The 230,686-nt window shown below is 41.4% G+C and carries 204 protein-coding genes, 3 pseudogenes, 1 riboswitch and 2 other annotated features (2 of these 210 only partly in view); of the genes and pseudogenes, 168 read left to right on the plus strand and 39 right to left on the minus strand.

The window, feature by feature from the left end; genetic code table 11:
* The 9 genes from IGI78_RS01715 to IGI78_RS01755 form a co-directional block, all read left to right on the plus strand.
* A protein-coding gene (locus tag IGI78_RS01715; RefSeq protein ID WP_195265430.1) for a sugar ABC transporter substrate-binding protein crosses the window boundary here: on the plus strand, window positions 1-449 show its final stretch. It extends 1,153 nt beyond the left edge of the window; only the last 449 of its 1,602 coding nucleotides appear in the window; its start codon lies off the left edge, out of view; it ends in the stop codon at window positions 447-449.
* Window positions 450-722: 273 nt separating this feature from the next.
* A complete protein-coding gene (locus tag IGI78_RS01720) occupies window positions 723-866 on the plus strand; it encodes a hypothetical protein (protein ID WP_195265427.1) in 144 nt (47 codons plus the stop codon).
* A gap of 13 nt (window positions 867-879) precedes the next feature.
* Entirely contained in the window at window positions 880-1,482 is a 603-nt protein-coding gene (locus tag IGI78_RS01725; RefSeq protein WP_195265425.1) for a DUF624 domain-containing protein, read from the plus strand.
* Window positions 1,475-2,389 carry an acetylxylan esterase gene (locus tag IGI78_RS01730; RefSeq protein ID WP_195265423.1) on the plus strand — a complete coding sequence of 305 codons (915 nt, stop codon included), beginning with the start codon at window positions 1,475-1,477 and terminating at the stop codon, window positions 2,387-2,389. Before IGI78_RS01725 ends, IGI78_RS01730 begins: the two co-directional genes overlap by 8 nt.
* Window positions 2,386-3,165, plus strand: coding sequence for an endonuclease/exonuclease/phosphatase family protein (locus IGI78_RS01735; protein WP_430618235.1), 780 nt, complete (start codon window positions 2,386-2,388; stop codon window positions 3,163-3,165). The genes IGI78_RS01730 and IGI78_RS01735 overlap by 4 nt, the downstream gene beginning before the upstream one ends.
* A gap of 6 nt (window positions 3,166-3,171) precedes the next feature.
* Entirely contained in the window at window positions 3,172-5,322 is a 2,151-nt protein-coding gene (locus IGI78_RS01740; RefSeq protein ID WP_140965131.1) for a glycoside hydrolase family 3 N-terminal domain-containing protein, read from the plus strand.
* A gap of 15 nt (window positions 5,323-5,337) precedes the next feature.
* Window positions 5,338-8,628: a GH36-type glycosyl hydrolase domain-containing protein gene (locus IGI78_RS01745; RefSeq protein WP_195265421.1), complete on the plus strand. Its 3,291-nt coding sequence runs from the start codon at window positions 5,338-5,340 to the stop codon at window positions 8,626-8,628.
* Between the two features lie 13 nt (window positions 8,629-8,641).
* Window positions 8,642-9,601: a LacI family DNA-binding transcriptional regulator gene (locus IGI78_RS01750; protein WP_096742134.1), complete on the plus strand. Its 960-nt coding sequence runs from the start codon at window positions 8,642-8,644 to the stop codon at window positions 9,599-9,601.
* Window positions 9,602-10,058: 457 nt separating this feature from the next.
* Window positions 10,059-10,316 carry a hypothetical protein gene (locus IGI78_RS01755; protein WP_008376271.1) on the plus strand — a complete coding sequence of 86 codons (258 nt, stop codon included), beginning with the start codon at window positions 10,059-10,061 and terminating at the stop codon, window positions 10,314-10,316.
* Between the two features lie 24 nt (window positions 10,317-10,340).
* On the opposite strand, the gene IGI78_RS01760 is transcribed toward IGI78_RS01755, so the two are convergent.
* Window positions 10,341-11,234: a hypothetical protein gene (locus tag IGI78_RS01760; RefSeq protein ID WP_086372553.1), complete on the minus strand. Its 894-nt coding sequence runs from the start codon at window positions 11,232-11,234 to the stop codon at window positions 10,341-10,343.
* A gap of 465 nt (window positions 11,235-11,699) precedes the next feature.
* On the opposite strand from IGI78_RS01760, the gene IGI78_RS01765 reads away from it, so the two are divergent.
* The 13 genes from IGI78_RS01765 to IGI78_RS01825 all read left to right on the plus strand — a co-directional run bounded on the left by IGI78_RS01765 (window position 11,700) and on the right by IGI78_RS01825 (window position 26,217).
* Entirely contained in the window at window positions 11,700-12,089 is a 390-nt protein-coding gene (locus IGI78_RS01765; RefSeq protein WP_060792400.1) for a hypothetical protein, read from the plus strand.
* 1,023 nt (window positions 12,090-13,112) lie between these two features.
* On the plus strand, window positions 13,113-17,981 hold the full coding sequence (locus tag IGI78_RS01770) for a hypothetical protein (protein ID WP_288362191.1): 4,869 nt from the start codon (window positions 13,113-13,115) through the stop codon (window positions 17,979-17,981).
* Between the two features lie 14 nt (window positions 17,982-17,995).
* Window positions 17,996-18,364 (plus strand): LPXTG cell wall anchor domain-containing protein, encoded by a 369-nt coding sequence (locus IGI78_RS01775; protein WP_077453992.1) that lies wholly within the window; start codon window positions 17,996-17,998, stop codon window positions 18,362-18,364.
* Entirely contained in the window at window positions 18,297-19,019 is a 723-nt protein-coding gene (locus IGI78_RS01780) for a WxL domain-containing protein (protein WP_081118260.1), read from the plus strand. Before IGI78_RS01775 ends, IGI78_RS01780 begins: the two co-directional genes overlap by 68 nt.
* Window positions 19,020-19,056: 37 nt before the next feature.
* On the plus strand, window positions 19,057-19,857 hold the full coding sequence (locus IGI78_RS01785; RefSeq protein ID WP_096742140.1) for a WxL domain-containing protein: 801 nt from the start codon (window positions 19,057-19,059) through the stop codon (window positions 19,855-19,857).
* Between the two features lie 11 nt (window positions 19,858-19,868).
* Window positions 19,869-20,609, plus strand: a complete 741-nt coding sequence (locus IGI78_RS01790) for a WxL domain-containing protein (RefSeq protein WP_077453989.1) — start codon at window positions 19,869-19,871, stop codon at window positions 20,607-20,609.
* A 67-nt stretch (window positions 20,610-20,676) separates the two neighbouring features.
* Window positions 20,677-21,759: a DUF916 and DUF3324 domain-containing protein gene (locus IGI78_RS01795; protein ID WP_195265419.1), complete on the plus strand. Its 1,083-nt coding sequence runs from the start codon at window positions 20,677-20,679 to the stop codon at window positions 21,757-21,759.
* Window positions 21,749-22,543 (plus strand): class A sortase, encoded by a 795-nt coding sequence (locus tag IGI78_RS01800; protein WP_195265679.1) that lies wholly within the window; start codon window positions 21,749-21,751, stop codon window positions 22,541-22,543. The genes IGI78_RS01795 and IGI78_RS01800 overlap by 11 nt, the downstream gene beginning before the upstream one ends.
* 43 nt (window positions 22,544-22,586) lie before the next feature.
* A complete protein-coding gene (locus tag IGI78_RS01805) occupies window positions 22,587-23,078 on the plus strand; it encodes a hypothetical protein (protein WP_077453987.1) in 492 nt (163 codons plus the stop codon).
* Entirely contained in the window at window positions 23,056-24,516 is a 1,461-nt protein-coding gene (locus IGI78_RS01810; RefSeq protein ID WP_086293836.1) for a helix-turn-helix domain-containing protein, read from the plus strand. Before IGI78_RS01805 ends, IGI78_RS01810 begins: the two co-directional genes overlap by 23 nt.
* Window positions 24,517-24,725: 209 nt before the next feature.
* Complete coding sequence (locus tag IGI78_RS01815) at window positions 24,726-25,295, plus strand: TetR/AcrR family transcriptional regulator (protein WP_077453985.1); 570 nt, start codon at window positions 24,726-24,728, stop codon at window positions 25,293-25,295.
* 3 nt (window positions 25,296-25,298) lie between these two features.
* Window positions 25,299-25,757: a low molecular weight protein-tyrosine-phosphatase gene (locus IGI78_RS01820; RefSeq protein ID WP_195265417.1), complete on the plus strand. Its 459-nt coding sequence runs from the start codon at window positions 25,299-25,301 to the stop codon at window positions 25,755-25,757.
* Between the two features lie 106 nt (window positions 25,758-25,863).
* Window positions 25,864-26,217: a hypothetical protein gene (locus IGI78_RS01825; protein ID WP_077453983.1), complete on the plus strand. Its 354-nt coding sequence runs from the start codon at window positions 25,864-25,866 to the stop codon at window positions 26,215-26,217.
* 64 nt (window positions 26,218-26,281) lie between these two features.
* Here the strand turns inward: IGI78_RS01825 and IGI78_RS01830 are convergent, their stop codons facing one another.
* The 6 genes from IGI78_RS01830 to IGI78_RS01855 form a co-directional block, all read right to left on the minus strand.
* Entirely contained in the window at window positions 26,282-26,641 is a 360-nt protein-coding gene (locus tag IGI78_RS01830; protein ID WP_081118262.1) for an iron chaperone, read from the minus strand.
* A 360-nt stretch (window positions 26,642-27,001) separates the two neighbouring features.
* Complete coding sequence (locus IGI78_RS01835; RefSeq protein WP_140965123.1) at window positions 27,002-28,507, minus strand: helix-turn-helix domain-containing protein; 1,506 nt, start codon at window positions 28,505-28,507, stop codon at window positions 27,002-27,004.
* Between the two features lie 118 nt (window positions 28,508-28,625).
* The gene (gene brnQ / locus IGI78_RS01840) at window positions 28,626-29,978 is read right to left on the minus strand and encodes a branched-chain amino acid transport system II carrier protein (protein ID WP_195265415.1); all 1,353 of its coding nucleotides are present in this window, start codon (window positions 29,976-29,978) and stop codon (window positions 28,626-28,628) included.
* 204 nt (window positions 29,979-30,182) lie between these two features.
* Window positions 30,183-30,917, minus strand: a complete 735-nt coding sequence (locus tag IGI78_RS01845) for an amino acid ABC transporter ATP-binding protein (RefSeq protein ID WP_005227196.1) — start codon at window positions 30,915-30,917, stop codon at window positions 30,183-30,185.
* Window positions 30,918-30,928: 11 nt separating this feature from the next.
* The gene (locus tag IGI78_RS01850) at window positions 30,929-32,518 is read right to left on the minus strand and encodes an ABC transporter permease subunit (RefSeq protein WP_195265413.1); all 1,590 of its coding nucleotides are present in this window, start codon (window positions 32,516-32,518) and stop codon (window positions 30,929-30,931) included.
* Window positions 32,519-32,633: 115 nt separating this feature from the next.
* Window positions 32,634-32,807, minus strand: a riboswitch (Lysine riboswitch).
* A gap of 147 nt (window positions 32,808-32,954) precedes the next feature.
* On the minus strand, window positions 32,955-33,257 hold the full coding sequence (locus tag IGI78_RS01855; protein ID WP_005227198.1) for a hypothetical protein: 303 nt from the start codon (window positions 33,255-33,257) through the stop codon (window positions 32,955-32,957).
* 318 nt (window positions 33,258-33,575) lie between these two features.
* Here IGI78_RS01855 and IGI78_RS01860 point away from each other — a divergent pair, with 318 nt between their 5' ends.
* Window positions 33,576-34,493: an ABC transporter ATP-binding protein gene (locus tag IGI78_RS01860; protein ID WP_195265412.1), complete on the plus strand. Its 918-nt coding sequence runs from the start codon at window positions 33,576-33,578 to the stop codon at window positions 34,491-34,493.
* 1 nt (window position 34,494) lies between these two features.
* Window positions 34,495-35,256 carry an ABC transporter permease gene (locus IGI78_RS01865; protein ID WP_195265409.1) on the plus strand — a complete coding sequence of 254 codons (762 nt, stop codon included), beginning with the start codon at window positions 34,495-34,497 and terminating at the stop codon, window positions 35,254-35,256.
* A 73-nt stretch (window positions 35,257-35,329) separates the two neighbouring features.
* Here IGI78_RS01865 and IGI78_RS01870 read toward each other — a convergent pair whose 3' ends face one another.
* Both IGI78_RS01870 and IGI78_RS01875 read right to left on the minus strand, forming a co-directional pair.
* Window positions 35,330-36,235, minus strand: coding sequence for a sensor histidine kinase (locus IGI78_RS01870; protein WP_195265407.1), 906 nt, complete (start codon window positions 36,233-36,235; stop codon window positions 35,330-35,332).
* Window positions 36,236-36,249: 14 nt separating this feature from the next.
* Entirely contained in the window at window positions 36,250-36,918 is a 669-nt protein-coding gene (locus IGI78_RS01875; RefSeq protein WP_077453968.1) for a response regulator transcription factor, read from the minus strand.
* Between the two features lie 157 nt (window positions 36,919-37,075).
* Here IGI78_RS01875 and IGI78_RS01880 point away from each other — a divergent pair, with 157 nt between their 5' ends.
* The 8 genes from IGI78_RS01880 (at window position 37,076) to IGI78_RS01915 (ending at window position 44,249) form a co-directional block, all read left to right on the plus strand.
* Window positions 37,076-37,768 (plus strand): NAD-dependent protein deacylase, encoded by a 693-nt coding sequence (locus tag IGI78_RS01880; protein WP_077453967.1) that lies wholly within the window; start codon window positions 37,076-37,078, stop codon window positions 37,766-37,768.
* Window positions 37,769-37,781: 13 nt separating this feature from the next.
* Window positions 37,782-38,630 (plus strand): chorismate mutase, encoded by an 849-nt coding sequence (locus IGI78_RS01885; protein WP_005227205.1) that lies wholly within the window; start codon window positions 37,782-37,784, stop codon window positions 38,628-38,630.
* Window positions 38,627-39,151, plus strand: coding sequence for a transcription repressor NadR (locus IGI78_RS01890; protein ID WP_077453966.1), 525 nt, complete (start codon window positions 38,627-38,629; stop codon window positions 39,149-39,151). The genes IGI78_RS01885 and IGI78_RS01890 overlap by 4 nt, the downstream gene beginning before the upstream one ends.
* An 11-nt stretch (window positions 39,152-39,162) precedes the next feature.
* A complete protein-coding gene (locus tag IGI78_RS01895) occupies window positions 39,163-39,681 on the plus strand; it encodes a cysteine hydrolase family protein (RefSeq protein WP_077453965.1) in 519 nt (172 codons plus the stop codon).
* Window positions 39,682-39,734: 53 nt separating this feature from the next.
* Window positions 39,735-39,973, plus strand: a binding site (T-box leader).
* 359 nt (window positions 39,974-40,332) lie between these two features.
* Complete coding sequence (locus IGI78_RS01900; RefSeq protein ID WP_086293864.1) at window positions 40,333-41,409, plus strand: methionine ABC transporter ATP-binding protein; 1,077 nt, start codon at window positions 40,333-40,335, stop codon at window positions 41,407-41,409.
* Window positions 41,410-42,090: a methionine ABC transporter permease gene (locus IGI78_RS01905; protein ID WP_010748680.1), complete on the plus strand. Its 681-nt coding sequence runs from the start codon at window positions 41,410-41,412 to the stop codon at window positions 42,088-42,090.
* Between the two features lie 52 nt (window positions 42,091-42,142).
* The gene (locus tag IGI78_RS01910; RefSeq protein WP_081118269.1) at window positions 42,143-42,982 is read left to right on the plus strand and encodes a MetQ/NlpA family ABC transporter substrate-binding protein; all 840 of its coding nucleotides are present in this window, start codon (window positions 42,143-42,145) and stop codon (window positions 42,980-42,982) included.
* Window positions 42,983-43,040: 58 nt separating this feature from the next.
* Window positions 43,041-44,249 (plus strand): M20 family metallopeptidase, encoded by a 1,209-nt coding sequence (locus IGI78_RS01915; protein ID WP_081118270.1) that lies wholly within the window; start codon window positions 43,041-43,043, stop codon window positions 44,247-44,249.
* Window positions 44,250-44,342: 93 nt separating this feature from the next.
* Here the strand turns inward: IGI78_RS01915 and def are convergent, their stop codons facing one another.
* Complete coding sequence (gene def, locus IGI78_RS01920) at window positions 44,343-44,906, minus strand: peptide deformylase (RefSeq protein ID WP_005227211.1); 564 nt, start codon at window positions 44,904-44,906, stop codon at window positions 44,343-44,345.
* Window positions 44,907-45,152: 246 nt separating this feature from the next.
* On the opposite strand from def, the gene IGI78_RS01925 reads away from it, so the two are divergent.
* The 21 genes from IGI78_RS01925 to IGI78_RS02025 all read left to right on the plus strand — a co-directional run bounded on the left by IGI78_RS01925 (window position 45,153) and on the right by IGI78_RS02025 (window position 67,500).
* Window positions 45,153-46,217, plus strand: a complete 1,065-nt coding sequence (locus tag IGI78_RS01925) for a DUF871 domain-containing protein (RefSeq protein WP_195265405.1) — start codon at window positions 45,153-45,155, stop codon at window positions 46,215-46,217.
* The gene (gene murQ, locus IGI78_RS01930; RefSeq protein WP_269924134.1) at window positions 46,210-47,118 is read left to right on the plus strand and encodes an N-acetylmuramic acid 6-phosphate etherase; all 909 of its coding nucleotides are present in this window, start codon (window positions 46,210-46,212) and stop codon (window positions 47,116-47,118) included. The genes IGI78_RS01925 and murQ overlap by 8 nt, the downstream gene beginning before the upstream one ends.
* The gene (locus IGI78_RS01935; protein WP_195265401.1) at window positions 47,118-49,133 is read left to right on the plus strand and encodes a glucose PTS transporter subunit IIA; all 2,016 of its coding nucleotides are present in this window, start codon (window positions 47,118-47,120) and stop codon (window positions 49,131-49,133) included. The genes murQ and IGI78_RS01935 overlap by 1 nt, the downstream gene beginning before the upstream one ends.
* Window positions 49,134-49,261: 128 nt before the next feature.
* On the plus strand, window positions 49,262-50,293 hold the full coding sequence (locus IGI78_RS01940; protein WP_252708231.1) for an LPXTG cell wall anchor domain-containing protein: 1,032 nt from the start codon (window positions 49,262-49,264) through the stop codon (window positions 50,291-50,293).
* 265 nt (window positions 50,294-50,558) lie between these two features.
* A complete protein-coding gene (locus tag IGI78_RS01945; RefSeq protein WP_077453958.1) occupies window positions 50,559-51,227 on the plus strand; it encodes a TetR/AcrR family transcriptional regulator in 669 nt (222 codons plus the stop codon).
* The gene (locus IGI78_RS01950) at window positions 51,220-52,947 is read left to right on the plus strand and encodes an ABC transporter ATP-binding protein (protein WP_142962387.1); all 1,728 of its coding nucleotides are present in this window, start codon (window positions 51,220-51,222) and stop codon (window positions 52,945-52,947) included. Before IGI78_RS01945 ends, IGI78_RS01950 begins: the two co-directional genes overlap by 8 nt.
* Window positions 52,944-54,824 (plus strand): ABC transporter ATP-binding protein, encoded by a 1,881-nt coding sequence (locus tag IGI78_RS01955; protein WP_086293873.1) that lies wholly within the window; start codon window positions 52,944-52,946, stop codon window positions 54,822-54,824. The genes IGI78_RS01950 and IGI78_RS01955 overlap by 4 nt, the downstream gene beginning before the upstream one ends.
* A 204-nt stretch (window positions 54,825-55,028) precedes the next feature.
* A complete protein-coding gene (locus IGI78_RS01960) occupies window positions 55,029-56,174 on the plus strand; it encodes an acetylornithine transaminase (protein WP_194194941.1) in 1,146 nt (381 codons plus the stop codon).
* A gap of 146 nt (window positions 56,175-56,320) precedes the next feature.
* On the plus strand, window positions 56,321-57,343 hold the full coding sequence (argC, locus tag IGI78_RS01965) for an N-acetyl-gamma-glutamyl-phosphate reductase (RefSeq protein ID WP_430618245.1): 1,023 nt from the start codon (window positions 56,321-56,323) through the stop codon (window positions 57,341-57,343).
* A 78-nt stretch (window positions 57,344-57,421) separates the two neighbouring features.
* Complete coding sequence (gene argJ / locus IGI78_RS01970; protein ID WP_411415697.1) at window positions 57,422-58,612, plus strand: bifunctional glutamate N-acetyltransferase/amino-acid acetyltransferase ArgJ; 1,191 nt, start codon at window positions 57,422-57,424, stop codon at window positions 58,610-58,612.
* A 35-nt stretch (window positions 58,613-58,647) separates the two neighbouring features.
* Window positions 58,648-59,409, plus strand: coding sequence for an acetylglutamate kinase (argB, locus tag IGI78_RS01975; RefSeq protein WP_142424165.1), 762 nt, complete (start codon window positions 58,648-58,650; stop codon window positions 59,407-59,409).
* A 175-nt stretch (window positions 59,410-59,584) separates the two neighbouring features.
* Entirely contained in the window at window positions 59,585-60,406 is an 822-nt protein-coding gene (locus IGI78_RS01980) for a VOC family protein (protein ID WP_142424164.1), read from the plus strand.
* Window positions 60,407-60,604: 198 nt separating this feature from the next.
* Entirely contained in the window at window positions 60,605-61,531 is a 927-nt protein-coding gene (locus tag IGI78_RS01985; protein WP_430618249.1) for a serine hydrolase domain-containing protein, read from the plus strand.
* Window positions 61,532-61,576: 45 nt separating this feature from the next.
* Window positions 61,577-62,530 (plus strand): mannose-6-phosphate isomerase, class I, encoded by a 954-nt coding sequence (manA, locus tag IGI78_RS01990; protein ID WP_170920124.1) that lies wholly within the window; start codon window positions 61,577-61,579, stop codon window positions 62,528-62,530.
* Between the two features lie 199 nt (window positions 62,531-62,729).
* Window positions 62,730-63,869, plus strand: a complete 1,140-nt coding sequence (locus IGI78_RS01995) for a cysteine desulfurase family protein (protein ID WP_140965109.1) — start codon at window positions 62,730-62,732, stop codon at window positions 63,867-63,869.
* Between the two features lie 68 nt (window positions 63,870-63,937).
* Window positions 63,938-64,279 (plus strand): DUF1831 domain-containing protein, encoded by a 342-nt coding sequence (locus tag IGI78_RS02000; protein WP_005232263.1) that lies wholly within the window; start codon window positions 63,938-63,940, stop codon window positions 64,277-64,279.
* 177 nt (window positions 64,280-64,456) lie between these two features.
* On the plus strand, window positions 64,457-65,302 hold the full coding sequence (locus tag IGI78_RS02005; RefSeq protein WP_081118288.1) for an aldo/keto reductase: 846 nt from the start codon (window positions 64,457-64,459) through the stop codon (window positions 65,300-65,302).
* Window positions 65,303-65,344: 42 nt separating this feature from the next.
* Complete coding sequence (locus IGI78_RS02010) at window positions 65,345-65,950, plus strand: metallophosphoesterase (protein WP_081118289.1); 606 nt, start codon at window positions 65,345-65,347, stop codon at window positions 65,948-65,950.
* A 205-nt stretch (window positions 65,951-66,155) separates the two neighbouring features.
* Window positions 66,156-66,719, plus strand: coding sequence for an alkaline shock response membrane anchor protein AmaP (amaP, locus tag IGI78_RS02015; RefSeq protein ID WP_081118291.1), 564 nt, complete (start codon window positions 66,156-66,158; stop codon window positions 66,717-66,719).
* An 11-nt stretch (window positions 66,720-66,730) separates the two neighbouring features.
* Window positions 66,731-66,925 (plus strand): DUF2273 domain-containing protein, encoded by a 195-nt coding sequence (locus IGI78_RS02020; protein WP_005232259.1) that lies wholly within the window; start codon window positions 66,731-66,733, stop codon window positions 66,923-66,925.
* Window positions 66,926-66,981: 56 nt separating this feature from the next.
* The gene (locus IGI78_RS02025) at window positions 66,982-67,500 is read left to right on the plus strand and encodes an Asp23/Gls24 family envelope stress response protein (protein WP_005232258.1); all 519 of its coding nucleotides are present in this window, start codon (window positions 66,982-66,984) and stop codon (window positions 67,498-67,500) included.
* Between the two features lie 86 nt (window positions 67,501-67,586).
* Here IGI78_RS02025 and IGI78_RS02030 read toward each other — a convergent pair whose 3' ends face one another.
* On the minus strand, window positions 67,587-68,300 hold the full coding sequence (locus IGI78_RS02030; protein WP_081118292.1) for a C39 family peptidase: 714 nt from the start codon (window positions 68,298-68,300) through the stop codon (window positions 67,587-67,589).
* 368 nt (window positions 68,301-68,668) lie between these two features.
* Here IGI78_RS02030 and mnmA point away from each other — a divergent pair, with 368 nt between their 5' ends.
* Complete coding sequence (mnmA, locus tag IGI78_RS02035) at window positions 68,669-69,787, plus strand: tRNA 2-thiouridine(34) synthase MnmA (RefSeq protein ID WP_081118293.1); 1,119 nt, start codon at window positions 68,669-68,671, stop codon at window positions 69,785-69,787.
* A gap of 122 nt (window positions 69,788-69,909) precedes the next feature.
* On the opposite strand, the gene IGI78_RS02040 is transcribed toward mnmA, so the two are convergent.
* Together IGI78_RS02040 and IGI78_RS02045 are read right to left on the minus strand one after the other, a co-directional pair.
* Window positions 69,910-70,866: a 1-phosphofructokinase family hexose kinase gene (locus IGI78_RS02040; protein ID WP_195265374.1), complete on the minus strand. Its 957-nt coding sequence runs from the start codon at window positions 70,864-70,866 to the stop codon at window positions 69,910-69,912.
* On the minus strand, window positions 70,863-71,624 hold the full coding sequence (locus IGI78_RS02045; protein WP_008376158.1) for a DeoR/GlpR family DNA-binding transcription regulator: 762 nt from the start codon (window positions 71,622-71,624) through the stop codon (window positions 70,863-70,865). The genes IGI78_RS02040 and IGI78_RS02045 overlap by 4 nt, the downstream gene beginning before the upstream one ends.
* A gap of 281 nt (window positions 71,625-71,905) precedes the next feature.
* On the opposite strand from IGI78_RS02045, the gene IGI78_RS02050 reads away from it, so the two are divergent.
* The 6 genes from IGI78_RS02050 (at window position 71,906) to IGI78_RS02075 (ending at window position 75,610) form a co-directional block, all read left to right on the plus strand.
* Window positions 71,906-72,367 (plus strand): PTS sugar transporter subunit IIA, encoded by a 462-nt coding sequence (locus tag IGI78_RS02050; protein ID WP_195265372.1) that lies wholly within the window; start codon window positions 71,906-71,908, stop codon window positions 72,365-72,367.
* 20 nt (window positions 72,368-72,387) lie between these two features.
* Entirely contained in the window at window positions 72,388-72,687 is a 300-nt protein-coding gene (locus IGI78_RS02055) for a PTS sugar transporter subunit IIB (protein ID WP_005227245.1), read from the plus strand.
* 36 nt (window positions 72,688-72,723) lie between these two features.
* On the plus strand, window positions 72,724-74,115 hold the full coding sequence (locus IGI78_RS02060) for a PTS galactitol transporter subunit IIC (protein ID WP_140965105.1): 1,392 nt from the start codon (window positions 72,724-72,726) through the stop codon (window positions 74,113-74,115).
* Window positions 74,116-74,143: 28 nt separating this feature from the next.
* Entirely contained in the window at window positions 74,144-74,395 is a 252-nt protein-coding gene (locus IGI78_RS02065) for a hypothetical protein (RefSeq protein ID WP_008376154.1), read from the plus strand.
* Window positions 74,396-74,412: 17 nt separating this feature from the next.
* A complete protein-coding gene (locus IGI78_RS02070; RefSeq protein ID WP_010748701.1) occupies window positions 74,413-75,165 on the plus strand; it encodes a class II aldolase/adducin family protein in 753 nt (250 codons plus the stop codon).
* A gap of 154 nt (window positions 75,166-75,319) precedes the next feature.
* Window positions 75,320-75,610, plus strand: a complete 291-nt coding sequence (locus IGI78_RS02075; RefSeq protein WP_225582108.1) for a hypothetical protein — start codon at window positions 75,320-75,322, stop codon at window positions 75,608-75,610.
* A 56-nt stretch (window positions 75,611-75,666) separates the two neighbouring features.
* Here the strand turns inward: IGI78_RS02075 and IGI78_RS02080 are convergent, their stop codons facing one another.
* A complete protein-coding gene (locus IGI78_RS02080) occupies window positions 75,667-76,527 on the minus strand; it encodes an AAA family ATPase (protein WP_430618251.1) in 861 nt (286 codons plus the stop codon).
* A 312-nt stretch (window positions 76,528-76,839) separates the two neighbouring features.
* Between IGI78_RS02080 and IGI78_RS02085 the strand changes: the two genes are divergently transcribed.
* Window positions 76,840-77,217: a DUF1033 family protein gene (locus IGI78_RS02085; protein ID WP_005227251.1), complete on the plus strand. Its 378-nt coding sequence runs from the start codon at window positions 76,840-76,842 to the stop codon at window positions 77,215-77,217.
* Complete coding sequence (locus IGI78_RS02090; RefSeq protein ID WP_195265366.1) at window positions 77,150-79,222, plus strand: DNA topoisomerase III; 2,073 nt, start codon at window positions 77,150-77,152, stop codon at window positions 79,220-79,222. The genes IGI78_RS02085 and IGI78_RS02090 overlap by 68 nt, the downstream gene beginning before the upstream one ends.
* A gap of 81 nt (window positions 79,223-79,303) precedes the next feature.
* On the opposite strand, the gene IGI78_RS02095 is transcribed toward IGI78_RS02090, so the two are convergent.
* Genes IGI78_RS02095 through IGI78_RS02105 form a run of 3 tightly spaced genes read right to left on the minus strand, consistent with a single transcriptional unit; the run spans window position 79,304 to window position 83,298 of the window.
* A complete protein-coding gene (locus IGI78_RS02095; protein ID WP_430618254.1) occupies window positions 79,304-80,857 on the minus strand; it encodes a response regulator in 1,554 nt (517 codons plus the stop codon).
* Window positions 80,835-82,283: a sensor histidine kinase gene (locus IGI78_RS02100; protein WP_430618256.1), complete on the minus strand. Its 1,449-nt coding sequence runs from the start codon at window positions 82,281-82,283 to the stop codon at window positions 80,835-80,837. Before IGI78_RS02100 ends, IGI78_RS02095 begins: the two co-directional genes overlap by 23 nt.
* Window positions 82,284-82,293: 10 nt before the next feature.
* Window positions 82,294-83,298, minus strand: a complete 1,005-nt coding sequence (locus IGI78_RS02105; RefSeq protein WP_195265356.1) for an ABC transporter substrate-binding protein — start codon at window positions 83,296-83,298, stop codon at window positions 82,294-82,296.
* A 231-nt stretch (window positions 83,299-83,529) separates the two neighbouring features.
* On the opposite strand from IGI78_RS02105, the gene chvE reads away from it, so the two are divergent.
* From chvE to IGI78_RS02130, 5 genes are all read left to right on the plus strand, one after another.
* The gene (gene chvE / locus IGI78_RS02110; RefSeq protein ID WP_005231478.1) at window positions 83,530-84,630 is read left to right on the plus strand and encodes a multiple monosaccharide ABC transporter substrate-binding protein; all 1,101 of its coding nucleotides are present in this window, start codon (window positions 83,530-83,532) and stop codon (window positions 84,628-84,630) included.
* Window positions 84,631-84,776: 146 nt separating this feature from the next.
* Window positions 84,777-86,306 (plus strand): multiple monosaccharide ABC transporter ATP-binding protein, encoded by a 1,530-nt coding sequence (gene mmsA / locus IGI78_RS02115; RefSeq protein ID WP_430618259.1) that lies wholly within the window; start codon window positions 84,777-84,779, stop codon window positions 86,304-86,306.
* 1 nt (window position 86,307) lies between these two features.
* Window positions 86,308-87,504 carry a multiple monosaccharide ABC transporter permease gene (gene mmsB, locus IGI78_RS02120; protein WP_077453936.1) on the plus strand — a complete coding sequence of 399 codons (1,197 nt, stop codon included), beginning with the start codon at window positions 86,308-86,310 and terminating at the stop codon, window positions 87,502-87,504.
* Between the two features lie 12 nt (window positions 87,505-87,516).
* Window positions 87,517-87,852 carry a PTS sugar transporter subunit IIB gene (locus IGI78_RS02125; protein WP_008376144.1) on the plus strand — a complete coding sequence of 112 codons (336 nt, stop codon included), beginning with the start codon at window positions 87,517-87,519 and terminating at the stop codon, window positions 87,850-87,852.
* Between the two features lie 282 nt (window positions 87,853-88,134).
* Window positions 88,135-89,592, plus strand: a complete 1,458-nt coding sequence (locus tag IGI78_RS02130) for an alpha-L-fucosidase (RefSeq protein ID WP_229045562.1) — start codon at window positions 88,135-88,137, stop codon at window positions 89,590-89,592.
* 132 nt (window positions 89,593-89,724) lie between these two features.
* Here IGI78_RS02130 and IGI78_RS02135 read toward each other — a convergent pair whose 3' ends face one another.
* The 3 genes from IGI78_RS02135 to IGI78_RS02145 form a co-directional block, all read right to left on the minus strand.
* Window positions 89,725-90,834 (minus strand): ABC transporter ATP-binding protein, encoded by a 1,110-nt coding sequence (locus IGI78_RS02135; RefSeq protein WP_077453935.1) that lies wholly within the window; start codon window positions 90,832-90,834, stop codon window positions 89,725-89,727.
* A 107-nt stretch (window positions 90,835-90,941) separates the two neighbouring features.
* Complete coding sequence (locus tag IGI78_RS02140; RefSeq protein WP_229045560.1) at window positions 90,942-91,646, minus strand: helix-turn-helix domain-containing protein; 705 nt, start codon at window positions 91,644-91,646, stop codon at window positions 90,942-90,944.
* Window positions 91,647-91,976: 330 nt separating this feature from the next.
* Window positions 91,977-92,810 carry an SHOCT domain-containing protein gene (locus IGI78_RS02145; RefSeq protein WP_195265354.1) on the minus strand — a complete coding sequence of 278 codons (834 nt, stop codon included), beginning with the start codon at window positions 92,808-92,810 and terminating at the stop codon, window positions 91,977-91,979.
* Window positions 92,811-92,975: 165 nt separating this feature from the next.
* Here IGI78_RS02145 and IGI78_RS02150 point away from each other — a divergent pair, with 165 nt between their 5' ends.
* The 5 genes from IGI78_RS02150 to IGI78_RS02170 all read left to right on the plus strand — a co-directional run bounded on the left by IGI78_RS02150 (window position 92,976) and on the right by IGI78_RS02170 (window position 100,404).
* Complete coding sequence (locus IGI78_RS02150; RefSeq protein WP_369907762.1) at window positions 92,976-94,082, plus strand: GntR family transcriptional regulator; 1,107 nt, start codon at window positions 92,976-92,978, stop codon at window positions 94,080-94,082.
* A gap of 4 nt (window positions 94,083-94,086) precedes the next feature.
* Entirely contained in the window at window positions 94,087-95,682 is a 1,596-nt protein-coding gene (locus tag IGI78_RS02155; RefSeq protein ID WP_195265350.1) for a xylulokinase, read from the plus strand.
* Between the two features lie 19 nt (window positions 95,683-95,701).
* On the plus strand, window positions 95,702-96,397 hold the full coding sequence (locus tag IGI78_RS02160) for an L-ribulose-5-phosphate 4-epimerase (protein WP_008376133.1): 696 nt from the start codon (window positions 95,702-95,704) through the stop codon (window positions 96,395-96,397).
* 19 nt (window positions 96,398-96,416) lie between these two features.
* Window positions 96,417-97,841 (plus strand): L-arabinose isomerase, encoded by a 1,425-nt coding sequence (gene araA / locus IGI78_RS02165; RefSeq protein ID WP_430618262.1) that lies wholly within the window; start codon window positions 96,417-96,419, stop codon window positions 97,839-97,841.
* Between the two features lie 196 nt (window positions 97,842-98,037).
* Entirely contained in the window at window positions 98,038-100,404 is a 2,367-nt protein-coding gene (locus IGI78_RS02170; protein WP_430618264.1) for a phosphoketolase family protein, read from the plus strand.
* A gap of 129 nt (window positions 100,405-100,533) precedes the next feature.
* On the opposite strand, the gene IGI78_RS02175 is transcribed toward IGI78_RS02170, so the two are convergent.
* Entirely contained in the window at window positions 100,534-101,454 is a 921-nt protein-coding gene (locus IGI78_RS02175; protein WP_005227268.1) for a LysR family transcriptional regulator, read from the minus strand.
* Between the two features lie 126 nt (window positions 101,455-101,580).
* Here IGI78_RS02175 and IGI78_RS02180 point away from each other — a divergent pair, with 126 nt between their 5' ends.
* The 11 genes from IGI78_RS02180 (at window position 101,581) to IGI78_RS02230 (ending at window position 115,473) form a co-directional block, all read left to right on the plus strand.
* On the plus strand, window positions 101,581-102,735 hold the full coding sequence (locus IGI78_RS02180) for a cobalamin-independent methionine synthase II family protein (RefSeq protein WP_185938602.1): 1,155 nt from the start codon (window positions 101,581-101,583) through the stop codon (window positions 102,733-102,735).
* Window positions 102,736-102,861: 126 nt separating this feature from the next.
* Window positions 102,862-103,096 (plus strand) — a binding site (T-box leader).
* 307 nt (window positions 103,097-103,403) lie between these two features.
* Window positions 103,404-104,048: an amino acid ABC transporter permease gene (locus tag IGI78_RS02185; RefSeq protein WP_010748717.1), complete on the plus strand. Its 645-nt coding sequence runs from the start codon at window positions 103,404-103,406 to the stop codon at window positions 104,046-104,048.
* 12 nt (window positions 104,049-104,060) lie between these two features.
* A complete protein-coding gene (locus IGI78_RS02190) occupies window positions 104,061-104,693 on the plus strand; it encodes an amino acid ABC transporter ATP-binding protein (RefSeq protein WP_005227272.1) in 633 nt (210 codons plus the stop codon).
* A 13-nt stretch (window positions 104,694-104,706) separates the two neighbouring features.
* The gene (locus tag IGI78_RS02195; protein WP_005232224.1) at window positions 104,707-105,510 is read left to right on the plus strand and encodes an amino acid ABC transporter substrate-binding protein; all 804 of its coding nucleotides are present in this window, start codon (window positions 104,707-104,709) and stop codon (window positions 105,508-105,510) included.
* A gap of 164 nt (window positions 105,511-105,674) precedes the next feature.
* Window positions 105,675-108,113 (plus strand): FtsK/SpoIIIE family DNA translocase, encoded by a 2,439-nt coding sequence (locus IGI78_RS02200; protein ID WP_195265343.1) that lies wholly within the window; start codon window positions 105,675-105,677, stop codon window positions 108,111-108,113.
* Window positions 108,114-108,154: 41 nt separating this feature from the next.
* A complete protein-coding gene (locus IGI78_RS02205) occupies window positions 108,155-108,856 on the plus strand; it encodes a GntR family transcriptional regulator (RefSeq protein WP_005232219.1) in 702 nt (233 codons plus the stop codon).
* A gap of 61 nt (window positions 108,857-108,917) precedes the next feature.
* Entirely contained in the window at window positions 108,918-109,718 is an 801-nt protein-coding gene (gene proC, locus IGI78_RS02210) for a pyrroline-5-carboxylate reductase (protein ID WP_430618266.1), read from the plus strand.
* Window positions 109,719-109,764: 46 nt separating this feature from the next.
* Window positions 109,765-110,439, plus strand: a complete 675-nt coding sequence (locus IGI78_RS02215) for an HAD family hydrolase (RefSeq protein ID WP_086293902.1) — start codon at window positions 109,765-109,767, stop codon at window positions 110,437-110,439.
* Window positions 110,440-110,462: 23 nt separating this feature from the next.
* On the plus strand, window positions 110,463-110,711 hold the full coding sequence (locus IGI78_RS02220) for a hypothetical protein (RefSeq protein ID WP_016611397.1): 249 nt from the start codon (window positions 110,463-110,465) through the stop codon (window positions 110,709-110,711).
* Window positions 110,712-110,726: 15 nt separating this feature from the next.
* Window positions 110,727-113,432 (plus strand): YhgE/Pip domain-containing protein, encoded by a 2,706-nt coding sequence (locus tag IGI78_RS02225; protein WP_195265339.1) that lies wholly within the window; start codon window positions 110,727-110,729, stop codon window positions 113,430-113,432.
* A gap of 217 nt (window positions 113,433-113,649) precedes the next feature.
* Window positions 113,650-115,473, plus strand: coding sequence for an APC family permease (locus tag IGI78_RS02230; RefSeq protein WP_140966222.1), 1,824 nt, complete (start codon window positions 113,650-113,652; stop codon window positions 115,471-115,473).
* A 71-nt stretch (window positions 115,474-115,544) separates the two neighbouring features.
* On the opposite strand, the gene IGI78_RS02235 is transcribed toward IGI78_RS02230, so the two are convergent.
* Complete coding sequence (locus IGI78_RS02235) at window positions 115,545-116,435, minus strand: ArsR/SmtB family transcription factor (RefSeq protein WP_195265337.1); 891 nt, start codon at window positions 116,433-116,435, stop codon at window positions 115,545-115,547.
* Window positions 116,436-116,750: 315 nt separating this feature from the next.
* Between IGI78_RS02235 and IGI78_RS02240 the strand changes: the two genes are divergently transcribed.
* From IGI78_RS02240 to IGI78_RS02280, 9 genes are read left to right on the plus strand one after another with little or no spacing between them, the layout of a single operon-like run.
* A complete protein-coding gene (locus IGI78_RS02240; protein WP_195265335.1) occupies window positions 116,751-118,001 on the plus strand; it encodes an extracellular solute-binding protein in 1,251 nt (416 codons plus the stop codon).
* A 46-nt stretch (window positions 118,002-118,047) separates the two neighbouring features.
* Window positions 118,048-118,938, plus strand: a complete 891-nt coding sequence (locus tag IGI78_RS02245) for a carbohydrate ABC transporter permease (protein ID WP_005227284.1) — start codon at window positions 118,048-118,050, stop codon at window positions 118,936-118,938.
* A 12-nt stretch (window positions 118,939-118,950) separates the two neighbouring features.
* Entirely contained in the window at window positions 118,951-119,802 is an 852-nt protein-coding gene (locus IGI78_RS02250) for a carbohydrate ABC transporter permease (protein ID WP_005227285.1), read from the plus strand.
* 8 nt (window positions 119,803-119,810) lie between these two features.
* Window positions 119,811-120,227: a hypothetical protein gene (locus tag IGI78_RS02255; protein ID WP_008376104.1), complete on the plus strand. Its 417-nt coding sequence runs from the start codon at window positions 119,811-119,813 to the stop codon at window positions 120,225-120,227.
* 15 nt (window positions 120,228-120,242) lie between these two features.
* Window positions 120,243-121,199, plus strand: coding sequence for a glycoside hydrolase family 43 protein (locus IGI78_RS02260; RefSeq protein WP_195265333.1), 957 nt, complete (start codon window positions 120,243-120,245; stop codon window positions 121,197-121,199).
* Window positions 121,200-121,217: 18 nt separating this feature from the next.
* Window positions 121,218-122,840 carry a glycoside hydrolase family 43 protein gene (locus tag IGI78_RS02265; RefSeq protein WP_195265331.1) on the plus strand — a complete coding sequence of 541 codons (1,623 nt, stop codon included), beginning with the start codon at window positions 121,218-121,220 and terminating at the stop codon, window positions 122,838-122,840.
* A 10-nt stretch (window positions 122,841-122,850) separates the two neighbouring features.
* Entirely contained in the window at window positions 122,851-124,296 is a 1,446-nt protein-coding gene (locus tag IGI78_RS02270; RefSeq protein ID WP_195265329.1) for an alpha-N-arabinofuranosidase, read from the plus strand.
* A gap of 4 nt (window positions 124,297-124,300) precedes the next feature.
* A complete protein-coding gene (locus IGI78_RS02275) occupies window positions 124,301-124,567 on the plus strand; it encodes a DUF6171 family protein (protein WP_194194912.1) in 267 nt (88 codons plus the stop codon).
* Window positions 124,568-124,618: 51 nt separating this feature from the next.
* Window positions 124,619-125,809, plus strand: coding sequence for an arabinan endo-1,5-alpha-L-arabinosidase (locus IGI78_RS02280; protein ID WP_195265327.1), 1,191 nt, complete (start codon window positions 124,619-124,621; stop codon window positions 125,807-125,809).
* Between the two features lie 66 nt (window positions 125,810-125,875).
* Here IGI78_RS02280 and IGI78_RS02285 read toward each other — a convergent pair whose 3' ends face one another.
* Entirely contained in the window at window positions 125,876-127,138 is a 1,263-nt protein-coding gene (locus IGI78_RS02285) for a glycoside hydrolase family 27 protein (protein ID WP_195265325.1), read from the minus strand.
* Window positions 127,139-127,258: 120 nt separating this feature from the next.
* Between IGI78_RS02285 and IGI78_RS02290 the strand changes: the two genes are divergently transcribed.
* From IGI78_RS02290 to IGI78_RS02310, 5 genes and pseudogenes are all read left to right on the plus strand, one after another.
* Window positions 127,259-128,158: a helix-turn-helix domain-containing protein gene (locus tag IGI78_RS02290; protein WP_195265323.1), complete on the plus strand. Its 900-nt coding sequence runs from the start codon at window positions 127,259-127,261 to the stop codon at window positions 128,156-128,158.
* Between the two features lie 50 nt (window positions 128,159-128,208).
* Entirely contained in the window at window positions 128,209-130,149 is a 1,941-nt protein-coding gene (locus IGI78_RS02295) for a glycoside hydrolase family 127 protein (RefSeq protein WP_325811179.1), read from the plus strand.
* A gap of 148 nt (window positions 130,150-130,297) precedes the next feature.
* Window positions 130,298-130,561: a type II toxin-antitoxin system Phd/YefM family antitoxin gene (locus IGI78_RS02300; protein ID WP_061053703.1), complete on the plus strand. Its 264-nt coding sequence runs from the start codon at window positions 130,298-130,300 to the stop codon at window positions 130,559-130,561.
* Window positions 130,561-130,829, plus strand: a pseudogene (locus IGI78_RS02305) (Txe/YoeB family addiction module toxin). The gene IGI78_RS02300 and the pseudogene IGI78_RS02305 overlap by 1 nt, the downstream one beginning before the upstream one ends.
* 191 nt (window positions 130,830-131,020) lie before the next feature.
* On the plus strand, window positions 131,021-133,852 hold the full coding sequence (locus IGI78_RS02310; RefSeq protein WP_195265321.1) for an endo-beta-N-acetylglucosaminidase: 2,832 nt from the start codon (window positions 131,021-131,023) through the stop codon (window positions 133,850-133,852).
* Window positions 133,853-133,983: 131 nt separating this feature from the next.
* Here IGI78_RS02310 and IGI78_RS02315 read toward each other — a convergent pair whose 3' ends face one another.
* Genes IGI78_RS02315 through IGI78_RS02330 form a run of 4 tightly spaced genes read right to left on the minus strand, consistent with a single transcriptional unit; the run spans window position 133,984 to window position 137,385 of the window.
* Complete coding sequence (locus IGI78_RS02315; RefSeq protein ID WP_005227316.1) at window positions 133,984-134,646, minus strand: ABC transporter permease; 663 nt, start codon at window positions 134,644-134,646, stop codon at window positions 133,984-133,986.
* Between the two features lie 4 nt (window positions 134,647-134,650).
* Window positions 134,651-135,571, minus strand: coding sequence for an osmoprotectant ABC transporter substrate-binding protein (locus IGI78_RS02320; RefSeq protein WP_270273159.1), 921 nt, complete (start codon window positions 135,569-135,571; stop codon window positions 134,651-134,653).
* Window positions 135,571-136,206: an ABC transporter permease gene (locus IGI78_RS02325; RefSeq protein ID WP_016609633.1), complete on the minus strand. Its 636-nt coding sequence runs from the start codon at window positions 136,204-136,206 to the stop codon at window positions 135,571-135,573. Before IGI78_RS02325 ends, IGI78_RS02320 begins: the two co-directional genes overlap by 1 nt.
* Before the next feature lie 3 nt (window positions 136,207-136,209).
* Entirely contained in the window at window positions 136,210-137,385 is a 1,176-nt protein-coding gene (locus tag IGI78_RS02330; protein ID WP_005227327.1) for a betaine/proline/choline family ABC transporter ATP-binding protein, read from the minus strand.
* 352 nt (window positions 137,386-137,737) lie between these two features.
* Between IGI78_RS02330 and queA the strand changes: the two genes are divergently transcribed.
* The gene (gene queA / locus IGI78_RS02335; protein WP_005227329.1) at window positions 137,738-138,769 is read left to right on the plus strand and encodes a tRNA preQ1(34) S-adenosylmethionine ribosyltransferase-isomerase QueA; all 1,032 of its coding nucleotides are present in this window, start codon (window positions 137,738-137,740) and stop codon (window positions 138,767-138,769) included.
* 448 nt (window positions 138,770-139,217) lie between these two features.
* Here the strand turns inward: queA and IGI78_RS02340 are convergent, their stop codons facing one another.
* Window positions 139,218-139,925, minus strand: coding sequence for a DUF975 family protein (locus IGI78_RS02340; protein WP_430618271.1), 708 nt, complete (start codon window positions 139,923-139,925; stop codon window positions 139,218-139,220).
* 198 nt (window positions 139,926-140,123) lie between these two features.
* On the opposite strand from IGI78_RS02340, the gene tgt reads away from it, so the two are divergent.
* Together tgt and yajC are read left to right on the plus strand one after the other, a co-directional pair.
* Window positions 140,124-141,269, plus strand: a complete 1,146-nt coding sequence (gene tgt, locus IGI78_RS02345) for a tRNA guanosine(34) transglycosylase Tgt (RefSeq protein WP_005227333.1) — start codon at window positions 140,124-140,126, stop codon at window positions 141,267-141,269.
* An 83-nt stretch (window positions 141,270-141,352) separates the two neighbouring features.
* Window positions 141,353-141,694 carry a preprotein translocase subunit YajC gene (gene yajC, locus IGI78_RS02350; protein WP_005232170.1) on the plus strand — a complete coding sequence of 114 codons (342 nt, stop codon included), beginning with the start codon at window positions 141,353-141,355 and terminating at the stop codon, window positions 141,692-141,694.
* Window positions 141,695-141,825: 131 nt separating this feature from the next.
* On the opposite strand, the gene IGI78_RS02355 is transcribed toward yajC, so the two are convergent.
* Window positions 141,826-142,257, minus strand: coding sequence for an Hsp20/alpha crystallin family protein (locus IGI78_RS02355; RefSeq protein ID WP_008376072.1), 432 nt, complete (start codon window positions 142,255-142,257; stop codon window positions 141,826-141,828).
* 249 nt (window positions 142,258-142,506) lie between these two features.
* Between IGI78_RS02355 and IGI78_RS02360 the strand changes: the two genes are divergently transcribed.
* From IGI78_RS02360 to adhE, 9 genes are all read left to right on the plus strand, one after another.
* Window positions 142,507-143,349 (plus strand): YitT family protein, encoded by an 843-nt coding sequence (locus IGI78_RS02360; RefSeq protein WP_005227341.1) that lies wholly within the window; start codon window positions 142,507-142,509, stop codon window positions 143,347-143,349.
* 26 nt (window positions 143,350-143,375) lie between these two features.
* Window positions 143,376-144,104: a GntR family transcriptional regulator, LSA1692 subfamily gene (locus IGI78_RS02365; protein WP_016609636.1), complete on the plus strand. Its 729-nt coding sequence runs from the start codon at window positions 143,376-143,378 to the stop codon at window positions 144,102-144,104.
* 25 nt (window positions 144,105-144,129) lie between these two features.
* The gene (locus IGI78_RS02370; protein WP_195265314.1) at window positions 144,130-145,431 is read left to right on the plus strand and encodes a Sapep family Mn(2+)-dependent dipeptidase; all 1,302 of its coding nucleotides are present in this window, start codon (window positions 144,130-144,132) and stop codon (window positions 145,429-145,431) included.
* A gap of 124 nt (window positions 145,432-145,555) precedes the next feature.
* The gene (locus IGI78_RS02375) at window positions 145,556-146,503 is read left to right on the plus strand and encodes a N(4)-(beta-N-acetylglucosaminyl)-L-asparaginase (protein WP_015508904.1); all 948 of its coding nucleotides are present in this window, start codon (window positions 145,556-145,558) and stop codon (window positions 146,501-146,503) included.
* 39 nt (window positions 146,504-146,542) lie between these two features.
* A complete protein-coding gene (locus IGI78_RS02380) occupies window positions 146,543-146,875 on the plus strand; it encodes a PTS sugar transporter subunit IIB (protein WP_005227348.1) in 333 nt (110 codons plus the stop codon).
* Window positions 146,876-146,943: 68 nt separating this feature from the next.
* Window positions 146,944-148,299, plus strand: coding sequence for a PTS cellobiose transporter subunit IIC (gene celB / locus IGI78_RS02385; RefSeq protein ID WP_008376054.1), 1,356 nt, complete (start codon window positions 146,944-146,946; stop codon window positions 148,297-148,299).
* Between the two features lie 17 nt (window positions 148,300-148,316).
* Window positions 148,317-148,835: a GrdB-related putative oxidoreductase gene (locus tag IGI78_RS02390; protein ID WP_087664851.1), complete on the plus strand. Its 519-nt coding sequence runs from the start codon at window positions 148,317-148,319 to the stop codon at window positions 148,833-148,835.
* Window positions 148,836-148,974: 139 nt separating this feature from the next.
* The gene (locus tag IGI78_RS02395; RefSeq protein WP_142424129.1) at window positions 148,975-149,466 is read left to right on the plus strand and encodes an NUDIX hydrolase; all 492 of its coding nucleotides are present in this window, start codon (window positions 148,975-148,977) and stop codon (window positions 149,464-149,466) included.
* 308 nt (window positions 149,467-149,774) lie between these two features.
* Complete coding sequence (gene adhE / locus IGI78_RS02400) at window positions 149,775-152,366, plus strand: bifunctional acetaldehyde-CoA/alcohol dehydrogenase (protein WP_008376050.1); 2,592 nt, start codon at window positions 149,775-149,777, stop codon at window positions 152,364-152,366.
* A gap of 246 nt (window positions 152,367-152,612) precedes the next feature.
* Here the strand turns inward: adhE and IGI78_RS02405 are convergent, their stop codons facing one another.
* Window positions 152,613-154,145, minus strand: coding sequence for an alpha-N-arabinofuranosidase (locus IGI78_RS02405; protein ID WP_195265312.1), 1,533 nt, complete (start codon window positions 154,143-154,145; stop codon window positions 152,613-152,615).
* 101 nt (window positions 154,146-154,246) lie between these two features.
* Here IGI78_RS02405 and IGI78_RS02410 point away from each other — a divergent pair, with 101 nt between their 5' ends.
* Together IGI78_RS02410 and IGI78_RS02415 are read left to right on the plus strand one after the other, a co-directional pair.
* Window positions 154,247-155,014, plus strand: coding sequence for an AraC family transcriptional regulator (locus tag IGI78_RS02410; RefSeq protein ID WP_015508907.1), 768 nt, complete (start codon window positions 154,247-154,249; stop codon window positions 155,012-155,014).
* Between the two features lie 91 nt (window positions 155,015-155,105).
* Complete coding sequence (locus tag IGI78_RS02415) at window positions 155,106-155,591, plus strand: hypothetical protein (RefSeq protein ID WP_195265310.1); 486 nt, start codon at window positions 155,106-155,108, stop codon at window positions 155,589-155,591.
* Between the two features lie 248 nt (window positions 155,592-155,839).
* On the opposite strand, the gene IGI78_RS02420 is transcribed toward IGI78_RS02415, so the two are convergent.
* A complete protein-coding gene (locus tag IGI78_RS02420) occupies window positions 155,840-157,675 on the minus strand; it encodes a DUF2264 domain-containing protein (protein ID WP_195265309.1) in 1,836 nt (611 codons plus the stop codon).
* A 169-nt stretch (window positions 157,676-157,844) separates the two neighbouring features.
* Between IGI78_RS02420 and IGI78_RS02425 the strand changes: the two genes are divergently transcribed.
* Both IGI78_RS02425 and IGI78_RS02430 read left to right on the plus strand, forming a co-directional pair.
* A complete protein-coding gene (locus IGI78_RS02425) occupies window positions 157,845-158,693 on the plus strand; it encodes a hypothetical protein (protein WP_195265307.1) in 849 nt (282 codons plus the stop codon).
* Window positions 158,690-160,357, plus strand: coding sequence for a heparinase II/III family protein (locus IGI78_RS02430; protein ID WP_195265305.1), 1,668 nt, complete (start codon window positions 158,690-158,692; stop codon window positions 160,355-160,357). The genes IGI78_RS02425 and IGI78_RS02430 overlap by 4 nt, the downstream gene beginning before the upstream one ends.
* A gap of 59 nt (window positions 160,358-160,416) precedes the next feature.
* On the opposite strand, the gene IGI78_RS02435 is transcribed toward IGI78_RS02430, so the two are convergent.
* The gene (locus IGI78_RS02435) at window positions 160,417-161,460 is read right to left on the minus strand and encodes a LacI family DNA-binding transcriptional regulator (protein WP_195265303.1); all 1,044 of its coding nucleotides are present in this window, start codon (window positions 161,458-161,460) and stop codon (window positions 160,417-160,419) included.
* A gap of 178 nt (window positions 161,461-161,638) precedes the next feature.
* Between IGI78_RS02435 and IGI78_RS02440 the strand changes: the two genes are divergently transcribed.
* The 37 genes and pseudogenes from IGI78_RS02440 (at window position 161,639) to IGI78_RS02620 (ending at window position 200,424) form a co-directional block, all read left to right on the plus strand.
* Window positions 161,639-162,061: a hypothetical protein gene (locus IGI78_RS02440; protein ID WP_195265301.1), complete on the plus strand. Its 423-nt coding sequence runs from the start codon at window positions 161,639-161,641 to the stop codon at window positions 162,059-162,061.
* Window positions 162,024-163,865: a DUF2264 domain-containing protein gene (locus IGI78_RS02445; protein WP_195265299.1), complete on the plus strand. Its 1,842-nt coding sequence runs from the start codon at window positions 162,024-162,026 to the stop codon at window positions 163,863-163,865. Before IGI78_RS02440 ends, IGI78_RS02445 begins: the two co-directional genes overlap by 38 nt.
* Window positions 163,849-165,000 (plus strand): glycoside hydrolase family 88 protein, encoded by a 1,152-nt coding sequence (locus IGI78_RS02450; protein WP_195265297.1) that lies wholly within the window; start codon window positions 163,849-163,851, stop codon window positions 164,998-165,000. Before IGI78_RS02445 ends, IGI78_RS02450 begins: the two co-directional genes overlap by 17 nt.
* A 45-nt stretch (window positions 165,001-165,045) precedes the next feature.
* Complete coding sequence (locus IGI78_RS02455; protein WP_369907765.1) at window positions 165,046-166,317, plus strand: ABC transporter substrate-binding protein; 1,272 nt, start codon at window positions 165,046-165,048, stop codon at window positions 166,315-166,317.
* A gap of 86 nt (window positions 166,318-166,403) precedes the next feature.
* A complete protein-coding gene (locus tag IGI78_RS02460; RefSeq protein WP_005232126.1) occupies window positions 166,404-167,306 on the plus strand; it encodes a carbohydrate ABC transporter permease in 903 nt (300 codons plus the stop codon).
* Between the two features lie 13 nt (window positions 167,307-167,319).
* A complete protein-coding gene (locus IGI78_RS02465) occupies window positions 167,320-168,192 on the plus strand; it encodes a carbohydrate ABC transporter permease (RefSeq protein WP_005232123.1) in 873 nt (290 codons plus the stop codon).
* Between the two features lie 11 nt (window positions 168,193-168,203).
* On the plus strand, window positions 168,204-168,860 hold the full coding sequence (locus IGI78_RS02470; protein WP_195265293.1) for a DUF624 domain-containing protein: 657 nt from the start codon (window positions 168,204-168,206) through the stop codon (window positions 168,858-168,860).
* A 60-nt stretch (window positions 168,861-168,920) separates the two neighbouring features.
* The gene (locus IGI78_RS02475; protein WP_195265291.1) at window positions 168,921-169,463 is read left to right on the plus strand and encodes a GNAT family N-acetyltransferase; all 543 of its coding nucleotides are present in this window, start codon (window positions 168,921-168,923) and stop codon (window positions 169,461-169,463) included.
* A 226-nt stretch (window positions 169,464-169,689) separates the two neighbouring features.
* Window positions 169,690-170,463 (plus strand): Fe-S cluster assembly ATPase SufC, encoded by a 774-nt coding sequence (gene sufC / locus IGI78_RS02480; RefSeq protein ID WP_005227367.1) that lies wholly within the window; start codon window positions 169,690-169,692, stop codon window positions 170,461-170,463.
* Between the two features lie 13 nt (window positions 170,464-170,476).
* A complete protein-coding gene (gene sufD / locus IGI78_RS02485; protein WP_016619703.1) occupies window positions 170,477-171,781 on the plus strand; it encodes a Fe-S cluster assembly protein SufD in 1,305 nt (434 codons plus the stop codon).
* Window positions 171,778-173,022, plus strand: coding sequence for a cysteine desulfurase (locus IGI78_RS02490; RefSeq protein WP_061053721.1), 1,245 nt, complete (start codon window positions 171,778-171,780; stop codon window positions 173,020-173,022). Before sufD ends, IGI78_RS02490 begins: the two co-directional genes overlap by 4 nt.
* Complete coding sequence (gene sufU, locus IGI78_RS02495; RefSeq protein WP_142973962.1) at window positions 173,000-173,494, plus strand: Fe-S cluster assembly sulfur transfer protein SufU; 495 nt, start codon at window positions 173,000-173,002, stop codon at window positions 173,492-173,494. The genes IGI78_RS02490 and sufU overlap by 23 nt, the downstream gene beginning before the upstream one ends.
* A gap of 29 nt (window positions 173,495-173,523) precedes the next feature.
* A complete protein-coding gene (gene sufB, locus IGI78_RS02500) occupies window positions 173,524-174,915 on the plus strand; it encodes a Fe-S cluster assembly protein SufB (RefSeq protein ID WP_005232103.1) in 1,392 nt (463 codons plus the stop codon).
* 632 nt (window positions 174,916-175,547) lie between these two features.
* Window positions 175,548-176,010 (plus strand): annotated as a pseudogene (locus IGI78_RS02505) (ABC transporter permease); the annotation flags it as partial.
* A gap of 439 nt (window positions 176,011-176,449) precedes the next feature.
* Window positions 176,450-183,199, plus strand: a complete 6,750-nt coding sequence (locus IGI78_RS02510) for a DNRLRE domain-containing protein (protein ID WP_430618276.1) — start codon at window positions 176,450-176,452, stop codon at window positions 183,197-183,199.
* 28 nt (window positions 183,200-183,227) lie between these two features.
* Entirely contained in the window at window positions 183,228-183,608 is a 381-nt protein-coding gene (locus IGI78_RS02515; protein ID WP_430618277.1) for a hypothetical protein, read from the plus strand.
* Window positions 183,609-184,408: 800 nt separating this feature from the next.
* The gene (gene fic / locus IGI78_RS02520; protein WP_430618278.1) at window positions 184,409-185,014 is read left to right on the plus strand and encodes a protein adenylyltransferase Fic; all 606 of its coding nucleotides are present in this window, start codon (window positions 184,409-184,411) and stop codon (window positions 185,012-185,014) included.
* Between the two features lie 15 nt (window positions 185,015-185,029).
* Window positions 185,030-185,635, plus strand: coding sequence for a recombinase family protein (locus IGI78_RS02525; RefSeq protein WP_010723019.1), 606 nt, complete (start codon window positions 185,030-185,032; stop codon window positions 185,633-185,635).
* Window positions 185,636-185,812: 177 nt separating this feature from the next.
* Complete coding sequence (locus IGI78_RS02530) at window positions 185,813-186,667, plus strand: hypothetical protein (protein WP_430618279.1); 855 nt, start codon at window positions 185,813-185,815, stop codon at window positions 186,665-186,667.
* A 37-nt stretch (window positions 186,668-186,704) separates the two neighbouring features.
* Complete coding sequence (locus tag IGI78_RS02535) at window positions 186,705-187,301, plus strand: DUF3885 domain-containing protein (protein WP_010723017.1); 597 nt, start codon at window positions 186,705-186,707, stop codon at window positions 187,299-187,301.
* A gap of 565 nt (window positions 187,302-187,866) precedes the next feature.
* Complete coding sequence (locus tag IGI78_RS02540; RefSeq protein WP_430618281.1) at window positions 187,867-188,571, plus strand: hypothetical protein; 705 nt, start codon at window positions 187,867-187,869, stop codon at window positions 188,569-188,571.
* A gap of 281 nt (window positions 188,572-188,852) precedes the next feature.
* Window positions 188,853-189,029 carry an AbrB/MazE/SpoVT family DNA-binding domain-containing protein gene (locus IGI78_RS02545; RefSeq protein WP_430618283.1) on the plus strand — a complete coding sequence of 59 codons (177 nt, stop codon included), beginning with the start codon at window positions 188,853-188,855 and terminating at the stop codon, window positions 189,027-189,029.
* A gap of 382 nt (window positions 189,030-189,411) precedes the next feature.
* Window positions 189,412-190,287, plus strand: a complete 876-nt coding sequence (locus tag IGI78_RS02550) for an RHS repeat domain-containing protein (RefSeq protein WP_430618286.1) — start codon at window positions 189,412-189,414, stop codon at window positions 190,285-190,287.
* Window positions 190,288-190,293: 6 nt separating this feature from the next.
* Window positions 190,294-190,698, plus strand: coding sequence for a hypothetical protein (locus IGI78_RS02555; protein WP_430618287.1), 405 nt, complete (start codon window positions 190,294-190,296; stop codon window positions 190,696-190,698).
* 285 nt (window positions 190,699-190,983) lie between these two features.
* Entirely contained in the window at window positions 190,984-191,772 is a 789-nt protein-coding gene (locus tag IGI78_RS02560; protein WP_430618288.1) for a SufE protein, read from the plus strand.
* 316 nt (window positions 191,773-192,088) lie between these two features.
* Window positions 192,089-192,619 (plus strand): helix-turn-helix domain-containing protein, encoded by a 531-nt coding sequence (locus IGI78_RS02565; protein WP_430618290.1) that lies wholly within the window; start codon window positions 192,089-192,091, stop codon window positions 192,617-192,619.
* Between the two features lie 151 nt (window positions 192,620-192,770).
* Window positions 192,771-193,655 (plus strand): annotated as a pseudogene (locus IGI78_RS02570) (IS3 family transposase); the annotation flags it as partial.
* Between the two features lie 678 nt (window positions 193,656-194,333).
* On the plus strand, window positions 194,334-194,618 hold the full coding sequence (locus IGI78_RS02575; RefSeq protein WP_430618292.1) for a hypothetical protein: 285 nt from the start codon (window positions 194,334-194,336) through the stop codon (window positions 194,616-194,618).
* An 85-nt stretch (window positions 194,619-194,703) separates the two neighbouring features.
* Complete coding sequence (locus tag IGI78_RS02580) at window positions 194,704-194,847, plus strand: hypothetical protein (protein ID WP_430618293.1); 144 nt, start codon at window positions 194,704-194,706, stop codon at window positions 194,845-194,847.
* A 299-nt stretch (window positions 194,848-195,146) separates the two neighbouring features.
* Entirely contained in the window at window positions 195,147-195,434 is a 288-nt protein-coding gene (locus IGI78_RS02585) for a hypothetical protein (RefSeq protein ID WP_430618295.1), read from the plus strand.
* A 639-nt stretch (window positions 195,435-196,073) separates the two neighbouring features.
* Complete coding sequence (locus IGI78_RS02590) at window positions 196,074-196,544, plus strand: RHS repeat-associated core domain-containing protein (RefSeq protein WP_430618297.1); 471 nt, start codon at window positions 196,074-196,076, stop codon at window positions 196,542-196,544.
* A 5-nt stretch (window positions 196,545-196,549) separates the two neighbouring features.
* On the plus strand, window positions 196,550-196,972 hold the full coding sequence (locus IGI78_RS02595) for a hypothetical protein (RefSeq protein ID WP_430618299.1): 423 nt from the start codon (window positions 196,550-196,552) through the stop codon (window positions 196,970-196,972).
* Between the two features lie 378 nt (window positions 196,973-197,350).
* Window positions 197,351-197,545: a MerR family transcriptional regulator gene (locus IGI78_RS02600; protein WP_430618301.1), complete on the plus strand. Its 195-nt coding sequence runs from the start codon at window positions 197,351-197,353 to the stop codon at window positions 197,543-197,545.
* Window positions 197,518-197,796 carry a MerR family DNA-binding protein gene (locus tag IGI78_RS02605; protein ID WP_430618303.1) on the plus strand — a complete coding sequence of 93 codons (279 nt, stop codon included), beginning with the start codon at window positions 197,518-197,520 and terminating at the stop codon, window positions 197,794-197,796. Before IGI78_RS02600 ends, IGI78_RS02605 begins: the two co-directional genes overlap by 28 nt.
* Before the next feature lie 3 nt (window positions 197,797-197,799).
* Entirely contained in the window at window positions 197,800-198,753 is a 954-nt protein-coding gene (locus IGI78_RS02610; protein ID WP_430618305.1) for an NAD-dependent epimerase/dehydratase family protein, read from the plus strand.
* A 422-nt stretch (window positions 198,754-199,175) separates the two neighbouring features.
* Window positions 199,176-200,081, plus strand: coding sequence for a bifunctional helix-turn-helix transcriptional regulator/GNAT family N-acetyltransferase (locus IGI78_RS02615; protein WP_430618306.1), 906 nt, complete (start codon window positions 199,176-199,178; stop codon window positions 200,079-200,081).
* A gap of 16 nt (window positions 200,082-200,097) precedes the next feature.
* Window positions 200,098-200,424 (plus strand): GNAT family N-acetyltransferase, encoded by a 327-nt coding sequence (locus tag IGI78_RS02620; protein ID WP_430618308.1) that lies wholly within the window; start codon window positions 200,098-200,100, stop codon window positions 200,422-200,424.
* Window positions 200,425-201,607: 1,183 nt separating this feature from the next.
* Here the strand turns inward: IGI78_RS02620 and IGI78_RS02625 are convergent.
* Entirely contained in the window at window positions 201,608-201,805 is a 198-nt protein-coding gene (locus IGI78_RS02625; RefSeq protein WP_430618310.1) for a hypothetical protein, read from the minus strand.
* A gap of 1,093 nt (window positions 201,806-202,898) precedes the next feature.
* Here IGI78_RS02625 and IGI78_RS02630 point away from each other — a divergent pair.
* The 6 genes from IGI78_RS02630 to IGI78_RS02655 all read left to right on the plus strand — a co-directional run bounded on the left by IGI78_RS02630 (window position 202,899) and on the right by IGI78_RS02655 (window position 207,240).
* A complete protein-coding gene (locus tag IGI78_RS02630) occupies window positions 202,899-203,342 on the plus strand; it encodes a DUF3290 domain-containing protein (protein ID WP_200127017.1) in 444 nt (147 codons plus the stop codon).
* A 12-nt stretch (window positions 203,343-203,354) separates the two neighbouring features.
* Complete coding sequence (locus IGI78_RS02635) at window positions 203,355-203,993, plus strand: DUF421 domain-containing protein (protein WP_430618312.1); 639 nt, start codon at window positions 203,355-203,357, stop codon at window positions 203,991-203,993.
* A 525-nt stretch (window positions 203,994-204,518) separates the two neighbouring features.
* Window positions 204,519-205,544: a saccharopine dehydrogenase NADP-binding domain-containing protein gene (locus IGI78_RS02640; RefSeq protein ID WP_430618314.1), complete on the plus strand. Its 1,026-nt coding sequence runs from the start codon at window positions 204,519-204,521 to the stop codon at window positions 205,542-205,544.
* Window positions 205,545-205,896: 352 nt separating this feature from the next.
* Complete coding sequence (locus tag IGI78_RS02645; RefSeq protein WP_430618575.1) at window positions 205,897-205,980, plus strand: hypothetical protein; 84 nt, start codon at window positions 205,897-205,899, stop codon at window positions 205,978-205,980.
* Window positions 205,977-206,288 (plus strand): hypothetical protein, encoded by a 312-nt coding sequence (locus IGI78_RS02650; protein WP_430618316.1) that lies wholly within the window; start codon window positions 205,977-205,979, stop codon window positions 206,286-206,288. The genes IGI78_RS02645 and IGI78_RS02650 overlap by 4 nt, the downstream gene beginning before the upstream one ends.
* Before the next feature lie 604 nt (window positions 206,289-206,892).
* Window positions 206,893-207,240: a BlaI/MecI/CopY family transcriptional regulator gene (locus IGI78_RS02655; protein WP_196044732.1), complete on the plus strand. Its 348-nt coding sequence runs from the start codon at window positions 206,893-206,895 to the stop codon at window positions 207,238-207,240.
* 4 nt (window positions 207,241-207,244) lie between these two features.
* Here the strand turns inward: IGI78_RS02655 and IGI78_RS02660 are convergent, their stop codons facing one another.
* Window positions 207,245-207,751 carry a GNAT family N-acetyltransferase gene (locus tag IGI78_RS02660; protein WP_366950494.1) on the minus strand — a complete coding sequence of 169 codons (507 nt, stop codon included), beginning with the start codon at window positions 207,749-207,751 and terminating at the stop codon, window positions 207,245-207,247.
* A 500-nt stretch (window positions 207,752-208,251) separates the two neighbouring features.
* Here IGI78_RS02660 and IGI78_RS02665 point away from each other — a divergent pair, with 500 nt between their 5' ends.
* The 10 genes from IGI78_RS02665 (at window position 208,252) to IGI78_RS02710 (ending at window position 224,074) form a co-directional block, all read left to right on the plus strand.
* Window positions 208,252-208,707 carry a GNAT family N-acetyltransferase gene (locus IGI78_RS02665; protein ID WP_430618318.1) on the plus strand — a complete coding sequence of 152 codons (456 nt, stop codon included), beginning with the start codon at window positions 208,252-208,254 and terminating at the stop codon, window positions 208,705-208,707.
* 359 nt (window positions 208,708-209,066) lie between these two features.
* On the plus strand, window positions 209,067-209,261 hold the full coding sequence (locus IGI78_RS02670; protein ID WP_196044748.1) for a CsbD family protein: 195 nt from the start codon (window positions 209,067-209,069) through the stop codon (window positions 209,259-209,261).
* A 1,034-nt stretch (window positions 209,262-210,295) separates the two neighbouring features.
* Window positions 210,296-211,261, plus strand: coding sequence for an iron-siderophore ABC transporter substrate-binding protein (locus IGI78_RS02675; RefSeq protein ID WP_430618322.1), 966 nt, complete (start codon window positions 210,296-210,298; stop codon window positions 211,259-211,261).
* 28 nt (window positions 211,262-211,289) lie between these two features.
* A complete protein-coding gene (locus tag IGI78_RS02680) occupies window positions 211,290-212,267 on the plus strand; it encodes a FecCD family ABC transporter permease (RefSeq protein ID WP_430618324.1) in 978 nt (325 codons plus the stop codon).
* A complete protein-coding gene (locus IGI78_RS02685) occupies window positions 212,260-213,279 on the plus strand; it encodes a FecCD family ABC transporter permease (RefSeq protein ID WP_430618326.1) in 1,020 nt (339 codons plus the stop codon). Before IGI78_RS02680 ends, IGI78_RS02685 begins: the two co-directional genes overlap by 8 nt.
* The gene (locus tag IGI78_RS02690; RefSeq protein ID WP_430618328.1) at window positions 213,263-214,012 is read left to right on the plus strand and encodes an alpha/beta hydrolase; all 750 of its coding nucleotides are present in this window, start codon (window positions 213,263-213,265) and stop codon (window positions 214,010-214,012) included. The genes IGI78_RS02685 and IGI78_RS02690 overlap by 17 nt, the downstream gene beginning before the upstream one ends.
* Window positions 214,005-214,784, plus strand: coding sequence for an ABC transporter ATP-binding protein (locus IGI78_RS02695; protein WP_430618330.1), 780 nt, complete (start codon window positions 214,005-214,007; stop codon window positions 214,782-214,784). The genes IGI78_RS02690 and IGI78_RS02695 overlap by 8 nt, the downstream gene beginning before the upstream one ends.
* 894 nt (window positions 214,785-215,678) lie before the next feature.
* On the plus strand, window positions 215,679-216,782 hold the full coding sequence (locus IGI78_RS02700) for a tyrosine-type recombinase/integrase (protein WP_430618332.1): 1,104 nt from the start codon (window positions 215,679-215,681) through the stop codon (window positions 216,780-216,782).
* Between the two features lie 168 nt (window positions 216,783-216,950).
* Window positions 216,951-223,538: a SpaA isopeptide-forming pilin-related protein gene (locus IGI78_RS02705; protein ID WP_430618334.1), complete on the plus strand. Its 6,588-nt coding sequence runs from the start codon at window positions 216,951-216,953 to the stop codon at window positions 223,536-223,538.
* Between the two features lie 155 nt (window positions 223,539-223,693).
* On the plus strand, window positions 223,694-224,074 hold the full coding sequence (locus tag IGI78_RS02710; protein ID WP_430618336.1) for a DUF7006 family protein: 381 nt from the start codon (window positions 223,694-223,696) through the stop codon (window positions 224,072-224,074).
* An 801-nt stretch (window positions 224,075-224,875) separates the two neighbouring features.
* Here the strand turns inward: IGI78_RS02710 and IGI78_RS02715 are convergent.
* From IGI78_RS02715 to IGI78_RS02725, 3 genes are all read right to left on the minus strand, one after another.
* Window positions 224,876-225,316, minus strand: coding sequence for a hypothetical protein (locus tag IGI78_RS02715; RefSeq protein ID WP_430618338.1), 441 nt, complete (start codon window positions 225,314-225,316; stop codon window positions 224,876-224,878).
* Between the two features lie 201 nt (window positions 225,317-225,517).
* Complete coding sequence (locus IGI78_RS02720) at window positions 225,518-226,711, minus strand: tyrosine-type recombinase/integrase (protein ID WP_430618340.1); 1,194 nt, start codon at window positions 226,709-226,711, stop codon at window positions 225,518-225,520.
* Between the two features lie 48 nt (window positions 226,712-226,759).
* On the minus strand, window positions 226,760-226,957 hold the full coding sequence (locus IGI78_RS02725; protein WP_252708171.1) for a hypothetical protein: 198 nt from the start codon (window positions 226,955-226,957) through the stop codon (window positions 226,760-226,762).
* 153 nt (window positions 226,958-227,110) lie between these two features.
* Here IGI78_RS02725 and IGI78_RS02730 point away from each other — a divergent pair, with 153 nt between their 5' ends.
* Window positions 227,111-228,331: a hypothetical protein gene (locus IGI78_RS02730; RefSeq protein ID WP_430618342.1), complete on the plus strand. Its 1,221-nt coding sequence runs from the start codon at window positions 227,111-227,113 to the stop codon at window positions 228,329-228,331.
* Between the two features lie 529 nt (window positions 228,332-228,860).
* Here IGI78_RS02730 and IGI78_RS02735 read toward each other — a convergent pair.
* Both IGI78_RS02735 and IGI78_RS02740 read right to left on the minus strand, forming a co-directional pair.
* Entirely contained in the window at window positions 228,861-229,520 is a 660-nt protein-coding gene (locus IGI78_RS02735) for a JAB domain-containing protein (protein WP_430618344.1), read from the minus strand.
* Between the two features lie 293 nt (window positions 229,521-229,813).
* The gene (locus tag IGI78_RS02740; RefSeq protein ID WP_086270702.1) at window positions 229,814-230,134 is read right to left on the minus strand and encodes a helix-turn-helix domain-containing protein; all 321 of its coding nucleotides are present in this window, start codon (window positions 230,132-230,134) and stop codon (window positions 229,814-229,816) included.
* Between the two features lie 151 nt (window positions 230,135-230,285).
* Here IGI78_RS02740 and IGI78_RS02745 point away from each other — a divergent pair, with 151 nt between their 5' ends.
* On the plus strand, window positions 230,286-230,686 hold the 5' portion of the coding sequence (locus IGI78_RS02745) for a hypothetical protein (RefSeq protein WP_430618346.1). It continues 223 nt past the right edge of the window; the window shows 401 of its 624 coding nt (coding positions 1-401); its start codon is at window positions 230,286-230,288; its stop codon lies off the right edge, out of view.

The following is a 230,686-nucleotide window of genomic DNA, read 5'->3' on the forward strand; positions in this document are numbered from 1 at the left end:
TTGAAGGCGTGACGTATGAATACAACGATGAAGGCAAAATCGATTACTTGCCAGAAATCAAAGAAATGGAACAAACCGACAACGAAGGCTACAACAAAAAATATGGTATCAGCCGTTTCAACTACTTTAACAATGACCGTGTCAATGCACTGAAAGTCAAAACCGAAAATGCGTTGACTCAAATGCAAGAATGGGGTGAAGGCAAATTGTATCCACACTTTGTGATCGAAAATACGGATCCAGATGCCGGAACTGCTGAAGCACGTTCAAACACAGCCATCAAAACCAAAATCAACAGCACGATCATCTCATTGATCCGTTCAAAAGATGAAGGAACATTTGACAGCACACTAACCGACTTTGAAAGCTTCTTAGATTCAAACAACTGGGATGCAATCAAAGACATTAAAACTGAAAAAATGGCCGAAAACCGCGAACGACTAAAATAACCCCCATAGGAGAGGAAAGGAAGCCAAAAAAAAGACCTTTCCTCTCCTTTGCTTTGAAACACAGGTTTTGCGCGCACTTTGCGCAAAATCTGATGTTTCAAAGTACTAGGCGACCGCAGGGAGCGTAGTGACCGTACAAAGAATCACTGCGATTGGCTCACGTAGTGAGACATGCAAGCTGCACTTAGTGTATTTTGCTTAGTGCAACTGTAGGCGAAGCGAAAGCGGAGATGAGCAGATGATGAAAAGTACTAGGCGACCGCAGGGAGCGTAATGTCCATACAAAGAATCACTGCGATTGGCACACTGAGTGAGACCTACAACCCAGAAAACTGTACGTTGAGAAACGACCCAAAATCACAAGAAGGCAAGAAACAAGTTTACGCAGCACTCACAGCACAAATCAGCAAGTTTTGATTGGAGGATCATAATGAATCGACTATTTTCTTATGAAGGATGGTACTATCGGGTCTTTGCTTTTCTAGCAGATATGATCATTGTTAGTTTTCTCTTTATGATTCCAGCAATGACGCTGATTCTCGCAGGACCAGCATTGATCGCGCTGTATCAGACGATCGATCAATTGTACAAGGAACGGGATGTCCCGATTTGGCAACGATACAAGCAAGCATTCTTAAGCAACCTCAAACGTGGGCTCTTCTTAGAAGGTCTTGTTATTGCGTATGTCGCAGTCTTTGCCGGCTTGATCTATTCCTTGATGATGATTACACCTTACTTTGGCGTTTTAGCTGTGATCTTCGTCAGCTTGGCTGCGCTGTATCTTGTCGTGTTCGTCCTCTTGTACAGCTTGTTTACGCAATCATTGCAAGAAACAGCGAAAGAAACCGCGTATGCAGTTCTTAGCAGTACGGCGAATGCGATCATTTTACTGGTGATCCCAATCATTGTTTTTGTATTGTGCAGCAAAGTGAACCTATTCTTATTTGTTTGTTTAGGGATCTCAGGCTCAGCCTTTGTCCAAGTGTTGTTTTTCAATAAAGTATTAGCGAAGGGGGAAGAGACAAATGACTGAATCCACAGTGACCGATCGATCCTGTTTTTGGGCTTCGGTCCAACAAGAACTTGACGCCCTTCCGCTAGCCTTTGAAAGAACCAAACAAGCACCTTTGCTGAAAGGGATCGATTGTTTTACGATTTCTTTTCAAAGCCTTGGTAATGAAACGATCTATGGGCATCTGCTGCTGCCAGAACAAGCGGCAGATTGTCCAATCGTGATTGATTTTTTAGGCTATATGAATCATGTGCAAGAACCGTTCCAATTCGCTCATTGGTTATTGATCGGCTGTGGCTGTCTTGTCATCGACAATCGCGGACAAGGGGGACGCACGCAAGATCAAGTTCCTTATGAAACCACGCAGCATGAAGCACCTTTTGGACGCGGCATCTTGAAAAAAGAAGATTTTTATATGAAGCGATTGGTCGCAGATAGTCTGCGCACACTAGAAGTCCTTCAACAGATACCGGAAATCGATCCGCAGCGCATTATTTTAAGAGGCGGCTCACAAGGAGGCGGCATCGCCTTATTGGTCAACGCACTAACGAACGTCCCGATTTTTGCGACGTTTGCCGATGTGCCAAGCCACTCCAATCTTGTCCATCGGATCGAACAGAAAACAGGAAGTTACCAGGTGATCCAAGAGTATATCGAACAATTTCCAGAAACGCGGGAAACGATCTATCAAGTCATGAGTTATTTTGATTTGAAGTATTTTGCTCATCGAATAACTGGTCCTGTTTATACATCGGTCGGCAGTGCTGATCCGATCTGTCCCATGGAAGATTTCTTCGTTTCCTATAAAAAGATTCCTGGACCGAAAGAATTGCGTATTTACTTAAATAAAGGGCATGGCGGCGGCGAAGCGAAACAAATCCGTCGTGAAATGCAGCAAATCACAAAATTACTCAAAGGAAATGAATGAAGATGAAAGTAGCAACCTACAATCTACGAGTCGATACCGACTATGACCAAGAATGGCAATGGCACTATCGATCGGAGGCGGTCTGCTCCTTGATCGATTACTACGACTGGGATGTTCTGGCGATCCAAGAAGCCCGACCTAGTCAATTTGCAGATTTAGCAAAGCTAGCGCAGTATGCTTCCGTCACGGCTGAACGAGATGGTGATGGCTTAGGCGAAGGCATCGGACTGTATTATCAAAAAGAGACTTTCGAGTTATTAGCTTCAGGTTCGTTTTGGTTGTCATTGACACCGACTGAACCAAGTATTCATCCAGAAGCTGCGTATTCACGCTTATGTGTTTGGGCAGTCTTGCAGGAAAAAAAGAATCCGCCGTTTCTTGTCATCACGACCCATTTAGATAATATTTCAGAAATGGCTCGTTTTGAAGGGATGAAAGTGATCTTTGAGCAACTGGCAGATCAGATCGAACGTTATCCAGTATTACTAATGGGCGACTTGAATGCGGGGCCAACGGAGCGGGTGCATCGGTATTTAGAGCAGCATTTTCAAAATGCCAAAGAACATGGGCAAAAGCCGCATCACGGACCCAAAGGCTCCTATCAAAATTTTATTTATACGTTACCATGGCAAGAATTAGAAGAAATTGATTATATCTATACGAAAGGCTTCACGGTGGTCAAAACCGCCTGTCTAACGGATTCTTGTGATCGTCGTTTTCCCTCCGATCATTTCCCTTTAGAAGCAGAAGTCCAATTTGAAGAAAGCAAAGGATGAATAAAAATGGAACAGCAGAAATTAACCGAACTACTTTCAGAAATGACCTTAGATGAAAAAATCGATCAGTTGCTGCAACTGGCAGCGGCTTTTTATTCAGATAAAGCAGAAGAGAAAACCGGCCCAATGGGCGACTTAGGACTGACACAAGAGAACATCAACAATGCGGGAACAACGCTAGGTGTTTCTGGTGCGAAAGAAGCGATCCGCGTCCAAAAAGAGTATATCGCCAATAACCGCTTGAATATCCCGACGATATTGATGGCGGATATCATTCACGGCTTTCGGACGATTTTCCCGATTCCATTAGGATTAGGCAGTTCATGGGATTTGGCAGCAGCGGAGAAGATGGCGGAAGTATCTGCCAAAGAAGCAGCTGTTTCTGGCTTGCATGTGACCTTTTCACCGATGGTGGACTTAGTAAGAGACCCACGATGGGGCCGTGTCATGGAATCGACAGGGGAAGATCCTTACTTGAACAGTCGCTTCGCTGAAGCCTTTGTCAAAGGCTATCAAGGGGATGATCTGCGAACGGATTTCAACCGCGTGGCTGCGTGCGTCAAACATTTTGCGGCTTACGGTGCGGCTATCGGCGGTCGCGATTACAACACGGTCAATATGTCAGAGCGCCAACTGCGAGAAAGTTATTTGCCAGGCTATAAAGCAGCCCTTGATGCCGGTGCCAAACTGGTGATGACTTCCTTCAATACGGTAGACGGCATTCCAGCAACGGCCAATCGCTGGCTCTTCCGCGATGTTTTGCGAGAAGAATTCGGATTTGAAGGCGTTGTGATCTCTGACTGGGCTGCAATCAAAGAAGTGATCGCTCATGGCGCAGCGGAGGATGAAAAACATGCAGCTGAATTAGCCATCAAAGCTGGGGTCGATATCGAGATGATGACGACTTGCTACACCGATAACTTGAAAGAGCTGATCGCAGAAGGCACCGTTGAGGAAGCCTTAGTCGATGAAGCGGTGCTAAGAATCTTGACCTTAAAAAATGAGCTGGGGCTATTTGAAAATCCATACCGCGGCGCTGATGAAGCCGCTGAAGCAGCCACTGTTTTGTCTCAAGAACACCGAGAGATCGCCAGCGATATCGCAAAGAAATCAATGGTATTGTTGAAAAATGAAGGTGTCTTGCCGTTGCAGAAAACCGAAAAAGTGGCGATCGTGGGCCCAGGTGCTCACTCCCGTGATCTATTAGGGGCTTGGTCTTGGCAAGGGAAACAAGAAGAAGTAGTGACTTTAGTGGAGGGTGCTCAAGCCTTGGGTGCGGATCTGTTGATCGGTCAAGAGCCCTTTGATTATTTTGCACCGTCTGAAGCGGCGATCCAAGAAGCGATCGAATTAGTGAAGGCAGCGGATAAAGTGGTCTTAGCGCTAGGAGAGCAGGAATGGATGAGCGGCGAAGCTGCCAGTCGCAGCGACATTCGCTTGCCGCAAGCCCAATTGTCCTTGGTTGAAACCTTGAAAGAATACAACGAGCAATTGATCGTAACTCTTTATAACGGTCGTCCTCTTGATTTGCAAGGGGTTGATGCAGCCAAAGCGATCGTCGAGGCTTGGTTCCCTGGAACCGAAGGCGGAAACGCACTTGCTCAGATCCTGTGGGGAGAATACAATCCAAGCGGTCGCTTGAGTATGTCATTCCCAGAAACCGTTGGACAAGTTCCTGTGTATTACAACGTTGACAATACCGGTCGTCCTTATGAAAGTGCACCGGATGAAAAATATGTCTCAAAATATTTGGATGTCTCCAATTATGCCAAATATCCCTTTGGCTTCGGCTTGAGTTATAGCCCAGTTGCGTATTCTGCGGTGACGTTGGATCAGCCGACCATGACCAAAGATCAAACGGTCACAGCTTCCATCACGGTTACGAACCAAGGAACGGCAGCGGTCTGGGAAACGGTCCAATGCTACATTCGCGATTTAGTCGGTGAAGTGGTTCGCCCAGTGAAAGAACTGAAAGGCTTTAAGAAAATTTGGCTAGAGGCTGGCGAATCAGCAACCGTTCAATTTGAGATCACGGAAGAACTGCTGCGCTATGTTCACAGCAACCAACAAGCAAGCAGTGATCCAGGGAAATTCCACATCATGATTGGTGGGAACAGCCGAGACACCCAACAAACAACCCTGCAATTAGTTAGGTAAGATAGGAAGGTTTCTATGACGAAAAAAATAGTGATGAATAATGAAAATACGACCGTGACGTTTTTACCAAACGGTGATTTATATGAGATCCAAAGTCACGGTGTGATGATCAATCAGTTGAACGGAAATGCGCTAGATGGCAGTTTAAATCAAATCTATCTACGATTGCGTGAAGCGGGGGGATTGTCCTTTATTCCCTTGATCGGTTCAAATGCCGACAGCGCCTTTGTCTACTCAGACAAACAGCTGACCTGGACTGGGACGTACCAGTCAATCAATTACCAAGTTGATTTCCAATTAGCCCAAGATTGCTGGTTCTGGCGGGTTCAATTGAGTGGTTCTGGGGAAGCGGAACTGGTTTACGGACAAGATCTTGGTAATGCAGCCAAAGGGGCTGTTCAATCCAATGAAGCCTATGTTTCGCAATATATCGACCATCATGTTAGCCATGATAAGGATCACATCGTGCTTTCTTCGCGTCAAAATCAACCACAAAATGGTCAATTTCCACTGGTGGAACAAGGCAGCTTCCAAGCCTTAAAAGGCTTCTCGACGGATGGCTATCAATTTTTTGGTCGCAGCTATAAAGCAACGAATCAACCAGCTGCACTTAGCCAAGAAACATTAGCCAATGAAGTATATCAATACGAATTTGCTTATACGGCGCTGCAAACGCAATGGTTGTCGGTAAGTGAGACACCGACGGAAATCGTTTTTTACGCAGCGGTCAAAGCCAATCAAGCGACGGCAGTCAATGAACCGCAGTTTGCACTTGAACCGTTGAAAGAAACGTATCAAGCCTTGTCCTTCGACTCGTTGCAAGCAACGGCGCAGCCACGAAAAAACTTTGGTCAACCGCTCACAGGGCTGACATTTACCTCAGAAGAAATCAACGAGCGATTTCCTCAGCAAGAAGCAGTGGAAATCGTTGACGAACAGCTGTATTCCTTTTTTACCCCTGACTATCATCATGTCGTGTTGAAGGAAAAGGAAGCACAGATGGAACGCTCCCATGGACATATTTTGATGAGCGGACAAGATCTGATCGTCGATCAACCCATTTTGAGCACGACCGTTTACATGACGGGGATGTTTAACTCCCAAATCGTATTAGGCAATACGAACATGAACAAATTGTTGAGCAATAGCCGCAACTCATTGAATCTTTTCAAACGTTCCGGTCAGCGGATCTATTTGAAAGACGGCGATCAATGGCGGATTTTAACGATGCCATCTGCCTTTGAAATGGGCTTGAATTCGGCGACGTGGTACTACAAAACAGCCGATGATGTCATTCAAGTAACGACCTTCACGAAAGCAAATGGACGCACGATTGCAACGACCATCACTAGTGAACAAGGTCGTGCCTACACCTGGGCCATCACTAATCAATTTGTGATGGGGATCGATGAAGCTGCACCGACTGCTACCATTTCGCAAGATCAACAATTGCTCACCATCAAAGGAACAGCGGATTCACCGATTGCGGAAACTTATCCAGAATTGACGTATTATCTCCATGCGGCTCAACCTTTTGAACTGACCGATGAAACGATTTTCAATGTGGCAGCCGACGATAGCACGACCGTATTGACCTTTGCAGAACAGGCGACGGTTTCCTTCGTGATCCAAGGCACACTGACTGGTGAACCCTTTGTTTCCGAAACGTTAGATCGCCAGCAAGAAGACACTGCCTATACGGCCTTTGTCGATGATTTGTTGAATCACTTTGAATTGAAACATTCGCAGGCAGACGTTGCATCCTTCAATCACTTGGCACGTTGGTACACCCACAATATGCTTGTTCATTACTTGTCTCCTCATGGTCTTGAACAGTACGGTGGTGCTGCTTGGGGGACTCGAGACGTTTCCCAAGGACCGACTGAGTATTTCTTAGCACTTAATCGTCCTGAGATGGTGGCGTCCATCATCGAGCATTTGTTTGAAAATCAATTTGCAGATGACGGCAACTGGCCACAATGGTTTATGTTTGATCGCTATGAGAAACAAAAAGCCGATGAGAGCCACGGAGATGTGATCGTCTGGCCAATGAAAGTCGTTAGTGACTATCTCGAAAAAACTAAAGATTTCGCGATTTTGGAAAAAGAACTGCCTTATACGGATCGCGCAACCTTCTTGAAAACCAAGACCAAAGCTTCGTTGTTTGATCATTTGAAAAAAGAAGTGGCGTATATCGAAGCGAACTTCTTGGAAGGAACGTACCTGTCTTGTTATGGTGATGGCGATTGGGATGACACCTTGCAGCCAAATAACAGTAAGTTGAAGAAACAAATGGCCAGCAGCTGGACCGTTGCCTTGACCTATGAAGTATTGAAAAAATTAGCCAGCCAGTTGCAGTCAGTTGACCCCGAGTATGCCAAACATTTAACAGAACTGTCTGCGGGCATCAAACACGACTTTGAAAAATACATGTTAGCTGATGGTACTTTGCCAGGATTTGTCTATATGGAAGATAGCGAGCACGTGGAACTGATGGTCCATCCGACTGACAAGAAAACTGGTATCCAATACCGCTTGCTGCCGATGCAGCAAAGCATGATCGGTGAGCTGTTATCTCCCGAACAAGCCGATCATCATGTGGCGATCATCAAGGAGCATTTGCAATTTCCAGATGGGGTGCGCTTGATGAATCGTCCAGCGACTTATGCGGGTGGTGTCAGCACCAATTTCAAGCGAGCAGAACAAGCAGCCAACTTTGGACGAGAAATCGGTTTGCAGTACGTTCACGCCCACATTCGCTTTACCGAAGCGATGGCGAAATTAGGTCGCGAAGAAGAGACTTGGCAAGCGCTTGGGGTCATCAATCCGATCCAGATCGCTCAGCGGGTTGAAAACGCGGAGATCCGTCAAGCAAATGCGTATTTCAGCAGTTCTGATGGCGATTTCAAAACAAGGGTTGAAGCCCAAGAAAATTTTGGTAAACTTAAGGAGGCAGCAGTCGGCGTCAAAGGCGGCTGGCGCATCTATTCTAGTGGACCGGGGATCTATATGAATCAGTTGATCAGCAATGTGTTAGGCATTCGTACCTTTGTTGATCATGTTGAACTTGATCCTGTCTTGCCAGCGGAGTTAGCAGGATTGACTCTGACATATCGACTCTTTGATCGGCCAGTCGAAATCGTCTATCATTCGGCAAGTACGCCGAAAGTATTGATCAACGGGGAAGAAATATCCACTGAGTTTGCGGAAAATCGCTACCGTCAAGGTGCGTTTGTCCTGAAGAAAGCAGCGCTTTGCGCCAAACTAAACGAAAACCACACCAATACGATCGATATTTATCGTTAAGAAAGGAGAAGCCATGGTAGGAATCAAAGATATTGCCCAAAAAGCGGGTGTCTCCATATCCACCGTTTCGTATGCATTGAATGGCAGTCCAAAAGTGACCGAGGAAACCCGCGCGCGGATTCAAGCGATCGCAAACGAATTGAACTATGTTCCGAACATGGCTGCTCGCACACTGAAACGCAGACAAACCAACATCATCGGTGTTTATCTCGCCGATTATGCTGGAAGTTTTTATGGGGAATTGCTAGATGGCATCAAGAAAGGGCTGGAACTTTTCGGCTATGAAATGATCGTCTGCAGCGGCAAGAAGTCACACTTGTTTATTCCTGAGCGGATGGTGGACGGTGCCATCATTTTGGATTGGACGTTTCCAGCAAAGGAAATCGAGCAATACGCCCAACGAGGGCATCAAATCGTCGTGTTAGACCGTGTCTTGTCTCATGAAAACATCCATCAAGTCTTGTTGGACAATAAAGGAGGGGCTGCGCTGGCGATCGATCGCTTGATCGCTGGACAAAGCCAAAAAGTGTTTCTCTTAGCAGGGCCAGAAAAAGGCTACGACAGTCGGGAGCGGCTAGACGCTAGTACGAAAGAATTGACGCGCTTTGGTATTCCTTATGAAGTGATTCCTGGTGACTTCACGGAACCTTCTGGCTATCGCGCAGCAAAACAGCTCTTAGCAAATGATCCTCAGTTTCCCATTGATATCTTTGCCTTCAATGATGAAATGGCAATCGGAGTCTACAAATATGTTCGTGAGACCGACTTTCGCATCGGGAAAGAAATTCGCATTATCGGGTTTGATAACACGGAGCTAGGCGCTTTTGTGCAGCCGCGCTTAGCGACGATCTCCTATTCGAAACATCGATGGGGCATGGTGGCAGCTGAGAAAATCGTACAATCGATCCAAGGGGAACCAGTGGCGGATGAGCATATTTATACCACTTTTGTGGATGGTGGATCATTTATTTAATCGATCCAATAAAGGAAAAATAGTTGAAAAAGGAATGGTGAAATGGGGAGGATTTTATCTTACAGAACATACCAAAGCAATTGATAGAGAAAGAACTATTGAAAGAAGTAAACCAATTCAAAAGTTCTAGATGGATGTTAATGAGATCGCCGAAACTTTAAATCGGGTAACACTCAAGAACAAATCAGTAGCTATCTAAATTGAAGCGCATGATCGAGATGGGAATTACTTTCCTGATATAGTTGGCCATATTTAGGGGGCATGATGAACTAGAAATATATGTTGGTGGTAATAAGGTTGGCTATGATAAAATTAGGAATATTAAAATAGCTAACATAACCAAGTGGTCGGACAAAAGTAACCTCTTATAAAAAGTACTCACAAATTATTAAATTATATTAGCGATAATTATTTAAAGCTAGCTTTCTGATATAATAGTTTGTAAAGGAGTGCTAAGATGATTAACTTTTTAAAAGGTTTAAAAATAAGAATCCTATATATATATTCAATGATTTCGCTACTTATAGGTGTCTATTTAAGTGTAAATTGGATTCCTGTAAGCGTTGAAGGACTAAGCAAATCCCAAAAACAGGAGCTTTTAAGAGAAGGATCAATCAACTGGGAACTTGGTGTAGTTTTTAAGGTATTAGCCCTGATACTTTTCTTGGGTGCACTAGTAAAATCCATTATATATATCTTAAACAAAAAGAGATAAGCGTAAAGCTCATCTCTTTTTATACTATCTAGAAACTTCGTGGATCACTTCGATTTTATAAGGAATGATAAATCCTGCTCTTTGCATTGCGTAACAATAATTGTTTCCAAATCCCACCTCGAAGTTGCCATCATAACCATTTAGCTCCCATTTGAAATCAAATATATCCGTAACCTTTACTTGAGTCCAATAATTTCCATTGGCTTGTTTCTTATAAGTTACTGTGTAACTAACTCCACGTAATGCTGTGTGAAGTTGGCCGCTTAGAAATGTATAACTTCCTGAGAAAGAACCAGATTTTTTACCTGTAGAAAATGCTTCTTTTTTAAGTCTAGAATAATAAGCGGTCATTAACTCCTCGCCGTCTACAGTCTTTGCCCAGCTATCGTTTTTATTAACATATGTCGAAGGTTTCCATGTTGGATTCCAATAGTAATTCTCAGCAGAAATAATGGCGTGCTTCATATAAGCAGCAGTCTGATTGTGACCTTTTTTCTTAACCATTGATATACCTTTATTGTATGCAGCAATTGCAGCCGCATAAACTGGATTTGCAGGAGTTACCGATGATCTAGCACCTATCTTAGACTTTGGTTCAACATAAAAAGGATCAACTGATTCGGCAACGTCCGCTTTATACTCTTCCAACAATGCATCTTGTTCGGCATCATAGGAATTTAAAACTGTTAAACTCTCATTTAAAGATGCGTTGAACTCTTCAGCGCTATCAGAATCTTCAAACATTCTAATTACACCATCAATATAATCTCTATTGGACTCTTCATTGGATATTGCCTCATTAATTAATGATTGATTAGTTTCATCTATCTCAAAACCATTCTCATCTGCATAACCATTTATTTGACCAAAACTTAAAACTGATATACCAAACACTACACTAATTAAAAACTTCTTCATTGTTTTAATCTCCTTTTTAATTATTATTTTACTAACAAATTTAATATACCATACTATAATATATAAAAAACATTTTAAGTTATATTTATATCCTGACAATTTTGTAATATGTAGGAAAGGATGTAAAATTGAACAAAATTGAATACAATAATATGCAAGTAAATCTTCGTTCTTTGCGGCACAAACTTGATTTTCAATGCATAATATTCGTTATTCTGTATTATTAAAAAAGGAACATAATAGGGTATTTATGAAAAAAGTATAAAAATATTAGGGTTTATCTTGTTGGTTATAATTGGATTTGTAGGGGGCTATTTTCTATCTGTAGATCCAGCTAAAGACTTCTATGGTGATTGGTATGGTGCTGCTAACGAGGGGAATGAGAGTTTTCTTTTAGAATAGACAAAGAAAAAAATAATCGATTATGGAAATGATGATTATAATTCACCTGGTTTTCCTTACACAGTGAAAAAGTCTGGAAATGGATTTTATATTGAAGTGTCTGATGATGAGCTAAAAAATATTTTTCCCGAATTAATAAACTTTAAGTATAAAAACAATATGACATTTTTCCTGAATGATGATGAAGAATCAATTGAGTACTTTGTGGCTATAGATGGTTTTTTGAATAATGTAAAACTACATAAAACATCCTTTGAAGATTCGTATAACAAAACCGAAGAGTCAACCTCACAAAGTCTAATAGCAAGTGAAACAGAAACTTCTTACAGTTCTTTGCTTAATGAAACTCATTCATCAGAAACGACATCATCAATTGATTCTCCAAAAGTATCAGATCTAAGTGAAAAAATTGATTCATTTATTGCGAATTATACGTCAATTCCACCAGATTAGATTATGGAAAAGGAACTTGATGGAATTACAATAAGAGCAACAAACTTTACTGCAACAAATGAAGCCGAGGCATCATCTATTCAGTATCATTTGCTAATGGAGAGGCAACATCTTGCAACGATGTATACGCACAAGTCATTGGAGAATAATAGCTATTTTCAATAGAGGCTAATATGCAAAAAGATAAATCTGAGCAGGATGAAACTCATTCTAGCTCAGATTTTTTTGAATATTACTTTCCTTGTTTTGTATTCATATTTGTAGAATCATTCATACCACTTATCGTCCTCTTAGTTTGTTTATTTTGTCGTGATTTAATCATATTAGAGAACGATATGTTTTTTAATACCGAAAATAAAAATGAGGCTGAAGAATCAATTTTGACTCATCAGTCCCATAAATTATAGAGCCTTTCTTGCGGCTTTCTTTTATGGGCTTTTGTCACAGTCTCTTTTTTGCGTTATTTCAAAAATAACTTTACTTATTTTATCAAAATCAGTGATTTATAAAAAAAATAATAATTTTTATTTTGTTATTTTATATGTACTGATTTTTTTAAATAACGTTTTTTATTCATTTTTGATTATAACATTATCATTATCTACAGAGAGAAGATGGGAAGCGTTCTTTTAACTTATCATTTTTGGGAGATAGAAAAGCTTTTTTCTTCACGGGATTTTGTCAAATATTTTATCTTTTTATTTATTTTTCTCATCTTAATTTAATTGTTGGTGTTGATTTATCCCTCGTTTTTTGTATTATTTATGAAGGAGAAAAGCAGTTTTTTGAAAAGAATCGATGATTCATCCTGATAATTTGCGATTTTTTCAATCGATGAGTAACAGATAGCTGTAAGATGTGGAAGTTACTAAAATTGGAATTATGAAAAAACAATTATAATCATAATTTTGAACGGGAGAAAAAAAGAATTACAATTCTCTTCCTTCAAATCGCTAAACTAAGAGTTGTAACACATGGCGTGCACTGCGCGATACGTTAATTTTTTAAGATAGGAGGGATAAAGTGAAACGGTTTTTAACATCTTTACTTGTTTTTCTACTAACATCAGGTCCGTGTTTTTCATATGCAATGGTAGTGGCACAAGCCGAAAGTGTTACAAAAACAAGTGAAGAACAAAGTACGTCTTCTGCTGACTCTGTCGTTTCATCGATTGACAGTCTGGAAGAGACGAACGGAACGGAAATGCAAGCATCTAGCGAACCTGCTTCGACAGATTCTACAGAAGCAACTGCGAAGACATCTTCGTCAGAGACCGAAGAGTCATCTGAAGCCGTAGAAGAAGTACAATTGACTTTTTTGACAGATACTGAGCATGTATTTGCTACTGGGGAAACCAGCATTCAGGTCAGCAAAAACAAAGGGGAAGCAATAGAAAAAAGTGAACTACCAGTTTTTGAGGATGATACTGATTTTGAAGGATGGGCGTTAGACGGGACAGTTTACACGAGCCAAGCGTTGACAGAATTGATTTTCACGGAGAATCAAACTTTGACAGCTGTTTTTAAACCGACTGTTAAGGCAAGAGCGGCGAACATTTCGTTGGCGGAGCAATCAATCAAAGAGATCATTGCGGAAGCCGATAAAACGAGAGTGATCGCTGTACCAAGTCCAGCTGGAGATGGTTTAGCATATGCGGAATATACCAATAGTGCTGAAGGGATTCGTCAAGCGTTGTTCGATATGTATCAAAACGGCAATGGCCAAGAATTTGCTTTGTATGTTGGTTCGGGTGGATCGTTATCACTGCCGGCGAATCTGACTTCAAAGACGATTCCAGCCACAGTCGATAATACAAATATGACTTTTTATGCGCTGCAAGGAAAAATCAGCCGTTTGATCATCACAGGTCATGGCGATGATCCCATCACAGATGCAACAACGTTGACTTCAGGTAGTCGAACAGTCGCACTTGGCACGGACATCTACTTTGGTTCTGATGTAGTGATTCGAAACCTCAACTATACGGGTACGAGGATGTACATGAATGGGCATAGTCTTTCATTAAACGGTGGTTCCACCGGCAATGGCCTTGCGATTTATGGGGGAAGCAACAATGGCGACCTTACTGGAAACCCGACGATCACGCTAAATGCGACAGGTTCAGGAACTTGGAACATCTATGGTGGGAATCAAAGCGGTGGTACGTTGACCGGGAATACAGAGATTGTCGTAAATAATACGGTGGGTGGCATCAGTACGATTGCAGGAGGTGCCAACATCGGTACGATTGATGGGAACACGAAGGTTACGATCAATCGTTTAAATGGCACATTGGGAAGTTATTATGGCGGTGGTCTTGGAACAAATGCTTCCAATACAGCCAATGTGACAGGCAATGTTGAAACGACGATTCAAACGACTAATGCAAGCTTCCGTTTAAGTGCTTTTGCTGGTGGTGTTCAATACGGCAATATCGGTGGCACCATCCGTAGTACGATTTCTGGTGCTGGCGGTTGGTCAGGCACAGCCAATCGTTTCATAGGCGGTTCATTTTATGGCAACATCGGCTCTGACCGTTCTAAGGATGCCATCGTGACCAACCTTGATGCCAGCAGTTATTCCACTGGACGTAGTGAATTTGAAGGTGGCAATCGGAATACTGGTACCATCATAGGAAACATCGTTAACACCGTGAAAGCAGGGCCGAGTGCCAGCGTCGGGGGAATTGGTGATTTTAACGGCGGTGGAGGAAACAATGTCAGTACCTTGTCTCAAAGTTCAATGGGGGCTTCGAATACGACGACGTATGACAACTATACTCCGGAACAACGAGCAGCACTGGCAGAAGCAGCGGCAAGTTTTAAAGTTTATGGCGATATCACTTCTCATCTAGTCAGTGGTTCCTTTTCAAACGGTGCGATTTATTCGACGGCAGCTGGTCGAGGCGGCTATATTGAAGGAAACACAACGATTGAAGTTGGCACGATCACTTCGGATGGTAGTCCTGGTGGAGATGGGATTGCTTATACAGGCACCAGACCAACGAATCTAGATTACTCAACGACCAATAAAACAAGAGGAAACGCCTCTGGATGGGATATCGTTGGTGGCGGTGGTTATCCAGGAACAGCATGGGATATCTATATTAAAGGAAATACCAAAACGATCTTGAATAACACGGTTGCTCGCTGGACCTACGGTGGTTCCTTCTCAGGTGTCATTGAGGGAAATTCTTCCAATACTTTAAACTCTGGGATCGTCGATACGCTAGAAGGAACAGGGTATACTGGACGCCGCGTTTATGGAGATGGACGAACGACCGTAAATAATGGGCAAGTAGACTGGTTTTTATCTGGTGGCGGCTGGGATGACTTATTAGTGACCGGCAATGTCGCAGTAACGGTTTATGATGGGGTGATCAATGCCTCACTCGGTGCCTCTTATGGTGTCGCATCTTCCCACACCATTAACGGAAACTCAGATAATCGAGTGTTTGGCGGAAACTTCTCAGGTACTCCGCGTACAGGGTCTAATGGTTTTTCAGGCGGTGTTACGAATAATGGACGGTTATTAGGAAATGCCAGTTTGACATTGGATTTGAGAAATTACGATGGTGAGTTTGCCCTTCCTTCTGGAACGAACATCTCAGGCGGTAATCCGTTTAACAGTACGAATATCGTTGGGACCGACAGCTCCAATACGATTACATTGAACATATATACAAAACCGGGATCAGATGCGCTGAATGGGGCAACGATCTATGGTGATGGTGGACGGACTGCTAGCAATACGAGAAGCGGTAAAATTTATATGAATATCCAAGCGGAAGGATCAAGTATCGGGAATTTATACACCACGTACTATTCCAATATTTCTTCCAGTCAAATTTTAAGAGATGTCGAGATGCGGGTTCAAGGAGCCAAAAGTATCAATGGGATTTCAGGCGGAAATGCGTCAGACAACTTTACGAACACGATCGTAGCCAACAGCAGCAATCAAGTGAAGATGAGCTTTGGTGAAAATGTCGATGGGACAGCTTCTTATCAAACTGATCCGATCGCTGTGACGGGTCTGGGGATCGTCAACTTTACCGAATTGAACGTGACAAACGGCATCAAGCTAATGGCCAATGGGGGAGACATCAAAAATGGCCGTTCAGCTACTGCTGCCAATCACGCAACGACCTATCATCAGTTCGGTGATATCCATCTTTCTAAAAATGCCGGTATCGGTATTTCTTCCGCAACGAATTTGATTTCAGGCGCGAAGTTAACGGTGGAAGACGAAGGGACGATCGAATCGCCGCCGGGAACGGGGCGAATCAATCTCTCAGATTTCGCAACACCAGATACGGATAAAGATCACTTAACGTGGCTGAAAACGACGACCAATGATGCAGGTTCTCGAGTCAATAGTCAAGGAACGTGGTTTGGTGCGGTTAGTGCTTACCAAGTGTTGACCATAAATCCAACTGCTGCTAATGCGGCAGCGATCACCCCAATCAATTTCAGTGGGATCGAAAAAGCGACTGGGAAAACCTTCATTGGGGACAACGATGTGACCAATGCAGCCAACGGGTACGGTATTGCGATACCAGGGTCGATCATTAACTACGAAGTTGAAACACCGGGAGTCGCGAACGGGATCGGGGCTATTAGTCACAATGTAACAGCAGTCAAAGAGAACAATACACCGCTGACCTTGCAAGCCTGGGGGACGGAGCAAGCAGGGACACAAGTGCAAAAAGGGCGTTTATTGATTCCTTATACGGTCACAGAATTGCCAACATTGACGTTTACACCAGAAACCCAAACGTCCGGTTCATGGTTATATGCCGGTCAAATCAAATCCAGCAAGCTAGATAGCACGGATCAGCAGTTGACGGAACAACCAGATTCAGAACCAGTTGATTGGACGAGTCCTGATGGGGAATATAGTTACGATATCAGCGTACGCTACTCAAATAAGGCGGAAGTTCAAGCCCGCAATGTGATCCTTACAGAACAAGAGGCACAATCGCTGACCAAAGAACAAGCCGTGACATATCTCGAAGCCAGCGGGCGTCCTTTCTTTAAGGACACGCTGACAGAAGAGGTCTTAGCTGCAATTCAAGAACCGTTAGAAACAGCGGTCTATCGCAAACAAGCGATCACTTTCTCGGTAGGTGAAAACGATCAGAATCAGGCAGAAACCACCGTTAATTTGGTGGTGGTCAAAAATGAGAGTGTCATTTCTGACGACCGGCAATTTGCCGTCTATGCAAAAGATGTCCGTTTGACCTTACCGGAAGCAACGGCGCTGACCGATGAAGCAGCTCTGGCAGACTATACCCAAGCAACCACGATTTTTGCAGATAATCGCGAAAATGTACCACCGACTGTCGATCCGCAAGCTTTTACCGCGATCCAACAAGCAACGGAAGATGAGTTGTTGAAAAATGTGTCAACGGCTTACCATTATGAAGCAGGCAGTCAACGGGCAGAAAAAGTCGTCAACGTCGCAGTTGCCGGCGAGCTTGTTTTAAGCAGTGTGCCGACAGCCTTTGATTTTGGGCAGCAAAAAGTTGCCACAGAAACACAAGATTATTGGCCAACGATCACAGGAGAACTAGCGGTGAAAGATACCAGAGGATCCGAACGAAGTCCATGGCGCTTGACGGTCAAAGAGCAACAGCCATTAACGGATGGAACAGATCAATTAACCGATGTCTTCCGCTTTGTGAAAAACGGTCAAGAACAGATGATAACTAGTGGGGAAATGATCATCGAGGAAACGGAATTGACAGAAAATGGCACTTACGTCGTGAATCAGCACTGGGGCGAAAGTGAAAATGAAGGCATCAAACTTACTGTTCCAGTCGAACAGCAAAAAGTTGGGGACTATCAAGGAACCTTGAGCTGGCAGCTGGTTTCGGCACCTGGCAACCCATAAAGGCAGGAAAACAAATGAAAAAAATCATGATCGGTGTTATTACTGGCTATCTATTATTGTTCCCTCAACTCGTTTCAGCAGCTGAAGCAGGTGCCTATGACAGCAATGGTGTCACTTCCTTTTTCGGCGTCTATGAAGAACCCGTTGAGGAGCCAGAAGAGCCCATAAAAGAACAGCCAGGGAATAAACAAGTTAATCAAAAAGGCAACAATATTTTGCCAGCAACAGGGTCAGATCACTTTAATCGCTATCAAAGCAGTGGTCTTGTCGTTTTGTTGGCAGTAGGAATCATTTTAATCAAAAGGAGAACAAAAAATGAAAAAACTTTTCTTGACGGCAGGCATTCTATTGATGAGCACTGCTCTGTTACCAACAACCGTTAATGCCGCTGAATACACCTCAAATGGAGCAATCACTTTTGAAGCGGACCCGAATCCAACCAATCCAGTTGATCCGACCGATCCAGAAAAACCAGTGGATCCCGTCGATCCAACCGATCCCGATGGACCAAACCCTGGAACAGCTGGACCATTATCGATTGATTTTGCTTCAAGTTTTCAATTTGGCAACCAACTGATCACTTCTGAAACAAAAGATTATTACGCACAGCTACAAGAGTTCACAGCTGGCGCTGCTGGACCAAACTATGTGCAAGTAACTGATAAACGAGGAACACAAGAAGGTTGGTCATTGAGCGTTGTGCAAAATGGACAATTCAAAACGGCTGATGACGAAGAACTGGTAGGCGCTTCATTATCGATCGCCTCTGGCGCTACAACTTCGGTTACCGATATGCAATACGCACCAACGGTTACGACAAGTCATACCTTTGTACCAGATAGTGAAGTCACATTGGTCAACGCACCTGTTGGAAAAGGAATGGGTACTTGGATCTACAAGTTTGGGACCGATGCAACGGAAGGAGCAACGGCAGTAAAATTAAACGTGCCAGGTAGTTCTGTAAAATTAGCCAAAGAGTATCGGACGACATTGACTTGGAATTTAAAGAATGTCCCAGATAATATCGGTAGTAATTAAGAAACGATCTTTAAAATAAAAGGAGTGTTATATATTAATGAAAAAAACAGCGTGGGTCTTTGTAAGTCTTGCCGTATTGGCAGCAGCGAGTGCAGCAACCGAGGTTTCAGCAGCTGAAGCTGCTTCTTACACATCAAATGGGGCGGTTGATTTTATTCCGAATACTGATCCGACGAACCCAGTCAATCCAGAAAATCCAGATCCAGAAAATCCGGTCAATCCTGTGGATCCAACCGATCCCGATGGACCAAATCCTGGAACGAATGGCCCATTATCGATCGATTATGCCTCTAGCTTAGATTTTGGTGTCAATAAAATCTCAAATAAAAACGAAGTCTATTATGCACGAGCACAAGGATACTTGAATGACGATGACACAGCTTCTACATTAAAAACGGCCAATTATGTCCAAGTTACAGATAATCGCGGTAGTAATGCCGGTTGGCGGTTGTCTGTGAAACAAAATGGGCAGTTCAAAAATGAGTCAACGTTGAATCAAGAATTGACAGGTTCTGTCATCACCCTAACAAGTCCGACAGTTAGATCCAATGCGGTAGGTGTCACAGCTCCTGTGGCGGAAGCAACGATCACATTGGATGCAGCAGGTGCTGAATCAGTGGTGATGACTGCAGCAAATCAAACGGGGGCTGGAACATGGGTCAATGCTTGGGGAAGCGTTGAAACGGTCACTGAAATAGATAAAGATGGCCAAGAAGTACAAGCAGATGTTACCAAAGCGGTCGCACTTTCTGTACCCGGCAGCACACCAAAAGATGCCGTTAGCTACACGACTACACTAACTTGGGTATTATCAGATACACCAGGAACGGAAGGATAAGGAGTATAGATATGAAAAAGACACTAGCATTTCTCTCAGTATTAGGCTTAAGCCTAGCAGCACCAGTGCTGGCACAAGCAGCAGACAGTGCAGAATACAACTCAAATGGACAAATCACCTTTGAACCAAATACGGATCCAACCAATCCAATCAGCCCAACGGATCCAGATCCAGAAAATCCAATCAAACCAGTTGATCCAACAGACCCAGATGGACCAAATCCGGGAACCAACGGACCGCTATCGATTGATTTTGCTTCAAGCCTTTACTTTGGCACACAAAAAATCACCTCGAAAACAGAGGTCTATCATGCGGAAACCCAAAAATACGTGGATTCAGCAAATGAAAATCAAGAAGGCCCCAACTTCGTCCAAGTAACAGACAATCGGGGAACAGAGAGCGGTTGGACATTGAATGTTCGCCAAAATGGCCAGTTCAAAACAGCGGAAGACCAAGAATTGACTGCTGCGCAAATTCGTTTGACAAAGGGAACTGTGGTAACACCGTCATTGTCACCAAAACCATCAAATGTGAGCACAACGATCACATTGAATCCAAACGGTGCCCAATCCTTAGTGATGAGTGCCCAAGATGGTGAAGGAGCAGGAACCTATCTAATGAGTTGGGGCGATAGTTTAGCCGCAGCCATGGATAGTATTGAGTTGGAAGTTCCAGGCTCAACGACGAAATATGCCAGCCAATACAACACCACGTTTACTTGGTTACTAACAGACACACCAACCAACCCATAAGTACCAGCTTTCTCCTTGAACCCTTTCGAGGTTCAAGGAGAATACATAGAAAGAAGGGACATCCATCATGAAAAAAATCAACCAGCTTTTGGCGCTCCTATTCGCGAGTATTTTCTTTTTCGTACCAACTATAGGAACCGCTTCTGAATTTAACTTTGCCGTCAATCCAGTGATTCCAGAGAACCAAATCGATAAAGAAAAGACTTATTTTGACTTGAAAATGGCGCCGGGGACGGTCCAAACTGTGGAAGTCCAATTGCGTAATGATACCGATCAAGAGGTAGTCATCGCACCAGTGATCGCTTCAGCTACCACAAACCTAAATGGAGTCGTGGAATATGGCGAAAACGACATCAAAGCAGATGAAACATTGCCTTATGATATGGCTGACTTGATTGAAGTGGAGAAAGAAATCACGATCCCGAAACAATCCCAGATCACCTTGCCTTTAAAGATCACTATGCCTTCGGAATCCTTTGAAGGAGTCATCGCAGGTGGCTTGACCTTAAAAGAAACGACAGAGGAAAATGCTACGGCTGACAGTGAAGAAGACCAAGGCTTAGCCATCAAGAACGAGTATGCCTATGTCGTTGCGATTTTATTGCGTCAAAATACAGCAGAAGTTGCGCCGGATCTGAAACTACTAGATGTTGGACCGGGACAAGTCAATTCTCGTAACACCATCAATGTCACCCTTCAAAATCCTGAAGCAGCGTACTTGAATTCATTACGCCTGATCAATGAAGTGAAGAAAAAAGGCGATAGCGATGTTTTGTATTCTTCGGATACTTCCCGGATGCAAATGGCACCTAATTCCAACTTCTCGTACCCAATCTCATTAGAAGGACAACGTTTAGAAGCCGGGACCTACGTGTTGACTTCCGTTGCCTATGGTGGGAAAAGTGAAGAAGGACAATACAAAGTTGAAAATGAAGAAGGCGAAGAAGAAAGCTATCTTTATAAGTGGACCTTTGAGAAAGAATTCACAGTGACTGGCGATGTCGCACGTGATCTGAACCAGAAAGATGTGACGATCGAAACAGATTACACGTGGCTTTACTTCTTGATCGGCGGTCTGTTGTTATTGCTCGCCTTCTTGCTGCTTTTATGGTACCGACGAAAGAAAAAAAATGAAACGGATGAAGCGTGAGCACCTTGAGAAATATTTGATCGATGGCTTGATCATCGCAGGTATCCTCTTGTTGGCACTTCCTTTTCTAAAAGAAAGCATCGTCAGTTGGCAATTACGCACAAGCGAATTGACGATAGCGACCCAGCTGCCGACAACGATTCCAGAAGAAGAAACCATTCAGATACCGACTCTGGAGGACGTCTTAGCGCCACAGCCAGCAACGATCACCGGGTACGGCTTTGTTGCAATTGAAGCGATCGAGTTCCAGCAGCCGCTATTGGTGGGGATAACCAATCAGCAGCTACTGAAAGGCGGTGTCGTGATGTTTCCTCAGCGTTTGTTAAAAAATAGCAATTTTGTCGTTTTAGGGCATCATCTCGGTAGACAAAGTTTGTTATTTGGTCAATTGCTAGAAGCACAGGTGGGGATGGAAGTGTCAGTGAGCTATCTCGAGGAAAATCAACAGTATATCATCATCGATAAAAAAATCGTGGAGGAAACAGACTTGTCGGTTTTAGCGGATGACCAAGGGCCAAGGCTGACCTTGATCACTTGTCCAACACCAACGCGAACGGATGAACGTTTAGTGCTGACAGCGATTCCTGTTGAGCAGACAACTGCCCAGCAGTCGCAAAAATCGTCGAGCAGTACGCCACAATCATCGGATGGGCTGATTGAAAAACAAGAAAAGCAATGGAAACAACAATCTAAAAAAAATTGGTTTCTTTTATTTGTTATTTTATTTATAATTAGTGGATGCCTGCTAAGCGTTCACAAACTGTTGGAACGTTCAGCGTCATAGAAAGATCATCAGAAAGTGCGCGGATGATAAGGAAGGTGAAGAAATGAAACGCAGATTTGGCTTTGTCATTGGTGCCTGCATGTTTATTGGATTGATTGATCTTGTTACAGAACAAGTCGTTTTTGCCACCATCTATAATCCGCTGGACCCCTCAGAAGAAATCGTTCCGACAGATCCTCCGGAAGAAGTACCAGAAAAAGTGAATGAACCACCTGCTGAAAAAAAAGAACCAGAAGAGCAACCAGCTCCTGAACCGGAAACGGTTCCGAAGAAAGAACAGGAGCAATCCATATCTCCAGAAAGTAATTTTTTGGACAAACAGAAACACTTTGGACAACGAGTCATGCTAGAAGATGTTTTCGTATCGGATAGTTTAAAAGTGGATGTAGCACTCCCAGGAAATAATACGGATGGCGATGGGGATGATAAACCTTCGTATCTTGCCAGTCTCTGCTATTTATTTTCAGGAAACGTTCTTTATGGCCAAAAAAATAATGGAGGCTTGAAAACGCATGTTTGTGACATTTTTGAATAAAGCGGACAAACGAAAATTGGTCCTGTTACAATATTTGGAAAACGCCATCGCTCTTTCTGAAACGAAAGAAACCTTGATGGATCAATTGACCATGTCGGAATTTCTAATCAACAAAACCGTTCAAGAATTGAATCTTGATTTTTATGAACTAGGGTTGAATGAGGAATTTGAGATCGTGACCGATGGGACGGTCATTAAACTCAATGCGTCCGGGCTGGCAACTTCCGATACGCTATTGACTTATTATTTGGATCAAGCGTTAAAATTTTCCATGTTGAAAGAATGTTTTTTTGAACAATTGTCTTCGCTATATGAATTTGCCACCAATCATTATTTGAGTCACAATCCTGTCTATAAAGAATTTAAACAGTTTAAACTGATTTTGAAGGAATACGACATTGATGTGACGAAAGAGTTTCAGCTGGTGGGGGAGGAAAGTGAAATCAGAGAATTTATTTTTCTCTTTTTTATGAAGGAATATTATTTGGATCATTCTCCCTTTCCAAAAGAGATCCTCGAAAAAGAAAAGTCTTTTGCGCGATTCAATGAGAGTAATTGGCTTAATCACAAACAGTCTGCTCGCATGCGAATTCGCAAGAAACACTATTTAGGCATTATTTTGTCCCGCATGGATAAAGGGCATTACATGCAAAATACGCTAGAAAATGATTTGATCATGCCGAAGCACTTGGTGATTATTGATGAGTTGAAAAGCTGGTTACAAGAGATTTTAGCCATCACAGATCAAGAAGTGCTAGAATGTGAGGCACGGGATATTTTACGCTTTTTGATCGTTGAAGGGTGGTTGATCGACAATAACAGCTACATTGATCAAGAACAAACCTATATTCAGCAATTAAACACGGATTTTATTCAATCGGTCCAACAGCAGTTCTCATTAACGGCTGAAACATTGACACTCCTTCAGACCGAGACGACCACGATCCATTACCAGCTCTTATCGTTTTCCTTTAGTTCCCGCTATGAATACCAATATATGGATGTGACGTATTTTCTTGAGACGTACCCCGAATATGCAGCCTTTTGTCGCAACTATTTAGAAGAAAACCGCAATCGCCCAATCTTATGGAACAACAAGGAATTTTTGTTTTTCAGATACCTGATTTTATTAGTTTCTACGATTCCTTTAAAAGAGATTTTGGTTCCCTTGTATGTCTGCGTTGATTTTTCTTTTGGTGATTCTTATAATCAGATGATCCAAAAGAATATCGAAAAAATTCTCGATTTGAATGTGCAATTCCAGAGTTACCCAGATGATCATACGCATTTGATTCTTTCAAACCTCCCCTTTTATGGTGCCTTAGGAATCGACCATATCTTATGGTTGGCCCCTCCTAGACCTATTGATTGGGCCAATTTCACAGAAAAAGTCAGCGCGATCCGCAGGGAACAGTTTCAAAACAAAACGGCACAATGAGCATCTCGCTGTTTTAATAATAAAGCGTCGTCTGTCCTCTCAAGGAGGCAGGCGTTTTTTTTGCAGAGAATCACATTGCCAAAAGAACAATCATGAATCGGTCATCTTTGTAATGTATCACTTATTGGTTGTGAAAAAGGAACATTTGATAGGATTTTTTTTTGCTAGAAAATTTGGTATGATAGAAAGAGAAGAAAAAGAGGTGCCCTATGATGGATGGGAAACAAACGAAGGCTGTGATTGGCCAGACATTGATCACCCTTTGTGAGACCAAAGAAGTGAATAAGATCAGCGTGCAGGAGATCGCCGAAAAAGCGCAGGTCAATCGGCAGACGTTTTACTATCATTTTCCTGATAAGAAAGCCTTGATCCAATGGATCTATCGGCAAGATGCGCTGATTTTTTTGACGACTGAAGATGTCGCCCTTGATAATTGGGAAGAGGCCGCCTTACGCATGCTGAAAGCAATGAAACAAGCGCCGGCCTTTTACCGCAAATCACTGGCTTATGACCGCGAGATCTTAATGAACGGTTTTTTACAGATCACAGAACCGCTTTTTCAGCGCTTATTCTTGGAGGTCGATCAAGAGCAGCAATTGACGAAACAAGACATTCTATTTTATAGCCGGTTCTTTTCCTACGGCTGCGGAGGCATTTTGGAAAATTGGATTCATAACGACTTTCCAGAGACGCCATTAGAGATTGCAACGCAATTGTTTCGTTTGGCGAAGGATGTAGAATTTTTTGGCCACCAAATCTATGAAAAAGAGGAGCAGTGAGCGATGACGAAAGTTTTATTTGTTTGTTTAGGTAATATATGCCGTTCCCCCATGGCAGAAGCCATTTATAGAGCAGAAATAGCAAAACGCAAATTGGATTGGCAGATCGATTCGGCAGCGACTAGCTCTTGGGAAGTCGGACACTCAGCTCATCCAGGAACTCAGAAAAAGCTCCGTCAAGTGGGGTTATCAAGCGAAGGTCTTATCTCCCGCCAGATCACAGAGGCAGATTTTACAAAATTTGATTGGATCATTGGCATGGATGAGAGCAATGTTAAAAACCTGCATGGGCTGGCACCAGCCAATACGACAGCCAAGATCCGTTCGTATATGAGTGTCGTTCCCGGCAAAGAGACTGAGGAAGTGCCAGATCCTTATTATACAGGGGATTTTGAAGAGACCTACCAACTGCTACAAGAAGGAATTCCTTATTGGCTAGAGAGTATTTCTTCGGAGAAATAAGACGTGTTCGCTTGTATTTTATCAAAAATTTGCTAAAATAGGATTATGAAATGCGAACGTATGTGTGGTTTTATAAACTGCTGTAACGCGCAGAAAGGAATGTCCAATGGAAAAGAAACCATCGCCCATTAAACAGTTGGGTAAACTCATTGTGATGACATCCACAACCTTGCTAGATACCTTCTTCAGTGATGATGCTGACAAGAAGAATCAGTCTGAAAAAGTGAAAGAGATCCAGCGAACGCTGCAAGAAGCAGCTGCTGCGAAGCATCTGGTGGTGTTGCAAGTAAAGACAGAGAAATTGGGTGGTTTTGAAACCGTTACCGGGTGGATCGTCGGTAAAACGGTAGCAAAAGAACAAGTTGTCTTGAAATTACAAAGTGACCGTCAGCAGCTGCGAATTATTCCCCTGAATCATGTGCTGAAAGTCAGCACCTTGAATACAAAACCCGGCTTGTAATCAAGCCTATGCATAGCAAAAAAACCGCTGGGTCATTAGACATAGCGGTTTTTTTAATTGGTAATTAAGCGTGCTTGTTTTTGACTTCAGCGAGTCGCCAAGCAGTCATCATAGCGATCAGTTCATAAGGGATCGGTTGCGCAAAAGGGAACTGGACCGCCCCTTTACTAGTCTTGTAGGGTTGTAGAGCCTCTTGGAAGGCCGTGATCGCAGAAGGCGTAGGATAAAAGCCGAGATGCTGTTTGGCGCAGGCAAAATGCACGATAGTTTCTTCCTGATGATAGGTGGGCATTTGGTAACTGATTTTTTCAACCGCTTCTGGCAAGACAGCCTTAATCGTTTGGCGGACAGTTCTTAAAATCACTTGTCGTTCTGCTGGAGCTGCTGCAATGTATTGGTCAACTGTCGTAATGTCTTTTGTCATGGGACACCTCCTGCCTTTAGTATACGGTAAACTCCGTAAGAAAAAAAGGAGCCTGTCAGTGGGTGGCTGACAGGCAAGGAGTAAAAATGAAAAGTGTTAGTTAGGGTTGTTTGTTGGGTTATGTATACTATACTGCCCAAATATGAATTTTTTGTGGAGAAAAGATTGGAAAGTGTTTAAGTTTACTACCTAAGAAAATACCCCAAAAAAGACCCGTCGGTGGGTGGCCGACGGGAAGGAGTTAAAAATGAAAAAGTGTTAGTTAGGGTTGTTTGTTGGTATACATAAAGTATACGAGATAAATATGAATATTCTGTGACAAAACTTTTCGGAAGTTCTTAAGAAACCGTAACGGTTTGATTACAAGGAAAGATTCTTTTCATCAAAACGATTTTTTAAGGTACGGTACAAATCAATGTATTGCCGATCATCTGCCGCATAATCCCAAATATAACTCATTTTTTCTGGTTTAAGCTTTTTCATCAATTGGTTGGAACTAACGATAACATCATAATTTTCTTGCTGATTCAGATCATAAGGCTCTGCTGCCACGAAGGTCAAGTCATGCAAGAATTGATTTAAACCTTGAACAACTAAGAAATTATCTTCTAAGGCAACCCCAACCCGTAGACGATTCGAGTAACGGATTTGATCATAAAATGGCAAGAGGGCATGAGTATACATCGTTGCCATCTGCTCTTGATTTTCATCATTGATATAATCTACTGCTGATTCTTCACGGTAGCTAGTCAAGAAATCGTCGATTTTTTGTTGTAACTGTTCTTCAGCAGATCCGCGATTGATCGATGGTGTCAGCAAGCGATAGATGTTAGGAAATGGCTGACGAAAAACATAGTTGCCGAAGGTCACATTAATCAAATTCCCCACAACTAATGGCTCGTCTAACAGGCCAGGTTGTGAAGCAAAAAATGTTGCTTTCATTTCTGCTAAAAGGTCTGCCACAAGCGGATAGACCGGATTTTGTTTGTTTGAGAAGAAATGGATCGTTTGTTGTAAGGCTTCTTCTTCCGGACTTAAATAGAATGGGAAGATTTGCGCCATCAAATAAATAAAGCCAGATTCACCTTTCAGTTGTTTGTCCGTCATTGAAACTTCAGGATCAACGACTTGCGTCAAACGCTCAAAATCGAAGTATGGATTATTTTTCATCAAGAAATTGTACCGTTTGTCGTATTTGGCAAAATTTTCTTTTTTGATTCGTAAAAGGATCAGGGCAGCAAAATACTTCAACTCTAGTCGACCAAGATAAGAGTGAGTCATTGGGAAGTATTCCGTGAAACGATCCACTACTTTTTCTGCTTCGCTTTCCGCGATCGCAAAAGGCCATTCAATGCCACGGGTACCTAACCAAATAATGTTGAATAAGGAGAGCCGCACAAGACGCTCATCGCCTACTAAGTTTGATTCAGTGTAAGTAAAGCGAAGCTGGAATTGTTTCAAATGTTTTTTTAGATGTTCAAATTTGCGAGACACCGTTGAACGACTGACATCGTATTTTGCACAAAAATCCGTGATCGTTGGATTGTCTTCATTCAGCATGTAAAGAACATATAAGAACGGAACGCTTTTATTCAATAAATAGAAGCGGTATTCATCGATCGTTACCGCGATATTCTGAGGCTGTAATTTACCGCCACGACCGAGTATCGACATATGATCCGGAGTCAACTCAGCTAGATCTTGGTCGATCTCAGTCAACTCGATAAAAGCTTGTTGGTAGCTCAACTCCATTTCCTTTGCCAATTGTGCGATTGGGTGACTAGGGTTTTGCAGAGTTAGCATACGCCGGAATATTTTAAATTTAATTAATGTTTGCGGGTCCATCATAAGTTCTTCATAAAACATAGGTATCCTCCTTTGTGGCTCTATTGTATCTTTTTTTTACGAAACTGTCAGTCTTTTTAATCAAAAAAATAGCCTACCTTTTAAAAAAAGGTAGGTTATTTTCGTCTTTTTAACTAATTTAGGCCGAAATAGGATCTTTTTTGAAGCACGACCATAGCAAACCAATCAAAAATCCGATCGCCGCTGGTACGACCCAACCCATCCCGATTTGGAAGAAGGGCAGATAATCTGACGCAAAAGACAAGATTCCTTGCACGAAAGCGTTGTTGGTAATCAGTGCGGGACTTGCATTTAAGCCGTCGATGATTGCAGCGATCAACGTGAAATACGTCGTCATTCGATAGACACTGGCGCGATGGTTAAATAATGGACTGATGATCGCCAACAAAATCAAGGTGATCGCCAGTGGATAAATAAACATCAAGACTGGAATGGAGAATTCAATGATATTGGTCAAGCCAACGTTGGCGAAGATCGCTGGTAAGATACTTGTCAATGCGATAAAGAAACCGTAGCTTTGTTTTGGAAACAACCCAGCAAAGGTCTCAGAAAAGGCCGTGATCAAACCGATGGCGGTTTTTAAGCAGGCAGAGATGACGATCAATGCCAATAACAGACTGCCGATGGTGCCAAGGTAGTGGTTGGCGATTTGTGCCAAAGCGATCCCACCGTTTTCGCTGATGGGAAACTGGCCTAAACTTTTGGTTCCCATATAAGAAAGTAAGGTATAGATGATCCCCATCAACACGATACTGACAGAGCCGGAAAGGATCGTGTCTTTTGCGACTGTCGTAGGTTTCTCAACCCCCATATTGCGAATCGTTGAGACGATGATGATCCCAAATGCTAAGGATGCCAATGCATCAAGGGTATTGTAACCATTGGTGAAACCAGTGAAGAAGGCATCGTTTTGATAGCTAGGATAGATCGGCGCATCGCTGACCGTTCCTAGGGGTTGCCAAAAGGCGAAAAATAGCAGAACACCTAGTAAGACCAGAAACAAGGGATTTAAAAACTTCCCGACATAATCAAGAATTTTGCTTGGTTTACGTGAAAACCACCAAGCAGCACCAAAAAATAGGGCAGAAAACAAGCCCAATAACCAAGTTTGCATATCTGATGAAACGTGGGGAGCGATCCCGATCTCATAAGAAGTAGTGGCCAAACGGGGCAGAGCAAAGAAAGGCCCAATCACTAAGTAAAGCAAAATCGTAAATATCATTGCATAGCGTCGATTGATCCGAGAAGCTAATTCAAAAACTCCGCTACTTTGGGATACCCCAATGGCGATTACTCCTAAAAATGGCAAGCCGATTCCGGTCACTAAAAACCCAAGATTGGCTAAGCCGACATTCGCACCAGCTTCTTGTCCCATGTGAACGGGGAAGATTAGATTTCCGGCACCAAAGAACAGACCGAAAAGCATTGATCCAACATACATATAATCCTTAAACTGTAACTTTTTTTCCATAAGTGAAAGCTCCTATAATTCCTTAGTTTTAAAAAAAATAACAAATTTTCCGACAAATAGCAATGTTTTTTTGTTATTTTTTGGTAAATTCTGACGATTCTGTTTCCCGTAATAAAAAAACACTTAGCATTGAATTCTTCCAAGCTTACTGAAAAAAGGATAAAAAGCTCGGAAGAAGAACACTAAGTGCTTCAAGACAGAGAATTAATTCAACACACGGGAAAGGAATTCTTTGGTGCGCTGCTCTTTTGGATGAATAAAGATATCTTCTGGTGTTCCTTGCTCGGCAATGACGCCTTGATCCATAAAGATGACCCGATCAGACACTTCTTTGGCAAAGCCCATTTCGTGGGTAACAATCACCATCGTCAAGCCAGTATGAGCTAAGGTATTCATGGTCTTCAACACTTCACCGACCATTTCTGGATCTAGCGCAGAAGTCGGCTCATCAAACAACATGACATCTGGATTCATCGATAAGGCACGGGCAATGGCTACCCGTTGTTTTTGTCCACCTGAAAGCTGGGAAGGCTTGGCATTGGCATATTGAGCCATACCGACTTGCTCCAGATTTTCTTTGGCAGTCGCTTCCGCTTCTTTGCGATCGCGTTTTAAAACAGTGACTTGTCCAGTCACGCAGTTTTCTAATACATTCATATTGTTGAACAAGTTAAAGGATTGGAAAACCATCCCTAGATGTGTCCGGTATTTCGGCAAGTCATAGCCTTTTTCTAGCACATTTTCACCTAAGTAGATGATTTGTCCACTGGTTGGTTTTTCTAATAAGTTGATGCAGCGAAGAAGTGTGGATTTTCCTGAACCAGAAGAACCGATGATCGTGACAACTTCTCCTTTATTAACAGACAAACTGATGTCTTTTAAGACTTCGTTGTCGCCAAAACTCTTTTTTAAATGGTCAATTTCAATGATTGCTGACATGTTCTTCCTCCTTATTCGTTCGGGTTGATGTCTTCTAATTTGACATACGCACTGGGACCATCCATTTTGCGTTCAACAAAGCGCAAGATCTGGGTAGCACTGATGGTCAAGACTAAGTAGATCACACCGATGATCGCAAATGTTTGGAAGTATTGGAAGTTCGTTCCAGCGGCTGATGTACCTTGGAAAAAGAGGTCCGCAACACTGATAACACTTAAGACGGCAGTATCTTTGATATTGATAATGATCTCATTCCCGGTAGCAGGTAAAATGTTGCGCATCACTTGCGGCAACACGACTTTGATCATGGTTTGCCAATGGGTCATACCGATGGCTTGAGCTGCTTCAAATTGACCATCATCTACAGCAAAGATCCCACCACGAACGATCTCAGACATGTAGGCACCGGTATTGATAGAAACGATCAGCACGGCTGCCAGCGTTCGATTCATTGAGACGCCAAAAGCCAAAGCGGTTCCGTAGAAAATAACCATTGCTTGAACCATCATTGGGGTCCCGCGGAAAACTTCTATATAGATGGTTAGTAACCCATTAACGATCCGTTGGAGGAAACGTCCTACTGGATTTTCTGAAAGCGGCAATGTTCGGAAGATACCGACTAAGAGACCAATGATCAATCCGATGATCGTTGAAAGGATCGCGATGAATAAGGTCAAGCCAGCACCTCGCAAAAAGAGCATGCCGTAATCATCAATGATTTTTTTGAAATCAGCGATCAGACCTTGATCCGCTGTTTCTCCGCTGGCATCTGCAGGCTGATCCAAGACTGCTTGATCCATCAGGGAAACCCGTTCTTCTTCAGAGATTCCTGCAAGGATCTCATTGACTTTTTCCACATCCGGATCGCCTTTGCGCATCCCAACTGCTACTTGGACGTCTTCTGGATTGGTTTCAAAACCGGCCCCTTCATCGAACTCGACCATCTTCAAATCAGGATTTGCACCGACGGCAGTGACGCCTTCTGGTCGTTCACTGACGTAGCCATCAATGATTCCCGAAGCTAAAGCAACGCGCATGGAGGAGAAGTCTCGCATGGCTTGTTCTTTTTGGACCTCAGGGATTTGATCAATGACGGTATAATGGAAAGTATTCAGCTGAGCAGTGATTTTCGCTCCAGCAAGATCAGCGAGACTTTTGGCATCGGCGTACTCGCCATCTTTACGAACCACTACCACCAAATCTGATTCATAGTAAGGATCGGTAAAATCGATTTGCTCGCGACGTTCGGCAGTTGGTGACATTCCGGCGATCACGGCATCGATAGTCCCCGCTTGTAAAGCTGGCGGCAGGCCGTCCCATTGGGTTTTAACGATCACTAATTCCTTGCCTAAGCCTTCAGCGATTCGTTTGGCGATCTGGACATCGTAACCGCCGGCAAATGCTGAGCCTTCTTCCCCAGAAATTGGCACGGCACCATTGGCGTCCGTCGTTTGCGTCCAGTTAAATGGCGCATAACCCGCCTCCATGCCGACACGGAATTGTTCTGCTGGTGTTTGGTCATCCGCGTGCACAGTTAAGGGCAGCTGAATGAGGGTTAGACAGAGGGCGAAGACCGCCCAGATCCAATTATTTTTTTTCATTTTTTCTCTTTCCTTTCACGAGTTGGACAAGCAGGTAAGGATGAAAAAGCAAAAAAACAGCCGTACTCCATGATTGGAAAACGGCTGTTGACAAGTCATCGTCGACAAACCTTTCACAAAACATAGCGCAACTTAGACAAGCTAAGACAGTCCGCAAATTGTTCATTTGCGGCCCAACAAAATCGATGCAAGCAAAACCGATCTTGTTTCGGCGATGTTCCCTAGCTCTGCTGTAAACGTGTTGCTTCACTCAGCAGGATTAATGAACCTCGCGACCTCTACCTAAATGTTAAAGGGTACTCGTATTTAATTTGATTCTTCTCAGAGTTTAGAAGAAAAGCACCCAAATGTCAATTCTTTTTAACAAAAAAACGACCATTTCCCTATTTTTATCAAAGAGAAAGCGGATCGTTTTTACGAGTGTCTATTGGAACCCTTAAGCGACTTTCGCTTTTGGTTCACGGCCTAAAACAGCTTGGATGACTGTCAAACCAAGCAATAAGCCAAGTGCTAGATAGATGAGGCTTGAGTATTGTGTAACGCCCCAATCTTGTCCTAAGGTACGGTACACCACAAGGACGATGGCTTGAATGATTGCTGTGATGACATTTAAAAAGCCAAATGCCCATAGATTGCCATTTTCTTTACGTGCTAAATAGAAGATAGAGAAATATAAGCTGACTGCCAACCAACCGAAACTGATAATGATCATTGCCCAATAAATAATAGCTGCTACCAATGTATTTCACCTCACTTTGATTCGTGACTAGTTTACCACGTTTTTTGTTCCTTGTCATGAAGGAATCTCTTTCTTTGTGAGGCAAAAAACAAAGCGCAAAAGCAGTAATGAAAAGATCGTCTGCTACATTTGCTATTGGTGGGTTTGCTGAAAAAGGGACGATTTTTCTAGATTGGTTCATTTTTAGCTGTGTATAATAGAAATAAACTGTTTTTTTTGCAGAAAACTACGAGTTAAGAATCAATTAATAATTAGTTAATAGCTGATTTAGATCTGCTTGCTAGAATGATCACAGAAGCAAGCAAGGAGGAAGTAAAAATGGAAAATGTTCTAACAATCAAAGGATTAAACAAACGTTACGGCAAACAGCAGGCGCTGCATGATGTCGATCTAACGATCGCGAAAGGAGATATTTATGGATTGGTGGGGAGAAATGGTGCTGGGAAGACGACCTTATTAAAAGCAATCGTTCAGTTGATCCAACCCACTGGTGGCAGTCTGCAGTTGTTTGGTGTCGAAGGCGGCAAAGCATACACCCAGATGCTGAAACGCGTTGGCAACGTGATTGAGACTCCAGTCGCTTACGACCAATTGACCGCTAAACAAAATCTAAACTATTATTGCAAAATCAGCGGGGTGGTGGAACCTGATGCCGTTAGTAAGGCACTGTCGTTTGTTGGTTTGACCAATGTCGGCAACAAGAAATACCGTGATTTTTCTTTGGGTATGAAACAAAAGCTCGGCTTAGCCATCGCTTTATTGAACCAACCGGATTTTCTGATATTAGATGAGCCGATCAATGGCTTGGATCCTGTAGCGATCGTTGAGTTTCGGGAGCTGCTTTTACGATTGAATCAAGAACGCGGCATGACGATTTTGATTTCCAGCCATATTTTAGAAGAGTTGTACTTAGTGGCTACACGTTTTGGGGTCATTAGTGAGGGGCGTCTGATCAAAGAGATGACCAAACACGAATTCGATCTGATGGCGAAACGGTTTATTCAATTAGAAGTGGATGATGTAGCCACAGCTAGCCGCTTGCTAGAGAGTCAGCTGATTTCTGAATATAAAGTTGTCAGTGACCACAAAATTCATATTTATCAAGAGAATGTGTTGATTCGGGACCTGGTCCGTCAGCTGGTTTATGAAGGGATCGCTATTGATCGGATTTCTTTTGAAGGGGAAAATCTAGAGTCGTATTTCAAAGAGTTAGTAACAAGTGAAGGGGGAAAGTAAGATGTTGAATTTTATTCGAGCCGATTTGTATCGTTTATCAAGAAGTAAAAGTTTTTGGATCACAGAAGGAATTATTTTATTGTTGGTGATTTTATCCGTTGTTTCTAATGGTAGTGTGGGGGTCACTCTTGGGGATAGTACGCAAACAGCAGGCGGCCTTACAGAAATCACTGGCTTTCTGGCGATCCAGACCAGTCTGTCTTCCATGTTGCTGTATTACTCCTTGCCATTGGTGATGCAGGTCTTAGGCAGTGAGTACACGAAAGGGACCATGAAGAATATCATTACCGTTGGTGTCTCCAAACCCGCTTATCTTTTTGGGAAATTCTTGGTATATGCATTGGTACTGGTCTTACAGATCGTTGCGATTTGTTTGGTGAGCTTTGTAGCGGGAACGGTTATTGGGGGGATTGGTTATAATGACCTTTCACAGATAGAAAACTTGTTGTATTATTTCGTTAGTTTTGTACTGATTTTATTAGCGACGTCCTCTTTTGCAGTGCTAGTTCTGTATTTAACCAAAAATACAGCAGTCAGCGTATTGGCGACGATTTTTATTCCGATGGCCTTTGCGATTGCCCGAATCTCTTTACCCGACTGGAAGTTTTTAGAATACTTGGACTTTCAAGGTGGGTTAGAGATGGTGACCATGACTACTTTCCAAACATGGGAAACAGTCCAACCAATTTTTATTGGGAGTCTGATCAGTTTGCTACTTTGTCTTTTGGCTGCGCATCTGGTGTTTAAGAGACAAGAATTGTAAGAGCAGAAAAACGCCCAACCGTATCGACTAGTGAAGGTCGAGCGATTGGGTGTTTTTTGTGTATAGCCATGAGTTAGTAGGATTCAACGGACTGCTGCCAAATCAAAGTCAAACGAAACGTCTCTTCGGTTGTATCCAATTGGATCTTGCCGTCTAATGCATGAGTCAATGCCGCGATGATATACAGACCAAGTCCGGCTTGCTGTTTATGCCGCGAAAGGTCTTCCGTATAAAAGCGGTGGGTCAATTTTTCTGGGTACTGGATCGGTGCCTTCAGCTGATTTTCCTGTTGGAAAACAACGCGATCTCCTTGCTGATTCAAGCGGATCGCTCCGGTCTCACTGCCATGTTCCAGTAAATTGCCAAGGACATTTTGGAAAATTCGTTGCCAGCTTTTTTTATCCGAAATGATCATGATGTTGGGTTGGATCGTCACCGTTAACGGCAACTGTTGCGCTTCGAATGAAGGATAGAGCTGGAGCAGTTCTTCTTCCAATAAACGAGAAAGATCGAATTCTTCCAAAGTCAAAGCCAGTTGATTGTCTTTGAGACGCTGATAGGTCAATAACTGTTCCAGATGATTTTCGACTTTTTCTAGGTTGCTGCTGACTTTATCCAGCAGCTGTAGTTGTTGCGGGGTGAGGGTCGTATCGGCTTGCAGCAGTTGTGTGTAGCCGCTGGCGACCGTTAAAGGTGTGCGCAAGTCGTGAGAGATATTTTGAATGGCTTGTTCCAACTGCTGGTTTTCTTGCAGCATTTGATAGTGCTGCTGCTTATTTTTTCTAAGTATCTGATTGTTTAACAAGGCGATCGCTTTTAAAGCGGGGACGCGGGTCTGCAAATGGATCTCTTGATTTGTTTCGATTTCGCTGATTCTTGTTAATTGCTGGTGGTACTTTTTTAGATCATATAGTAAGAAAAACCAATAGCCCAACAATAACACAACGATCAGAGCGGCGAAAAACTGAAGTATATGCATGAGGTTCCTCCTTTTTAAGCTAGCTTGACGCCGATGCCCCAGACAGTATCAATATACGCTTCATCTGGATCGAGTGTTTTGATTTTGCTGCGTAAATGGCTGATATGGACATTGATCGTGTTTTCTTCACCGTAGTAAGGTTCTTGCCAAACCGCTTCATAGAGCATTTCTTTCGTATAAACTTTTTTGGGGTTGGCTAAGAGCAGGGAAAAAATCTCAAACTCCTTTTTCTTTAACTGAACCGTTGCCTCTCCTCGTTGCAGCTGAAACGAGTCAGGCAACAGTTGAATGTTTTTATACGAGTGGTTGCTGGCAACTGGAGGGGTTTGTTTATTTGTGCGCAATTGAACAATGATACGGGCCTTTAATTCTTCGACATTGAAGGGTTTGGTCAAGTAATCATTGGCACCCGCCAGCAAAAGGGTGGAAACATCGGCTGGTTCATCTAAGGCAGTCAAGATAATGACGGGGACCGTGGAGGTTTGGCGAATTTCTTGCAAGACTTGTGTCCCATCTTTACCGGGGAGCATTCGATCTAGCAAAATCAAGTCGAAAGCATCTTGCTGAAAAAGCAGCAGACCTTCCGTACCTGAATAGGCTTGCTGGACGGTATAGTCAGCTGCTAAAATAGTAGCCAACATTTCGCTGATCTCATTGTTGTCTTCGATAATCAAAATTTTCATTTGGTTTTCCCAGTCTCCTTGTATTTATTGCATCTATTATAAGCAATTCCGCACGAAAAAGCATTAGTTGCTTTTAAAAAAGAAAATGGCTGATTTTTCGCAAAAACGGTTCTTTTTCGGTTAGAATAAGAGAAAAGCCATAAAGGAAGTTAGAACGATGAAGGTATCTATTGAGCAAGCAATCGCAACGGTCACCGCCGCATCATCCGTGACCTTTTTGACGGGTGCCGGTGTTTCGACCCCATCGGGCATTCCTGATTACCGTTCCTTAAAAGGGGTCTATCAAGGAGTGGCCCAGCCAGAGTATTTGTTAAGCCATGACTGTTTAGAAAACGAACCGGAAACATTTTATCAGTTCGTCAAGCACCTCTACCATCCTCAGGCCCAGCCGAACATCATTCATCAAAAAATGGCTGCGCTACAAGCGAAGAAAACCGTCTGGGTCGTTTCACAAAACATCGATGGACTGCATGAAAAAGCAGGGAGTCACCAAAGAATCGATTTCCACGGCTCCTTGTACAACTGTTATTGCCGAAAATGCGGCAATCCGGTACCTTGGCAAGCATATTTGCAGGACTGGCACCATGCAGGATGTGGCGGTCAGGTCCGGCCAGCGATCGTGCTTTATGGGGAAGGATTTACGGATGAAACCATTGAAGGAGCCATTCAAGCCGTTGCTCAAGCCGACCTGACGATGGTCGTGGGGACTTCGCTGCAAGTCTATCCTTTTGCAGGGCTAGTCGATTACAGCCAGCAGGTGTTGGTCATCAATAAGGAACCATTGGCGATTCCGAATGAATATGGCATGTTGACAGCAGCAGCCGAAACGTTTTTCCAGAAAATTGAATGAAGGAGTTTATGATATGACACAACGTACCGAAAAAGAGAAAATGATTGCTGGCGAATTGTACTTTTCCCCAGATCCAGAATTGGTGGCAGATCGAAAATATGCCCGTGAACAAATGAACCTGATCAACCAAGAAACTGATACAAAAATCAAAGAGCAGTTACTAAAAGAAACTTTCGGCTCTGTGACTGGTCGAATCTATATCGAACCGAATGTCCGTTTTGATTATGGCTACAATATTTCTGTCGGCAAAAACTTCTATGCTAACTACGACTGTGTGCTATTAGATGTTTGTCCCATTACCTTTGGCGACAACTGTATGCTGGCACCCAATGTTCGGTTGTTTACGGCGACGCATCCATTACATCCAGTCAAGCGCAACAGCGGCTTAGAATTAGGGGCACCGATCGTGATTGGCGATAACGCATGGATCGGTGGTGCGGCTACGATTTTGCCGGGGGTGCGCTTAGGAAACAATGTCGTGGTGGGGGCTGGCAGTGTGGTCACAAAATCATTCCCAGACAATGTTGTGCTAGCGGGAAATCCGGCACGGGTCATCAAGACGATCGACTTAGAAGAAGAAAACAACCAGCAAGATCCCTTGGCTGTTCAGCGGGCAGCGATCGATGACATTGATTGGCAACTCACGCATCTTTTGGAAAAACGTATGAGCACGGTCAACGAAATCGTGCAATTGAAGAAAAGCAGTCAACTGCCGGTATTAGATGAAAATCGTGAAGAGAAAGTGCTGGAAAACATTCGGCAGGCAATTTCTAATCAAGCCTACGAAGAAACGATTTTGGCTATGTTTCAATCAATTATGAACCACTCAAAAACCTATCAAGAGAATCAATTGGAGGAATGAGTATGGATGGAGCAACACGTCGAGAAAACATTTTAGCGGCATTGAAGCAAGCGGACAAAGCGATCAGTGCCAGCAAACTGGCAGAATCCCTCGGAGTCAGCCGTCAAATCATCGTTGGGGACATTGCCTTATTGCGAGCAGCTGGTGAAGCAATTGTGGCTACGGCTCGTGGGTATCGGCTGCAAGCGCTGTTGGATGAGGCAGGACATGTCAGTAAGCTAGCGGTACAGCATCGACCTGAACAAACGGAAGAAGAATTGCGTATCTTTGTCGCTTGTGGTGTGGAAGTGGTCGATGTCATCGTTGAGCATGAGATCTATGGAGAGATCACTGGCAATTTGCAGATCCAAACAGACCAAGACGTGACTGATTTCATCAACAAAACCAAACATGCAGAGGCCCGCTTGCTCTCAGATTTAACCAACGGGGTACACTTGCATACGTTGCGTTACGCCGATCCTGCGGCTTTGGAAAAAGCCAAACAACAGTTAGCAGAAAAAGGCATGCTCTACCAAAATTGAGGAGTGAAGTGATGCAAGATGTCTTATTGATCATTGACTTGCAAAATGGGGTCTGTCAAACAAATGACCAAACAATTGACCATTTGTCGGAATTATTGCTGTTCGTCAACCAACGAATCCAACGATATCGTAAAGAAGAAAAACCAGTTATTTTTGTTCAGCATGAAGAGGAGACGTTGCCCTACGGCAGCAAAGCATGGCAACTGCACCCAGCATTGGCCTATGAACCAACGGATCGTTTGATTCGAAAAAAACACGCCAATAGTTTTTTTCAAACAGATCTACAAGCGGTCTTACAGATAAACCAAGTGCGTAGTATCGAATTTGCTGGTGCTCAGACGGAATATTGCCTTGATGGCACGATCAAATTCGCGCATGGTCTGGGTTATCAAAACGTCGTGTATGCCCAAGCCACAACGACGTATCCAAGCCGAGGACGATCAGCAGCTGAAATCATTGATTGGTACGAAATGATCTGGCAAGGACGCTATGCGGAAGTCTTGGCAAATCCTCAGATGAAAAAATTGTGATTTTTTGTTGACAAGGCGTTCATTTTCCAGTAAAGTACAACTCAACAAGAATAATGAATCTGTTGAGAAGGAAAGTAACCGCGGATACTTTAAAGAGAGACTCTGGTTGGTGGAAAGAGTCAAGTCAGAAGCGATGAAAAATGGCCTTGGAGGATTGATTGTCGATAAGTAGGCAATCACGGATACGCACTACCGTTACAAAGTGCACCAATCTCTAGCACGGCTAGACGTTGGGTTGAGGGAAGGGAAACCTTCTAAACAAAAGGTGGTAACACGAGTATTCGTCCTTTTACTAGCAAACGCTGGTAAAAGGACTTTTTTTATACCAAAAATCAAATAGCACCACACACGAAGAATTGGTAAGTACAAAAGCACGTTTTTTCAACAGAGAGCTTCGGTAGCTGAAAAGAAGCATCAAACGACTTTTAGAAAATGGCCAAGGAGTGATTCGTTCCGAGCAGTAGTTTGCAAGGCGACGACGGTAGCGACCGTTATCTGGCTAGAGTATGATCGTACTCGAAAAGGAGCTGTATGCGAGTACAGCTTAAACTGAGGTGGTAACACGCAAAAAGGCGTCCTCAAACAAGTCACAGGTGACTTGTTTGAGGATGCCTTTTTTTATTGAAAAAGACAAGAACTAGGGGGAAGACGATGATTTCATTAAAAGACATATCAGTAACATTCAATCAACCAAAGAAACCCGCGATCCAAGCGGTCAAAAACGTATCGATCGAGATCGACAAAGGGGACGTGTACGGCATCGTGGGTTACTCAGGCGCCGGGAAAAGTACACTCGTCCGTGTAATCAACTTATTGCAGCGACCAAGCAGCGGCAGCGTCGTCGTCAATGGCACGGAGCTGACCACGCTTTCGGCGAAAGCTCTGCGAGAAAAACGGAAAACGATCGGAATGATCTTTCAGCACTTCAACTTGATGGACAGTCGCAATGTTTTTGATAACGTGGATTTTTCCTTGAAATATGGGGGACGGTCCAAACAGGAACGTCATCAAAAAGTTACCGAGCTGCTGGCGCTTGTTGGATTGGAAGAAAAAGCCCAAGCGTTTCCTAGCCAACTATCTGGAGGACAAAAACAGCGGGTCGCCATCGCCAGAGCTTTGGCAAATGATCCAGAGATCTTGTTGTGTGATGAGGCAACTAGCGCCCTTGATCCGAAAACGACCTTACAGATATTGGCTTTGTTGAAAAAATTAAATCGGACTCTCGGTTTGACCATCGTGATCATTACCCATGAAATGCAGGTCGTCAAAGAAATCTGCAACAAAGTGGCAGTGATGGAAGACGGCGAAGTCATCGAGCAAGGCTCAAGCGTTCAGATTTTCAGCCAACCAGAAAAACCTTTGACCAAAGATTTCATCCGAACGGCGACACACATCGACCAAGCCTTAGAAACGATCCTTGGCAGTTCGAAATTTTCTTCCTTGGCACCGAACGAATGGCTGGTGGAGCTGTCCTATGTGGGGGATCAAACCAATGAACCACTGATCGCCCAATTGTACAGCCGCTACAAAGTGACCACCAATATTCTTTACGGCAACGTGGAGATCTTGCAAGAAGTGCCGATCGGCAGCTTAGTCGTTAGCTTATCCGGCGAATACCAACAGCGTAAACATGCCTTAGAATATTTGAAGTCTCAAGGGGTTTACACCAATATTTTAAAAGAAAATCATGCAGAACCATTAAACAATGTAATTAAAGGAGGATTTTAGATGGCTGCCTTATTAGAAAGATATTTTCCCAATGTTGTTGCGATCCAAGATGAATTTGTGACAGCAACGATCCAAACCTTGTATATGGTTTTTTGGACCTCTTTGATCGCGGGCATCTTAGGCATCTTGTTAGGGATCGTTTTGGTAGTGACTCGACCGAATGGGATTTTAGAAAATCGACCGCTCTTTGAATTTCTCGATAAAGTCATCAATGTGGTGCGCTCGATCCCTTTCATTATCTTATTGACGTTACTAGGAACCTTTACCAGATTCCTTGTCGGAACGACCATCGGCGAAACAGCAGCATTGGTTCCTCTGATTGCTGGGATCATTCCTTTCTTTGCTCGGCAGATCGAGATTGCCTTGCTAGAAGTTGACCCCGGTGTCGTGGAGGCAGCTGAAGCGATGGGCACCAGTCCTTTCGGTATCATTTTTCGGGTCTATTTGCCAGAAGGCGTGGCGGGAATTATTCGGGTCTCTGCATTGACCGTGATCAATGTGATCGGATTGACCGCCATGGCAGGAGCAGTCGGCGCTGGCGGTTTAGGAAACTTAGCCATCACCCGCGGGTACAACCGATTCCAGACCGATGTTACGATCATGGCGACCTTGATCATCTTAGTATTCGTTTTTATCAGTCAATTTGTCAGCAACCTACTCATTAAACGAGTATCACACTGACCACCACTTACGTACAAATAAAAAAACAAGCAAGTCTATGGAGGAAGAAAAAATGAAAAAATTCGTACAATCAATCGTCTTAGGGGCAGCATTATTATTTATTACAGGATGCGGAAACAATGGCAGTGCCGCAGCCAATGATCAAGAAGAAGTCACGGTGAAATTAGGGGTGATTGGTGCAGACACCGATGTCTGGGATGATGTCAAAGATCGTTTGAAAGACGAAGGCATCAATTTAGAATATGTCCAATTTTCTGATTACAACCAACCCAACGCAGCCTTGGCTGATGGTTCCATCGACCTCAATTCATTCCAACACCAATTTTTCTTGGACAACTATAATGAAGAATTTGGTACTGATCTCGTATCGATCGGCAATACAGTCAATGCGCCATTAGGTATTTATTCCGACAAAGTGACGGATGTCAACGACTTGGCTGAAGGAGCTAAAGTTGCGATCCCTAATGATGTGACCAATGGTGGTCGGGCATTGCTTTTGTTACAATCAGCTGGATTGATCAAAGTGGATGAAGCAGCCGGACAAACACCAACGGTCGCGGATATTACAGAAAACCGTTTGAACTTAGAAATTTCAGAACTTGATGCAGCGCAAACCGCTCGGGCACTTTCCGATGTCGATGTTTCGGTCATCAATAGCGGCATGGCGGTAGATGCAGGATTTGTACCAACCGAAGATGCGATCTTTTTAGAGCCTGTTGATGAAACGGCCCGTCCTTACGTCAACATCATTGCCGCCCGTAAAGAAGATGAAGACAATGAAGTATACCAAAAAGTGGTCGCTGCTTACCAAACAGAGGATACGAAAAAAGTCATCGAGGAAACGTCAAAAGGATCAAGTGTTCCTGCTTGGGAAACCTTTGGGGCGAAATAAGTACCACGTAATTTGATATAAAATTGAAAAAACATGTATAAAAAGGAGAGATTTGATTATGACAACAGCAACTATTACAAAAGCAACGATTAAACCATTTATCCAAGAGCGTTTAGCCGCTTATCAAGCCTTGGCATTAGATATCCATAATCACCCAGAAGTCAGCAACTATGAGTTTTATTCAGCCGATGCCCTGATCGCCCAATTAGAAAAAGAAGGCTTTGCTGTCAAAAAGGATGTGGCAGGCCATCGCACCGGCTTTGATGCCCGCTATGTCAGTGGGAAACCTGGTCCGACGATTGCCTTTTTAGCTGAGTACGATGCGTTACCTGGCATCGGTCATGCCTGCGGACACAATCTCTTCGGGACTTATTCCGTCTTAGCTGCCAGTGCTCTACAACCTTTCATCGATGAGCTAGGCGGGGAGATTCGAGTCTATGGGACGCCAGGAGAAGAAGGTGGAGAAAATGGTTCCGCTAAAGGTAGTTTTGTCCGTGAAGGGTTCTTCAATGATGTCGATGCCGCTCTTTGTGTCCATCCAGCCCATCGCTATGGCAAAACGACAGCGTCATTAGCCAATGATCCAGTGGATATTAAGTTCTATGGTCGAGCTTCCCATGCGGCAGCAGCACCAGAAAAAGGCATCAACGCGTTAGAAGCATTGTTGCAAGTCTTTAACGGGATCAATGGGTTGCGCCTGCACTTACCAAAAGACGTCAATATTCATGGTGTGATCACCGATGGCGGCGTAGCAGCCAATGTCGTGCCAGAATATGCAGCCGGTCGCTTTTATTTACGAGCAGCCAATCGAGCAACCTTGAATGATGTCTATGAGAAAGTCGAAAACATCGTCAAAGGAGCCGCTTTAGCTACGGGAGCGACCTATGAATTCGGCTTGTTCCAAAACTCCGTCGATGATGTGATCGTGACACCAAGTTTTGATGAGATTTTCTTCGCCCATGCCCAAGAAGCGGGCGTACCTGCCGATGAGATCGATACGGAAGCAAAAGCAAGTCTTGGTTCTTCTGATGTCGGCAATGTCAGTCAAGTGATCCCGACGATCCAACCCACCGTTTCGATTTCAGATGACTACATTGCGGGGCATTCGGAAGAATTCAAAGCCGCTGCTAAGAGTGAAAAAGGCTTGCAGTCGATCGCTATCGCGGCGGAACTTTTAGCCCTGACAGCGTTAGATCTTTTTGAGCAACCGGCGTTATTAGAAAAAATCAAAGCCGATCATCAAGAAAGTTTAGCGAAAGGCAATTAATGCCAAAATTGTGAAAGAAGATATCCAGAGGATACTCAATAATATAGAAGAAAAAAAGTCTCTGCCGCAAAATGTCGGTAGAGACTTTTTTTGTTAGTCGATGACTAAAATGCCTTCTTTTAATGAAAAAGGATTTTGCTGATTGATATGATCGTAGAACATGACCCCGTTCAAATGATCGATCTCATGCTGAACGACGATTGCAGGATAGTTCTTCAAACGAACTTTTTTCTTTTTGCCGTTAATGTCGTAATAGCTGATCGTGATCCGGGCATGGCGCACCACGTAGCCGGGCACTTCACGGTCCACGGAGAGACAGCCCTCGCCTTCACCCAGACAAGCTTCTTGCACGGAATGACTTAAAATTTTGGGATTGTATAGAACATCTTTAAAATCAGGTTCAGTTTTTTCTGGGTCGCTGCTAGGGACGAGGACCGCTGTGATTCGTTTTGAAATATCTAATTGAGGAGCTGCTAGACCAACGCCGCCTCTTAATTCAAGTTCTTCTGCCTTGACTGGGTCTTGGCTGTTTTCTAAAAAGGTCATCATTTCTTTTCCCAGTGCGATATCTTCTTCGCTTAAAGGAAAAGGTACTTCTTTTGCTACTTCACGCAAGGTTGGATTGCCTTCGCGAATAATATCATCCATTGTAATCATTGATGATGTGATTCCTCCTACTATGTAAAAATGACGAAAGCAAGTTTCGTTCCTAATAAAGTGTACCATAACTGTAGAAAGAAGGGCATAAGAAAGTTTAAAGGGTAAAGCTTTCTTATTAAATGAAACAATATTTCTATATACATGATTTAATTATGAAATATAGTTGCGAACGAGAAAAGAATCAGTTATAATGCTTTTATAGAAAACGGTATCACGAAAGTGACTCACCAAGGAGGCAAAGAGATGTTCGGCTTTTCTGTATTTATGAACGAAGACTTGACGGCAGCAGAACTTGAGCAGATGACTGCGATGGCATCAGGCTTTAAAGGGATTTTCACCTCCATGCACATACCAGAAGACGATCGCAGTACCTATCGGCAGCGTCTGACGGACTTGGGAGGTTTCGCAAAAGACCATCAGCTGTCTTTAATGGTAGATATTTCTGGAAACGCCTTAGCAGAAGCGGGCTTTTCCATCGACAAGCTGGCGGAACTAAGGGAGATCGGTGTCACTGGTTTACGAATGGACTATGCCATCGACAATCAGCAAATCGCTGCTTTTTCAAAGGAAATGACCATCAGTTTGAATGCCAGTACATTAACGGAAAAAGACATTCGAGAGCTGCAGGCGTATGGAGCCGATTTTACTCGATTGGAAGCTTGGCACAATTATTACCCTCGACCAGAAACGGGACTGGATGCTGACTGGTTTCAGGAGAAGAACCGCTGGTTGAAAGCACAAGGCTTTTTTGTCCAAGCCTTTGTTCCAGGAGATGCCAAGAAACGCGGACCGTTATTTCAAGGATTACCCACACTGGAAAGACACCGCAACTGGTCGCCGTTTGCCGCAGCGATCGACTTGTTGGCTACCGGCTCAGTTGATGCTGTTTACATCGGTGATGGGATGGTTTCTGCAAAAAGTGCGCAGCAGTTTGCGACGTATCTGCAAGAAGCGCGGATCGTTTTGCGGGTCAAAGATCTTGGTTCGACTTACTTTGAACACGTACTAGGGAATCACCAAAATCGTTACGATGAAGCTCGAGATGTCTTGCGTAGCGCCGATGCCCGTTTCAATGCCATTCCAGAAGTCAAACCTGAACTTAGTCGAGAGCGGCCAATGGGTGCTGTGACGATCGATAACCAAGAGTACTTGCGCTATATGGGAGAGATTCAAGTGTGCAAACGATCATTGCCTGCAGACCCCAAAGTCAACCTCGCCGCTCAGGTGATACCAGCCGATCTGCCTTTGATCCAACAAATCAAAGCAGGGATGCGATTTAAATTAGAAAGAGATGATTCCAATGAATAAAATCAATTTAGACAAATTAACGACTGAACGACGCAATAGCGAAACGAGCAATTTAGATGAAATGACGATTTTAGAAGCGTGCAAAAAAATGAACCAAGAAGATCAAAAAGTTGCCTATGCAGTGGAAAAAGAAATTCCTAGTATTGAAAAAGTCATTGAACAAACTATCGCTGCTTTTAAAAAAGGCGGACGCTTGATTTATCTTGGCGCTGGTACGAGTGGTCGATTAGGCGTCTTGGATGCGGCCGAATGTGTCCCAACCTTTGGGGTATCACCTGAGATGGTGGTTGGTCTGATCGCCGGTGGCGAAGAAGCGATGACGGTCGCTGTCGAAGGAGCAGAAGACTCCTTAACGCTAGGGAAACAAGACCTTGTCGATCTGAAGTTGAATCCAAATGACATGGTGATCGGGATCGCTGCCAGTGGTAGAACTCCTTACGTGATTGGGGCTCTTGATTACGCCAATGAGCTTGGTGCCACAACGGCTACGATCGCTTGTAACAAAGATGCGGAGATCTCTCAACATGCCAGCTTTCCAATCGAAGTCGATTGTGGCCCAGAGTTTTTGACGGGTTCGACTCGTTTGAAATCTGGGACGGCCCAAAAATTGATTTTGAATATGATCTCGACGTTATCAATGGTAGGGATCGGCAAAGTCTACAATAATTTGATGGTCGACGTAAAAGCGACCAACGAAAAATTGGTAGAACGCTCAAAACGGATCATCATGCAGGCAACTGAAGCTGATTATGAAACAGCCGCCGCGGCATTTGAAGAAGCAGATCAGAATGTCAAATTGGCGATCGTGATGCTGTTGACGGATAGCACGAAAGACGAAGCACAAGCAAAACTTGCCACGGCACAAGGGTTTGTCAAAACGGCGTTAGGAGGAGAAAAGTAATGGCAAAAGAAACACTGACGGTAGAAGAGTTAGCGGAGAAGATTTTTCAAGAAGCCGGCGGAATGGACAACGTAGAAACAGTCAATCACTGTATGACTCGCGTACGAATGACCGTCCGCGACCACGACAAGGTCGATCAACAAGGGTTAAAAGAGATTCCCGGTGTGATGGGGGTCGTCAATGACGAGCAGCTGCAAGTCATTATCGGACCAGGGAAAGTCAACAAAGTAGCCAACGCAATGGTGGCAAAAGCCGGTGTTGATTTAGGGCAAGAGATCCCGCAACAAAAATCAGGCAAAGAGGCGTTATCAGAAAAAACGGCAGAAATGAAAGCAGCCCAAAAAGCCAAACAAAAATCATCACCATTGAAGTCGCTGCTGAAAGACATTTCAAATATCTTTGTTCCAATGATTCCAGCCTTCGTTGGTGCAGGACTCGTTGCAGGGATCGCCTCCGTTCTGACCAACATGATCACGGCTGGGCGATTAGATGGAGACACTTGGAATTATTATGTCATGATTTTAAACGTCCTCAGAAATGGGATGTTCACCTATTTAGCGATCTTTACTGGGGTCAATGCTGCGCAGGTCTTTAAAGCCAATCCAACCCTTGGTGGAGTGATCGGTTCGATCATCTTGCTGACAGGTATGAACCCAGAAGCCCCGATCCAAAACTTGTTCACTGGCGAAGCGTTAGCTGCCAACCAAGGGGGGATCATCGGTGTGATCTTCGCTGTATGGCTTTTGGCGAAATTAGAGGCAGTGCTGCATCGAGTGATTCCTGAAGCGATCGATATTATCGTGACCCCGACGTTGTGTTTGTTGATCATCGGTTTGACGGAGATTTTTTTGATCATGCCATTGGCCGGCCTGATCTCTGACAGCTTAGTCGGTTCGATCACTTGGGTCTTGAATGTGGGCGGGGCTTTTTCTGGGTTTGTCTTAGGGGCGGCCTTCCTACCAATGGTCATGTTTGGTTTGCATCAAATTTTGACCCCGATCCACATCCAAATGATCGAGGCAACAGGCAGCACGCAATTATTACCGATTTTAGCCATGGCTGGTGCCGGTCAAGTCGGAGCAGCTTTAGCCTTATGGGTACGACTACGTAAAGACAAAGAGCTTTCTGAAATGATCAAAGGTGCATTGCCAGTTGGGATTTTAGGCATCGGCGAACCATTGATCTACGGAGTGACATTGCCATTAGGTCGACCATTTATCACTGCTTGTATTGGTGGTGGGATCGGTGGTGCGGTCATTGGCGCTTTGACAAATATCGGCGCAACGGCGATTGGACCATCAGGGTTAGCTTTGATTCCATTGATTGCCAACGGCCGTTGGATGGGCTATATTTTCGGCTTGTTAGCAGGCTATGCTGGCGGCTTCGTTGCCACCTACTTCTTTGGGATTCCGAAAGATCGCTTAGAAGCAGTCAAAGAAAGCGAGGCAGAGGAGGCAAAATCAGCTGCAACCGTCACTTCCGTGCAATCGCAACCAAAAGAAACGAGTAAAACGGCGGCAAAGGAAACGGCAGCAAATTCATCAGCAACAACGATCGATACCCCCTTATACGCAGTAGCAACAGGTACGACAAAATCGATCAGTGCATCAAGTGATCCGGTATTTTCGCAAAAAATGATGGGCGACGGGTATTTTGTCTTGCCAGACAATGGGGCGATCTTTGCACCAGCAGCAGGGACGATCACGACGATTTTTCCAACGAAACATGCATTGGGGATCAAGACTGCCAGCGGGCTAGAGATTCTGCTGCACATGGGGGTCGACACCGTCGAATTGCAAGGAGCACCTTTTGAGATCCTGGTGGAGGAAGGCCAAGCCGTGACACCAGCCACCCAAGTTGCCCAAGTCGATTTGGCGCAGTTGACAGCCAAAGGCAAAGCTACTGAGATGCTCGTGATTATCACCAATATGGACCAAGCAGCCAACGTTGAACTGTTACCGATCGCGGAAACAAAAGCAGGTCAAGCAGTCATGCATGTGGCAACGATAAAATAATGGTAAAACCTCTATCTGATAAAGATAGAGGTTTTTTTTAAGAAGTTACTAAATTGATTGCGGAAACGAGGTCTTTATGTTACAGTTTCGTTACAAAGGGAGAAATCCCATTCGAGGAGGCAATGACGATGAAAAAAATAATTTGGTTCGGACTAATGACGCTGGCATTTTCACCATTGATGGTTCATGCAGATGAAACGGCTACGAGTGGAAGTGACAATCCGGTTGCCGTTAGCGAGACGCTTTCATCAGAAGGGCAAACAGATAGTGAGCAGATCCAAAATTCTGCCCAAGAAAGTACAGCGGAAGACCAAGAAACGGATCAATCCGCTACTTCAGAAACTAGAGCTGACGAGAATCAAGAGCCAGTCGATTCCGAAGCCGTTATTGCCTCGATCCAAGCAGAGACAGGGACGCAAAACGTCAATGAGATCAACACGTTAGCTGATGAACCTAGTTCGCTACGTAGTGCCTTAACTCAAGGGATCACTGAAGGCAGTGTGACCGCATTTACCCAAGAACAGTTGGACCAGTTGACAGATGAAGAATTGATCAATGGCAATCGCCTAGCACTACGTTATTCTAGTGATGCGATGGGCTTTGATATTGCTTACTTGGCAAAAATCATCGGTGCCTTGTTTGTTGATCAGACGTTATCCTGGGAAGCCATTGAGCCACAACTGGCTTTTGATGCGAATAGCTACGCCAGTTTTGCTGACTTGATTCCTGTCGTGGATCAGTTGCAGGAATATTTACGGGTCGTCTATCCAGCAGACGGAGTCTTTTTACATTTGAATCAAGCCGTTTCCAACGAATGGATGATTTCGATTTTAACCAATTTGAATCAGATGGAACAAGAGATGCAAGTCGATCCAGGTGCCTTTGTTCCAGGACGGATCTCTTATATCATTCAAGCGGCAAATGATTCCATGTATCTGCCTACAGGCACGCAAACGAGTACGACTGAAGAAGCGACCGCAACATCGACGACCGCTCAAGAAACAGCGACAACGACTTCTTCGAAAGAGGCCAACGCTACTGCCGATGGCGAAAAAACATTACCTAAAACCAATGAAGCGCCAAGCTATACCTTATTGATCGCAGGTATCATCCTGCTGTTGATCGTTTTCTTGATTTTATGGCGCCGAAAGAAAAAATGAACGTTATTTATAATAGGCAGAATGAAAAAATAGCAACCTTCGTTTTCCATCAGGGAAACGAAGTTTTTTTGTTTTCAGAAATTTCATTTATGATTTCTTTTCAAATAACGCCTTTTATAAAAAGACCAGAATCGATTCCTTCATAAAAAAGTCAAATTTAAATTCTTGCATTCTCTGGTGAAGGGTGTATAATGACACAGTGTCATATGACATCGTGTCATATTGAGAGCTGTGATTTATTTTAATTAGAAAGGAGATGCTTGTGATGCCGACAGATACATTTTTTCACTTGCCGCCGGAAAAACAAAAGCGCATTTTAAATGCGGCGAAAAAAGAATTTTCCAGGCTGCCTTTGAAAGACGCCTCGATCGCCAACATCATCAAAGATGCCGAAATTCCTCGGGGGAGTTTTTACCAATACTTCGAAAACAAAGAAGATCTTTACTACTATTATTTCCATACGTTGAAAAAAAATAGTCAGCGTGACCTGCTGAAATCGATCCAACATGAAAATGGGGATTTATTTGCGGGGTTCGAATGGTACTTTTCACGGATGATCGCCGAAGTTTTTAAAGGCAAAAATGCAAACTTTTACCGCAATTTATTTATGAGTATGGATTATCGTTCCTTCCATAAAGTCGTGCCCGAGATGCAGCACAAGATGCATCAAGAACACAAAGCCGATCGGCAGAAGCAGCAAGCCATCTTTTTGTCAGAGATCGACAAAGATTTATTGAAAGTCAAAGACGACCATGAGTTGAAAATGCTGATCCAGCTGCTGATGCATACCGTCTTTTCGACGATTGCCGAAGCCTATCGCCAATCAGCGTTTGATCCAGACTATGATCCTGCCGAAGCGATTGCTGATTTCAACAGTAAAGTCCGCTGGTTAAGAGAGGGCGCAAAAAAAGAAAGAGGGGAAACCTATGATTAAGCTGATAAAACGCGTATCCGTCATTTCCATCATCATGGCAGTGGTGTTTATGGTGATCCAAGTCGTTTCTGATTTGTATCTACCGACATTGACTTCCAATATTATCAACAATGGGGTGGCGACAGGCGACATTGATTACATTTGGAAAACCGGCTTTTACATGATCGGCTTTTCATTAATCAGTATCATCGCCGCTTTAGGAAATACGTATTTCGCAACAAGAGAATCACAAAAATTAGGACAAAAACTACGTTCGGACATTTACCAAAAAGTTGAGAATTTTTCTTCTCGTTCTTTCGATAAATTCGGGACCGCATCATTGATCACACGGACCACCAACGACGTCAACCAAATTCAAATGGTGACGCAAATGTTTTTACGTATGATGATCAATGCACCGATCACACTGATTGGGGCGAGTTTCTTGGCCTATCAAAAAGATGCCCAATTAACACGAATCTTTTTAGTCGTTATTCCTATCATGCTGGTATTGGTCGGCGGTATTATGTATTTTGCCGTTCCTTTATTCAAAAGTATGCAAAAGAAAACCGACCGTTTGAACTTAGTCTTTCGTGAAGGCTTGACGGGGGTCCGGGTCATTCGGGCATTTGACAAAACGGATTATGAAGCAAACCGCTTTGATGAAGCCAACAAAGATTACACCCACACCGCGATTAAAGTAAATACCATCGTGGCCTTGATGATGCCATTGATGACGTTGATCATGAGTGGGACGAACATTGCCATCACGTGGTTTGGCGGTCATTATATTGCAGAAATGACCTTAGAAGTCGGAAACTTGATTGCGTTTATGACCTATGCAATGCAAATTTTGATCAGCTTTATGATGCTGTCCATGATCTTCGTGATGGTGCCAAGAGCCCAAGCTTCGGCTGACCGGATCAACGAAGTCTTAAATGAAGAAGATGAAATTCTCGATCCCAAAACACCAGCGACATTGAGCTTACAAGGGGATCAAGCAACCTTGGCCTTTGACCATGTGGCGTATCGCTACCAAGGCGCTGAGAAATTGGCGTTGGAAGATATCGATTTTCAAGCAAAATCTGGTGATTTTGTTGCCATCATCGGTGGGACGGGCTCAGGAAAAACGACCTTAGTCAATCTCTTGCCTCGTTTGTACGATGTGGAGTCTGGTGCAATCAAAATCAATGGGGTCAATATTGCAGAAGTTACCCAGCACAATCTACGAGAAGTCGTGGGCTTTGTTCCACAAAAAGCGGTACTGTTTTCCGGTACCATTCGTGAAAATATGAAATACGGAAAACCTGATGCGACAGACGAAGAAATCTGGCAAGCCTTAGAGATCGCCCAAGCCAAAGATTTTGTCTCCGAACTGGCAGATGGCTTAGATAGCCGTGTAGAACAAGGTGGCGGCAACTTCTCTGGTGGACAACGTCAACGTTTAGCAATCGCTCGTGCGTTAGTGAAACAAGCAGATGTCTATGTCTTTGATGATTCCTTCTCCGCATTGGACTTCAAAACCGATGCCAACTTACGTGCAGCGCTGAAACGCGACATGCAAGACAGCATTATGGTCGTGGTTGCCCAACGGGTCAGCACCGTCATGGATGCCGATACGATTTTAGTATTGGATGAAGGACAACTCGTAGGAAAAGGAACCCATGAATCATTAATGGTAGACAATGAAACCTACCAAGAAATCGTTTCTTCACAATTGAGAGAGGAGGATCTTGCATGAGTGAAAAGAAAACAACAACACAACACCGTGGCGGACCAATGGGTGGCGGTCCGGGCCGTAACATCGGTGCCAAAGGACCAAAAGCCAAAAACTTTTGGGGAACGGTCAAACGGCTTTTCGGTTACATGTCGAAACGCTCTATCGCTATCATTGCCGTCTTCGTTTTAGCGATCGCAGCCGTGATCTTCCAAATCCAAACACCGAAAATTTTAGGGGAAGCGACCACTGAAATTTTTAAAGGTGTCATGATCGGTGCACAACAGATGCAAGCCGGCCAACAGGTGACAGAATTTCCTATCGATTTTGAGAAAGTTGGTCAAATCATTTTGATTGCGATCGGCATGTATGTGATTTCAGCCGTCTTCAACTTTCTACAACAGTTTATTATGACTCGTGTCTCGCAACGAACGGTTTATGAGCTGCGTCGTGACTTAGATGAAAAAATGAACCGCTTGCCGATCTCATACTATGATACTCACTCGAATGGGGATATCATGTCACGGGCGATCAATGATATGGATAATATCGCAAGTACCTTGCAACAAAACTTAACCCAATTTATTACGAGTGTCGTGACCTTTATCGGGGTTTTGTGGATGATGCTGACGATCAGTTGGCAACTGACTTTGGTTGCTTTAGCAACGGTTCCTTTAAGCTTGATCGTCGTGATGATCGTCGCACCAAAATCGCAAAAATTCTTTGCGGCACAACAAAAAAGTTTAGGATTGCTCAATGACCAAGTCGAAGAAACTTACGGCGGTCACACAGTTGTCAAAACTTTCAACCATGAAGCCGCCGATCAAGTCGTTTTTGAAGAAGAAAATGACCGTCTGTATTCCGCTGGTTGGAAAGCCCAATTTATTTCAGCGATCATTATGCCCTTGATGAACTTCATTAAAAACTTAGGCTATGTCTTCGTGGCTGTCCTTGGTGGGATCAAAGTGGCGAATGGGAACATGACGTTAGGGGATGTGCAAGCATTCTTGCAATACACCAATCAATTCTCCCAACCGATCACTCAAATCGCTAGCTTGCTAAACACCATCCAATCAACCGTTGCATCTGCCGAACGGGTCTTTGAAGTCTTGGATGAAGAAGAAATGAATGATGAGCCTTCTGGTTTACCAGTGGAAGACAGTGAATACAAAGTTCGTTTCGATCATGTTCAATTTGGTTATGCCCCAGACAAATTATTGATGACCGATTTTAATCTGGATGTCAAAGCTGGTGAGATGGTGGCTATCGTAGGACCAACTGGCGCTGGGAAAACCACGCTGATCAATCTCTTGGAACGTTTCTATGATGTTTCTGGCGGCAGCATTCGTTACGATGGCAAAGATACTCGAGACTTGACTCGTGATGAGTTGCGTAGTAATATCTCGATGGTGCTGCAAGATACGTGGTTGTTTACCGGCTCCATCTATGACAACATTCATTATGGAAATGAAAAAGCGACCAAAGAACAAGTGATTGCTGCGGCGAAAGCTGCCCATGTGGATGATTTTGTTCGCAAATTGCCAGAAGGCTATGATACGGTCTTGAATGAAGAAGCCAGCAATATCTCCCAAGGTCAACGTCAGCTGATCACAATCGCTCGTGCCTTCTTAGCGGATCCAGATGTCTTGATTTTGGATGAGGCAACTTCTAGTGTCGATACGCGGACAGAGATTTTGATCCAAAAAGCAATGGGTCGTTTGTTAGAAAATCGGACCAGCTTTGTGGTTGCTCACCGTCTATCTACGATTCGTGATGCTGACAATATTATCGTGATGAATCACGGGTCTATTGTTGAGACTGGAAATCATGAAGAATTGATGGCACAAAACGGTTTCTATGCAGACCTGTATAACAGTCAATTTTCAGAAGAAGTGGCGTGATCCACTGTTTGTAATGAAAGAAATTCTTCCCCAAATGATAATAAACAGACCGCCAAAGGTTGACTGAAAGAAAGCAGTGATTGTCACTGCTTTCTTTTTTTTATGAATTTTTGCCGCTTTATTTTAAATAATTATTGCAATTAACTGGATTAAAATGTATATTAATACATAATTTCGAATAAACCAAGAGAAGGAGTGAAACCAATGAGTCATCTTTTTCCTAATTACAGCCGTTTGCCCATCGATATCCAGCAAGGCAGCGGCAGCTATGTCGTAGATTCGCAAGGTAACCAATATTTAGATTTAACAAGCGGTATCGGGGTCGTCAATCTTGGTTATGGACATCCCAAAGTGCAAGCTGCTTTGATGGCACAAGCAGAGCAGATTTGGCATGTGCCGAATTTGTATGATAGCCAGCTGCAAGAAGAAGTTGCCCAAAAGCTGACCCAAAATCAAAAGAACGCATCAGACGAGCCGTATCTGGCTTATTTTTGTAATAGCGGCGCTGAGGCGAACGAAGCTGCTTTAAAGCTGGCTCGCAAAGCGACGGGACGTAGTAAGGTTATTAGTTTTGAACAATCTTTCCATGGTCGGACTTTTGGCGCGATGTCTTTGACTGGGCAAAGCAGTATCCATGATGGGTTTGGACCGTTAGTACCAGAGATGGTTTATGTACCGTTTAATGATCTTGAGGCATTGCAAGCCGTTTTAGATGAACAGACGGCAGCCGTGTTTTTAGAATTGATCCAAGGCGAAGGCGGCGTGATCCCTGCTGAGGTGGCATGGGTCCAAGCGGTGGCAGCCCTTTGTCAGGAGCAGGGAGCACTGCTAGTGGTGGATGAGATCCAAACCGGGATGGGACGGACAGGAACACTGTTTGCTTTTGAAGGATATGGCATTGAACCTGATCTTTTTACCGTAGCAAAAGGGCTTGGTAACGGGATCCCTGTCGGAGCGATGCTAGGCAAAAGCCACTTGCAAACGGCTTTTGGACCCGGTAGTCACGGTTCGACCTTTGGTGGCAATAAATTAGCGATGGCCGCTGCTAGTGCCGTTTGTAGTGTGTTGCAAGAAGAGGACATTCAAGTCAATGTTCAATTGCGTCAGCAGCAGTTTTTCGACGGATTGCAAGGACTATCTAAGGTGCAGGCGATACGTGGGAAAGGACTGATGATCGGTATCGAATTAGCCGATTCGGAAAGCTTGCAATCCGTGTTGACCCAATTGCGGAACCAAGGCCTCCTCGCATTAAAGGCGGGTACCAAGGTTTTGCGCTTGCTCCCACCCTTAACGATCTCGCAAGAGGAAACGAAAGCAGCATTGGCGATTTTACAAGCGATCTTAGCATAATTGTATAAAAATAGATTTTTTGGACATTTTTTCTTATAAAAACCGAATAACAGCGAATTTATTTTGAATAGTTTTATAAATAATCATTGACAGAGCGATGGGAGTTTCTTATAATCTTAAGTAAATTCTTTTGAGGAGTGACGTGTTTGAAGGCAGCAATCGTTGGTGTAACAGGGTATACCGGAATTGAATTGATTCGTTTGATCCAGCAGCATCCCCAATTGGAGGTGGGCACCTTGCATAGTCATTCTATGCATGAAAATTCATCAGTTTTGTATCCTCATTTAATTGGACTGACAGAGCAGCTGATCGAACCTTTTGATGCAGAAAAAATCCAAAAGGAAAATCAACTCGTGTTTTTTGCGACTCCTGCTGGAATCAGCAAAGAACTCGCAGCGACTTTTGTCGCAAATGACTTTCCAGTGATTGACCTTTCTGGTGATCTGCGATTGAAGGATCGGGATAGCTATCAAAAATGGTATCACCAAGAAGCTGCACCTACCGAGTTGTTGGTACAAGCGACCTATTCGCTGCCTGAGTTTGCAACGACTCCTGGCAATTTGATCGCCAATCCAGGCTGTTATGCGACTGCTGCCATTTTAGCGGCTGCGCCGTTGGTTCAGCAAAAACTATTCAGCGGTACGTTGATTTTTGATGGCAAGTCGGGCTTGTCGGGTGCTGGTAAGAAATTGACCGACAGCAGTCACTTTGCAACCGCTGCGGATAACATGACGATGTATAAGCCAAATCAGCATCAGCATATTCCTGAGATCATGCAGCAGTTTCAGCAATGGGATCAGGCAATGCCGCCGATCCAATTTTCTACCAGCTTACTGCCTGTCAAAAGAGGGATCTTTATGACGCTTTATGCGCCTATCAAAGACGCGATTTCGCAAGAGGACATCTATGAGCAGTACGTAAAAACGTATCAAGACCATCCGTTTGTCCGAGTGCAACCGTTAGGAAAGCTGCCCGAGCTGCGGCAAGTGACGGGAACGAATTTTTGTGACATTGGCATAAGTTTCAATCCGCTGACCCAAGTGTTGACCGTTGTCACAGTGATCGATAATTTAGGCAAAGGGGCTGCTGGCCAAGCGATCCAAAACTTCAATCGATGGGCAGGGATACCAGAAACGACCGGTCTTATGCAAGCTCCGTTATACCCATAAAATAGCCAACAGACACGTGAGGATCCTCGTGTCAGCCAGTGGACAATCCGCAAAAAGGTGGCAGTAGGAGGAAAGAAAATGAAAGAAATCGAAGGAACGATCGCAACCCCCAAAGGTTTTTTTGCCGACGGTCTGCATTGCGGTCTGAAGAAAGAGAAAGTCGATCTTGGTTGGATCGTCTCTGAAGTGCCAGCCAGTGCTGCGGCAGTCTTTACCACCAATCAAGTACAAGCGGCACCCATTCTCGTTACAAAGGAAAAAATGCAAGCAGGCAACTTGCAGGGCGTGATCGTCAATGCGGGCAATGCCAATGCTTGTACCGGGGAGCAAGGTTTAAAAGATGCACAAGAGATGGCAGAATTGGCAGCAGCCCAGCTACATACGAGTCCCGAAGCCTTTGCGGTAGCCTCCACCGGGATCATTGGTAAGAGCTTACCGATGGAAAAAATCACTGCAGGGATTCAGCAACTAAACAGGCAAGGGGATGCCCACCGATTTCAAAGAGCGATTTTGACGACGGATCTGACTGAAAAAAGCAGTGTCATCCAATCAACGATCGCTGACAAAACGGTGACTGTTGCGGGCTGTGCCAAAGGGTCTGGTATGATCCATCCCAATATGGCTACGATGCTGGCCTTTGTTACGACGGATGCGGCGATCGCTCCAGCACTCTTGCAAGCACTGCTGAAAGAATTGACCGACGTTACCTTCAATCAAATCACGGTCGATGGCGATACATCCACCAATGATATGGTGATAGTTTTAGCCAACGGGTTAGCCAAAAATCCAACGATCGAAGCCGATACGCCAGCTTATCAGGAGTTTAAAGGGATGCTCAAAGCAGTTCTGACCGCACTAGCCAAAGCAATTGCGAAGGATGGAGAAGGCGCCAGCAAATTGATCGAAGCTCACACGAGTGGAGCGGTGACGGATGAAGCAGCCCGGATGATCAGCAAAACCATCGTCGGTTCGCCGCTGGTCAAAACAGCCCTCTTTGGCAAAGACCCAAACTGGGGGCGTATCTTATGTGCAGTGGGTTATAGTGGGCAACCCATCGATCCAGCAACGGTATCGATCGCATTAGCCGACATTCCCGTCTTTGTCCAAGGGACACCGGTAGCTTTTGACGAAACCATCATGCAAGAACAGTTGGCGGAAAATGAAGTCAAAGTCGCTGTTGAGCTGAAAGAAGGGGCAGGTGTTGGCACCGCTTGGGGCTGTGATCTGACGTATGACTATGTGAAAATCAACGCACTATATCATACCTGAAAGAAATCAGGTACTAGACAAAAAGGAGCGAGTAGATGGAAACGATCGTAGTAAAAATCGGCGGTGTCGCCTCAGACAATTTAACCCCGTCATTCTTTGAGACTATAGCAGATTGGCAAGCTGCGGGCAAAAAAGTGGTCATCGTCCATGGCGGCGGTCACTACATCTCAGAAATGATGGAGAAAATGGCGTTGACAGTCACGATCAAAGACGGCCTGCGTGTGACCGATCCCCAGACGCTTGAAGTAACTAGAATGGTCCTTCTGGGACAAGTTCAACCGCTGATTACGACTGCTTTCCAGCAAGCCGGCTTCCATGCCGTAGGACTGAATGCTGGCTGTGACCAACTGATTCAAGGAGAAGTTATCGATGAGGAGAAATTAGGGCAAGTAGGGAAAGTTCAACAAATCAACGCTGCTTTCCTACAGCTCTTGACAGAGAAAAAACATGTTCCGATTTTGGCACCGCTAGGAATTACCCCAGAGGGTCAATGGCTGAACATCAATGCCGATGAAGTAGCGTGTCAGGTTGCTGCCAGCTTGCAAGCCGAAAAGCTGTATTTGTTGACGGATGTTCCTGGCATCAAACAAGAAAGCAAGTGGTTATCAGTTGTTCCTTTTGAAGAGATCCCCCAACTGATCACCGAAGAAGTAGTCACAGGCGGCATGTTGCCCAAACTAAAAAGCGCCGAAAAAGCGTTGAAAGCTGGGGTCGCCTCTGTTTGTATCACGGATCGTGTCGACCGTTTGGGCACTCAGATCTTAGCTGCAACTCCAGCAGCAGCTGTTTGCGGTTAAAGCCTTTAGCGGCAATCCAACGCCTATCTTCCCCTCGTGAGATTGCAAAATTCTGACTTTTCTGCGCTTTTCTTCTTGTTTTCTCCAAAAAAAGAATAAAAGAGGTAGGGATTTCATTTGCTAGAATTTCGTTTTATCAGTACAATGAGTACATATGTAAGTAGGGGGAGAAACAATGACAGATTTCTTATTGGGGAGCAGTACGAAGTTGCTGACTGTTGCAATTCGGGTAAAAGACCGCGATCAAGCGATTGCCTTTTATCGAGATGTACTTGGCTTTGAGCTGAAAAGAGAAGAAAATGAGTTGGCCATTTTTGGTCTAAAAGGATTAGATAGAGAAGTTTTATGGTTGGAAGAAAGCCCACGTGCCAACGATCATTTCGGTGAGATCAAAAAGATGCAGCGCATCGTCTTAGCTGTATCCTCGCTAGAAGAAGCGGCAGCTATCGCGAGCAATGCCCAACAAAAAGCGATTGCTTTCGAAGAAGCTCGTTATGAAGCGAATCAATTAGGCTTCCTGATAGCTGATCCAGAAGGGAACAAAATTGAAGTCTTATTTACAGCACCCGCAGGAACTGCGTTACCAAAAGACGAAGCAGAATTGATCAAAGCGGCACCTGCAAAAGCGGCGGGCTTATCAAAAGAGGCTCATTTTGGCAAGCTGTATTTAAACGTCAGTGATCTAGCCAAAGAGCAGCTTTTCTTAGAAGAAAGCTTAGGCTTGAAAACAAAAGAAGCCGAAACAAAGGAATTTATCCTCAATGATGGTGACTTCCAAGTTGGCTTGACTGAAGCACAAGGTGGTACGATCGACTTACCGAGCCATGAGGTGCTTGGCTTAGACTTCTTGAAAATCTCTATCAGTCAAGAAGATATCGATACATTGGAAAAACACTTGTCTGAGAAGAATCAAGCGTTTTTCATCGACAAAAAACGGAAATTGTTGACGACCTACGATGCCATCGGTATCGAATGGTGGTTTATCGTTAAAAAATAAATCCAAATAGATAAGAAAAACATCGGAAACTCTTTTGAGTGGTCGATGTTTTTTGATGGCTAAGAAACCAAGCAAGCGAATCGATTAGCTGATCGAGGCGAATAGCTGGAGAAAATAAGGGGATAACGAGTTTTGTTTGCTGCTAAAAAGTGCTAAAGTTAGAAGCAAGACAAGCCTGAAAGGAGCGAGTATGGAACGATGACAATGTACCCAGAAACAGTACAGCTCATACAAGAAAAAATGCCGACCGTTTTCCCGGGAGCGGTGCTGCGTTTTATCGCCGGGGAAACCCAAGAGACCCATGTATTCGGGCAGGCAGCGCTTCTTCCGAAAACCGAACCTATGACGAAAGAGCATTTGTTTGATTTAGCCTCATTGACGAAAGTCATTTGTACAACCACCGTCCTGCTAAGACTTTGGGATCAAGGGGAAATCGAGATGGAGGTACCGCTTACTCGTTGGTTGCCAGCGTTTAAAGACGATCGGGTAACGATCAAGCACTTGCTGACGCATACGGCAGCCATCAACACGTGGATTCCTCATCGAGACCAGTTGGGTGCTGCTGCCTTGCGTAAGGCGTATTTGCAGCTTGAAAGCAGTGATACGATCGGTCAAACGGTCAACTACACGGATACTGGTACGATTTTGCTGGGCTTTTTATTGGAGGAGCTGTATCAAAAACCAGTGACCAAGATTTTTCAAGAAGAAGTCTTGACGCCTTTAGGCATGAAGAACAGCGGCTTTCCGCCTTTTCCTCCTTCACAGCTGCCATTGATCGTGCCTACCCAGCAGCAGCCAGACGGCAGTATCCTTAGAGGAATCACCCATGACCCAAAAGCACGAGTGCTGGGAAACCATGCCGGCAACGCCGGGTTGTTTTCTACCGTGGATGATTTGACGCTGTTCGTTCAACTGTTACTGGCAAATGGTCAGCAGCAAGGGGCGCCGTTTTTCTCAGAAAAAGTGATGCAGGCGCTGGCTCAGAGGCAGACGCCTGAAAGCACAAAGCCCCGCACCTATGGCTGGGACTTATCGAATCGGGTCCATCCAGTGGATCATCGAGAAAGCTACTTGGGTCATCGTGACGAAATCCTGCAATGTTACTTAAAAGAATCTGCCGAATAAGCGGATTCATGCTATAATATGCACGAACAACTAGAGAGGGGAACAATTATGGAACCATTGTTTATGAAACCTGTTTTTCAAGAAAAAATTTGGGGCGGCAGTCGCCTGCATTCTGTTTTTGGTTTTGATTTACCGAGTGACAAAATCGGTGAAGATTGGGCGATCAGTGCGCATCCTCATGGGGTGAGCGTCATTGAAAATGGTCCGTTTAAAGGCAAAACATTGGCGGATCTTTGGCAAGACCATCAAGAACTGTTTGGACATTCAGACGAACCAGTCTTTCCATTATTAATTAAAATTCTAGATGCGGAAGATGATCTATCCGTTCAGGTCCATCCTGATGACACGTATGGGCTAGCCCATGAAGGGGAATTAGGGAAAACGGAATGCTGGTACATTATTGATGCCGAACCAGGTGCGGAAATCATTTATGGCCACCACGCACAAACCAAAGAAGAACTTGCGGAAATGATCGAAGCGGGTCGTTGGGATGATTTGTTAACAAAAGTCCCTGTGAAAAAAGGCGATTTCTTCTACGTGCCAAGTGGAACGATCCATGCCATTGGGAAAGGGATCATGATCTTAGAAACCCAACAAAGCTCGGATACGACTTATCGGGTGTACGACTATGATCGTACTGATGATCAAGGACAAACACGGGAGCTGCATATCCAACAATCAATCGATGTGACGACGATTCCTGCACGGACGCCAGAATTATCGATCCGTGAAGTCAAACAAGGACAATCAGCAGTCGTTACCTATCTTGAAACGCCATTTTTCAATGTGTATGAATGGGAAGTACGTGGGAAATTATCGTTGGCACAAAAGGCCGATTATACCTTGATGACCGTGATTGATGGGTATGGGCATTTGATGATCGACGGTCATTCCTATGAACTCAAAATGGGCACTAGCTGCATTTTGCCAAATCCGATCAAGAAATGGGAATTGGTTGGTGAATTGACTGTCATTGCCTCTGAACCTGGAAAAAAATAAAACGATCAGTAAGTGACGTGAGCCGCACAAGCAAAACAGCACACGTTCCTGATTTTTCGTAAGGCTGAACGCGTTCAGCTACCTGTCATCATTGGCGATTTTTCCGCTTTTGACTGACAGGTTTTTTCGTATGGACACTCACGATAGACGTCTGAGGAAGATTTGTTATAATGGCAGTAATGAAGGATAGGTGAAAAGAATGGTTTACTTAGATCATGCAGCAACGACACCGCTGCACCCAGAAGTGATCAAAGTGATGAGTGAGACGATGCAGACATTTTTTGGCAATCCATCAAGCATTCATCATTATGGTCGAGATGCCCACACTCAATTAGAATTGGCTCGTCAAGCGATCGCTCAGCAGCTAGGGGTCAAGGAACATGAGATCATTTTTAACAGTGGAGGTACCGAAAGTGATAATACAGCGATCATCGGTACAGCCCTTAGCAAACAAGCACAAGGCAAACATATCATTACGACCCAGATCGAACATCCGGCGGTCATTGAGAGTATGCGCTATTTAGAAGGCTTAGGCTTTGAGGTGACCTATTTGCCCGTAGATCAAAAGGGGCAATTGGCCGTCAGTGAAGTTGAGGCTGCCTTACGTCCCGATACGATTTTAGTATCCATAATGACGGCAAACAATGAAACGGGCAATTTGTTGCCGATTGCAGAAATTGGCGCCCTTTTACGGGAGCATCCCGCCGTTTTTCATACCGATGCCGTGCAAGCTTATGGCAAGATCCCGCTTGAAATCAATGAAAATAGCATTGATCTCCTAAGCATTTCGGCTCACAAAATCAACGGACCAAAAGGGATCGGCTTTTTGTATAAACGAGATGGTTTGTCGCTACCTTCGCTACTCCATGGTGGCGAACAAGAAGAAAAACGGCGAGCAGGGACGGAAAACTTGGCAGCCATCATGGGAATGGCCAAAGCAGCTTCTTTGCATACCCCCGAAGCGCAGCAAGCAGCGGCAGAACAATATCAAACGTTTGCCGATGTACTGATGGATACCTTAGCAGCACAAGGCGTCGATGTTCAGTTGAATGGCGATCCAGCACACAAATTGCCGCATATTTTGAATCTACGTTTCCCAGGTGTCAGCAGTGACTTGCTGCTGATGAAATTGGATTTAAAAGGGGCCGCCATCTCCACGGGCAGCGCTTGTACGGCGGGCAATGTGGAACCCTCCCATGTGCTCGAAGCGATGGTGGGCAAAGAGCATCCAGCTATCCGGGAATCGGTCAGAGTCAGCTTTGGCTATGGCAACACATTGGCGGAAATCGAAGCATTTGCTCAGCTATTAGCAGAAACTGTCTTAGCAACGAAAAAGTAGGAGAACAGCTAGCAATCTCGCTGAAAACTATTTATAATGAAAGAAATGATGTTAAAGAGGTGAAGAACATGGCATTTGAAACAACAGCAACCGTTTTAGGCGCAGCAACCCAATACCGCATTGCTCCTGAAGCAAAAAAATATACGTTGCGGGATAATGGCTTTACAGAAACGAACGGCGGCAACTTCCAATTGATTCGCGGCCTTGAAGCAACACCCCAAAGCAAAGAAGGCTTTAAATTAAAAATCACTGTTGCAAAAGATCTGCAAACCTTCAAGATGTCGATCACGACAGCCAATGGGTTAAAAGCAGTCAATATTTTCAAAGATGAACAGCACAAAATGCTGCAAGAAAAATTTTACTTTTTAATGGATGGTTTTATCAGCCGCGGGTTGTTTGTCAAAGCGTAAGCTTTTGTCAAAAGCAGCTATACCGTTCAAAGGGCAAGAAGTGTGTCACTCCGCCAATCAGGCATGGGATTGATACACTTCTTTTGTATCTTTGGCGGTTTCTTTTTATACTATAGAAAACAAACCCTAGGTGTTCGCAGGAACAGGATGAGTTAAGACGAGAAAGAGGGAATCAAGATGAAACGAACCTTAAACAAGCAATCAGTGCTAGCCGTCGGCATGGGGACTTGGCATATGGGGGATGACCCTGCCAAGGAAAAAGCCGAGATCGATGCGTTGCAAGCGGGCATCAAAGCTGGAGCGGCTGTCATCGATACCGCAGAAATGTACGGCGAGGGAAACGCAGAAACGCTAGTTGGCAAGGCGATCCAACCCTTTACCCGAGGGAATCTTTATTTGATTTCAAAAGTTTATCCCTGGAATGCCTCCGCCGATGAATTGCCAAAAGCTTTAGACCGCAGCTTAGCGCGTTTAGGCACCGACTATCTTGATCTGTATCTGCTGCACTGGCGAGGAGATGTGCCGTTAGCAGAAACAGTTGACGCACTAGAAGCTGCCAAAGCCTCTGGAAAGATTCGTGCATGGGGCGTCTCTAATTTTGACGTGGCAGATATGGAGGAGCTGTTGCGGTTAGAAAACGGCGATCAATGTGCCGCCAACCAAGTACTCTATAATTTAGGTGCCCGGGGGATCGAATACGATCTTTTGCCTTGGCAGGCAGAGGCTGAGATTCCGGTGATTGCCTACTCACCCATTGCTCAAGGCGATCGGCTAGGGCACCACTTCAAAAATGATGAAGTCTTGAAAGAGCTGGCAGAAGCCAAAGGCTGCACGATCTTTCAGCTGCTTTTGGCATGGACCCTTCGACAACCCCACGTCTTAGCGATCCCCCAAACCAGTGACTCGCTGCATATGCTGCAGAACATTGAAGCTGCCAAAATCATTTTTTCCAAAAGCGAATTGGCAGCAATCGATGCGCGTTTTCCTGCACCGACGAAAAAGCAGCCGTTAGCGATGATTTGAAGACCCTAATCACAGAAAAAAGCAGTAAAGTAAGGAGCGACTATGAAATTTTTTACGTCTGATACCCACTATTTTCATGCAGCCTTGCTCGGGGACAATGACTTTGCCCCACGCCCCTTTGAGACAGTGACACAAATGCATGAAACGATGATCGCCAGCTGGAATGAGGTGGTTGCGGATAAAGATGTCGTTTATCATTTAGGGGATGTCGCGATGCACCCTGATTACGAAGCGGGCTTTCCAGAAATTGCGGCACTGTTAGCACAGCTGCAGGGCAAAATCGTTTTTATCAAAGGCAATCATGATACCCGGGCTTTCTTTGCGTACTTGCGCAAGCATGATCCTGGTTGTTTGGGAGCCCAAAAGTATGCGTTTGAAGATGTTGGTGTCTTGCTGAAGTTTGCTCATCAGCAATTTATACTGACCCATTATCCTATGCTGCTGGGGATCACCAAAAACAGCCGCAATCTGCATGGGCATATCCATCATCACAGTGTTCCAATTGCTGAGAATCTCAACGTAGGAGTCGATGCGCCGGAATTGGCGTTTCTGCCGCAGCCGCGTCCCTTCGGTCGACCAGTTTCCGAAAATGAACTGGCGGTGCTGTATCATGCAAAACAACAAGAACTTGCCAAGCTAGCTCGTTAACAGATAACAAGAAAAGCAAGCATCCAAACAGATTCGGGTGGCTTGCTTTTTTTGTGATGACTTTGACAGCAAGCTTTGATTAAGGAAATTTTTTTGATAAAAATAAACTTTATATGTAAAAAATAATCGATTCCAAGAGTTATTATTTGATGGATATTTAAGAAATGTGTATGCTTTAAGTAGAAAGCAGTAAAGGAGGTTGCCAATGCGTAAGATTTCTAAAGTGATTTTTATCATCGGATTACTTTTACTCTTACTTGTCTTTTATTTTGGGATCATCGCCAATCAGCAAGCGGCTTCATTGCCTGTTTACTTGATTCCTTTGGATGAATATCCTTGGGTCGGATCTTCCATGAGTATGCTGCTCTTTTGGTTATCTGTTGGCTTTGCCATTTTTACCGTGATCGCGCTCTTTGTCGTTTTGTTTTATCCAAAACGTTCGGACCGCTTGATCATTTCCCATAAGACAGGCGATTTAGTGATTCAGAAGAAGGCCTTAGAGCATTTTGTGCTCGAGCGGGTGAAACAAGCAGATTTCATCCATCAGCCATCGGTAAAAATCAAAATCGTCAAGAATAAAGTAGCGGTAAAAATCGATGGAGAAATGAAACAAACAGCAGCCATCCCGCAAAAACAAGAAGCTTTGGTTGGTGAGATCAGCAGCAGTCTGCAGCAGCTTTTCGGTATCGAAAGCAATATCCAAACGGAAGTTGTTTTAAAAGATACGCAAGAAACGCCAGCAGCCCATGACCAACCGCGTGTAGTTTAGGAGGAACAGGTATGAGTGAATGGTTCTACCACTATAAGATCCCGCTTATCTTTGCAGGTTTCGGTTTGATCCTAGCGATCCTGTTTCTAACGATCGGCTTTTTGAAAACCATACTGCTGGTGCTATTTACGGCACTAGGTACGTATCTGGGATTTTATCTCAAAGAAGTCGGATTCTTTGAACAATTTCAAAGACCGCGCCGTTAACTTTGGTAACATTATTAGTTTAATTTATATCAAGATTATAGTAGGAGGAATGTACGATGGAAAACCAAACAAAACCAACAACAGGTGTTAAAGGAGAATTAACTTACGAAGATAAAGTGATTCAAAAAATCGTAGGCATTGCATTAGAATCTGTAGACGGACTCTTAACAGTCGATGGCGGTTTCTTCTCAAATATTGCAGGTAAATTAGTCAACACCGATGATGTGACTTCAGGGATCAATGTTGAAGTTGGGAAAAAACAAGTGGCAGTCGATCTTGATATCGTTGCAGAATATGGCAGCGACATGACCACGATCTACGACCAAATCAAAGAGGTTGTTTCAACACAAGTCAACAAAATGACGAATTTAGAAGTCATCGAAGTAAACGTGAATGTAGCAGATGTCAAAACACGTGAACAATTCGAAAAAGACTCTGAAACAGTTCAAGACAAAGTAAGCAGTGCGGCAGAAACAACTGGCGACTTTGCGTCAAAACAAACACGTAAAGCCAAAGGTGCCTTCAACCGGACAACGACGCGTATTCAAGAAAACAACGAACCACGCGTTCAATAATAGCAAGATCAGCAAAAGACTAGCTTCGGCTAGTCTTTTTTTGTCCCACAAAAGGTGTATTTTTGCAGCTTCAGCCGATCAGAACATCAAAGCCAAAAGCTCCAATAATGGATTCCTTCTGCTTGAAAGACATCGTTAGGATAGCTTTTCTCATAATGGGCTTTTTCGGGGGAATCATTAGGATCGAATACTTGGATATTTCCTTCTTTGTTCAAAGCCAATACCATGATATGTCCGGATGTCGTAAAGGTTCCTGCTTGAACCGAGACCACAACGGGGATGCCTTGTGTCATTTTCTCATAGGCAGCCTCAAATGAATCCCCTAAATCGGCAAATTGGTAACCAAAAGCTTCGGCAAATTGAGGAAAGATTTGCCAACTGGTTCCTTGTTTGGGAAGATAAAATTGATCGCCAGCCCACTTTAATAGTTTGTCAGGATTCGGCGGATGATCCGTCCAAAAAGCATCGATCATGGCTAAAGAAGCAATAGCGCACCCGTTTGCCGCAAACGTATTTTGCTCTTCTCCATATCCATACGGGTTATTGCCCCAGCGTTGATCGGTTTGTACAATCAACGGCACTTGCTGCGTGTCTGCCATCGCTTGTTGAATCGCTTGATTGGCTTGGCGAGTGAACTGTTTTGAGACAAGCGCTGTCTGATCAAACGTAGCATCCCTGACCTGATCAATCACGTAATGAATGACAAAAACACCACCGATGAGAAAAAGCAGCAGTGCAAGGCTCTTCTTTTTCTTCCCATCGTTTCTCCTAGTTTTTGATGTCCTTGTGTGCGATCGCATGAAATGCCCCTCCTCGTAAAGTAGTATCTAAGAGAAGTATAGTCTTTTTCTAATAAGAGCATTTCTGCATTTCCTGAAGAATTTCATACGATTTTATGACAACCACCATTTGAAAAGTAAGTTGTTGCTGTTTGAACAGCTGTCGATGACAGACACAAAAGCAGCACTTCCTCTATTTGGCTGAGTAGGTGGAGTAACGAACAGTTACTTCTCTCCAGATGTCTTTTCTAAAAAAGGAATTTTTAAGAAAAGACAGTAAACAGTGAAGTTTTTTGTGTTTTGTTGTATAATGCAAATTACTGAAAAGTTGCGACCTTCAAATCGTAGATGATTTCAGAATCTATAATTGAAATGATGGTGAAACGATCATGTCTAACGAAAACACCCGTGTGGTGGTTGGAATGAGTGGCGGGGTAGACTCGTCAGTAACAGCACTTTTGCTGAAAGAACAAGGGTATGATGTTGTCGGGATCTTTATGAAAAATTGGGATGATACCGATGAAAACGGTGTTTGTACCGCAACAGAAGACTACAAAGACGTAGCCAAAGTGGCTGCGCAAATCGGGATTCCTTATTATTCAGTGAATTTCGAAAAAGAATATTGGGACCGTGTATTTGAATATTTCCTTGCAGAATACCGTGCCGGACGGACACCTAATCCAGATGTCATGTGTAACAAGGAAATCAAGTTCAAAGCCTTCTTGGATTATGCGATGGATCTTGGTGCCGATTATGTAGCCACTGGCCATTATGCACAAGTGACCGTTGATGAGAACGGCGTGACCCATATGTTGCGAGGCGTGGATAACAACAAAGATCAAACGTATTTCTTAAGCCAATTGTCACAAGAACAATTGAGCAAAACCATGTTCCCACTAGGCGGTATGGAAAAATCAGAAGTACGAGCGATCGCTGAACGGGCCGGTCTAGCAACAGCCAAGAAAAAAGATTCCACTGGTGTTTGCTTTATCGGAGAAAAGAATTTCAAACAATTTTTGAGTAATTACTTGCCAGCGAAAAAAGGCAACATGGTTACATTAGATGGCGAAGTCAAAGGACAACACGATGGCTTGATGTACTACACCATCGGACAACGTCAAGGCTTAGGCATTGGCGGCGGCGGTGCCACTCAAGAACCATGGTTTGTAGTTGGAAAAGACTTAGCAACCAACACTTTGTATGTGGGGCAAGGATTCCATCACCCCGCATTGTATGCAGATCGCTTGGAAGCAAGCCAAATCCACTTTACCACAGACCAAGATCGCGGAACGGAATTTTCATGCACAGCAAAATTCCGCTACCGTCAACAAGATGTACCGGTAACGGTGCGTCTATTAGAGGGAGATCGGGCAGAAGTGATTTTTGACGAACCAGTACGCGCCATCACTCCTGGACAAGCAGTCGTTTTTTATGACGGCATGGAATGCTTGGGCGGCGGTTTGATCGATGCAGCCTACAAAGAAGCCAAAGAATTACAATATGTTTAACCACTAACACAATCAGCCCTAGCTAAGAACACTGAACCAATCAGTTGCACTTAGCTAGGGCTTTTTTTATTTGTACCAACGAATGTTTTGCGTAATCAAGAGAACCAAAAATAGGTAGCCGATTATTCTTTGATCTTGAAAAGGTGGATCTGTTCGCTAAATGCAGCGACTTGTGCAGGATCGATCGTACCGTTTGTTTTCGAAAGCGCATTAGACATGCCACAAGCCATCGAATAGATCAATGCTTGTTCCATTGGATACTGTTTATTCAATGCAACAGCCATACCACCAACGGTTGAATCACCGCAGCCAGTCGTATTAACGATGGCGATTTTAGGGATCTCGATCTTAAAAAAAGTCGACTGGTGTTTAACGATTGCCCCATCGCCGCCTTGAGAAACCATGACGGTGTCGATCCCTTCGAAAAGAGTGCTCTCTAAGACAGAGAAAATGTCTTGCGATGAATGCAATTTTTGACCCATTAGTTCTTCTAATTCCTGTTGATTTGGTTTAATAAAATTCGGACGAGCATTCGTTTGAGTCAAACAATTTTTTAGTTGTTCCCCAGCTATATCCATGAGAATCGGGACTTGTTCACCTAATGATTGACGGATGAATTGAAGCAACTGATCGTGAAAGTGTCCATTATCAGAATTTACTGATCCAGAAATACAGACGACCGTGATGGGGTGTTGTTCAATTATTGCTGCAAGGTGTTGGTAAAAAAGTTGTTCGTTTTCCTCCGACAGATAAAGTCCTTTTTCTACTAGCTCTGTATGGGTGTTACCGTCATGCATGATCGTGATCGCATTGCGAGAATTGCCGTCGATGGTGAGGAAATCCAATACATAACGTTCTTCGGCTAGTAAAGAATCAAGGATCGTTTTGCCTACAGGTCCACCTAAAATACCTGTCAATAAAACGGCTTCCCCAGATTGTGCGATGACTCTGCCAGCATTGATGCCTTTTCCTCCAATTGATGTATGTGGGTTATCTACCCGATTTACTTGATCCAATTTTAGCGAAGGAACAAGATAGTTGTAGTCCATGGAAGGGTTCATTGTGATGGTTAAAATCATTTTTGTTCCTCCTTGAGGATCTCTGTAAAGGAACGATAATAGTCAAAAGTAGTCTCAGAAAGTTTATCATCAGTGATCAAATAGTCGATATCTGAAAGCGAGTAGAAGGTATAAACGTCAGAGCGATTAAACTTGGAACTATCTGCAACGATGCATTTTTTGCGGGAATGTTTGAATGCGACTCGTTGAATCGAACCTTCAACAAGATTTGCAGTGGTGATATTATTTTCAAAGATCCCATTTGTAGCAGCAAAAGCGATATCGATATTTAAATTTTCAAAACTCTTCTCTGCTGTTTCCCCATAAAATTCTTCCGTCGTGCGGGAAAATTCTCCACCGGTCAATAAGACACGATAGTCTGTGTTGTAAATCAAATAATTAAAAGCAAGTAAACTATTTGTGATCACGAATAAGTTTGCTTTTTTTAGTTCAGGTAAAGCGTGGAGCATCGTAGTTCCCGCACCGATATAGATAGTATCGTTGTCTGATATGATACTGTTCATTACTTTTCCGATGAATTTCTTTTCAGCAACGTTCGTATCGATTTTTTCTTGAGTAGAAAGCTCGTGTTCGATTTTTTCGAGTTTTTGGGCGCCACCATAGATTTTTACCAATAAAGATTGATTCGCTAACTCTGTAATATCTCTACGAATGGTCATATCGGAAACGTCTAATGTTTTGGCTATTTCTGCAATGGATAAGTAATCGTGCTGATTCACTAGCGCTAGAATTTTTTCTTGCCGTTCTTTCTTTAACATAGTTTCACCTCTGGTTGATTAACGATTTTTTTAAGTTTCTTTTTTATCGGTGTTCTTTATACATTAATTAATAGCATTTACTTTTGGAAAAAGCAAGGAAAAATGTTCATCTTTGTTAAAGTTTGATAGTTTCGTGAATTGATGAAAGGAATCAGTTTGAAAAAAATACCAAAAGAAAGCGTTGACAAGAAAAATTAACTATTGTATATTTACATTGTAAAACAGATTGTAACAAACTTTAACAATATTTATCATTTGAGTTGAACAAGGAGGAAGAATAGGTGGGCTATACGAGCATGTTTGATGAAAGGCTAATTTTTCTCGATGTGGAAGGAGAGGAGTTGAAAGAACTATTTGAAGAAATAGCCAAACGATTACAGCAACAAGGTTTTGTGAATGAACAGTATCTAGAAGGATTACTAGCAAGAGAACAAGCCTTTCCAACTGGACTGATTACACAGTATTTGAATATTGGCTTGCCTCATTCAGAACCAGCGTATGTCGAAAAGCCTTTTATTGCGATCGTGCGTCTGAAAAACGAGGTGAAGATGAAGCAAATGGGGGACAGTCAAGAAATGCAGGTCAAGGATCTCTTTTTTCTAGGGATCAAAGAACCAAAAGAGCAAGTCGGCTTACTGCAATCGTTAATGGCATTATTTATGGATGAAGGATTTGTAAAGGCATTCATTGAAACACAAGAAGTGCAGGAAATTTATCAGCTAGTTACTCAGTATACAAAATAAAATTTTTGGAGGAATTTAAGATGAAAAGAAGATTGATCGTAGCATGTGGAAGTGGCGTTGCAACAAGTCAAACGATCGCAAGTAAAATTGCTGGAATGCTTGAAGATGACGGAATCGATTTCCCCGTTGAAGCAGTTGATTACAAGTCGATCCAAAATGAATTGCCGTCGACAGGAATTTATGTGTATGTTGCTCAGCCAGATGATGAAGTATTGGAAAAAGCCGCTGAGCTAGGTGTACACGTTTTTGCTGGGATTCCGTTTCTTACCGGTATGGGTATGGATACGATTTATGAAGAAATCAAAGAATTGATTGGCTAGTACAAAACATCCTATCAAAAGAAAGAAGTGAAAAAAATGCAAGTATTTCAAGACATTATCAATTATATCTTAGGTTTAGGTTCCGCTATTTTTGTGCCGCTAATCATTTTAATCCTAGGCTTGGTTGCAGGGATGAAATTCAAAAAAGCCTTTATGTCTGCAATCACGTTAGGTATTGCTTTTACTGGGATGTCGATGGTCATTGGTTTTATGTCAAATGCAGTTAGTCCAGCTTCCGAAGCATTGGCAAAAAATACTGGCTTGAACTTGCCTGCGCTAGATTTAGGGTGGACAGGAGCGGCAAGTATCACCTGGTCATGGTCCTATGCATTTGTTTTCTTTGCTGTCGTTCTTGGTGTGAATTTTGTCATGTTGATTTTGAACTGGACCAAGACGTTGAATGTCGATATGTGGAATGTATGGGGCAAAGCGCTGACTGCCTATCTGGTCTACTTTATCAGTGGAAGTTTACTTGCTGGGTTTATCACCGCCATCGTACAGGTTATCTTGGAACTTAAAATGGGGGATATGTTCCAACGCCACATTGAGGATTTGACTGGTATTCCTTTAGTAACAGTGACCCACTTGATGAATATTTCAGCAGTGCTTTTATTACCGATCAATGTGATTATGGATAAAATTCCTTTCTTTAATCGACGGGCCGATACCAAAGCCTTAAAAAAGAAAATCGGTATCTTCTCTGAAAATTCGGTGATGGGCTTTCTCATTGGTTTGGGCTTGGGATTAGCTGCAGCTTATGGCGTGTCAGGCTCACTGAACTTAGCTATTCAAATCGCGACTGCAATGGCTTTGTTCCCAATGATCTCAAAAATGTTTATGCAGTCCCTTTCACCACTTGCTGATGCAATGTCGGAAATGATGAAAAAACGCTTTAAAGATCGGGAAGTTTACATTGGGTTAGATTGGCCTGTATTAGCTGGTCGCTCTGAGATTTGGGTCACTGCTATCTTGTTGGTACCTGTCTTTATTGGCTATGCCATCATCTTGCCAGGAAATGCTGTGTTACCTTTAGCAGGAATCATTAACTATTCGATCGCAGTAGGTGGATTATTGCTTACTGGCGGAAACTTGGTTCGTATGCTGATCATGGGGGTTATTTCGATGCCAATCTATCTATATGCAGCTACGTATTTGACGCCGATCTTAACGGGCTTAGCAGATCGAACCGGCGCAGTAGAAGGAATACAAAAAGGGCAGCAAATCACTTGGTCTTCGATCGAAGGACCAGAATTTCGAATTTTATTTGCAGAAGCGTTTAAAGGAAATATCTTGGGTATCGTCGGTTCCGTTGTGTTTATCGCAATGTTTGTCTGGTTGTATAAATATATGAGCAAGGTAAAAGTACCAAGTCAAAGATATGAAGAACAAGGGACCCAATCGACGCAAGTGCGTGCGACGAATGGCTAATATTTTCAAAAAGGAAAGGGCGACAGGAATGGGAAAGAGCGAAAAAATAAAATGGCAATTGCTTCTTTTTCTAGCAATTGGCTGCTATCTCTTAGCTTTGGTGACACAACAGTACCTATTTAATGTCGTAGCGATTGGTCTAGCAGTCTGTGTGTATAAATATGGCAGTCCAGTACTTTTTAAAGAATACGATGAACGGAAAAAGAAAAAAGAGGAAGAAGCAGCCAAAGTAAGAGAAGCTGTTCAAACAATCTTACGCAACAAAACGTTTGAAAAATAAAAAAGGTGGTCTTGAATATGTCAGATGGACGGATGATTTTTGAAAGAGAACGGGAAGATTTAGCACGAATCGTAAAATTGATTTTTACCAGGAAGAATACAAATGTTGCAGGCGGTAATTTTTCTTTTAAAACAACCGATGAAACTGGAAAAGAATACATTATTATGACACCAACTATGATGTCAGAAGCCTATTTAGGAGAAGTCTCACCAGCCCAGATTTTAGTCGTTGAGCCTCATACGAGAAAGGTGATTGATGGGGTAGGTCAGCTGACACGAGAAATCAACTTACACGAAGCGGTTTATGATACGAATCCAGCGATAAAAGCAGTCTTACATGCCCATTCTCCTCACTCGATGTTTTGGGCAACCGCCGGATTGGATATGCCTAACTTAACGGAAGCGACCCAAAAAATTGGCTATATTCCTGTACTAGACTTTGAACCTAATTGCTCACCAGAATTAGCAGAATTAGTTTCTGATTATATGAAAAAAGAACAACTCGCCTTACCGAATATGTTACTCCTCAACAGTCATGGGGTACTGATCAGTGCGCCAGGAGCATCTGGCATCGAAGCAATCCATAAAGCTTTGCAAATACTAGATACCACGGAATGGAATGCGGAAATTGCCTATAAGCAAACGATTTTCCAATCTTTAGGCTTGTTAGATGGTTTTTACTCCAAAGGGAGACAAGTAGGAACCCTTGAAGACTTGAAAAAACATACACCGATTTATAATAAAGAAGAAATTTTTGCTGGTGGTGATTAGCCAGCAAGTAATCATCTTTTTTGATTGATAAAAATCCAAGAACATTCGTTTACGAGTTCTTGGATTTTATTTTTTTATTCAAAATATTCTATAATTTAGTCGGAAAATGAATGTTTTTGATGTATTGTCATTTTTAAAAGAAAGGAGGAGGAGCATGAATCGTACAAAAGCCAATCTCATGAAATGGGGGTTTGTCGTTAGTGTCGTAGGGGTGGTGATGCTTCATCAGACTCAGGTCATTTCAAGCCAAATCAACCATCTTGCCTTAGCCGTATTATTGGGTTTAGCCGGGTATTTGCTTGTTTTTAAAAAGTTCTACTTTTTGTCCTCTCAGATTGCGGGGCATTCCGATCAGTATAACCAAGCAGAAGTCAAGTGGGGCAAAATTGCGGGAGTGGTCGCCTTCTGTATTGCGCTGATCAATTTGATTTTGGTCTTTGTGTGAGTGCGACGGAAAAAAGCCACCAAAAGAAATCTTTGGCGGAAAATGGTTTACTTTGGTCATGATCGATCATCAAATTCGGCTTGATGTGCTTGAAAAAAATGGTAATACTGCTGGACACTAGCTAACTGGGTCCACTTCCGAACATCGACGGGCGTTTGATCCAAATCATAGATTTTGGCTTCCTTTAAAGATAAAACGAAAGGACTATGGGTAGCAATAATGAACTGACACTGTTCATAGCGAACAAAATCTTCCAGTAACTGCACCAGTTCCAGCTGACGCTCAGCAGAAAGAGAATTTTCTGGTTCATCTAATAAGTAAAGACTGTTGGGACGAATTTTTTCTTGAAAGAAGCGAAAGGCACTTTCACCATTGGAATATTCTCGGACGTTGTCGATCAAGTGCTTGCGGGTGAATTTGGATTGTGTGTTGGATCGTGCGAGATTGATTTTCTTCAATTCATGGTAATCGTCAAAACCTGTGAAACGAAAGTCCGCATACTTTGCTTGGTAGTATTCTTGAAACACTTCTTCTCGGCGATGATCGATCCCTTGATTTAAGTTTCGAATATCCAGCATGAAGTCAAAGACGTCATCGCTGGTCAAAAGGACTTTTTCTTGCGGTTCGTCGTTGCTACGAACAGAACAGTAGGATAGATAGTCCTCGAAAAAATTCGACCGATTATACGCAGCAAAGCGCTGAGCGTGGATCTTTTCGGCAATCACGTTCAATGCAGTGGTTTTGCCAGAACCATTACCGCCATATAAAATCGTGATTGGTTCAAAATCGATCTGCTGAAAACGGCGGGCACTGAGAATCTGAAAAGGGTAGTAAGAATCATAGACAGTCCGTTGGATAGAAAGGAAAAAATCAAACTCGGTTTCTTGATCGGGAAAAGTGATTTGTTCGAGATACATGAGGCACCTCCTAGCAGTTTCGTGGTTGCCATTATTGTAGCATATCCATCACAGATAAAAATTTTTTTGCGAGGTTAAAATAAATCTTGTTTGCTATTTTTTTAATCTTTTACTGTTATATTCACAACAGGAAACTTCTGTGCTAGACTATAAGGGCATAGAAATGATGTAATCTTAAGCAACTGATAAAACGTACAAAAAAACGAAGGGTTAATGAATTCTTTAAGCGATGTTTAAATGCTGAAACTTATTCCTTGCAAGTTTAAGTAAAAGTGACTAATATGAGGAAGGAATCGTGAAAGGAGCAATGGAATGTATCAAGTAGTAGTCATGTATGGGGACAATGAACCGTGGTGGTTTTTTGAGGGATGGCAGTCAGATATTCAAGAGGCGTTCACATTTGCAACTTTCAGCGAGGCGCAGTCATTTTATGAACAAAAATGGCAAGAAATCAGAGAAGAGTATTCGTACATAAATGCAAAATCAAACTTTATGACGGCTTTTTGGAATGAAGAAGACGAACGCTGGTGCGAAGAATGCGACGATTACCTCCAACAATATATTGGACTGGCATTGCTTAAAGAATATCAGCAAGTCGTCGATGAAAGCAGGAAAGATTTTTATGAAACAACTAATTCTAGCGGAAAAGCCAAGCGTTGCCAAAGACCTCAGCAAAGTTTTGGGCTGTGAGCAAAAACATAAAAATTATTACGAAGGACCCAAGGCGATCGTTACTTGGGCCCTTGGTCATTTATTGGGCTTGAAAATGCCTGAAGATCTAAATAAAGACTGGGCATCATGGCAGATGGAAACATTACCGATGATCCCTAAGTCCATCGGGATCAAGCCGTTGCCAAAAACCGGTCATCAACTAAAAGCCATCAAACAATTGGCTCAAAGAAAAGATGTCGGGGAAGTCGTGATCGCTACCGATGCGGGAAGAGAAGGGGAGCTAGTCGCTCGCTGGATTTTGGAGTGGGTTCGTTTTGACAAACCAGTCAAACGTTTGTGGATTTCTTCGCAAACCCCTAAAGCCATCAAAGAAGGCTTTGCAAAATTGCAGTCAGCCAAGCACTACGACAATCTTTACTACTCCGCCCTTGCACGGGCAAAAGCCGACTGGCTGGTAGGATTGAATGTCACGCGGGCATTGACGGTCAAATATCAAGACAATCTTAGTGCGGGTCGGGTCCAAACCCCTACCTTAGCTTTGGTGCGCAGTCAGGAAATGCAGATCGAGAGTTTCCGTCCGCAAACCTATCATGTGATTACCCTAAACGTAGGCGATGCCAAGGCTCGCCTGCAGCAAAAAAATCCTTATCAATTAAAAGAACGCAGCGATGCCGAAGCATTGGTCAAACAGATGAGTCAACAAAATGGTCGCGTGACAGCGATCGAAGAAAAGGTCAAAACAGAAAGTGCACCACTGCCCTACGATTTGACCGAGATCCAACGAGAAGCCAATCAGCGTTATGGGTTTTCAGCCAAGAAGACCTTGTCGCTTGTTCAAAGCTTGTATGAAACCCACAAGATCGTCACTTATCCAAGGACGGATTCCAAGTATTTGACCAATGATATGAAGGCAACCATGAAGGAACGCCTGCAGGCAGTTGCGGATTTTGCCCCAGAAGTCAAAGGATACTTGAAAAACGGCGGACAAGTGGTGCAGCAAGCTGTCTTCAATGATAAAAAAGTTACCGATCACCATGCCTTATTGCCAACGGAACAGCGGGCACGGTATGAAAAATTAACTACCGATGAACAACGGATCTATCAAATGATCGTTAGTCGTTTCTTGATGCTCTTTGCGAAACCCCATAAAAAGCAGCAGCAGAAAGTGACCGTGACCTTTGGTTCAGAAACCTTTGTATTCAACCGCAATACCGTGTTAGAAGCGGGATGGAAAACGACTTCTGAAGAAGAAACCAGTGATGTGGCTTGGCAAAAAGGCAGTACCGTCAAGCCTGAGTTCACCATCCAAAAAGAGTTGACCACACCACCGAAACCGTCGAATGAAGGAACTCTTTTAGGCAAAATGGAAAAACACAGTCTTGGCACGCCAGCAACCCGTGCGGAGATCATTGAAAAGCTGATCAAATCTGAGCTGATGGAGCGGACCCCAAGCGGCTTGCAAGTATCGCCAAAAGGCAAGCAGCTGTTAGTCTTAGTCAATCCATCCTTAGTGACACCAGAATTGACGGAAAAATGGGAGAAGGAACTGGAAGCCATCGCGAAAGGCACCTATTCTGCCCAAACCTTCCTCGCACAAATCGAAGCGGACACCAAACAACTGGTCAAAGAAATCAAGCAAAGCGAAAGCAAGTACCAAGATTTCTCATTGACCCAAAAACGGTGTCCCGAATGCGGCGAACCATTGCGGGAGAAAAATACCCGTGATGGCAAGATCTATGTTTGCTCCAGTGGCACTTGCAAGTACCGTCGTCGGAAAGACCCGAAAGTTTCGAACCGACGTTGCCCGCAATGTCACCGAAAGATGGAGATCATTGAGGGCAAAAATGGCGCCTATTTCCGCTGTAAATTCGATGGGACCACCGAAAAAATGGCGGATAAAAAAGAGCGCAGCAAAAAGCTGTCGAAACACGAAGAACGCCGCTTGATGAACAAAATCAATCAAGAAGAACCGCAAGAAAGCCCATTAGCAGCTGCTTTAAAAGCTGCTATGGAGAAGAAATAACTGAATGAGGTAGAAAATAAAAAAGAGTGAGGACGATTTTGCTGTTCCTCGCTCTTTTTTTGCATCCATCCATTCACTCATCTAGGCATTTTTTTGACGGTATTCTTTCGGTGAGATTTTTTCTTTCTTTTTGAACAAAAAGGAAAAATAATTTGGGTCATTGTAGCCAACATCAAAGGCGATCTCAGATAGCCGCAGATTGGTCGTTAACAGCAGTTCCTTAGCTAAGGTCAACCGTTGCTCGGTCAAGTATTCGATAAACGTAGAATCAGTGGCTTGCGAGAAGATGGTGCTAAAATGTGCTGGACTCAAATGAACTTTTTCAGCAACTACATTTAAGGAAATATTAGGATCAGAAAAGTGCTCACTGATAAAGGCTTTGGCTTGATTGATGACGCTTTGATATTTCGCCATTGCAGGATTGATGGGTTGTTTAGTCAATAATGGCAACAGTTCTGCCAAAGTCGTTTGATAGTTCTCTGGCTCATGGGTCAGTGCCGCTAGATAATCTAAGTCATGGGCGTGCTGAACGATCTGGGGCAGCGAATGACTGTCTTTTTTCTTCAACAATGCTAGCAGTTCGACTAAGACGAACAAACGGTACATTTGCGTTCGCTCAACGGTTCCTTGAGGCGCCATCAATTCAGCGATCAGCTCAGGGATCGTCTGTTTCCCAGCATTTGCCAGCCGTGAAGCAAGGTCGGTTTTGAAGGGATTGGTGGGGGATAGTTCCCCTTCGCGAATGTCGTCTTCATAACTGATGATTTTTTCCTTGCGGATGCTGCCATAGGTTTTTAGCATGTCGCGAGCTTTCTGATAAGAAAGAGAGATACCCGAGAAGCGATCTGCTACCGGTCCGATCGCCACTGCTACTTCTTCCCCAGAACCATGAACGAGGCTTTGAGCGATCTGATAGGCTTTTTCTAAAACTTGTTCTCGGTCGTGGTCAAAAAGTAAAAACTTGATGAAGCGGCTGGACACACTGGAGAACAAGACGGCATCATCTTGCTCATAGGCTTTGGTCAGCTGCTGGCTAAAGCGAGTGTAGTCAGAAAAACTTTGATTGAAGGGGGTTTTTGCTAACAGCACACAAAACTGTTTGCCTGAAAAGCGCCGTCCCAGATCTTCTGCTTGCAAAAAGGCTTCTGAGATCGTGATCTTTTGTTTAAAGAGGTGATTCAGAAAGTGATTTTTTTTGATTTCCATTTCGAATAAATCGTCTTCTTTGGATAATTGCTGATGAGTGGTTTGTTGTTCATCTAAATGTTGAACGACGGTTTTGATGGCTTGTTCTAATTCTTCGTTTTTTATGGGCTTGAGTAAGTAATCGTCTGCTTGCAGCTGCAGTGCCGTTTTTGCATAGTCAAAATCATCAAAGCCGCTAACAAAAATAATACGAACTTGCGGCAATAATTTCTTGGCTTCTTTCGCAAAGACCAAGCCGTCCATAAACGGCATTTTGATATCGCTGATAATAATATCCGGACGCAGATCAAGGATCGAAGCCAGCGCCAATTCGCCATCGGCGGCTTCATCGCTATAAACGATCGGGTATTGTTTGGCAAGAGTCATGATTTGGTGACGCAAACTATCGCGAATCAGATGTTCATCTTCAACTATGAACACTTTGTACATGGTTGGGTTCCTCCCTTTTTGGTACTGTGACGGTAATCGTGGTGCCTTCTTGGTATTGACTGTGGATCGTCAGTTGCGCTTCGTTGCCGTAGTTCAGCTGGAGGCGGCGATAGACGTTGTAAAGGCCATAACCGCTCTCAGAGTCGGGGTCGGTGGTTTCTTTAAGGTTACGACGAATCTCCTGCAAACGGTCAGGGTCGATCCCAACGCCGTTGTCACTGATGGTCATTTGAATCTGGTGAGGCAATTCTGACACTGTGATTCGAATCATGCCGACACGACGGACAAACTTGGTGCCATGATATACGGCGTTTTCAACAAGGGGCTGCAGGACCATTTTCAGGACCTGTAGTTCTGGACTGACGGTTTGATCTTCAATGGTGTAAGACAGCATCCTGCCATAGCGGATCTGTAAAATCTTCAAGTAATCGTCCACATGCCGCAATTCTTTTTCTAGCGGAATCCAGTCTTGCCCTTTGCTTAGTGAGATGCGGAAAAAATCCGACAACGCATAGGTCATTTCCGTTGCTTGCTCGTAACGGGCAGCTTCGATCAAAGAAACGATCGCATCTAAACTATTATAGATGAAATGTGGGGTAATCTGGGCTTGTAAGACCCGCACCTCACTTTGGGCTAAGTGATACTGCTTCAAGGCATTTTCTTCCAAGAGCCGAGTCAAGTCATCTGCCATTCGATTCAAGCTACTCGTCAGAGTCCGCAGCTCTGGGGTCTCGGGCAGTTCTGCTCGGTAGCTCAAATGTCCTTGGGATAGTTCATTGGAAAGGTCTAACAACCGATCCAGCGGGTATTGCAAATTATCTCGAACAAAGCGCCGGTTTTTATTGATGATCGCAAAGATGATCAAAAGCAACACGACTTGAAAAAGGATCAGCAGCAACACGGATTGGACCAGTTCGTGATTGGTTTGGCTGGCTAAGCTGATCTCTACCCCGACGAATTGCTGCAAAATATCGGATAGCAAATCGATCACCGAATCCACTTGGATCATGACGTATTGGTTTTTTTCCACCGGCTCATCCTGGAGAATATTGTCGATCAACTGTTGCTGATAGGTTTCTAAAGAATCGAGCGTCCGAAAGGCGACTGCTAAAATATTGAGCTCTTTGGCAGTGCTGGTATTTTCTTGGATGTGTTGCAGATCGCTCCTTAGTTCATCGATCACATTGGTTTCTTGTACTTGTGCGACGGTTTTTTGACCAAAGACTAAATCCCACATTTCTTCCAAGACAATGGCATCGACTTTTTCCGATAGTTGATTGGCTTCTTCAATATTGTTGATGGTGTTTTGGTAAATGAAAATCTGCCGCGAGTAAAAGACACTGCTTACTACGAGGGGAATAAAGGCGACGAGGATCATCAGTTTATTCGTCTGTTGAAAGATGCCCTTGATACTTTTTGTTTTCATCTTCATCCCCTCAATAATTTCTCGGCGGAATCTGATTGAAATCCATGTCACTGGAAAAAACTGTTTCATGGACATAGATTTCACGAGGAATGGCATCGGCGCCACGAGCCAAGTAGCGCGAGATGGCATTTTTGACGAACACACCAGCATCTGGGTTGCATTCAACGACACAATTGACCACTCCTTGCTTCAATTTATCGATCATTTCTTTTTGGGCATCGATCGATACGATCACCAAATCCTTCCCTGGCTCAATATCGGTTTTTTCGAGGGCTTCTAGGGCACCCAACGTCATCTCATCATTGTGACTGAACAAGACATCGATCTGCTCCATTTTGCCTGCTGCGATGTATTGTTCAATGACTTCTTTGCCTTTGCGGCGAATGAAGTCACCATTTAGCTCATCTTTGACTTGGATCGTTACATTGTTGTGGGCATAATCACGCTTGATGGTTTCTCGGAACCCTTCTGAGCGCAAATACGTCGGAGACGTAGCATCTAGTCCCGTCAATTCTAAAACATTGATCGTTTCATTTTGATGTTCTTTATAATAATTGCTTACGTAGAGACCCGCACGATTGCCCTCGGCTTTGAAGCTTGGCCCGATATGAGTCAGAAACAAGGAGGGATCACTGACGTTGACATGACGGTCCACCACGAAAACGGGAATCCCCGCTTGCGCAGCTTCTTCCAAAATCGGTTCCCAATTGTTTTCCTGAATCGGGGTAAAGACGATGGCATCGACTTGATACACGATAAAACTGCGGATATCTTGAATCTGACGTTCTTGATTCATATAGCCGTTACGATAGAGCACTTCATAGCCTTCCTTCTCTAATTCAGTGCGAATCGATTCGGTGTGGCGCTTGCGCCAGCTGCTTTCTGTTCCCGATTGAGAAAAACCGATCACGATACTTTCTTCCGCTGTTTCAGTGGTTGTTTCTTTGTTTGCTTGGCAACCAGACAAGCAAGCTAGAAACAAACAGACGAACAACCCAATTTTTATATTCCTCATTTTTTTCACCTCTATGGTCTATTCTACTAAAAAATACGGAAGCGCTTTACACAAAATATCAAATCAAATAAAAACCAAGGGAATCTTAAAAAATCCAAGATTACGAAAAGAAATGGGGGCAACTGAGTCGTTTTTCTCAAGAAATCCAAGAAACCTCGAAAAAATCTAAATGTAAGCGATTCCTTAACTGGCTATACTGAGAATGTAAGAAAAAGACATGGAGGGATCACAATGAAAGGTACTTTTGGTAAATTGGTCGTCCTAGCATCCACCTTATTGGTTGGCGGATTGTTAGCAGCTTGTGGGAATGGATCAGACAGCGGGGCAAACGGTGACGGAGACAAAGGATTTGTTGGGATCGCGATGCCGACCAAATCGGCAGAACGGTGGATCGCAGATGGCGACAACATGGTAGAAGAATTAGAGAAGCTCGGCTATAAAACTGACCTGCAATATGGAGAAGACAAAGTAGAAAACCAAGTGGCACAAATTGAGAATATGATCACCAAAGGCGTTGATACTTTAGTGATCGCCTCGATCGATGGTTCGGCACTGACAGACGTGTTGGAAAAAGCCCATAACGAAGATATCACAGTCATCGCCTATGACCGTTTACTGATGAACTCGGAATACGTCGATTATTATGCCACCTTTGATAATTTTGGAGTCGGCGTGCTGCAAGCGTCTTATATTGAAGACAAATTGGGTCTCAAAGACGGTGAAGGACCATTTAACATTGAATTATTCGGCGGCTCTCCAGATGATAACAATGCACTGATCAATTATAATGGGGTCCTTTCGGTCTTCCAACAATACTTTGACAGCGGACAGCTAGTCGTTCCTTCTGGTCAAACCAACTTCAACCAAATCGCTACTTTGCGTTGGGATGGTTCAACTGCGCAAGCTCGGATGGACAACTTGTTGAGTGCCAACTATACGGATCAAACATTGGATGCCGTTCTTTCACCTTATGATCCAATCAGCCTAGGAATCATTTCATCGCTTAAAGGCGTTGGCTATGGTTCTTCCGATAAACCACTACCTGTGATTACCGGTCAAGATGCGACGGTGGCAGGGGTGAAATCGATCATCGCGGGCGAACAGACCCAAACGATTTTCAAAGATACACGGGTGTTAGCGAAAAACACGATCGAAATGATCGAAGCCATCACCAATGGCGAGGAAGTCCCGGTCAACGATACGGAAACCTATGATAATGGCGTCAAAGTCGTACCAACCTATTTGTCAAATCCCGTTTCTGTGGATAGCGACAACTACAAAGAAGAACTAATCGATACCGATTACTATACAGAAGAAGAGCTAGGCATTTAAGCAAGAAGTACAGATCCAGCGAGAAAAGATGCTAGTTTCCCCGAAAGCAGTAGGGAAGAACGAATCATCCCCAGTATTCGTTCTTTCCGCTTTTCTTACAAACGGATCGGTTCACTTTTACATAAAAAGGAAAAGGGTGAAAGAACATGGCAGATAATATTTTGATGATGAAAGGCATCGTCAAAGAGTTTTCAGGGGTTCGCGCCCTTGATAACGTCAACCTCTCGATCGAGCGAGGAGAGATCCACGCACTGTGTGGAGAAAATGGCGCCGGCAAGTCCACGCTGATGAATGTCTTAAGCGGACTCTATCCTTACGGCAGCTATGACGGAGAGATCTATTATGAAGGGGAGTTATGCAAGTTCAAAGATTTGCGGGACAGTGAGGACAAAGGAATCGTTATTATTCATCAAGAGTTAGCCTTAAGTCCTTACCTCTCGATCAAAGAAAATATCTTTCTAGGAAATGAACAAGCCAAACACGGCATCATTGATTGGGATCTAACCGAAAAGAAAACAGACAACCTCTTAAAGATCGTCGGCTTGAAATTAGACCCGAATACGCTGGTTTCACAAATCGGTGTCGGGCATCAACAGCTAGTGGAAATTGCCAAAGCATTTTCAAAATCCGTCCGATTGTTGATTTTAGATGAACCAACCGCGGCGTTGAATGAAGAAGAAAGTGCCAATCTGTTAGAGCTGATCAAAGAGTTTCGCAACCAAGGAATCACCTCGATCATTATCTCCCACAAGCTGAATGAAATCGTCAATGTGGCGGATCGCATCACGATTTTACGAGACGGGCAAACGATCGAGACGCTTAGGGGCACCGAAATCTCTGAAGAGCGCATCATTCGCGGCATGGTTGGGCGAGACTTGACCAATCGCTACCCAGAGCGGAACCCCACTATTGGTGAACCGTTTTTTGAAGTCAAAAATTGGACGGTCCATCATCCAATCGACCATACCCGTGTGGTGAATGAAAATTTGAACTTGATGATCCGCAAAGGAGAGATCATCGGTATCGCCGGTTTGATGGGTGCGGGACGGACTGAGTTTGCCATGAGCGTCTTCGGTCATTCCTACGGCAGTTCGATTTCGGGGGAAGTCTATAAAGACGGCCAACCGATTTCTGTCAAAGACGTGCCAACCGCCATCAAAAATGGGCTAGCCTATGTGTCGGAAGACAGAAAAGCGCTGGGCTTGAATCTGCTGATGGATATTCGCGAGAATACCACCATTGCTAGTCTTGCCAAAATCAGCCGCCAAGGGGTCATCGATAAAGAAAAAGAAGTCACGATGGCAGAAGAATTCCGCAAAAAAATGCGGACCAAAACCAATTCAATCTATCAAAACGTCGGCAGCTTGAGCGGCGGGAATCAGCAAAAAGTCGTTTTGGCAAAATGGCTGATGACCACACCAGACATCTTATTTTTAGATGAACCGACCCGTGGGATCGATGTCGGGGCGAAATACGAAATCTATACGATCATCGAAGAGATGGCAGCAGCTGGCAAAGCCATCTGTATCATTTCCTCGGAGTTGCCAGAACTATTAGGCATGTGCGACCGGATCTACACGATGAACGAAGGCCGCTTCACGGGCGAAGTGTTACGGGAAGAGGCGGATCAAGAACGATTGATGAATCTAATGACATTAGAAGAGAGTGGGGTTTGAGATGGAAACAACCAATAAATTAAAAAAAGAACGCAGCCATTCGCTGAAAGAAAAGGCACTGGAAATCTTTAGTAAATACAGTATGATCATTATCTTAGCAGTATTATTGGTGGCCTTTCAGCTCATGACCGATGGGATTTTCTGGCGGCCGCTGAATATCACCAACCTCGTGTTGCAAAACAGTCATATTCTCGTTTTGGCAGCTGGTATGCTTTTGGTCGTCTTGTTAGGACACGTCGATCTATCCGTAGGGTCCGTGATGGCGTTTGTCGGTGCGATTGCAGGCGTATTAATGGTCAATAACGGCATCAGTCCTTGGCTGGCAGTGCCTCTTTGCTTACTGATGGGGGCAGTGATCGGTGCCTGGCAAGGCTTCTGGGTCGCGTATGTCGGTATCCCAGCATTTATTGTGACCTTGTCTGGTTTACTGATGTTTCGAGGACTGACCCAAGTCGTCTTAGGCGGTCAATCCTTGGCGCCGTTTCCCAAGGCATTCCAACAAATTTCTACTGGGTATTTGCCAGATATTGCAGGCGGTCAGATCCATTTACTTTCCATGATTTTAGGTGTAGTGATCACGGGCGTCCTGATTTTAGGCCAATGGCGGACCCGTGAGCGTCGCAAAAAAAATCTTTTTGAAGTGGAATCAATGGCAGCCTTTGCCTTTAAAGCCGTCTTTACTGCGGTCGTATTTCTCGGTGCTACCTATATCTTTGCCTCTTATCAAGGGTATCCGATCATTTTGATCGTCTTAGGAGTGATCGTGGCTGCCTATGGCTTTTTGACTAACAAAACCGTCGCTGGTCGTCAAATCTATGCAACCGGCGGCAACAAAAAAGCAGCCGAACTTTCTGGGATCAAGACGAAGAAAATCACCTTCTGGGTCTTCGTGAACATGGGGATGATGGCAGCTTTGGCGGGCTTGGTTTTAGCCGCTCGGTTGAATGCAGCCACACCGCAAGCGGGAACGTCAATGGAATTAGATGCGATGGCCGCAGTGTATTTCGGCGGTGCTTCCACCTCAGGCGGTATTGGTACCGTGATGGGGGCGATCGTCGGTGGTCTCGTGATGGGTGTCTTAAACAATGGGATGTCGATCTTAGGAGTCGGTGTCGATTGGCAGCAAGCCATCAAAGGGTTGATTTTGCTGCTGGCCGTCGTGTTGGATATCTACAATAAGAAAAAGAAAATTTCGTAGGAGGGCCTGTTTATGGAGGACCAAGCACAAAAGACGATTTTATTGATTTGTACCGCCGGCATCACTACGGGACTCTTAGTAAAAAACATGCAGCGGGCCGCAGATGAAAAAGGGCTAGCTGTGCATATCTATTCGGCACCAGCCATCATTGCTGAACAGATCCTGCAGCAACAAACAGTCGATGCTTTGTTGATCGGTCCGCAGTCGAAGTACGAAGTCAATCGATTAAAAGACTTTCTCATGGTCAAAGCGGTGCCATATAAATTAATCAAAGAAACAGATTACGAGCTGTTAGATGGCGAAGCTGTCCTTACAGACAGCCTGACCCTCTTACAAAACGATCGCTAGGCTCAAAAAAGAGCTATGTGTTTCAGCGTTTGAATATGTTGTTTAGAGTAGTGCCTTGCGAATCCCCCAAGCAAGCACTACTCTTTTTATCGTAAAGTAGTTTGATCACCTGATAGGGAAGAACCGTCGATTGAATGCTGCTTCGGTCAGTTCTTGTACTTCGTTTGCCAGTGAGTGGACAGGTGGCAAAAGTACAGTAAAGGCGGCGGATCTTTTCCAATAAGGAAATAGTCAAGAATCGATCTTGTATCTGTTTCCTTAAAGCAGCAAACAACTCATAGAATGGAGGAACAGATTATCGAACCAGCAGACCTTACCCAGATTCGCCCCAGTAAACGACAACTACAGTGGCAGCAGTTGGAATTTTATGGCTTTATCCACTTTGGTCTCAATACGATGACCAATCGTGAATGGGGACTCGGCAATGAGTCGCCAACGGTATTTGACCCGCAAAAGCTAGACTGTCATCAATGGGTTTCCACAATGAAGCAAAGCGGTATGCAGGGAATCATTTTGACCTGCAAACACCATGACGGCTTTTGCTTATGGCCAAGCCAGCACACTGCTTTCACAGTCGCTTCAACGCCCTGGCGCAATGGTCAAGGTGATTTAGTGAAAGAACTTTCTGATGCTTGCCGTCAAGCAGACCTGAAATTCGGCATTTATTTATCGCCTTGGGATCAGCATGAAGCTTGTTATGGAAAGGGGCAAGCCTATGATGATTTTTATACGGCGCAGTTGACAGAACTTTTAACCAATTATGGTGATATATTCGAAATATGGTTAGATGGCGCCAATGGTGAAGGGCCCAATGGAAAACGCCAAAACTATGATTGGGAACGGTATTATCAAGTGATTCGAGAGCTGCAACCCAATGCGGTGATTGCGATTTGCGGACCGGATGTCCGCTGGGTAGGAAACGAAGCGGGGCAAACCAGACTTCAAGAATGGAGTGTGGTGCCAGCAGCATTAAAAGATGCTGAAAAAACAGCGAGTCATTCGCAAAAAGCCGATAGCACAGCGTTTCGGCAATCGATCTCCAGTATGGAAATGGATTTAGGAAGCCGACAAGCGCTGAAAAAGTACGGCATTAAAGAAGCTGCTGAATTGGCTTGGTACCCTGTTGAGGTCAACTTATCAATTCGCCCCGGCTGGTTTTATCATCCATCAGAAGACCAACAAGTAAAAAGCGGCGCTGAGCTCTGGTCCTTTTACAAGCAGAGCGTTGGGGGCAATAGTTCTTTTCTACTTAATGTGCCGCCGATGCCGGATGGTATGATCCATCCAACGGATCAAAAGGCATTGCAGCAATTAGGTCACTCGATTAAACAATTGAAAGAGGTGACGACTGAAAGGACCGGCACGTTTGCGAGCTCTTCAACCAGTGTGTCCAGCAGAATGGATAAGCTCCAACTATCTCAAGCGTTTGGCCAGTATTGGAAACCGGACCTGGAAGACAAACGGCCATGGCTGACCCTACATTTTTCAGAACCGGCCGTCATCAATACACTTGTACTGAAGGAAGCGATTCAATATGGGCAACGGGTAGAAAAAGCAAAAATTTTTCTGCAAACGGCAGAAGGACCACAGTTACTGACCGAAATAGTGACGATCGGCTATCAAAAAATCATCAGCTTTGAAGCGGTCGGCGTGTCTGCTGTCAAAATCGTTTTTACTCAAGTTCGGCAAACACCGATCATTCAAACCATGGCCGCTCGTTATGTGCCTCAGGAAGAATAAAAAAGCAACCCAAAAACAGACAGTCGGCTGACTGTCTGTTTTTGGGGGATACAAATAAGGAATAAAAGTGGATATTAGTTAAATGCGACTGCCTAGGGGGCAAATCCGAGAACAGTGCATGGTAACTACAAATTAAGGAAGTGTGATGACATTTTCTGAATCTTTATCGAAGAAGTGTGCTTTGTTGATGTTGAAAGCTAAATCAACTGTTTCACCTGGACGGTGGAAGTCGCGGGCATCAACTTTCGAGATAAATTCAGTCGCACCTACACGTGTATAAAGCATTGTTTCTGCACCTAATAGTTCAGATACGACCACTTCAGCACGTACAGTTGCTTCAGGAGAAGCTTCCAATGCGATTTGTTCACTGTGGATATCTTCTGGACGAATACCAAAGACTAATTGTTTTCCTTCGTAACCTTTTTCCACAAGAACCTTGTTCTTGCCTTCAGGAATACGTAAGTTCAAGCTTTGTCCATCAGAGATCATGCCGTTTTTCAACGTAACATTGAAGAAGTTCATTGCTGGTGAACCGATAAAGCCGGCAACGAAAATATTTTTCGGCGTGTTGTAGACTTCTTTTGGTGAACCGATTTGTTGAATGAAGCCATCTTTCATGATAACGATCCGGTCAGCCATGGTCATCGCTTCTGTTTGGTCATGGGTTACATAGATTGTCGTTGTTTCTAAACGTTGGTGTAATTTTGCGATTTCCGCACGCATGGCAACCCGCAATTTCGCATCTAAGTTTGACAACGGCTCATCCATCAAGAAGACTTTGGCATCACGAACGATGGCACGGCCTAAGGCAACCCGTTGACGCTGACCACCAGAAAGGGCAGCAGGTTTACGATCTAAGTATTCTGTTAATCCTAAGATCTCAGCGGCATTTTCTACCCGTTTTTTGATTTCTTCTTTGTCGTATTTACGCAATTTCAAACCAAATGCCATGTTGTTGAAAACAGTCATATGGGGATACAATGCGTAGTTCTGGAAAACCATCGCGATGTCGCGGTCTTTTGGTGCCACATCGTTCATTACTTTTCCACCGATGCTCAATTCGCCTTCAGAAATATCTTCTAAACCAGCGATCATTCGAAGGGTTGTGGATTTTCCGCAACCAGAAGGTCCGACGAAAACGATGAATTCGCGATCAGCGATATCTAAATTAAAATCAGTTACCGAATACGCATCATTATTGTCATATTTTTTGTGGATATTTTTTAAGGCCATTTCTACCATTGGGATTACCTCTTTCCATTTAGTTTACATGAATAGCATAAATGAAAACGCTTCGAATGTGCAACGGAAACCTGCACAAGAAAAAAACGTTTTCTTGTGCAGGTTGTTTAATTGCTCTGATGGGTGAATTGGTCGATCAGTAAATAGCAAAGCAAAAGATCATCCATATTTTTTAAATTCAAGCGCGTCAGTGTTTGAAACTTATCGATCTTATAAAGAAGGGAATTCCGATGCATAAATAGTTCTTTGGCAGTAGAACTCGCATTGCCTTGATTGCGCCACAGTGATTGAATGATCGTTTCGGTCTCTTCTTCAAACCAATCTAGATACAAGGTACGGAACAAGGAAATATACTCGGAAAAGCCATTGCGAAAAAGAGAGAAGACCACTTTGGGCAGATCCATACTTTTACTGGTAGTTTTCGTTTTTAACTCATTTTTGAACAGGGTAGATTCACTCGTCCATAAGGTAGTGAAGTCGTGGCGTGGGTGATGGAAGGGACCGACGAATAGCTGAGAATAGCAGTCGAAATCCATATCCAAAGCCACGAATAAGCCGTCAAGATCTTCGATGGGCAAATTGGCACCATCTTGTTTTTCTACGATCACCGCATGGTCTTCGGTGAGGAAAAAAAGATCCACCACGCTAGGGAGCATTTGCTGGATCTCTGCGAGCCATTCGGATTGCAAGGAGTCGATGGGTCGGGTGAAATGAACTTGCAGCAGGCGAATCCACTCTGGCTCTTGAACGGGCTGATGTTCAAATAAAATCGGATACCATGGATGGTTTCGGTTATCGATTTCTGGTTGCAAAGAGCCGTTTCCCAGTTGGATCAGCAGTTTTTCACTGTCACTTAATTGGTCAGTTGGCAGCCAAATATATTTTTTGCCGAAAGCGATGGATTCGATGTCCTTCGTTGTGGATACTTTGTCATGCAGCGTTGCCTGGGGGAAACGCGCTTTGATGTCATTAAAAGAAAAAATGAGAAAGACCTCCTTTGAGATGCTCTACGTATTCTTCATTTAGTATAGCATGTTCTAAAAAAACCGTTCAAAATTTTCTCAGGAAAAAAACACAGCCCTTCACCGAAATCTCTGCCTTCGCATGGCAGGAGGGCGGCTTTTTTCCCGAAGCGATTGCTTCTATAATCTTAACAGTTGTTTTTTCTTGAAGGCAAATTCTTCTTCAGTCAGAATTCCTTCGTCAACCAATACTTTTAGTTCACGTAGTTCAGCAATGAGCGCTTCCGTCGGCGATGGGTTCGTTAACGGGACCGACCGCTCCCGAGGGAAGTTGGTGAGGTAGCGCTGTATGATCCGAGCAATCACCAGGTCTTTTTCGGCAAAGCAAAGGGAGTGGTTTGGTTCCGTCCTTCTGCGAGAATGGGTTTCTCTGATCGCCCCGCCTCCAATATACAATTCTAAAAAGCCATTGCCTTTCCAAAGACCAGATTCGGCAACTTCTTTCAGATTGACACTGGTGATCTGGGGAATCTGCAAAACCTGCTTTTCTTTCTTTTTGTAGTCGAGGATCGTGAGGGTATCTTCTGCAATGATCCAAGCATCACGATAATGATAGGAAAGTAATTTGATTTTTCCAGCCTCTTCATCCACGTAACTTTTCGCTGATTGCCCGCCAAGTACTGCAAGGCGAGTGGTTAAAAAATCATAGGCTTTTTGGGCATCGATTCGATTGGTGAAATAAAGCAGATGAGGATCACCAGGTACCCACAGTCGGAGGTAGTCCACTAAGAGACCTTTGCCTATATGTAATTCCACATCGGCAATTTTTGCCATGGGAATCTTTTCATCTGGGATTTTTGGATGGGTATGGTTTATCAAAACACCTTTACTGGTAATAAACCAGCGACAACTAGCCTCGTGTTTGCGATTCTCTCGATATTTTTTTGAATAAAGAATGATTGGCGCCTCACGATTTTCATTCATATTTCTCGTCAAAGTGTTTGCCTCCCTCATAGAAATAACTAACTATTTATTCAATTATACAACAAATTTAATCTTATTTATTTTTATTATGAGTAAAATCGAGGTGAATGATCATTTGGAATTTTTTCTCTATTACTTTTTCAGAAAAATTAGTATAGCAACAATTGACACGGAAGCGGTTTCTTGGTATCTTAGATGTACGGACAACTTTTGAAAGATGGGATTAAAATGGCGAATAAGTACGAACAACTTGCGGATATCTTAAGAGAAAAGATCCGCTTAGGCACCTATCAAGAAGGCGATGCGATCCCTTCAGAAGCAACCTTACAGGAAGAATTTCATTATAGCCGCCACACGGTGCGCCAAGCGATCGCTGTTTTGGTCAATGAAGGCTATTTAAGAAAAGAACGGGGCTCAGGCACCTACGTTTCAAAACCTGAGACTGTCAATCATAAAAACCGCAAAACGATTGGGATCATCATGACCTATTTGTCTGATTATATTTTCCCTTCGATCATGCGCGGCGTGGAACAGACATTGCGGGAGCAAGGCTATTCACTGCTTTTAGGCTCAACCAACAACGATCATGAGCAAGAAAGAGCGTGCTTGCAGCAAATGATGGATCAAGGGGTAGACGGGTTGATCGTTGAGCCAACGAAGAGCAGCCAGTACAACCCGAATCTTGCTTATTATGTCGCCCTCCAAGAAGCCGGGATTCCTCTCGTCATGATCAATGCCTATTACGAAGAACTAGAGTTGCCGCATATTTGTGTCAACGATACACGTTCTGGGTTTTTAGCAACCAATTATTTATTAGAGCAACAGCATCAGCAGTTGATGATGATCACGAAAATCGATGACTTACAAGGGAAATATCGGATGAAAGGGTTTGTCAAAGCGTTGACCCAAGCCAAGCGGACGTTTGCAGCAGAAGACGTCTTGACGTATACGACGGAGACGAAAGAAGCCGTTATTGAACAAGCGATCCAGCGCTTGACGGCTGCCGATAATCAAGTCACAGGCATCGTTTGTTACAACGATGAGATCGCGCATCGCTTGATTCAAGCATTGACGGCTGCTGGGAAGAACGTTCCTACTGATTTTTCGATCGTGGGTAACGATGACTCGCCCCTTAGCACCTTGTCGACACCGACGATCACCACACTGACTCACCCGAAAGAAGCGATGGGGGAATTGGCGGCACAATGGATCACTACAGGTAAGGCAACAGAAGCACAACGCTTTTATTTTGAACCGGAGCTGATCGTTCGCGGTTCAGTCAATAACCAAAAAGGAGAATAAGAAGATGACGCAACAAGTAAGGCAAGCAATTATTGACGGGCGCACGTCTCTTGGGATCGAGCTAGGCTCGACACGGATCAAAGCTGTCTTGATCGATGAGCAGTTTCAGACGATCGCTTCAGGTAGCTTTGAATGGGAAAATCAATTGGAGCAAGGGATTTGGACCTACTCACTAGAGGCGATTTGGCAAGGACTGCAAGCCAGCTACCAAGAGTTGGCGCACAACATCCAACAGCAATTCGAGGTACCTTTGACGACGATCGGCAGTATCGGTTTTTCTGCAATGATGCACGGCTATATGGCTTTTGATCAGCAAGGCACGCTGTTGGTCCCTTTTCGGACGTGGCGCAATGCGATCACGGAAGAAGCAGAAGAAGCCTTGACGGCATTGTTCCAATACAACATCCCGCAGCGGTGGAGTATCGCGCACTTGTATCAAGCGATTTTGAATCAAGAAGCCCACGTCCCAGAGGTCGCTTTTTTCACTACCTTAGCCGGCTATGTCCATTGGCAGCTGACAGGGGAAAAAGTTATTGGAATCGGCGATGCATCTGGGATGTTCCCAATCGACAGTACGACAAAAAACTATGATGCGAATATGCTGCAGCAATTTGATGCACAAATCAGCAGTCAGGGGTATCCTTGGCAGATCAAAGACCTTTTGCCACAAGTGTTGACAGCAGGCGAACCAGCCGGCACATTGACGGCAGAAGGGGCAAAAAAACTCGACCCAACTGGTACTTTGCAAGCTGGCATCCCGTTATGTCCGCCAGAAGGCGATGCGGGCACTGGCATGGTTGCCACGAATAGTGTGGCACAGCGAAGCGGGAATGTTTCAGCTGGGACGTCGGCTTTTGCCATGATCGTCTTAGAAGAACCCTTAACTAAAGTGTATCCAGAGATCGATTTGGTCACGACGCCTTCTGGTGATTTGGTGGGGATGGTCCATACGAATAACTGTACCTCGGAGATCAATGCCTGGGTCAAACTTTTCCGCGAATTTGCCGACGCAGCTGGAATAAAACTTTCCACGGAAGAATTGTTTGCGACCTTGTTCAACGAAGCATTGAAAGGGGATTCAGACTGTGGTGGGATGCTTTCTTATGGCTATTATTCTGGTGAAAATATCACCAAGATCCCTGAAGGACGGCCGCTTTTCGTCCGATCGCCAGAGAGTTCTTTTACTTTAGCAAATTTCATGCGCTTACATCTGTTTAGTGCCTTTGGTGCGATGAAGATCGGGATGAAGATTCTGGAAGCCGAAGACGTCGCCATTGATCGAATCGTTGGTCACGGTGGGATCTTCAAGACGCCAGAAGTTGCCCAACGTGTCTTGGCAGCTGTCATGGAAGCCCCAGTCACGGTCATGGAAACGGCTGGTGAAGGCGGCGCCTGGGGGATCGCCCTTTTAGCAGCATACCTTCGCCGTTACACGCCAGAACAATCCTTGGCAGCATTCTTAGCAGATCAAGTGTTTAAAAATGACCACGGCGTGACGTTAGCCCCGACAGAAGCCGACATTCAGGGGTTCACCGTCTTTACCCAACGTTACCAAGCAGGGTTGCCGATCGAGCAAGCGGCAATCGATGCGTTGATTTAAAAAGAAAGAAGGGAATTTTGTGTTAGAAGGATTAAAAGAAGAAGTCTTTCAGGCCAATTTGGCATTGCCGAAGCAAGGATTGATCAAATACACCTGGGGCAATGTGTCAGCAGTGGATCGCCAACAGCAATTGTTTGTCATCAAACCTAGCGGTGTTGACTATGAAACCATGCAAGCCAGTGATATGGTGGTTTGTGATTTTGAGGGCAACGTAGTGGAAGGAGCGAAAAATCCTTCCTCCGATACGCCAACGCATGCCGTTTTATACAAAGCATTTCCAGAAATTGGTGGGATCGTCCATACCCATTCTACTTGGGCGACGAGCTGGGCTCAGGCAGGACTCGATCTGCCAGCGATGGGCACAACTCATGCCGATACGTTTTATGGAGCAGTCCCCTGTGCCCGCTTTTTGACCCAAGCCGAGATCGATGAAGGTTATGAAGCACAAACAGGACAGGTGATCGTCGAAACCTTTAAGGAACGCGGCATCACGCCAGAAGAAATTCCTGGTGTCTTGCTTCACGGTCATGGACCGTTTACCTGGGGCAAAACGGCGGATGCGGCGGTGATGAACGCAGTGGTCTTAGAAGAAGTTGCTAAGATGAATTTTATCACGCGTCAGCTGAACAGTTACGCACCCGAATTGCCGCAGCGGGTCTTAGACAAACATTATTTACGCAAACATGGAGAAAATGCCTATTACGGGCAAAAATAACGAAAAAGGAGCAAGTAGAATGTTAGAAATCGGGAAAAAAGAATTTTGGTTCGTCGTAGGATCACAGCACTTATACGGAGAAGAAGCATTACAAGAAGTACGGGACCATGCAGAAGAAATGGTCAAAAGCTTAAATGACAGCTCAAAGCTGCCTTATCCAGTCGTTTTACAAGAACTCGCTGTTACTGCCGATACGATTACGAAAATCATGAAAGAAGTCAACTATCGGGATGAAGTCGCTGGGGTGATCACCTGGATGCATACCTTCTCACCAGCAAAAATGTGGATTCGCGGCACGAAATTATTACAAAAACCATTGCTGCACCTTGCCACTCAATACAATGAACAAATTCCATGGGAAACCATCGATATGGACTTCATGAACTTGAACCAAGCGGCTCATGGTGACCGAGAATATGGATTTATCAATGCCCGTTTGAAAAAGCAAAACAAAATCGTTGTCGGCTATTGGAAAAATGAAGCCATCCAAAAAGAAATCGCTGCTTGGATGGACGTGGCAGTCGGCTACAATGAAAGCTTCCAAATCAAAGTCGCTCGTTTTGGCGACAACATGCGTAACGTTGGGGTGACCGAAGGCGATAAAGTCGAAGCACAGATCCAATTTGGCTGGACCGTTGATTATTTTGGGATCGGCGATTTGGTTCAAGTCGTCGATGCGGTGACTGACGAAGAAGTCGATGCACTCTTTGAAGAATACAGCCAGCTGTTTGATTTCGATTATGGCGATTACGACAAACAAGAATGGGCACGTCATGTCAAAGCCCAAGCCAAACAAGAAATCGGTCTGCGCCGCTTCCTTGAAGCAGGCGGCTATACGGCATTTACCACGAACTTTGAAGACCTATATGGTATGCAGCAGTTGCCTGGTTTAGCTGTACAACGTTTGATGGCAGAAGGCTATGGGTTTGCTGGTGAAGGGGACTGGAAAACCGCCGCTATTGACCGCTTGATGAAAATCATGGCCCACAATAAAGCGACTGGTTTTATGGAAGACTACACCTATGAACTGACACCTGGAAAAGAAGCCATCTTGCAATCCCACATGATGGAAGTCGATCCGGTATTAGCAGCCAATAAACCAAAAATCGTGGTTTCGCCATTGTCGATGGGGGATCGCGAAGATCCAGCCCGGCTCGTCTTTGACGGTCAAGGCGGCGAAGGTGTCGTGGTTTCGATGGCCGACTTTGGCACCCACTACAAATTATTGATCAATGAAGTCGATGCCTTTGAGCCAACTGAAGAAGCACCAAAACTACCGGTTGCACGAGTAATGTGGACGCCAAAACCAAACTTCCACGATGGCGTCAAACAATGGATCGAAACAGGCGGTGGCCATCACACCGTTGTCTCACTTGTCTTAAATTCTGACCAGATCGAAACATGGGCGAAGCTTGTAGGATTAGAATACGTAACGATCAAATAAGTACCCAATCACAAAAGAAATCGTTGGCGATGCCGGCGGTTTCTTTGCGTTTTTCTTAAGCTTTCTTGCCTTCTGGCTGTAAAGTGCGGACAAGCAAACCCTTGAAAGCACCAGCAATCAGCAAAATTGACTTTTAAATATAGGGGGCATAGACTTTTATGTAAGAGTGGAACAATGGACTAAAAGGAGGAGCACAATGAAGACAACCTACGATACACCAGAGTATTATCAGAAAATGAACGCTTGGTGGCGAGCAGCCAACTACCTTTCCGTTGGTCAGATCTATTTGAAAGACAACCCCTTATTGCGCCGCCCCATCGAAGAAAAGGATTTGAAAGTGAATCCAATTGGTCACTGGGGAACGATCGCCGGACAAAATTTTATTTACACCCATCTCAATCGCGTTATCAATAAGTACGACTTAAACATGTTTTATATCGAAGGACCAGGCCATGGCGGACAAGTCATGGTTGCGAATGCTTATTTAGACGGCAGCTACAGCGAGATCTATCCAAAAGCCACCCAAGACGAAGCAGGGATGAAACATCTATTCAAAACCTTCTCTTTCCCAGGTGGGATCGCTTCTCATGCGGCACCTGAAACGCCAGGTTCGATCCATGAAGGCGGCGAGCTAGGCTATTCCATCGCCCACGCTACCGGAGCTATTTTAGACAATCCCGATGTCATTGCAGCAGTAGTGGTCGGTGATGGCGAAGCCGAAACTGGACCATTAGCGGGCAGCTGGTTTTCAAATACCTTTATCAACCCAGTCAATGATGGCGCAATTTTGCCTATTTTGCATTTGAATGGCGCCAAGATTGCCAATCCAACAATTTTGGCTCGTAAAAGCGATCAAGATCTCACGAAATATTTTGAAGGCATGGGTTGGACCCCTTATTTCGTAGAAGGCGACGATCCAGAAGCCGTTCATCCGCAATTGGCACAGAAAATGGATCAAGCCATCGAACAGATCCACGCGATCCAAGCAGAAGCCCGCAAAGGTTCTGCGGAAGAAGCCGCTATGCCTCATTGGCCTGTTTTGATCGTTCGCACACCAAAAGGCTGGACTGGACCGAAAGTCTGGGATGGCGAGCCGATTGAAGGGGGCTTCCGTGCTCACCAAGTGCCGATCCCGGTCAATGCGAAACATATGGAACACGTGGATGCTTTGACGGATTGGCTGCAGTCTTATCGTCCAGAAGAGCTTTTTGACGAAAACGGCCGCATCAAAGCTGAGATTCAAGAATTGGCACCAAAAGGAGAGCAGCGGATGGCGGTCAACCCAATCACCAATGGGGGGATCGATCCGCAACCGCTACGCTTGCCAGATTGGCAAGCACATGCCATTGCGATTGAGACACCAGGGGAAACGACTGCCCAAGATATGATGGTCTTCGGAAAATTTGCCCGTGACATCATCAAAGAAAATCCTGACAACTTCCGCATTTTTGGCCCAGATGAAGCCAAATCCAATCGGTTGAACCATGTGTTCGAAGTCACGGACCGCCAATGGTTGGAGCCAAAACATCCTGATTATGATGAATGGCTGTCTTCAGTGGGCCGTGTGATTGATTCACAATTATCAGAACATCAAGCAGAAGGCTTCTTGGAAGGCTATGTGCTGACGGGGCGTCATGGCTTCTTTGCCAGCTACGAGTCGTTCCTAAGAGTCGTTGATTCTATGATCACGCAGCACTTCAAATGGTTACGAAAAGCCCATGATCTGGACTGGCGCAACCCGTACCCCTCATTGAATTTGATCGCTTCATCAACGGTCTTCCAACAAGACCATAATGGGTACACCCACCAAGATCCAGGGATCATGACCCATATTGCAGAGAAAAAAGCCGACTTTGTGCGGGTCTACTTGCCAGCCGATGCCAATAGCTTGATGGCTGTCATGGCTGAAACACTCGCTTCTGAAGAAAAGATCAATCTAGTGGTCTCTTCTAAACACCCACGTCCGCAGTTTTATTCGGCGGATGAAGCGAAAGTGCTTGTCAAAGATGGCTTGAAAATCATCGACTGGGCATCGACGGATGAAGGACAAGAACCGGACATTGTGATCGCAGCTGCCGGGACGGAACCGAATTTGGAAGCTTTAGCTGCTGTTTCGTTGCTGATTGAAGCCTTCCCAGAGTTGAAAGTCCGCTTCATCAATGTGGTCGATCTATTGAAATTGCGTCGTCCAGAAGTCGATCCTCGTGGGTTGAGCGATGGAGCATTCGAAGCCTACTTTACGAAAGACAAACCGATCGTATTTGCTTTCCACGGGTATGAAGGACTGATTCGCGACATCTTCTTTGGCCGTCGCAACCAACAGCTTCATATTCATGGGTACCGAGAAAATGGCGACATCACGACACCGTTTGATATGCGGATCCTTTCTGAATTGGATCGCTTCCACTTAGCCAAAGACGCCGCCGAATGGGTCTATGGAGAAAAAGCAACGGACTTTGCCCAAAAAATGGCAGACACCGTTGCGTATCACCATGACTTTATTCGAGAAAACGGCTATGATATCGCTGAAGTCGAAGAGTGGGAATGGAAACCATTGCGTTGATTTATTCTCCACAACGCCAACGTAAGACAGTTTAAGAACAAAAAAAGCACAAAAGAAACAAAACGATCCGCAACAGGGTCGGGACACCTTACTAAGGAAGCCCGCCCGACTGTCTGCGGATCGTTTTTTTTAAAAGACGTCGAAACCGTAATTTTTGATATGCTGCTTCAACAAGGCGAGATAGTCCAAAGCCATCTCGCTCAGTTCCATTTTCTTGTGTTTGAGGTAACCTAGGGTCATCGCATCATCGACTTCCAAAGGGATCGCAACGATTTTTTCATCATTCAGCTCACTGCTGATGATCCCAGAGCTGATGGTATAGCCGTTGAGACCCACCATCAAATTGAAGATCGTGGCACGATCGCTGATGCGAATGTGTTTTTTGCGCTGTAAAGTGCTTAAGATCTCTTCAGAAAAGTAGAAGGAATTGGTTTCCCCTTGTTCGTACGACAAATAGGTATAAGGTTCCAAATCAGCTAATGTGATGCTTTTTTTCTGAGTCAGGGGATTTTCTCGGCCGATGAAGACGTGAGGTTTGGCTTCAAATAAAGGAATGAATTGCAGGTCTTTTTCGTGGATCAAACGGGTGAGGACCGTCGTGTTAAAATCATTCAGATAAATGACCCCTAATTCGCTCTTAAACGTCTGGATATCATCCAATACATTTTGTGTTTGGGTCTCCCGCAAGGTGAATTGAAATTCATCTTCCCCTAACTGTTTGACCAGCTCCACGAAGGCGTGGACGACGAAGGCATAGTGCTGCGCAGAAACACTGAAAACATGCTTGCGATGGCTGTCTTTGCGAAAGCGTTCGTCCAAGAGATTGACTTGGTCTAAAACATTTCGAGCATAATTGAGAAAGGAACGGCCATCATCGGTCAAGGTCACCCCTAATTTACTGCGGTAAAACAGCTGCAGATCATATTCTTTTTCCAACTCTTTCATGGCTTGAGAGAGGGAGGGCTGACTGATGAAAAGCTGTTTGGCGGCTTCATTGAAAGAGCCGGTCTCTACGATTTTTTCCAAATATTCAAGCTGCTGGATACGCATGGGAAGCAACCTCCTTTTCGTGTTATAGGTATTGCCTATGGAATATATAAGTTTATAAGTATTATCTATAGTATAATATGTTTGCTAGAATAAATCTAACAATTTTGAAAACTTTGTATAGGAGGAATGGATATGGCAACAGACAAATTTCAGCTTGTGGGGTCATTGTTACGACCACAAGATTTATTGGACTACAAAAATCAAATCGAGCATCGGGAGGATATCCACTACCCGTTTTATGATGCGTTTCCTGGCTACCAAGAAACGGAAGCAAAAGCGATCGCTGACATCATTGCAGCGCAAAAAGAACACGGCATTACAGTCATCACAGATGGCGAACATGGCCGCTCGATGTGGCATCTGGATTTTCTCTGGGGATTAAAAGGCGTTGAGCGCTATATCTCCGATCATGGATATGCCTTTGAAGATTTGGACGGTGGACATTTTGAGACGCGTAAAGACATCGGCATCCGAATCACAGAACCATTATCTGGCAAAAACCATCATTACTTGACATTGTTTAAAGAAACCAAACGCCAAGCTGGCGACCTGCCAGTCAAAATCACCGTCTGGGGGGCTGCCCACGCCTTTACCGAGCTGACTGTCTTTAACGACCTCGTTGGTGAAGGTCAGGTGTATCCAACGAAAGAAGCCTTGCGGGAAGGGCTGCTTAACGCCTACAAGGAATTCTTGCAGGAATACCGAGAAGCCGGTGGTGAGATCGTTCAGTTCGATGATTGTTTATGGGAATTATTTGCCGAAGACAATGACAAGAGCTTCTTCACCCAAGGCAATGACGGCTTAGAAGCGTTAGCCGATGAATTCGTGGCGATCAACAACGAAGTCGCTGACTACGCCCACGAATTAGGATTAAAAGTCTGGACCCACAACTGCCGCGGCAATTACCAAAGCCGCGCGGCAGCCAGCGGTACCTACAAAGCGATCGCCGAAAAATTCTTGCGTGATCAGCATTATGACCGCTTTTTCCTAGAGTGGGACGATGACCGTGCCGGTGATATCTCGGCTTTAGAAGCGCTGAAAGATCGTCCAGAAGTGGAGGTTGTCTTAGGCTTATTATCCAGCAAAACCGCCACATTAGACGATGAAGAGCGAGTGATCGCCTTATTAGACAAAGCTAGCCAAATCATTCCTAAGGAGCGGCTTTATCTTTCTCATCAATGCGGCTTTGCCTCTTGTGACTGCGGCAATGAGCTTTCGACTGAACAGCAGTGGGCAAAAATCAAGCAAGGACAAGCCTTGGCTGAAGCATACTTCGGTTAAGCAGTTGCGTCTTCTTTTCCCTGAATCTTCCCCTCGAAACCGGTGCATGCGACAAAGTTTCGAAAATTTCAGAAAAAATGTTTGACATTTTCTTTAAGAGCGAGTAAAGTAAGACACAACTTAATGAAACAGACATCGAAAAGAAGAGTAGCAAGGCTTGCTGTTTGAAGAGAGTCTCTGGTTGGTGCAAAGAGATAACGCATGGTTGTGAAACACATCTTGGAGTCGTTTTTCCGAAAGAAAAGTAGGAGAGACCGGGTTTGCCCGTTACAGCAGCAGTCATTGATTGATGACTTTCTGAGTTCAGTTGCTGTGAAGCACTGATAAACAAAGGTGGAACCGCGTTGATAACGTCCTTTAGCTGTAATGGCTAGGGGACGTTTTTTTTCTCTTTTTTTGCGGCTCACCGAAAACCGAAAGTGGAAGGATCACAAAGACTGCACGAGGCCTTTTCCTGTGAAGGAAAGGCAAATTGAGGTGGAACCACGTATCTAGCGTCCTCTGGCAAATGCCAGTGTGCGCTTTTTTTGTTTTTCTTTTTTAGAAAAATGAAACTTGCCAGTTGCCCCTCACCAGCCAACGCCCAGCGTCACATAAGCGTCGGAGAAGCCGTCGCTAAGCTGTATCGCTGCTAATCGAAATTGAAACCTATCAAGGAGGAAGTCATCATGTTTGAGTATTTAGTCAATGTTATGCCCCAACTGATTTCAGGAACTGGAATCACCGTTAAATTGTTCGCACTGACCTTAATCGGGTCCATTCCCTTAGGCATTTTGTTGGCCTTTGTTTTAGCCAGTCGCCTGCGTATTTTGAAATTGATCGTGCAAGTCTACGTTTGGTTGATGCGAGGAACGCCTTTATTGCTACAGTTGATCTTCGTATTCTACGGTCTGCCGATCTTAGGGATCGTCTTTGACCGCTTTGAAGCAGCCTTGATCGCCTTTATTATCAATTACGCTGCTTATTTTGCTGAGATTTTCCGTGGGGGGATCCAATCGATTCCAGCCGGACAGTACGAAGCCGCGAAAGTCTTGCGTTTGTCGCCGATCCAAACGATCCAAAAAATCATCATCCCACAAGTCGTCAAGATCACCCTGCCATCTGTCGGCAATGAAGTCATCAATCTTGTCAAAGACACATCTCTCGTTTACATCTTAGGCTTGTCAGACGTGATGCGAATCGGAAAAATCGCCATGGAGCGAGACAGTACCTTGCTTCCGTTAGTTGGGGTCGGCTTGATCTACTTGGTGATGACAGGCGTCTTTACGTTATTGTTAAAACAAATCGAGACCAAACTGGACTATTACCGTTAGGAGGAACCACGTATGTTAGAACTAAAACAAGTATCAAAATCATTTGGCGCTAAAAAAGTCATCGATCAGCTAGACTTGACGATCGAAGACGGCAGTATCTTAGCGGTGGTCGGTCCTTCCGGTGGCGGGAAAACCACCTTGCTTCGGACACTAGCAGGGTTAGAAACGATCGATTCTGGAAGCTTTTTACTGGATGGCAAAGCCTTTGATCCCACCGACACAAAGGAACAAGAACAAGTCGTCGGTGTTGTCTTCCAAGACTTCCAATTATTTCCGCACTTATCGGTTTTTGAAAACATCACTTTGGCACCAAAAATGGTGCTAAAACAAGACAAGGCCGCGTATACAGCAAAAGCCGAACAGTTGGCAGAAAAACTAGGGTTAAGTGACCTACTAGCCCAATATCCCTTCCAATTGTCCGGGGGGCAGCGGCAACGGGTGGCTATTGCACGAGCGATGGCGATGAATCCCAAAGTGTTGGCCTATGACGAGCCTACCAGCGCCTTAGATCCAGGCTTGAGACAGCAAGTCGAACAGCTGATCTTGGATCTGAAAAAAGAAGGAGTGACCCAGATCGTGGTGACCCATGATTTGGTTTTTGCCGAAAATATCGGCGATCAATTATTAAAAGTAGCAGGAGAATAAGGGGGAGAACAAAATGAAAAAATTACTATTGACGGGAATCGCAGCAGCAAGTGTATTTTTATTAGGGGCGTGCGGCAGCAGCAATGACACCACAACCAGTGCCGCTGACAAAGAAGAAGTGATCGTCGGCCTAGACGATACCTTCGTACCGATGGGCTTTAAAGACGACCAAGGCAACATCGTTGGGTTTGATGTGGATTTAGCCACAGCGATTTTGGATCTAACAGGAACCAAAGTCAAATTTCAACCAATCGATTGGTCCATGAAAGAAACCGAACTAAGCAATGGCACCATCGATATGATCTGGAACGGGTATACCAAAACCGCAGCTCGTGAAGAAAAAGTATTGTTTACAGATACTTATATGGAAAACAAACAAGTCTTGGTCACAGCGAAATCAAGCGGCATTACAAGCTTTGATGATATGGAGGGCAAAGTCTTAGGTGCCCAAGAAGGCTCTTCTGGTTATGAGACCTTCAACAACCAACCGGAAGTTTTGAAGGATCTCGTAGACGGCAATGACGCAACCTTGTATGCCAGCTTTAATGAAGCCTTTATCGATCTAGAAAACGGTCGGATCGACGGTCTTTTGATCGACCGCGTCTACGCAGAATATTATTTGACTCAAACAGGCAAAACCGATGACTTCAACGAAATCGAAAGCCCCTTTGAAGCAGAAGATTTTGCTGTAGGTGTGCGGAAAGACGATCAAGCCATGGCAGATAAAATCAATGATGGTTTGAAAGAATTGCAAGACAATGGTACCTTTGCTGAAATCTCTGAAAAGTGGTTTGGCGAAGACGTCACACCAAACTAAAAACAAGTCAACAAGAGGCACTGGCTGCTTAGCGGCTGGTGTTTTTTTCATCATTTAAGAAATTTTCGCTTAAATTCCAGCACCTAACCAAAATTTCTCACAGGAAAACTTTTGTTCGCCTTCTTTTTTCGTTATAATAGGGAAAGATGAAAAGAGGGATAGAAATGGCGCAAAAAAAACGCGCAAAGAAACGCAAAACAAAAAAACAACAAAAACAGCAAGAGAAATTAATGCTGGTCGGCGTCGGCCTGCTCTTTGTCTTGTTTTCGATATTTGGCTTTTTCCATTTAGGTTTTTTAGGAACCTTGATTGCCAACGCGTTTCGGATCGTTGGCGGAAACACGTACCAATTTTTGAGTGTTGCCCTAGCCGCTTATGGTGTCTGGTTAGCGATCAAAACGACCGATGCTCGATTTAAGAGTATTCGGCGAGTGATTGGCTGTGTATTGGTGTATTTTGGTTTACTGATCATCCTCCATGCGCAAATCTTTAGTAATGTGGTGGGAGAACAAGCCAATATCTTCCAAACGACATGGATGACGCTGTTAGGCGATATTCGGCGCAGCCAAGTGACCCAAAATGTCGGGGGCGGAATGATTGGCGCCATGCTTTATGGGGCGACCTATTTTCTTGTTTCCCAGATCGGCAGCTACATCATCGCTGTTTTACTCATGCTGATCGGGGCGTTCTTGTTCAGCCAAATGAGCAGCCACGAGTTAGTGGAGCACCTGCAAATAGCTGGTGACAAGCTGCAGCGGTTGTTAGAAGGCTCTCCAGAAAAGCAAGCCGAACGAGAAGCCCGCAAAGCGGAACGAGCAGCAGAGAAACAAGCGGCGAAAGAAGCCAAAAAAGAAGCCGAGCGAGCAGCAGTCATGGCGGAGATCAAAGAAAAGAATCAAGTCCGACCAATGACAGAAGACGAAAAATCAGCAAAAGAACAGCAGATGCAAGCGCCAGCTGATTTTGAACCAGAGCAGCTGAGCTTTGTACCCATCGACCACTTCCAAGAATTGCCGAAAGCGGCGGGACCAGAGGCCGCTCAAGCACCACATCCAGCGGGAAACAAACCGGGACCAAGCAAAAAGGTCAATGAAGACGGGGAGATCCTCGATGACGATGGTGAAGTATTGGAATTTGAGATTTCGGAAGAAGCTGAAAATCGTGATTATGAATTGCCTTCAGCGCAATTACTCGATTCGATCCCTTCAACGGATCAAAGCAGCGAGTACAAAAAGATCGAACAAAATATCGGTGTGTTAGAAACTACCTTCCAAAGCTTCGGTGTTGACGCAAAAGTCGTCAAAGCCAGCTTAGGACCAGCAGTAACCAAATTCGAAGTTCAACCAGCAGTAGGGGTCAAAGTCAGCAAAATCGTCGGGTTGACCGATGATATCGCCTTAGCCTTGGCCGCCAAAGATGTCCGGATGGAAGCGCCGATCCCAGGGAAATCATTGATTGGGATCGAAGTTCCAAACAGCGCAGTCAGCATGGTTTCATTCCGAGAAGTGATCGAAGCCCAACCAGATCATCCAGATAAACTATTAGAAGTACCTTTAGGACGCGACATTTCTGGTCGTGTCCAAACGGCAGACTTAACGAAAATGCCCCATCTCTTGATTGCCGGATCGACCGGGAGCGGGAAGTCCGTAGCCATCAACGGCATCATCACCAGTATTTTGATGCGGGCAAAACCCCATGAAGTCAAACTGATGATGATCGACCCGAAAATGGTTGAATTAAATGTTTACAATGGGATTCCCCATCTCTTGACACCTGTCGTGACAAATCCCCGCAAAGCGGCGCAAGCGTTGCAAAAAGTGGTCAAGGAAATGGAAGAGCGCTACGAAAAATTTGCGGCAACTGGGGTCCGAAACATTACTGGCTACAACGATTTAGTGATCAATAAGAATTTAGAAGACGGCGAAAATCGTCCGATCTTGCCATTTATTGTAGTGATCGTCGATGAGTTAGCCGACTTGATGATGGTTGCCAGCAACGAAGTCGAAGATGCCATCATTCGTTTGGCGCAAATGGCACGGGCAGCAGGTATCCATATGATCTTAGCAACGCAACGACCAAGTGTGGATGTCATTACAGGGATCATCAAAGCCAATGTTCCATCGCGGATGGCCTTTGCGGTTTCCAGCGGTGTCGATTCGCGGACCATCATTGATGGGAACGGGGCCGAAAAACTGCTGGGCCGCGGCGACATGCTGTATCTGCCGATGGGTGAGAACAAACCGATTCGGGTCCAAGGGGCCTTTATTTCCGACCAAGAAGTCGAACGAGTGGTTGAATTCGTGACCGATCAGCAAGAAGCCAATTATGAAGAAAAAATGATGGTCACTGAGGAAGAAACGAGTGCTGGCAGCAGCGGACAACCGCAAGATGAGCTATTCGAAGATGCCAAAGCTCTTGTGGTGGAAATGCAGACCGCCAGCGTTTCTCTCTTGCAGCGACGTTTTCGCATCGGCTATAACCGAGCAGCTCGGTTAGTGGATGAATTAGAAGATCAAGGCGTCGTTGGCCCTTCTGAAGGCAGCAAGCCGCGGAAAGTTTTGATAGAGCCCCAACCAGAAGACATTCCTACCTTTGATGAATAAGGAGAACAAGACCAATCCAATGAGAGAAAGGCGAGATAGCAATGAAACGCAAACACATTCTTTACCGTGATGTTGCCGATAAGCTCAAAGAAGACATCATGTCGGGTCGCTACCCGATTGGTTCGTTTTTACCGACGGAAACAGAATTGGAAGCTACCTTCAATGTCAGCAAGATCACTGTCCGCAAAGCCATCGAATTGTTAGCGGCAGATGAGTATGTGGAAAAACGAAGCGGACGTGGGACGACGGTTTTAAGCAATCGCCCCTACAACAAGCTGTCAAAAGGCACGACGTTTAGCCAATTGCTTGAAAAGACCGGCAAGGAATACACAAAGAAAAACCTCAGCTATGAATTAGTCGAACTTGCGCCTGAACACCCTGCGTATTCTTTGATGGGCAAAGAAGTCATGCGTTTACGTCGCATGTACTATTTTGACCACCAACCCTTTATTTACTATGAGTACCATTTGCCAAAGCAACTAAAGGGAACCTCCATCGAGGTCTTTGAAGAAAAATCATTGTATCGCCTATTGGATGAACATCGAATGATCATCGATCGCTTTCAAGATGCGTTTGTGGCGACGACGTTGACTGAAGAGCAGCAGAAGTTTATGATCACACCGGAAGTCGCTGCCTTGAAACGAACCCGTTATTCGTATGATCTACAAGGAGAAGTGGTAGAATATACAGAAGGGATCTATAACACCGCCTTGCATCCGTATATGATCGAGTTTGAAGCCTAGTCATTGATTAGGCTTTTTTAGCAAAAAGTGGTACCAAAATCAGAAGTGGAGCGTGAAATACATGAGAAAAATCGCCTTTTTAGGAGCCGGTAACATGGCAAAAGCTATCATTAATGGCTTGATTGCAGCAAAGCTGTATGAACCAGCAGAGATCTTGGTTTATAACCATCGCTACGAGCCGACTTTGGCACAATTAGAAAAAGAAACCGGGATCACTGGGACAACTAATCTAGTAGATGTCACCGAAAAAGGGGAGATCCTCGTCTTAGCAGTCAAACCTTTTGTCTTTCCCCGCTTGCTTGCTGATTTAAAAGCAGGATTGACTGAGGATCATTTACTAGTATCCATTGCCGCGGGTGTGACGATCGCGCAAATGGAAGAAATCATCGGTGCGCACAAAATCGTGCGGGTCATGCCAAATACCCCCGCACTTGTTGGCGAAGGCATGTCTTCTATCAGCCCCAACGGCCAAGTAACGGAAGCCGAAGCCAACGAAGTCAAACAGCTTTTTGAAAGCCTTGGGAAAGCCGAGCAAGTACCAGAAAGCATGATCGATGCAGTCATTGGTGTCAGTGGTTCTTCACCAGCCTACACGTATTTGTTCATTGAAGCTTTGGCAGATGGAGCAGTGGCAGAAGGAATGCCGCGACCGATGGCGTATGAATTTGCTGCTCAAGCGGTATTAGGCGCAGCGAAGATGGTACTAGAGACGAAGGAACACCCAGGTGTTTTAAAGGATCGTGTCAGCTCGCCTGGGGGCACAACGATCCAAGCAGTCAAAACATTAGAGGAAAATGGCTTTCGTGCGGCTGTCATCAAAGCAGTGCAAGTAGCTGCTGATAAAAGTCGGGAGATGTCTTGATCCCCAGTGAGTGAGGAAAAAATCTTAGCAAAACGAAGGAGCGTTTATGAAAGAACTTTTGATTTTTGATTTTGATGGATTGTTAGTCGATACCGAAAGAGTCTATTTTGATGGGTGGTTGGCTCTATTTAAAAAGTATCAGCTTCCGATTACAGCCGCTGATATTTTTGGTTGGCGTGGTCAAAGTTGGCAACAGACGGCTAGTAAACTAGCCGACCTCGTAGGTGGTCAGCAGCGGGTGCAGGAATTACGAGCAGAACGGGAAGTCTATATTGCCCAGCAAATAACCGATGGCACCTTCAAAACCAAACCCTATGCGAAAGAAACCATCGCATTGGCTCGGGAGAAAGGCTTCCAAACGGCACTAGCCACCTCGACGATGAAAAAAAGAGCCTCTGAATTGTTGGCGCATTTCGATTTGTTGCAGGCCTTTGACTATCAGACCTTTGGCGATGATGTCTCCGCCCATAAACCTGATCCAGCACCTTACTTGCTGACTTTAGAAAAAGCGCAAGTCGCAGCAGAAAAAGCATTAGTCATGGAAGATTCTCTTGTGGGAGCAACAGCTGCGACACGTGCGGAGATCGATGTCGTGTTGATTCCCGATCAAAGTTTTGATCAAGTCTACTCCCCAGAAGAGAAGGCCGGACTTCAGTTATATGGCGAAGCCACCTCACTGAAATATGTGTATGATTTATTGGCAAAGGATCAACTGAAATAACACCTAAAAAAGCTTCCTTTTCGTTGCAGAAAAAGGAAGCTTTTTTTGTGAAGAAAAGACCGGTAAAAAAACAGTTCAAAGGATATGAGTGGTTTGTTTTTCGCCATCATGGTAAAGTTAAAGAAAGTTTAACAATAAGCGAAAAAAAACAAAAAGTAAAGGGGTTTCATTTTGACAAAAACGTCCATTTGTCAAAAGGACTTTTCTTGGTCGATCGTAGCCGTTGGCGGCGGGGGAAAAACATGGTAAATTATCCTTCGACGAAGAACTAGTGGGGGAAGAAAAAAATGAATAAACTAAAGAATGTTTTCTATTTATATAAACTGGACTGGAAACGAATTTTCAGCAATCCAATCTCTGCATTTTTGATCATTGCCTTAATGATCTTACCCTCGCTTTATGCGTGGTTCAATATCAAAGCACTTTGGGATCCATATGGCAACACCAGTGAATTGCCAATCGCCGTGTATAGTGCGGATAAAGGGGCAGAATTTCAAGGCAAGCATATCGATATCGGTGATGAAGTCATCGACACCCTCCATGATAACAAACAGTTAGGCTGGCGTTTCGTGGATTCAAAAGAGGACTTGGTAGAAGGGGTCAAATCAGGAAAATATTACGCCGGTATTTATCTGCCAGCTGATTTTTCAGATGATCTGATCAGCTTTACCAGCGGGACAATTGAAAAACCGACGATCGAGTATTACAGTAACCAAAAAATCAATGCCATCGCACCAAAAATCACCGAAAAAGGAGCCAGCAGTCTTCAAGAAGAAATCTCACAAAACTTTATTGAGACTGCCAGTTCCACGTTAATAAAAGTCTTCAATGAAATCGGCTATGACATTGATTCCAACTTAGTCAGCATCAACAAAGTCAAATCCATGATCTTAGATACCGATGACAATTTGGCTACGATCGACGGTTATACGAAAGAGATCGTCACCTTGCACGATAAGTTTCCAGAAATCAAAGAAAAGATCGCAAAAGCCGAAGAATTTACCGATTATATCCCGCAAGTGGATGCCATGGGGGAAAAGCTGATTGGCCTAAACGATAAGCTGCCGACATTGAAGAAAGAAGCCAGCATCATTTTGACCTTGCAAGAAAAGATCCCAGAGATCCAAAATGCCGGCAAACAATTGAAGATGATCGATGATGATTTTGATGACATTGCCAGCACCATGACGGACGGCATCGATACCGCCAAACAAGGACTGCAAGTTATCGAACAAGTTCAAGCCGCGTTACCACAGATCGAACAACTAGGCGACCAAGCCGCCAGCTTCGCCACAGCGACCAAAGATGGGGCGCAACAGTTGCAAGATGCCCTGCCAAGTATTTCTAGCAGTGTGAAGGTGACGATTCAGTCGATCAGTCAAGTGGCAACCACCACTGCTGGGCTGACAAGTACGATTCGCCAAGCACTCGCTGACAATGAACTAACGGATGAAGAGCGTCAAGCGATCAGTGCAACGATCACTGACTTTCAAAAGAACATCCAGCAACAACAATCAGCCTTGGATTCCTTGATTGCCTTTTTAACCAATATTCAGAATTCTGGTAGTAACGCCGATTTAGAAGGTATCATTACGCAACTAAGCAATGCTAAAACATCGCTAGGAGTTTTATCTGACCGCTTATCGCAATTGAATAACCTTGTTCAAAATGGGTCTGTTGATGAAATTACAGCGTATCTCGATCAAGTTACCGCAGCTGCTCAAAACATCGCTGATCTTATGAACAGCATCAATGTTGATTCAATCACCACCACCATCAACGACATCCTAACCAAACTAATCGAAACCATCACCACTGCCGAAGATGTCTTGAAAAAAGCCCAAGAAATCGATTTTGACTCGTTGCTGTCTTCCACCAAATCAGTGGTCAGCAATGCCGTGACGATTTTGGAAAAATACCAAAAAGAATTACCTGCTATCAAGCAAGAATTGCACGATGCCAATACGATGCTGAATGGTCACATGGATGAGATCGTCAATGCCATCAACAAAGGAGCCGACCTTTACAACAACGAATTGCCAGTTGTCGAAGAAAAATTAGGGCTGGCCGTAGACTTCTTGCAAAACGATTGGCCAACCATCAAATCAGAAATTAGTTCTACGATGGCGATGGTGGATGAAAAACTGCCAGAAGTTGAAAAAGCCTTGGATGCGGCTGTCGATTTGATCAATAACGATTGGCCAAGTATCAAAGCTGGCATCCACAAAGCCGCTGATGCGATCCGAGCAGGAGAAAATGAAGTCGATCTCGGGGAAGTCATCAAATTATTGAAACTTGATGCTACGGATGAAGCTGACTTCTTCAAACAACCAGTGGAATTAAAAAGCAATGAAATCTACCCAATCGCCAACAATGGTTCAGCTAGTACGCCATTTTATACCGCATTGTGTTTGTGGGTAGGGGCATTATTGTTGTCAAGTGTCGCTACAACGGAGTATCATTTAGAGAAGAAAGACAAAAAACGCTTTACCCAACGTGAAACCTTTGTGGCACGAATGCTGACGTTCTTGACGATGGCAGTCGCCCAAAGTTTGATCGTGACCCTAGGAAATATGTTTTTATTAGGCGTTGATGTCCACAATCCAGTGTACAGTGTCTTCTTCGCATTACTCGTCGGACTCGCTTTTATGATGATCGTTTACGTACTGGCAGGACTGTTCGGCAACCTCGGGAAAGGGATCGCCATCATCATTTTGGTTCTCTCCATCTCAGGTGGGGGAGGAAACTACCCAATCCAAGTCTCTGGGAAGTTCTTCCAATTCATTAATCCGCTGCTGCCATTTACCCATGCAGTCAATCTGTTAAGAGAATCAGCCGGTGGAATCTATTGGCCAAATGCTATCCCGCAGTTGATCATTTTAACGATTTTGTTCCTAGTCTTTGGGATCGTCGGTACCTACGCGTATCCTTATCTAGTCAACTCTACGAAGAAACTAAGTGACATTTCCAAAGAGAGTCATTTCTTCCACTAAAATCTTAAAGCAGAAAGAGCATTTGTTCTTTCTGCTTTTGTGCCATCACGTGAAATTTCTAATAATCAAAAGAGGGAAAAAGGGTCGTTTTTTCATCTGATTTTCATTGACTTTTCGCGGTTACAAGAGTAGCATACAGTCTTGATAATTCAATATTTGTGAGGATATCGTTACAAGTTTAACGAAGGATTTTTTCATGAAAAGGAGTGTAGAAAAAGTGGAGTATTTGAAACGTTTGTTGGTCGGACGTCCATTGAAATCCGCAGAGAATGATGAACAAAAACTGAGCCGGACGGCGGCCCTTGCGTTGCTATCTTCTGATGCTTTGTCTTCGATTGCTTATGGGACAGAGCAGATCGTTGTCGTATTAGTGGCACTTTCCGCTGCTGCTATCTGGTATTCATTACCGATCGCTGCTTTTGTTATTATTCTTTTGATTTCATTGACCTTGTCTTACCGTCAGATCATTCATGCTTACCCTCACGGTGGTGGGGCGTATGTAGTAAGTAGTGAAAATTTAGGGAAAAATGCGGGCCTGATTGCCGGCGGCTCACTATTGATCGATTATATGCTGACAGTGGCAGTATCCGTCTCAGCAGGGGCAGAAGCCATCACTTCAGCTGTGCCGGCGTTGTTCGGTCATCAAGTGGCCATTTCTGTCGTGATCGTGCTCTTGATCATGATGATGAATCTGCGAGGGTTGCGAGAATCAGCTAGCTTCTTGATGATTCCTGTCTACACCTTTATCGCAGTGATCACAGTCTTGATCGTGGTCGGTTTGTACAATATCGTAACGGGTGCGCAACCGTTAAATGCAACCGCACTGCCAGGAGCTGTGGTACCTGGGGTATCCGTAGCCTTGATCTTACGGGCTTTCTCATCAGGTTCCTCTTCTTTGACAGGGGTCGAAGCGATCAGTAACGCTGTGCCGTTTTTCAAAAAACCACGGGCGAAAAATGCAGCTGCGACCTTGACGATCATGGCTGCGATCTTAGGGTTCTTTTTCGTCGGCATCACTTTTATCAACTATTGGTACGGTATCGTACCAGAAACAGAAGTGACCGTCCTATCTCAAATCGGCTCTGCTGTTTTTGGTCATGGGTTTATGTACTACGTTTTGCAATTTGCCACAGCGCTGATTTTAGCAGTTGCCGCAAATACTGGATTTTCTGCCTTCCCTGTGTTGGCGTATAACTTAGCCAAAGACAAATATATGCCACACATGTATCAAGACCGTGGGGATCGTCTCGGCTACTCAAACGGGATCATCACCTTAGCTGCTGGTTCCATCGTCCTATTGTTTATCTTCCAAGGATCGACCGAGCGTTTGATTCCGTTGTATTCTATCGGGGTATTCATTCCTTTTGCACTATCCCAAAGCGGAATGGTCGTCAAATGGAAAAAAGAAGGCAAAGGCTGGTTCTTTAAATCGATCGCCAACATCATTGGGGCTTTGATTTCCTTTGCGATCATTGCCATCTTGTTCGTGTATCGCTTAGGCGATATTTGGCCATTTTTCATTATCATGCCGATCCTCTTGTATATCTTTTACAAGATCCATGATCATTATAAAAAAGTCGCAGAACAGCTGCGATTGGAAAAACAAGAAGCACTACATGTTTATGAAGGAAATACCGTGATCGTTCTCGTCGGAAATGTTACCCGAGTAAATATCGGCGCATTGAACTATGCCCAATCGATTGGTGATTATGTCGTGGCGATGCACGTCTCGTTGGATGAAGATGTGAAGAAAGAAAAAGAGATCGAACAAGAATTTAAGCAAAAATTCCCAGACGTGCGTTTCTCCGTCGTTCATTCTTCGTATCGTTCGATTGAAAATCCCATCTTGCGTTATGTGGATCTAGTCAGCCGCAATGCAGCCAAACACAATTACACAACGACCGTTATCATTCCACAGTTTGTCCCAAGACGTCGCTGGCAAAATATTTTGCACAACCAAACAAGCCTGCGCTTGCGTTTCAGACTCTCTTGGCGTGAAAACATCATTGTAAGTACGTACAGTTACCATTTGAAGAAATAACAAAAACGCTAGTTTAGCGACCTGATTCCCAAAAGAAATGTTTGGGTCAGCCGCTAAGACTAGCGTTTTTTTTAGCTATAAAACATTTTTAGTTTGATATCTTGATCGTAATTCCCAAACCCCTTGCCAAAGAGGGTACAACCGCCGACATGCTCGGCATCTTCTTTGACTTCCACTTTTAAATGCCACGTATCTTCGTAGGCAGGTATATCCTTGATCGTAATGTCGGAAAGAGGAACACCTTCCATGTAGGTTCCATGTTCCATGATGCGAATCGTCTTTAATAACCCGTACTGATTGAGATTGTCTGGATACCAATCCGGTGTATACTTGCCGCGAATATCTGCAAAATCCCCTGGGCTAGTCCATGTACCAAGCTCCACACCATTTAAGCTGAAGGTGATATCTGACGGCCAGTTGTTATTGGAAAAAGGAAATTCAGACGAAACTTCCATTGAAATCTCCATCATTTCAAGTTTTTCTTCTCTTGCTAAGAAGTTTGGCGATTGGTATTCAACAAATCCTTTCGTAAACCATAAGATGCGGGCATCCATTCGTCGAGGATCCATGAAAAACTTCGGTTCATCTACCATTCCCACAAAATCAGCTGAAGTAGCAAGCCCGCACGTTGGTTCTACCGAATAATTTGTATAATGACCGATCGGTATCGTCGTTTCTTTCGTATCAAAGGCATTAAAGATTTTCTCAGGAAAGTTGATATCGATATGATCCACTCTTAAACTGGAAATCTTTTTTTGCCCCACACGCTCTGTTTTGATGATTTTTGCTTCTTCTAATTTTTTGATGTGCATCGTAATGATAGCGCTGCTTAAGCCCAACTCTTGTGCCAACTCTTTGACATTCATCTTGTTTTTAGCCAGCAATTGAATGATTTTGATTCGCACGTTACTGGCAAGTGCCTCATAGACAGGCAATGCTTCTTGATTGATTTCTAATTGCATCGTGTCACCTCCGCATAAACTGTTTGATTTACTTGAATGTTAACATATTTGCTAATTTGTGTAAATAGCGTTGTTTATTTCGTTAGTTATTAATATATTTATTAATTAATATAGATATTATCTTTAATAAATTAATCAAAATATTGTTGACAGCGATTACAAATCAAGTTATGATTTATTTGTAAATTGAAAGTGTTTGCAAACGCTAGAAATGAATAATGCAATTATAAATGCTGGGATAGCAAATAAGAGAAGGAGGATAGGCGTGTTCGGCTTCAAAGACCAAAATTCAATTTCTATGAAAGAGGGAAAAACATGAAGAAGAAACTTATTATTATTGGTGCTTTAGTTGCAGTCGTTGCAGTTGCCCTTATTGGTTTTAATCGTTATCAGGCAGCGGAAAAAGAAAAATACACGATTAATTTTTGGTCACCCCTTACCGGTGATGATGGCGCTTATATGGATCAGATCGTAAATGAATTCAATGAACAATCAGGTTCCGATTATACAATCAATCATGTGATCACGTCTGATATGTATACTAAATTAAGTACGGTTGTTAGTTCTAAAAGTGGGATTCCAGATTTGACTTTGATGCATTCTTATAAAGTAGAGGAATTTGTCAATTCCGATATTATTGATCCGGTTGATCGTCTGGTTTCTTATCAACCTGAGTTAGAAGAAAGCAATTATTTAGATACAGCGTGGAATGCAGGAAAAATCGGCGATACTCAATATACGATCCCATTAGATATCCATGCCAGTGCCATGTATTACAATCAAGATCTTTTAGAAAAATACAATGTCACTTCTTGGCTAGACGATAACATCGTGACGTTTGATGAAATGATGTCATTAGCAGGGCAGATGGAAGAAGGCGATTATGTCGTAAATAATGCGTTACTTTCTTGGGTTATCTTAGCGCAAATCCGTAACTTAGGTGGCGCAATTTCTGACGATGCTGGGAACCCGACGGTGAATACGCCAGAAATGAAAGAAGCGTTAGAAAAAATTAAAGCGTTAACAGATGCAGGTTTGATGACACCTTATGGAGAAGATGGGTATTTGATGTTCCAAGGCGGAAACGTACTCTTATCAACAGATGGTACTTGGACTTCCACCGCTCATGATGCGGTTGAGGGCTTGAATTGGGGTGTAACAAATATTTATTCGACTTCAGATGACATCGCAACTAACCGAGCAGCTTCTCATATGTTTGGCATGTTGAAGAGTGAAAGCAGAACAGAAGAAAAAGAAGAAGTAATCGCACAATTTTTAGAATTTGTTCGTACAAACTCGATCGAATGGGCAAAAGCCGGACAAATCGTTGCAAGTAAAGATATTTTAGAAAGTGATGATTACCAACAATACCCACAATCATTCTTTACTTCTACACCAGAGGAAGAAGAAACACTTTACATCTTTGACTACGTTTATTTCTCTTATGTCTTAGAAGCATTAGATGTTTATAGTACAGATATCGCTTACGGTGAATTAGATATGGATGAAGGATTAGAAACGATGCAACAATATGTCGAAGATAAGATTGCAGAAGTAGCTAGATAAGTGAAGGGGGGATAATTCTATCCCCTTTTCCAATTTTTAGAAGGGAATGAAAGGAATGAAAAAAAAGAGCATTAACTGGGCATCGATCGCATTCATTGGACCACACATGGTACTCTTTATTATTTTTGTATGTATTCCAACGATCTATGGTATTTATGCTTCATTTACGCAATGGAATTTGATCTCTGATCCAGTCTGGGTCGGTTTTAACAACTATAAAACATTATTGTTTGATAGTTCCTCGACGTTCTATACCCAATTTTGGAATGGTTTGAAAAATACCTTTATTTTCGTTTTGATCATGGTGCCGTTACAAATCATCATTCCACTGATGATTGCAGCTGCATTGCAACATAAAAAAGTGAAGCTGAAAGGACTTTTTCAAGCAATTCTATATATTCCAGGTCTTATCTCTGTTTCAGCAGGTTCTTTGATTTGGTCATTGATTTTCCACTCTCGATTAGGTGCCGTCAATAATATTTTTGGGTTCGATTTCTCTTGGGCTTCGCGACAACCCTATGCTTGGATCTTAATTTTTGTTGTCAGCATTTGGGGAGCGATCGGTGGTAACATGATCATTTATCGCTCAGCTTTAGCGGGTGTCAATGAAGACCTTTATGAAGCGGCAGAGATCGACGGAGCGGGAGCATTCCAAAAATTCTTGAATGTGACTTTGCCATCTATTCGCTTTCCACTGTTATATACGATCGTGATGACAACTGCTGGAGCATTTAATGTCTTTGCACAGCCGTTGATGATGACAGGTGGAGGTCCAAACCAAAGCACGACTGTATTGATGATGTATATCCGCTCACTGGCTTTTAGTCAAGGAGAATCAATTGCAGGAATGGCTTCGGCAATGGCAGTCATCTTAGGATTGATCATTATGTGTGTGTCCGTATTTCAATATTTTCTTTTAGATAGAAGCAATACTTAAGGGGGCAAAAAAATGAATACACAAAAGAAACATATACCTAGTATGGTCATCGCATATTTGTTTCTGATCGTTTTATGTATCATCTGGGTTATTCCATTGATTTTTAGCTTCGCCACTTCTTTTCGTTCTCAAACCGAAATCGTCTCCACTGGGTTTCGTTTATTACCCGTAAACTGGATATTAGATAACTATGTAGCGATTTTGACTAATACGTCTACTGCACCAATTATGCAGTGGTTATGGAATTCAATGTTTATCGCAGTCACGCACACTGTTTTAGTTGTGATCGTTGTTTCAGTGACCGCTTATGGCTATGGCAGAATGCGGTTTAAATACCGTGATCGTATCTTTTATCTTTTGATGGGGATCTCGATGTTTCCCGGTGTAGTGAATTTGATTCCGTCTTACAAAATCATTGAAACCTTCGGCTGGGTCAACTCTTCTCTTGCCATGATCATTCCAGGCTTAGCAGGAATGGGAAATATCTTTCTTGTGCGACAGTTTATGAAAGGTATCCCGCTTGAATTTGACGAGTCAGCACGAATGGATGGTGCAGATGAATTTACAATTTTTGCAGAGATCATCGTTCCTTTGATCAAACCTGTGTTGATCGTTGCAGGCCTCTTTTCTTTCACAGGTTCATGGAATGATTTCTTGTGGCCAGTGATCGTGTATACGGATGTTAGTAAAATGCCGATCACAGCCGGTTTGCTATTACTACAAGACATTTATGGCAACTACCGAATGATTGGTCAATTGATGGGCTCGGCATTGATTGCGATCATTCCCACCGTCATGCTGTTTCTATTTGCTCAAAAATACTTCATTGAATCTATGAACTTAAATGCAGGAATAAAAGGATAGTGAAGATCATGAATCGAAAATTGGAAAGAAATTTACTACGTGCCAGTGCGGTCTGGGATGTCTGTATTGGTCTTGTAACGATGTTTGGGTATTATCCTTGGTTTGAAGAACAAGGGATCGCAGCATTTCAAAATCAAAATCAGTATGAATACTTGCAGTCAAGTCTGGTAGGAATGATATCGAAGGTAGTTATGATCGTTGCGTTAGCGACGATTTTGATGGGCGTTATCAGTTGGATCAACGCGAAGAATATGCGAGACAAACAAATAAACAAAGGAACGATACGTTGGATGATCGCCTGTGTCATCATCCATTTGATCATCTATGATGTGATCGGTGTCGTCCTCTATTTACTAGCTACGACGATGTATATGTCTAAAAACAAAGCAATAAAAATACTAAAAACGGAAAATGGAATTTTTTAAGAAGGTGTAGAATTTATGGCAGAAAATTATTTGGAACCGATTGTATTAGAACGTGCAGACCCATGGATATACAAGCATACCGATGGATATTATTACTTCACTGGATCTAAACCAGGGTATCAGGAAATCGAATTAAGGCGTGCGAAAACCTTGAAAGGACTGGCTGACGGTGAAGTGAACGTCATCTGGACGGCTCATGCCGAAGGCCCCATGAGTGAACTGATCTGGGCACCAGAGATTCATTTTATTCAAGGAAAATGGTACATCTATTTTGCTGCTGCAGATCATGGAGAAGTCAGAAATGATCAGCATCATCATCGGATGTTTGCGATCGAAAATGCGAATGAAGATCCCTTTGCAGGCGAGTGGGTAGAAAAAGGACAGATCAAGACGCAATTTGAGAGTTTCAGTTTAGATGCTACGGTATTTGAACACAGGAACCGATTGTATTATGTCTGGGCACAAGCAGATCCAAACATTCCAGGCAATTCCAATCTTTATTTATCAGAGATGGAAAATCCTTGGACATTGAAAGGAAAGCAGATTCTGCTGAGCATTCCTTATTATGAATGGGAAAAAATTGGCTTCAAAGTGAACGAGGCACCAGCTGCTTTGATTAGAAATGGAAAAGTGATCATTACTTATTCAGCCAGTGCGACGGATGAAAACTACGCGATGGGACTGTTGTGGGCAGATGAGGATAGTGATTTATTGAATGGGTATTCTTGGCATAAGTTGAAGGAACCAGTCTTTTCAAGTTCTGAACAAAATTCCCTATACGGACCAGGACATAACTCCTTTACAGTCGATGAGGAGGGGGAACAAGAGATCTTAGTGTATCATGCAAGACCAGAAAAAAATGATTACAGTAATCCTTTAGAAAATCCCAATCGACATGCGTATGTCCAACCGTTTACTTGGAAAAACAATGGATTACCTGATTTTGGCGAACCCGGTGTAGTCAAAGGATAGATAAAAGAGAGGGAAAAAATGAATACAAAAAGAAAAATGCTCTGTTTAACCATGTCCGTTTTTTTTACTAGTTTATTTCTTGCTGGCTGTCAAACAGGAGATGCTGCTGAGCAACTTTCACAAAAGGAGTGGGAAACAACGACAAAAAATCGAGTGTCGATTCATGACCCATCGATTACTTCTATTCATGTTGGTGACCAAGAGCTGTTTTACGTATTTGGTTCACATCTCGCCCAAGCGAAAACAGAAGATTTACAAACTTGGGAAGTGCCTTTCACTCACGAATATGAATCAATGGAAGACAATATGATCTATGGTAACACAAAAGAAAATCTAGCTGAGACTTTTGAATGGGCAGGCTATGATGATGCCGATTCACAAGGTGGTTACAGCCTTTGGGCACCAGATGTCATTTGGAATGCTGATTATGAATGGTCAAATGGAGACAAAGGAGCCTACATGCTCTACTACTCAGCTAGTTCTACTTGGCGGCGTTCAGCGATTGGATTGGCCGTAGCTAAAACGATCGAAGGACCCTATAGCTATGCGGATACCGTGATCTATTCTGGCTTTACAGAAAAAGATTCGACAGATGGTAGTGAACGCAATACCAACTATCAAAATACCCATTTGGCCAAATTGATCAAAGAGGGGAAAATCAGTGGGTTCAGTGAAAACTGGGCGATCGAAGATGGTCTGACGTATAACACCGATTATGCGCCAAACGCCATTGATCCAGCGTTGTTTTATGATGAAGAAGGGAAACTATGGATGACCTATGGTTCTTGGTCTGGCGGTATCTTTTTATTGGAAGTTGATCCAGCTACTGGAAAACCAATGTATCCTGGGGAAGATAGCACGACGGAAGATGGGCGTATCATTGATCGCTATTTCGGGATCAAGCTTTTTGGCGGCTATCATCAATCAGGAGAAGGCCCCTATATTGTATATGATGAGGAAACCGATTATTATTACCTATTCGTCACTTACGGTGGTTTAGCAGCAAAAGGTGGTTACAATATGCGACTATTTCGCGCTGAAAAACCAGAAGGACCTTACCTTGATGCCCAAGGAAATAGCCCAATCTTAGAACAAGGGGACCAAAATTCAAACTATGGCATCAAATTGATTGGCAACTACCAATTCTCGTTTCAACAAATGGGGTATCGAGCAGCGGGACACAATTCGGCGATCATCGATGAGAATGGTCAGTGGTCCTTGGTGTACCATACGCGCTTTAACAATGGAACCGAAGCCCATGAAGTGCGGGTCAACAGAATGTATATGAATGAGGAGGGCTGGCCAGTTCCAGCACCCTACGAGTATCGAGGCAATGAACAAGTAGCAGATGCTTTGTCAGAAGACGACATTATCGGGCGCTATGAAATCATTAACCATGGTACCGACAATGGAACGACCATGCTAAAAACGCAGACAATCGAGCTTCAAAAAGATGGAAGTGTTACTGGTGACTTGACCGGAACTTGGACGTACGATGCGGGATACTTGGCATTGACTTTTGAAGAAGCGACCTTCAAAGGTATCTTATTAAGTCAGGAAATAACAGAATTTGAGCAGCAAAAATTAACGTTCTCAACGATTGGCGATAATAATGAATCCATTTGGGGAATCAAAGAATAGGAGTATAACAATGACGATTAACATTCAAAACACAAAATCAGGAACAACGATCAGTAAATATATCTACGGTCATTTTGCAGAGCATCTAGGCCGTTGTATCTATGAAGGATTATATGTTGGAGAAGATTCGCCGATCCCCAATAAAAATGGGATGCGGATCGATGTGGTTGAAGCACTGAAAAACATTCAAATCCCTGTGCTTCGTTGGCCAGGTGGCTGCTTCGCCGATGAATACCATTGGAAAGACGGGATCGGTCCTAAAGAAAACCGCAAAACGATGGTCAACACTCACTGGGGCGGCGTGACTGAAAACAATCATTTCGGGACCCATGAATTTTTTGAGTTGATCAAGCAGCTGGAATGTGACGCGTATGTCAACGGCAATGTCGGCAGCGGAACGGTGCAAGAAATGTCGGAATGGGTGGAATACATCACGATGGATGGCATTTCTCCGATGGCTGATCTTCGCAGAGAAAATGGCCATGAAGAAGCGTGGGAAATGAAATTTTTTGGCGTAGGAAACGAAAATTGGGGCTGCGGCGGCAATATGCGGCCAGAGTACTATGCGGATCTGTATCGCCGCTATCAAACCTATGTCCGCCAATACGGTGACAAAAAAATCTACAAAGTTGCTGGCGGAGCGAATGTCGCAGACTATCATTGGACAGAAACGCTGATGAAAAACGCCCATTGGTTGATGGACGGCCTAAGCTTGCACTACTACGTTCATCCGCAGGGCTGGGAAGAAAAAGGTAGCGCCTTGGAATTTGATGAGGCAGAGTGGCAAGTGACCTGTGAAAAAGCAGCCTACATGGATGAATTATTGACCCGCCACAGCGCGATCATGGACCAGTATGACCCAGAACAGCGTGTGGGAATCATTGTTGATGAATGGGGCACTTGGTTCTCAGCAGAACCTGGTACGAATCCAGGCTTCTTATACCAACAAAATACGATCCGTGATGCCATGGTCGCAGCGATCACCTTGAATATTTTCCATAAACATGCCAAGCGAGTGCATATGGCAAATATCGCACAAACCGTCAATGTCCTGCAAGCGATGATTTTGACAGATGGCGAACAAATGGTGAAAACCCCAAGCTATCATGTATTTGATTTGTATAAAGTCCATCAAGATGCTGAAACCATTGATAGCCATGGAACCAGCAGCGATACCATTACGTATACGATTTCGAAAAAAGAAGATACGATCCATCTATCGGTTTGTAATTTTGCTACCCAAGGCACGGAAGAATTATCCTTCTCCCTTGAAACAGCGATCAATGAAGTGAAAGAAGCACGTTATATCGTGGGGGACAAAATGAACGCACACAATGATTTTGATCATCCTGAAGATGTGGTGATCCAAGACTTCACCGCTTACAATGTTGAAGAGAACAAAGTCAGCTTGCGTGTGCCAGCAATGAGTGTTCTAACGATCTCATTGACAGTCTGATCCCATGACTTGTAAAGGATGCGAAGTGAAAGATGCTGCAGCAGCAGCACAGGAAGACATTGAATCCTTGATTGCAGAACAACTTTCTTTAGAAAGCGACTTGGCTTCGCCGGAGATCGTCAGTAGGAGAATCGCTGTTTGTGAGGCTTGTCCATTGCGATTGAATCATACCTGTACCAAATGCGGCTGCTTTTATCGGTTTCGCGCAAACTTAGCTAAGAAAAACTGTCCTGCAGGAATGTGGGAACAAACAGGACAGCTCGCCAAGTAGCTGTCCTGTTTTTATAAAATAGAATAAATCAATTAGGAGATGAGGGAAGACATGACAGCGATCAATGGGGTTCATGATCCTACGATTATTGAACATGAAGACACCTTTTATTTATATTCAACGGACACACAACAGCCCAAAACGGCTGGTGTACCAATTCGTCGTTCAAAAGATTTGATCCATTGGCAATTTGAGAAACAGGCATTGTCAGAAATGCCTGAACCAGCAGTAAAATGGAGCAAGGCTCAAGGACTATGGGCACCGGAAGTTATTCGCTATAAGGACGAATTCCGTATGTATTATTCTGCTTCGACATTCGGCAGTACCACTTCTTTTATTGGCTTAGCTACAGCATCAGATCCTTTGGGCCCTTGGGAAGATCAAGGAGAGGTTATTAAAACCAATGCTACTCTTGCACAGCATAACGCGATCGATGCCAATATTGCTTTTGACCGCTCAGGTGAGCAGTGGTTTGTCTATGGTTCTTTTTTTGGCGGAATCTATATTGCTCCATTGAACAAAGAAACTGGAAAACTTCAAGAAAAGAGCTATGGTCAACGGATTGCTTTTCGTCCGAAAACAGTTGATACTGCTATTGAAGGCCCATTTATCTATTATCATCCTGAAACCGATTATTATTATTTGTTTGTTTCTTTCGACTCCCTTAACGATTCGTATAATATCCGTGTCGCACGAGCAAAAGAAATTACAGGGCCATATCTGGACTGGCATGGTACGGCCATGACGGATCAAGAAAAGACGCCAACCGAAGTAGGGACTAAACTGTTGGGCAGCTATCAGTTCTCAGAAGAACCAGTTGTATACGCTCCTGGTCATAATTCGATCTTTACGCAAACCAATAAAGAAAGCTTCGTTGTGCATCATGCACGGAGAAAACCATTCAGTGACCAATTCCATTTACAGATACGTAAACTCTATTGGCTGGAATCAGGCTGGCCAGTAATCTCTGCTTCAATCTATCAAGGAAGTGTTTCACGAATGCCAGAGCAGGAAACTCTGTTAGGAAAGTGGGAAATCATCCAATTTGATCATGAATCTCAAGTTATATCTTCTCAACTGCAAGAAATAACAGCATTAAAAAAAGAAGGACGAAGTTACTTGTGGGGAGAAAACGAATTTGTCCCATATTATGAGTACATCGACCAAAAAGAAAGGTTGTTTTTCTCTGGAATCAATGATCAAGGCGTTGCGTTTCTTGGTCGAAAAATGTACGAAGAATAAAAAACAAGCAGCACAATGAGTAGGTTACATTGTGCTGCTTATAAACGTATGCTGCTGCCGGCTTTACTAAATACTGCCTTTTAATAATCGGACACCATGAGTAGGAACCTCAGCATCGGCAATTGTCTGTTCTTTTTGTTGCCATAACTCAGTGCCACTTTTAATTGGTAGTAAAGCAGTGATCGATTTTGGGATGGTTTGCGTTTGATCAGAAACATTGAAAATGGCATAGTAGACTGCTGTGTCGCTCAACGCCTCCCAAATGATCCACTCTTGATCACGATAGAACTCTTTTTTCGTATGAATTCTTCGATACATTTCTAAGACTTCAGTATTCGTCAATAAACGTAAGGTAAAGGGATCGATGTCTGGTAAAGTACCACCAAACATCAATGGAGATTGGAAGATCGTCCATAAACTCATCAATAAGTATTGCTCGTCTTCCGTAAAACGTGTCCAGCTGTCACCACCGCCACCATCAACTGCTCGAATGCCGATATGACCCAACGGTAGCATATCACAGTCAGGCCAGTTACCTGGACGAACGAAAGGTGCCCACTCTGCTGCTCGGTCAAACATGGCGTAAAGGGCGTCCCAATGATCCCAAAAGTCATCCGTCAAGCGCCACATATTGGCATGATTTTGAAAGAAACTACCATTTTTGAGGGCAGCTGGTCCGGGAGACAAAGAAAGGACGATCTCTCGACCGGATCGATCGATCGCACGGCGAATCGCTTTGATTTCTGCTTTATGGGCATCACCGTAAATTTTCGAATCGCCGATGTCATCCACCTTTATAAAGTCAACACCCCAAGAAGCATATAATTCGAGCAAAGAATCATAATAAAGCTGTCCTTCAGGCAATGAAACATCGACCCCATACATATCGGTATTCCAAGGGCAGATTGAATTCATAGCAATGTCCCGTGCCCGTTTATCCGTTCCTTTGACCGGCGTATTTTGATGAACTGCTTGTCGTGGAATGCCGCGCATGATATGGATACCAAACTTCAGCCCTTTTTGATGCAGATAGTCACCAAGTTTTTTGAAACCAGCGCCATCTTTTGCTGAAGGGAAGCGGTTCTCAGCAGGAATCAAGCGAGAATAGTCGTCCATACACAACGGATAAAAATCATTATACCTTGTAGACTTTGCTTCTGGTTCGCTCCATTGAATATCCACGACGACATACTCCCAACCATAAGCTTTCAAATGCTCTGCCATAAAATCAGCATGGGCGATCACTTCTGCTTCGGTTACAGAAGCGCCATAGCAGTCCCAAGAATTCCATCCCATTGGGGGTGTTTGTGCAAAGTGTAAAAAAGACATCGATTTCCTCCTAGTACGTTTTTCTTATAGTATAGTAAGCAATAAAAAAGAGAGGGAAAGTTTTGTCTACTAGAAATAAAAAAGAAAGAAATCGTCAACGAATGAAAAAGGAGTTGATCAATGGTGTTTCCACAAGAAACAAACTATGCGAAGATTACAGCATACTATAGTGTTGCTCTTGAGCGTTTTTCCATGGATCCACATCAACACCCAGCGTGTGAGATCATGTTTGTGACCAAAGGGAAGTGTAAGATAAAGGTGCAAGATCAAGTAATTGTTCTGGAAAGAAATGATTTCGTTTTCATAAATGCGTTTGTGGAACACGCCTTACTCGTTGAAGGAGATTCCTGCACTTTACTGAATATTGAATTTCTTCTGAGTGAGACACCGTCCGCCCTTTGTGTTCGTGATGTTTTTGCATACATCAAAGGAAATGTACAATTGAATGAGCCTTACACGAAAAGTCGCGATGTCCGCCAATTTGGACAAGCGATCAAGTCATTGCTGCAGCTGCTAATGATCGATGATACTCAAGAGCAACCGTCTGCTGAACGGCAATTTACGATCGAGCTCTTGTTTAAGCGGATGCTGATGGAATTAGCCTTTTCATTACGTACGAAAGAAACCAAACGGGGCAATTGCTATGTGAACGCTGCGATTAACTATATTCAACAGCATTTTGATGAAGACATTCAAGTCTCCCAAATCGCAGCGGCGGTGGGGATTACGAAAGCCTACTTGCATAAACTCTTTCATGAGCAACTGGGAGTGACGGTCAACCATTTCCTCACCAGTGAGCGTCTGAAGCAGGCAGCATTTTTACTAAGTAATAGTCAGCTGCCAATCGTCGAAATTGCCGCTCAAGCAGGATTCAACAGCAGACAGCACTTTACCAATACCTTTAAACAAAAAAAAGGCATGAGTCCTAAAGCCTACCAGCTCTTATATAAGCAAACGATCAAAGAGGAGGCAGGGCAACATATCACAGGAGATGATCCGAACTTTTTATTAATGAAGTAAATATGAATTGAATGATCAAGCATAAAAAAGTAAAAGAACAGGAGAACGAAATGAAAGAATTCGCATTGAACAAGATCCAGCTCACGGACGAGTTTTGGCAAGGATACCAAGAGCTTGTTCGCAAAGAAACGATTCCTTACCAATACCAAGTCCTAAATGATGAAATCGATGTAGATGTTCAAGCAGAACGGGAAGATCCCAATTTGCCAGCTGGGAAAAGCCATGCCTTGGCGAATTTTCGCATCGCCGCAAGGCAAATGGAAGGAGAACATTTCGGATGGTTTTTCCAAGATAGCGATGTCTACAAATGGATCGAGTCAGCTGGGTATAGCTTGTTGAATACTAGCGATCCGCAATTGGAAAAGACAGTAGATGAAGTGATTGACTTAGTTGCTGCGGCGCAAGAAGCAGATGGCTACTTAAATACCTTCTTTCAATTGACCCGACCGAAGTTAAAATACCGTCAGCTGTATTTCAGCCATGAACTTTATTGTGCCGGGCATTTAGTCGAAGCGGCTATCGCTTATGATCAAGCGACAGGCAAGGATAAATTACTGACCGTGGCAGAGAAAAATATCGCCAATATTTGCACGCATTTTGGGCGGGAGCCTGAAAAAATTCAAGGTGCAGATGGCCATCAAGAGATCGAATTGGCGCTGGTGCGTTTGTATGAATACACCGGTAAACAAACCTATTTGACATTAGCTGATTTCTTTCTTGAAGTACGTGGGGAAGATCCTGCCTTTTACGAAAAAGAAATCTTGAAAAACCAAGCGGATGGCTTATCGGATGAAACGCCAAGGGTAGACCTCACCTATTTACAAGCCTACGATCAACCTAAAAAGCAGCATGAAGCCAAAGGTCATGCGGTACGAATGCTGTATATGGCAAGCGGTATGGCAAAAGTCGCCCAGCATACCCAAGATCAAGAATTAATCGATGCTTGCGAAGCGATTTGGGAAGACATCGCCTGTAAGAAAATGTATGTGACCGGTGGCGTCGGCTCAACCGTTCACGGGGAAGCCTTTGTCGGTCCCTATGATTTGCCAAATGATACGATGTATTGTGAAACCTGTGCAGCTATTGCATTGGTCCAATTTTCTTTTGAGCTGTTCAAACTAACCAAGGAACCAAAATATTTAGCGACGATGGAACGAGCGTTGTATAATAGCGTCCTTTCTGGTGCGGCAATTGACGGCAAACACTTTTTCTACGTGAATCCTTTGGAGGTCAATCCCCAACGAGATCAGGAAAATCCTGGCAAAGGCCACGTCAAAGCTCAACGACCTGATTGGCTCGGTTGTGCGTGTTGTCCGCCGAATTTTGCGCGGATGGTCGCTTCGCTGCAGCGCTTGGTTTACACTTGCGATCAAGAGAAGCTTTACGTGAATTTATTTGTGGCAAGCCGTTTAGAAGAACCTGACCAATTTACGTTTGAACAAACGGGAGGGTTTCCTTTTACAGAGGACCTCACGATTCGCTATCAAGGCATTCCAAAGACGCTCATCATCCACAAACCTAACGGACTAAGTAAGTTTCAAATCGAGAGTGAACACGAATGGCAGGAGACGAACGAGGCAATCATCTTTGAGGCAGTCGAAAACGTGACGGCCAATATCCGTTTTGAACAACCATTGCAAATCCTGCGTGCGAATCCTCAAGTTATTCAAGCTATCAATCAAGTCGCATTGCAACGTGGCCCCTTCGTGTATTGCATAGAAGAAGCCGACAATGGTCAAGCACTCTGGCGTTGCCGCATCGACCCACAGGCGCTGGAGGCGGCCTTTTCGAAAGAGGATACGTTGTTGCCAACTACTTTACGTTTGGCGATCAAAGGCTACCAAAGCGAAGAATGGTCGGGAACAACCCTTTACGAAGAACGAGCGGAAACGGTCATACCTCGTACGTGGCAACTGATCCCATACCATTTATGGGGCAATCGGGGCATAGGCGAAATGCGCGTTTGGCTGCCGCTCGTTGGAAAGGAGTAAGAAGTAAGCAGGGCCAAAGAGCTTCCCTAAAAGGAGGCTCTTTTTTTCTATGTAAAAATAACGGGAAAAGTTCGCTGTATATGAGTACGTTATTGTATTTTTGATGTACTCAATCAGGTACGCTATAATTATATCAAGAAGAGTGGCAATGGCTAATACAACGATGAATCCTAGCACTGCTCGCAAAAATTTTTATCAGTTATTGAAAGATGTAAATGAAAACCATACTGAAATTGAGATTATTAGTGATCGTAGTGGAAACAATGCGGTGTTGATTGGGCTAGAAGACTGGAGAGCGATTCAAGAAACCCTTTTTCTTGAGCAAACAGGTACTCTAGAAAAGGTACGAGACCGCGAAAAAGACGACAGTGGCTTTACGGATATCGATGATATTGATTGGCAAGCTCTTTGATGAGGAGCGATACAGTCACAATCAAAAACTCTGCGAAAGTGGATCTAAGGAAAATCAAACAATCGAATTTTAAAAAAAACAGTTTGAAGAAGTGATTCAGGCCTTGAAGGAAGATCCATATATGCCCACGCAGTCTTTTGAAAAGCTGAGACCTACACATGAAGGCAGATATTCACGTAGGCTGAATAGGCAACATCGAGTGGTTTACAAAGTTGATGAGGAAAATAAAGTTGTGGAAATTTATTCTGCATGGACACATTATGAATGAAGTGTGAAGAGCTGATTTTTTAGCTAGTTGACCAAGAGCTTCCCAAAAAGGAGGCTCTTTTTTTCTAAACTCAACCTTCTTGGATTTGTTGCATGATTTCTTTAATTTGTTCCTATATTCCTACCTTTGAAAGCGTTATCGTTTTAGTGTAGGAATGTTGGCGGGTTTATGTAAAACAAGGAGGAAGAAGTGTGACAAGGAAAATCAGTAAAGTTGGCGTATCTTTGTTGGTATTGGCAGCGGCAACGGCAATCGGCGGCTGCACCCAAAGTGAGGCGAAGACAACGGGAAAAGTCGTTTACCAGGAAACAGCCAAAAGTACGTTGGAAAAAGCGATGGACAATCAACCGGAGTCGTCTTATTGGTTCCCAGAGGATTTGTTGGCATGGTCTTTTGAAAAAGATCCAGATGCGAAATACAATACCAGCGTTGTTCCATTAGCGCAGCGGGCAGCTAAAGAGACGTTGCCGAAGATGAATGACACGCAAACGGCAGAAACCAAAGTCGTGGCGCTTTCGATCATGAATAGCAGTACGAGCGGCAATGCACCACGAGGGATCAATACCTTTGATGCCAATGTCTTTTCTTATTGGCAATACATCGATCAATTGGTTTATTGGGGCGGCTCTTCTGGCGAAGGGATCATCGTACCGCCAAGTCCTGATGTGACAGATGCTGCTCATAGGAATGGCGTGCCGGTTTTAGGAACGATCTTCTTTCCGCAAACTGCCCATGGTGGGAAGTTGGAATGGCTAGATACGTTTTTAGCTAAAGATGAGGATGGCAATTTTCCGATCGTAGAAAAGATGATCGAAGTTGCCAATACGTATGGCTTTGATGGCTGGTTCATCAATCAAGAAACCGATACGGCGGTCACTAGTTTTGATGATGCAGCGGAAGGTGTTGAACAATCGGCGACTGATGGTAAAGGACTAAATGAAAGCCACGCCAAAGCGATGCAAGAACTGATCGCCCAATTCAAAGAACAAGCCGACGAGCATTTAGAGATCATGTGGTATGATTCCATGACGAGTGATGGGAAAATGGATTGGCAAAACGCGTTGACGGATAAGAACAAAGCCTATTTAGTGGATGCAGAGATGAACCCATTGGCAGATAGTATGTTCTTGAATTTCTGGTGGACCACTGACAAACTGGCGGACAAAGAGCTGTTGAAGGCCTCCAATGAAAAAGCCCGTGAAATCGGTGTCGATCCTTACGATCTTTTTGCTGGGATCGATGTACAAGAAAATGGCTATGCAACGCCTGTGCGCTGGGATCTGTTTACGGATGAAAAAGGCGTTCCTTATACCTCATTGGGCCTGTATGTGCCTAGCTGGACCTATTCTTCTGCTAGTACGCCGGATGATTTCCAAAGCAAAGAGAATGCTTTTTGGGTCAATAACACGGGCGATCCTCGGGAAAGCCAGCTGCCAGAAGCGACAGAATGGCCTGGAATCTCCACGTATGCCCTGGAACAGACCGCTATCACAGAGCTGCCTTTTGTGACGAATTTTAGTCTGGGGAATGGCTACAACTATTTTATCGACGGAGAAAAAGTGTCCAGCCGCAATTGGAACAACCGAAGCTTGCAAGCTGTTTTGCCGACCTATCGTTGGGTCTTTGACCATGGAAAAGACAATGATTTGGCTGTATCAATCAATTATGCGGATGCCTATAATGGCGGAAATGCACTGAAACTACGTGGACAGATGACAAAAGGCAGTACCAGTCACATGGCATTGTATCAGACAGCATTTCCTGTGACGAAAAAGACGAAGCTGACGACGACTGTCAAAGCAACGGTACCGACAGCTCTTGATTTGGTCGTGACTTTAGCTGATGGTTCAACACAAACGATCAAAGGAGACAAAGAGGTCGCAACAGACTGGACGACGATCACCTACTCATTGAAAGACATCAAAGGGGAAGTGACAGCGATCGGTTATGACATAACCACGAAAGAAACCAGTGATGTCTATGAGTTGAATCTAGGGCAATTAACGATCGGAGATCAGAAAGCGGAGAAATTCGCTGCCGAAGCATTGACGGTTGAGGATGTGCTCTTTGATGAAGAAGAGGGCAACTATGCGGGGGTCCGATTAACGTGGGAAGCTGCCAAGGACAAGACAGCTGCGGTTTATGAGGTCTACCAATTGAACGATGACGGCTCACGCTCCTTCTTAGCAGCTACGCCAGCAACCAACCACTATTTGAATGCCGTTGAACGACCAAAAGGGACGAAAACCAAGTTCGCGGTGGTGGCAGTGGATCGCTATGGCAATCGCGGCAAGCTATCCGATACGGTGGAGATCACTTGGCCGAACAATCAGCTGCCAAAAGCAGCCTTTACAGCCTCTAAAACCTTAGCGGCACCGGGGGAAACGATCACCTTCACGAATACCTCATCTGCGAATGCCGAAGCATTTGAATGGACGTTTGAAGGCGGCGATATCACCAGCAGTACAGAAGAAAATCCCCAAGTGACCTATTCGGAACCAGGTACCTACAAAGTCACGCTTGTTGCCAAAAACGAAGCAGGAGAGACCCCTCTGGAAATGGCGGGATTGATCACGATTTCTGCTGATGCGCCGAAAGAGTTGCTGCTGCTTTCAAAAGATGCCGAAGCAACTGCTTCATCGTTCGTCAATGATGCCGAAGCACCGGCTTTTGCCCTCGATGGTGATTTGAGTACGAAGTGGTGTGCGACAGGCAATGCGCCTCATGAGTTGATGATCGATCTCGGTCGACCACAAACGGTCAGTGAAGTACGCCTCGCCCATGCGGAAGCTGGTGGAGAAGGCCCAGACATGAATACGCGGGCGTATACGGTGCTCGTCAGTGAAGACGGCAAAGACTATGAGCCAGTTTCACGAACGTTGAAAAATGAAGCGGGCAATAGCACCAATACGTTTGCCGTCAAGAAGGTGCAATATGTAAAAATCAGTATTGATAAACCAACACAAGGAGCAGACTCAGCAGCCCGAATCTATGAAGTCGAAGTATATGGAATGGATAAATAGCGAAAAAGAGCAGGGCGTTAACCCTAAAAAGGGAAGCGGCTGAAGCGATGCTTTTCTGAAAAATGACCGAACCAAAAAAGCCGTTGCGACCAATAAATGGTCACAACGGCTTTTGCTTTTTCCCAATAAGTTTAGCGTGACGTACGGCTGGCGGGATCTAAGCGGCGTTCAATAAAGCTTAGCCCAAGATCCGTAATGATTGCCATCAAGGCAGTTGGTAAAGCACCGGCTAAGATGATCGATGCTCCATCTGTCGCATTGGTTCCGCGGATGATGATGTCCCCCAGTCCACCAGCACCAACGAAGGCGCCAATAGCGGTGATACCGATCGCCACGACTAAGGCGTTTCGAATCCCTGCCATGATCACCGAAACAGACAATGGCAATTCGATCATATACAATCGCTGCCAGCTAGTCATCCCCATCCCTTTGCCGACATCTAACGTATTGCGGTCGACTTGGCGCATGCCGGTATAGGTATTTTTGATGATCGGTAACAAAGAATAAAGGAAAATCGTTAAAATCACGACATTCACACCTAAGCCCATGCCGATCATTAAAATCGAGATCATCGCTAAAGATGGAATCGTCTGGATGATATTGGCGAAACGAATCACCCAATCTGCCAAACGCATTTTTTTAGAAATCAAGATCCCGATTGGAATGCCGACGATCGAGGCAAAAAGTACCCCGTAGATTGAAATCAAGAAGTGACGAATGAACTGGGCAAAAACATAGCCGCCATTTTCTTGAAAATAGAAAAGAAATTGTTGGAATAAATTCATGTCTGCCATTTCGTCACTCTCCTTCGAAGTAATTATTTTCTTCTAAGAAACGTTCGGCAACTACCGTTGGTTCTAGAAGGTCATTATCCACTTGGTAATTCAATTCTTGCATTTTTTCGGTATCGATTTTGCCTGCTAATTTGTTCAGGGCATCGCCGATTTCAGGTGTTTCTTTCAATAATTTGTCATCGACGATCGGTGCGGCATCATAAGGCGGGAAGAAGTTTAGATCATCTTCTAGCATCACGAGATCGTAACTGCCGATCCGGCCGTCGGTTGAGTACCCTAAAACGATATCCATTTTTCCGTTATCAACAGCATCATAGACGAGACCGATCTGCATCGGTAGGATGTTTTGGAAAGAGAATCCATAGGCTTTCTGGAAGCCATCGTACCCATCACCGACCCGTGTGATCCACGCGGTATCGACCCCTGCAACCAATTGATCTGCGACATCTTTCAAGTCACTGACTTTTTCCAATCCGTATTTTTCGGCAGTGTCTTTTCTGACAAGAAAGACATATGTGTTATCAAAGCCGTATGAAGGGAACCAAGTCTGTTGGTACCGTTGCTCAAATTCTGATTTGACTTTGTCAAAGGCGGCTTGCGGATCAGATTCTGGCTCCAACCCTAACGTCGTGGTCAAGTCAGTTCCTGTGTAGCGGGCAGCTGAGATCGACGCATCGCCATTCATCATCGCTTGGTGATTGATGGTCGTTGTTGCTAAGTTGTTAATGACGGTTGTGTTTTTATCCGTATAGTGTTCGACCATACCAGCAACCACTGCGCCAAGAATTTGGGCTTCGGAAGTGATCCCACCTGTGATCGCCACGGTATTCTCATCAGAAGTCGAGGCTAAACCGGGAAAGGAACAGCCGGACAGTAAAGCGATACTTAAGGAAAACAACAGCGCTAATTTTGAAGTTTTTTTCATTACGCATCCCCCCTTAAGGCAGCTGGTGTCAGTTTGTTTTCTAACAAACCCAGTAACCAGTCAGCTAATAAAGCAAAGATCGTCACTGGAATCGTCCCAGCAAAAATCAAAGGCGGTTGGTAATTGTTTAGTCCGCTAAAGATCAAATCACCAAGTCCACCGGCACCAATGTAAGAAGCCAAGGTAGCCCAGGCTAAAACATACACGGCCGATAAGCGGATCCCTGCCATGATCGTTGGGATCGCTAGAGGTAATTCCACACTGATGATCGACTGCAAGTTGGTCATTCCCATCCCTTTGGCAACATCGCGGTAATTCCAATCGACTTTTTTCATTCCAATGTAGGTATTTCGCAAAATCGGCAACAAGGAATAAATGAAAAGAGCGACGATAGCAGGGACTTTTCCGACACCTAAAATCGGGATCATCAATGCCAATAGTGCCAAAGAAGGCACGGTTTGCAGCGCACTGGTGATGCCGATCACGACCGTTGCTGCTTTGGGGAAACGGGTCAAGATCACACCGATCGGTACGGCAACAAGAATCCCTAAGAGCAAAGCCGCAAAGGAAATATACAAATGTTCAAGACTTTTGGTGACCAATTGTCCGCCATATTCATTAAAGAAGCTTTGCATGCGCTAGACCTCCTCAGTTTCTTCAGGTTTCGCCGATTCAATGGCTTCCATGATCGATGGCTCATCGCCCCAAATCACGTCATAAACGATATCAACTAAGGAAGCACGGGTCAAAATCCCAACTAAATGTTTGTCGGCATCTACTACCGGCACATATTTTAAGCCGCGTTTTAAGATACGTTGCAAGGTATCCCGCAACAAGGCGGTTTCGCGAACGAAAAAGACATCTTTGTTCAAAATATCGCCGACACTAGTAACTTTACCACGGTTGCGGTCGATGGATTCGACATCGATGTAGCCTTTTAGCACGTTGCTATTGTCGGTAACCAGCAAGGTATCGACCCGTTTTTCCCGCATCAAGTGAATCGCTTCTTGTAAGGATTTTTCTGGTGTGATAGCGATCGGGGTATTTAACATTACGTCTTTGACTGGCGTCGTGTCAGGTTTTGCTTGTAACAAGCGGTCTTCACCGATCAACTCTTCCACAAACGGTGTTGCTGGGTGTTGCAGAATATTTTCTGGTGTATCAAATTGAATGACTTTTCCTTCACTCATGATCACGATACGGCTAGCAAGCTTCAATGCTTCATCCATATCATGGGTAACGAAGACGACGGTTTTTCCAAGCCGTTCTTGCAAGTCTTTGACCAAATCTTGTAGGGAGTCACGAGTGATTGGGTCTAGTGCGCCAAAAGGCTCATCCATTAAAATGACATCTTGGTCAGCTGCCAAGGCACGGACAACACCGATCCGTTGCTGTTGTCCCCCAGACAATTCGTTGGGGTAACGGTCGAGCATTTCTCGCGGCAATTCCACTAAGTCGATCATGCGCTCGGCAGTTTTGTTGCGTTCTTCTTGGCTGACTTTTAACAATTTTTGAACCAATGTGATGTTTTCCCGAATTGTCATGTGAGGCATCAAACCGATGCTTTGGATCACATAGCCGATTTGACGGCGTAATTCCACGGGGTTGATCTCTGTAACGCTTTTTCCATTGATCAAGATTTTTCCTTTAGAAGGATCCGTCATACGGTTGATCATCCGCATACAAGTCGTCTTTCCACTACCACTTGTCCCGATGAAGCAAATGAATTCGCCTTTTTCAAAGGAAAGATTCACATCTTCAACAGCGACTTTACCACCTTTGTAAATTTTGGATACCTGCTGAAACTCAATCATGATGTCACCTCTATTTTTATTTAAGCAATCTGAATAATGGCTTATAATCTGTACTAAGTATGCCGAAAAGTCACGTGTTATTCAAATAATCTGCCCATTTTTTTCATAATTGTATAGACAAAACTGAAAATAGCGCCATAAGCAAGTCCAAATTAAGGAGCGATGCATAGAGAAAAGAAGCAGCGGAAATATGTCGTTATTTTTCATTGGGAAAAAGGAGACTTTTTTGCTGAAGGCCTTGGCAGCAGTCTCTTTAATTTTTTCTAAGAAAGGGCAGAATTAAAAGCTGTTTTTTCAATTTTTATAAAAACATGCTAGAATAGAAAAGAATTTAGGGAAAGAGAGGAACAACATGCTTACAACTGAAGATTTTGATTTTGACTTACCGGAAGAACTGATCGCCCAAACGCCATTAAGCGATCGCTCAAGTTCCCGTTTATTAGTGGTTGACCGTGAGACTGGCAAATTTGAGGACAAGCACTTTTATAACATCATTGATGAATTGGCACCAGGGGATGCCTTGGTGATGAATGATACACGGGTATTACCAGCTCGTATCTATGGCGAAAAACAAGAAACAGGTGCCCATCTGGAAATCCTTTTACTGAATAATATTGAAGGGGATACGTGGGAAACCTTGATCAAGCCAGCCAAAAGAGCCAAAGTCGGCACGAAGATCACCTTCGGCGACGGACGATTAGAGGCAGTGGTGGAAGAAGAGCTCGATCACGGCGGCCGGATCATTCGTTTTCAATACAAAGGAATCTTTTTAGAGATTCTGGAATCACTTGGCGAAATGCCGTTACCGCCTTACATCAAAGAACGGCTAGAAGACCCAGACCGCTATCAAACGGTTTATGCCAAAGAAAACGGCTCAGCTGCCGCACCAACTGCCGGCTTGCATTTTACCCCAGAATTGCTGGAGCAGATCGCCGCAAAAGGCGTCAAGCTGGTTTATCTGACTTTGCACGTTGGTTTAGGAACGTTTCGTCCAGTCAGTGTCGATAATATCGCTGATCATGAGATGCACAGCGAATTTTACCGTTTGACAGAAGAAGCTGCTGCGCAATTGAACGAGGTTCGGGCAAATGGTGGCAAGATCGTTGCAGTCGGAACAACTTCGATCCGTACATTAGAAACCATTGGGACCAAGTTTGATGGGCAAATCAAAGCCGATAGTGGGTGGACGAGTATTTTTATCACGCCAGGCTATCAGTTTAAAATCGTGGAAGCTTTTTCTACTAACTTCCACCTACCAAAATCAACCTTAGTGATGTTAGTTAGTGCCTTTGCAGGACGCGACCTAACACTTTCTGCCTACCAGCATGCCATCGATGAGCGGTATCGCTTCTTTAGCTTTGGCGATGCGATGTTCTTAAAATAAACAAAAAACTGAGCGACGTAAGCGGCTCTTTAAGTTGAATCAATTTCTCAACTTTTAGAGCTGCTTTTTTGTCGCCCAGCTTACTACTAGAGGAAGGTATAAGTGGTGGTCGCTTTTTGTGGTCCATGCAAAGCAATGTTTCTCGAAAATTTGTTTTCATTTACAAACTTACACATGTTTCGTGTATTCCGATACAAAATGAGACGTATCATTTTTCGATATGGAAATGTTCGATCCTTGTTACGTTTTTCTTCTTGTTACTTTACACGTTTGGTACTAGGTGAAACTTGTACGTTCAACAACTTTTAGTAGATTGAGTTTGCGATATTTACGAAAACCACCAACAGAGTTGCTACCTTCCTTACACGTATACTATAACACGAAACGGAAGCGTTTGCAAAAGAAAAAGGTCGTTTTCCTCAAAAAAAAAGACCGGCGAACCGATCTTTTAAGCAAGTGCTCGTTTAGGCAGATTGTCATAAAACGCTGCTTTGGTTGCACTGATGTAAGGTGTCAGCCATAAGTAGCCGATTCCTGCAGTCATGATGGCCAAAATGTGCCAGCCGATGAAGCTCAGATCAAGGATGAACAGTTGACCTTTGTAGCCTCTCATTAAATGACGGCTACCTGTGATGCAACTGAGAAAATCTGGTCGCATGCCCGTTTCTTCATAAGTATCATAAAAGACAAAATATGCTTGAGAATAAGAATAAGCTTTGATGATCCCAGGAATGATAAACAGGAATGTCCACAACGTCGTGAAGATAGTCGACAAAATATAAATGACGATGATCCCTAACACGAAAGCACCACTGAAGCCACGAAAGACATCAGAAAAGGGTTGGATCGACTGTTTTTTACCGCGTAAAATGTCAAGGAAAGTCCAAGAGATCCCAGCACCGAATAAGGCAGAAAATAGACCGCTGATCAAACCGCCGCCACTGCCACTACTGCCGCCAGCGGAATTGACTGCATCGGTAGAACCAAGATCATTGAACATACCGCTTTGATACAATGGAATAACAGTAAGGACGATAATGACGAATGCGATAGCGATCGAGATCAAAGTCGGTACAATACACATCAAAACACTGTCTTTCCAGCGTCCTCGCAGGATTGCTTTTGCTTCTGCTTTTAGTTCTCTATTTGATTTCATTTCAAAAAACCTCCCTTCAATATAAATAACATGATAGCAAACTTTCGCTAAATCTTCAAAAAAAAGTAATAGATGTTTCGCATGACTAGGAGAAAATACTCTTAGTTTCTTTAAACTTCCTTGCAAAATGTAAGGGCAACCCTTATCATAGATAGCGTTGCACAGTTAATCGAGTATAGAGAGAAAGTAGGGAAATGAATGACGGAACCAGCCATTCGTTATCGTCTGATAAAGAAAGAAAAGCATACCGGTGCCCGTTTAGGCGAACTGATCACGCCTCACGGAACCTTTCCAACGCCAATGTTCATGCCAGTCGGCACATTAGCAACGGTCAAAACCCTTGCCCCTGAAGAGTTGAAAGAAATGGGTGCAGGCGTCATTTTAAGCAATACCTATCACTTGTGGTTACGTCCAGGAGAAGACATTGTTGCAGAAGCAGGCGGCTTACATAAATTTATGAATTGGGATCAACCGATCTTAACAGATTCAGGTGGTTTCCAGGTCTTTTCATTAGCCGAAATGCGCAACATCGTCGAAGAAGGTGTCCATTTCAAAAACCATTTGAATGGGTCGAAAATGTTTTTATCTCCTGAAAAAGCGATTGATATTCAAAACAAATTAGGATCAGATATCATGATGAGTTTTGATGAGTGTCCGCCATTTGATGAAAGCTATGACTACGTCAAAAAATCGGTGGAACGGACGTCTCGCTGGGCGGAGCGTGGCTTGAAAGCCCATGCCAATCCAGATCGTCAAGGCTTGTTTGGGATCATTCAAGGTGCAGGCTTTGAAGACTTGCGCAAGCAAAGTGCCCAAGACTTGATCAGTATGGACTTCCCAGGGTATTCCATCGGCGGCCTGTCAGTTGGCGAACCAAAAGCGGAAATGAATCGCGTGTTGGAATTTACGACTCCTTGGATTCCAGAAAACAAACCACGTTACCTGATGGGCGTTGGGGCAGCTGACTCCTTGATCGATGGCGTGATTCGCGGTGTCGATATGTTCGACTGCGTTTTACCAACACGGATCGCAAGAAACGGTACCTGTATGACTTCAAAAGGTCGTTTAGTCGTGAAAAATGCGCAATATGCCCGTGACTTTCGACCAATTGACGAGAAGTGTGATTGCTATACATGTAAAAACTATTCTCGTGCGTACATCCGCCACTTGATCAAATGTGATGAAACATTTGGTATGCGTTTGACGTCTTACCACAATGTCTACTTCTTATTGAATCTGATGAAAAATGTCCGTCAAGCCATCATGGATGACAACTTGTTGGAGTTCCGTGAGCATTTTATTGAAGAGTATGGGTTTAACAAGGAAAATGCGAGGAATTTCTAACATTCTCTACTAAAATGGTGGGAATAATAGAGGAATTCTGATAAAGTATCTTATAGGAAAGAAAATAAATCGAGGTGAAAAAAATGGCACAATCTTTACCAATGCTCTTTATGCTGGTTGCTTTAGTGGCAATGTGGTTCTTTATGAGTCGTTCACAAAAGAAACAACAGCAAGAGCGTAAAAATCTTTTAGAAAATATGAAAGCTGGCGATGAAGTCGTAACCATCGGCGGACTCCACGGCGTTCTTTCTGAAGTCAACACAGAAAAAAGCACCGTGATCATCGACTGTGAAGGAATTTTCTTAGAGTTTGATCGTTCAGCGATCCGCACAGTGAAACCTGGAACTGTTGCATCCGTTGAAACACAAATCGAACCAGCTGATGTCGAAGACGCAACGAGCATCCAAGACGAAACCAAAGAATAAGCACAAACGCACCGTCGCTTTCTCAGAAGCGATGGTGCATTTTTTTAGTAGTCGGACAGTTTCTAAAATAAAACAAGCACCGCAGCAAAACAGAGATCGCTCGTTTTGCTGCGGTGCTTTGATTGCCTTCGTTACTCGATCGGAATCAGTTTCTTTGACGCTTGTTTGCCTTGGTCTTTTGGCAACGTCAATTTCAAAATTCCTTCAGCGTAAGAGGCTTTGATTTCATCCTCTTTGACGTTTTCTAACAGGTATTGTCGCCGAACGCTTGTCAAGCTGCGCTCGCTACGAACCAGACGTCCTTTTTCATCTTCGGTTGCATGATCCGTCTGGTGTTGTCCCGTAATCGTTAAAACCCCATTTTCATAGGTTACTTGAATATTTTCTTTAGGGATGCCAGGCAGTTCTGCTTCAACGAGAAATTCATTGTCATTCTCGTGAATATCGGTTTTGATCAGGTTCGATGGAAACCCATCAAAAAAACTGCGGCCAAAATCTTCAAAGAAATCAAAAGGTGTCATACTGTATGAATCTGAGCGGCGTGGCACAATCTCATGTGTCATAAGAATCATCCTTTCTTTATTCTTTTGTTTTTACACTTTTTATTTTATTCATTTTTTAGCGAATTTCAAGTGATTTACTCGCTTTAAAAAAATCTTAAAAAACCTTTGATACCAACGTTTTACTCCTTGGTTTTGGCTTTTTTTTTTACATTGCTTCGTTCCTGCTTTTCCCCTCATTTCGCCTGCTTTTTTCGCGTGACAGTATATACTTAATGATATATACTAAAAGCGAAGTGGAGGAGGAAAAACATGGCACGTTATAGAAAACGAATGCTTGTTGCTTTGATCTATGCATTGTTGTCGTCGATTGCTTTAAATCTCTTTTGGCTGCCGGGAAATATTTATGCGAGTGGGATCACTGGTTTGTCGCAATTGTTGTCGCAGCTTTTAGACGAGCAGTTGAATCTGCAGCTTTCGATCCCGCTTTTGGTGCTTTTTTTTAATGCGCCATTGTTAGCGGTTGCTTGGGTCAAAATCGATCGAGAATTTACCATCATGACGGTTTGTACCGTCGTCCTGTCTTCTGTTATGATGAAGGTGGTACCGGTCATTGCTTTAACGACCGATCCGGTGATCTGTGCCGTGTTCGGCGGATTGCTGCACGGGGTGTCGGTGGGCTTGACATTGAACGACGATTTTTCAACGGGTGGGCTTGATATTTTAGGGATTTTAGTGAAAAAAGCCACTGGTAGAAGTATCGGCAGTTTCTTTATCGGCTTCAATGTCAGTTTGCAGCTAGCAGCCGGACTGATCTTTGGCTGGCCCTATGCTTTTTATAGTGCCATTTCCTTCTTCATCAGTGGGCGGATGGTCGACTACGTCAACCTGAAACAGCGGCGTGTGCAGCTGCTGGTCGTTACAGAAAAAGCAGAACCCGTCATTACGACGTTGCAATGTGCTTTGCAGCGAGGCATCACGGTCATCAACGATGTCGAAGGTGGATTTGATCATCAACAGAAAAAACTATTATTACTGGTTATTTCCCATAGAGAACTCAAGACCGTCGAAGGCATGATCCAAGGAATCGATGAACAAGCGTTTGTCAGTGTTTCTTCTGGCGTCAGTGCCAATCGATCGTTTTATGAATGGTAGCAAAGTGAAAGAAAGTAGGAGAGACGTTGAAAAAACAAGCAGTATTTCAAGAAGTTGCCCAGCAGATTGCGCAACGGGTTCATGAAGGTACGTACGTGACGAGCCAAAAGCTTCCTTCCGATTATGATTTAGCAGAGGAATTTCAGTGCAGCCGTTTAACGGTGCGCAAAGCCATCGATCTATTGATTGGCCAGAATTTGTTAGTGAAAGAAAAAGGCAAAGGAACCTATGTCATGAAACAGCCCAAGATCCAAAGCGGCTCCGGCGGTCTTCAAAGTTTTACCGAGACTGCAAAGATCCAAGGGAAAAAGACCCGTACGGAAGTTTTGCATATCGAAACCGTCAAAGAGCTCCCAATAGAGATTGGGCAGCTGTTTGGCGATTACGCCAAGGAACCGATCGTTTATTTGGTGCGCTTGCGTTACTTTGATGATGAGCCGATGACGGTGGAAAATCTTTACGTACTGAAACGCTATCTGCAAGAAGACACCGCAGAACTCACGAAAGCTCAATTAGAGTCGTCTTTGTATCAAGTCATTGAAGCCAACATCGAGATTGGTTATTCCCATCAAGAGGTGGAAGCTGTGAAAAGTCCAGCCGATATTGCGAAACTTTTGCAGGTACCTCAAGAGGAACCGATGCTTTTGGTCCATTCGATGACCTATTCCGCATCAGCCAAACCAATCTTATACGATACGTCCTATTACCGAGCAGATAAATATACTTTCAAAAATACATTAGTGCGTCAAAAATAAAATCAATCCTTTAGAGGTGAAGACAATGGATCCACTCACAGCAAGTATTGAAGCCAACTGGTCAGAATTTCTCACGCTTTTGAGCGAAGTGATGCAGATTGCAAGCGTCAAAGGTGAGCCGGCGCCCCATGCGCCTTATGGCACAGGACCACGAGAAGTGTTAGCATACGTCATGGAAAAAAGCGCAGCATACGGGTTTCAAACAACGGTCATCGATGATGCGATCGGCTATGCCCATTGGGGACCAACGGATACCGACTATATCGGTGTGTTAGGACACTTGGATGTCGTCTCGGCAGGTTCTGGCTGGAGCTACCCACCGTTTGCACTAACTGAAAAAGACGGCAACTTTTATGGCCGAGGGATCTTAGATAACAAAGGCCCGATCATCAGCTGTTTGTTTGCCATGAAATTATTGAAAGACCTTGGTCATCAACCGCAATTACCGTTGCGGATCATTTTCGGTACAGATGAAGAAAGCGGCATGTCGGATATCCCGCATTATCTAGCGGTTGAGCAACCACCGCGTTTTGGTTTTACGCCAGACTGCAAGTATCCAGTGGTTTACGGCGAACGGGGTGTCGTCAATGTGCAACTTGATTTTCCATTGCCCACCCAAGAACAGCAGCTGTTAGCTGCGTTTTCTGGCGATCAATTCCGCGATCATGTGCCAGACCACCTATCGGTAACCGTAGGCAGCCGGTCCTTTGAAGCACTAGGCAAACGCTCCCCTAGCAATGCCCCTGAGCTAGGGGACAATGCCATTACAAAACTTGCGCAGCAAGCGGCACCGCAACTGGCGGCGACACCGTCCTTGCAAGCAGCTTTGCAGTGGATCACCCAAAGTTTTCACCAGCAGCACTATGGCGAAGGCATTGATTTGGTACTAGAAGATGCCGACTCAGGAAAATTGATCTTGACCCCTGTGGTTCTCCAAAAATCCGCCAGTGGACTAGCGTTAGAAGTGGCCTTCCGCTATCCTGTATCGGTAACGGAGGAACAAGTGCTCGCTGGGGTGCAAAAGGCATTGCCAAAAGGGGCAAGTCTTACGATCCTTCGCAGCATTCCAGGGTTCTGCCGATCAAAAGATGCCCCCGAAATCCAAACGCTATCGACAATCTATCACCAAGTAACGGGCAATGATCCAACCCCCGTGACGACTACAGGAGCAACCTATGCCCGCAAGATGCCAAACATCCTTGCTTTTGGTCCGTCTTTTCCAGGGCAAAAAGGGATCGCTCATAACCAAGATGAGTACATGGCGGTTGCCGATCTACGGACGAATCTTGAAATTTATTTGCGCAGCTTACAAGCACTGACAAAATAAGCGAAGACACGAACGAAGAAGAGTTTTTCCAATTTTTTTGAGAAACTCTTTTTTTAGTATAGACATAGTAGTATATACCGTATAGAATATACTTGAAAGCGCTATGAAAAATGGAGGGATATTTATGTGGGGAATGATTGCTACATGGCGGATGGCACACGATGGTGTGCTCGCTGCTAAAGCAATATTAGAGCAACAAGGCTCCTGCCAAGATGCAGTAGAAACAGCCATTAAAGCAGTGGAAGATTATCCATTTTATAAATCGGTGGGGTATGGCGGACTGCCCAACGAAGAAGGCGTGTTGGAAATGGACGCTGCCTTTATGGATGGTGATACCTTCAAAATTGGTGCCGTCGCCGGGATCGTCGATGTGGAAAATCCTATTTCCGTGGCACGCAGCCTAAGTGAGGAAAAATTCAATAGTTTTCGGATCGGCCAAGGAGCGGTCGCTTATGCGCTTGCCGAAGGATTCCAGCCCAAAGAGATGCTGACACCCCGAGCCAAAACCATTTGGGAAAAGCGCAAAGCAGAGATCGCTGCCAACAACCTCGATCCCTATGACGGCCACGATACAGTGGGAGTAGTTGCGCTGGATGAACACCAAAGCATGGCAGCAGGAACCTCTAGTTCTGGTTTATTTATGAAAAAAAGCGGTCGTGTTGGCGATTCACCTTTGTCTGGATCTGGTTTTTATGTGGATAGTGAAATCGGCGGTGCCGCTGCCACAGGGTTAGGGGAAGACTTGATGAAAGGCTGCCTTTCCTACGAAATCGTTCGTTTGATGGGAGAAGGGCTAGCACCGCAAGAAGCATGTGATCAAGCCGTTTACGACTTTGAAGCGCGATTGAAGAAGCGCTACGGCAAAGCCGGCGCCTTCTCGCTGATCGCCTTAGATAAACAGGGGCGCTGGGGGGTGGCAACCAATGTAGAATTTACCTTTAGTGTCGCAACCACCAATCAAGAGCCTGCTATTTTTATGGCAACACCAGGACCTGAGCAGACAACCGTGATCGAACCCATCACGAAAGAATGGTTGGAGGCGTATGAAAAACGAATCAAAGCGCCGGTCTAACAACCGCGATTGAGAAAAACAAACATTGGAGGAATGGATATGGCAACGAAAAAAATCTATTTGTTTTGTGAAGCTGGAATGTCAACGAGTATCATGGTCAATAAAATGATGGAAGTCGTCAAAAAGCACAACATGCCTTTGACGATCGAAGCATTCCCTGCGATCCATGCAGAAGAAAAAGTCGAACAAGAAAAACCAGTCGCTATTTTGTTAGGTCCACAAGTACGACACTTAGATAGCAAAATGAAAGCAACTTTCGAGCCAATGGGGATTCCAGTCGGCACGATCGCGACAGAAGCATACGGCATGATGGATGGCGAACGAGCATTGAAAGATGCCTTGAGCTTGATCAAAAAAGCCAAAGCAAAGTAATAAAAGTGTTGGAGTAACAGGGGACTACGTGTTATCTGCCAGATAGCACGCAGATGGGAGGAAGAAAAATGCAGAAATTTTTAAACTGGTTAGAAAAAGTGTTAACACCGATGGCAAAGACGATCGGTGAAAACAAATACTTGATTGCGATTCGCGATGGTTTCTTATTGTCCACACCGTTGTTGATCGTGGGTTCACTCTTTTTAGTCTTGACCAATTTTCCGATTCCAAATTGGAACGAGATGATGAGCGGTTTGCTGGGAGACAACTGGGCAACAATGTTGAATATGCCAGCAACAGCCAGCTTTGACATTATGACGATTTTAGCCGTTGGTGGGATCGGGTATAGTTTGGCAAAACAGTTTAAAGTTGATGCCATGCAAGCAGCCATTATTTCACTCGTTTCTTTTTTTATCGTGACACCATTTACGACCGTTTTCACACCAGAAGGCTCTACGGAAGTATATGAAGTTGGCAGCCTGCCATTACGATGGATGGGTTCTAGCGGTTTGTTCTTAGGGATGGTCGTTGCCTTGATTTCCACCAGAATGTTCGTTGCGTTATTACGCAAAGGGTGGACGATCAAAATGCCTGACGGTGTTCCCCCAACCGTGGTGAAATCCTTTGAGGCATTGATTCCCAGCTTTGTGATCGTGACGGTTTTTATGATCGCCAACTGGTTAGCCAACTTAACGTCTTATGGCAATCTGCAAGAGATCCTCTTTAAGTTCTTACAGACACCGTTGTTAAGTTTAGGAAATACTTTAGGTGCCATGATCATAGCCTACCTATTTTTGCATTTTTTCTGGTTCTTTGGGATCAATGGTTCCAGTGTGGTCGGCGCTGTCTTCAACCCTATCTTACGGGCATTATCTATTGAAAACTTAGATGCTTTCAAGAATGGCGCAGAAATTCCTAACATCATCACCGGTCAATTTCAAGACATGTTCGCGACCTTTGGCGGGGGCGGTTCGACATTGTCTTTGATTTTAGTCATGATCTTAGTCTGTAAAAGCCAAAGGGTCAAAAAACTATCACAGTTATCGTTGATACCAGGTATCTTTGGGATCAATGAACCAATCATCTTTGGGTTACCGATCGTCTTGAATCCAGTTCTGCTGATTCCTTTTGCTTTAGTGCCAACGATCAATATTATTATCTCTTACTTCTGTATGGATCTTGGGTTAGTCAACTATACCAATGGAATTCAACTGCCATGGACCACGCCACCGATTATTTCTGGTTTCTTAGTCAGTGGTTGGCAGGCGTCGGTTTTACAAGTCTTGTTGATCCTCTTAGGAATGGCTATTTATTATCCGTTTATCAAAGTCTTAGATAATCAATATCTAAAAGAAGAAGCGGATGCCGTTGAACAAGAAGAAGAGGAAATCAATTTTGATGATTTCGATTTTGATGATCTATAAGAAAAGAGGCACCGCTCATGAAAAAAATAATTTTGATTCTCAATCATGTCACTGCAGGGATGGGAAGTGATGAAAATGCTCAGTTGCCGCCAAGCGGCAAAAAAGCTGCCCTTGGTCCAGGTCGAACATTGAATCCACTTTTTCAAGAGCAAGACGCACAAATCGTTGCAACGCTTTATTGTGGTGATCAATATTATCACGAGCACCAAGAAGAAGTGAACAAAAAATTTGTGGGGTTTGCTAAAAAATTTGATGCCGATGCCGTTCTTTGCGGACCTGCGATGCATTATCCTAATTTTGGCGAAATGGCAGCAGGATTGACGAAAGTATTCAATGCGCAAGGAATTCCAGGGGCTGCAGCGATGTCAGAGGAAAACCCAGCAGTGGCAATCTATGCCAAAGACATCTATATCTTGAAGATGCCGAAAAAAGGCGGGATTGGATTGAATGATTCCTACAAAAAGATGGCGCACGTTGTTTCCCAGCTTGCCCACGGAAAGCCTCTAACAGAAGTAGACCAAGAGGATTTGTTTTAAAGAGAAAGACGATCAGCGTTGGCTGGTCGTTTTTTTATGAATCAAGCCAAGCATGTTCGATGTAAGACATAAATCGACTAAGCCTGTTGATGATTTGTTTTGATTTACGTAGAATAGATACAAGTTAGGAGGGATTCGGTTGTACCATACCGCATTTGGAGTATATGGAATTTTGTTTCAAGGCAACTGCTTGGCCGTCATCAAAAAGAAGGCGGGACCTTATCAAAACCGCTATGATTTGCCAGGCGGCAGCATGGAGGCAGGTGAATTGCTGGAAGACACGCTGTGCCGAGAATTTAAAGAAGAAACCGGCATGACCGTCACTAGCTATCATCAATTAGGAACAATTAATTTTCTCTATCCTTGGCGATACAAAGAGACAACAATGAACAATCATATCTGTGTTTTTTATGAGATTCGAGCAATCGTTGGAAAACTTGAAAAAAACGTTCACCAATTTACAGGCCAAGATTCATTGGGAGCAGTTTTCTTCCCCATCGAGCAGCTAAATGAACAAAATGCATCACCTCTTGTAATAAAAGCTTGTGAGGTGTTTAAACAGGAGGCATTTACGGCAAAAAGCCAACGCCTAATGAAATGGGATGTATTAGAAGCCCCTTCTTATGAGTAATCCTTTCAGATCGTAAGACGTTTGACAGAAAAAGTGAAAAGAGCAGATGATTATATTTAATAAGGATAAGGTGTTTTCGTAAACCTCTCTATTGTTCAACTGAGCACATGACATTTTTCTTAAGAAAAACCAAAACTTTTGTCCACTTCTTTTCCTTGAAAGCTCTTGAAAACGCTTAATTTGAGGGGAGTTTAATAAAACTGTGAAAAAAATCACAAAAACTATTTACAAACAAAAAAAGATGTTGTATGATCTGTATGTGAAGTAGTTAACAAACAAAACATGTTTAAAAACTAGGAGGACAAACAATGGCTAAGACATTGGAAAAAGAAGTGACGATCGACGTACAAGCAATGATCGACGATTTAGCAACGAAGGCAAATGTGGCGTTAAAAGAAATGGAAAGCTTTGATCAAGAAAAAGTGGACCACATTGTTCATGAAATGGCAATGGCAGCATTAGACAAACACATGCCTTTAGCTAAAATGGCAGTAGAAGAAACTGGCCGTGGTATCTATGAAGATAAAGCGATCAAAAACATGTACGCTTCAGAATATATTTGGAACAGTATCAAACATGACAAAACAGTCGGCGTGATCAATGAAGACAAACAAAAAGGCTTGATCGAAATCGCTGAACCAGTTGGTGTCGTTTGTGGGGTAACACCAACAACCAACCCAACATCTACAACGATCTTTAAAGCAATGATCGCTTTGAAAACACGTAACCCAATCGTCTTTGCTTTCCACCCATCTGCACAAAAATGTTCAGCAGAAGCTGCACGTATCGTTCGTGATGCAGCCATCGCTGCTGGGGCACCTGAAAACTGTGTGCAATGGATCGAACATCCATCAATCGAAGCGACTGGCTTATTGATGAACCACCCAGGAATTGCGATCGTATTAGCAACTGGTGGGGCAGGCATGGTCAAAGCAGCATACTCAACTGGTAAACCTGCATTAGGTGTTGGACCAGGGAACGTACCTGCATATATCGAAAAAACAGCGAAAGTGAAACGAGCAGTCAATGACTTGATCGTATCAAAAACCTTTGATAACGGAATGATCTGTGCCTCTGAACAAGCAGTGATCGTTGATAAAGAAGTCTATGCCTCTGTGAAAGCAGAATTTGAAGCACATCAAGTCTATGTTGTAAAAGCAAAAGAATTACAAAAACTTGAAGATGCCGTGATGAACGAAGGGAAATATGCCGTAAATCCAGCAATCGTTGGACATTCAGCAATGGATATCGCGAAATTAGCAGGCATCAACGTACCAGAAGGAACAAAATTATTGATCGCTGAACTTGACGGTGTCGGTGCTGATTACCCACTATCAAGAGAAAAACTTTCTCCAGTTTTAGCAATGATCAAAGCAAACAACACAGAAGACGCGTTCGAAAAATGTGAAGCAATGCTTGATTTAGGCGGATTAGGCCATACAGCGGTGATCCACACTGAAAACGAAGACTTGCAATTAGCCTTCGGCCTACGCATGAAAGCTTGCCGTATCTTAGTTAACACACCATCTGCAGAAGGTGGTATCGGAAATATCTACAACGAAATGATTCCATCATTGACACTTGGTTGTGGTTCATACGGGAAAAACTCTGTATCACGAAATGTTTCTGCCGTGAACTTGATCAACGTGAAAACTGTAGCGAAACGGAGAAATAATATGCAATGGTTTAAATTGCCACCAAAAATCTTCTTTGAAAAGAACTCTCTAATGTACTTGGAGAAAATGGAAAACGTTGAACGTGTCATGATCGTTTGTGACCCTGGTATGGTTCAATTCGGCTATTGCGATACAGTTCGTGAAGTACTTGCTCGTCGTAAAAATGACGTGAAAATCGAAGTCTTCTCTGACGTAGAACCAAACCCATCAACAAACACCGTTTACGCTGGAACAAAAATGATGGTTGATTTCAAACCAGATACAGTGATCGCCCTTGGTGGTGGATCAGCAATGGATGCTGCCAAAGGCATGTGGATGTTCTATGAGCACCCAGATACTTCATTCTTCGGCGCGAAACAAAAATTCTTAGATATCCGTAAACGGACCTACAAGATCGACAAACCAGAAAAAACCCAATTCGTTTGTATCCCAACAACGTCTGGTACTGGTTCTGAAGTAACACCATTTGCGGTTATCACTGACAGTGAAACACACGTGAAGTACCCATTAGCTGATTACGCATTGACACCAGATGTTGCAATCGTTGACCCTCAATTCGTAATGTCAGTACCTGCTTCTGTTACAGCAGACACTGGAATGGACGTTTTGACTCATGCGATCGAATCTTATGTGTCAGTAATGGCATCTGATTACACTCGTGGATTGAGCTTACAAGCAATCAAGTTAGTCTTTGACTACTTAGAAAAATCAGTGAAAACACCTGATATGGAATCTCGCGAAAAAATGCATAATGCCTCAACAATGGCAGGTATGGCCTTCGCCAATGCATTCCTAGGTATTTGTCACTCAGTAGCCCACAAAATCGGTGGTGAATATGGTATTCCTCACGGACGTACAAATGCGATTCTTTTACCGCACATCATCCGTTACAATGCCAAAGACCCACAAAAACATGCAATGTTCCCTAAATATGACTTCTTCCGTGCCGATACAGATTACGCAGACATTGCGAAATTCTTAGGTCTTAAAGGCAAAACAACGGCTGAATTGGTTGAAGCATTGGCAACAGCTGTTTACGAATTAGGACAATCTGTTGGTATCGATATGAGCTTGAAAGCGCAAGGCGTCACTCAACAAACACTAGATACAACAGTTGATCGCATGGCTGAATTGGCTTACGAAGACCAATGTACAACAGCAAATCCAAAAGAACCACTAATTTCTGAATTGAAACAAATCATCGTTGATGCCTATAACGGCTAAACAATGAATCAAGAACACCCTGCGGTATCTTAGCTGCCGCAGGGTGTTCTTTTGTCGTCTCTTTTTTTGAAAAAGTAAGCCGACAGTTGCCGCCTTTTTGCCCAGATCAGTTAAGAATGCGAAAAATAGCAATTAAACAGGGGGGTGGATCATAAAAAAGGAGTGGATGTCTCCACTCCGTACAAGTCTCATTTTTTCAGAATATCACCAAGGCTGCTGCTTTTTTTGCTCAAACAGATACGCTCGTTACTTGCTGACGTTTTTCTTCAAGCGTAGCATCTGGAAGCTTTGTTTTTCCAAGACGACACGCAAAATGCCGTCATTCAATTCCGCTGTTTTTCCATTGACGGGCACAACGTTGTTCGGGGTTGTTTCGGTATTAACGGCATGCAAGTCTGGGTGGTGCAAGACTTGATGGGTAGCGATTTGCAATGAATCATATTGACGCAAGTCGCAAGTGAATTCGTTGGCATCCTGCAAATCCTTATTTACTAAGAAAAAGGTCAAATAGTCATCTTCGTTTTCGATCGCAATGGCATCCACATAAGAAGCTTTTCCGTGGCTGCTATCGAAATCAGCCCCTCGAAGGATGCTGTGCAACACGTGACCGCGACCATAGTTGCTGATCATTTCATAGGGATAAAAAATCGTTTGTTTCCAAGCGGCAGTATCGGAAGTCATGATCGGTGCGATCACGTTGACCAGCTGTGCCATGCAGGCGATTTTAACGCGATCTGCGTGATGAAGCATCGTGATCATCATGCTTGCGACGAGTAATGCATCTTCAAAGTGATAGACGTCTTCTAATTGTGGTGGGTGTTGGCTCCAAGGTTCAATTTTTTGATCCTGTTCATTTGAGTGATACCAGACGTTCCATTCGTCGAAGGAAATATTGATCGTCTTCTTGCTTCGGCGTTTGGCTTTCACTGCATCACAGATTGCTGCGACTTGACTGATGAACTGATCCATTGCGACATTGCTTGCTAGATAATCTTGGCTATCGCCGTTACGGTTGCCATAATATTGGTGCATGGAGATGTAGTCGACTTGATCGTAACAATGACTTAATACTGTATCTTCCCACATGCCAAAGGTCGGCATCGTGAGAGAAGAACTACCACAAGCAACGGTTTCGATCGTTGGGTCCACCAAACGCATCGCTTTGCCAGCTTCTTCTGCGAGACGGCCATATTCATCGGCTGTCTTATGTCCTTCTTGCCAAGGACCGTCCATTTCATTGCCTAGACACCAAAGTTTGATGTCATGAGGATCGGCCACCCCATGGGCACGACGAAGGTCACTATAATAGCTGCCGCCTTTTAAATTGGTGTATTCGATCAAGTTTTTCGCTGCTTCGATTCCTCGTGTCCCAAGATTGATCGCCATCATCGGTGCCGTATTGACTTGTTTGGTCCAATCCATAAATTCGTTTAAGCCGAACTGATTGCTTTCGATTACCCGCCAGGCCAAATCGATTTTTGCTGGCCGTTGCTCTTTAGGGCCGACGCTATCTTCCCATTTATACCCAGAGACGAAATTGCCTCCTGGGTAACGGACGATCGGCACATTCAACTGCTTGATCAAGGCAGCGACATCTTGACGAAAGCCTTGATCATCGGCAAAAGGACTTTCTGGTTGATAGATCCCTTCGTACACACAGCGCCCTAAGTGCTCCACAAAAGAGCCGTAGATCCGTTCGTCGACTGGTGCCAAAATAAAGTGTTTGTCTAAATACATCGTAGTTTTCTTCAATTTTGCAACCCCTTTCTTTTCTTTCATTGTAGCGATAGTCCATGAAAATAAACACTACATTCTGTCTTATTCTATTGACGTTTTGTCCGTTTTCTTTATACTAAAGGCAAGTAGGAAGGAGTGAGAAGTTGAACGTAACCTATTCAGGATTTCAAATGCACAATGCTGTTTCCGATCATATTTATCGACCCTCTGGCTTAAAGCATTATCTTTTCGTGTTGACGTTGTCTCCAATGGTTTTCACTTTTGAAGATGGTCATCAAGAAACTAGTGAAAAAGGTAGCTGCATTCTTTTTCCTCCAACCGTCTATCAAGATTATCGTGGCAAAGAAGATTTTTTTAATAGCTTTGTTGAGTTTCAAACGGATCAGGTGATCGAAGAAACCTATGCGATCCCTTGTAACCAACTGTTCCAGCCGAAAAATATTCAACAAATCAACAAATTGATCCAAAAGATCAATCATGAATCCTTGTTGCCGCAACGGCACACGGAAGAATTGATCGCGGCGTATATGACAAATCTATTGGTCTTACTTGAACGCAATTTTGAAGAAAGCATCCCGCAACCACAAAACGAACACTATCAACTGTTTCAAGCGATGCGGTTGAAAATGTTAGTCAATTGCGAACAGCAATGGGATTTTTACCAGTTTAGCCGAGAGCTTTCCATCGGTAAAAGCCAATTCTATAAGCTCTATCAACAGTTTTTTCATACCACGCCCAAAGAAGATTTATTGCAAGCTCGGTTTCAAAAGTTTTTTTATTTACGCAGCAACGAAACGCTGACGATTCGAGAGGCGGCGTTTCAATCTGGTTTCCAAAATATCAACCATTTTAATCGACTCTTTGCGAAGCGCTATGGCTGTGCACCGACAAAGTACCAACAGGAGCAATAGGCAGGTCTGATCGGTAAAAACACAGAAAAAAGTCCGACGAATTCTTGACGGATGCAAGAGAAAACGGGACAATGTCATTAGGAGGTGGCGTATGGATATAGAAATGATCGTAAGCGAACTTTCTAAACGTTCAAGCGAATTGGAAGCGCTACAAAGGAAATTGAGTCAAAGCCAATTAATGAATAATGAAGCGGCAAAAACGTTCATTTTTGACTTAAAGGATTATTTAGATAGCTTAAAGCTCGTAACGGATTTAGTACCGTCAGCGGCAACTACCGCAGCGGAAGTTGACCAGTTGTCGTACGTCTTAGGTGAACAAAATCAAAGCATCCAGCAGCTGCTGGTCATTTTGGAAGAAGCCGAAGCAAATGACGACCAGCGCTTTTTTGGCAAAAGTGCGGGAGAAGTGCGGCGGATGATTGGCAGTCTGACTGGGATTCTGGAACTAAACGGTCTGTTGCTGCAAGACAATCGGGGCTTTCAGCAAGTCGTGAAGGAAACTGGACCGCTTCAGATGACTGAAACAAAGGAAGTCCCTGAGAAAAAAGGGTTTCTCCAAAAGCTTTTCGGGAAATAAGCACTGATCGTCAATCAAAACATGGATCACTTGTACCAAAAAAACGGCACTTCACAATGCGTGAAGCACCGTTTTGTGGTACAAGTATTTTTTTGCTTTTTGCCAATAGAAACGGAGGGATCAGAAGGTACCGACGCTGAAACGTTAGACCGAAATCGAACTTCTGGAAGCGGTACATTCTTCAATCCTGTAAATCAGAAAGGTGTTTTCGGTAGCTTTTCTACTAGCATTTGCCAATCATTTTTTTGCTAGTAGCTAAGCTGAATGGTTTTTCTCTGATCCCCTTGGCTCATTGTTATTTTGTCCGCTGTGATAGTGACATCAAAGGGTGGGATCTGATCAGAAAAGGCATTGCCTAAACACGCAACGAGCCATTCCTGTTGTCCGGCGAGAACGGTTTTGCTTATTTGAGGGATGACTGTTCGACTATAAAGTAGATTCGTGTTGGGTTCTGGCATCAAGAGGGCACCCTCTTGATGCGTCGGGAAGGTTTTGATACCGACACAGCCAACCGAGCTTTGATAAAAGGTGCCTTCTTTACTAGAAAGCGCAGCACCATCAGCTGGTGCTGCAAAGCTGCCATTGACCAGTTGCAACCTTCGATCCGTTTGAATCCGATGGTAACGCAGATGCCAAGGATACATCGGAATCACAAAGGTTTCGATGACGACCTGCTCGTAGGGGCGCCAGCGACTATAGACGTAGTCATCTTCAATCGCAAAGGCTTCGTAACCAAAAGCTGTTTTAAAATCCGTCTGCCCCTCTGAGATCGCCAATGTATTATCATAGGCACCTTGTTTCAATAAAACGGTTGCTTTCGGCACGCTAAACCCAAACGTTGTCGAATAGACAAATTTTTCGTATTTGGCATTCCCGTGAGCGTGTTCGTGGGAATGTTGCCCCGCAGTGAAAGCTTGCAATTCTGTCCCTTCTTGGTTATGCACCAAAAGCATGCGACTATGTGGATTGCGCACCTGTGTGGCAAAGGTTGGCACCTGCTCCTCAAGCGTCCAAAATTCAGCATCCGCTGGGATTGCCAATACACAGAAATTTTTGAAAGCCCAATAAGGAGATCCTGGTGCGTTATAGCCTTCAGCCATATTTAGGTTGGGGTAGGCATAGCCAATACTTAAAAAGCCTTCTTGCGTAAAGATTGGTTGACGGAACCAGTAACGCATGTTTTGTAACAGTAAATATTTTCCTTCGTTTTTGGTGAAACCCTCATATTCTATATCGGCGAAAGCCCCGACGGCAAAGAAACTTGATTGCGCAAACCGATACGTTAGACTACGACCAAAAGGCAATGCCGCACCGGTTTTCGTGAACCACTGTTTAAAGGAATGAGCGAACGTAGTGGCTCTTTGACGGTAGCTAAACTGATACAGGCATTGGGAACGACAGGTAAGAACACTGTAAAGGAGTCCGTAGTATTGCATCCCAAAAGGAATATAATAGTCGATTTGGTTTTCATAGCCATCAAAATACCAGCCGTCTACTAAGTAATACCTCTCGATCTCTTCTTGATCAGCCAAAAGGGTGGTTTCTACAAAAGGCAATGCCGCCATTTCAAAGAAGGTATTGACTAAAATCCGAAAGAAGAGCCAATTGGTTTTAGGAATCGTATGCTGATTGATCTGATTGAGCCAATCAAAGAGATTCGTTTGCTCTCTTGGTGTGAGGCGATCCCAAAAGACGGGTTTGGTAAAAATCAAATAGCTAGCAAGGGCACCCATTTCCACAAATAATTGGTCATAGTCATGTAATTTTCCCCAGTACTCCTGAGAGGTCGGGGTGGTGCCTGCAACGATCCCGGCATTGGCTTGTTGAAAAAGTTTTGGGTAACGAAGACACGCTTCTTCTTGGCTGAACAATGGGCCCAATCCCCAGAGTGTCCGTAAAAAGCCTTCGATGTCACCCTTTTCCTGAGTGTACACCGCTCCTGAATTTCCTAGGTGGACCCTCCCGGGAGTTCCTTGTTGTGCCATACATTCGTATACGGGAGTGACCAGATCAACTAGGGCCTCTTCAAGATCGGTTTTGGTTCGAAGAGGGTTCTTACTTAATGCTTCTTGAAAGTTTCTCATGCAAACAGCTCCTTTTAGTTGTTATTTTACTTTATTTAGTAAAATAAAGAAATGGAAACTGTTGCATTTCGTGATTTTAAGTAAAAAAATAGTAAAAAATCGCTGGAAACAGTTACATTTTTTTGTCGACATCGCTATAATGGAGAAAATACGAGAGGAGCTACATGCAATGACCCAGATTTCCTTAACGATTTATGACCAAAAGCATCAAGTAAAACAAGGCAAACGAACACCTGAAAGTGAACCTACCCTTCTGCAAGCGACGGCGGAAGACTTTGTCACGTTGGCATCCCAAGAGTGTTGTTACGAGGACGGAGATAAAATCGTTGTCTCGCTCTCACGCAGTGGACAATTTGTGTGGGTCACACTCGATGAAACGCTGGCGACTACTTTGGTGTACATCAAAGGCAACGAGTGGATCTACCCCGTACATCTTAGTGAAAATGCCAAAGAAGCCGCGCCAGAAGGCCGTTTTGCTGGGAAAAGCCATTATTTGAGTGTGCGGGTAGCAACAAAAGAAGAACTAGCGGCTTACCGCAACGTCGCCTTAAACCCTCATGATCAAAAAGAATTCTTGGGTGCCTATCCGCATGCCCATGCCAATGTTGAAACAAGAGATGATGCGACGTTTTTCGCTTGTAACGCCATTGATGGTATTTTTGCCAATACGTCTCATGGCAATTATCCCTATGGCTCATGGGGGATCAATCAACAAGTAGATGCCGCTTTGACGATCGACTTTGGTCATGAGGTCCGCATCGACCAATGTGCGCTTACGTTACGGGCGGATTTTCCCCATGATAGCTATTGGCAACAAGTCACGTTGGCGTTTTCCGATGGGAGTCAAGAAATCTTGCAGACGGTCAAAAGCAGCCAGCCTCAACGGTTTTCTTTCCAGTCGCGAACGGTCACTTGGGTGAAATTGTATGAGCTGATCCAAAATGACGATCCCTCACCATTTCCAGCGTTGACCCAAATCGAAGTCTTCGGATGCTCTATTCAGGAGGAAAACGCGTGAATCCAGCAGATGTAAAAGAAGAAATTTTACAGGCGGCACAGGCTTATCTTGACACTGGTGAGATTCCCTATTTGCCTTATCAAGGCTATCAAGAGTATCTCGAATCGGGGAACCGTGTTGCCTTCGAAACCCATTATTTTGCCCGCCGACGGATGTTGGTGGTTTTAGGACTTGCTTATGAAATTGAGCGTAAGGCAGCGATCAAAGTGTTGCTGGAACAGGTGATTTGGGAAATCTGCATTGAATATACATGGTGTCTGCCAGCGCATCTGCCGATTGTCGATGGCCAGTTTTCTTCGCAAGCGCGCCACACAGTCGATCTTTTTGCAGCTGAAACTGGGCAATCCTTAGCAGAGTTGTTGATGTTGGTTGGGGGAGACCTTTCACCAGTCATCACAGAACGAGTGTTGTATGAGATCAATCAACGGCTTTTTTTGCCCTTCGAGGAGCAAACCTGGGAGTGGGAGACAAAAGAGAACAATTGGTCCGCAGTTATTGGTGGCTGTCTTGGAATGACGGCGCTCTATGTATTGCCGAAAAAAAGCGAGCGACAATTGCGGATGATCAAACGATTGGATACTGCAATGCAAAGCTATCTCAACAGCTTTGGCGAAGATGGGGCTTGTGTGGAAGGTGTCGGATACTGGGCGTATGGGTTTGGTTATTTTCTGTATTATGCGCAATTGTTGGCAGAAGTATTGCAAGAAGATACCTACCTAAAGCAGCCTAAAACCAGAAAAATTGCTGCTTTTCCTTACTACACGATGATTTCTCCAGGGCATTACATTCCTTTTTCTGATTATTCGGCGATCGAACTGCCTAGTGGCTTGGTCAGTTATTGCTACGAGCATTTGGGCGTGGCGGTTCCCCAATTATCGGGGGTCAGTCCGTTAAATTTTGATCCTTGCTACCGGTTTGCCCACAGCTATCGAAATTTGTATTGGCATAACGAAGCGATCACACGAGAAACGAATGCCTCGTATCATCACTATTTTGAACAAGCGCAGTGGTTCGTTGCAAAAGATGTGCAGCAGGATCTCTTTTTTGCTGCCAAAGGGGGGAGCAATCAAGAAAGCCACAATCATCTAGATGTCGGTCATTTTGTCTTAGGAACGACGGAGGAGCTGTTTCTGACGGACCTTGGTGCTGGTGAATACACCAAAGAGTATTTTGACGAGAACACGCGCTATCACTACTTTCCCGCAGCCGCAATCAGTCATTCGCTGCCGATCATCAATCAGCACACCCAACGCGCAACTGCCGAGGAAGCAACGGTGCTGCAGGTCAATGACCAGCGATTTGACTTAGACCTCAGTGCGTTCTATCCGAAAGCAGCGGTCACTGAATACCAGCGGCGCTTCGTTGTCTCGCAGCAACAAGTAACGATCGAAGACCATTTTGTCTTTGACGAGCACCAACCAAAGAATCTGGTGGTGGAAAACTTTATTACGAACATACCACCAATGGTGCAAAATAAGACCGTTCAACTAATGACAAAAAAAGCATGCTGTGTTCTTGGTTTTACCAGTGATAAGATCCAAATACAGCCAGTCACTTATCAAGATCACCATGGTGGACAGGCACAAGCGTATTTGATCCAAGCCGAATACGCGCTTGAGCAGACAGGGGAAATCAAAACGACCATTAAAATAAAAAAAGGGTGAGAAGGATGCGGTGCTTCCTTGCAATGACGTTGATCAATGCAAGAAGACACCGCAGCTTCTCAGCCTTCTTTTGGTTTTGCGGTAGATTGACGAATCACCAGCTGTGTACTTAAAAAGATGCGTCTGGCGATCCCAGGATTTTCGATGCGGTTATAGAGTAGCTCTAACCCCGTTTCACCCATCTCTTCAGTAAATGCTTGGACCGAAGAAAGGGGTGGGGAGACATAGCGGGACACCGAAATATCATTGATGCCCATAACACTGATGTCTTCAGGAATCTTGATTCCATAAGCCGTTAACGTATGGATGACCCCGATCGCAAAGGCATCATTGGCTGCCAAAATCGCAGTCGGCAAGCGGTCTTGCCACAAAGCCAATGCCTGCTCCGTTAATTCTTCCCCCGTTTGGACATCCAACCGACTATTTTCTTTCACGATGAAATAATCCTCATCAAACAGCTGATAATGCTGCATCATATCGACATAGGTGTTGACCGTTGGCGTTTTGTACCGCCGATACCCATACATATTTTGACTTTCCTCGGCGCCGATAAAGGCGATTTTTTGATGACCAAGTCCCATCAAGTGAGAAAGAGCCAACTCGGTTGCTTGCGTAAAATCGGTATTGACAGAATCGTAGTCATCCAGTGGAAAGTTACTGCCAATCACACAGAGGTTGGGGTGTAGCTCATGGAGTTTCTTGACCCGCTCTTCTGTAAACTTGCCGATTGCCAGTAAGCCATCGACGGACTGGATCACTGACTCATCAAGGTTGGAGATTTTTAACAGATCACAACCCAGTTCGGCGGCGCGTTTTTCCACACCCAAACGAATCGACATATAGTAAATGTCTTCTAATTCTTCATCATCCATCCGCCACTGAACGATCCCGATCGATTTGTTGTGTTTTTTTGGTACATCCACTGGTAGTTCACGCTGCTTTTGCTTGTTTTTGTATTTCGTATAATTTAGTTTTTCAGCTGCCTCGAAAATCTTTCGTTTGGTTTCTTCGGTCACTGAAAGACTAGGATCGTAGTTCAGAACCCGTGATACGGTTGATATTGATACCTCAGCTATGGTCGCTATGTCGGTAATCGTAGCCATAGAATCCCTCCTCCAATGCTTCTCCTCTTCAGTATATTTCTTTTTAGTAAAAAAACCAAGAGAGAAATTGCTCTCAAGTAAAAATTTTACTTTTTTTAGGAAAAACTATTGATTATTTTCCTAAAAAAAAGTATGATTTGAAATGAAGAAAGCGTTTTAAAAAATGAGGGTGGCATGAATGAAGTGGTTTAATTCGTTATTTATCCTGGGTCTACTTATAGGGTTGACTGCTTGTTCTCCAAATGAAACAACGCAGACACAAGCATTTTCTCAAAGCAGCGAAAAGCAATTAAAAGAACGAGCGCTTTGTTATTCTGACGAAGATTTTTCGCAAGGTGTCGTCCCGTTGCATGAATTCGTGAAGTTATCTGGCACCATCGTGAAGAGTGATGCGAAAACAGCAGATATTGAGAAAGGAGATCGATTTATTTTAGAAACAGCGGCTGGACAGTACCAAGTATTCAATGTACAAAGTCAACAACTGAAACTGCAAGAAGTGGTGACGATCTACGGAGAATATTATGGGTTTATTAAAGCGACATTGATTGAAAGGAAGGATGCGGATGCAATCACAGAAGCTGCAGCAATTGAAAAAGAATAAATTTGAAAGTTATGAAGATGTAGCAGCCGGCTTCAAAACGATCATGGATCAACTCAAACCCGCTTTTGCAAGCAGTCGTCCTGGTCATTTGGCTTTAGGCAGCCATGGGACTGTCTATGAGAAAGAGGTACAGGAACTTGAAGCGTTCTTGCGACCGCTTTGGGGACTCGCGCCTTATCTAACCCAGCAAGAAGATTCATTCATGGAAACCTATCTCTCAGGAATTATTGCGGGTACAGATCCAGAGAGTCCCGATTATTGGGGTGTTGTGGAAGACTTCGACCAACGAATCGTGGAAATGGCTTCGCTAAGTACCTTTTTACTATTAAACAAGGAAAAAACGTGGGATGTTTTATCCCAACGCCAAAAAGATAATCTCCATGCGTGGCTGATCCAAGTCAATCAACGAGAAATTCCCGCAAACAATTGGCATTTCTTTCGGGTTCTCGTCAATGTAGCCATGAAGCGTTGTGGCAGCAGCTTTTCCCAAGAAAAGATCGATGCTGACTTGGCATTGATCGAGACCTTTTATTTAGGGGAAGGATGGTACTGTGACGGAGTAGCCACTCAAATCGATTACTATGTATCTTTTGCGATCCACTACTATAGTCTTCTGTACTGTCGATTTGTCCCTGAGGATCTTGAAAGGGGAAGGAAGTTCAAACAACGAGCCACCGAGTTTGCTCAAACCTTCAAGCATTGGTTTGCAGCAGGTGGAGCTGCCGTTCCTTTTGGTCGAAGTTTGACGTATCGCTTTGCGCAAGTTTCTTTCTTCAGCGCATTGGTTTTTGCGGATGTTGAAGCATTGCCATGGGGAGAGGTCAAAGGGTTGATCAGTCGTCACCTGCATCAGTGGATGCAGCAAGACATTTTTACTTCCGAAGGGATACTGACGGTCGGCTATTCGTACCAGAATCTGATCTTTGCCGAAGGCTACAATGCACCAGGTTCACCTTATTGGGCGTTAAAAACCTTTCTTTTGTTAGCGGTACCAAAGGAGCATCCCTATTGGCAAGCCACCCCAACGCCATTAGTGATCACTGAAAGAACACTGGCTCATCCCATCAGTAAGAACTTTTATCAACACAATCAAGACTTGACGCATGCCTTGATGTTTCCTGCAGGACAATGTATCAACTATCAAAGTCATGCCAGCAGCAAATATAGCAAATTTGTCTACTCAACGACGTTTGGCAATAGCGTGCCCAAGAGCAATTATTGGTTTTATGAAGGAAATTATGACAACACTTTGGCTTTATCAGAAGATGACCATTACTTTCGCACCAAAGGATTGGATCGCCAGTATCAGCTTTTACCTGATCGGATCATTCATGAATGGAATCCATGGGAAGACGTCCAGATAAAAACAACAATCATTCCACTGATAGGCAGTCACCTTCGCATTCATGAGATCAATTCTCAGCGCGCCCTTTCTTTCTATGAGGGTGGGTTTTCATCACCGAAAGAGGCAACTGCCATCACTGAAAAAACCGCAAGCAGCGCTGCGGTACGAACATCGATCGGCTATTCGAGAATCGAGGCAATCGCTGGCTATGAAACGAGCGATGTCTTACGAACGGAGCCAAATACGAACCTCTTATATCCTGCAACGTGGCTGCCGTATTTAACTGCTCAACGACAAGCGGGAAAGCACCTGTTCGTTTCCCTCGTCATCGGCTTGCTTCCACAAGAACAAGAACAAGCAGTGACCGTCGAAGTGACAACAAACAACATTACGATCAATCAATCCGGACATATGATCCAGGTTGAGCGAATAGGAGGAAAAAATGGAAACCAGCTATGACGTACAGCTATCACAATGGGTAGCCGAGCAAATCGACTTCACCGTTAATCAAGTAAGAAAGAATACTAAGACCTTTGACACGTTGGTCCCACCTGCAGCAAGTGAACAGCTTGTCTATCGACCAGAAGCCAACCATGATTGGACGGCGAGTTTTTGGACTGGCATGTTGTTTTTGAGTAAAGAACTGACGGGATCAACAGAATTTGATGAAACCATCGAAAAACAGCTGCACTCTTTCCAAGAAAGACTGGAGCAAAAAATTGGACTAGAAACCCATGATATCGGGTTTTTGTATAGTTTGACTGCGATTGCCGACTATCGAGTGAACGGACGGGAATCTTCGAAAAAACTCGCGATTGCCGCCGCCGATCTATTGATGGCCCGTTACTCACCCAAAGCCCAAATCATTCAAGCGTGGGGCAATCTCGATGATCCGCAACAACGGGGGCGCATCATTATTGATTGCTTGATGAATTTGCCACTATTGTATTTTGCTTCCCAAATGACGGGGGATGAATCCTACAAACAAGCAGCCTATGCTCATGCCAAGCAGACCCAGAAATACATCGTGCGAGACAACGCCACGACGTACCACACCTATTACTTCGACGTTGAAACTGGAGCGGCGATCGGCGGCAATACCCAACAAGGCTATGCCGATGATTCCTGCTGGGCGAGAGGGCAAGCGTGGGGAATCTACGGATTTACGCTGAGTTACCTTTACACCGGTGATACCAGTTTCTTGAAGACTGCTCAAGACCTTGCGGATTACTTTATTGCGGAATTACCGGCGGACAAGGTCAGTTATTGGGATTTAGTGTTTAACGATGGTAGTCAGGAAGAAAGGGATAGTTCGGCCGCCGCCATCGCAGTCTGTGGCTTGCTAGAACTGGCGAAACATTTACCGATCACGCAGCCAAACCAAGCCGCCTATCAGGAAAACGCCTTGGCGATCTTGGCGTCGTTAGCCCAAAACTATACAACGATCGACCATCCCGAATCAAACGGACTTTTGATGCATGGGGTTTATGACAAGAATTCCCTTAAAGGGGTCGATGAATGCATGATCTGGGGCGATTATTATTATATGGAAGCGCTGATGCGGGTGTCACAAAGTTGGTATTCCTATTGGTAGTTTTAGGGGCGACCCTTTAAAAAAATGTTTAATGGAGGAATGAACATGCACTTTTTGAAAAAAAGTTTATTAGCAGCAACGATGTTTGGGACGATCGCAGCCTTGGCAGCGTGTGGAGGCGGAGCGACAGATGATTCCGCTGCTTCTGAAGATGGCGACATCAAATTGACCGTAACCACTTGGAATTACGATACGACACCTGAATTCGAAAAACTATTCCGTGCCTTTGAAGAAGCGAATCCGGGCATTACCGTTGAACCTGTCGATATTGCTTCAGATGATTATGATACCAAACTGACGACGATGCTCTCTTCAGGAGATACGACAGATATTTTGACCATGAAAAATTTACTTTCTTACTCTAATTATGCGTTGCGGGACCAATTGGTGGATCTCACCGACCATATCGGATCATTAGATATTGCCCCAGCGCAAGAAAGCTATGACATGTATGACGTAGAAGGCAAAACCTATGCACAACCGTATCGGACGGATTTTTGGGTCTTGTATTATAACAAAAAAATGTTCGATGAGGCAGGTTTAGACTACCCATCAAACATCACCTGGGACGAATATGAGGAGCTTGCCAAGCAGCTAACAAAACCAGACGAACAAATTTATGGTGCGTATCAACACACGTGGCGTTCCACTACCCAAGCGATTGCAGCTGCCCAAAATGGCGCCAACTTGATCGATCCTCAATACGACTACTTGGAAGCGTACTATGATCGTGCATTGCGGATGCAAGACGAAAAAGCGCAAATGGACTTTGGAACAGCAAAATCAACGAAAGTTACGTATCAATCACAATTTGAAAATGAAAAAGCAGCCATGATGTACATGGGAACTTGGTATATGGGAGCGTTGATGACCAATATCGACGATGGCAAGACAGATGTTGAGTGGGGCATTGCGGAAATGCCGCAAAATGAAAAAGGGGAAGTAACGACATTTGGTTCTCCAACTGCTTTTGCCATCAATAAAAATTCAAAACATCAAGAAGCTGCGCAAAAATTCTTAGACTTTTGTTCTGGTGAAGAAGGCGCCAAAGTATTAGCAGAAGTCGGTGTCGTTCCTTCGTATAAGACTGACGCTATTGATGAACTTTACTTTTCCCGTGAAGGCATGCCCGCCGATGAAGTATCGAAAAAAGCCTTCAATCCAGAAACCGTCGCGATCGAGTTTCCTGTCGATGAAAATGGACCAGCGATCGACAAAATCTTGCAAGAAGAACATGACTTGATTCTTGTAGGGGATGAAACACCAAAAGAAGGCATTGCGAATATGGAAAAAAGGGTGAAATCTGAAACAGAATAGTCCTAACGAGAGAAGGGACTTGGGCAAAAAAGTTCCTTCTCTTTATTAATGAAAGGGGGCCTGCTGGCAAGCAGCAGGAGACAAATATGGAAATAACCTCAAAATCAAAAGCAGCCAATAAGTTGAAACGCAAAAATACGCTAACCGCGCTGTCTTTTATTGCACCGAACTTTATCGGCTTTTTCTTATTTACCTTAGTGCCAGTTGTGTTCTCATTGATTCTGGCTTTTATGGAATGGGATTCCTTTAGTTCGCCTGAATTTGTGGGAATGAAAAATTTCAGCAAAATGCTAGGGGACGACACCTTTTGGATCTCGTTAAAGAACACCTTTCTCTATACGATTGGCGTCGTTCCATTGACGTTAGTATGTTCCTTAGGCTTAGCGATTTTATTGAATAAAAAAGTACGTGGAATGAAGTTTTTCCGTACTGCCTTCTTCTTTCCTTACGTCACCTCGTTAGTTGCGATCGCTGTCGTGTGGAACATGTTGTTTCACCCAACGATGGGACCAATCAATCAGTTTTTGAAATTTTTTATTGAAAATCCTCCTGGTTGGACCTCTAGCTCTGATTGGGCTTTGACGGCGATCATCATAGTCAGCGTCTGGCGTGGCATGGGGTATTACATGATCTTATACTTGGCAGGGCTACAAAGTGTGCCAAAGGAATTGTATGAAGCGGCTTCGATCGATGGCGCCAACAAGTGGCAGCAGTTTCGCAACGTGACGTTGCCGTCATTGCGACCAACGACCTTCTTTGTTTCGATCATGCTGGTCATCAACTGTTTCAAGATCTTCGATTTGGTCCAAGTCATGACTGCCGGCGGACCCGGTCGAGCCACCAATGTCTTGGTGTATCAAATTTACAACGAAGCGTTTGTGAAATTTAATTTTGGTTACGCATCTGCGATCGCCATGGTCTTGTTTGTGATCGTTTTGGGCATCACGGTGATCCAGTTTAAGTGGAACCAAAGACAAGAACGGGTGTAAGGAGGGAGTACAGATGGAAAATACACTGAGTAAAAAGAATGTTCAAGCCAAACCAAAACAAAAAGCCAAGCTGTCGGTCGGCAGTGTCTCCTTGATTCTTTTATTAACATTTCTCGCGTTAGTGACACTGATCCCGTTTCTTTGGATGATCTCTGCTTCTTTTAAGACCAATAACGATGTTTTTAGCGTACCGATCCAATGGATTCCAAAAAGTTGGCACCCAGAAAACTATACGGTGATTTGGGATCGCATTCCTTTGCTGACTTTTTTCAAGAACACAGCATTTTTGAGCGTCATCATTACCTTGATCCAACTGTTTACCTCTAGCTTTGCGGCTTATGGGTTTTCGAAGATGCATTTCAAAGGACGCGACCTGTTGTTTCTGACATACATCGGTACGATTGCGATTCCTTGGCAATCCTATATGATTCCTCAGTTCATCATGATGCGCCAGTTCGGGCTGACAGACACGCTTTGGTCTTTGGTCCTCTTACAAGCCTTCAGTGCCTTTGGCGTCTTTTTGTTGAAACAATACTATAGTAGTATTCCTGATTCACTGTGTGAAAGTGCGCGGATCGATGGTTTGAGTGAGTGGGGGATCTATCGAAAAATCATTCTACCACTGACGAAGCCCGCTTTAGCGAGTCTGACCATCATCACCTTCGTCAATACATGGAATGATTATATGGGACCATTTATCTACCTCTCCTCAACCGAAAACAAAACCATTCAGTTAGGGTTGAAAATGTTTGTCGGCTTATATGATGCCGAGTACGCCCTGATCATGGCAGCATCTGTGGTCTCCATTTTGCCAGTGGCGATCGTCTTTTTAGCAATGCAAAAATACTTCGTAGAAGGAATCGCTACTTCGGGAATGAAAAATTGAGGTGATCAATCATGTTTACCAAGCCTACCTTTGAAAACAATCTTTACATGCGGATCTTCCGCTGGTTTTATATTGGCTTTGCCCTGAATATCAGTTTTTGGGTCGTGAATACACCCTACACCCTCACGGCAATGTTCTTGGCAGTCGATCCTAGAAATCTCCTTTGGTTTGCATTGGCACTCTTGCTGATTGGTCCAAGTATGATCAGCCTCCTGGCTGCGATCGATCGCTTTGCAGAACACAAAGACATTGATCCAGTAAAAGATTTCTGCTACTTTTTACGAACCTTTGCCGTGCGCGGGTTTCTCTATTGGCTCATCGGCTGGCTGGGGAGTGTCATTGCGATCGTGGATATTCTGTTTGCGATTCAATTTGAAAGTGGCAAATGGCTCGTTCCTTTCTTTCTTTTGTTAGGGATGCTTTCCATAGCTCTTAGTATCAACGCGTGGTACTTCCAAGTGCGTAATCCAAAAGCTGCTAAGAAAGATGTCCTGCGTACCGCACTTTTCTTCACCCTGAAAAAATGGCCTGTTAGTTTGTTAGCAACCTGTTTGTTTGTTGCCGTTTTTGTCGCCTTGATTTTGAAGCCGCAATTTGGCTTTACTCTTTTTCCAGTCCTTTTTTTCGGACTCCTTTATTTAAACTTACGGAAATTTCAGATAAAATAGAAAGAAAGTCGTCTACGAATAAAGGAGACGACTTTTTTTAGGAGAAAGGGGGGCTTGAAGATGGCAGAAACAGTCACACTTCAACCGATTACCGAAGAAATGATTGCTGAACTTTGGTCGATCAGCTATGGGCCTAAGGCAGATTTAGAATGGAAAAAATGGGACGGACCGTATTTCCAAGACCCCGTGTTGACGTGGGAAGAATTTCGAACGGGGGTTGGCGCTAGCTGTATCGACAACTCGTTACGTAAAGCGATCAGCTATCAAGGAAGAATCGTGGGAATCGCGACCGCTTACTGGGAAGACAATACCTTGCAGCAGTGGTTGGAATTCGGGATAGCCATCTATGATGCTTCCCTTTGGAATCAAGGCATTGGCAGCCAAGCAATTCGCCAGTGGATCAATGAGTTGTTTGAATCACAGCCTCATATCCAGCGTGTCGGTTATACCACGTGGTCGGGCAATCACCGCATGATGAAACTAGGAGAAAAGCTAGGGATGACCAAAGAAGCCCAGATCCGCAAAGTCCGTTTCTGGGAAGGCACCTATTATGATTCCATCAAGTATGGCATCTTGCGAGAAGAATGGGCACAGCAGAAGTGAAGGTAGGGGATGCGGCAGCCAATGTCGTATTCCTTTTTCTTTTTTACAACAAATCAAAAAAATTTCTAGCATTACAGACAATAACCATGTACTATCTCTATGTAATACTTTATAATAATTCCAATGTACAGATTAGAAATATTTTAAAAAAGTCGGGAATAGCGTTTGAAGTTCATTCTCAATTAGTCTAAAATAGTGAGAAAGAAAAGATACTGGAGGGAAAGAAATGTCAGTTTTAGAAATCAAAAATCTACACGTCCAAATCGAAGATAAAAAGATCTTAAAAGGCGTTGACTTAGTGTTAAAAACTGGAGAGATCCATGCCATCATGGGACCAAACGGTACAGGGAAATCAACCTTGTCCGCTGCCATCATGGGCAACCCGAATTATGAAGTGACAGAAGGGGAAATTTTGTTCGACGGCGAAAACGTCTTGGAAATGGAAGTGGATGAGCGAGCTCGTTTAGGTCTGTTCTTGGCGATGCAATACCCAAGTGAAATTCCAGGCATCACCAATGCGGAATTCATGCGGGCAGCGATCAATGCCAAACGTGACGAAGACGACAAAATCTCTGTCATGGATTTCTTGAAAAAATTAGATGAAAAAATGGATTTATTGAATATGCCCGAAGAAATGGCGGAACGCTATCTGAATGAAGGCTTCTCTGGTGGAGAAAAGAAACGAAATGAAATCTTACAATTGTTGATGCTAGAGCCAACCTTTGCAATTTTGGATGAGATCGACTCTGGTCTAGATATCGATGCCTTGAAAGTCGTAGCAAAAGGCGTCAATGAAATGCGCGGCGAAGGCTTTGGCGCTTTGATCATCACCCATTACCAACGTCTGTTAAACTACATCACACCAGACGTGGTTCATATCATGATGGAAGGCCGTGTCGTGATGACCGGTTCGGCAGATTTAGCCAAACGCCTAGAAGCAGAAGGCTATGCTGGGATCAGTAAAGAGTTAGGGATCGACTACAAAGAAGAAGAAGCGTAAGGAGGCAAGGTAAATGGCAAAATTACAGGATTATCTTGAACAAGTCAACGTTTTTTCAGCGTTAAAAGAAGAGCCTGAATGGATGTTGGAATTACGCCAAGCAGCCCTTGCGAAAGTGGATGAACTTGCGTTTCCAAAAATCGAGCGGGTGCGTTACGAGCGTTGGCCATTGTTCAATATCGACGAACAAGCACTTGCTGGTGAGTACGCTTTGTCAGAAGAAGAAGTGGCAGGCGCAGTTCCCGCCTTTGACGCGATGGATAACCATCCGACCCTCGTTCAGTTCGATGATACCACCATCTTTGAGCAATTACCGCAAGAGCTGATCGACAAAGGCGTGATCTTTACCGACTTGTTTACAGCAATGAAAGAAGTACCAGAGTTGGTCAATCAATACTACATGACCAAAGCAGTGCCAATGGACGAAGACAAAATGACCGCAGCACATGCGGCGTTTATGAATAGCGGCATGTTCTTGTATGTACCAAAAAACGTGGTGATCGAAGAACCCCTTGAAGCGATTTTCTACCACAATGGCAATAGTCAAGCGCATTTCTTCAAACACATTTTGATCGTTGCCGATGAACACAGTGAGTTCAGCTACTTGGAACGTTTCCAAACCAAAGGCGACCAAGCGAAAAAACTGTCTGGCAATATCGTAGTGGAAGTGATCGCCAAAGCAGGTGCGAAGGTCAAATTCTCTGCGATTGATCAGTTAGGTGTCAACATTACTACGTACATGAATCGTCGCGGCTACGTATTACGAGATGCGATGGTAGATTGGGCGATCGGAGTCATGAATGACGGCGACGTCGTGGCAGACTTTGATTCTGATCTTGTAGGCGAAGGCGCGCATTCGGAAGTCAAAGCGGTCGCAATCAGTGCTGGACGCCAAACACAAGGGATCGATACCCGCGTCACCAATAAAGCACCGCATTCCATTGGTCATATCCTGCAACACGGCGTTATCAGAGAACGCGGCGTCTTAACCTTTAACGGTATCGGACACATTTTAAAAGGAGCCAAAGGAGCGGACGCGCAACAAGAAAGCCGTGTCCTAATGCTTTCAGACCAAGCCCGTGGCGATGCTAACCCAATCCTTTTGATCGATGAGCACGAAGTAACAGCCGGACACGCAGCCAGTGTGGGACGGGTCGATCCAGAAGAAATGTACTACTTGATGAGTCGTGGGTTGCGCAAAGAAGAAGCGGAACGTTTGGTGATTCGTGGTTTCTTAGGATCCGTCTTGACCGCGATCCCAGTCAAAGAAGTGCAACAAGAATTGGTTGCCGTTATCGAAGGGAAGTTGCTCGCATGATCGATGCCCAAAAAGTGAAACAAGCGTTTCCCATCTTGGATCAGCTCGTAAATGACGAACCATTGATCTACCTCGACAATGCCGCCACTACGCAAAAACCAGAGGCGGTGCTGCAGGCGATCACCGATTATTACCATCAAGACAATGCCAACGTTCATCGTGGGGTCCACACCCTCGCAGAACGGGCGACCCATTCCTATGAAGGCGCACGAGAAAAGGTTCGCCGTTTTATCCATGCGAGTGAGACGGCGGAAGTGCTGTTTACTCGAGGGACGACCACTGGTTTAAATTGGGTCTCCCGCAGCTACGGCGACCGTTTTGTCAATGAAGGCGATGAAATCGTGATTTCCTATATGGAACATCATTCCAATATCATCCCTTGGCAACAATTAGCAGCCCGAAAAAAAGCTACCTTGAAATATATCCAGCTGACGCCAGAAGGCACCTTGGACATGGAAGATGCCAAGAAACAGATCACAGACAAAACCGCCATCGTTTCGATCGCGCACGTTTCCAATGTTTTAGGCGTGATCAATCCGATTGCGGAGCTAACCAAATTGGCGCATCAGCACCAAGCCGTCATGGTGGTGGATGGTGCTCAGGCTGTTCCACATATGGCAGTTGATGTCCAAGCACTGGATTGTGATTTCTATGCCTTTTCTGGCCATAAAATGTGCGGACCAACTGGCATCGGTGTCTTATACGGCAAACGGCAATGGCTGGATCAAATGGAGCCCGTCGAATTTGGCGGTGAAATGATCGATTTTGTCCATCTGCAAGAAAGCACGTGGAAAGAACTGCCGTGGAAATTTGAAGCGGGCACACCAAATATTGCCGGCGCGATCGGCTTAGGTGCAGCGGTCGATTACTTAACAGAAATTGGCTTAGAAAACATCCACGCCCATGAAGCAGACTTAGCTGCCTACGTTTTGCCCAAACTGCAAGCCATTGAAGGTTTGACCATCTATGGTCCCCAAGAAGCAGCAAAACGCACGGGAGTGATCGCCTTTAATCTAGCAGGCATCCATCCTCATGATGTTGCCACCGCTTTAGACATGGAAGGCATCGCGGTACGGGCAGGTCATCATTGTGCCCAACCCCTCTTGACCTATTTGCAAGTCCCAGCGACTGCACGGGCCAGCTTTTACCTGTATAATACAAGAGAGGACGCCGATCGACTGGTTGACGCCATCAAGCTGACGAAGGAGTTTTTCCAACATGGCACTAACGAAATTAGATAATTTGTATCGACAAGTCATTCTGGATCATTCCAGCCACCCACATCATCGGGGCACCTTGGATGATTCAACGTACAAAGTCGAATTGAATAACCCTACCTGTGGCGACGTGATCCACTTGGAGCTCGCTGTCGAAGGAGACACCATCAAAGACATCGCGTTTACTGGCGAAGGCTGTTCCATCAGTACCGCCAGTGCATCCATGATGGGGGATGCGATTATCGGTAAGACACTAGCAGAAGCTGGTGAACTATCAGGCTTGTTTTCTGAGCTCGTCCAAGGAAACGACATTCCCCAAAGCGATCGCTTAGGCGATGCTTCCATGCTTGGAGGTGTGGCGAAGTTTCCTGCACGCATCAAGTGTGCGACCTTAGCTTGGAAAGCATTAGAAAAAGCCATTGCTGCCGACAGTACACAAGCATCTGTCAGTCACCGCCACGCCAATGAATCTGACACTGAAGAAACCAGCGAATAGACAACCGCACTACAAAAGGAGTGAGAACCATGGGTGTACCCGAATTAGAAGAATATAAATTTGGCTTCCACGATGACGTGCAGCCTGTTTTTAGTACCGGCGAAGGATTGACCGAAGACATCGTCCGTGAAATCTCACGGGTCAAGCAAGAGCCAGAATGGATGCTTGAGTTCCGCTTGAAGTCTCTTGAAGCCTTCAACAAGATGCCCATGCAAAACTGGGGCCCGGATCTGTCTGACATCGATTTTGATGCCATCAAATATTACCAAAAACCAAGTGATCGTCCTGCCCGTGATTGGGATGACGTACCAGAAAAAATCAAAGAGACCTTTGAACGCATTGGTATTCCAGAAGCCGAGCGGGCATACCTGGCCGGCGCTTCTGCCCAATATGAATCAGAAGTCGTTTACCACAACATGAAAGAAGAGTTTGAAAAACTTGGCATCGTCTTTACCGATACCGATTCAGCCTTGAAGGAATACCCTGAGCTGTTCAAACAATACTTCTCAAAATTAGTCCCACCAACCGATAATAAGCTTGCTGCTTTAAACTCAGCCGTTTGGTCAGGTGGTACCTTTATCTATGTACCAAAAGGCGTTCGTGTCGATGTGCCATTACAGACCTATTTCCGGATCAATGCCGAAAATACCGGTCAGTTCGAACGAACATTGATCATCGTTGACGAAGGCGCCAGCGTCCATTATGTTGAAGGCTGTACCGCCCCAACCTATTCAAGCAATAGTTTGCACGCAGCCATCGTTGAAATTTTCACCCTAAAAGACGCTTACTGCCGCTACACCACCATTCAAAACTGGTCAGACAACGTCTATAACCTAGTAACCAAACGGGCCAAAGCCTTAGAAGGTGCTACCGTTGAATGGATCGATGGCAACCTAGGAGCCAAAACAACCATGAAATACCCAAGTGTGTATCTTGATGGTAAAGGCGCACGGGGCACGATGCTTTCCATTGCCTTTGCAGGTGCCAACCAAATCCAAGATACCGGTGCAAAAATGATCCATAACGCACCAAACACCTCCAGCTCCATCGTCTCAAAATCAATTTCTAAAGACGGCGGTGCAGTAAACTACCGTGGACAAGTCACCTTCGGCAAGAAGAGCGCAGGCTCTATCTCCCATATCGAGTGTGATACCATCATCATGGATGACCTATCGAAATCCGATACCATTCCGTTCAATGAGATCCACAACAGCCAAGTGTCCCTAGAACACGAAGCCAAAGTCTCCAAAATCTCAGAAGAACAACTGTACTACCTAATGAGCCGCGGCCTCTCCGAAAGCGAAGCAACCGAAATGATCGTCATGGGATTCGTCGAACCATTCACCAAAGAATTACCGATGGAATACGCAGTCGAATTGAACCGGTTGATTAGTTATGAGATGGAAGGGTCTGTGGGGTAATTGAATTGATTAAGCTAGAAATGCCTATTTGAAGACGTTTCTGGCTTTTTTTGTTTGGCCGTATAGAAAGTAACATCAAATTTAACACCAATTATTGTAAATGATGCGTTATGTTTTATATTGTAATGTCAAAAATTTCTGCTGAAAGAATTACTGATACGCAAAATTAATCGTTGAAGATTTTTAATTGGTCATGCTCTCTTGAAGAGTGGGAGTTTTACCTTTGTTATTTTCCAAGCGGTTTCTAACATTGTTTACTTAATTTAAGTATAATTATGTTAATAATCAGAGGAAGTAGTATTCTTGGAAATTATTCAAGAAAATTAAAGAACCGGAATTGGTATAAGATATTGATGTATGTATATTTTTGTTTTTATTTTTAGGGAGTTTATTTTTTTAATGATTACAAACTATAATGATAATATTGATTATGCTGTATATTAAAAAAATGTTAGGGAGTAAAGAAGGGTTTAATTGGACATCTTTAAGTATAATTGCAGCTATTATTGCAGTAGAAATTTCTATATTTGGTTTTTGGTGGAACTATAGGGCTAATTTAAAGCACAACATATTTAAAGAGAAATTAAGAGTTTACAGAGAATATTTAAGTAATTTAGGCAGATCGGCTACTGATTATCATCTGGGGATTTATAGTGGGAGGGCTTGGAAGGGGTATCTTGGTCGGGCCTTCACTTACGTTGATATCATTGTTCTTTGTTCAGCTACATGTTCATTCTTGGCTTATTATAATCGTCATATTATTAATGACAGCAATCTTATTCTCACTCGCGAGTCTAATCAATGGGGTTTTCGCTCAATCTTATGATGATGTCTCAATTGTCCCAACTTTTGTCTTACAGCCACTTACATACTTGGATGGTGTTTTTTTAGCGATATCAATGCTTCCACCTTTTTGGCAGGTTGTTTCTAAAATAAATCCTATAGTGTATATGATCTCTGGATTTAGATATGGGTTTTTTAGGAGCGACGGATGTTCCTATTGTGATTTCATTGTCTCTTCTTATTGGATTTAGCGTTATCCTTTATACAATATGTTATTACCTGGTAAATAAAGGAATTAGATTGAGAAGTTAATTACGCATATATCTAAAAATTTGAAATGGATTGTTCAAAGATATAATACTTTGAACAATCCATTTTGATATAAAAAATACGAACAATTTTTAACAATTTCCAATTAAAAATATTTCTGTGGTCAGAAACTTAAAAGTTTTTGACCTTTTTTCCTAAAGAACTCTTGAAACGTTTAGTCTGTAGACACAATTTATCGTTTCAAGAGCTTTAATTGCTTCAAAAACAGATCCGCTTGTTTGCAGTATAATTTTAGCTATTATTTTCTAACTAGCACTAAACTTTCTTCGAGCATGCTATTATAATCAATTTTCGAAGTAGAAAGTCTTGTATTTATATTGTTAAAAAATGTATTGACAATTTATATGCAATTAAATTATATTTAATTGACCTTCTGGCTTAACACTCAATTTAGAAGGATAATGTTTAGGGAGAGAGAATAGTGCAGGGAAAGAAGAATTATTTTAGAAAAGGGATCGTTGGTAGCGTCATCATTCTATTGACGGCTATTGTGATACCATCTACAATAGCTGTTGCTGAAAGTATCGGGGAAATAGATTCAAAATATATGGACTCTGAATATCCTTATTTAGTTGATTCTGAGGAACAAGTAGCTAGCCCTCAAGAGCCAACAGAAATTATAGAGGAAAGAACGGAAAATGAAGTCGTTTTAGACAATCATGATGGTACTTTCACAAAGAAAATTTATCAAGAACCCATTTATACAGAAGCTGAAAACAGCGGAAAGTTAGAGGAGATACAGACCAATCTAATAATAGAAGATGGGGTTATTCAACCAGATAATGTGACAATACCAACAACGTTTCTTCCAAAGATGGAAAAAGGATTGTATCAGATTGTAGGAGACGGGAGCGAGAAGATCTCCTTTTCATTTAAAGGCGCTTCAGGAGTAGCCAAAGAAAGTAAAGAACAAACGAGTGAAAAGAATCAATTAATAGCAGATTCTTCAGGAGAGGTAATTGGAGATAGCTCATCAGCTAACGGCCAGATTCATACGCAAGAAACAATAAATGATCAGGAAGAAGAACAGGAAAAAGTATATGGTGAAGAAGTATCAATCTCCACAGAAGATCGGGATGTTGAAATTTCTGAAAACGAAGCTCTTTACAAAAATGTTTTGCCAGAAATTGATTTTCGTCAAATGGTGTTTAATCAGTCAGTAAAAGAAGATTTGATCATCCATGATGTAAACGATTACCATAGTTATTATTTTGAAATCGAAACATCACTAAATCCAAAGGTAGAGGATACTGGAGAAGTAACATTTCGAACGAAAGACAACAAATTTATTTATGAGATTCCTCGGCCGACAATGACGGATTCAAATTTTGATGAGCAATTGGGGTCAGGCATATTAAATGAAAGTAATTATTTTGAAGTAATTCCGTTAACAAAAAACCTGTATCAGCTTGTACTTCGAGTAGATAGTGACTGGATTCAGTCCACGGAACGAGTATTTCCCATTTATATTGATCCGAGTATTACTTATAACAAGTTGCAAGATGCCAATGCTAGACAAGCGAATGGAGGTACAAACTATAGCGGAGCAAGTTTATGGCGTCCACAATTGAAAGCACACACTTTATGGTTAGGAAAATATCAAGATACACAAGCTAACCAAGCTTATTTTAAAACAGATATGAGCAAGATTAATCAAGCAACCATTCAAAAAGCGCAGTTTAAAGTATATAATATTTGGCATTCATATGATAACTTATCTAATGAGCTTTCTCTAAATGCTGTTAATCAAAATTGGGACCCCAAAAAAATTACCTGGAACAACAAACCTTCGCACACTTATATAACTAAAACAAATGTAAAAAAAGCTCAGTGGGCTACTTTTGATGTCACAACACTTGTTCAAGAATGGTCAACTGGAAAGCGAGTTAATTATGGGATCAGCTTAACTACCAAGAATCAAGATGATCATTGGAAACAAGTAGTTGCAGCAGAAAATAGTACGAATATTCCATACTTTGAGATTACTTATGCATATAATAAACCAGTAAAGCCTACTGTCAAAGGTATAGCACATGATAATCAGAAAACTGGACATTTAGAAATAAGTTGGCCAAAGATAAACGGTGCAACAAGTTATCAGATTATCTTATCAAGTGGAAAAGAAAATTTAGCGTTTCCTGTTGGTAATGTCACTTCTTTTTCAACTAAAGGGAAAGGAATTTTTCCCACTGATAAAGAAATTGCGGAAGGGATTTCTCGCTTCCACACAGATGGAAAAGGGACTGATTTAGCTCTTGATCCGAGAGAATTTTATGAAAACTTAGATGCAGAAGGAGCTGCAAATAGTCTAAAAGGAATATCAGGATATGATGTGAGAATTGCTGCAGTCTACTCTGGAGGTATTAGTCCTCAATCTGATTATGTACGTACCTATCTTCCAATAGGAGCACCCAAAGCACCCATTGCAAAAGCCTATAGTAATTTAACTGAAGAAAATAGTGGTTATGTTCAGTTAAGTTGGGAAGAGGTTCCTTTGGCGGATAGTTATGAAGTATTAGTTTTTAACGGAAAAGATTATCAAACTTTCGATGTAGGAAATACATTAACTTGGACAACACAAGGAAAAGGTATTTGGCCAACCAACGAAGAAATTGCTGTAGGAAAGTACCAACTTCATGCCGATGGTAAAGGTTCCGAGTTAGCCAAAGATCCACGACCAGTGTATAAGAATGCCGGAACACAATATGCGGCGAAGACAAATTATTGGTTTCGAGTCAGAGGGTATCGTAAAGACAATAAACATGTAAAAAGTAATGACTCTGCAGCAGCAACGCCAAGCATACCAGATAGTCAGGCGGATAAGCTGGGTATGACTGATTTTTGGACAAGTATTCCAGTTCGTGGTGGTCAGATCAATGCAGTAAATGGAAATTTGCTTGTAACGGAAGAAGATTTTAACTTAGAAGGTCGTGGAATCTCGATTGGCTTAACTCGTACATTTAATAGTTTCAATCAAGAAATGGGTATATTTGGTAAAGGTTGGTCTTCAACTTTTGAAGAAAGACTGATTGATAATGTACAAAAAAATGAAATTTATTGGATGGAAGCGGATAATAAGCAACACGTTTTTAAGAAAAAAGAAGCTGCTTATCAAGCACCACCTGGACTTTTTTCTGAAATTAAAAAAGAAGCTGATGGAACTTATACGAAAACAGAAGAAGATAAATCAAAGACCATTTACTCTAAAACTGGAAAATTGGTCAAAGAAATTGATAAGAATCAAAATACCACGAATTACACCTACGATGCCGCAGACCGTCTGATAAAGATCAAAGATGCAAGTAATCGTGAGGTTATTCTAAACTACTCGAAAGATGGCTCTTTGGTAGAGAGCATCCAATTACCAGAAAGTAAGACTCTCTCATTTCGTTATGATAGCGAAGGGAAATTAATTGAATCAAAGACGGCCCGAGGGAAAACCTATGGTTATGGTTATAATGAGCAAAAGCAACTAATTTCATTGTACGAGCCAAAACATACAGATGAACATCCCCAAGAGACTAAATATGTTTATGAAGACAATAAAATCAAAGAGATAATTGATCCGGTACAAAAGAAAACGCAGATTGCTTATAATACAACTGAACATGTTACTACTGTCACTAATGAGAAAGGAAAAAAAACCGCTTATTATTATTCAAAGGCAGGAAATCCAGAGAAGACGATAGAAGATATCGAAGGATTAAAATTAACCACTTCCTATCAATACGAGTCCAATAACTTAATGAAAGAAATCAATCCAAAAGGACAAGCAGAAACGTATACTTACGATGGAGAAGGAAACATTCTTACCTTCACAGATGCGTATGGTACAGAGACGTACGCATATAATAAGAACAACGATATTGTTACAGAAACAGATACAGAAAATCGTAAAACTACTACTGCATATGATGGAGCAGATGCATTATCAGAAACGATAAATGATGCAAATACTTCCTCGTTCACAATGTATGATCGCTATGGGAACATCTTGAAAGAGAGTGCTTCTTTGGGAACGGGTGAAAACATGGTGAAAAATAGTGGGTTTGAATCCGGCAATACAGAAGAATGGTATCTTTCACAAGACAAAACCCGTGCCAAAGGATCGATGAGTATTGATACCAAAGAACGAGCACCTGGTTCGCTAAGCGGGAAATATGCAATCAAGATCCATTCTGAACCCGCAAATAATGATCGAAAAACACATAGCAGTACGTCTATCGCCCAACGATTTGATGTCGAACCAAATACCACGTATACGCTCAGTGCAGACATCAAAACAGCTAATATGAAAGCTTCTCAAGCCTTTTTAGATGTATGGTTTATTAAATCAGATAACCAAACTGGTGATGGGTGGCGGAATAACCGAGAAACGGCAATCCAAGGCAATAGCGATTGGGTTCGAAGACAAGTTACTTTTACTACCACAAAAGAGACACGACGTATCGGCATTTATTTGAAAAATGAGCAATTGGCTAATGAAGCTGGCAGCGGCGATGCCTGGTTTGATAATGTGCAGCTGGAAAAAGGCAGCACACATACTGGATATAACCCGGTACTAAATAGTGGGTTAGAGGAAGCAACAGGGTTACAAGAAATTCAGCATTTCTCTCTTTCTGGAACGAAAACGAACTTGCAGTTATCAGATGAAGCTTTCTCTGGAGAACAAGGATTTGAAATGACAAGAAAAAGCGGAACAGAAGGGAATGGCTATATTGCCCAATACGTCTCATTAAATCAACAGAAAGCTGAACCAATCACTATTTCTGCTTTATCTAAAGCCAAAAATGTGCAATCCGGGGATAAAAGTGCTGCCCATCAAGACTACTCACTGTGGGCAGATATTATCTATCAAGATGGCTCGAAAGAATTAAGACATGAGAAATTTCCGACAGGTAATCAAGATTGGAACCGTGCGGCTATTGCCGTACAACCAAAACAGCCAATCAAAGAAGTCAAATTATTGTTTATGTTCCGAAATCAGATGACTGGTACTGCGTATTTTGACAATCTTCGTATCATGGAAGGGAGCAGGCTAACTGAAAGTGAGTACGATGTTGCTGGAAATTATGTGGTTGCTCAATATGATGAAGAACTTAGAAAAACAAGTTTTACCTATGATACATTTGGAAATCGTTTAAGTGAAACAGATGAAAAAGGACAGCAAAAGAATTTTCAATACGATAAAGACAATCAATTGGTAGTTACTCGATTGGCGAACGGGACAGAAGTGAAGTATACGTATGATGATAACGGGAATATAACGAAACGAGAGATTGTTGCGAATGGCATAGCTCAAAGCCATGGGTATAGTTACGATGCTGATGATAAAACAACCTTGTATCAGGATCCATTAGGTCGCAAGATTTCTTATGAATATGATGCCAGCGGGAATGAAATTGGTGTGAACATGCCCAACGGTCATCAGATTAAGAATGAATATGATTCGGCAGACCGTCAAACAAAAGTTTTGTGGGGGGATACTCCTGCTTATAGCTTTCAATATGATCCTAATGGGAATCAAACTAAGGTTACAGATCATCTCAATCAAGTAGTAACTGATAAAATATATGACGATGCAAATCGAATCACTAAGGTTCAAGAGCGCGGGGGAACCATCAGTTATCAGTACAAAGACAAGCCAACAAAAGATAATAAAGGAAAGACAGATAAAGTAGCCGATGTCACCATAAATAAGGGAGCGTATTCGAGCAAAGTTAGCTATGAGTACAATGCGTTGGATCAAAACACTATTGTTAGCGATGGTGACAACAAGTATAGATTTGATTATGACGAGTTTGGAAATAAAACGCTCTACACCGCAGGAAATGGTTCTATGTCAAACTTTAGTTATGATCAAACGAATAAACTTACAGAAGTAGCAATCGGAACTAAAAACCATATTCAAGTGTTAAAAGAGAGTTACGCATATGATGCGACAAGTAATCGGACGAGTATCGTGCATACAGACGGGAAAAAGACAACATACAGTTACGATTCCACTAATCAATTGACTAAAGAAGTCTTACCTAACGGAGAATTACGGTCTTACACTTACGATGGATTTGGGAACCGAACAAGTGTAACTATCAACAACGCAACTCATCAAGCAGCTTTTAATGCCGGAAACCAGTTGATTAGCTTCAATGGTCAAGCACTAACCTATGATGCAAATGGGAATCGTCTAAGTGATGAAAAATATAACTACGCTTGGGATCAAGCGGATCGCTTGGTAGGAGTGACGAAAAAGGGAGAAAACCAACCATTTGTCACATACACTTACGACGAGGACAACCGACGATTGTCTAAGAAGGTTAATGGACAGATAACGAACTACCATTATGATGGTGATAGTATTGATGTGCTGTATGAAACAGATACGAATGGGCAAGTTTTACGTCATTATATCTACTCTGATGACAATATTCGCTTAGCTATGAAGAGTGGGAAAAACACGGTATACTATCATTACAATGGGCACGGTGATGTGGTGGCATTGACGGACGAAAACGGCCAGCAAGTAGCCAGTTACACTTACGATGCTTGGGGAAACGTTCTAACCAGTGAAGCAAAAACAGAACTTGCGAAAAGCAATCCTTATGGTTATGCTGGATATACGTACGATACTGAAATTCAACAGTATTATTTAATGGCACGTTATTATCATCCGGCTCATGGAGTTTTTACCTCTCTTGATCCTGATCCAGGGGACGAAGACGATCCATTGACCATGAATGGATATACTTACGCGGACAATAATCCGGTGATGTATGTTGACCCTAATGGGCATTTTGCGATTGTAGCTGGTCTAGGGATTTATATAAGTGCAAAAGTGATTTTTACTGGTGTAACTATGTTAGCTGGAGCAGGTATAGGTTATTATTTGGCGAAAAAACGACCTTACAGCAAAAATAAAAGAACTACTAAGCAGGTTCCACCAAAAGGACAGCGAGGGTACAGAGGAAGAAATAGAATAAAAACTCAAGTAAAAAATGGTAGAACACACCAGAAAAGAATTTATGATAAAAAGGGGAAGCCACGTGTTGATATCGATTACAATAACCACGGTAATCCTAAACGACATCCCCATGTACCACATAAGCATATATGGAGAAAAGGTATTAGAGATAAAAAAGGTATAAAGATTCCAAAGTATATTAGAAAATAATAATCATAATGAAGGAGATGGTATAGTTATGTGGATTAATATAACTGATACAAAAGATATTAATTTAATTGTTGAAGATTATGACAACTTCCATGATGCTATTATCGAAAAAGTAAAATTTGTTTCTGGAATGAAAGTAGACGATGCAGGAAGTATAGTATTCGGAAGTGGCATAGATGATTTTTTTTTTAAAGATTCAAAATTGATCATGATAATTAGCTCACAATCTAATAATTCTAAAATAATCTTTAGGTTTGAAGAGTTATTAGATTTTAAATATCATTTTTCATCAAAATTAGATAACATATTATATGATGCAACTCTTGATTATAGAGGATATAGATTTCACTTTAAAACAGATTTGTTTGATATTACAGCAAAAAAATTGCTATATAAATTTCAAGATTGAAATTTGTATCATAAAATCAAAGCCACCCGTCGATCGGGTGGTTTTATTTACACATTAATCTGAGATATCCCAAGGACTCTTATATCTAAAAAAACAAAATCATGGAAGAAAGCTGGCTGGGCAGCGGCGAAAAGTGCAGCGACTTCTGCGGACTTTGGTAGTGCTTTCAAAGTTCTCGGGAGAGGTCTAAAGTTTGCTCGATCAGTATATAAGTCGAGAACTTCTGTTATAGGGCTCGCTAAGAGATTAAAATTCACTAGAACTGCTGCTAGTCGATTATCAAATCCAAAAAGATATATGCCCAATTATGTTATAGCTAACACTATAAAGTATGGTAAAAAATCAAAAGATATTGCGGCGAGAACTAGATGGGGAAAATTTTCGGGAAGAGTAGCAACGGGTTATATGTGCTATTACAATAACTATCGCTATTCGGAAGTGTTGAACGAACTAGCACCAAACGAGTTTAGAAAGCTAGCGGTATAAAAAACAGGAATCAAGCAACTCGATTCCTGATTAGTTTTACTTTTGTTTTTTAGCTGTCTACTTGACGGGGAGCACTTCATGACCCGTTTCTGGACACTCTTTTTTTGATCAAATTTTCATGATAATTATTCTGTATCGTGTACAAAAACCTGTAACAAAATCTATGTTCAGTTAAAAATAAAAGCCGATGAATTTTAGAACAATTCATTTAAGGGGTCAGAAACTTAATAGTTTTTGACACATGATTAAATTCGCGATATAATAGGCTTGAGAGTGTTTCATAAACTTATGTCATAAAGTTAAGGGGATTTTACATGATTTTAGAGAATAAATTGGGTTTGACCAATCAAGTTGAGTTGGCCAAGGCTGAAGAAAAACTCAGCAAGCAAAAAGCGAAGGAATTATACGATTCAGGGAAAATAAACGAAATCGAAGTCGGCACGTTTAAAGGCTTATCTGAAATTCATGATTTTCTTTTTTCAGAAATTTACGATTTTGCAGGAAAAATTCGAACGGTCAATATCGCAAAAGGAAATTTTCGATTCGCACCGGTCATGTACTTGGAACATTTGCTAAAGCATATTGATCAGATGCCGCAAACTTCTTTTGAAGAGATTATAAAAAAATACGTGGAAATGAATATTGCCCACCCGTTTCGTGAAGGAAATGGCCGAAGTACTAGAATTTGGCTGGATCTCATTTTGAAGGATGAATTGCAAAAAGTTGTCGATTGGAACTTGATCAACAAAGAAGACTATCTTTCTGCAATGGAGCGGAGTCAGGTAAATGACTTAGAAATACGTTATCTAATTTCTAACGCTTTAACTGATGAAATTAACGATCGCGAGTTGTATATGAAAGGGATCGATGTCAGCTATTTCTATGAAGGTTACTCGGAGTATACGATCGATGATTTGTAAGAGCAGGTGGATTAAATGACAAAATATGGCTATGCACGTGTTTCAACTGCTTCTCAAAGTACAAAGGAACAGATTCAGCAGCTACTTGAGAACGGTGTTGAGAAGAAAAATATTTTTTCTGAAAAATTTACAGGTACAAAACGAGATCGGCCAAAGTTTAATCAGTTGTTGGATAGTCTGAAACCTGGAGATGAGATTGTCGTTACTAAACTTGATCGATTCGCTCGTAATACACGGGAGGCATTAGAAATCATTGAGCCTTTACTCGATGATAACGTTACAATTAAGGTTTTGAATTTAGGATCGATTGAAAATACTTCAATGGGGAGAATGATCGTTCGTACCTTGTTGAGTGTTGCTGAAATGGAACGTGACATGATCGTAGAACGTACTCAAGAAGGAAAGATGTTTGCAAAAAAGAACAACCCGAACTTTAAGGAAGGTCGTCCGAAAGCTACGATCACTCCCAAAAAACGCCACGCATATGAACTTCTTATTTCTGGTAAATCATATAAAGAGGTTGAATCCATTACCGGCTTCAGTCGTAGTACTCTTTTTAGGATAAAGAAAAAGATTGAAGAAGGCGAGGTTGCGATGGAGGGAACAGCGGATGAACGATAAACAACTCATAGAATAAAGGTGATTGATCAAGAAAGTAACGTCAGATAATACACAACAATTAGCGTAGGATTCGGTATTTCTTTATCCTCCTTTCATTTTTTGTAAGTTGTAACTATATTTAAACATGAGTATAGTTACACTATACAATTATTGGATTATAGTGGGAGGAGATTAAATTTGAAAAAAGCAGTTAGAGTATTTTTAGCAGTATTATTGCCTTGGTCGATTATTGTTGGAACAGGTGAATCAGTTGTAGCCGCAGCAGATCAAAAAATAGTTAGTCAAGAAAGTTCAAATCAAGTAGAAGAAACGTTACCTGATCCCATTGACGAAAACCTAAATGAAGAAGCATTAACTGCTTTTGTCTCGGAACAAATTGATGATGGAACTGAAATAGAGTTTACAGAAGAAGGCGTTTATATCAATGGGAATTTCTATACTCCTGAGGAATTTGACCATTTATTAGAAAGTATAGAGGAACCTACTGATTTAAGCATAGGTATTTTAGCTGATTCTACTTCAAGTAGTGGGCAAAGCAGAGCATTTTTTATTCCAGCTGTAGGATGGGCTTCAGTTTGGGTATATGGGGTTCCAGGAGTTGGTCAAATTGCTGTCGTAGCAACAGCTGCTGTAGGTGTGACTGTTGGAACATACATTTTAGGAAAAGCCATTATAAAAAGTGGACATTGGGCTTATAATAAAATTCGAAGTCATGTAAATTCGAAACCTAGGCCAAAAACGAAAAAAAAAGTACAATACAATTATAGTAAATCAGTAACTAAGCAAGAATACACTAGCTACACATATGGCATTCCTAAGAGCCTTTTAGACGGAACCGGTCGTGTGAAATTAAAAAATATGAATCAAAAAGTTCATCGTAAGGGGGCACCTCCTGCTTGGAGAGATCCAAAAACTGGCTATACTAAAGAAAAAGATATGTCAGGCCATGCGGGGAAAGAATGGAAAATCAGAGATAAATCAGGGAAAAGAAAAGCTTCAACAGATGGAAACGGAAAGATTATATCAAAATAGCCTTCATATCTTTAAAGAGGTTGAGAGGAGAACTTTTATGAATCCCAATATAAGGAGCATATTTTTGTCTTCATATAATACTTACAAGCTGAAAGGCAATCTAAGATTTGAACTGGCACCTGAATCAGAAGAGAACTTTCAGAAGAGAATTGAAGCAGCAAAGGATCGGGCTAAAACATTGTTTACTGAGGTATTTTCTGACGAGAAAGAACTACAGATAATTATTACAGCTTCTAAATTCTCAGGAGCTGGTTTGATACGTAAGTACCTCTACAAAGCCAACTATCAAATCGTTGATAGTTTTACTACTTCTGCTTTTGATTCATATTATGAAAATCAAGCGACTATTTTAGTCATTAATACACAGAGAAATAATGTAAGAATAGCAAAAATTATTGATGGCTTGTGCTACAGAGATTTCAACGAAGTTGGAAAATTGAGAGTAAGTGACAATCTATTTCTGTATAATTCAAAGACAAAAACTATTGTTAATATCTATGACGATAGGGGATGTGACATTTGGTCTAATAATGTTCAAAGTCAAAAAAAACTGTATGATAGATTTAATGATTGGATTTTAGAGTATGACAAAAATGAAATAGATTTATTTTACAGTAATATTGACGATATCTAAGATAGTCAAACGATAGAAAAATTATAGTACTACAGCACAAAGGCACTCCTCAACCACAATTGAAGGGAGCGCCTTTTTTATGCTAGTTGTGACTGCTAGCATGTGAGTTGGATAGCAACTTGCTTAGTTGTCGTCTTTGCCTTTCTCACTCAACCATTGTAAACTTAAAATTCACCCTAATCATACATTGAAAAACCATATTTTTCAATGTTACACTGGCGTCTATTTAGGGTACACCCATTTCATACGAATTTAGCAAAGCGTTAAATATTTCAAATTACTTTTTGTAAATAATAAGCACTTTAATAATTTCACTAAATAAAAATAGTAAAAACTTGAATAAATAAGGTTTTATTATTGCATTTAATCTATACTTATATCAATTGACATTCTTAACTCCTAGATTCTTTGATAACTCTATAAACTGGTTTAACCACCAGTCTATACACATGTATTAAAACACTATATACTCATATTCGTAATATTTATTTAATTTCAGATCTTTGAATTATATTAATTAATTCAATTTGGATATATAATTAATTAAAAGGTGGGAATAGAAATAGTGAAAATAACTTACACTCAGGATGATTATAAAAAGATTAATTTTGTAAATACTCCTGAAAGATATAAATTTTATTTTAGACGCTCCGGTGAGGATATTGAAGATTATCTAATCTATTTGTTAAATCAAATATTCTGTTTTTCAAAAATAAAAAAAGCAGTAGTTATTGAAAATAACATAGAGATAAAGATTCGAGATATTTACGCTCCTCTTAGTAAAGATGATTTCTTTGAGTATTGGGGAGACGAGATTGTTTTTTTCTTTAATAATGACGATATAATACTAAAATATAATATAGATGATGACTTTTTTATTATAGGTGTTAAAGACACAGTTGAACGTAATTTTTTTATAGATATAAAACAGATTGGATTTTTGCCTATTTCAGAGTTTGTTGCTCTAGAAAATTATTTTTTAATCGAAGAAGACAAAGAAAAAATGTTTTATTTATATGGTACAGTACCACATAAATATTATGAGAAAAAAGCAACAACTTTAAGTCAATTAACAAAAGGAATAGTTGCTATACTCAGTGTGATATTTACATTACTAATAATGACCTCTTTACCCTTTTTAGATAAAAATGAGTCTGAAGTTTCTTTTATAGAAATATTTTTGATGATGGGTATTTTTTTACTTATATTTGGATTTCTTTATTTTATTGCAAAAATAATAAAACACAAGTACTTCCAAAAGAAGAAATAGCGATAATTTTACTTCACATAACTGTCCATTTATTAACCAGAACGATTTTTAGATAATCCTAACAACTATTAAAAGCCCTCAGAATCGCTCTGAAGACTTTTTTAGCTCAGTATAATCTGCGAGTATGGTAAATAATGGGAAAAACAACCAGTTTCTTATATTTACTCTCCAAAGTTTTTTCACATAATGGATGCTTATACTATTCTGAATTTTACTGGTTTAAAGATAGTAATTTCAACAAGTTATAACTTTTGTTGTAATTGTTTCGAAGAGGTGATTTCATGAAAAATATAAAAGTTCGAAAAGCTGGAAATTCAGTAGGTATTATTTTGCCGAAAGAAAGTGGTTTACAAGTTGGGGATTTATTAAGTTATAAACAAGATGGGAAAAAATTAATCTATGAATGGGAAGTAGATCTGGAAATTCCTCTTGAAAAAATAAGAAAATTTGTTCAATAAATTGAAGCATCTTTAAGAATGGTAGTGAATTTCCAGAAATGCATGAGGAAGTTTCGTCTGTATATAGTTTATCAGAATTAACTTATAGAATTTTGATAGGGAAACAGTTTGCTCTATTTTATCGTTTAAATCATGATAAATATGATTTTATAAAATTAAGGACTACGGCTACCGAAATTCCCACAATTTTCGAGCAATAATTTATATCATTCAAGGCTTGATCTTCCAAGTAAAAAAAAGCAGTTAAGCACTCTGCCTAACTGGTTATGACTAAATTTTTAGTTGTATCTTTCTCTACCAATACTAAATGTCGAAGAGCCATTTTTGAGTTCTCCTTATTTTTTTGGAAAGCGTAACTAGGTACGACGAGGACAACCGACGATTGTCTAAGAAAATTAATGGACAGATAATGAAATACCATTATGATGGTGATAGTAATGATGTGCTGTATGAAACAGATACGAATGGGCAAGTTTTACGTCATTATATCTACTCTGATGACAATATTCGCTTAGCTATGAAGAGTGGAAAAAACACGGTATACTATCATTACAATGGGCATGGTGATGTGGTGGCATTGACGGACGAAAGCGGTCAGCAAGTAGCCAGTTACACTTACGATGCGTGGGGAAACGTTCTAACCAGTGAAGCAAAAACGGAACTAGCGAAAATCAATCCTTATGGTTATGCCGGATATACGTACGATGCTGAAATCCAACAGTATTATTTAATGGCACGGTATTATCATCCGGCTCATGGAGTTTTTACCTCTCTTGATCCTGATCCAGGGGACGAAGATGATCCATTGACCATGAATGGATATACTTACGCGGACAATAATCCAGTGATGTATGTTGACCCTAATGGGCATTTTGCGATTGTAGCTGGTCTAGGGATTTATATAAGTGCAAAAGTGATTTTTACTGGTGTAACTATGTTAGCTGGAGCATGTATAGGTTATTATTTGGCGAAAAAACGACCTTATAACAAAAATAAAAAATCTACACCAAATCTTTCTTATAAAGGCCCTAAGGGATATAGAGGGAAAACTAAAATAAAAACTCAACAAAAAAATGGTAGAACACACCAGAAAAGAATTTATGATAAAAAAGGGAAGCCAAGTGTTGATATCGATTACAGTAATCACGGTAATGCTAAACGACATCCCCATGTTCCACACAAGAACAGCTGGAACAATAGAAATGTAAATGGCCAAAAGTACCCAAGATATAATAAGAAATTTAATAAAAGGAGATAATGTGAATTGTGGAGTTATATAAATAATTCGGATGAAGTAGGATATTTGAATGAAAAGTATGGAAATTTTCATGATTCATTTGTTGAAAAAATGGAGTTTTACTCGGATATGACACTAAGTTTAGATGGATCGCTATCGTATGCTAGTGTTAGTATGTTAACCAGTGAAGAAGGTATGGAAAGTGATATGTATGAAAACGCAAGTCTATTATTGTTATTGAGTTCTCTAGAAACATCTTCAAAGGTCGTCCTCAAATTTCAAGGAGTAATAGATTTTAATTATAATTTTTCATTTAGAAGCGATAATCTGCTAGATGAACCTACTTTAGATTTTAAAGGTTACAGATTTCATTTTAAAACTAATTTATTTAACGTATCTTCAAAAAATATGGCGTACAAAATTATTTTATGACCTACTTAACTCACGGAATTTTTATCTAACTAAATATCGATTAAGAGAATCTATAATGTGTATGCCCACTTGGATAGTAATCCATTGAATAAATTTAATTCATATGGATAAATTCCAGTAACAATCACTACTTGGGTAGGATTTTTCTTTGCTATAAAAATTATTCGAATTGTTATAATATGGATTGTTGAGTTTCTTTATGTTTTCCGATTAGTTAAAGGAACGCGGGACGGTCACAGATCTTAGAGCTATCATCAACGACGAAAAAAAGTGCAGGTGCATATGATGAGAGAATTACCATTAAAAGATAACCTAACAATCTTAACTACACCCACAGAAAATAATTTACGTATATTTTCTCAAGAAAAAGCTACTATTAAAATTTTTGAAGAAGATAAAATAATTCATACTTTTGAGCATGAACTGTTCGAACAAAAGGAAATTAAGATTCATGAGATTATGATGTATAAAAATGAGTGGTATCTATTTTTTTCGATGGATGATGAAGAGGCTATCTTTATAAATAATTCTATTACTGTATTAGGAAATGGAATACTAAATATAGTGCCATCTCCAAGCGGAGTATTAGTTGCGTATAATGAAGAAGGAATACTATCCGCTGAAAACGATTGGGCTCACTATGGATTAGTAGAATTCAATATAGATTTAAATAAATTTAATGCGGTACTCCCTCATCATTTAACTTTGACCTTCATTGATCTAGAGGCTATATCTACAATATCTGCTAATGGTGATATCTTTTTAATCGCATATACTGATGTAGAAACACAAATAATGATTAAATGTAATTTGTATAGCCATTTAACTGAAGTAAAAGAAATCGGGTGTGACGCTACTATATTTGAACTTCGACAATTTAATGATTATATTTGTGTTTTTGCAGAAGATTCCATTTACTTATTTGATAAAACTATGTGCTGTATTAAAAAAATAGATATTAGTGAAAAAGTAGGACACGAGATATATAATGTTTATTCTAGTAAAAACAATATTATTTTTGAAACAGAGGAAATGTATATTGTAGCCACTATGGGTGAACTGCTAATAGCATAATATAGTCTAAAATGTTATCATCATTCTTTAATCATTGAATTTACCAATGAAACTGCAGCCTAATATGTGAGAGATTAAAGTCAGACCAAGATTGAGATACAATGGATGATGACTAAATTATTTGAAGAATATGGTGGGGTGCGTTGAAAAGTGCAGCAAATTATGCGGTTTATCTGTTAATAATACCCAAATGATTAAATTATCAAGGTGTTGAGGAATCTATTTAAAAGAGTGTTCAGAAAATAGTGATATGCTCCCTATAAAGTAGACAAAGAAAAAACAAAAATTCCAAATCTACTTTATAGGGAGTTTTTGCATGTCTAAGAAAAGCCTTTATTCTCCAGAAGAAAAATATCAAGTTATTTCAGAAGTGATGAATGGACACCATAGCTTGAACAGTATCGCCAAGAAGCATTCCCTTTCATGGGCGACAATAAAAGATTGGATTCGTAAATATAATGATGACGGAATCGAGGGACTGAAAAAATCTACAACGTGGAAACGGTACACGAGTGATCTAAAACGGAACGCTGTTCTAGCAGTCATAAATGAAGAGCTATCTCTTCGGCAGGCAACAGCAGTATTTCAACTTTCTTCGACTACTATTTTAAGAAAATGGATTTCAAGCTATACTAATGGGGAAATGCTAAAATCTACGAGTAAAGGCAGTGTACCCAAAACCATGATAAACGGACGTAAAACGACCTATCAAGAACGCATTGAGATTGTTCAATATACAATCGCTAACGAGCTGAATTACGCGCAAGCGATTGAAAAATATGATGTTTCATACCAACAGGTGTATTCTTGGGTAAAAAATACCAACGACACGGAGAAGAAGCACTAAAAGACAACCGTGGACGAAACAGATCAAGTGAGTTCTTAACCGAAGAGGAACGGCTAAAATTAAGAATAAAAGAACTAGAAGCACGAAACAGGCATTTAGAAATGGAAAATGACTTCGCAAAAAAGTTACAAGAGATTCAACGACGAAATCGACCCTCACGTTAGTGAGAAACGTTGAACTCTACCAAGCGATTTCAGAACTGCATGAAGAAAAACACTATTCAATCACTCCTCTCTGTCAATTAGCTGGGATTGCACGCTCTTCTTACTATAAATGGTTAAAGTGGCAACCTTCCAAAAAGGAACTTGAAAACAGAAAACTAGCCAAAGAGATAAAAAAGAAATACGACAGTAAAAAAGGCGCGATCGGTTATCGACAAATTCGAATGCAGCTCAATATAAAACTTAAGAAGCACTATTCTCGGAAGCGTTATTACCGATTAATGAAAGTACTGGGAATCAAAGCAGTGATCAAGAAAAAGCGTCCGGCCTATATAAAAGCAACGGAAGCACACGTTGCTGAAAATGTATTAAACCGGAAATTTACCGCTGAGAATCCCAATCAAAAATGGTGTACGGATATTACTGAATTGGAATACGGGAATGGTCGAAAGGCTTATTTGAGTGCCATCATCGATCTTTATGATCATTCGATTATTTCTTGGGCGCTCGGTCATTCCAATAATAATTCACTTGTCATGGATACTGTAAAAAAAGCCATGTGTAAGAACCCTAGCGCAAGACCGCTTCTTCATAGTGATCGCGGGTTTCAATACACCTCTTATGACTATAAGTCACTTGAAGCAAAATATAAGTTCATCAAAAGCATGTCCCGAGTCGGTCGCTGCCTGGATAATCAACCGATCGAACATTTTTGGGGCACATTTAAAGAAGAGAAGTTCTATCAAGAGTGCTATCAGAACTTTGAGGAGTTAAAGAAATCTGTGCGTAGTTATATGTGCTATTACAATAACTATCGCTATTCGGAAGTGTTGAACGAACTAGCACCAAACGAGTTTAGAAAGCTAGCGGTATAAAAAACAGGAATCAAGCAACTCGATTCCTGATTAGTTTTACTTTTGTTTTTTAGCTGTCTACTTGACGGGGAGCACTTCATAGCTATTTTTTGAGCACTTTTTTTAGATACCATAATTGCAGTGAAGTTTTTTATTTTTATGTCCTTAAACTTTTACATTAAATGATTGTTCATTTGAAAATCATTTTTATGAGTATTTGGACAAATTCTTAACGGGGTCAGAAAATTAAAAGTTTCTGACCTTTTTTCTATAAATGCGATTCGCTGCTCAATACCTAATTAAAGAAAAGTATAATACGATGGAGAATAGAATACCGCACGTTTTGCTTTTTAAGAGTCAAGATTACTTGAACATTTCTGTATTTATCCATAAAAATTACGGTCGATGAAATAGAATGCAATAAAAGATGATGTGAAGAAAATTTCTCCACATAGATAAATTTCATGACAAGTTTTTTAACGTAATTTTAAAACTGTTAATATGATAACAAACTGAATTCGAGCGATGGGTCTATTTATTAAGGCATATAATTAAAGTAGGATAACGCGTTCGAATGGAAAAAAACAATTAATTATTTTTTTACTGGATATTGTTTTAACATTTGTGTAAAATAGATTTTATAAAAATTGTTTCACTATATTTTTACTTTAAAAAATTATTAGTAAAAGGAGGTATTTGATGAAGTTGAATGATGTTTTGTATAGACGACAGTATAAAATAGTATTATCTTCTGATATTTCAAGCTTAGATATGTCTTCTTTAAACAGTCTAGGAATCTGGAGTAATCCGAAAGATAAACATTATGTTTTGACATTGAAAAATAATGATGACCCTTACAAAGATCCTGCAGTATTTGAAGAGAAGTTTAAAGAAATTACAGGATTAGGTTCGAAAGATTTTAACTTAGAAACAAAAAATGGACCACTTACTTTACAAGGTGCTGTCGATTCTAGTTGGTTTTGAAAGCGTATAATTTTAAGTGAATAGAATATAGGGTTTCAATTAAATTTATAATATCGGAGGGATTTTTTATGAAAGATATGAAAAAATGGAAGAAATATTTCAATCAATGGACAAGAAAGACTTAATGAGTACTACGGGTGGAGCTAAAAGAAAAATTCCTGGATGGGTAAAACTTGCAGATGCTATTGGCGGCGCATTTAACGATGTTACCCGCAATATGGGATACTAAAAGATCTATAAAGAATATGACTATATCATCTGATATAGTCTTTTTTAATTTTTAAAATTCTATTGGAGGAAAAAGATGGAAAAATTAGATATGTTTAGTAATGAGAATATAAAAGGAACGGAAGAATAATATCTGTTTATAACAGAACAAAAAGTGCTTCGAAAAAAGTTGATCCTCGAAAATTTGGAATTGACTATCATAAATTTAAAGGGACAAATGGTAGAAATAAGTTTCATTGGCACTGGAATTATAAAAAAGCTCATAGAACAATAAAAAATCCTAGAGGTAGGTAATAAAATATGAACTGGAAAATAATTAATTCGTTAGAAATACAAAGGTTAAATAAAACTTTTAAATTAAATGAGTCTAGCAAATATGCAATGTACTTAAAATTTAGTGAAGATTATATTCAAGACACAGAAAGCTTTTATTTAGAATATAGTTCAGTTATGAGAAATTTAATTACTCAAGATTTTGATTCCTTAAAAGATATAGAATTGGAAAAATTTAAAACAGAAAGAATTAATGACTATGTAAACTTCAAACTAACAAGTAAAGAGGAAAAAAATTTTTATATGATAGTCTGATTCTTGGAAATCCTTATCCTACTGCAACTTATGTGTTATGTAGCCTTCAAACAGAATTCTATAATTTAAGTGAAATTTTAGTTGAAAAGAGAAAGTGGATAATGCATAAATCATATGTAAAAATTCCCAAAGATGCGTTTGTTTTAATCTTTGATTGGGATTTTGCGGGAGTGCATTTATTCTATTCTGATGCAGAAATACAATCTTTTATCTGTGATTGAAAAAGTATTGTATTAATGTTAATAATAGATGTTAAGTGGCAGGGCACAAAAACAAGATAGGCGAGTGAAGTGATCTCCATAAACTATAACTTATTGAGATCGCTATTTTTATAGAACAATAGAATTCAATCTAAAAATAGTGTTATCATTATTAAATCGGTTAATTTACTAATAAAATTGTTTTTAATTATTTTTAAAACTAAAGTCGTACGATAAAATAGATAAAAAACTAAGTTGTATAAAAAATTTTCAGTAGCTCCGAAAAGTGCAGAAACTTCTGTGTCCTATAGTTGTGCTTTCAAACTACGAGGCTTGCGGAAACATTCTAACAAGTGAAGCAAAAACGGAACTAGCGAAAAGCAATCCTTATGGTTATGCCGGATATACTTACGATGCTGAAATCCAACAGTATTATTAAATGACACGTTATTATCATCCGGCTCATGGAGTTTTTACCTCTCTTGATCCTGATCCAGGGGACGAAGACGATCTATTGACCATGAATGGATGTACTTACGCGGACAACAATCCGGTGATGAAGTTTGATCCAGATGGGAACTTTGCGGTGACAATCAATATTTGGGCCGGATTATGGGTTGCTGTAAAAGTTACTGCGATTGTTACAGCAGGGATTATTGCGGTGCCTTATGTTGCACGAGCAGCTAAACGAGCGCGGGTTCGTTACAACTCTTGGAGTTATCAACGAAGACAAAAAGTGCAGATACAAAGGTTTGCTAAACCGCTAAAAAAAGAAAATAGAAAAAAACAGGGACGTGAAGTTAATTCAAAAGCGCGTACTAACCCCAAATTTAAATCTCGTTCAAATAAAAACCCAAATAGAGACATGAAAAAACATACTCCTAGTAAGAGACATAAAGGTGGTAAATAATAATTGTGATTGAGATAAAGTTTAAACCTTCGGTTAATAAATATTTACTTAAAGTAATATATCCTTATATCGATTGGCTAAGTGAGAATTATTTATTTCCTAAAAAAATTACAATTGACATAACTGGTTCAAGGTTTGTATATAACAGCGTAACAGCTCAAAAAGCTACAGCTACCTTCTTTGGCCCTTATGATTTCAGCGAACTAAATGCCTATATAAAAATTTCTACAGGAAACTTCTTTGATGATTGTAAAAAGTTTGGGAAAAAAGAAGCTGAAAAAATTTTATTAGAAAGCATATCTCATGAAATACAGCACTACTACCAGTGGATTGATCAAATTCCTTTTGATGAGGGTGATGCTGAATATGGTGCAGAAGAATTAACTTGGGAGTATATTGAGTACAGTAGGGATAATACCGAATATTAAAATATTAAAGAAACTTTATATTACAACTATATTTATTATGATACAAAAAAGGATACATGTATCCTTTCAGACTGTAGACAAAGCACTAAAAACTAGTACTTTGTCTACAGTCTGGACCTTTTAGATAACTATTCTAAAAGGTTTTTTTATTAAAACTTTTAAGAAAGATCCAGAAAAATAAAAAGGGTCAGAAACTTAAAAGTTTTTGATCCTTTTTTAATTCAGAGATATCACCAATTATAAAAGGCTAAAATTCATAGGGTCAAAAAGTTTTATATGTCGGTAAAGCAAACTTAACTTTGCTTTAAATAAAAAAAGAGGAAGCTCTCTTGACTTAGAGTTATCTCTAAGTGGTATCCTTATTTTATAGAAGGAAAGGTGAAGGAATTGAGTTATACTATTAGCCAAATTTCTGAAAAAATAGGGATTTCTGGTTATACTTTGAGGTATTACGATAAAGAAGGACTACTCCCATTTGTGAAAAGATCCTCATCTGGGAAGAGAATTTTTGAAGACTCAGATTTAGAGTTCATAGCCGTGATTTATTGCTTAAAAAAACAGGAATGTCTTTAGTTAAAATTAGAGAATTCATAAAATGGGCAGAAGAAGGAGATAGTTCGCTTGAGCAACGTTACCAGATGTTTGTTGAAAGAAGAGAAGCAATCGACCAGCAAATCAATGACCTGTTGACTTATAGAGAATGCATTGATTTTAAATGTAACTACTATAAGAATACGCTAGCACAAGGTTCTGAAAGCAGCTCACTTACTTTAGAAGATTTTCCGCTAAATAAAATTATAGCGATAAATAATAAGGAGGCATAAAAAATGAAAGTTGTTGTTTTAGGCGGTACTGGTCATATGGGCACATTTTTAGTACCGATGCTAGTAAAAGCAAACTATGAAGTGGTAAGTGTAACTAGAAGCAAAAGCAAACCATATATAGAAGATGATGTTTGGACACAAGTGAAGAGTGTTTTTATGGATAGAACAAAAGATGTTGACTTTCTGAAAAAAATAGTAGCCATGAAGCCAGATATTATTATCGATTTGATTAATTTCAGAATTGAAGACACAAAAGCTATTGTAGAAACATTTAAAGATAGCGAACTTTCTCATTATCTTTTTTGTTCTTCTATTTGGGCGCATGGAAGAGCAGAAATTTTACCCTTCAATCCTGATGACCTAAATAAAAAACCTTTAGATTCATATGGGAAAGAAAAATTTAAAAGTGAGTTATTTTTAAAAAAAGCATATAAAGAAATGGGTTTTCCGGCAACAATCATCATGCCAGGCCAAATATCGGGACCAGGTTGGAATATCATCAGCCCGTTGGGAAATGCCAACCCTAATGTTTTCCAAAAAATAGCAAATGGAGAAAAAATCTATCTGCCTAATTTAGGTATGGAAACGATCCACCATGTTCATGGGGAGGACGTTGCACAAATGTTTCTGAATGCTATTACACATAGAAAAAAATCATTGGGTCAGAGCTTCCACGCTGTTAGTGGTGAATCAATTACTCTTTATGGATACGCAAAGTTTGTCTATGAATACTTTAATCAAGAGATGCAAATCGATTTCTTGCCGTGGGAAGAATGGTGTAAGACGATAGATACAGAAGAAGATGTGACGAGCACTTACTATCATATTGCCAGAAGTGGGTATTTTGATCTTTCGAAAGAAAGGGAACTATTAGAGTACAATCCTAAGCATAGCAATATAGAAACAATTGAAAGTGCGATTAGTAGTTATTTAGATCGAAAGATAATTGAGAAGTAAAATGAAAGCATTTTGCATTCATGAATTATAATTAAAGATATGAGGGGACGGAAAAGCTCATCCGTTCTCTTTATTTTTGTGTCCTTAAGCTCGTCAATAAATCATTATCCATTTAAAAATCATATTTACGAATCATTTGACAATACTTTGAAAGGGTCAGAAACTCAAAATTTTTTGATTCTAACTTTTTACTAATTTTTCAATTTTCGATAAGTTCATTTAATTGTATTCATATAATCTAAAATAATAATTTATTTGCAACTAATTTTGGAATGATAATTAAAAACAATTAAGTGTAACCAATTAAATAAATTGTTCTAAATATACTAAATAAATTATTATAGTTTATATTAAAATCTAATATAGTTGACTATTGAAACTATATTATATATATTTGTTAATATAGAAAGGAAGTAAAACATATGACCAATCTGCATTTTATAGATAAGTTTCGAGAATTTAACCGGTTTTACGCTAATCTTTTAGGGAAATTTGATTTTAAATTCTATGGTGAACTTTTTACAATTGTAGAAGCAAATGTAGTAGCTGAAATTTATAACAATAATAGAATAAGTGCGAAAGATATTAGCGACAGGTTAATGATAAATAAAGGCCAATTAAGTAAAATGATAAATAAACTTGAAAAAGATGATATTGTGCTGCGTACAGAAGATAAAAGCGATAAGCGTTCATTTATTTTAGCCCTGACAAGCAAAGGGATTCAAATGTACTTACAGCAAATTGAAACTGTACGCCAGGGATTAAAAGAAGAGTTACACTCCTATTCTGATCAAGAAATACAGAGATTAAATACCGCAATGACTATTTTCAAAAATACTTATGAGAAAAAAAATGAAATTGATATTGATGAAGGCGGGATTCAAGATATTGGTTTTATAGCAGACTTAAACAGCAGAGTCTATACAGAACTAGGATATGACAATGTAATCCAAGCGCATATATTAACTACTTTGCTTCAATACACTAAAAAACCGACACACGGGAAAATTTGGATCGCAAAAGTAAATAATGTTCCTGTAGGATCTATAGGTCTTGTTGAAAATGAAAAAAATAAATGGGAAATACACTGGTTTGCTGTAGACTCAAAATACCAACATTTGGGGTTGGGTAAGGGATTATTGGATAAATTAATGGAGTATTTAATTGAAAATGGGATTCAGCAAGTATATCTATGGACCATTAATGAATTAGCTCAAGCTAGAAATCTATATGTTAGAAGTGGTTTTACTTTATCAGAAGCAACACCAACTAAAAAGTGGAAAAATAAAGAAGTGATGGATGAAAAATGGGTATGGAACCATAATTAATTAAAGAGGTGAAAAAATGGAAGTAATTCGTTATGAAGAAAAATATGAAAAACATTTTATTGACTTAAACCAACAATGGATTAAAGAATATTTTGATATAGAATCACAGGATACTGAACAGTTAGAGAACGTAGATATCTATTTAAAACAAGGGGGAATGGTTTTCTTTGCTATTGAATATGATTTTGTCTTATCTACTATTATGGTAATAGAACGACAGCTAAAAGTATGGGAGATTTGCAAATTTGCTACAAACAAAGAATTTCAAGGGGGCGGTGTAGGAAAGGCTATTTTCGGTGAGGCATTAAAGCTTGCAAAAATAATGGATCAAAAAAAATCGTAATTTACTCTAATAAAAAATTGAAATCAGCATTACATATTTATCATTCATATGGTTTTAATGAGGTACCAGTAGATATAGATGAATATTCGCATTGTGATTACCTAACGGAATTGGTACTAAATGAATAAGATAAAGAAGTATCTTACTATCATAGTCAAAGGTTTGGATTTTGATAATATTATTTTCCATTTTTTCTCAGGTAAAAATGGAAAAAATTGATCTTTACTTTTTTATCTTTTAAACTAAGATTAAATTGTTTATATTAACAAAAAAGATAAAGCTATAAATATTAAAATAGTATCTAAAATACAACTGTGTAATTTTAAAACGATCCAATTTACTTTGGATCGTTTTTGCATTAAAGTTTTTAGTCGTGCGTCCAACTGAGTATACTCTGTTGGCTTTATTCTGAATCAATTATATAAACCTTTCTTGGCGGCCAGATATATTGTGCAAATTAGATTTCAAATAATTGAATGTGTATGATTAAATTGTTAAAAAGAGTGTTCAGAAACCCATAACAAAATCTATATTCAGCTAAAAATAGGAATCGATGAATTTTCGAACAATTCTTCGATATGTTCAGAAACTGAATAGTTTTCTACTTTTTTCATTTTTATAGGATAATCAAGAGCATGAACGCAATAGAATTTCTTAGAATAGATAAAAAGAATTCGGCGCGAAAAAAATTGCTATGAATTTTTAGGAGTATAGGTAGATAATTAACTGAAGTGCACAAAATATTTTTAGCACACATTGATAATTTATCTTTGTTTCTACCTTTAATAACTATGGAATTACTGTATATTGTGATTCGAGATTATGTTAAATGATGTGTTAAATAACTATTTTTTTATTTCAGAACTCAATATATTTATTTTGCGCAAGTTAATATCTAATTCGAGATAAAACTGATTGTCCAAATTTGTAATTTCTTTACAGACTATTTTTAATTTGTTAAGAGACCAAGAAGTGAACTCAATTAAATCCATTTCTATTGGACTTTCAATTGTAACCTTATTACTTAGTGATAGTTGAATTATCTCAATTTTATAATCATCTGAAATTATAAAATCTCCTGATATTTCGTCTACTGTTAGATTTTTATATTCGCTATTAGATTAATAATCAATAAGTTTACTGGTAAGACTGTTCATTTCATATAAATAATCTGAAGTAAGAATTAGTATTTTGTTGTTTTTTTAGAAAAAGAAACACCTATAGGATATCCTCTAAAAACTCCACACCACTCACTAAAATCATTTTCTATAAATTCAACATAAGTCCAATCAGCTGAATTCCAATTACTCTCTACGTCAAAAATTGTCTCTTGATATTTGCCTGAATATGGCTGTTCAATTAGTTTAGATTCTATTATCATCTTTAATACCTCTCAAAATAAGACTTATACTCTTACTAATCAGTTTAGAAAATAAAATAAACTTGGCATAATGCCATGTTAAGTTGCTCTAATAGATTTTAAGAGAAAAGACAGATAAAATGCTTTACAATTTACTAAGAGATCCCTTTTAAACCATGATAGTAGCTTATTTATGTTTGGTTACTTTAAAAATTAACTGGTTAATCGTAATCTATCAGCTCTGAATATTTTAAAAAAAGGCTAATTCTAAAAAAACTGTGTCTGCTGCTACTTTAATCTACCATTTATTTATTTCATTATAAACTATTACATAATATATTTATCTTTAAAATAAGTTAAAAGTTTTTTTATCATTAGATAGTTGTTGGTTCATATTGAACAAGTATAGATGATGATAATATTTTATCAATGTATATTATGGTCAAATTGAGATAAAAGAGAGTCAAAAACTTATTGTCTTTTGATCTTTTTTCTATATTAAACGGTGGAAGAATAAATTATAATGATAAATTCTATGTTATAGGAATTTCCTCGTGATGTTTAGTTATTTCATCCGTCTATGAAAATAATGATTTCAAATCGATTTAAATTCCATGTAAGCTTAGTCATGTAAGAAAGAAGTATGCATATGAACATACAGAAGAAGTACTAAAAACTTTCGTTTTTTAGAATTAACATTTGTTATATATTCTATAAAATGGAAAACCTATTCTAACAACTTTTCTAAGACATTCGATGGTATCGGATGTCTTTTTTACTTGTCCTCTTAAAAACGAAGATATTTTGGGAAGAGAGTTAAAGTTAGATATTACATGAATAATTAAAGTATCTCCTAATTAAAACTTCACTATATTAATTAAAAAGACCAAAGCATAATGTTTTGGTCTTTTTGTAGTTCTCGTTTTTATAAGCTTAAGTTAGTTACGTATACTGGGAATTTACTTAAAGGGATACAATATAATGAAATAATAAATACAAACTTTTTTTGTTTTAAATTAAAGTTTTATTTTAGTATAATCGACATAGGTGTTTAATCAGAAAATCATTTTTGTGATTTACATGAAACCTACAATATTTATTTTCGGAGGTAAGAATGAATTTTTATGGAATAGATTTTTTAGAAAACCAGTCAAATATCAACGACTATTTAAAATATTTTCTAATTTTTGGCTCTTTGGTATTATTAATATTAGTTTTTTCACTTTATTTAAGACATAGAATTAATACTAAGTACAGAGATTTAAGTATCATTTTCTCCTTAACTTTATTGTTTGCCTTAGGAGTGCAATTTTCAGATTATCAGATGAATAAAACTAAACATTCTCAATCTTCTCAAATGGTTAACTTTATAAAAGGCATTTCAAAACAAGAAAATAGGAACCTAAATGAAATTTATGCTAATGCAACACAATTTTCAGATGGGATTATAGTAAAAATTGATGATAGGTTTTATAAGGTAAGTTTAAGCGCAGACCAAAATTCCTACACATTAACCGAAACATACCTTATAAATACAAACGTTACTTACATCAAATAAGGAGGAAAATACATGCAATTATATACTCCAATTATTATAAAATTTGCTTTGGGCATTCTATGTTTAATTCTTCAAATTAATTTAATGGGCAAAGGTAATTTAGCGCCGTCTTCTGCTATGGATCAAGTACAAAACTATGTATTAGGTGGAATCATTGGAGGTGTTATATACAATGATTCTATTACCGTTCTGCAATTTGTGTTAGTTTTGATTATATGGACCTTACTAGTCTTAATAGTCAAATTTGCTAAAGAACATAATCGCTATTTGAAAATAATAATCGATGGTCGACCGATTACGTTAATTCAAAATGGAAAAGTTAACGTAAATATTTGTTTGAAAAATGGAATATCTGCTAATGAGTTGATGTTTAAGTTAAGAGCAAATGGTATTTATGAGGTGGAAGATATTAAAAAAGCTATTTTAGAACAAAATGGCCAGTTGACTATCATTGAATCTGGAGACGAAAATATTAGATATCCTATTATTGTAGATGGACAAGCTAATTTAGATGTATTAGATATGATAAAGAAGGACGATGAATGGCTCAAGGAACAAATAAATCAGCAAGGATTTGACCGTATCAGTGATGTTTATCTGGGAGAATATTTATCAGGAAAAATAAATTTGTTCGGATATGAAAATAGATAACTAAGATGAGTTATGAACTTACTACTAATCGCGTAAGAGCTCAATATTATCGATTCTAGCATTCTCTATCATATCAGAGTGGGATAGGCTGACTAAATATGCTTAAAATATATAAGTAATTTATAACGTAGTAAGTAAGATGTAATCATCATTCAAAGAAGAGTACTGGGAAGAAAAAGCAAGTTTTTTCTTCCCAGTACTCTTAATTAATTTGTCTTCAAGTAGTAACGGAATCAGCGAGTTTTATCATTGACAAGTGTAAACAAAAAATGTAGAGTATTAGAATGAGATTACAAATGTAAACATAAAAGGGATGTTATTTTTTATAGTAAACAATTAGAAGCAATAAGTTTCATATAAATGAAAACATTAGTAATGATACGATTACTGAGCGGGTAGCTCAAGCTATTGTAACTATGGAGTCTAGAACTTTTATTTGGAGAATATTCTGCTGAAATTTTTAAGAACAGAAATAACTCCAACTATCATTTAAAAAAGTAAGAAACCAAATAAAGGAGAGAATATATGAAAAAGATAGCAATAGTCGGCGGGCACGGACAGGTTGGCCAAGAAATCGTAAAAGAATTAACAAGGCAGGGATATTCTGTCGTTTTTATGGGAAGAAATTTACAAAAGATGAGAGCATTTGCGAAGCTTTTTTCACCTGTTTTAGAGCAGCGTGAAGTAGACTTGGCTCAAGCTGTTATGTCTGAAAAATTAGCCGATCTTGATATGGTAATTGTTTGTTTGGATCAAACGGATACCCGATTTATTGAGCAATGTCAAAATCTGGGCATTGATTATTTAGATATCAGTGCGAATAGTGATTTTTTGAAGAAAGTTGATTTATTACCCGTTCCTAAAAAAAGCAAGCGAGTTATTGGTTTAGGTTTGGCACCAGGGGTTACCAATTTGGCCGCTGCAGCGTATGTTAAAAGTGAACCCTCCAATCAAAATATAGTAATCGATGTCCTCTTAGGCATAGGAGATCGCCACGGTGAAGCAGCAGTAAAATGGACGTTTGATCAGTTAAACCGAACATATAAACATCCTCAGTGGTCACAAAAAACTGAAAATTTTGTATATGGTCGTAAAACAGATTTTGGCCCATCATTTGGAAAACGTCGCAGTGCCAATTTTGACTTTGCGGATCAACATCTGCTTTTTACTGCAGATCCATCGCGCAATTATTCAACATATCTCGGTTTTGATCAAAATTGGTTAACAGCATTGTTAATAACTATAAAAAAATCCGGTTTAGCAGGTCTCTTCAAAAGCCCTATGGTACTTAATAGCCTCGTATGGTTAATGCAACGAGGAATAGTTGGGGATCGCTCTTTCGTTGTAAAAGTTTCCAATGGTCAAGTTGAAGATTCTGCAAAAATCGTTCTTTTTGGGGAAGAAGAAGCAAAAATGACGGCTGATATTGCGGTGTTTGTTGCGAAGAAGCTGTTGAAAGAAGCAGTACCAAATGGGCATTATCATATAACTGAATTAACGACTTTATCGGAAGTATTGACGCAGCTGCCACGTTTGTCAACTGTAGTATAAATGAAAAAAATCTTGATCTATTAATAAAAGTATTAGTATAAGAGCAGAATTAATAATCAGAAAAATGATAGACTTTTATGTAGTAAAGAAACCAATTCTTTTTTCCTACTATTGAATGGATGTTAAAATTCTATTCATAGAGTTTCTCAAAAACAGACAGTATTTTACCTAGTTCTGTATTAAGTAGCTAAAAAAGCCCTCTATTTTACTCTCTTTTTCAAGAATTCCTGTTAAATCATAGGTTTTATGTCAAAATGAATGGTAAAAATCGATGAAGAGTGGTTGAAATGAAAGAAACGATGTTAGCAATTAAGCTGAAAAAACATAGAGAAAAAATAAGCTAACGCAAAGTATGCTAGCAGAATTATTAGAAGTGAGTGATAAAACAATCTCTAAATGGGAGTTAGGCGCTACGTACCCTAGCAAAAAAATATGATCAAAATAGCCGAAGAATTGGATATCTTATTAGAAACATTACTTTTGGAAGAAACTAAGAAAGACAATGAAGTTTTAAAAGTAAGTGTCAAGTATGGGGTAATTAGTTTTTGCTTTATCATTTTTGTCACGATGATCGTTTCGTTCAATCAAGACTTCAGCACGATTATGAATCTTTCTATTCAAGAAAAGTTAGGTGTATTGTTAACCACCGCTTTAAAACTATTGAGTATCTCTGTGCCGCCAGCGATTATCATTGGCTCCGTGTTTTATTTTTATATCTTCCCTAAGAGCAAAAAAGAGAATTGAACATTTCAGATATAGTATTGTTTTTTTAGATTATCGTAGTACTTTAAAATAGTTTTTTAATTAGGAAAATACTTTAAATAAATAATGTCAATAAGGCAGATATTTTTATCTATAAATAAATTTTTGTGTACAATATGGTCTAAACAACATGAAAATATTCCATTAAGCTTAAATTATATCTATTTGATTTCTTTAGTGCTAAAATCAAAAAGAGCAAAGATAAAAGAAGACTTCCCCAAGCCGCTTTTATCCTTGCTTCACATGTTACAGAGAGACATATTTAAATGTTAGATTATAGTCTATAATATTTCAAATATGTTGCTTTCAAAAATAGGATATTCTATATTTTTATATAGAATAAAAAGAAAAGTACTAGGCTGAGTATCTAAATTCCCCAATTTCACCTAGTACTTTTTTTGTGCATAAGCACTATAGACATAGTAGTAGAATAAGTATGCTTTGGCAACTAAAATAAATTGTCTGTATAGTATAAAGTGGGGGGAGTATCAATTAGAGAAAAACCATTATGCTAATTCGATATAAGAAATAAAAATCTTTTAACCAATTGAGTTTCATTAAATTTAGGAAAAAAGGTATATTAAAAATGGAATTAACCAAAATTGAATATCAAATCATGCTAGCCTTTTACGAGCAGAATAAGCAGTTAACAAAAGTTTTACTGCTTGAAAAATATCCTGATTTCAAAGTGAATACACTATATCTTATGATTGATAGATTAGTTAATAAAAATTATTTAGAAGTATTTATCGATCAGAGTATTACAAAAGAATACTTGTATAGAGCAAAGTATTCCGCTTCAGAATTCTTTTCGCAATTAATTGGTCAATCGGCAGTGCATGATTTAGTGGAACAAACAATTAAGAAGTCTAGCAATACAATATATCTTGGGTTTTTATTGAAATTAATACAGACTTCAAAAAATAACTTGTAGGAAATTAAAAATTTTTATAGGGATTAATTTGTTTTCGCATCAATACTTCATCGTGCCACTCCCCCATTTTAAATCCTAATTTTTCCAAACGAGCAATCTCTACAAAATTTCTCTTTTCGTGAAATTTTAAGCTGGCTATATTACTTGCAGTGATAGATGCGAGCATTTGAATAATTCCTTGGGCTTTTAAAGCTTGTTCTAAATAAGTATATAACTGTGAGCTTACCTTTTTTTGATGATGATGCGGATTCATATAAATTGTTAATTTTACTGTTCTGTCATAAGCTTTCTCATAAGAATACCTTGATGCATAAGCGTATCCCAAACAGATGTCATTCTCCGTATATGCAATAAAACCAGGTAAGCAGTCTAGCTCGTTTTTTAATTTCTTCGAAAACTCTGTTTCAACTGGTTTCTCATATTCAAATGTGGCTGTGGAATGATCTATATAGTAAGAATAGATCTTGTAGATATTAGAAAAGTCGGTAGTTGAAATTTTTCTTATGTTCATTTTACTTCCTTTCGATAGAAGCTACAAAACAATCTTTTATTCATTTTATTTTTAATTGATTTTAGTATCCGCTACAAATAATTTTTCTAATTAATGTTTTTTAAAAAAACAACCACTCCCGGGGAGGAGTGGCGCAATTAAATGATGCTTTTTTATATGGTAATATAATTATATTTGCTATTAGCAATTTTTACAATTATTTGGATCATGAAGATAGTATCAATAATTCGTTGGGAATTAGATTTCTCCAAAAATAAATTTATTGTTAAGTATTGATTTACTAAAGGGTCTTTACTGCATAACACTAACAGATTGTTTAGGTGTTCCAGTAATTAATCTGTTTTACAACAAAGGAAATAAGGTAAGAAAATGTAGATTGAACGATATTTAGGATCAGTAAAAATCTTTATAACTTTTTAAAAATTTTAATTGTGGTATATTTTTAACTATAGTTAGTAGTTTATACATACGAAAAATCACGTAATAAAGAGGAACTTATTATGAAATTAATCCCATATAATCAATCGTTTCAATCTAATATTGAGAATTACTATTTAAAAGATTTGTCATATACAGCACTGCCAAAAGAAATTCTTGAAGATTTACCAGAAACATTCCTTCCTGTACTTTGTTTTGACAAAGAAAAATTAGTCTGTTTCTTTGTTTTAGATAGTGGTAAGGATAAGTTCAAATACACAAACGATACTGATAGTTTATTGCTTAGGTCATTTTCAACCGATTATTTCCAAACGAAAAAAGGATTCGCGACCTCTGCACTAAAAAAGTTGCCAACGTTTACAAAAAGAACTTTTCCGACAGTAAACAGTATCTATTTAGGTGTTAATATAAAAAATGAAGTAGCCATTCATTTATATAAGAAAGTGGGCTTTAAAGATACAAAAAGAACTTTTAACGGCCCTAAAGGTATACAAAAAGTATTCATTTTGATCATTTAGTAGTAATGTCAATTATAAATATAGACAGTTTCTTCATCTGCTTAATTTAATTATTAAAATTTGATCTGACAAATGTGGTTAATTACAAAGTCTCCATTAATTCTATTCCCTTTCTATAGAAACTTTTACTTAAAAATATGGATCATGTTTTAAATGGTGTTTAAGTTTGCATATTATGACGCCATATAAGCCAATAATATTCTTAAATTATATTATTTTAAAAATATAATAATTTCTATTATTTAATTAGTCAAATGATAATTATTTGATCTAAAAGTACGAAATTCAGTTGTAAAACACTTCTAACTATAGGATAATTAATTTGTTCCAAAATATTAAAAATCTTAGGAGGAATGCATATGACTGACAAAGGAACTTTCGACAAAGCTAAAGGCAAAGCTAAAGAGGTTGTTGGAGATGTAACAGGAGATAATAAGACCAAAGCTGAAGGTATTTTGGATCAAGCTGTTGGTAAAGTTAAAGAAGTTGCTGCAGATGCCAAAGATAAAGTCGATGAGGTTGTTATCGACGCAAAAGATAAATTTAAAAAATAATATTTTTTGGTTCAGTAAGGTATAAATCATTTTAAAGTAATTAATACACATAATCTGAAAAAATAATGAAATTGAAAAACGTATCAGGTGTTTAAAGAATCTTCCCAAGCTCTCAAGATGCCTGATACTCTTTTATATTTTTAAATGAACATTTGTAAATTGTAGTTGATGAATCAATTTCATTCAAGCGAACTTCTTATATGAAAAACCAGCCTGTAATAAATAGGCTGGTTTTTTTTAGTCCTGATAAAAAATAGTTTTATTTATAAAAAATCACTCTATTTTAGTAGAGTGATCTTCAAAAGAGAATTATGAAAAATTGAATTGGTTGGTATGATTATACATTACATTTTTTATTAATAAAAATCAATAAATATCTGACTATTTTTTTAATCAATAATTTTAGCAAGTAAAAACTGTACTAATTTAAAAGAGAAGGGTATTAGGCACACTTCCCCAAAATTCCCCCTACCTAATACTCTTCTTTGGCCATGAAATAGTGCCATAAATATTCTACAATGGAAGTGTTTTTATCGCAAGTAAAGAGAAATATTATACTTTTTCACGTGTAATTTTCTGAAGTGGTCATTTTTGCATGTAATTGGTTATTTTTTTACCATGATTACTTCAGAAGTTGAAATGACTGTTATTTGTTGAAAAAAGAGTAATGTATTCTTTGTTTTTTTCAGGAAAAAAGAATTAGCTGACAAAATTTAGAGCTTTTCCTTTACAGGGTGATACCTTATTTCGTATAAACAGTACCATAGCGCTAGCTAACTTGTACTAATAAATATCAGTTAAATGATATTCCGTAATACGCAAACCTCGATTTAATAATATGGGTAACACAATCATCATCAATTAAATCCTCATATACCATAATGTAGCAAGATAGGCAGATAATAAAATAAGCGAGTACAGGATTTTTATTGTGATGTAATCTACAAAAAGTAGAAAAAATATTGTAAAAAAATAGGAGTGTGATAAAATGTTTTCTAAATGATAATGATTCTCAATTAGAAGGAGTGGTTCAAATGAAAAAAAATTGTTGGGTAGGTGCGATTTTTTGTATGTTAGTTTTTTTGTCAGCTTGTGGAACAACAAGCTCTCAGCAAGTAACATCTTCTGAGACAAAAAATGAAAGTAGTCCGGACTTAGCATCGCAAGAACAGGTAATTACTTATTTAGATAAAGACTATGAAATAATTTATCCTACACAAAAAATTGTAACGGCTAGCTTAGAAGCAATGGAAGATGCGGTGGCTCTTGGTTTCGAACCGTTAGGGGCGGTTACTGTTGGTGATGGATTCCCTAATTATTTGAAAGAACATCTCGGTGAAGATGTAGCAAATGTGGGGAACAAGTTTGGCCCGGATGTCGAAGCAGTGACTGCTTTAACCCCAGATGTCATCTTGGGTTCCACCAAGTTTGATGATTCTGTGACGGCCAGTTTGAGTAAAATAGCACCTACCATCAATGTATCTCATCAATCAATTAATTGGGAGGACAATTTACGTTTAATGGGTCAATTAACAGGTAAGACAGAAGATGCTGAACAAAAAATCGTCGATTATCAATCAGATTTATCTGCATTCAAAAAGGATCATCCAAATACTCCAGATCAAAAAGCTGTTATAATTCGGATTCGCGACGGTGAACTTTGTGTCTATGGTGAAAAGGTTTACTATAATCCAATGATTTATGGGGATCTTGGTTTCCAAATCCCGGAAGAATTAAATGCGATTGAGGCACAGACTACTATTTCTGTAGAACAGTTTGCAAAATGGAATGTGGATGTTGTTTTTGTTCAATTCAGCGATGAAGAAAATGCTGGTCATCTTGATTTCCTAAATAATTTAAAAGAAAATGCTATTTGGCAAAGTACTCCAGCTGTTAATTCTAATCATGTTTACTATAATATTGTTGATGCCGGATATCAAGGCGGTACCTACCTAAGTAAAGAGGCATTTTTATCAAGTGCAAGCGACCAACTACAGTAAAAATAATAGACGGAACAAAAGAGATTTAGTGTGGGGAGCTGGACTCATCCTCTTATTGTTGATTGTTTGTTTCTTTTCATTGACTTTTGAAATTTCTGAACCGTGTCAAACATTGCTTGCAGTGATCAAATCGTATGATTCCACTGTAAAAGAACAAGTGATTTTGCTGTCACGAATCTCTCGGGTCAGCATCGCGTTATTTGCTGGATCTGCTTTGGCTCTAAGTGGTTTACTGATGCAACTTCACTATCGTAATACATTAGCTGATCCTTCATTGATGGGGGTAAATGATGGGGCCGCGCTTGCGGTTATACTGATATTGGTATTCTTTTCAGATGCATCAATGCCTCAGAGAATTATTGCTTCAATTGCCGGGTCATTTGTTGCGTATCTAATGATTCAAGTGGGATTAAAAAAAGTACGGGCCCATCACTCACCGTTGGCTTTACCGCTTGTTGGTTTGATCGTATCAATGATTTTAGGAAGTTTGACGACACTTATTGCAAGTTATTTTAGTCTTTCACAATCAATGACTTCGTGGTATAGCAGTCGCTTGTACCGTGTAGAGTGGCAACAGGTACGATATTTTATTTTGCCGTTACTGATTGCAATTGTATTCATTGCTGTGTTACGCAAGCAATTTACTGTATACCGTTATGATCATGACTTGACAGTGGCAATCGGTATGGAACGAAAAAAATTCGAATTGATTTTACAAGCGTTGGTCGTTGTCTTAACAGGGGTAACAGTGGCTATTGCTGGTCGAATTGCCTTTGTAGGCTTAATTGTGCCTCATATGGCTCGTCTGGTATATGGTAATCGGTATGAAAAACTGATAATTTATGTTCCTTTGGTGGGCGCTGTGATGGTTGTCGCTGCGGATTATCTTGGGCGTTATTTGAATTATCCATTTGAGACACCGGTTGGAATTATGTTTGCCATGATTGGTGTACCAATTTTCTTATGGCTCATCAGGTCTGGAAAGGGGGGGGATTATAATGTGTAAGCGAATAATCCTTTCTATCGCGGTCTTTCTTTTGGTTTCCTGTCTTTCCTTAAGTATGGGGTCTTATCACTTGTCATGGTCAGAACTATTGCGATTGATTTTTGGCGGGATTGTTTCCGAACAAGCGTATTTGGTATTCTTTAGCTTTCGTCTTCCGCGTCTGATGGTAGCAGCCTTAGTGGGTGGTTCGTTAGCGGTTGCCGGTTATATCATCCAAACTTTATCTCGCAATCCAATTGCAGATGTTGGTTTATTAGGCATCAATACGGGGGCTGCTTGTGGCAGTGTTTTGTATTTCTTATTGGTAGGATCTTATTTCTCCGAGCTGAATCACTATCAATATGCTTCTTTGCTGTTATTTGGTTTGATAGGTGCTTGTATGGCAATTAGTCTAAATCTCTTACTGTCTTTTCGTGGCAGTCAAGTGCATATGATGTTGTTTTTATTGAACGGAATTGCAATTAATTTAGGATTTTCGGCTGTCACCACGTTTTTATCTTTAAAAATCAATCCTGAAGATTATGATCGTGTCAATCATTGGCTTGAAGGATCGATTGCTACTGCAAGTTGGGAAACAACAAGAAATATTTTGCCGGTGGTGCTGATTTCAGTTTGCTTGGTGATTTTGACGGCAAAGCATTTGGCTGTTTTAAGGTTCAGTGATCTTCATTTGATGAATATTGGTTTTTCTTATGGCCGTTGGCGTCTATTTTTCTTGCTCATCGCGGCTATCTTGGTTAGTGCTACTGTTTTTGTTGCGGGGAGTGTTGCCTTTGTTAGTTTACTGGTTCCCCATTTGACTTTGCTATACATAGATCGCCGATCGCAAATTTTGATACCTTGTATTTTTTGGAATGGAATGACGGTGGCAATTTTCACAGATTTTGTAGCCAAGAATCTATTTTCACCAAATGAAATTCCTTTAAATGCAGTGATAGGGGTTATTGGAATACCTTATCTAATTGGATTGTATATAAAGAATAGGAGAGAAATAGATGGAACAAGTGCATAGATTTGAAGACAAGCTATTGTCAATCACAATACCTAAAGAAGCATCTTTTTGGGGAAAACTTCCATTGCTTTATGTGTTAGATGGCAACGCGTTTGGACCGTTGGTGACACAAACCATATTATTGCAAACACGTAACTCACCTAAAACAGGCGTCTGGCCAGCTATGATTGTGTCTATTGGCTATGATACGAAAGACGCTTTTCAACGAGATGCACGTTTTAACGATTACACACCTGAAAGAATTCATTCAGTTCTTCAAGAGGAGTTAGATATGCCTAATGGCGGTGGTTTAGCCACATTTCAGAAACAACTGTTGCGTATCCACGAGCACATCGGTAGACACTATCAAATCGATAATGAGAAAGTTGGTCTCTTGGGACATTCGTTGGGGGGGTTATGTGTTCTTGAAAGCTATCTCGAGATAGTGAGGTTGCCCTTTATAACTGATTTTCTTGCCATCAGCCCTTCTTTATGGTGGGACGAATGTGCGTTTTTTGATCGCTTGGCAACACAATCGTCGATTTCGGATAAGCGCTTATTTATTGCAGTTGAAAATGACCATGGGAAGATGGAAACATTAGCCGAGCGCTGTTACAATATATTGTGTCAAGGAATATCAGAAAAACAAATATCTTTCTATATCGGACCTGAGGAAAACCATATGTCTATTGTATTTACGGCTTTAAGTCGGATCTTACGTTGGTTCTTCCAAAAGGAGAATGCGAATGAGTGATGTTTTAGAAGGTCGAGGTTTATCTTTAGGCTATCAAGATAAAAATGTAATCCAAAATATTGATGTATCTTTTTTAGAAGGAAAAACCTCGATTATTATTGGACCTAATGGTTGTGGGAAATCTACCTTGTTAAAGGGCTTGGGAAGAATACTTACTTTACGTCAAGGTAAAGTATTTTTGTTTTCAAAAGCTTTGACCGAACTATCAACAAAAGAGATTGCCCAAAGTTTGGCCTTTTTGCCTCAAGGTATTGAGACCCCTTCTGATACAACTGTTCGAGAGATTATTGAGTTGGGGCGCTATCCGCATCAAGGAGTATTCAGGAAAATTTCATTTGAAGATGAACAAATTATAGAGAATGTTTTGGCACAAACAGAGTTAACAGCTTTGGCGCATCGGCAAGTGGACAGCTTGTCTGGCGGACAAAAGCAACGGGTCTGGATTGCAATGGCTCTCGCTCAAAAAACTCCAGTTATTTTATTGGATGAACCTACGACATATTTGGATATGGGACATCAATTAGATATTTTGAAATTACTAGATTCATTGCAGCAACATCTTTCTTTGACTGTGGTGATGGTTCTTCATGATTTAAACTTAGCAGCTCGGTTTGCAGATATCATGCTAGCAATGAAAGATGGTAAGCTGATCAAACAAGGATCGGTAACAGATATTATGCAACCAATACTTCTTAGAGAACTTTTTGATATAGATGCTACTATTGTAGAAGATCCAATAAATGGACGTCCAATATGTATTCATTATGATTGAAAAAAGTTCATTATCTTGTCTAATAAAATATAAAAGGAATAAGCCAACTACTTTGTTGCCTATTCCTTTTTTTTTAGGAGAGCGCATTACATGAAATTAATAATTAGATGATTTTGTACATTCTAAATTTCGATAGTATTAATGGATAAATAGAATGATATTTGCAGTAATAAATTAATTTTCTATATTCTATAGTATTCACCATTTTCTAGTTTATAGTAAAGGTGAATCCTATGGAATTCAGACAAATATGAGTATAAAAAAATACATAACTATTAAAGCGGCCCCAAAAATCATTACTTTTGGGGCCGCTTTAATATAAACTTCTTCTTTAGTTAGAACAAATCGATAATCTACTCTAAAATCAAAATGTCTGAACCTAATTCTAACTAAGAAGTTGAACATACGCTTCATAGTTGTTTATACAGAACACTAATGTACCTACTATTTTGAAAGGGAAAAATCAAAAATTTCCATCATATCATTGCTTTATGGCTACGAGAGGAGATTTAAGTACAATTTAATTTGTTTCCACTAGTTCAAACACTTAATTATAAGATTTAAAAATCAAAATCTAATAATTAATCAAAGTATTAAAAAAAGAAATTAGTTTCTTAGAAGATTTAATTCCAAGAAAAAAGTGCTGAAATCATTATAATCAACACCTTTTACTAAACAAATTTCTTTTTTACTATATCAGTTTTAATTATAAAACAAATGAAAATTGACGTCAATGTCAATCAGTATGTTATTGCTATTAATAATAATCTTAATATAGTAAAAAAAATTCACTTAAGTAAGTTAAAAGAAGAAAAGAAATAGAACAAAAGAAAAATTTTTAAAACCGTCAAATGCGCCGTCAAATTTATTTAGACGCAAGAAAGGAATTTATAAATGAGTCGAAAGGGAGAAAATATTTACAAAAGAAAAGATGGACGTTGGGAGGGACGTTACCCTAAGGGAAGAAAACTAAATGGAAAAATTCATTACGGATATGTTTATCGTTCAACTTATCGTGAATGCAAGGAAATATTGATTAAAAAAAAATTTGAGTATCAGGTATCGACGAAGGATGTAACAATTTACCAAGGTTCTGTTGGAGATTGGTTTAATGAATGGTTGCTACAGCAACAATTTTTTCTTCGTCCCTCAACTATCTCTAGTTACAATTACAAAATAAATAAATATGTTATACCTGATATTGGTTATCTGAAATTGTCAAAATTAAGTACAAATCATTTACAAAAACTCATAGATAAGTGGCAAATACAGTCACTGTCTATTTCAACAATCCAAACAATTACTCGAATCTTACGAAAATCATTGAAAAATGCAGTGGAACAAGGAAAATTACGTGCAAACCCCAGTGAACAATTAGAAATTCCTAAAAAGCCGAAAAATATTATACGTTCTTTGACACAAGAAGAGCAAAAGAGATTAATACGTGTATCAAAAAGCGACAAGACAGGTTTAGCCGTTATTTTAGCTCTTTACACGGGATTAAGGATTGGAGAAATTTCTGCTCTTCGTTGGGAAGATATTAATTTTTCGGAAAATACCATTAAAATCAGTCATACTTTTCAACGAATTTCCAGCGCCGGATATGATCAACATACCCACATGCATTTAGGAAAAGTAAAGTCGGCGAATTCACAACGGACGATTCCAATAGCAGAAACACTTCTAAAACTGCTGAAAAAAGCCCACCGAGAAAATCATAAAGAATTTGTATTTCAAGTCTGTAATCATCCTATGGAACCTAGATTGTTAACGTATCATTTTCATAGAATACGAAAAAAAGCTGGGTTGGAGGCTATCCACTTTCATCAACTTCGTCACACTTTTGCAACACGCTGTTTAGAAGCTCAAGGAGATATTGCATCTATTAGTGCACTTCTCGGGCATGCCTCTACAAAGATGACATTAGATATTTACACTGACACAATTTATGAACAACGAATCTCTACAATTCAAAAAATGAACGTATTACTTAAATAAAATGCACGACATTTTCTTATAATTTGTTTTTTGCGCCGTCTATTCATCGTCAAATAAATTATTAAAACTCTTTATTTCCAAATTATAAACCTATTTTTTCTTGGAATTAAATCTTCTAAGAAATTTTTGTAGTGTTCATTAATAGTTAAGGAAAAGGAGTGCAATTTAATGTATATGAAAAAGATAAGAAAAACAATGTTTTGCTTTATGAGTTTATTAATTCTTATACAGTATTTAATGCCAGTAGTCGTATTCGCCTTAGATTATCAAGAGGAATTCAAACTAAATTCTTTGATAGTTACAAAAGAAGAAAATAATACAATTGAAGCAAAATTAGATATTTCAATTAACAGTCAGGAAGGAGATACACAGGTTGTAACCTTTAATGAAAATGCAATCGTAAAAAATGTAACGGCAGAAAGTAAAACAGAATCTAATCAAATTGATTATGTAGTGAATAAAAACAAAATTGAGATGAAGATTGCTCCTGGATTAACTGTTTCGGTCAGCTTGACTGTTGAATTAGATTCATCAAATTTAGAAGAGGATACCCTCATTGCTACTAGCGGATCACAAGTAGTTCAATCTACACTTACAAAAACTAATTCAATAAAAGAATCGACAATTATTTCTTCAAAAAATGAGTCTAGTAATGAAACTTCTGAACAATTAGAAAAAGAGACAACAACAACTGAATCCACTACACACAATTCAAGTGTTGAATCATCAGAATCATTAGAGAATTCCAAGCAAGTGAAGAAAGACGAAAAAGAAGGATCCAAAGATCCTCAGGATGTTCGAAGTTTATTAGTTTCATTGGGAATGCCATCAACAATCATTGAGAGTGCAAATATTCTTTACACAGATAAAGATGGCACTCCATATCCTGATCAAACAAGCGTACCAGTAGATGCAAATGTTGAAGTTAAATACGAGTGGCGTATTCCTGAAGAATTGTTTGGGACAATCAAAGATGGAGATTACTTTGACTTCCAACTACCTGACGGTGTCCAAGTTTTTCCTGGGACGGGATCATTAGCAGGGGCACTAGGACAATATGGCTCTTACGAAATCACAGCTGACGGTAAGGTTCATATTGTTTTCAACAAAAATGTTGAAACAGACCACGATGTATCAGGTGATTTCAACTATTCTACGAAGTTTGATAAAACAGTTGAACCAGGGGATCTTGTTATTAAAACACCAACAGAAGAAAATTTTCCAACTTCAGAAATCCATATTAGACCTAAGTATGATCAAGCAATTGATAAGAGCGGGTATTTTGATCGGACTCCAAATCCAAGCAAAGTTGTTTGGGAGGTCAATATCAATCGCCCATTAAATAAAATGATTAATGGTACACTGAAGGACCCAATGCCTAAAGGGACAACTTTAATTGGAGTAGAGGTTTATCCAGAAACAGTCGATGTAAATGGTAATGTTACAAATATAGATTTAGATAACCCATTAGTTGAAGGAATAGATTATACGTTGGAAGAAAATGATACGATTACATTTATTGGTGACTATGCAGAAACTAATAAAGCTTTCCATGTTGTTTATGAATCAAAAATTGAAGAAGATCAAAAGCCTGAAAAAGGTGGAAATGTTTCTTTTAAAAATGAAGCAACTTTAGATGATGGGAAAAGTACAACATCAGCAGAAGCAAGTGTAATTGCACAATACAAAGGACCAATTTCAAAATCTGGGCCGTCTTCTACAGGTAAAGACCAAGTCTACAAATGGTCCGTACAATACAACTACAATGAGAAAAAACATGCTGTTGGTGCATCAATAACTGATACAATGAGTGAAAATTTGAGTTTGGTAGATGGTACTGTTAAGCTGCACAAAATTACCTTTGATAAAGATGGAAAAGAAGTTACAGGAACTGTTCTGGAAGAAGGAACGACTTACAAACTTGTTAAAGATTCATCTAATCCGAATGTGTTTACGATTGAATTTCTGGAGGAAATTGACTATGCGGTGAAGATAGATTATCAAACAAAAGTAAATGATATTGTTGATGAAAATACAGAAATTTCCAACTTTGTGAAAACAGATAATAATGATGAAAGCGGAAGTGAAGGCAATGCGACACAACAAGGCATTGTTAAGAGAATTGATGGGGAAATTGATTATTCTGCCCGTGAAATTCCATGGGAAATTCAAATTAATAATGCGGGATATTGGATGACAAACTGGACCTTGGAGGATGTATTCTCTGCAGGATTAATCTTAGTTGACGAGAGTTTTGAAATCGTTGATACCTCTGATGGCAACAAAGTATTAGAAGAAAATCAGTATACTTTAACAAAAAAAGATAGTGGCTTTAATGTATCTTTCAATGGTGATTTAAAAGAAGGCACTGACCACAAATTTACTATTAGATATAAAACGAAATTTGATACAAGTGTAATTGATGAAGGAACAGGAAACGAAGATTCTATTAAATTTACCAATGATGCTTCAATGAAATGGAAGGATACATTTGGTGATGAACACAGCAATAAGGAATCGATACCATTTGATCCAGTTCCTGCTTTCAAGTTTAATGGGCAAAAGAGTGGAAATTACAATGCAAAAACTAAAAAAATTACATGGACAGTTGCAGTAAATTTCAATCAACAGAAATTAACCAATGCAACTATTATTGATCCAATTATCGAACCGCAAGATTATGTTGAAACTAGTGCAAAACTGTATGAAGCAACTATCAATAAGAATGGTACGTATACTCTAAACAATGAAGTAACTGGTGTCATTACGGAACCAACGACTGAAAACTCCTCTGTTAAAGTTAATTTACCAGAGGGTAGTACTCAAGCTTATGTGCTTGTATTTGAAACAAGCTTGGATGGAGAGATTATCAATGAAAAGACTTATAATAATAAGGCTACATTTGAAAACAATGGGATTTCTCATGATTTAGATGCAAGCATTTCACCAGCCCACTCGGGTGAATTAGTAACTAAATCAGGACAACAAGATCCAGATGATAGTGGTTATGTTAAATGGGATTTGACAGTTAATGGTTCACAGTCAACATTACATGATGTGAAAATTGTGGATACACCATCAGCGAATCAGTTTGTAACAAATAATGACATTTTAATCTTTGGTACAATAGTTGATCACTCAGGCAATATTACAAAAGATAAAAACATTGTTCTGAAAGAGGGAGAAGATTACACTATAACGATTGATACCAATAATGAGACAGGTGCACAAGTCATTACAATTGAGTTGTTAAACAAGATTACAACTTCATACATTGTGGAGTATAGGGCGTTAATTACTTCTGAAAAAACAACAGATACAGTCACAAATGGAGCTACTATATCAGCAGTAAACGAAAAAGTAGTGACACAAGATATCGAAAAAGCTGTTGTTGTATCTAATAGTTCGGGAAGTGCTACTGGATCAAAAGGATCAGTAACACTAGTTAAAGAAGGTAAAGACGGTACGAAACTGGCAAACGCGCATTTACAATTGTGGACTATCAATGAAAATGGTGAAAAGGATAAACTTGTCCGTGAAGGTGATACTGATACAGACGGAGAGTTGAGAATCGGAAACTTACGTGTTCAAGATTATCTTGTAATTGAAACAAAAGCTCCTATTGGGTATACAATTAGTAATGAGTTGTTACATGGGAAGAGAATTTCGGTTACAAAAGATGAGGAAAATAGTACTTTTAAAATTGAAAAAATACTAAATGAATTGACCAAAGTGTCATTTAACAAAGTCGGACAATCAACAGTTTCTGGTGAAACAACAAGCCCATTAAAAGGTGCAGAATTTGAAATTCTTAATAACGAAGGAAAGGTTATAAAAGGATATGAAAAAGTTGTTTCAGATGAAAAAGGTATTGTTACAGTTGAAGGATTAGTTCCTGGTGAATATCAAATTGTTGAAACAAAAGCTCCCGAAGGATACATCTTGGACAATAAGCCGTTAATCTTTACACTAGTAGAAAATGAAAACGGAGTAATTCCATTTGTAAACTTAGGTAGCTGGATAAACTATCAAGGATCTGCACAGCTGGTGAAAACGGATAGTGAAGGTAATCCACTGTCTGGCGCAGAATTCAAAGTTGTAGATAAGGAAGGTAAGGCAATTCAAGAAGGCCTTGTTTCAGACGAAAAAGGAACCGTATCAATCACAGAATTAGCACCAGGAGACTATCAATTTATCGAAACAAAAGCACCCGAAGGCTATGTTTTGAATACGACACCAGTTGCTTTTACGATTGAAGATTCAGCAAAAGGGAAACCCAAAGTAGTTGTGGCAAGCGAAGGTTTTGTAAACTATAAAGGATCTGCACAATTGTTGAAAACGGATAGTGAAGGTAATCCACTGTCTGGCGCAGAATTTAAAGTTGTAGATAAGGAAGGTAAGGCAATTCAAGAAGGCCTTGTTTCAGACGAAAAAGGAATCGTATCAATCACAGAATTAGCACCAGGAGACTATCAATTTATCGAAACAAAAGCACCCGAAGGCTATATTTTGAATACGACACCAGTTGTTTTCGCGATTGAAGATTCAGCAAAAGGGCAACCCAAAGTAGTTGTGGCAAGCGAAGGTTTTGTAAACTATAAAGGATCCGCACAATTGTTGAAAACGAATAGTGAAGGTAATCCACTGTCTGGCGCAGAATTCAAAGTTGTAGATAAGGAAGGTAAGGCAATTCAAGAAGGCCTTGTTTCAGATGAAAAAGGAATCGTATCAATCATAGAATTAGCACCAGGAGACTATCAATTTATCGAAACAAAAGCACCAGAAGGTTATGTTTTGAATACGACACCAATTGTTTTCACAATTGAAACCTCAACAGCTAGTAAACCGGCAGTTGTTGCGGTAAGTGAGGACTATATAAACTATAAAGGATCCGCACAATTGGTGAAAACGGATAGTGAAGATAATCCACTGTCTGGCGCAGAATTCAAAGTTATTGATATGGAAGGCAAAACCATTCAAGAAGGTCTTGTTTCAGACGAAAAAGGAATCGTATCGGTAATTGAATTAGCACCAGGAGACTATCAATTTATTGAAACAAAAGCACCCGAAAGTTATATCTTAAATACGACACCAGTTGCTTTTACAATCGAATATTCAGCGAAAGGACAACCAAAAGTAGTTGTGGCAAGCGAAGGTTTTGTAAACTATAAAGGATCCGTACAATTGGTGAAAACGGATAGTGGAGGTAATCCACTGTCTGGCGCAGAATTTAAAGTTATAGATAATAAGGGAGAAACCATTCAAGAAGGCCTTGTTTCAGACGAAAAAGGAACCGTATCAATCACAGAATTAGCACCAGGAGACTATCAATTTATCGAAACAAAAGCACCTGAAGGCTATATTTTGAATACGACACCAGTTGCTTTCACGATTGAAGATTCAGCAAAAGGGCAACCTAAATTAGTTGTGGCAAGCGAAGGTTTTGTAAACTATAAAGGATCTGCACAATTGTTAAAAACGGATAATGAAGGTAATCCACTGTCTGGCGCAGAATTCAAAGTTGTAGATAATAAGAGAGAAACCATTCAAGAAGACCTTGTTTCAGATGAAAAAGGAATCGTATCAATCACAGAATTAGCGCCAGGAGACTATCAATTTATCGAAACAAAAGCACCCGAAGGCTATGTTTTGAATACGACACCAGTTGTTTTCACGATTGAAGGTTCAGCGAAAGGACAACCAAAAGTAGTTGTGGCAAGCGAAGGTTTTGTAAACTATAAAGGATCCGCACAATTGTTGAAAACGAATAATGAAGGTAATCCACTGTCTGGCGCAGAATTTAAAGTTGTAGATAAGGAAGGTAAGGCAATTCAAGAAGGCCTTGTTTCAGATGAAAAAGGAATCGTATCAATCACAGAATTAGCACCAGGAGACTATCAATTTATCGAAACAAAAGCACCAGAAGGATACATTATTAATCCAACAGCAACAGATTTCTCTATAAAGTACTCAATAGAGGGACAACCCGAAGTAGTTATTGCAAGTGAAGGTTTTGTAAATTATCAAGGATCTGCACAATTGTTAAAAACGAATAGTAAAGGTAACCCACTGTCTGGCGCAGAATTTAAAGTTGTAGATACTAAAGGTGAAGTGATTAAAGAAGGAATAATTTCAAATGCTGACGGAATAGTATCAGCAACAGGTTTAGCATCAGGTGATTACCAATTTATTGAAACAAAAGCACCAGAAGGCTTTATCCTTAATTCGACAGTAGTCAACTTCACGATAAAAGCAGAAGCAGCAGATGAACCCGAAGTGGTTGTAGCAAGTGAAAGTTTTGTAAATTATCAAGGATCCGCACAATTGTTGAAAACAGATAGTAAAGAAAACCCATTGCCTGGCGCAAAATTCAAGCTCATCGATAAAGAAGGAAAAACAGTTATACAAGATCTTGTATCGGATGATAAGGGGGTTGTAATGGTAAAAAATCTGGCACCAGGAGACTATCAATTTATTGAGACAAAAGCGCCTAGAGGATATGTGTTAGATGAGACACCTGTTGAATTTACAATTGACAGCGAAGCCCTGGGTGATCCAAGTTTAGTTGATGTAGGAGAATTTGAGAATAAAACAATTTCTACAATTGAAAATTCGGCAAAAGGTAGTAATCATGATAAGAAACTTCCCAAAACTAATGATCAAGATCTAATGTGGATGGAAATCTTAGGCGTTATTATACTGATACTTATAGGATTAATTGTTTATTTTCGTCAAAAAATTAAATCGACATTATAAATAGTTGTATTCTATAAGGATTAAATCTAGTTTATAAAAATATTGTAACTGAAATTAACTCAAACGATTTTCTTGGATTAAAATTTACTGTTGTGATTATTCATTTTGAGTTTTCTTCAAATTATACTTAAACATTCGAAGTGAGTGGTGGAAAAATGTTAGCAGAAACAATTACAAAACCCGAAGAGTATTTGCTTTATTCAAAAAAAATACTAATAAAGGCGAAAATAACTGGCAGCTATCCTAAAATTTTTGAATACTATTGCGAGCTTTGTGAACAGTTCAAAGCGATCTTTTATGATGATGATAATCTTTTTCTTAAAATGGGAAAGTTGCTTAGTATTGATGCTGAAATACAAATGATTTTAGAAATTGTTGAATTCTCTCGGAGTGAGTTGTTAAAAGACTTCAAAATGAACGAAGATAAAATCATTAAAATAATTAAGTTTGATAAAAAATATTTTTATAGAGAACTAACAGGATATACAGTCAAAGATGATCCCAGATGGAGCTTGATTTATTTAAGTGAAAACTAAAAGTATTCAATGATTATATTTGTTGAAAGTCAGATGGAACCTCGAAGTAAAATAAGTCTAGAACAATTATTTTCATTAAAAGGCAGTACTTGCTTTTATTGGCTAATAGAAATTGTTAGAGTTCAACATGAGTGTCATTAACTTTCAGAAGTTACACATATAGTCAAATTTCATAAAAAACTAGTTTAAGTGGAATCTGAAATAAACGTTGAGACTAAATCTGCAGTTCAATAATTAGAAATTGTTCAAAGTATTGTTGAAAAAGCGAATGATATTTATCCGTATTCTAAAGCAATAAAAGACTATACTGAAGTTTCAATTCGACCTACTCTTTACCATACGGAGAAATAGAATAATTTTAGAAAAAAACGTTCACCTGTAGTCTAATATTGGTGAGCGTTTTTTTGCGCTATACCAACTACAAAAAAAGGATTAATAATAAGATAGAAAAGTTGAAAAAGCGATCAGAGCTGCTAGAGAAAAAGTCGAGTTAAGAACTCGGGTTATCTAATTTGTCAAAGGTATATTTATAGATTTTTTTTGATATGGGTGTATGGGACAGTAAAGGGAGTAAATTTGGAAAATTTATTTACTATATTAGTAGATGGCAAAAGAAAATTGATCAAATATCTCCTCTGACATAGGATTTAATGAGGGAACAAATAAAAAACAGACGTAAAAAGCTATTAAAAAAAGTAGAAGAGCTGATAATCTAATGGTATGCTCCCATCATAGTAAACGTGAGAAAAAAATATTGCTAATCTACTATGATGAGAACTTATAGAATCGTGATTTTCATACCTATCGTCCATTAACCGCTGACACAAATACCAAATAATTAGCGAAATCACCAATCCGTTGTCGGTGGTCATTCACATCACTTCTTGTGCGTTGTTCTTGCTCTTCCTGTAAGAATAAGTGTGATGTCCAAGAATGACTATCCCAATGGTTTAATTGAAAGATGCGTTCCAATAGGATGAAATGGTCGATAATGGTATTGTGAATATTCGTTCGTTCGGAATCTTTTTCCAGTTTTTGTTCCCTAGAAAATTGAGGCCATTCTGCACGAATGACTGTATAACGAATAGCAGCACCCATCAGCTCTTCCCAAATCCCGATAAAATCATTATCATTCATATCAGCATTTTTCAATATTTCTTGATAGATGGTGTTCATTTCAGTAAAAGATAACGCTTCTGGTTGTTGTAAATAATTTTCGTATGTTTGATTCAATTGGGACATTAAATCACTCCTTGAAATGTTTTTTGTTTTAACTAGTTTACTACAAGCAATAAGTTAGTGCATCAAAAGAAAAATAGGTAAACATACCATTTTGGTAGTTTGTTCTCGTTGAGTTGGTAGAAATTTGATGAGACAGATAGGCTAGTATCACTTTATTTGATGATACTAGCCTATTTTGTATCCCAAAATTTATTAAAATGATTAAAACAAATCTTTTTCTTGCTCAATAAATTGAGCAAATTTATCAGCACTTCGTTCTTCTCGTTCAGGATAAAAATAGTTGTAGACTTGTTTTGTCATTTTTGAATCTTTATGGCCAACACGATACATGATATCCTCTAGTTTCATATCTGCCATTGCGCACAAGGAAACGTGGGTTTTTCTGAATTCATGAAGAGTTATCCGTTTTTCAAGCTGATATTTATTAGCGATCATATCATACCAATCATTTGGTTGGCCAGGACGACAAAAGTTATTTGAGCGATTGGGGAAGATTAGCTGTTTATTGCTTTGATGGCTTAAACCTAGTATAGAAAGCTCCTTTTTTTGACGTTGTTGCCAGTTTTTTAAAAGTTGTATGGTTTGCCAGTCAAGAGAGATTGTTCTTTTCCCTGCACTTGTTTTCGCTCGATGACTAACAACTTTCGTTTTTTTAGTTGTTGGGTTCTGTTCAACTTCCGCAAGAGTTTTACTAATCGTTAGTTTATTTGTATCAAAATCGATGTCTTGCCATTCTAGTGCGAGAATTTCTGATTTTCGAGCACCTGTATAAGCAAGGACGCGAAAATAAGTTTCAATCTTCAAGTTTCCATGTAAGTGACAACAAGATAAGAACTCTGATAATTCTTTCGGTGTGTAAACAGTGATCGTTTCTGTTGCTACCAAATTTTCATCAATTTCAGTTCTTTTAATTGGTGCGGTTTTACGCATAGAATTTTCAAGGATCAATTCCTGTTGCACCCCATATTGAAGTATTTGAGCGACAGCTCTTCTAAAGTAATAAGCTTGCTTGAATCCAGCTGCTATCCATTCGTCATTCAGACGTGTACAAAAACGAACGGTGATATCACTGATTTTCTTTTTGCCAATATAAGTTAGTGCATGATCTTCAATTGCTCGGCGTAAAATCATAATTGTTGATGGTTTGACTTTATTACGATAACTTTCCAAAAACTCATCATAAAGATGTTCAAAAGTCATATGACCGCTTTGACGATGCAATTTGTTATCGAAATTCATCTGGAGTTGTCTGTAGGCTTGTTGCGCTTCTTTTTTTGTTTTGTAGCCACTACGAGTAGTACGAACATCTTTTCCAAATTCATTCTTACCTAAATAGCATTTAAAGCGCCACAATTTTTGTTTTCGTTTGTCGTATTGCTCGTAGATGGCTGACATCATTTCACCTCTTTTCATAACAAACAGACGGTGGCAAAAGCAATTGGATTAATTCAATTTTAGAGTTGTTAGCACTTGCTTTAGCTCTTCTACATCATAGAGACGCTGACGACCAATAGTGATAGGTTGCAGTCCTTGATCATGCAAATCTTTTAATGTATCAAATCCAATGTGCAATTCTTTCATTAATGTCTTTTGATTCAAATATTGTCCCAGAATCAAGGATTCATTTTTTAAATTTTTCATACAAGGTACTCCTTTCTTTAGTTATAGCGAATTCTAATAGCAGAACAAAAAGTTCTTGCTATAAGAACACTATAAGCTAGCAAAAAAAGTGAGGGGTGGTATAATTTTAGTAGAAAAAAAAGAAAAATCTACTACATTCATAAAGGAGAAGCAATGATCAATTTTCAATATTACTTGTATAAAAGTATCGGAAATCGAGTTCGATTTTATCGGAAAAATGTAATAGGACAAGCACAAGCCGATTTTATTGAGATGTTGAAAGGAGAAGGATTGTTTATGGATAGGCAGCGCCTTTCTCTCATTGAAAACGGTAGAAATATTGAGGGGAAAAATCCTTATTTGCTTTCAGAGACGCAAATTGATTTATTTCAAAAGATATTTAAAATGAGTCGCACAAAACTGTTATTTGGTGAATATGAAGAACGTATGCGATTAATCAAACTAATTTTATTGTCTTTACTTATGAACGGGGTAAGTAATACAAAAGCGAATCAACAGTGGCATCCTTTTTTTGTTGATCCGATAGAAGATGAGTCCGAATTTATACGAACCTCAATGCTTAATTTGACTAATCAATCCTTAAAAGAAGAAGCAACAGCAGTATTTATTGGACATAATAGAGCGAAAACGAAAAAAATCGTAGCAAGAATCAGTGACTATCTGCATGAGGAATATCCATTCTTCTTCAATAAAACAAATAGAAGAGATTATCAATTATTGGCATCAGAGTATGAACATGAATTTGAGAAAAGTTCTAACTTGTACTTAAAACTACTATTTGGAAATTTGGATTACTCAATGGATTTTTTTGATAGTTTGTTGAACTTGAGTCAGCAACTGGATGAATATAAGCAAGCACCGACACAACTTTTATTAAATAGAGGTCAATATGGAGATTTAGCTATTGGCTGGTTAGAGATTCGTTTCCCACTTTTTATTAAAGCTTTTAATGAAGTTTGGGAAAGGCATGGTAAAAGATTTTGTGATTTTTTTCAATCCCAGTTGTTTGATTGCCGAACCGAACATTTTTCAAGCAATAATGTTATGAAGGATTTAACATCTGACTATGTCCATTCCTTATTGACTTCGGAAGAATTTATCAGTTTATTAGAAGAGTTGTTAACAATAGATGAGTATACAGAAGAAACAATGATTGGTCATAACTACGCTAGAAACCTTTTGCAAACCACGATCAATGAGAATTTAAAAGATGACCGCATCTATTCAAAAGATATCTATGATGAGGAAAAATATTTTTATGATGTCAGACAACTTAATTTTTTAGTAAAACAAAGTAACAAACTAAACGCAAAACAATCTCGTCTTGCGCTGTTTGCCTGCAACTATGTAGAAATAAAAAAAGTCATTGAATGAGTTTGTCAAAATAAGTTATACTTGTTATATAAAGAAATAAGTGTTCTTTTTTTCAGAGGGATAGGCGTCGGATAAATTTCTGTTTTTACTGCTAGCCAGACAAAAAAATAAACGAGTGGGCTCAGCTATGCTGAGTGGCAAAAATCATCGCAGATAATTTTTGTCATACTCACTCCTTATGCTCTTGTTGAGTGTCCCCTCGATATTATAGGAGATGGGTCCTCATTAATGAACTATAGTTGTTACAAGGGGTTAAGCGATTAAGAAATTGAATGCAACGCATTCATGAGGGCCCAGAGGGCCCTCGTTCGCCAAAACCACTTGTTGTTATCACGAACAGGTGGGCCCAAAATCATCTATCATCATTAATTAATGTATACCGAGGGCCCACTAGGTAAAGGTCGGAAAAAAGTTGGAAAAAGATTTTGTTAAAGAAACATTGATGATTTCGATAGAATATTTTGAACGGATCATTTTTCTTTGACATCTCTTTTTTTGTCGTTATTTTATTATGCGGATAAACAGAGTGCTATTGCAAATAATCTGTTTCTTCGGCATATGAGAAATAATGATTGTCACCAATAATCAGATGATCTAATAAGGGGATTCCTATTTCTTGACCGACAATATTTATTCTCTTTGTTACAGCATGATCATTTGTGCTGGGTGCGGGATGACCGCTAGGATGATTGTGCACACAAATTATACGCGCAGCATTATCTAGTAAAGCTTGTCGAAAAATATCTCGCGGATGAACAATTGCTTGATTTAATGTTCCAATGAATAAAGTGTGCTGTTTAATCAGCTTATTTTTTGTATCAAGAGTGAGCAAGAGAAAGTTCTCTTGTGTCAAATGATTCATTTCACCAATTAATCTTTGTGCTAGTTCAAATGATGAAGCGATTGGAACGCTCTTTTTTAATGAACTCAGACAATAACGACGACAAAGTTCGAACATTGCTTGCATCTGAACAGAATTAGGCTTATCGATATCATCAATCAACCATGTGATTTCTTGGACATTGTTGATTGTAAGAGCGACTTCAGCAGCTTCAATTGGTGACAACTCTAAAGCAAGTTCAATGAGTTCTTTGTTCGATAATTGGTCGGCTGTCGCAGCTAATAAATGCTCTTGTGCATTCATTGCTTCATAGGATTGAATTCCGTCTTTAATTTGATAATTTGGCATTTTATTCCTCCATCTTAGCAGTTATTTCAAGCTTTTTATCGGCAAACGTAGAACGTTTGCAATTTTTATAAACTTGGTTTGACACAGTTTGTCATATAACACTTGACGTTACTTGACAGGAGGTTTAAAATTAATTTGACAAAAATTTTTATTATTTTATTAATTACGAAATTAATTCATGATCCTTTGAGGTATTTATTTTTAAAATTGAATCGTGTATGATAGCTTTAGCCCCGAGGGTTAAGGCTTTTTTCTTGTTCAAAATAAAAAAGAATTGGCATAAGACCAATTCTTTATGGCTCAGATAGATTAACAATCTCTCGTGCGATAGAGGTTAATTGTTTTTGTTTAGGTGATTTTTGAATCTGATCAATTACCTTAACTAACTCGGGGTTATCTGATTCAAATTCTAGAAAGCCAAAGAACTGTGCAGGTGTCATGTGAAGACCTTTGATAATTTTCTCAAGTGTATTGAGGGTGATATTGATTTCATTACGCTCAACGCGTCCTAAATACGTATCATCAATTTCTGAGGTACGAGACAAGTCAGCTAATGTCATCTTTTTATTGATGCGATAATGACGGATTTGGTCCGCAACCATTTTGTTTAGCATAAATGCCACCTCCTTACTCTTTAATGATAGAGCTTTAAGGAGGAAAAAATCAGATGACAAATGTATTTTCGTTGTGTAAAATAATACATATATGTATTTATGGATTTATTGAAAAGATAGATAAGTATTTTTTGTAGAAAGAAGGATGAGAATGGTTTATGTGAATATGGTACAAAAAATGTTGGTAGTTCGTAAAAAATTTTTCTTAAATGTGGGTACATTGATTGCAATATTCTTTGTTGCTATGGGGATTTTAGCATTTATGGTAGGGATTCTTGAAACGCTCTTCACCTTTAGCATGATTTATAGTTTTGGAGAAGCTATTGCTCTAATTTTTCAGTTGGTTTATGGACTGTTAATTGCAATATATTTTCCTTTTGTGAAACTCTGGATCGAAAATAATCCTATGTATGATGCATTTTTTGCAAAGAAAAAAGTGTCAAAACATATCTCGGAAGTTTTAAGTGGGCGTAACCATATTGATCGGACGACAACTGACGATGTGAAACGAACGGTTTCTGGAACAGTTGATCGATTTGGTAACTTATATAA

Source organism: Enterococcus sp. DIV1767, from assembly GCF_050542585.1.
In the GTDB taxonomy this organism is placed as follows: Bacteria; Bacillota; Bacilli; order Lactobacillales; family Enterococcaceae; genus Enterococcus_D; species Enterococcus_D innesii.

Excerpts from the sequence above, each read along its gene's own strand:
- IGI78_RS01720 (WP_195265427.1), top strand. The coding sequence starts at position 723 with ATGTCCATACAAAGAATCACTGCGATTGGCACACTGAGTGAGACCTAC.
- IGI78_RS01725 (WP_195265425.1), top strand. The coding sequence starts at position 880 with ATGAATCGACTATTTTCTTATGAAGGATGGTACTATCGGGTCTTTGCT.
- IGI78_RS01730 (WP_195265423.1), top strand. The coding sequence starts at position 1,475 with ATGACTGAATCCACAGTGACCGATCGATCCTGTTTTTGGGCTTCGGTC.
- IGI78_RS01735 (WP_430618235.1), top strand. The coding sequence starts at position 2,386 with ATGAAGATGAAAGTAGCAACCTACAATCTACGAGTCGATACCGACTAT.
- IGI78_RS01740 (WP_140965131.1), top strand. The coding sequence starts at position 3,172 with ATGGAACAGCAGAAATTAACCGAACTACTTTCAGAAATGACCTTAGAT.
- IGI78_RS01745 (WP_195265421.1), top strand. The coding sequence starts at position 5,338 with ATGACGAAAAAAATAGTGATGAATAATGAAAATACGACCGTGACGTTT.
- IGI78_RS01750 (WP_096742134.1), top strand. The coding sequence starts at position 8,642 with ATGGTAGGAATCAAAGATATTGCCCAAAAAGCGGGTGTCTCCATATCC.
- IGI78_RS01755 (WP_008376271.1), top strand. The coding sequence starts at position 10,059 with ATGATTAACTTTTTAAAAGGTTTAAAAATAAGAATCCTATATATATAT.
- IGI78_RS01760 (WP_086372553.1), bottom strand. The coding sequence starts at position 11,234 with ATGAAGAAGTTTTTAATTAGTGTAGTGTTTGGTATATCAGTTTTAAGT.
- IGI78_RS01775 (WP_077453992.1), top strand. The coding sequence starts at position 17,996 with ATGAAAAAAATCATGATCGGTGTTATTACTGGCTATCTATTATTGTTC.
- IGI78_RS01780 (WP_081118260.1), top strand. The coding sequence starts at position 18,297 with ATGAAAAAACTTTTCTTGACGGCAGGCATTCTATTGATGAGCACTGCT.
- IGI78_RS01785 (WP_096742140.1), top strand. The coding sequence starts at position 19,057 with ATGAAAAAAACAGCGTGGGTCTTTGTAAGTCTTGCCGTATTGGCAGCA.
- IGI78_RS01790 (WP_077453989.1), top strand. The coding sequence starts at position 19,869 with ATGAAAAAGACACTAGCATTTCTCTCAGTATTAGGCTTAAGCCTAGCA.
- IGI78_RS01795 (WP_195265419.1), top strand. The coding sequence starts at position 20,677 with ATGAAAAAAATCAACCAGCTTTTGGCGCTCCTATTCGCGAGTATTTTC.
- IGI78_RS01800 (WP_195265679.1), top strand. The coding sequence starts at position 21,749 with ATGAAGCGTGAGCACCTTGAGAAATATTTGATCGATGGCTTGATCATC.
- IGI78_RS01805 (WP_077453987.1), top strand. The coding sequence starts at position 22,587 with ATGAAACGCAGATTTGGCTTTGTCATTGGTGCCTGCATGTTTATTGGA.
- IGI78_RS01810 (WP_086293836.1), top strand. The coding sequence starts at position 23,056 with ATGTTTGTGACATTTTTGAATAAAGCGGACAAACGAAAATTGGTCCTG.
- IGI78_RS01815 (WP_077453985.1), top strand. The coding sequence starts at position 24,726 with ATGATGGATGGGAAACAAACGAAGGCTGTGATTGGCCAGACATTGATC.
- IGI78_RS01820 (WP_195265417.1), top strand. The coding sequence starts at position 25,299 with ATGACGAAAGTTTTATTTGTTTGTTTAGGTAATATATGCCGTTCCCCC.
- IGI78_RS01825 (WP_077453983.1), top strand. The coding sequence starts at position 25,864 with ATGGAAAAGAAACCATCGCCCATTAAACAGTTGGGTAAACTCATTGTG.
- IGI78_RS01830 (WP_081118262.1), bottom strand. The coding sequence starts at position 26,641 with ATGACAAAAGACATTACGACAGTTGACCAATACATTGCAGCAGCTCCA.
- IGI78_RS01835 (WP_140965123.1), bottom strand. The coding sequence starts at position 28,507 with ATGTTTTATGAAGAACTTATGATGGACCCGCAAACATTAATTAAATTT.
- brnQ (WP_195265415.1), bottom strand. The coding sequence starts at position 29,978 with ATGGAAAAAAAGTTACAGTTTAAGGATTATATGTATGTTGGATCAATG.
- IGI78_RS01845 (WP_005227196.1), bottom strand. The coding sequence starts at position 30,917 with ATGTCAGCAATCATTGAAATTGACCATTTAAAAAAGAGTTTTGGCGAC.
- IGI78_RS01850 (WP_195265413.1), bottom strand. The coding sequence starts at position 32,518 with ATGAAAAAAAATAATTGGATCTGGGCGGTCTTCGCCCTCTGTCTAACC.
- IGI78_RS01860 (WP_195265412.1), top strand. The coding sequence starts at position 33,576 with ATGGAAAATGTTCTAACAATCAAAGGATTAAACAAACGTTACGGCAAA.
- IGI78_RS01865 (WP_195265409.1), top strand. The coding sequence starts at position 34,495 with ATGTTGAATTTTATTCGAGCCGATTTGTATCGTTTATCAAGAAGTAAA.
- IGI78_RS01870 (WP_195265407.1), bottom strand. The coding sequence starts at position 36,235 with ATGCATATACTTCAGTTTTTCGCCGCTCTGATCGTTGTGTTATTGTTG.
- IGI78_RS01875 (WP_077453968.1), bottom strand. The coding sequence starts at position 36,918 with ATGAAAATTTTGATTATCGAAGACAACAATGAGATCAGCGAAATGTTG.
- IGI78_RS01880 (WP_077453967.1), top strand. The coding sequence starts at position 37,076 with ATGAAGGTATCTATTGAGCAAGCAATCGCAACGGTCACCGCCGCATCA.
- IGI78_RS01885 (WP_005227205.1), top strand. The coding sequence starts at position 37,782 with ATGACACAACGTACCGAAAAAGAGAAAATGATTGCTGGCGAATTGTAC.
- IGI78_RS01890 (WP_077453966.1), top strand. The coding sequence starts at position 38,627 with ATGAGTATGGATGGAGCAACACGTCGAGAAAACATTTTAGCGGCATTG.
- IGI78_RS01895 (WP_077453965.1), top strand. The coding sequence starts at position 39,163 with ATGCAAGATGTCTTATTGATCATTGACTTGCAAAATGGGGTCTGTCAA.
- IGI78_RS01900 (WP_086293864.1), top strand. The coding sequence starts at position 40,333 with ATGATTTCATTAAAAGACATATCAGTAACATTCAATCAACCAAAGAAA.
- IGI78_RS01905 (WP_010748680.1), top strand. The coding sequence starts at position 41,410 with ATGGCTGCCTTATTAGAAAGATATTTTCCCAATGTTGTTGCGATCCAA.
- IGI78_RS01910 (WP_081118269.1), top strand. The coding sequence starts at position 42,143 with ATGAAAAAATTCGTACAATCAATCGTCTTAGGGGCAGCATTATTATTT.
- IGI78_RS01915 (WP_081118270.1), top strand. The coding sequence starts at position 43,041 with ATGACAACAGCAACTATTACAAAAGCAACGATTAAACCATTTATCCAA.
- def (WP_005227211.1), bottom strand. The coding sequence starts at position 44,906 with ATGATTACAATGGATGATATTATTCGCGAAGGCAATCCAACCTTGCGT.
- IGI78_RS01925 (WP_195265405.1), top strand. The coding sequence starts at position 45,153 with ATGTTCGGCTTTTCTGTATTTATGAACGAAGACTTGACGGCAGCAGAA.
- murQ (WP_269924134.1), top strand. The coding sequence starts at position 46,210 with ATGAATAAAATCAATTTAGACAAATTAACGACTGAACGACGCAATAGC.
- IGI78_RS01935 (WP_195265401.1), top strand. The coding sequence starts at position 47,118 with ATGGCAAAAGAAACACTGACGGTAGAAGAGTTAGCGGAGAAGATTTTT.
- IGI78_RS01940 (WP_252708231.1), top strand. The coding sequence starts at position 49,262 with ATGAAAAAAATAATTTGGTTCGGACTAATGACGCTGGCATTTTCACCA.
- IGI78_RS01945 (WP_077453958.1), top strand. The coding sequence starts at position 50,559 with ATGCCGACAGATACATTTTTTCACTTGCCGCCGGAAAAACAAAAGCGC.
- IGI78_RS01950 (WP_142962387.1), top strand. The coding sequence starts at position 51,220 with ATGATTAAGCTGATAAAACGCGTATCCGTCATTTCCATCATCATGGCA.
- IGI78_RS01955 (WP_086293873.1), top strand. The coding sequence starts at position 52,944 with ATGAGTGAAAAGAAAACAACAACACAACACCGTGGCGGACCAATGGGT.
- IGI78_RS01960 (WP_194194941.1), top strand. The coding sequence starts at position 55,029 with ATGAGTCATCTTTTTCCTAATTACAGCCGTTTGCCCATCGATATCCAG.
- argJ (WP_411415697.1), top strand. The coding sequence starts at position 57,422 with ATGAAAGAAATCGAAGGAACGATCGCAACCCCCAAAGGTTTTTTTGCC.
- argB (WP_142424165.1), top strand. The coding sequence starts at position 58,648 with ATGGAAACGATCGTAGTAAAAATCGGCGGTGTCGCCTCAGACAATTTA.
- IGI78_RS01980 (WP_142424164.1), top strand. The coding sequence starts at position 59,585 with ATGACAGATTTCTTATTGGGGAGCAGTACGAAGTTGCTGACTGTTGCA.
- IGI78_RS01985 (WP_430618249.1), top strand. The coding sequence starts at position 60,605 with ATGACAATGTACCCAGAAACAGTACAGCTCATACAAGAAAAAATGCCG.
- IGI78_RS01995 (WP_140965109.1), top strand. The coding sequence starts at position 62,730 with ATGGTTTACTTAGATCATGCAGCAACGACACCGCTGCACCCAGAAGTG.
- IGI78_RS02000 (WP_005232263.1), top strand. The coding sequence starts at position 63,938 with ATGGCATTTGAAACAACAGCAACCGTTTTAGGCGCAGCAACCCAATAC.
- IGI78_RS02005 (WP_081118288.1), top strand. The coding sequence starts at position 64,457 with ATGAAACGAACCTTAAACAAGCAATCAGTGCTAGCCGTCGGCATGGGG.
- IGI78_RS02010 (WP_081118289.1), top strand. The coding sequence starts at position 65,345 with ATGAAATTTTTTACGTCTGATACCCACTATTTTCATGCAGCCTTGCTC.
- amaP (WP_081118291.1), top strand. The coding sequence starts at position 66,156 with ATGCGTAAGATTTCTAAAGTGATTTTTATCATCGGATTACTTTTACTC.
- IGI78_RS02020 (WP_005232259.1), top strand. The coding sequence starts at position 66,731 with ATGAGTGAATGGTTCTACCACTATAAGATCCCGCTTATCTTTGCAGGT.
- IGI78_RS02025 (WP_005232258.1), top strand. The coding sequence starts at position 66,982 with ATGGAAAACCAAACAAAACCAACAACAGGTGTTAAAGGAGAATTAACT.
- IGI78_RS02030 (WP_081118292.1), bottom strand. The coding sequence starts at position 68,300 with ATGCGATCGCACACAAGGACATCAAAAACTAGGAGAAACGATGGGAAG.
- mnmA (WP_081118293.1), top strand. The coding sequence starts at position 68,669 with ATGTCTAACGAAAACACCCGTGTGGTGGTTGGAATGAGTGGCGGGGTA.
- IGI78_RS02040 (WP_195265374.1), bottom strand. The coding sequence starts at position 70,866 with ATGATTTTAACCATCACAATGAACCCTTCCATGGACTACAACTATCTT.
- IGI78_RS02045 (WP_008376158.1), bottom strand. The coding sequence starts at position 71,624 with ATGTTAAAGAAAGAACGGCAAGAAAAAATTCTAGCGCTAGTGAATCAG.
- IGI78_RS02055 (WP_005227245.1), top strand. The coding sequence starts at position 72,388 with ATGAAAAGAAGATTGATCGTAGCATGTGGAAGTGGCGTTGCAACAAGT.
- IGI78_RS02060 (WP_140965105.1), top strand. The coding sequence starts at position 72,724 with ATGCAAGTATTTCAAGACATTATCAATTATATCTTAGGTTTAGGTTCC.
- IGI78_RS02065 (WP_008376154.1), top strand. The coding sequence starts at position 74,144 with ATGGGAAAGAGCGAAAAAATAAAATGGCAATTGCTTCTTTTTCTAGCA.
- IGI78_RS02070 (WP_010748701.1), top strand. The coding sequence starts at position 74,413 with ATGTCAGATGGACGGATGATTTTTGAAAGAGAACGGGAAGATTTAGCA.
- IGI78_RS02075 (WP_225582108.1), top strand. The coding sequence starts at position 75,320 with ATGAATCGTACAAAAGCCAATCTCATGAAATGGGGGTTTGTCGTTAGT.
- IGI78_RS02080 (WP_430618251.1), bottom strand. The coding sequence starts at position 76,527 with ATGTATCTCGAACAAATCACTTTTCCCGATCAAGAAACCGAGTTTGAT.
- IGI78_RS02085 (WP_005227251.1), top strand. The coding sequence starts at position 76,840 with ATGTATCAAGTAGTAGTCATGTATGGGGACAATGAACCGTGGTGGTTT.
- IGI78_RS02090 (WP_195265366.1), top strand. The coding sequence starts at position 77,150 with ATGAAACAACTAATTCTAGCGGAAAAGCCAAGCGTTGCCAAAGACCTC.
- IGI78_RS02095 (WP_430618254.1), bottom strand. The coding sequence starts at position 80,857 with ATGTACAAAGTGTTCATAGTTGAAGATGAACATCTGATTCGCGATAGT.
- IGI78_RS02100 (WP_430618256.1), bottom strand. The coding sequence starts at position 82,283 with ATGAAAACAAAAAGTATCAAGGGCATCTTTCAACAGACGAATAAACTG.
- IGI78_RS02105 (WP_195265356.1), bottom strand. The coding sequence starts at position 83,298 with ATGAGGAATATAAAAATTGGGTTGTTCGTCTGTTTGTTTCTAGCTTGC.
- chvE (WP_005231478.1), top strand. The coding sequence starts at position 83,530 with ATGAAAGGTACTTTTGGTAAATTGGTCGTCCTAGCATCCACCTTATTG.
- mmsA (WP_430618259.1), top strand. The coding sequence starts at position 84,777 with ATGGCAGATAATATTTTGATGATGAAAGGCATCGTCAAAGAGTTTTCA.
- mmsB (WP_077453936.1), top strand. The coding sequence starts at position 86,308 with ATGGAAACAACCAATAAATTAAAAAAAGAACGCAGCCATTCGCTGAAA.
- IGI78_RS02125 (WP_008376144.1), top strand. The coding sequence starts at position 87,517 with ATGGAGGACCAAGCACAAAAGACGATTTTATTGATTTGTACCGCCGGC.
- IGI78_RS02130 (WP_229045562.1), top strand. The coding sequence starts at position 88,135 with ATGGAGGAACAGATTATCGAACCAGCAGACCTTACCCAGATTCGCCCC.
- IGI78_RS02135 (WP_077453935.1), bottom strand. The coding sequence starts at position 90,834 with ATGGTAGAAATGGCCTTAAAAAATATCCACAAAAAATATGACAATAAT.
- IGI78_RS02145 (WP_195265354.1), bottom strand. The coding sequence starts at position 92,810 with ATGAGGGAGGCAAACACTTTGACGAGAAATATGAATGAAAATCGTGAG.
- IGI78_RS02150 (WP_369907762.1), top strand. The coding sequence starts at position 92,976 with ATGTACGGACAACTTTTGAAAGATGGGATTAAAATGGCGAATAAGTAC.
- IGI78_RS02155 (WP_195265350.1), top strand. The coding sequence starts at position 94,087 with ATGACGCAACAAGTAAGGCAAGCAATTATTGACGGGCGCACGTCTCTT.
- araA (WP_430618262.1), top strand. The coding sequence starts at position 96,417 with ATGTTAGAAATCGGGAAAAAAGAATTTTGGTTCGTCGTAGGATCACAG.
- IGI78_RS02170 (WP_430618264.1), top strand. The coding sequence starts at position 98,038 with ATGAAGACAACCTACGATACACCAGAGTATTATCAGAAAATGAACGCT.
- IGI78_RS02175 (WP_005227268.1), bottom strand. The coding sequence starts at position 101,454 with ATGCGTATCCAGCAGCTTGAATATTTGGAAAAAATCGTAGAGACCGGC.
- IGI78_RS02180 (WP_185938602.1), top strand. The coding sequence starts at position 101,581 with ATGGATATGGCAACAGACAAATTTCAGCTTGTGGGGTCATTGTTACGA.
- IGI78_RS02185 (WP_010748717.1), top strand. The coding sequence starts at position 103,404 with ATGTTTGAGTATTTAGTCAATGTTATGCCCCAACTGATTTCAGGAACT.
- IGI78_RS02190 (WP_005227272.1), top strand. The coding sequence starts at position 104,061 with ATGTTAGAACTAAAACAAGTATCAAAATCATTTGGCGCTAAAAAAGTC.
- IGI78_RS02195 (WP_005232224.1), top strand. The coding sequence starts at position 104,707 with ATGAAAAAATTACTATTGACGGGAATCGCAGCAGCAAGTGTATTTTTA.
- IGI78_RS02200 (WP_195265343.1), top strand. The coding sequence starts at position 105,675 with ATGGCGCAAAAAAAACGCGCAAAGAAACGCAAAACAAAAAAACAACAA.
- IGI78_RS02205 (WP_005232219.1), top strand. The coding sequence starts at position 108,155 with ATGAAACGCAAACACATTCTTTACCGTGATGTTGCCGATAAGCTCAAA.
- proC (WP_430618266.1), top strand. The coding sequence starts at position 108,918 with ATGAGAAAAATCGCCTTTTTAGGAGCCGGTAACATGGCAAAAGCTATC.
- IGI78_RS02215 (WP_086293902.1), top strand. The coding sequence starts at position 109,765 with ATGAAAGAACTTTTGATTTTTGATTTTGATGGATTGTTAGTCGATACC.
- IGI78_RS02225 (WP_195265339.1), top strand. The coding sequence starts at position 110,727 with ATGAATAAACTAAAGAATGTTTTCTATTTATATAAACTGGACTGGAAA.
- IGI78_RS02235 (WP_195265337.1), bottom strand. The coding sequence starts at position 116,435 with ATGCAATTAGAAATCAATCAAGAAGCATTGCCTGTCTATGAGGCACTT.
- IGI78_RS02240 (WP_195265335.1), top strand. The coding sequence starts at position 116,751 with ATGAAGAAGAAACTTATTATTATTGGTGCTTTAGTTGCAGTCGTTGCA.
- IGI78_RS02245 (WP_005227284.1), top strand. The coding sequence starts at position 118,048 with ATGAAAGGAATGAAAAAAAAGAGCATTAACTGGGCATCGATCGCATTC.
- IGI78_RS02250 (WP_005227285.1), top strand. The coding sequence starts at position 118,951 with ATGAATACACAAAAGAAACATATACCTAGTATGGTCATCGCATATTTG.
- IGI78_RS02255 (WP_008376104.1), top strand. The coding sequence starts at position 119,811 with ATGAATCGAAAATTGGAAAGAAATTTACTACGTGCCAGTGCGGTCTGG.
- IGI78_RS02260 (WP_195265333.1), top strand. The coding sequence starts at position 120,243 with ATGGCAGAAAATTATTTGGAACCGATTGTATTAGAACGTGCAGACCCA.
- IGI78_RS02265 (WP_195265331.1), top strand. The coding sequence starts at position 121,218 with ATGAATACAAAAAGAAAAATGCTCTGTTTAACCATGTCCGTTTTTTTT.
- IGI78_RS02270 (WP_195265329.1), top strand. The coding sequence starts at position 122,851 with ATGACGATTAACATTCAAAACACAAAATCAGGAACAACGATCAGTAAA.
- IGI78_RS02275 (WP_194194912.1), top strand. The coding sequence starts at position 124,301 with ATGACTTGTAAAGGATGCGAAGTGAAAGATGCTGCAGCAGCAGCACAG.
- IGI78_RS02280 (WP_195265327.1), top strand. The coding sequence starts at position 124,619 with ATGACAGCGATCAATGGGGTTCATGATCCTACGATTATTGAACATGAA.
- IGI78_RS02285 (WP_195265325.1), bottom strand. The coding sequence starts at position 127,138 with ATGTCTTTTTTACACTTTGCACAAACACCCCCAATGGGATGGAATTCT.
- IGI78_RS02290 (WP_195265323.1), top strand. The coding sequence starts at position 127,259 with ATGGTGTTTCCACAAGAAACAAACTATGCGAAGATTACAGCATACTAT.
- IGI78_RS02295 (WP_325811179.1), top strand. The coding sequence starts at position 128,209 with ATGAAAGAATTCGCATTGAACAAGATCCAGCTCACGGACGAGTTTTGG.
- IGI78_RS02300 (WP_061053703.1), top strand. The coding sequence starts at position 130,298 with ATGGCTAATACAACGATGAATCCTAGCACTGCTCGCAAAAATTTTTAT.
- IGI78_RS02315 (WP_005227316.1), bottom strand. The coding sequence starts at position 134,646 with ATGGCAGACATGAATTTATTCCAACAATTTCTTTTCTATTTTCAAGAA.
- IGI78_RS02320 (WP_270273159.1), bottom strand. The coding sequence starts at position 135,571 with ATGAAAAAAACTTCAAAATTAGCGCTGTTGTTTTCCTTAAGTATCGCT.
- IGI78_RS02325 (WP_016609633.1), bottom strand. The coding sequence starts at position 136,206 with ATGCAAAGCTTCTTTAATGAATATGGCGGACAATTGGTCACCAAAAGT.
- IGI78_RS02330 (WP_005227327.1), bottom strand. The coding sequence starts at position 137,385 with ATGATTGAGTTTCAGCAGGTATCCAAAATTTACAAAGGTGGTAAAGTC.
- queA (WP_005227329.1), top strand. The coding sequence starts at position 137,738 with ATGCTTACAACTGAAGATTTTGATTTTGACTTACCGGAAGAACTGATC.
- IGI78_RS02340 (WP_430618271.1), bottom strand. The coding sequence starts at position 139,925 with ATGAAATCAAATAGAGAACTAAAAGCAGAAGCAAAAGCAATCCTGCGA.
- tgt (WP_005227333.1), top strand. The coding sequence starts at position 140,124 with ATGACGGAACCAGCCATTCGTTATCGTCTGATAAAGAAAGAAAAGCAT.
- yajC (WP_005232170.1), top strand. The coding sequence starts at position 141,353 with ATGGCACAATCTTTACCAATGCTCTTTATGCTGGTTGCTTTAGTGGCA.
- IGI78_RS02355 (WP_008376072.1), bottom strand. The coding sequence starts at position 142,257 with ATGACACATGAGATTGTGCCACGCCGCTCAGATTCATACAGTATGACA.
- IGI78_RS02360 (WP_005227341.1), top strand. The coding sequence starts at position 142,507 with ATGGCACGTTATAGAAAACGAATGCTTGTTGCTTTGATCTATGCATTG.
- IGI78_RS02370 (WP_195265314.1), top strand. The coding sequence starts at position 144,130 with ATGGATCCACTCACAGCAAGTATTGAAGCCAACTGGTCAGAATTTCTC.
- IGI78_RS02375 (WP_015508904.1), top strand. The coding sequence starts at position 145,556 with ATGTGGGGAATGATTGCTACATGGCGGATGGCACACGATGGTGTGCTC.
- IGI78_RS02380 (WP_005227348.1), top strand. The coding sequence starts at position 146,543 with ATGGCAACGAAAAAAATCTATTTGTTTTGTGAAGCTGGAATGTCAACG.
- celB (WP_008376054.1), top strand. The coding sequence starts at position 146,944 with ATGCAGAAATTTTTAAACTGGTTAGAAAAAGTGTTAACACCGATGGCA.
- IGI78_RS02390 (WP_087664851.1), top strand. The coding sequence starts at position 148,317 with ATGAAAAAAATAATTTTGATTCTCAATCATGTCACTGCAGGGATGGGA.
- adhE (WP_008376050.1), top strand. The coding sequence starts at position 149,775 with ATGGCTAAGACATTGGAAAAAGAAGTGACGATCGACGTACAAGCAATG.
- IGI78_RS02405 (WP_195265312.1), bottom strand. The coding sequence starts at position 154,145 with ATGAAAGAAAAGAAAGGGGTTGCAAAATTGAAGAAAACTACGATGTAT.
- IGI78_RS02415 (WP_195265310.1), top strand. The coding sequence starts at position 155,106 with ATGGATATAGAAATGATCGTAAGCGAACTTTCTAAACGTTCAAGCGAA.
- IGI78_RS02420 (WP_195265309.1), bottom strand. The coding sequence starts at position 157,675 with ATGAGAAACTTTCAAGAAGCATTAAGTAAGAACCCTCTTCGAACCAAA.
- IGI78_RS02425 (WP_195265307.1), top strand. The coding sequence starts at position 157,845 with ATGACCCAGATTTCCTTAACGATTTATGACCAAAAGCATCAAGTAAAA.
- IGI78_RS02435 (WP_195265303.1), bottom strand. The coding sequence starts at position 161,460 with ATGGCTACGATTACCGACATAGCGACCATAGCTGAGGTATCAATATCA.
- IGI78_RS02440 (WP_195265301.1), top strand. The coding sequence starts at position 161,639 with ATGAAGTGGTTTAATTCGTTATTTATCCTGGGTCTACTTATAGGGTTG.
- IGI78_RS02445 (WP_195265299.1), top strand. The coding sequence starts at position 162,024 with ATGCAATCACAGAAGCTGCAGCAATTGAAAAAGAATAAATTTGAAAGT.
- IGI78_RS02450 (WP_195265297.1), top strand. The coding sequence starts at position 163,849 with ATGGAAACCAGCTATGACGTACAGCTATCACAATGGGTAGCCGAGCAA.
- IGI78_RS02455 (WP_369907765.1), top strand. The coding sequence starts at position 165,046 with ATGCACTTTTTGAAAAAAAGTTTATTAGCAGCAACGATGTTTGGGACG.
- IGI78_RS02460 (WP_005232126.1), top strand. The coding sequence starts at position 166,404 with ATGGAAATAACCTCAAAATCAAAAGCAGCCAATAAGTTGAAACGCAAA.
- IGI78_RS02465 (WP_005232123.1), top strand. The coding sequence starts at position 167,320 with ATGGAAAATACACTGAGTAAAAAGAATGTTCAAGCCAAACCAAAACAA.
- IGI78_RS02470 (WP_195265293.1), top strand. The coding sequence starts at position 168,204 with ATGTTTACCAAGCCTACCTTTGAAAACAATCTTTACATGCGGATCTTC.
- IGI78_RS02475 (WP_195265291.1), top strand. The coding sequence starts at position 168,921 with ATGGCAGAAACAGTCACACTTCAACCGATTACCGAAGAAATGATTGCT.
- sufC (WP_005227367.1), top strand. The coding sequence starts at position 169,690 with ATGTCAGTTTTAGAAATCAAAAATCTACACGTCCAAATCGAAGATAAA.
- sufD (WP_016619703.1), top strand. The coding sequence starts at position 170,477 with ATGGCAAAATTACAGGATTATCTTGAACAAGTCAACGTTTTTTCAGCG.
- IGI78_RS02490 (WP_061053721.1), top strand. The coding sequence starts at position 171,778 with ATGATCGATGCCCAAAAAGTGAAACAAGCGTTTCCCATCTTGGATCAG.
- sufU (WP_142973962.1), top strand. The coding sequence starts at position 173,000 with ATGGCACTAACGAAATTAGATAATTTGTATCGACAAGTCATTCTGGAT.
- sufB (WP_005232103.1), top strand. The coding sequence starts at position 173,524 with ATGGGTGTACCCGAATTAGAAGAATATAAATTTGGCTTCCACGATGAC.
- IGI78_RS02515 (WP_430618277.1), top strand. The coding sequence starts at position 183,228 with ATGTGGATTAATATAACTGATACAAAAGATATTAATTTAATTGTTGAA.
- fic (WP_430618278.1), top strand. The coding sequence starts at position 184,409 with ATGATTTTAGAGAATAAATTGGGTTTGACCAATCAAGTTGAGTTGGCC.
- IGI78_RS02525 (WP_010723019.1), top strand. The coding sequence starts at position 185,030 with ATGACAAAATATGGCTATGCACGTGTTTCAACTGCTTCTCAAAGTACA.
- IGI78_RS02535 (WP_010723017.1), top strand. The coding sequence starts at position 186,705 with ATGAATCCCAATATAAGGAGCATATTTTTGTCTTCATATAATACTTAC.
- IGI78_RS02545 (WP_430618283.1), top strand. The coding sequence starts at position 188,853 with ATGAAAAATATAAAAGTTCGAAAAGCTGGAAATTCAGTAGGTATTATT.
- IGI78_RS02560 (WP_430618288.1), top strand. The coding sequence starts at position 190,984 with ATGAGAGAATTACCATTAAAAGATAACCTAACAATCTTAACTACACCC.
- IGI78_RS02565 (WP_430618290.1), top strand. The coding sequence starts at position 192,089 with ATGTCTAAGAAAAGCCTTTATTCTCCAGAAGAAAAATATCAAGTTATT.
- IGI78_RS02575 (WP_430618292.1), top strand. The coding sequence starts at position 194,334 with ATGAAGTTGAATGATGTTTTGTATAGACGACAGTATAAAATAGTATTA.
- IGI78_RS02580 (WP_430618293.1), top strand. The coding sequence starts at position 194,704 with ATGGAAGAAATATTTCAATCAATGGACAAGAAAGACTTAATGAGTACT.
- IGI78_RS02585 (WP_430618295.1), top strand. The coding sequence starts at position 195,147 with ATGAACTGGAAAATAATTAATTCGTTAGAAATACAAAGGTTAAATAAA.
- IGI78_RS02590 (WP_430618297.1), top strand. The coding sequence starts at position 196,074 with ATGACACGTTATTATCATCCGGCTCATGGAGTTTTTACCTCTCTTGAT.
- IGI78_RS02610 (WP_430618305.1), top strand. The coding sequence starts at position 197,800 with ATGAAAGTTGTTGTTTTAGGCGGTACTGGTCATATGGGCACATTTTTA.
- IGI78_RS02615 (WP_430618306.1), top strand. The coding sequence starts at position 199,176 with ATGACCAATCTGCATTTTATAGATAAGTTTCGAGAATTTAACCGGTTT.
- IGI78_RS02620 (WP_430618308.1), top strand. The coding sequence starts at position 200,098 with ATGGAAGTAATTCGTTATGAAGAAAAATATGAAAAACATTTTATTGAC.
- IGI78_RS02625 (WP_430618310.1), bottom strand. The coding sequence starts at position 201,805 with ATGATAATAGAATCTAAACTAATTGAACAGCCATATTCAGGCAAATAT.
- IGI78_RS02630 (WP_200127017.1), top strand. The coding sequence starts at position 202,899 with ATGAATTTTTATGGAATAGATTTTTTAGAAAACCAGTCAAATATCAAC.
- IGI78_RS02635 (WP_430618312.1), top strand. The coding sequence starts at position 203,355 with ATGCAATTATATACTCCAATTATTATAAAATTTGCTTTGGGCATTCTA.
- IGI78_RS02640 (WP_430618314.1), top strand. The coding sequence starts at position 204,519 with ATGAAAAAGATAGCAATAGTCGGCGGGCACGGACAGGTTGGCCAAGAA.
- IGI78_RS02645 (WP_430618575.1), top strand. The coding sequence starts at position 205,897 with ATGCTAGCAGAATTATTAGAAGTGAGTGATAAAACAATCTCTAAATGG.
- IGI78_RS02650 (WP_430618316.1), top strand. The coding sequence starts at position 205,977 with ATGATCAAAATAGCCGAAGAATTGGATATCTTATTAGAAACATTACTT.
- IGI78_RS02655 (WP_196044732.1), top strand. The coding sequence starts at position 206,893 with ATGGAATTAACCAAAATTGAATATCAAATCATGCTAGCCTTTTACGAG.
- IGI78_RS02660 (WP_366950494.1), bottom strand. The coding sequence starts at position 207,751 with ATGAACATAAGAAAAATTTCAACTACCGACTTTTCTAATATCTACAAG.
- IGI78_RS02665 (WP_430618318.1), top strand. The coding sequence starts at position 208,252 with ATGAAATTAATCCCATATAATCAATCGTTTCAATCTAATATTGAGAAT.
- IGI78_RS02670 (WP_196044748.1), top strand. The coding sequence starts at position 209,067 with ATGACTGACAAAGGAACTTTCGACAAAGCTAAAGGCAAAGCTAAAGAG.
- IGI78_RS02675 (WP_430618322.1), top strand. The coding sequence starts at position 210,296 with ATGAAAAAAAATTGTTGGGTAGGTGCGATTTTTTGTATGTTAGTTTTT.
- IGI78_RS02685 (WP_430618326.1), top strand. The coding sequence starts at position 212,260 with ATGTGTAAGCGAATAATCCTTTCTATCGCGGTCTTTCTTTTGGTTTCC.
- IGI78_RS02690 (WP_430618328.1), top strand. The coding sequence starts at position 213,263 with ATGGAACAAGTGCATAGATTTGAAGACAAGCTATTGTCAATCACAATA.
- IGI78_RS02695 (WP_430618330.1), top strand. The coding sequence starts at position 214,005 with ATGAGTGATGTTTTAGAAGGTCGAGGTTTATCTTTAGGCTATCAAGAT.
- IGI78_RS02700 (WP_430618332.1), top strand. The coding sequence starts at position 215,679 with ATGAGTCGAAAGGGAGAAAATATTTACAAAAGAAAAGATGGACGTTGG.
- IGI78_RS02705 (WP_430618334.1), top strand. The coding sequence starts at position 216,951 with ATGTATATGAAAAAGATAAGAAAAACAATGTTTTGCTTTATGAGTTTA.
- IGI78_RS02710 (WP_430618336.1), top strand. The coding sequence starts at position 223,694 with ATGTTAGCAGAAACAATTACAAAACCCGAAGAGTATTTGCTTTATTCA.
- IGI78_RS02715 (WP_430618338.1), bottom strand. The coding sequence starts at position 225,316 with ATGTCCCAATTGAATCAAACATACGAAAATTATTTACAACAACCAGAA.
- IGI78_RS02720 (WP_430618340.1), bottom strand. The coding sequence starts at position 226,711 with ATGTCAGCCATCTACGAGCAATACGACAAACGAAAACAAAAATTGTGG.
- IGI78_RS02725 (WP_252708171.1), bottom strand. The coding sequence starts at position 226,957 with ATGAAAAATTTAAAAAATGAATCCTTGATTCTGGGACAATATTTGAAT.
- IGI78_RS02730 (WP_430618342.1), top strand. The coding sequence starts at position 227,111 with ATGATCAATTTTCAATATTACTTGTATAAAAGTATCGGAAATCGAGTT.
- IGI78_RS02735 (WP_430618344.1), bottom strand. The coding sequence starts at position 229,520 with ATGCCAAATTATCAAATTAAAGACGGAATTCAATCCTATGAAGCAATG.
- IGI78_RS02740 (WP_086270702.1), bottom strand. The coding sequence starts at position 230,134 with ATGCTAAACAAAATGGTTGCGGACCAAATCCGTCATTATCGCATCAAT.